The organism is Sphingomonas aurantiaca (assembly GCF_003050705.1).
Classification (GTDB): Bacteria; Pseudomonadota; Alphaproteobacteria; order Sphingomonadales; family Sphingomonadaceae; genus Sphingomonas; species Sphingomonas aurantiaca.
The window spans coordinates 986,179-1,169,946 of record NZ_QAOG01000001.1; the positions used below are offsets into that span (position 1 = coordinate 986,179).

Sequence of the window (183,768 nt, forward strand, 5' to 3'; positions counted from 1 at the left end):
GCCACCACCACCGCCGCCACGGGTCATCGCGTCGGCGATGCTCCACAGCACAATCGGCAGGGCGCCGCTGCCACCGCCGCTACCGCCATCGGTATAGCGCCTGCCGCCGGCGCGCCGCGACAGCATCGGGATGACGATCGCCGCGAGCACGATCCCGAAGAAGATCAGCCCGATCGGCACGCCGCCGCCGCCCGAACCCGACCGGCGATGCGTCTTGTCATATTCGGCCGCCGCCGCCGTCACCTTCGCGCGCGCCTCGGCGTCGGGCAGCGCGAGCTGGTCCGCGACCGCATTGGTTCCCGCGACGATGCCGCCGGGAATATCGCCTGCCTTGAACCGCGGCAGGATCTGCTGGTTGATGACGACGCTCGAGAACGCGTCGGTCAGTACGGGTTCGAGCCCGTAGCCTACCTCGATCCGCACCTTGCGGTCGTTCGGCGCCACCAGCAGGATCGCGCCGTTGTTCGCGTCCTTCAACCCGACGCCCCAGCTCCGGATCAGGCGATTGCCGTAATCCTCGATCGGATAGCCTTCGAGATCGGGCACGGTCGCGACGACGAGCTGGTTGCCCGACGATTTCTGCAGGTCGTCGAGCCGCTTGGTCAGCGCCGCTTCCTGGTCGGGAGGGATGACATTGGCCGCATCGACGACGAAGCCGGTGAACTTGGGCAAGGTCTGCGCGGTGGCGGCCCCGGTGACGGTGCCGCTTCCCAGCAGCAGCGCGCAGGCCAGCGTGGCAAGGTAGCGGATCATCGCGCAGACCCCGTCATCAGCTCGCGTTGCCGAAGTTCACCGTCGGCGCGGTCTCCGCGCCGGGCGTGGTCGCCGCGAACGGGACCATCGGCTTGGCACCGTAGAAGATCTTCGCGCCGACCGCGTCGGGGAAGGTGCGGATCTTGGTGTTATACGCCTGCACCGCACCGTTGTAATCGCGGCGCGCGATCGTGATGCGGTTCTCGGTGCCTTCGAGCTGGCTCATCAGCGTGGTGTAGTTGCCCTGGCTCTTCAGCTCGGGATACGCCTCCTGCAGTCGCTGGAGCGAGACGCCGACGGCGCCCTGGACGCGCTGATACTGCGCCATCTTGGCCGGATCGGAGAGATCGTCCGCCGACACCTGGACCGAGTTCGCCGCGGCACGCGCCTGCGTCACCTGGACGAGGATATCCTTCTCCTGCGCGCCCGCCGCCTTCACCGTGGCGACGAGGTTGGGGATCAGGTCGGCGCGACGCTGATAGTCGTTCTGGACGTCGGCCCAGCGCGCCTTCACATTTTCCTCGGCGGTCGGGATGCTGTTGATCCCGCAGCCTGCGAGCGCGGATGCGAGGAGGATCGCGGCGGCGCCGCGGGCGATTGGGGCACGTGACATCGGGGGTCTCCAGAATAGCTGTGTCGCCCTCATAGGACAGTCCGCAGGGTTGGCGAAACCGAAATCGGCGGTTAACTTTATGCGAGACTTAAGAAGGGGGCGGGGATGCTCAAGGAATTCAAGGCGTTCATCATGCGCGGCAACGTGCTCGATCTCGCCATCGCGGTGATCATCGGCGCGGCGTTCGGCAAGATCGTCACGTCGCTGACCGACGACGTGCTGATGCCGGTGATCGGCAAGATCTTCGGCGGGCTCGATTTCTCGAGCTATTTCTGGCGGATGGGGCCGGTGCCGGCAAATTACGCGGGCTCGCTCAGCGACTATGCGGCGCTCAAGAAGGCGGGCGTGCCGCTGCTCGGCTATGGCGCGTTTGCGACGCAGCTTGTCAATTTCGTGATCGTCGCTGGCATCATCTTCATGATCCTGCGCGTCGTGAACCGTACCGCGGCGCTGATCGAGCGCGAGACCGCGCGGCTGAAGCGCGAGGAAGAGGCTACCCCGGTCGCGCCCGCACCCGAGCCGGTCGAGATCGCGTTGCTGCGCGAGATCCGCGACGAGCTGAAGGCCAGGGGGTGACCGCCTTTTCCCTCTCCCCTGCGGGGAGGGAGGGAGGAGCCGTGAGGCGTCGGCAGGGTGAGGGGCCTGAGGCTTCGGCGCGGGATCTCAACACCCCCTCATCCGGCGCTGCCGCGCCACCTTCTCCCCGATGGGGAGAAGGAAAACTTCACGCTGCGGCGAGATCCTCGGCGTTTGCATCCGCCAGGCTCGTGCCGTCGAGGATCCGCGCGGTTTCGTCGCGGACTCGCATCATCGCATAGCGGATCGCGCAATCCGCCTCGCTCTTGCAGTCGAGGCAGGGTCGGTAGGCCGTCCGGCTGACGCACGGGACGAGCGCGAGCGGCCCCTCGATGATCCGGATGATTTCACCGAGCGAGATCAGGTGGCTGGGGCGCGACAGGCGATACCCGCCCATCTTGCCGCGATGGCTGTGGAGCAGGCCGGACTCGCGCAGATCGGCGAGGATCAGCTCGAGAAACTTGCGCGGGACGTTCGCCTCGGCGGCGATCCGGGTCATCGGGATCGGAGGGCCGCCGACGGGGGCCCCGCCAAGAAAGATCATCGCGCGAAGCGCGTAGCGGGAGCGCTGCGTCAACATATTGCAGATTGCTATGCACGCGGTTTGTGGCGAGCGGAAGGCGGTTTGGCACGTTGCGTGCTACGACATCGCGGATCGCGACAAAAAAGCAGCGCCGGCCGGGCTTTTCATCGCGCCGCGGCTTCCCTATATCGGGCTTGCCGTCGGGGGAATTCTCTCTTGGCGGCTATGGCGATAAACCGTGGCGTGTCATAGACACAGCGGACCCGGGGGCAGTACCCGGCGACTCCACCACCGCCCTCTTCGCAAGAGGGGGACGATGACGGGGTCGAACTAGGATCGACGTGTGTTCAACGACGCTATGTTTCGCTCGGAATGGGACCACCGCAACGGCCCATACACAAGTGCCAACGATAACGAAGCACTCGCAATTGCCGCATAACTGACGGTCTAACGACCTAAGTTATACGGACGAAAGCGCGGTTCGGGCCACACCGGGCAACAGAAGTGGAAACCGGCGGTACGGGGGGCACCGAGCAACAGAAGCTCCCCACTCTTCTCCATCATATCGCTACATGATTGACTGTTCGCCGCTGAAGCGTCGCGCGGTCAGGTTAGCTGCGCTCAAAACGGGTGGCTTGCAACGTCGGCGCTGCGAGCAGTGACGGGAATCTCGTATCGCAGCAGCCATGATCGTTGCACTTCGTGTCGACCAACATCCGTCATTGCAAACGATGACGGTGCCGTTGGTCAACCGGATCAGCGCTGTAGCAGCTTGCTGAGTTGCGCGCCGGTATAGGGCTTCCGGATGAAACGCGCGGCTGCGGGGAGGGCCATCTTGCCGTTATCGGTCCCCGACGTGACCAGGATCGCGATGTCGGGACGCTGCGCATGGACCGCGTTGGCGAGATCGATGCCGTTGAGGTCACCCGGCATGCGAACGTCGGTGAACAGCGCGGCGATATCGGGCCGCTCCTCCAGCTTGACCAGTGCGTCGGCGGCGTTGCTGGCTTCGACGACTTCATACCCCGCATCTTCGAGTGCGAGGTTGGAATGGACCCGGACAAGGGCGTCGTCATCGACGACGAGAATAACGGACTTCGAGATAACGTTCATATCGGTTCGAACATCCGGCATGGCGCTCGCGTTCCGCTATTAATCATCCCCGTGACCTAAAATCCGGCAAAGCGAGTCACCCATGAGAAAGGGGCCCGGTTTCCCGAGCCCCTCCATCAATTCGCGTTAGGCCGTAAGGGCTTAGTCGCGATCGCCCGTCAGGAACGCCGGTGCGAATTCGGGGGCCTTGTCGCCGTCCGAACGCTCGGCGCGGGGAGCGCGCTCGCCGCCCTGACCACCACCGCCGTCACGACGCGGGCCACGGCCACCGCCGTTGCCGCCTGCATCGCGACCGCCATCGCCATCACGACGCGGGCCACGCGAACCGCGATCACCGCCGCCGCCTTCGCCGCGCGGACCACGACCGCCGCCGCCGTTACCGGCATCACGACCGCCATCGCCATCGCGACGCGGACCACGCGAACCACGATCGCCACCCTCACGGGGCTCACGCGCCGGGCGGGTATCTTCCAGCTCTTCGCCGGTCGTCTGATCAACGACGCGCATCGACAGGCGAACCTTGCCGCGCGGATCGATCTCGAGGACCTTGACCTTGACGTCCTGGCCTTCGCTCAGCGCGTCCGAGACCTTCTCGACGCGCTCGTTCTTGATTTCGGACACGTGGACGAGACCGTCCTTGCCACCCATGAAGTTCACGAACGCACCGAAGTCCACCAGGTTGACGACCTTGCCGTCATAGACCTTGCCGACTTCGGCTTCCTCGACGAGGCCCTTGATCCACTTGATCGCAGCGTCGATCTGCGCGGGGTCGGACGACGACACCTTGATCACGCCCTCGTCGTCGATGTCGACCTTGGCGCCGGTCTGCGCGACGATCTCGCGGATTACCTTGCCGCCGGTGCCGATGACTTCACGGATCTTCGACTTCTCGATCGTGAAGGTCTCGATGCGCGGTGCGTGCGCCGACAGCTCCTCACGCGTGTGGTCGAGCGCCTTGGCCATTTCGCCCAGGATGTGCGCACGGCCTTCCTTGGCCTGTGCCAGCGCCTTGCCCATGATCTCTTCGGTGATGCCGGCGATCTTGATGTCCATCTGCATCGTGGTGATGCCCTCGGACGTGCCGGCGACCTTGAAGTCCATGTCGCCGAGGTGATCCTCGTCGCCCAGGATGTCCGACAGGACCGCGAAGTTCTTGCCCTCGAGGATCAGGCCCATCGCGATGCCCGAGACCGGACGCTTCAGCGGAACGCCCGCATCCATCATCGACAGCGAACCGCCGCAAACCGTCGCCATCGACGACGAGCCGTTGCTCTCCGTGATGTCGGACAGAACGCGGATCGTGTACGGGAACTCTTCCTTCGACGGCAGCACCGGGTGCAGCGCGCGCCAGGCGAGCTTGCCGTGGCCGACTTCGCGACGACCCGGCGCACCGAAGCGACCGACTTCACCGACCGAGTAGGGCGGGAAGTTGTAGTGGAGCATGAAGTTTTCGTACGAAAGACCGTTCAGGCCGTCGATCATCTGCTCTGCGTCGCGCGTGCCGAGCGTGGTGGTGCAGATCGACTGCGTCTCGCCGCGCGTGAACAGGGCCGAGCCATGCGTGCGCGGGAGGAAGTGCACCATCGCCTCGATCGGACGGATCTGCGTGGTGGTGCGGCCGTCGATGCGGGTGCCGTCCTTGAGGATGGCGCCGCGGACGATCTCCGCCTCCAGCTTCTTCATCAGCTTGCCGGCCGCCATCTGGTCCTGCGGGGTGGCATCGGCAAAGGCGGTCTTGCCCTTGGCGCGTGCGGCGTTCAGCAGGTCCGAACGCTTGGACTTGTCGGTCACCTTGTAGGCGGCCGCAATGTCCTTGCCGATCAGCTTCTTCAGCTTGTCCTTGGCGGTCGACAGGTCGGCCTGCTCGGCCATTTCCCAAGGATCCTTGGCAGCCTGCTCGGCCAGATCGATGATCAGGTTGGCGGCTTCGCGGCATGCCTTGTGCGCGAACTGCACCGCGCCGAGCATGATCTCTTCCGAAAGCTCCTTGGCTTCCGATTCGACCATCATCACGGCCTGGCCGGTGGCGGCGACGACGAGGTCGAGGTCACCCGCCTTGGCTTCGTCGAGCGTCGGGTTGAGGATGTAGGCGCCATCGACATAGCCGACGCGCGCTGCGCCGATCGGGCCCATGAACGGCACGCCCGAGATCGTCAGCGCCGCCGACGCCGCGACCATCGCGAGGATGTCCGGCTCGTTCTCGCCGTCATACGACAGAACCTGGCAGATCACGTTGATCTCGTTGTAGAAACCCTCTGGGAAGAGGGGACGGATCGGGCGATCGATGAGACGGCTGGTCAGCGTCTCCTTCTCGGTCGCGCCGCGCTCACGCTTGAAGAAGCCACCGGGGATGCGGCCGCTTGCGGAGAACTTCTCCTGATAATGGACGGTGAGCGGGAAGAAATCCTGCCCTTCCTTGACGGTCCGTGCAGCCGTCACGGCGCACAGAACGACGGTCTCGCCGAGGGTGGCGAGCACGGCGCCGTTTGCCTGACGGGCCACGCGGCCGGTCTCGAGCGTCAGCGTCTTGCCGCCCCACTGGGCGCTTACGGTCTTGGTATCGAACATTTCGTTTCCTTCACTCCGGCGGCCAGATGCCGACCGGGGCCTATGTGCGAGCTAAGCCGGCTCGCGGCGGTTCGAAGCGAGTTGTCGCTTCTGGCCAGTTCACCGAATTGTGTTCTGGCACTTCCTGTTCCTCCGCGAAGGCGGAGGCCCAGTCTGGACTCCCGCCTTCGCGGGAGAACAACCCTATATACGAAAACGGCCCCCCGAAGGGAGCCGTTCGTGTTACTTGCGAAGGCCGAGCTTCGCGATCAGATCCAGGTAGCGCTGGCCGTCCTTGTGACGGAGATAATCCAGCAGCGTCCGGCGCTTGTTGACCATCATGAGAAGACCACGACGCGAGTGGTTGTCCTTCTTGTGGCCCTTGAAGTGCTCGGTCAGGTTCTTGATGCGCTCGGTCAGGATCGCGACCTGGACTTCCGGCGAACCGGTATCGCCCTCGGCGCGCGAATGCTCCTTGACGAGCTCGGTCTTGCGTTCAGCGGTAATCGTCATGAATTTCGTCCTACGACATCACATATTGAAACCGCGAACGACCCGGACGTCTCCGTCCTCGACCTCGACCAGCGCGACCGGGACGGCGTCCAGCTCGGCAAAGTATTGGCCATCGTCTGCGGCGATCCCGGCCAAGATACGCCCCTGTCGGAGCGCCCCTGCCTGGTCGGGGGTGAGGGAGAGAGCCGGGATGTCGTCCAGCGCCACCCTCAAGGGCAGAAGTACATCTTCAAGGGCGCGCGCCTGCCCGAGTTCGTCAAGTTTGTCCAGCGATATCGCGTTTTGCAGCCCGAACGGACCCGCCTTGGTCCGGCGCAGCATGGTGACGTGGCCGACCGTGCCGAGCGCGATCGCGATGTCGCGCGCGAGGCTGCGGATATAGGTGCCCTTCGAGACGTGCGCGGTGAGGGTGACCTCCTCTGCCGGCGCCTCCGACGACGTCGTCGACTCCTCCCCACCCTCGTCATCCCAGCGAACGCTGGGATCTCCATGGGGCGCGGGCTGCTGTTCCGCGGTGCGATTCCAGCTTCCGCTGGAATGACGGGTCGGGTGGGCGGCGAGCGCGTAGATCGTCACGTTCCGGCTGGCCAGCAGCACCGCATGCCCGGCGCGCGCGAGGTCGTAGGCGCGCTCGCCGTCGACCTTCAGCGCGGAATAGGACGGCGGCACCTGCGCGATCGGACCGGTGAACTGCGCGAGGACGGCCTCGACCGCGGCCATCGTCGGTCGCACGTCGGCGGTGGCGATGCTCACCCCCTCGGCGTCGAGCGTGTCGGTTTCGACCCCGAACAGGATCGTGAAGTCATAGATCTTGTCGCTGTCGAGCATCCGCCCGGCGAGCTTGGTCGCCTCGCCGACCGCGATCGGCAACACGCCGGTCGCCAGCGGATCGAGCGTACCGCCATGGCCGACCTTGAACTTGCCATAGCCGCCCTGACGCAGCACGCGCTTTACCGCGGACACGCCCTGCGTCGAGCCCAGCCCCAGCGGCTTATCGAGAATGATCCAGCCATGCATGTTCGAGGTCCTAAATTTCCACGTGAGACACGAGCGAGTCCATCCATCCGGTCATCCTGACAAAAATCAGGACCCAGATCCACGTATGCCGGTGTTCGTTGCCCCCGGGGCCCGACGTTCGTCAGGATGACGGGGACATGGCAAGCCGAAGGGCAGGGGGCTAGCCCAGAGCCTCGGTAAAATGCCGTCGGCACAACGCGACATAGCGGTCGTTGCCGCCGATTTCGGTCTGCTGCCCCTCGGCGATCGCCCGCCCGCCCGCATCGACTCGCAGGTTCATCGTCGCCTTGCGCCCGCACATGCACACCGACTTGATCTCGACCAGCGAGTCCGCCAGCGCCAGCAATCGCGCCGACCCGGGGAAAAGCGCGCCCTGGAAATCGGTCCGTAATCCGTAAGCCAGCACAGGGATCCCGACCACGTCGCAGACACGCGCAAGCTGGTCGACCTGGGCGGGCGTCAGGAACTGCGCCTCGTCGACCAGCACGCACGAGATCGCATCCTCGCCGTGCTGCCGCGCGACGCACGCGCCGATATCCGTCGTCGCGTCGAACGCGATCGCCGGCGCCTTCAGCCCGATCCGCGAGGTGATCGTGCCGGCGGCGAAGCGATCGTCGATCGCGGCGGTGAACAGCATCGTCCGCATCCCCCGCTCGCGATAGTTGAAGTCCGCCTGGAGCAGGTTCGTCGACTTGCCCGCGTTCATCGACGCATAATAGAAATACAGCTTGGCCATCGGCTCAACCCAAAGACGCGTCGCGCGGCGGCGTCAATCCTCGGCCAGATCGCGCGCGATATGCGGGTCGCGCAGCAGCGTGTCGATGTGCGTGCCTTCGTCGAAGCTCTCGTCGGCGAGGAACTTCAGCTTGGCGGCGTAGCGCGTCTGCACGCGGGTCGCGACTTCGCGCTGAAGATAGGCGGTGTTGGTCCGCAGCGCCTTCAGCACCTTCTCCTCGTCCTTGCCGAGCAGCGGCTTCACGAAGACGGTGGCGTGGCGCAGATCGGGGGACATGCGCACCTCGGTGATCGTCACGAGATGCTTTTCGAGCACCGGATCATGGACGTCGCCGCGTGCGAGGATGTCGCTGAGCGCATGACGCGCCTGTTCGCCCACGCGGAGTGCGCGGACGGTTTTGATTTCGGGGGTATCGGTCTTCATTCTCTTGCTCCCTCTCCCCCTCGGGGAGAGGGCGGGGGTGAGGGGCGCCGCATACGCAAGCGCCTGGGGCAGCCCCTCACCCGACCCTCTCCCCGCAGCAGGCACCCATGAAAGTAATACTTTCATGGGACCCGGGGGAGAGGGCTTTAGTATTACAGCGTGCGTTCGCGCATCTCGACTTCGAACGTCTCGAGGACGTCGCCGGCCTTGATGTCGACGAAGTTCGACGTGAACGTCACACCACATTCCAGCCCGGCGCGGACTTCGGCGACATCATCCTTGAAGCGACGCAGCGATGCGATTTCGCCCTGGTAGATGATGACGTCGTTGCGCGTGATGCGCGCCTTGAGCGCCTTGCGGATATTGCCCTCGGTAACGAGCAGACCCGCCGCCTTGCCATGCTTGCCCGCCGAGAAGACCTCGCGGATATCGGCACGACCGACGACCGTCTCGAACGCTTCCGGCCCAAGCTCGCCTGCCATCCCCGCCCGGATCTCGTCGATCAGGTCGTAGATGACATCGTAGTACTTGAACGCGACCTTCTGGCGTTCGGCGATCTCACGCGCCTTGGCGTTCGGGCGAACGTTGAAGCCGATGATCGGTGCACCCGATGCCGCCGCCAACGTGACGTCCGACTCGGTGATGCCACCGACGCCAGAGTTGAGCACGCGCGCCTTGATCAGATCGGTGGAGATCTTGTTGATCGCCCCGACGATCGCCTCGACGGTACCCTGCGTATCGGCCTTCACGACCAGCGGATATTCGATCGCCTGCTTTTCCTTCAGCGCCGAGAACATGCTCTCGAGGCTGGCAGGAACCGATGCGGTCCGCTTGTCGGTCTTCACGCTGCGACGATATTCCGCGACTTCGCGGGCGCGTGCCTCGTTCTCGACGACCTGGAACGGATCGCCCGCCGACGGGACACCCGACAGACCGAGAACCTCGACCGGCATCGCCGGACCCGCTTCCTTGATCTGCTTGCCCTTGTCGTCGACCAGCGCGCGGACCTTGCCGCTCTCGCCGCCGACGACGAAGATGTCGCCGACCTTGAGCGTGCCGCGGTTGACGAGGATCGTCGCGACCGGGCCACGACCCTTGTCGAGCTTGGCCTCGATCACCGTACCCTCGGCCGCGCGATCCGGATTGGCGCGCAGTTCGAGCAGTTCGGCCTGGAGCTGGATCTTCTCGATCAGCGCATCGAGACCGATCTTCTTGGTCGCGGAGACTTCGACGTCCTGGACGTCGCCGCCCATGTCCTCGACCACGATCTCCTCGCTCAGCAGGCGCTCGCGCACCTTCTGGGCATTGGCGCCTTCCTTGTCGATCTTGTTGATCGCGACGATCATCGGGACGCCTGCCGCCTTGGTGTGGGCGATCGCCTCCACCGTCTGCGGCATCAGCCCGTCGTCCGCCGCCACCACCAGGATGACGATGTCGGTGACGTCCGCACCACGCGCACGCATCTGCGTGAACGCCTCATGGCCCGGCGTGTCGAGGAAGGTGATCTTCGACTTGTCCTTCAGCGTGACCTGATACGCGCCGATATGCTGGGTGATGCCGCCCGCTTCGCCGCGCACCACGTCGGTGCCGCGCAGGGCATCGAGCAGCGACGTCTTGCCGTGATCGACGTGACCCATGATCGTGACGACAGGGGCACGCGGCTTGAGCGTCTCCTCGGCATCGTCAATCGTGTCGTTGGCCAGATCCTGGTCGACGTCGCTGACGCGAGTCAGGTTGTGACCGAATTCGGTGACGAGAAGTTCGGCCGTATCCTGGTCGATCGTCTGCGTCATCGTGACGGGCATGCCCATCTTGAACAGCGCCTTGACGAGGTCTGCACCCTTCTCGGCCATGCGGATGGCGAGTTCCTGGACGGTGATCGCCTCGGGGACGACCACGTCGCGGATCTGCTTGGCCTGCGCCTCACGCGGACCACCGGTGCCGCGACGCTCCTTCTCGCGCGCACGCTTCAGCGCGGCGAGGCTGCGGGCGCGGGCGCCATCGCCGTCGCCGAGTGCGCGGTTGACGGTGAGCTTGCCCGAAGTGCGACGATCGTCGCCCTTGCGGTCACGCTGCTGCGGACGCGCCGGTGGTGCATCGCGACGGATACCGCCGGCGGGTGCGTTCACACCGCCCGCGCCGGGGCGCGCTGCGGTCGTGCCGGCGTTTGCAGCCGTGGTCGGCGCTGCGGCGGCAGCGGGTGCTGCAACAGGCTTTGGCGGCGGCGGAGGACGCTCCGGACGTGCCACCGGCGAGAACCGGCGCGGCGCCGGGAATGCCGGATCGCGGGTCAGTTCGAGGATGGGTGGCGGTGCCGGCGGTGCGACCGGGGCCGGCGCTGGCTTGGGCGCCGCAGCCGCGACCGGCGCGGGGGCCGGTGCAGGCTTGGGTGCAGCGACCGGCGCCGGGGCAGGGGCTGCCGCAACGGGCGCCTCGACCGGCGCGGGCGCAGGCGTCGGTGCCGCGACAGGTGCCGGAGCAGCTTCGACGACGGGCGCGGGTGCGGGCTTCGGAGCCTCGACCGGCTTCGGCGCGGGGGCTGCCTTGGCTTCCACCTCGGCACGCGCGCGCTCGGCGATGCGATTGCGCTCGTCCTCTGCCGCCTTGAGGCGCTCGGCCTCTTGGCGACGACGCCCTTCTTCGAGCGTGTTCATGCGCTGCTCTTCAGCCTCGCGGAGCAGCTTGGCCTGACGCTCCTGCGGCGACAGGTTGCTCGGCGCCTGCTGGCGCACGGGGGCAGGTGCAGGCTGCGGCGCGCGCGGCTGCGGCGCCGGTGCGGGCGCCGCAACCGGGGTGGGCGCGGCAACCGGCGCGGCATCCGCGACCGGACCGTCGGGCTCGCCCGGACGGCGCAGTACGCGCGCGCGCTTGGTTTCCACGATCACCGTATTCGATCGGCCGTGGCTGAAGCTCTGCTTCACCTGGCCGGTCTCGACCGTGCGCTTCACACCCAAAGGTGCGCGCATGCCAAGTTTCGGCTTCTCGTTGTCCGTGTCGCTCACTCAAATTCCTCAGTCATGTCCACGGCCGGGCGTTGTCCGGTCGATCCGGACGCCCCTATATTTTGTGACGCCGATGCGCCCTGCGAGGCCGTTTCGCAAGACACGGAAGAAGGCTCGGAGCCGATAAAATGCAGCCAACGGTCGAGCGCTTCGCTCACCCGCTTTGCTGCAGCGCGGTCTGTCAGGCCAATGTGTACCACATTTTGCCGTCCCAGCGCCAACGCCAATATGGTGCGCGACGCAGGCAGTGCCAACCCCCGCAAACCCGAGCCCTCGACATCGTTGCCGATGCGCCACGCCTGATCGAGCTTCCGGTTGCCATCCTCGGCCGCGTCGGACGCGTGATACAGCGCCTTCAGCTTGCCCGAGCGCGCGTTCTGCTCGATCCGGTCGGATCCGATCAGCACGGTGCCCGAGCGCGATTCGAGACCGAGCCGGTCGAGCGCGTTACGCTCCAGCGCGGACTCGATCATCGCCGGCAGTTCGGGCGCGATGGTGAACTCGCCGGTCTTGAACGCCCGGGCGAGCGCGCCTTTCAGCTTGCCCTTCTTGATCGCCGCTTCGAGTTCGAGTCGCGTCACCCCGATCCACGCGCCGCGGCCCGGCGCCTTGGCGCGCACGTCGGGATGGATCTGGCCGTCGGGCGCCAGCGCGAGTCGCACCAGATGCGGGCGAACGTCGCGTTCGCCTGACAGGATGCACTTGCGCACGGGCTCATTCCCCTCCCGCATGCGGGAGGGGTCAGGGGAGGGGCTATCCGCAGGGGCGGCAGCCGTGGCTGCCCTCCCCCGACCCCTCCCGCGAGCGGGAGGGGAGTTTAGCGGCTTGGTCTCATCGGGAGGGTTCCGCATGTGCGTCCTCCTGCACCGGAGTGGTCTTGGGCGCGTCGCGGTCGACCAGCAATTGGCCGCCCGCGCCGTAATTCTCGGTCGAGACCTCGTCGATCACGATCTGCACCGCGGCCGGGTTCTTCCCCAGCCGCTCGACGAGCGACTGGGTGACGTCGGCGACGATGCCGGCCTTCTGGTCCTTGGTGGCGGACCCCGAAATGCGGATGCTGACGAACGGCATCAGGCCTTGTCGTCCTCGCTCTTCGCGTCGGTCGACTCCGCAGCGTCATCCGCCGCAGCGTCGTCTGCCGCAGTGTCCTCGGCCGGAGCCGCTTCCACCGGAGCCTCGTCCGCCGCGTCAGCATCAGCCTCGGGGGCCTCGTCCTCGAACCAGTGCGCGCGCGCGGCCATGATGATCTCGTTACCCTGCTCGTCGCTCAGCCCGTATTCGGCGAGAATGCCGCCCTTGGGCTCGGGACGCTTGGGCGCATCGTCGTTGCGGCGACGTGGCTCGACGCGCTTCTTCTCGACCAGCTCGTCGGTCGCCAGATCGGCGAGATCGTCGAGCGTCTTGATGCCTGCCTTGCCGAGCGTGACGAGCATCGCCTCGTTCAGATACGGCATGTCGATCAGCGCGTCCTCCACGCCGAGCGCGGTACGCTCTTCGCGGCTGGCCGCGTCGCGACGCTCGAGCGCCTCGGTCGCGCGGTTCTGCAACTCGCCCGCCAGGTCCTCGTCGAAGCCCTCGATGCCCGCGATCTCCTCGACCTCGACATAGGCGACCTCTTCGAGGTTCGTGAACCCTTCGGCGACCAGCAGCTGTGCGAGCGTCTCGTCGACGTCGAGCTCCTTCTCGAACATCGCCGAGCGCTCGACAAAGTCCTTCTGGCGCTTCTCGGAGGCATCGGCCTCGGTGAGGATGTCGATCGCCTTGCCGGTCAGCTGCGACGCGAGCCGCACGTTCTGGCCACGACGGCCGATCGCCAGCGAAAGCTGATCGTCGGGAACGACTACCTCGATGCGCTCTTCTTCCTCGTCGATCACGACGCGACTGACCGAGGCCGGCTGCAACGCGTTGACGACGAAGGTCGCGATGTCGGGCGACCAGGGGATGATGTCGATCTTCTCGCCCTGCATCTCCTGCACGACGGCCTGCACGCGGCTGCCCTTCATGCCGACGCACGCACCGACCGGATCGATGCTGGAGTCATGCGAAATGACGCCGATCTTCGCGCGCGAACCGGGATCGCGGGCCGCGGCCTTGATCTCGATGATGCCGTCGTAGATTTCGGGTACTTCCTGCGCGAACAGCTTCTTCATGAAGTCGGGGTGCGCGCGGCTGAGGAAGATCTGCGGACCGCGGTTCTCGCGGCGGACGTTCAGGATCAGCGAGCGGATGCGGTCGTTGACGCGTACCACTTCGCGCGGGATCTGCGCGTCGCGGCGGATGACGCCCTCGGCGCGGCCCAGGTCAACGACGACATGGCCGAACTCGACGCGCTTGACGACGCCGGTGATGATCTCGCCCGCGCGGTCCTTATACTCTTCGAACTGACGCTCGCGCTCGGCGTCGCGGACCTTCTGGAAGATGACCTGCTTGGCGGCCTGCGCGGCAATGCGGCCGAACTCGATCGGGGGCAGCGGATCGACGATGAAGTCACCGAGTGCTGCGTCCTTCTGGAGCTTCTGCGCGCCCTTGACGTCGACCTGCTTGAAATAGTCATCGACCGCCTCGACCACTTCGACGACGCGCCACAAGCGCAGATCGCCGGTGTTCGGATCGAGCTTGGCGCGGATGTCGTTCTCGGCGCCGTAGCGCGAGCGGGCGGCGCGCTGGATCGCGTCCTCCATCGCCTCGATCACGATCGCCTTGTCGATCATCTTCTCCGACGCGACCGAATTCGCGATCGCGATCAGTTCCGCGCGGTTTGCGGTGACTGCCGTGGCCATCAATGCTGTCCTTCTTCGGTGTCGGCCTCGTGAGCGTCAGGCTCATCGGTGGGCGTATCTTGATAGAAAACCTCGTCCGCGCCTTCGGTCGAAAGCGGTGCGGTCGCGGCGATGAGTCGGTCGGTCATGACGAGCTTGGCGTCGGCGACTTGGCTGAAGTCGATCGTCATGATCTTGTGCTTGTTCACGTCGACGGTGATCTTGGTGCCCTCGACGCCCATGAGGTTGCCCGAGATCTGCTTGCGGTCCTCGAACGGCTCGACGAGGCGGATACGCGCCTCCTGGCCTTCCCAATCGGCAAAGTCCTGGAGACGGGTCAGCGGGCGGTCGATACCGGGGCTCGATACCTCGAGACGATACGCGTCCTCGCCGACCGGGTCCTTGCCCTCGGCCTCGAGCGCGTCGAACTTGTCCGAGATGCGGCGCGACAGCTCGGCGCAATCCTCGATCACCAGCTGGCGGGTGTCGGGGCGCTCGGCCATCACCTGCAGCGTCGGGTCGGACTTGCCGCCCTGCATGCGCACGCGCACGAGGCTGAGGCCGAGCGCCTTGGCCTCGGGTTCGATCAGGTCGGTCAGCAGGGCGATATTCGCCATTGAAATTCCAAACAGGGCCAAAGCACAGGGGGTTTCCGCCGCGGAGCAAGCCCCGCAGCCTCTTCACCTGGCGATGTAGAGAAGTGATGTCTCTATACGCCGGGTGGCGCTGGTCCGCAAGCGCGGGCAACCTTCGTTCGTCACGCCGCGTTTGACTAGGGATTTCCGGGAGAGAATCATGATCCGCAAAACGCTGTTCGCCACCAGCCTGTTGTCCGCCACGCTGCTCGCTTCGACTGCCTGTTCCGCGCAACCCGCCGCGGCCGGCAAGCCGTTCAAGGAGACGGTCGTCGCAGACTTCGAATCGCCCTGGGCGATGACGTTCCTGCCCGACGCGCGCATGTTGGTGACCGAGAAGAAGGGGCAGATGCTGCTCGTTTCCGCCGATGGCAAATCGCGCCAGACGATCGCGACGGTCAAAGTCGATTCGGCCGGGCAGGGTGGTTTGATGGACGTCGTCCTCGCCCCCGACTTTGCGACCAGTCAGCGCGTCTATTTCAGCTATTCGACCGCGGGGGAGGGCGGCAAGGGCGTCGTCCTGGCACGCGGGCAGCTGTCGGTTCCCGTGTGCGTCCAGGCGCCCTGCGACTTTGCCCGTTTGGAAAACATTACCGAATTGTACCGCGCGCGTCCGTTCGTGGAGGGCAACGGCCATTACTCTGGCCGCATCGCTTTCTCGCCCGATGGCAAATATCTGTTCTTCACCAATGGCGAGCGGCAGAAATTTACCCCGGCGCAGGATCCGAAAGGGACGCTCGGCAAGGTGTTGCGCCTGACGCTCGACGGCAAGCCCGCGCCCGGCAACCCGCTCGCGGCCAAGGGCTTTGCGCCGGAGGTCTGGAGCTACGGCCACCGCAACCTGCTCGGCATCGCGTTCGATTCGCAGGGCAATCTGTGGGAGCAGGAGATGGGCCCCAAGGGCGGCGACGAGGTCAACCTGATCAAGCCCGGCCTCAATTATGGCTGGCCCAACGCGTCGAACGGCAGCCATTATGATGGCCGCGACATTCCCGATCACAAGCCGGGCGATGGCTATGAGCCGCCCAAGGTGTCGTGGAACCCGGTGATCTCGCCCGGCGGGCTGATGATCTACTCTGGCAGTATGTTCCCGCAGTGGAAGGGCGACGCGTTCATCGGCGGGCTGTCGTCGAAGTCGCTCGTCCGTGTCGACCTGAACGGCACGTCTGCCGCGAAGGGCGATCAATGGGACATGCGCGCGCGAATCCGCGAAGTCGAACAGGGGCCCGACGGCGCGATCTGGGTGCTGGAAGACGGCGGCGATTCGCAAGGCCGCCTGATCAAGCTGACCGCGAAGTAGGCCGCATTCCCCTCCCGCTTGCGGGAGGGGGCAGGGGAGGGGGCGACGTACGTACTGGCGTCCGGCTGATGGGGCACGCCCCTCCCCCGACCCCTCCCGCAAGCGGAAGGGGAGTAGAAGATCAGTCTCGCACAATCAGATAGTTCATCCGCGCCGCGGCGATCGGCTTGTCGCGTTCGTCCTGCCAGGCGGTGGCCTCGACGTTCGCAACGCGCGTGCCCAGCCGCGTCACCACGCCGGCCGCGCGCGTCGGCTTGTCACGCCCGCCACGCATGAAATCGACCGTGACGTTGACCGGCTTGATCCGCGGGTCGGACCCATTGGCGCCCTCGGCCTCCAGCGCATGCTGCAACGCCGCGATCGCCGCCATCTCGAGCAACCCCGAGATCGCACCGCCGTGCAGGAACCCCGGCCGCCCCAGCACGTCATCCGCAAACGGCATCACCAGCACGGGCGGCGCCCCCGCCTCGATCTCGACCGAGACGCGCAGGATCTCCGCATAAGGCGGCAGACCGATGCTCATGCCTCGATCCTTCTGTTGAGGCCCATGCCCGCCACGTCGCCCACCACCATGAACGTCCCCGCGACATGCGCGAGCGGATCGTTCGGGTCGCCGTCATGCGCCTGCCCGCGCACGAACGCGATCGAGCGCGTGATCCGGTAGCATTCGCCGCGCCCGATCACCGTCTTGCCGGGCGTCGCGGGGCGCAGGTAATCGACGCGCAGGTCGAGCGTGGCGTGCGGCACGAACGCGTTGCGCTTGATCCAGATCGCCAGACTCGTCGCCATGTCCATCATCGTGATGATCGGCCCCGACGCGATCACGCCGCTCGCCGGATCGCCGATCAGCCGTTCGTCATAGGGCAGCGCAAGCTCCGCCCAGTCATCGCCATGCGCGTGATAGCGCATGCCCAGCGCGGCGCCGTGCCCGCCGAACCCGCGCGTCGCAAACCATTGTGGATCAAAACCAGCCATCCGCCCGCCTCTACACGCCGCACGTCGGCGCGCAACATTGCGGGCGAGCGCAGTGGTGGTTAGCGTTGTCGCAAAGATCGAGAGGATCGCCCCAATGAACGACCGCGTCACTATAACCGTCGCCGAAGGTGTCGCCGACGTCCGCCTCAACCGCGCGGAGAAGATGAACGCGATCGACCCCGCGATGTTCGAGGGCATCGCCGCGGCGATTCACCAGCTTTCCGGCATGAAGGACGTCCGCTGCGTCGTGCTGTCGGGCGAGGGCAAGGCGTTCTGCGCCGGGCTCGACATGGCGTCGATGGCGAGCGGCGGGTCGGGACTGCCGCTCGGCGACCGGACGGCGGGTGGCGCGAACCTCCCGCAGCAGGTCGCGTGGGGCTGGCGCACGTTGCCGATGCCGGTGATCGCCGCGGTCCACGGCGTGGCGTTCGGCGGCGGCTTCCAGATCATGTCGGGCGCCGACATCCGCATCGCGCACCCCAGCGCGCGCTTCGCGATCCGCGAAAGCCATTGGGGCCTCGTCCCCGACATGGCGGGCATCGCACTGTGGCGTACGCTGGCGCGCGACGACGTGCTGCGCGAACTCACCTATACCGCGCGCGAGTTCGATGGCGCGGAGGCGGTGCGGCACGGCTTCGTCACGCGGCTGTCCGAAGACCCGCTCGGTGAGGCGATGATGCTCGCGCGCGAGATCGCGTCCAGGAACCCGCACGCGATCCGGGGTTCGAAGCGTCTCTACAACCTCGCGGCGGATGCAGACGCGGTGGCGGTCCTGCACGCCGAGACCGAGGAACAGCTGAAGGTCATCCGCACGCCGAACCAGATCGAACAGGTGCGGGCGAATATGGAGAAGCGGGCGGCGGTGTTCGAGGACTGAGCCCCCCGCGGGCGCGCGCGCGTCATCCTGACGAAAGTCAGGACCCAGAGTACCGCACGCCGCCCTCCGTAACCCTGGATCCTGACTTTCGTCAGGATGACGGGGGAGGGGCGTTCGCTACCACCCCGGCGGAGGCCGGGGCCCAATTGGGAAAGCCGCAGTAAACGGGCGCTATCCTCAGTCAGCACCATCCCCCAATTGGGCCCCGGCCTCCGCCGGGGTGGTGTGTTAGAGATTGGGGGGGACGCCCCTACTTCACCTTGTCGTACGGCGTGAAATCCCGAAACCGGCAAGAGCCCGACGGGATCGACATGCCGTTCGACACCGTCCGGAACCGATCGTTCCGGCACAGCTGCCCACCGTAAACATCGACGATCAGCGTATCGAACGGCCGCAGCGAAACACATTCGCCGACCGGCCCCGTCTTCCAGATCCGCTTGCCCGATTGCCGGTAAAGGATCGTCTGCGAATCGACGATCTCGGGCCCGTTGAGCTGTTGCAGGTTGATGCACCGCACCGGCGCCCCCGCAACCCGCCCCGCCAGCGGATCGGACTTGCCCGCCACCAGCATCAGCGCGACCGCCGCAAGAACCGGTGCGCGCATCATGGCTTCCGATACGGTATGAAATCGCCGAAGCTGCAACTGCCGGTCGGAAAGCGCGATGTCTGGTCGAAGGTCTGAGCGATATCGCCGCGGCACAATTGCCCGCTCGGCGTCCGCGTCACGAGGATATCGCCGCGCGCGATCCCCTCGCATCCGCCGACGGTGTCGCTCCGGTACACCAGCCCGTTATTGACCCGGTACAGGATGGTCGCGCCGTAGCCCGAGCTCTGCTTTTGCGGGAACTGGCTGATGCACGTCTCCGGCTTGCCCGGTACGAGCCCGGCAAGCTCCTTCGCCAGCTTCTCCTGTACGTCCGCCTTGCGGACCTGCGCGCGCTCGACGTCCGCCTGCGTCTGCGTACACGCGCCCAGTATCACGGCCGGGAGCATCAGGAGTGGCAGGAAAAGCATACGCATCGCAACGCTCCTCAAAAGTCTTACCACCCCCATACGCCTCCTACCCGCGAAACGCATCCTTCGCCGCACGATAGCCCGCCAGCTGCTCGACCGAAGTCGCCCTCAGGAACGGGTTGGTCGCGCGCTCCAGACCGATCGTCGTCGGCACCGTAGGCTCACCTTTCGCGCGCGCCGCGTCCACCTCGGCCATCCGCGCGACGATGTCGGCATTGTCCGGTTCGGCGACCAGCGCATAGCGCCCGTTGCTCTGCGTATATTCGTGTCCGCAAAACACCTCGGTCTCGTCCGACAGCACCGCATAACGCTGCATGTTCGCGAACATGTCCGCGGGCGTTCCCTCGAACAACCGGCCACACCCCATTGCGAACAGCGTATCGCCGGTGAAGATCGCCGCATCGTCGGCGAAGTGGAACGCGATATGCCCCTGCGTATGCCCCGGCACGGTCATGACGGTCGCCGCATGCGCGCCGAGCCGGACGACATCGCCTTCGCCGACCTGCTCGTCGAGCGTCGGGATCCTGTCCGCCTCCGCCGCGGGGCCGACGATCGTTGCGCCATACGCCTTCATCTCGGCGTTGCCGCCGGTGTGGTCGGGATGCCAGTGAGTCGTCCACACCCGGTCGATCCGCCAGTCGCGCATCTTGGCGGCGGCGATCACCGGCCCCGCCTCGCCCGGATCGACCACCACCGTCTCGCCCGAGTCGGTGTCGTGGATCAGCCAGGCATAATTGTCGGCGAGGACGGGGACGCGGACGATATCGAGCATCAGCGGCTCACCACTTGCCGGTGTTCGGCATCGACGCCCAGGGCTCGGCCGGATCGAGCGCGCCGTCGGCCTGCAACAGCTCGATCGAGATGTTGTCGGGGGTCCGCACAAACGCCATGTGGCCGTCGCGCGGCGGCCGGTTGATCGTCACGCCGGCATCGTGAAGCCGCTGGCAGGTGTCGTAGATATTGTCGACGCGGTAGGCGAGGTGCCCGAAATTGCGACCCTCGCCATACTCCTCGGGATCCCAATTGTGCGTCAGCTCGACCTCGGCACCCTCGTCGCCGGGGACCGACAGGAAGATCAACGTGAACCGCCCCTTCTCGTTCTCCATCCGCCGGACCTCCTTCAGCCCGAGCATCTCGAAGAACGCGATCGTCTTCGCCGGATCGGTCACGCGGATCATCGTGTGGAGGTATTTCATGCTTGCTCCGAGGGTTGTTCGGAACGGGAGATAGGAATGGGGAGGGGGTGGTGAAAGGGCACGGACTCACCTCATTGTTTCCCCGCGAAGGCGGGGACCCAGGCTGGGCTCCCGCCTTCGCGGGAGAACAAGGACGCTAGCGTCCGACCGGCGCGCTCGTACTGGGAGCGTTGGCACGCGGAGCGCTGCTCCCCGCGTCGAACTGCCGCAACGCCGTCACCGCACTCCGCCCCACCGCCGTCTCGGGCGCCAGTCGCGCCGCCTGCCCCCAAGCCTCGCGCGCACCAGCCTCGTCGCCTGCCAGCGCGGCGATATTCCCCGCCTCGAGCTGCACCGACGCGTCATCCGCCGAGCGTTTCAACGCCTCGCCGATATCCTTCTTGGCGCGCACGGGATTGCCTTCGCGTCGCGCCAGCGTCGCCGACAACAGCCACGCGAGCGGATCGTCCGCGGCATTGGTCAGCGCCAGGTCGATATCGGTCCGCGCCGATTCCAGATCGCCCGTGGCCACCAGCGCGCGCGCATGATCGAGTTGCGCCTCGCCCAGCGGCAGCCCGGTCAGCGTCCCCGCGGTCAGCGCCGAATCGAGCGCGGCGCGAGCCTTGGCGGGTTGCGCCGCCGCCAGCCACGCATTCCCCGCCTGCGCCCAGTAATTGGCCGCCCCCGCATCCTTGGCGAGTTGAGCCTCGCGCGCCGCGTCCTCGAACTCGCCCGCGGCCGAGGGCCAGCTCTTCTCCGCCGCGAACGCGAGCCCGGCGCAACCCCGCGCGAGAAAGCGCCCGCCTGCAATCCGCCAGCGTCCAGCCTCCGCGCGCGCCGCCTCCGGATCGCTCTCGGCAAGCGCCACGCAGCGTTGCAACCGGTCGGTCCGGATCTCGAGCGGACCGGCGGCGGCCCTGGGCGTCGCCACCTTGGACTTGGGCGTGGCGTCGGCAGGGCTGGCCTGCGCGAGCGACAGAAGCAGCAATGGCAGGATCATAAGGCGGCGATCACATCCTCAACCGCCCGGATGATGAGGGAGATGTCGCTGTCGCGCGACAGGCGGTGGTCGCCGTCCTTGACCAGCCATGTCTGCACATCGGCTGAACGCACCAGCTCGGCGAGCCGCGCGGTCCGCTGCCACGGCACGTCCGGGTCGCGCTGGCCCTGCACCAGCCGCACCGGGCCATCGAACGCGATCTCGCCAAACATCAGCCGGTTGGCCTCGCCCGAGGACCAGAAGGCGCGGGTATAGACGGTCGGTGCCGGACCGTACGGGTTCTTGCGCTCCAGCCGCCCGCTGGTCAGCAGCGCCATCTTCTCGTCGGTGGTAAAGCCCCAGTCGGTGAAGTCGGGCGCCGGCGCGACGCCGACCAGCCCCTTGACCAGATCCGGCCGCGCCTTTGCCGCCAGCAGCATCAGCCACCCGCCGAGCGACGACCCGACGATCACCGCGCCGTCCTCGACCAGCGCATCCAGCATCGCGAGCACGTCGTCGCGCCAGTCGGCCAGCGTCTGTTCCTCGAACGCGCCCTCGCTCTGCCCGCACCCGCCATAATCGAACCGCAGGAACGCACGCCCCTCGGACTTCGCCCAGGCCTCGAGCGTCACCGCCTTGGTCCCGGTCATGTCGGACGCATAGCCCGACAGGAACACGATCGTCGGCCCGGTGCCCGGGGTGTGGTGATAAGCGAGGCGCGGGCGCTCCTTGGCGGGAGGCGAGGCGGCGGGCTGCGTGGTCGTATCGGTCATCCAACAGCTGTAGACTGTCTTCAAGCGGCTGGTGAAGAGGGTACGGAACCAGGGTTGACGCCGGCCGCCCCCTCCCCCTGGCGGGGGAGGATCGACGGGACGGACTTCGCCCTTGTCAGATGATGAATTCGACCGTCTTCATCTGCGCCTGGTCGGCGGCGACCGCGCCGCGTTTCTCGACCATCTGGCGGTGGAGTTCGGCGACCGTCTCGCTGCCGCGCGTCTTGCACAGCGCGGGGACGACCGCGTGGACCAGCGCGCCGAGGCCGCCCTTGATCATCGTCAGGCCGAAGCGGCTGGCGACGCCGAAATGCTCGGCATAGCTTTCGCCGACGGTTGCGGGATGGTCGAGGAACAGGCGGCGAAACATCGGCAGTCTCCTGCGGCGCACCCTATCATCGCGCGGCCAGCGCGTCGACCATGCCGGCGGCCAGCACGCTCAGCGTATCGTCGCGCGCGCCCATTACCACGATCCGGTCGCCGGGCCGGGCTTCGGCGACCAGCGCGGCGGCGGCCTCCGCGCGGTCGGCGATGTGCCGTGCGTCCCGGCCTCCCGCGGCGATCTGCGCGACGATGTCGGCGCTGGTGACCTCGCGCGTGACCGTGCCGCCATAATAAGCCGGGTCGGGGAGGACTAGCAGGTCGTCGGGTGCCATCCGCTCGACGAAGGTGGCGACGAGTTCGGTGCCCATGACCTTGAGCGGGCCATAGCCGTGCGGCTGGAACAGGAGGAGCAGGCGGCCGGGAAAGGCGTGGAGCGTGTCGAGCGTGGCGGCGATCTTGTCGGGGTTGTGGCCGAAATCGTCGATCACCGCGACGCCGGCGGCTTCTCCGACCAGGTCGAAGCGGCGGCGCAGGCCGGTAAAGCCCGCGATCGCTTTGACCGCGTCGGGCAGCGACACGTCCGCCGCCATCGCCGCACCGATCGCGGCAAGCGCATTCGAGACGTTGTGGCGGCCGGGGACGGCGAGCTTCACGCGCGTGCGGGCGCCGCGCGAGACAAGGTCGAACTGGATTGCGAACGGTTCGGGCTTGAGGTTTTCGGCGCGCAGGTCGGCCGAGGCGTCGATCGCAAACGTCGTCACCTGGCCGCGCGGCAGCCGCGAGGCGAGGGCTGCGGCGTCGGGATCGTTGGCGTTGACGACTGCCGTCTCGGCCCGCGCGATGAAGCCGCCGAACAGCACGCGCAGTTCCTCGAGCGACTTGTGATCGAGGCTGACATTGTTGAGCACTGCGATCCTCGGCGCATAATGCGCGATCGAGCCGTCGCTTTCGTCGACCTCGCTGACGAAAGTCTCGCCGGCGCCGATCAATGCGCTCGCAAACGGCGCGTCGGCGGTGGCGAAGTTCTTCATCACCGCGCCGTTCATGACGGTCGGGTCGCGGCCGACCGCGTGGAGGATCCAGCCGATCATGCCGGTGACGGTCGACTTGCCGCTGGTCCCCGCCACGCCGATCGGCAGGCGGCTGTCGTTGAACAGCGAGGCGAGCAGTTCGGCGCGGGTGGCGCGCGGGCAGCCGAGCGCGTCGGCGGCGATCATGTCGGGGACAGTGGCCTCGATCGCGGCGGAGGCGACGACTCGCTGGTCCGCGGACACGATGCCGCTGCCGTCCTGCGGGAACAGCGCGACGCCCTTCGTCGCGAGATCGGCGAACTTGGCGGGGACGCGGCCCTGGTCGAGATTGCGGTCCGATCCCGCGACGGTCGCGCCGCGGCCCGCCAGGATCATCGCGAGCGGCATCATGCCGCTGCCGCCGATGCCGACGAAGAAATAGGCTGGGGAGGCGGCAGGCTGGTCGGAGGGGTTGGTGATATCCATGCGCTCGCGCTATCGGCGGTTGCGTAACGGGGCAAGACAGGACGAACCATGCGCATCGGTGTTCTCGCCGCGTCGAGCCGGACCAATCCCTCGGCGATCCCTGCGATCACGGCGTATGCCGCGACTGCGTTTCCCGAGGTCGAGCTGGTGTTTCATCCGCAATGCACCGCGACCGACGGGCATTTCGCGGGGTCGGATTTCGCGCGGGCGGCGGCGTTTCTGGAGTATGCGAACGATCCGGCGTTCGATGCGATCTGGTTCCTGCGCGGGGGCTATGGCGCGAACCGCATCCTGCAGATGGTGGTGCCCGAGTTGGGCCGCGCGGCGCGGCACAAGACGTATCTGGGCTATTCGGATGTCGGGTTCCTGCTGGGGGCGCTCTATGCGCGGCGGATCGGGCGGGTGGTGCACGGGCCGATGGTGAGCGACATCCACCGGCATGACGGCGAGGCGACGGTCGCGCGGTCGCTCGGCTGGATGGCGCGCGGCGACCGGGCGGGGCTCGAGCCGGGCTTGCGCGGGCAGCCCTCGGCGGCGTTCAACCTGTCGATCCTGACGTCGCTGATCGGGACGCCGTGGCTGCCCGACCTGACCGATCACGTGCTGATCGTCGAGGAGGTGTCGGAGCCGATGTATGCGATCGACCGGATGCTGTTCAAGGTCGCCAACGCAACCCAGCTGAAGGGGATCGCGGGGCTTAGGCTGGGCGCGGTGACCGCGGTGCAGGCGAACGAGCCGGCCTGGGGTGAGACGCTGGACTATATGATGGTGCGCTGGTCGCGCGACATGGGCGTGCCGTATCTGGGGCGCGCCGAGATCGGACACACGCAGGCGAACCATGTGGTGCCGTTCGGGGTGGTTTGAGGCCGCGCCATTAGCGTCACCCCAGCGCACGCTGAGGTCTTCCTGTTGGCGGACGGTAGGGCTGGAACTGGGAGATCCCAGCTTCCGCTGGGATGACGGATGACGGGTGGGGTCCGGCTCTCCATTTTCGTCATCCCGGGCTTGACCCGGGACCCAGGGTTGCGGGGCGCGCTGCTTGGCTCTGGGTCCTGACTTTCGTCAGGATGACGGCGGGGGCGGGGTGTCCGTGCGAGGCGGGTTGCCTATATCGGCCCCGCGACGGCATAAGCGCCGCTCTTCCATCACGAGAAAGTTCCCCATGTCCGCCATGTTCCGCATTACGCTTCCCGACGGCTCCGTCCGCGAGGTTGCGCCCGGGACTACGCCCGCAGATGTCGCCGCCGCGATCGGGCCGGGGCTCGCCAAGGCGGCGCTCGCCGCGCGGATCGATGGGCAGGTGCGGGACCTGAGCCGGCCGTTTGAGGGCGATACGCAGCTCGCGCTCGTCACCGCCCGCGACGAGGCGGATGCGCTCGAGCTGGTGCGGCATGATTTGGCGCATGTGATGGCGGAGGCCGTGCAGCACCTGTTCCCCGGCACGCAGATCACCTTCGGGCCGGCGACCGATGACGGCTTCTATTACGATTTCGCGCCGAAGGATCGCCCGTTCACCGACGAGGACCTGCCCGCGATCGAGGCAGAGATGCGCGCGATCATCGCGCGGAACGAGCCGTTCCTGCGCGAGGTCTGGACCCGCCAGCAGCTGATCGACCGCTGGACCGAGCAGGGGGAGACGTTCAAGGCCGAATGGGCCGCCGAACTGCCCGAGGGCGAGGAGCTGACGATCTATCGCCAGGGCGAGTGGCTCGACATGTGCCGCGGCCCGCACATGGTCTCGACCGGCAAGCTCGATCCCGCCGCGTTCAAGCTGACGCGCGTGAGCGGCGCCTATTGGCGCGGTGACCAGAAGAACGCGATGCTCAGCCGCATCTACGGCACCGGCTGGCTCAACAAGAAGCAGCTCGACCAGCATCTCTTCCGGCTCGAGGAGGCTGCCAAGCGCGATCATCGGAAAATCGGGCAGGAGATGGACCTGTTCCACCTCCAGTCCGAGGCGCAGGGGTCGGTGTTCTGGCATCCCAACGGCTTCGTGCTGTGGCGCCAGCTCGAGGCGTATATGCGCCGGCGGCTCGACGCGGCGGACTATGCCGAGGTGAAGACGCCGCAGCTGATGGACGCCAAGCAGTGGGAGCAGTCGGGCCACTGGGGCAAGTATCGCGAGAACATGTTCGTCGTGCCCGACGAGATCCCCAATGTGGAAGACGAGGGCGCGGTGCTGTCCGGCGAGGGCGACCTGATGGCGCTCAAGCCGATGAACTGCCCGGCGCACGTCCTGATCTTCAAGCAGGGGATCAAGTCGTACCGCGACCTGCCGATCCGGATGGCGGAGTTTGGCTGCTGCCACCGCAACGAGCCGCATGGCGCGCTCCACGGGATCATGCGCGTCCGCCAGTTCACGCAGGACGACGCGCATATCTTCGTCCGCGAGGACCAGCTGGTCGAGGAAGTGCGCAAGTTCTGCGAGCTGCTCGACAGCGTCTACAAGCATCTGGGCTTCGAGGACTATGCGGTGAAGCTCGCGCTGCGGCCCGAGAAGCGGTTCGGCGACGACGCGATGTGGGACAAGGCGGAGGCCGAGCTGCGCGAGGCGGTGATGCAGTCGACGCTGTCCGACACGATCAAGGACAAGTTCGAGGAGCTGCCGGGCGAGGGGGCGTTCTATGCGCCCAAGCTCGAATTCCACCTGACCGATGCAATCGGGCGGACGTGGCAGGTCGGCACGATCCAGTCGGACCGCGTGCTGCCCGAGCGACTCGACGCGTCGTACGTGGGTGCGGATGGCGAGCGGCATCGGCCGGTGATGCTCCACCGCGCGATCCTCGGCACGTTCGAGCGGTTCATCGGTATCCTGATCGAGCATCATGCCGGGCGTTTCCCGCTGTGGCTGGCGCCGGTGCAGGTGGTCGTCGCGACGATCGTGTCGGATGCGGACGACTATGCGCTCAAGGTCGCGGCCGACCTGCGCAAGGCGGGGATGCGGGTCGAGACCGATCTGCGCAACGAGAAGATCAACTACAAGGTGCGCGAGCATTCGCTGGCCAAGGTGCCGCTGCTGTTCGTGGTCGGCAAGCGCGAGGCGGACGAGGGAACGGTCGCGATCCGGCGGCTCGGCAGCCAGGGCCAGGAGATGATGAGCCTCGACGATGCGGCGGCACGGGTTGCGGTCGAGGCGCGCGCACCCGATATGTGATGGACGAGGCCGGCTTTCCGCGCAGAGCTTTCTGCGCTATAAGCCGGCCCAAATACTTCGTCAGAAACAACAGGAGCAACCCCCATACGTCCTCCCACGATGCGCCGGCCGATGCAGGCGCCCGCGATGAACGGCCCGCGATTCAACGAATTCATCCAGAGCCAGAAGGTCCGCGTGATCGATCACGAGGGCGAGAATCTGGGCGTGATGTTCACGCGCGAAGCGATCGAGCAGGCGGCCGAACACGGCCTGGACCTGGTTGAAGTTTCGCCCAACGCCGATCCGCCCGTCGCCAAGTTCCTCGATGTCGGCAAGTTCAAGTACGAGGCGCAGAAGAAGGCGAACCTCGCACGCAAGTCGCAGAAGACGCAGGAGATCAAGGAGATCAAGATGCGTCCGAACATCGACGACCATGATTACGACACGAAGATGAAGAAGGTGAACGACTTCATCGGCGAGGGCGACAAGGTCAAGATCACGCTGCGCTTCCGTGGCCGCGAGCTGAGCCACGGCCAGCTGGGCATGAACCTGTTGAAGCGCGTGCAGGACGACGTCGCGGAGATCGCCAAGATCGAGGCGTATCCGCGCATGGAAGGCCGTCAGATGCTGATGGTGCTCGCGCCGAAGTAACCCCGGCAGCGCTGGTATCAGCGCATGCAGGTCTGGAAGGCCGGTTCGACAGGGGTCGGACCGGCCTTTGTCGTGTCTGCGACGGTCGGGGTCGTGTCCGGGACCGGAGCGAGCGGTTCAAGCGCACGGGATCTAAGATTTTTTCCAACGGTGGCGGAAGCGGGGGGTAGCGCCTAGATTCCCCTGCAATGTCCTCTCCCAACTCCCCCGATCGATTCAACGAAGACAAATCCACGTTCGCGGTGCGCGGCGGTGGTGAAGCGCCCGACCTTGCGGCGGGCGTCGCGGCGATCCGCAACGTGCTCGGCACGCTGCCGGTCCGCCCCGGCGTCTACCGCATGCAGGATGCGCGCGGCGACGTGCTCTATGTCGGCAAGGCGCGCGCGCTCAGGAATCGCGTCGCCAACTATGTCCAGGTCGAGCGGCTGACCAAGCGCCTCCAGCGGATGGTGTCGCAGACCCGGTCGATGACGATCGTCACGACCAACAACGAGGCCGAGGCGCTGCTGCTCGAATCGCAGCTCATCAAGCGCTATCGCCCCGCGTACAACGTGTTGCTGCGCGACGATAAGAGCTTCCCCTTCATCCTGCTGCGCGACGATCACGATTTCCCGCGCGTCCAGAAGCACCGCGGCGCCAGGCGTGCGAAGGGCAATTACTATGGCCCGTTCGCGAGCGCCGGATCGGTCAACAACACGCTCAACGCGCTCCAGAAGCTGTTCCTGCTGCGCAGCTGCACCGACAGCTTCTTCAAGACGCGCGACCGGCCGTGCCTGCTCTACCAGATCAAGCGCTGCTCCGCGCCGTGCGTCGGCCGGATCGACGAGGGCGCGTACAAGGAGCTGGTCGACGACGCGAAGAGCTTCCTCGCGGGCAAGTCGACCGGCGTGCAGGCCAAGCTCGGCGCGCAGATGCAGGCCGCGGCCGAGAATATGGACTTCGAACTCGCCGCGCTGCTGCGCGACCGGTTGAAGGCGCTGACGTTCATCCAGGGCACGCAGGCGATCAATGCCGAGGGCGTGGGCGACGCGGATATCTTCGCGATGGCGTGCAAGGACGGGCTGATCGGCATCCAGGCGTTCTTCATCCGCGGCGGCCAGAACTGGGGGCATCGCAGCTTCTTCCCGCAGCACACCAACGACGTCCCCGAGGACGAGGTGCTCACCAGCTTCCTCGGCCAGTTCTACGAGGACGTGCCGCCCGCACGCCAGATCCTGCTCGACCGCGAACTGCCCGAGGCCGCGCTGCTGGTCGAGGCGCTGGGCGAGCGCGCGGGCTACAAGGTCGCGCTCCAGGTCCCGCAGCGCGGCGATCGCCGCCGCCTGATGGATCAGGCCAAGCGCAACGCGATCGAGGCGATCGAGCGCCGCCAGGCCGAATCGACCACGCAGGCCAAGCTCCTGCGCGAGGTCGCCGACCTGTTCGACCTCGCCGAGCCGCCGCAACGGATCGAGATCTACGACAACAGCCATATCCAAGGCACCGCCGCGACCGGCGCGATGGTGGTCGCGGGGCCGGAGGGCTTCCGCAAGGGCCAGTATCGAAAGTTCAACATCAAGGACAAGGACACCATCCCGGGCGACGATTTCGGGATGATGCGCGAGGTCTTCACGCGGCGCTTCGCGCGCGCGCAGGCCGAGGATCCCGATCGCGATTCGGGCGAATGGCCGGACCTGGTGCTGATCGATGGCGGCAAGGGGCAGCTCAACACGGTCAAGGCCGCGCTCGAGGAGATCGGCGTCGAGGACGTGTGTCTCGTCGGGATCGCCAAGGGGCCGCAGCATGGCCGCGACGGACGCGAGGTGTTCCACATGCTCGACGGCCGCGAATTCCAGCTCCCCGTCAACGCGCCCGTGCTGTTCTACCTCCAGCGGCTGCGCGACGAGGTCCACCGGTTCGCGATCGGCGTCCACCGCGACAAGCGCAGCAAGGCGATCGGCGCGAGCCCGCTCGACGAGGTCCCCGGCATCGGCCCCGCGCGGAAAAAGGCGCTGCTGATGCATTTCGGCACCGGCCGCGCGGTGCGCAACGCGAGCCTTCAGGATCTGCAACAGGCGCCGGGAGTCTCGGCGGGCGTCGCGCAACAGGTCTACGACTTCTACCATTCGCGGTGACGGGGCGGGGGGCGCTGCGGGGCGCCACACCTGCCCCAAACCCAGGCTGCGTTCGTGGAAATAGATCCAGATCAAACTGATTGCATAAAACTAAACCCATTCTTCACTCGCCATTGTTACATTGTGACGTGCCAACGCCCGTTTTCCTGACCGTCGATACCGAATTCGCCTGGCGGCATCATGCGGCCGGGCGCGATTCTGACGAGATCTATGCGCGGTCGCTCGAACCCGCCGGGGTCGGGCTGAGCTACCAGCTTGCGGAACTCGCCCGGCATTCGCTCAAGGCCTGTTTCTTCGTCGATCCGATGCCCGCGCTCGTCTACGGCCTCGCGCCCGTGCGGCGGATGGTCGAGACGATCCTCGCCGCCGGGCAGGAAATCCAGCTGCATCTCCACCCGAACTGGACCGCGGCGCGGCGGGGGGACCGGGGCGAGCATCACGGCCGCTTCCAGCTCTACGACTATAGCCTGGCCGAGCAGATCGACCTGCTGGTGCGCGCGACCGATCTGCTGGTCGAAGCCGGCGCGCCCAAGCCGATCGCGTTTCGCGCAGGCAGCTATGCCGCCAATGACGACACGTTGACCGCGCTGTCGACGCTGGGTTTCACCTATGACAGCAGCCACAACGGCTCCGAAGCACCCCATACGAGCCGGATCTCGCTGCCCGCGCAACAGATCGCACCGGTGCAGCGCAGCCGCGACGGCGGCGTGATCGAGGTGCCGGTCACGGTGATCGAGGAGCGGCGCGACCGGGTGCGCACGTTCCAGCTTTGCGCGCTGTCCGCCGGCGAGAGCTATGACGCGCTCGAACATGCCGCGGTGTCGGGGCATGGCGCGGTGACGATCGTCAGCCACGGGTTCGAACTCGCCAACCGGAGCGGGACGCGGCCCAACGCGGTGCATGTCCGGCGTTTCCGCGCTTTGTGCGCGATGCTCGACGAGATGCGCGCGGCATTGCCGACGCATCATTTCGCGGATCGCCCCCCGCTCGCGCTCGGTCATCCCGACGTGCCGCTCGCGCCGGACCGGTTGCGCATGCGCTGGCGGCAAGCCGAGCAACTCTGGTCGAACTGGGTCGAGGAACGCTCATGACCGCGCCGCCGGCGACGGCGGACCCGCGCGTTCGACGGCTGGCGCTGAAGTTCCAGATCGGCGCGCGGACGCTGGCGACGGTAGCGCGACGACTGGTGCGCGTGCCGTTCTCGCTCGACGCCGTGCTGGCTTCGTCGGCAGAAAAGGCCCCATTCGCACTGCCCACGCTACCCGACGAGGCCGACGGCTATCTGGTGACGTCGCTGCCCGAGACGATGCTCGCCGGCCTTGACGGCAATGGCCTGATCGCGGTCGTCCGCCAGCGCTATGTCCGCTATCATGTCGATCTGGCGGCGGGCGAGGCGGCGTGGCTCGCCGGCCTGTCGGGCAGCGCGCGCTCGGGGATCAAGCGCAAGGCGAAGAAGCTCGCCGCGGCGAACGGCGGCGCGCTCGATATCCGGCGCTATCACGATGCGGCGGCGTTCACGGTCTTCCACCCGCTCGCCCGCACGGTATCGGCGGCGACCTATCAGGAAAAGCTGCTCGGATCGGGACTGCCCGACGATGCGGCGTCGGTGCGCGATCTCCAGTCGCTCGCCGACGCGGACCGGCTGCGCGCGTGGCTGCTGTTCGTCGAGGGCGCGCCGGTCGCGTATCTCTGCTGCACCGCCGAGGGAGAATCGCTGCGATACGATCATGTCGGGCACGATCCGGCGCATAACGACCTGTCGCCCGGCGCGGTGCTCCAGGTCGAGGCGATGCGCGACCTGTTCGCGGAAGCCCGGTTCGCACGGTTCGACTTTACCGAGGGGGAGGGCCAGCACAAACGCCAATTCTCGACCGCGGGGACGGCGTGCGTCGATGTGCTGATGCTGCGGCCGACGCTGGGCAACCGCGCGACACTGGCCGCGCTGCGTGGGTTCGACGGCGCGATGGCGTCTGCCAAGCGGGTGGCGACGCATCCGGCGTTGGCGAGGTTCGCGAGGAAGATCCGCCGCTAGGGTCGCGATTGCCAGTCCCAGGCAAGGTGACGAACCCATGTCGTCGCACCGCGAATCGCAGGCCCCACACCCCCGCCGTCATCCTGACGAAAGTCAGGATCCAGAGCCACGCAGGGCGACACTCGTTACCCTGGATCCTGACTTTCGTCAGGATGACGGTGGTGTGGTGGGATGGCGGGGCGCCGGCCCCTCCCGCTCCCGAGACGACCGGGGTATAGGCCCCTCATGCACCTCCGCGCAGCCGCCATCGTCGTCGCCGTCCGTCAGCACGGCGAGCATGGCGCGATCGTGCGCGCGCTGACCCGCAACGACGGCGTGCAACCCGGCTATGTCCGCGGCGGGCGGTCGCGCGCGATGCGGCCGGTGCTGCTGCAGGCGAACGTCATCCAGGGCGAATGGCGCGCGCGCACCGGCGAACAGCTCGCCTCGCTCACCGCCGAACTCATCCACAGCCGCGCGCAGATGCACGGCGAGCCGCTGGCGGCAGGCGCGCTCGAATGGGCCACCGCGCTGACCGCGGCGGCGTTGCCCGAAGCGCAGCCCTATCCGCAGATCCACGACGCGCTCGACGGCGTGCTCGGCGCGATCGAGGCGGCGCCGTCCGCGCGCGGCTGGGCCGCTGCGCTGGTGCGGTATGAATTGCTGATGCTGGCGGAACTCGGCTTCGGGCTCGACCTCGACCGGTGCGTCGCGAGCGGCACCGCGGACGATCTCGGTTTCGTCAGCCCCAAGAGCGGTGCCGCGGTCTCGCGCGGGGCGGCGTTCGGCTATGAGGCCAAGCTGCTCAGATTGCCTACCTTCCTGATGGTCGGCGGGGAGGCGGACTGGCCCGACATCTTCGACGGGCTGCGGTTGACCGGCCATTTCCTCGCGCGCGACATCCTCGTCGACCGGCGCGCCGACCCGTTGGCGGCGCGCGATCGGCTGGTCGATCGGCTCAAAAGGGCGGTTGCGTGAGCGCGCACCGCCCGGCAAGGGCCGCGCAGGAGGAACGCACATGCCCTTGATCGCGATACTGGCCGGCGACGGCATCGGACCCGAAGTCACCGCGGAAGCGCGCCGGGTGCTCGATACGCTCGGCCTCGACCTGACCTATGAAGAGGGCCTTGTCGGCGGCGCCGCGTTCAAGGCGGCGGGTCATCCGCTGCCGACTGAGACGCTCGACCTTGCTCGCCGTGCCGACGCCATCCTGTTCGGTGCGGTCGGCGATCCCGATTGCGATGCGCTCGAGCGCCAGTTCCGCCCCGAGCAAGCCATTCTCGGCCTGCGCAAGGCCCTCGGCCTGTTCGCGAACCTGCGTCCCGCCAAGCTGTTCGCAGGCCTCGAGGATGCGTCCGCGCTGCGCCCCGAGATCGCCCGGTCGATCGACATGGTCATCGTCCGCGAACTGACCGGCGACGTGTATTTCGGCGTAAAGGGTATCCGCACCACCGCCGACGGCCTGCGCGAAGGCCATGACGAGATGCGCTACGACGAAGCCGAGATCGCGCGCATCGCCCGCGTCGGCTTCGAGACCGCACGCACGCGCAAGGGCAAGCTGTTGTCGGTCGACAAGGCCAATGTGCTCGAAACCTCGCAGCTCTGGCGCGACGTCGTGATCGAGGTGTCGGCCGACTATCCCGATGTCGAGCTCAGTCACATGTATGTCGACAACGCGGCGATGCAGATGGTCCGCAACCCCGGCCAGTTCGACGTGATCGTCACCGGCAACCTGTTCGGCGACATCCTGTCCGACGAGGCGTCGATGTGCGCGGGCTCGATCGGCATGCTCCCGTCCGCTGCGCTCAACGACTCGAACAAGGGCATGTACGAACCGATCCACGGCAGCGCGCCCGACATCGCCGGGCAGGGCAAGGCCAATCCGTGCGCCGCGATCCTGTCCGCGGCGATGATGCTGCGCCACTCGCTCGACCTGCCCGACGCAGCCGACCGGATCGAGGCCGCAGTTGCCGCGGCGATTCTCGGCGGCGCACGCACGCCCGATCTGGGCGGCACGCTGACGACCCGTGAGATGGGCGATGCGGTGTTGGCCAACCTCGCTTGACCGGCGCCCTTCTCGAGCTCGCGATCGTCATCCCGACGTTCAACGAGAAGGGCAATGTCGCGACGTTGATCGCTAAGCTCGATCAGGCGCTCGTCGGGCGCCGGTGGGAGGCGATCTTCGTCGACGACGACAGTCCCGACGGGACCGCCGACGCCGCGCGCGCGATCGCGCGGCTCGATACGCGGGTGCGCGTGATCCAGCGGATCGGCCGGCGCGGGCTGTCGTCGGCGTGCATCGAGGGGATGTGCGCCACCGCGGCGCCGTTCGTGGCGGTCATCGACGGCGACCTCCAGCATGACGAGACCGTGCTGCCCGCGATGCTCGACCTGCTCAAGACCGGCGAGGCGGAGGTGGCGATCGGCTCGCGCTTCGTCACCGGCGGCTGCACCGGCGAATGGGACAGCGACCGCGTCGCCAAGTCGGCACTCGCCACCCGGCTTTCGCGGCGCGTGCTGAAGTGCGATCTCAACGATCCGATGAGCGGGTTCTTCATGATCCGCACCGACATCGTCCGCCAGCTCGCGCCGTCGCTGTCGGCGATCGGGTTCAAGATTCTGCTCGACCTGCTGACCGCCAGCCCGCAGCCGCTCCGCTTCGTCGAGGTCCCCTACACCTTCCGCTGCCGCACCGAGGGCGAAAGCAAGCTCGATCACGTCGTCGCGATGGAATATCTGATCGCGCTGTACGACCGGATGTTCGGACGGTTCGTGCCGGTGCGGTTCGCGATGTTCTCCGCGATCGGCGTGCTCGGCGTCGGCATCCACATGGCGGTGCTGACCGCGCTGTTCGTCGGGGTCGGCGCGAAGTTCGTGCTGGCCGAGATCGTCGCGACCCTCGCCGCGCTCACCTTCAACTTCTTCCTCAACAACGCGCTGACCTATCGCGATCGCCGGCTTAAGGGGTGGCGGCAACTCGTCGACGGCTGGGTCTCGTTCGCGGTGATCTGCTCGGTCGGCGCGGTCGCCAATGTCGGTATCGCGGCGTTCCTGTACGAGATGCGCGACGGCGCCTGGGCGGCGTCGGCTCTGATTGGCGTGCTGGTCGGCGCGGTGTGGAACTACGCACTGTCGTCGAAATTCACTTGGGGGCGGTACTAGGGCGAGCGACCGTTACGGCCGCAAGGCTTGTCATCGCGGCTCCCCAGCGGCAAAGCGGCGCGCATGAAGCGCAAGACCGGCCAGGATCGTTCGATCACCCAAAATTGGCGTCCCGCGACGCGCGCCATCCGCGGCGGCACTGCCCGCAGCGAATATGGCGAGACGTCGGAGGCGTTGTTCCTCACCTCGGGCTATTGCTACGACAAGGCGGGCGACGCCGCGGCGCGCTTTGCCGGCGAGCAGGAGGGGATGACCTATTCCCGCCTCCAGAACCCGACGGTGCAGATGCTCGAGGAGCGGATCGCGCTGCTGGAGGGCGCCGAGGCGTGCCGGACGATGGCGACCGGCATGGCGGCGATGACCGCGGCGTTGCTCTGCCAGCTGCAGACCGGCGACCACCTCGTCGGCGGCCGCGCGGCGTTCGGCTCGTGCCGCTGGCTGACCGACACGCTGCTGCCGAAGTTCGGGATCGCCACGACGATCGTCGATGCGCGTGATCCGCAGGCGTTCCTCGACGCGGTCCGCCCGGAGACCAAGGTGTTCTTTTTCGAGACGCCCGCCAACCCGACGATGGACATCGCCGACCTGAAGGCGATCTGCGACATCGCGCGCGAACGCGGCATCACCACGGTGGTCGACAATGCGTTCGCGACGCCGGCGCTCCAGCGGCCGATGGAGTTCGGCGCGGACGTCACCGCCTATAGCGCAACCAAGATGATGGACGGGCAGGGCCGCGTGCTCGCCGGCGCGGTCTGCGGGACCGAGGATTTTATCACCAACACGCTGCTGCCCTTCACGCGCAACACCGGGCCGACGCTGTCGCCGTTCAACGCGTGGGTCGTGCTCAAGGGCCTCGAAACGCTCGACCTGCGGATCCACCGCCAGTCCGAGAACGCGATGAAGGTCGGGCAATTCCTCGAAGGCCGCGTGCCGCGCGTCCTGCACCCCTTCCTGCCGAGCCATCCGCAGCACGAACTCGCGATGCGTCAGATGGACGCGTGCGGCCCGATCTTCGCGTTCGAGGTCGAGGGGCGCGAACAGGCGCATTCGTTGCTCGACGGGCTCGAACTGGTCGACATCTCGAACAACATCGGCGACTCGCGCTCGCTGATGACACATCCGGCCTCGACCACGCACGCGAGCGTCTCGCCCGACAAGCAGGCCGAGATGGGCGTGACCGAAGGGTTGCTCCGCATCAACGTCGGGCTCGAGGACGCGCAGGACGTGATCGACGATCTCGACCAGGCGCTGAGCAAGGCCGGTCTATGAAGGCGCTGTTCCCCAACGCGGCGACGACCGATGGGGTAACGGTGCGCGTGTCGGTCAGCTATTTGCCCGAACAGTCCGAACCCGAGCGTGGCCGCTGGTTCTGGGCCTACCACATCCGCCTCGAGAACGAGGGCGACGAGACCGTCCAGCTGCTCACCCGCCATTGGGTGATCACCGACGGCCGCGGCGCGCGTCACTCGGTCGAGGGCGAAGGCGTGGTCGGCGAACAGCCGGTGATCGAACCGGGCGCCAGCTTCGACTACGTCTCGGGCTGCCCGCTCGCGACGCCATCGGGCGCGATGCAGGGCACGTACCGCATGGTCCGCGAGGACGGCGCGATCTTCGACGTCGAGATCCCCCGTTTCGCGCTCCTCGCGCCCGCGGTGCTGCATTGAGGAGTTCGCGATGAAGCGCACGCATCTCCCGCTCAACGGCCTGCGCGTACTCGACGCGGCCGCGCGGCATCTGTCGTTCACGCGCGCCGCGGACGAACTCGCGGTCACGCCCGCCGCAGTCGGCCAGCAGATCCGTGCGCTGGAGGATACGCTCGGCGTCGTCCTGTTCCGGCGCACCACGCGCGGGCTCGAACTGACCCCCGAAGCCGAGGCTGGCCTCGGTGCGCTGCGCGGCGGCTTCCTCCAGTTCGAGGAGGCGGTTCGCGCGATGCAGGCCGGCCAGTCCTCCAAATCGCTGACGATCGCCGCGCCGCGCGACCTGACCGAGAAATGGCTGATGCCGCGGCTCGCGCAGATCGCCGACGCCGATCCCGAACTCCGCTTCGTGCTGATCACCGCGGACGAGAATGTCGACTTCACCGAGGCCAATCTCGATCTCGCGATCCGCTGGGGCGATGGCCCCGGCGAGCATGAGGGCGAGGCGATCGAGTCCGAGGGCATGGTGACGATCGCGGCACCCGGCAGGGATGGCGACTCGGCGATCGCCTGGTCGGGTGAGGACGGCGTGGCGCTGGTGCGCGTCACCGACGCCGGGCTCGCGATCGACGCGGCCGCGGCAGGCCTTGGCCGCGCGACCGTGCCCGAACTGCTCGCCCGCCGCGACCTTGCGCAGGCACGCGTGCGAATCGTCGGCGAACCGCAGCCGTCCAAGGGCGGCTACTGGCTCGTCGCCCCGCTGCCGCAGTGGCGCCAGAAGAAGGTCCGGGCGCTCGTGGACGCCCTCACCGCGTGAGGCAGCACGGGCGTAGACCACGGCGGGCCGGCGTCTCGCCGGTCCTCAGGACGCGACGGCTGCGCTTGCGCCCGCTCGTCGAGGGGGATGCGTCGGCGCTGCACCCGATGCTCGCCGATGCGGATCTGATGACCTATTCCGCCGATGGTCCGCTCGGCAGCGTCGACGACGTCCGCACCTATCTCGCCGAGGAGGCCGCGCCGGGCAACCAGCGCACCTGGGCGATCACGCGCACCGGCGACGATCGCGCGATCGGCTGGGTCTCGGGCAGCGAGGCCGACGGGGCCGGGGTGACCGAGATCGGCTTCATCCTCGCGCGCGAAGCCTGGGGGCGGGGGATCGCACGCGAGGCGGTGTCCGCGGTGATCGACCGGCTGTTCGCCGAAGGGCGCAAGCGCGTGTTCGCGGATGCCGATACCGAGAATGCGGCGTCGATCACGTTGCTCGAGCGGCTGGGGTTCCGGCGCGAGCGGCTGTTGCAGGGCGAGTGGGAGACGCATCTCGGCCTGCGTGACAGCCTGATCTACGGGCTCTGCGCGGACAGCTGGCAGGCCGCCGGGCGAGCCTGATTACCGGAACCAATCCCACAGTCCGCACCACCCCGGCGGAGGCCGGGGCCCAGGTGGACAGGTGGTCGTAACCGCGCACTGCCCTCAGTTGGCGACGTCCCCCAACTGGGCCCCGGCCTTCGCCGGGGAGGCGGCCAAAAGGATGGCATGGCCCTTGGGGGCGTGCCCCTACCGCGCCGCCAACACCGCCAGCGCCCGCCCCATCAGCCCCGCGAACCGCAGCTCGTTCACCGCATCGTCCGCGCGGTGCCAGTTCCCGGTCGCGGCATACCAGCGCCCGTCCTTCGCCTGGACGAGATAGTTCAGGCTGAGCACCCCCGGCTCGCCGCCACCCTTGAACCCGACATAGCGAAACCGCGCCGCGATCCCCGGATCGACGCCGGCATTGACCGCCAGGATCGCCCGGGTCGTGTCGTCCGCCGCACGCAACCGATCCAGCAGCCCCGCCATCGCTGCCGGGCTGGCAAACCATTCGACGCTGTCGACCGCCACGGGCTTGCCCGCAAAGACGCTCATGTCGAGCTTCGTCGTCGCAATCTTCACCGCATGGTCGACCAGCAGCGCGCGCCGGCCGACGACCGACCCGGCAGCCCACTGCTTCGCCAGCGCGGGATCGCCCTTCAGCGCGAACATCTCCCGAGTCGTCATCACGGGCACGCTGCCGCCCGCGCCCTCCGCCATCGCATCGACCTTCGCGCGGCCGAGCGTCGTCAGCAGCGTATCGGTCGCGGTGTTGTCGCTGATCGAGATCATCAGCGTCGCCAGCGTCTGCAAGGTCGCAGGCGATCCCGCGGGCCAGGTCTGCAGCACGCCGGAGGGGAGCGACGGCGCACCGACCTTCACGACATCGGCCCAATGCCGCTCGTCCGCCGCCACCTGCCGCGCGAGTTCCGCCAGCACCCAGAGCTTGAACGCAGACCCGAGCGGCGCGACGATATCGGCACGATACTCAAGAATCGGCTCCGGCTTGCCGTCGCCGAGCGCGTACAGCCCGAAACCGCTGGCCCCCGGCAACGCACGAAATTCCGCCTCGATCTTGGCGAGGCTGTCGTCGCGCGCGGCGGTGCCGGTGATCAGCAGACCGGTCGCGGCATGCGGCGCGGCCGGATCGAGCGCGAGGCGAACGCTCGCCGTCCCCCGCGCATAGCCGACGACCAGATCTGCGGACCAGGCCGACGTGGCGGTCAGCGACTCGATCGTCTGCGGCGTGCCGAGAGTCGCCTTCAACTGCGCGACGATCGTCGCGAACTGCGCCTGCGGCACCTTGTCGCGGAAGCTCGCGGCGAAATACGCGTCATACGCGCCGCGTCCGTCGAGGATCGCGACCAGCGCATCCGCCTTTGCCCGCAGCGCCGGATCGGCCACGCCCTGCGCCACCGCACCGACCGGCAGCAAGGCTACCACCAGCGCGACCAGCCAGAGCGTGAGCGCGCGCATCAGTTCTTCAGCTTCCACCCGCTCTTGAGCAACCGGTAGCACAAGGTTGCGAGCACGACGTCGATCACCAGGATCACGATCCCGCCGATCATAACCGGCGAATCGGCGATCCCCAGGAACCCGTAGCGAAAGCCCGAGATGATGTAGAAAAACGGGTTCGCATGGCTGAACGCGCGGAAGGCGGGGGCCAGCTTGTCGACCGAATAGAAGGTGCCCGACAGCAGCGAGAGCGGCGCGATCACGAAGTTGGTGACCGCCGCGGCATGATCGAACTTGTCCGCCCAGATCGACGTCAGCACGCCGAGCAACGCCAGGAACACCGCGCCGAGCAACCCGAACCAGACGATCGCAAGCGGCGCGTGCGGCGTGACGTGCACGCCCGGATACAGCGCCATTGCGGCCCACACCACGACCCCGACGATGACCGCGCGCGTCACCGCGCCACCGACCAGCGCACCCAGCAACTCACCCGTCGACAAGGGCGGCTGGAGATAATCGACGATCGTCCCCTGCATCTTGCCGACCAGCAGCGAGAAGCTCGCATTGGCGAACGCCGGCCCCATCATCCCCTGCGCGATGATCAGGCCGGGGGCGATGAAATCGGCGAACGCGACGATCTGGCCATCGACCGGAACCGGGCTTTTCGCGCCGGTCGCGATGGTGAACACGATCAGAAACAGGAGGGTCGTGATCGCCGGTGCCCACACCGTCTGAAGCTGCACCTTGAAGAAACGGCGCACCTCCTTGATATAGAGGGTTCGCAATCCCTCCCAGTTCACGCTCTTGATGACGGGAACGCCGGGGGCGGAATGCACCGCCGAATGGATTTCACCGATTGGGGGCTGGCTGCTCATGGAGGTTGCGGGTAATCGCTGCCGCTGCTGCCCGCAACCGCTTAACACTGGCCGGCTGACGCTGACTAAGGAACGAATATGTCCTGGACCGACGAGCGCATCGCGACGCTCAAGACGATGTGGGAGGCCGGGCAGACCGCCAGCCAGATCGCCGAAGCGCTTGGTGGCGTCAGCCGCAACGCCGTGATCGGCAAGGCGCACCGCCTCGAACTGCAGGCGCGCCCGTCGCCGGTGAAGCCGAACGATCCCGACGCCAAGGCGGCCGCCGCGACCGAGGCATCCGCACCCGTCGCAGCCGCGGCGCCCGAGCCAGTCGCCGCACCGGAGCCCGTCGAGGTTGCCGCGCCTGCGCCCGCACCGGTCGCGCCGCCCGTCGCCGCTGCCAAGCCCGCCGCGCCCGAACCGGTCGCCGAGGAGCCCGAGGACGACGCGGATGAAGACGAGGACGAGGACGAGGCGGCACCTGCCGTCGCCGCGCCGGTTCGCGCGCCGCAGCCGATCCTGCGCTCGGTCGGCCCCGGCGGCTTCCTCCGCCAGGCCCCCGGCGAGCAGCAGCCGCCGAGCACGCCCGCGCCGCCGCGTCGCCTCGTGCCCGCCAAGCCGTCTGCCGAGATGGCGAACAAGACGAGCCTGCTCGAACTCAACGACCGCATCTGCAAATGGCCACTGGGCCATCCGGGCGAGCCCGATTTCCACTTCTGCGGCAAGGCCGTGAACCCGGGCTTCCCCTATTGCGTCGATCATTGCGGTCATGCGTACCAGGCGCAGCTGCCCCGCCGCGATCGCCGCCCGACGCCACCGCTGCCGTTCGGCGGCCCACGGCCTCGGTGAGGCGCAGGGCGGCCTGCGCCAACCTGGCGCAGGACTCGCCCAAGCCCGGCCGGCGCGGCTCGCCGCGGCCGACGACATGGGCTTTGCCCATGGCGAGCGTGATTTGAAAAGGCCGCTTCCTCGGGTGAGGAAGCGGCCTTTTCAAAACTGCTACCACCTCGACTTCGAGAGGCACCACCCCGGCGAAGGCCGGGGCCCAATCGGGAAGGTCTCGGGAATTGTGCGCTCCGCTCTGTTAGCAACGTTCCCCAGTTGGGCCCCGGCCTTCGCCGGGGTGGTCCGTGTGTTTGCTGGCGAGAATCTTTGCCTTGTTCTCCCGCGAAGGCGGCGGCCCAGTCTGGATCCCCGCCTTCGCGGGAAAAACGCTAGCGGATCGGTAGCAAACCACCGTCGCGCTGGGCAGGACGGTAGCCAAGGCATCCCGAACAAGAAAAAGGCCGCTTCCTCGGCTGGGGAAGCGGCCTTTTCTGTCTCAGCTAGACATGGGCAAAGCCCATGGCGTCGGCCGCGGCGAGCCGCGCCGGCCGGGCTTGGGCGAGTCCTGCACCAGCTTGGTGCAGGCCGCCCTGCGCCTCAGAACCTAAACGCCACCGTGCCGCGCACGCTATGCCACCGGAAATTATCGTCCGACCGCTTGAACGCAGTCCCGGCCGTGTTCGGGGCGAGGACGAAGGGGTTGGTCGCCGGCTGCGTCCCACGCGTGACGAGGACGCGGTAATCGTCGTCCTGATACTGGTGGAACATATATTCCAGCCCGACCGAGACGTTCTTGGCGAGCTTCTGCTCGATGCCGCCGCCGCCGGTGATGCCGAACTGGTTCTTCTTGCCGCTCTGCGCATAGGCGTTGGCGGTGTTGCTTGAATAGAAATCGCGGTTGATCCGCGCATAGCCCGCGCCGAACGTGCCGTAGAACAGCGTCGTGTTGACCGCATAGCCGGCACGGCCGCGGATCGAGGCTTCCCAATCGAGGTCGCGAGTCATCGTGTAGAAGGCGGGCGTGGTCGAGAATGCGGTGACGCTGTCGCGGATGTTCGACTTGCCGAACTCGCCGACGACGCCGACGACGATTTTGCCCATCTGCTGGTCGATCCCGACTCGCGCATAATAGGCCGTGTTGTTCTTGTCGTTGCGACAGCCACGGCCACCGACCGCGGGCGCGGTGCTGCTGGTCGCGGCGCCGTTGCAGAAGCCGGGCGAGAACGCGTTGGCGCCCGTCGCGGTCGTGACCGCATCGCCGAACCGGCCGTCGAGGTTGCGGTCGAACTGGATCGACGACCCCACATCGTTCGGCTGCACGTCATACCCACCGGCCGCGCCGACATAGATGCCGCTGAACGGTGCGGCGTCGTCGGCCATCTCCTGTGCCGCGGCAGGCGTCGCGGCGAATCCCAGTGCGGCGGTCCCGATCAGGGCCACCATCATCGTCTTGTTCATGTTCACTCCCGGAAACATCATGACAGGTTTTTCATAAACGGGGCGGGCGCAGGAATTTCTCCCCGCAACGCAACAATTTGGGCGCGTGTGCCTTTCGAGTAACAGGGAGAACAAACAGAGCCTGTGGCTTTGTCCAGCGCCTGCGGCTACGCTCTGTGCATGGCTGAAGATCTGTTCGCGTCCCCGGGCGCACCCGGCGTCGGCAAACCCGCCGCCAATACCTACGACGCCTCCTCGATCGAGGTCCTCGAGGGGCTCGAGCCCGTACGTCGCCGTCCCGGCATGTATGTCGGCGGCACCGACGAACGCGCGCTGCATCACCTCGCCGCCGAAGTGCTCGACAACGCGATGGACGAGGCGGTCGCCGGCCACGCCACGCGGATCGAGGTGACGCTCGAGGCGAACAACCGCCTGACGATCGTCGACAATGGCCGCGGGATTCCGGTCGATCCGCATCCGAAATTCCCTGACAAGTCCGCGCTCGAGGTGATCCTCTCGACGCTGCACTCGGGCGGCAAGTTCGCGGGCAAGGCCTATGCCACCTCGGGCGGCCTGCACGGCGTCGGCATCAGCGTCGTCAACGCGTTGTCGTCCGACACCGTCGTCGAGGTCGCGCGCGATCGCCAGCTCTACCGCCAGCGCTTCGCCAAGGGGCAGACGCTCGGCCCGATCGAGCATCTCGGGCCCACGCCCAACCGCCGCGGCACCAGCGTCGCGTTCACCCCCGATACCGAGATCTTCGGCACCGAGCTGAACTTCAAGCCGGCGCGTCTCTACAAGCTCGTCCGCTCGAAGGCGTATCTCTTCGCGGGCGTCGAGATCCGCTGGCATTGCGCGCCCGACCTGATCGGTGACGACACCCCCGCGCAGGCGGTCTTCCAGTTCCCCGGCGGCCTGGCCGATCACCTGCGCGACCAGATCGCCGGCCGCGAATGCGCGACCTCCGATTTCTTTTCGGGCTCGCAGGATTTCCCGAGCGCGAACGGCGAGACGCAAGGCCGCGTCGAATGGGCGGTCGCGTGGCCGCTGTGGAGCGACGGCTCGTACAGCTGGTATTGCAACACCATCCCGACCCCCGACGGCGGCACGCACGAGCAGGGCCTCCGCCAGGCGCTGGTCCGCGGGCTACGTGCGTTCGGCGATCTCGTCGGCAACAAGAAGACCAAGGATATCAGCGCGGACGACGTGATGGTCGGCAGCGAGCTGATGCTGTCGGTCTTCATCCGCGAACCGCAATTCCAGAGCCAGACCAAGGATCGCCTCACCAGCCCCGAGGCCGCGGGCCTCGTCGAGAAGGCGGTCCGCGATCATTTCGATCATTTTCTCAGCCACAACATGGATCGCGGCAAGGCGCTGCTGAACTATGTGCTCGAGCGGATGGACGAACGCCTGCGCCGCAAGCAGGAACGCGACGTCAAGCGCAAGACCGCGACCTCCGCGCGTAAACTGCGCCTGCCCGGCAAGCTCACCGACTGTTCCGCCAACTCGCCCGAGGGCACCGAGCTGTTCATCGTCGAGGGCGACTCGGCAGGCGGTTCGGCGAAGCAGGCGCGTGACCGCAAGACTCAGGCGATCCTCCCCATCCGCGGCAAGATCCTCAACGTCGCTTCGGCGACCAGCGCGAAGATCTTCGCCAACCAGGAAATCGCCGACCTGACGCTCGCGCTCGGCTGCGGCACGCGCAAGGACTGTACCCCCGACACGCTGCGCTACGAACGCATCGTCATCATGACCGACGCAGACGTCGACGGCGCGCACATCGCCACGCTGCTGATGACGTTCTTCTTCCAGGAGATGCCCGAACTGGTCCGCCGCGGGCATCTCTACCTCGCGCAGCCGCCGCTCTACCGCCTGACCGTCGGCACCAAGAGCGTCTACGCGCGCGACGACGCGCACCGCGCCGAACTCGAGCGCACCGTGTTCAAGGGCAAAAAGGTCGACGTCGGCCGCTTCAAGGGCCTCGGCGAGATGAACCCGAGCCAGCTCCGCGAAACCACGATGGACCCCGCCACGCGCGGCATGCTCCGCATCACGCTCCCGCAGGAATATGAGGAGCGGGCAGGGGTGAAGGATCTCGTCGACCGCCTGATGGGCAACAACCCCGCCCACCGCTTCGCCTTCATCCAGGAGAATGCGGGCCGCATGGACGAGGAAGCGATCGACGCCTGAGCAAAGGCCAAGGTCAAGCCTAGGTCGCTAGACTCGGTATCTGCCGATCACGCCGTCCAGGACGCCGCAAATTTCTTCGTAACGATCATCTTGCGTAACCAATACATGCGCATACACTGTTCCGATCGCGGCGCGTACGCCGTCGAATGAATAGGGGTATCTGCATGATCCCGTTTGCTTTCGTTTTGCTTCAGGCGGCCGTTTCCAGTCAGGCGGCCGCGCCAGCCCCCGTCGCGCCCGCACATTCTGCCGATGGCGAGGGAAAGACCATCGTGGTGGTCGGTCGGCGGGTCGAGGACAGCGCACGCGCGCTGGCAGCCTGTATCGCGCGGCAGTGTCCGCCGAAGGAGGAGATCGACGCCTCGCTGGCGTATGCGGAGGACCAGTTCCTCGCAGGCGATTATCCCGAGGCGCGGCGCACGCTGGCAAAGGCACGCGGGCGCAACATGCGGTACAAACGCGAATTGCCCGTCGAGGTGGGCGATCTGTTGCGGGCCAGCGGCCGGATGCTGGCGGTGAACGGGCAACGCGATGCCGCGCGCATTACCGCCATCGACTCGCTCGACGCGCTCAAGAGCGGCCTTCCCTCGACCGACCGACGGATCTTCATCCAGCGACTCGCGGTCGGCGACGCGTTCGCCAAGGAGGGCCGCTTCATCGCCGCGCGCGACGTCTACAACAAGGTCGCGAATCAGGCGGCGGCGGCGGGGGACGTCCGGGTCAAAGGCTATGCGCTCTTTCGTATCGCAGGCCTGTACACGTCGATCGCGCCGCTCGTGCCGGCGTATCGGCAAACGGCGTTCGATTCGCTCCGTCGCATCGACGAGACGACCGAACCCGATCTGGCACCGTTTCGCGATGCCGCGAAGTTCCTGCGGTGCCGCCTGCAGGGCACGGGCGTCAACGCCGGGCGCGACTGTATCGCGGCGACGAATACCGATCGTGTCAGCAAGGCCGAACTCATCTACGCGCCGCCGATCGACCTGAACAACTGGCGGCAGGAAAATCCCTCGACCGTGGCGCGGTTGCACGGCGAAGCGACGCCGCAATGGGCCGATGTCGCATTCCGGGTCGCGCCCGATGGAACGGTCCGCGACATCGATACCGTTCGCACGTCGACTAATGTGGATGCGGGCTGGATGAAACTGGTGACCGACGCGCTGGGCGAGCGCCGGTACCGGCCCTTGCAACGCGCCCCGTCCGATGAGGGGCTTCGGCGGATCGAGCGATATTCCATCGTCTACGACGTCGTCAGCATGAAGGGGACGCGGATCCGTGCGCGGTCGTCCGTTCCGCATATCGAGATACTCGATCTGACGGTCGAGCCTGGAATGAGCTGACCAGCCACGGCGGCCCCCGGCCCGTCGTTACCGGTTTGCCGTACCGGGTCGACACAGCGCCCATGGCTGCACCAGCCGGGTCATCGCGCATGGCGTCTAACCGGTGTTGCCCCGGGCGTCTCGGCCTCGTATCAAGCAGCTCGGGCGGCCGATACAGGTCGCCCTCGTTGTTTGAAGGAGCTGCCGTCGTGACCATCACCCCGCTCATGCCCGTCTACCCGCGGTGTGGCGTGCGTCCGGTCCGAGGCGAGGGCGCGTACCTCTTCGGTGAGGACGGCCAGCAATATCTCGATTTCGCCAGCGGCATCGCGGTCAACGCGCTCGGCCATGGCCACCCGCATCTGACCAAGGCGATCGCCGACCAGGCCGCCACGCTGATGCACGTGTCGAACCTGTACGGCAGCCCGCAGGGCGAGCACCTCGCGCAGCGGCTCGTCGACAACACGTTTGCCGACACCGTGTTCTTTACCAACTCGGGTGCCGAAGCGGTCGAGTGCGCGATCAAGACCGCGCGGCGCTATCATTTCGCCAATGGCAATCCCGAGCGTCACACGCTGATCACGTTCGACACCGCGTTCCACGGCCGCACGCTGGGCGCGATCTCGGCGACCAACCAGGCGAAGATGCGCGACGGGTTCGAACCGCTGCTGCCCGGATTCGCCTATGCCACGTTCAACGATCTCGAAGGCGCGCTCGCGCTGATCGACGACAATACCGCAGGCTTCCTGGTCGAGCCGATCCAGGGCGAGGGCGGTATCCGCCAGGCTAGCCACGAATTCCTGACCGGCCTGCGCAAAGCGTGCGACGAGCACGGCCTGTTGCTCGTTCTCGACGAGGTTCAGTGCGGCTATGGCCGAACGGGCAAGTTCTTCGCGCACGAGCTCTACGGCATCACCCCCGACATCATGTCGGTCGCCAAGGGCATCGGCGGCGGCTTCCCGCTCGGCGCGTGCCTTGCGACCGAAGAGGCAGCCAAGGGCATGGTCGCGGGCACGCACGGCTCGACCTATGGCGGCAACCCGCTGGCTATGGCGGCGGGCGAGGCGATCCTCGACGTGATCCTCGAGGACGGGTTCCTCGCGCACGTCACCGCGATGGGCGACCGGTTGCGGCAGGGGCTCGAGCAGATGATCCCCAATCACGATCACCTGTTCGACAGCGTCCGCGGTACCGGGCTGATGCTCGGGTTGAAGCTCAAGAGCGACAGCCGCGCGTTCGTCGCGTTCGCGCGCGATCATCACAATCTGCTGCTGGTATCGGCGGGCGAGAACGTCATCCGCATCCTGCCGCCGCTGGTGATCGACGAGAGCCACATCGCGGAGTGCCTCGATAAGCTGTCGACCGCCGCGCGCGTCTACGTGCCCGCCGCCGACGATTGAACGCCTTTGCGCGGTCACTAAAACCCGTTCGTCCTGAGTAGCCACTGAGCGAAGTCGAAGTGGCGTATCGAAGGACTGGCCCGCTTGGGGCACTGTCCTTCGATATGGGTCTTCGGCTTCGCTCAGCCCCTACTCAGGACGAACGGAACTTTTCACGGGGTCCGTTACCATGAGCAACCGCCATTTCCTGAATCTCACCGACGCGGGCGCCGACGGCATCGCCGCGATGCTCGCCGACGCGCTCGATCGCAAGGCCGCGCGCGCCGGCTTCCCCAAGGGCCGAGCCGACACCGACGCGCCGCTCGCCGGCCACACGCTGGCGATGGTGTTCGAGAAGAACTCCACCCGCACGCGCTTCTCGTTCGACATGGCGATCCGTCAGCTCGGTGGCACCTCGATCGTGTCCGACGCAGGCTCGATGCAACTCGGCCGCGGCGAGTCGGTCGCGGATACTGCGCGCATCCTGTCGGGCTATGTCGACGCGATCATGATCCGCACCGACGATCACGCCAAGATCGAGGAGATGGCGCATTACGCCAGCGTCCCCGTCATCAACGGCCTGACCGACGCGTCGCACCCGTGCCAGATCATGGCCGACCTGCTGACGATCATCGAGAGCGGCAAGACGCTGCCCGGCCTCAAGGTCGCATGGCTCGGCGACGGCAACAACGTGCTCGCCTCGATCGTCGAGGCGGCCGGGTTGATGCAGTTCGACGTCGTCGCCGCCTGTCCGCAAGGCTATCAGCCGACTGACGCCGACGTCGCGCTCGGCAAGGGCCGCGCAAAGGTCGTCGCGTCGCCGCAAGAGGCGGTCGAGGGGGCGGACATCATCGTCACCGACACCTGGATCTCGATGGGGCAGACCGACTCCGACACCAAGCTGAAGGCGCTGACCCCGTATCAGGTCGACGCCGCGCTCATGGCGATGGCCAAGCCCGACGCGAAGTTCCTCCACTGCCTCCCCGCGCACCGCGGCGAGGAGGTCACGCCCGAGGTGATCGACGGCCCGCAGTCGCTGATCTGGCAGGAGGCCGAAAACCGCCTCCACGCGCAGAAATCGGTGCTGCGCTGGTGCTTCGGGCAGATCGGTTGAAGGGCCGGGGCGAGCTCCCCATTTTCATCCTTCGCCTGCCCGTCATCCCAGCGAACGCTGGGATCTCCCGATAACGGAGACTGCCCCTGCGGCACGAGATCCCAGCGTTCGCCGGGATGACGGACGGCGTTGTGATGACGAGGTGAAGCTTTGAACGACCCCAACATGACCGATCTCGACCGCGCGCTGGCCTTCGCGATCCCCGCGCGCAGCGCACGCGGTCGGATCGTCCGGCTCGGTACCGCACTCGACGAGGTGCTCGCCGCGCACGCCTATCCGCCCGCGATCGAGAAGCTGCTCGCCGAGGCGCTCACGCTCGCCGCGCTGATCGGCTCGACGTTGAAGGACGCCAGCGGCCAGCTGACGATGCAGACTCGCACCGACAATGGCGTCGTCCAGCTGCTCGTCTGCGATTACCGCGGCGGCGAAGTCCGCGGCTACATTGAATATGATGCGGACAAGCTCGCCGAGGCCCCCGCCGAGCCATCGCTGTTCGCGCTGTTCGGCGCCGGCTATCTCGCGATCACCTTCGACATGGCGAGCAGCAACGAGCGCTATCAGGGCATCGTCCCGCTCGACGGCGACACGCTGTCGGAGGCGGCGCAGAGCTATTTCACCCAGTCCGAACAGATCCCGACGATGGTCCGCACCGGCATGGCCAAGGGGCCCGACGGTCGCTGCGTCGCGGGCGGGCTGTTCTTACAGCACCTGCCCGAGGGCGAGGATGGCCGCGAACGGCTGCACACGAAGCTCGATCATCCCGAATGGGAGCATGTCGCCACGCTCGGCAATACGATGGGCGCGGACGAGCTGACCGACGCGACGCTGCCGCTCGAGACGCTCGTGTGGCGGCTGTTCAACGAGGAGGAGGACGTCCGCATCCTCGCCGACATCCCGATCACGCGCGGCTGTCGCTGCGATCCCGACTATATCAAGGGCGTGATCTCGAAATTCCCGGTCGAGGAACGGCGATCGATGGCGGACGAGACGGGGTTCATCGTCGTCGACTGCGCGTTTTGCGCCAAAAAATTCCCGGTTCCGGTCGAAGACTGATGCTGCGTCGCACCTGATCTAGGTAAGGCGAGGAATTAATGTCTTATTTACCCATTTCGGGTATATAGTCGGCTGTGCTTTTAGTTCGGCACGTTTTTTCTCCCTAGTGGCGCGGTTCGCGCCAACCTCAGGGGCCGCCTCACCGGGCGGCCCCTTTCTTTTTGCCCGCCGCTGGCCTAGCGAACGGCGCATCATGACATCTCCTGCTCCCTATGCGGTCGCCCTCGTCTCGGGCGGTCTCGACTCGATGGTATCCGCGGCGCTCGCGCGCGAAGCCGGCCAGCGCGTGCTCGCGCTCTCCTTCGACTATAACCAGCGCCACCGCATCGAACTCGATGCCGCGCGCCGGGTCGCGCAGGCGCTGGGGGCCGAACGCCACATCGTCCTGCCGATGGACCTCTCGGCGTTCGGCGGCTCTGCGCTCACCGCCGACATCGACGTGCCGAAGGACGGCGTCGGCACCGAGGACGGCGGCGGCATTCCCGTCACCTATGTCCCCGCGCGCAACACGATCTTCCTGAGCCTCGCGCTCGGCTGGGCGGAGGCGTCGGGTGCGCGCGACATCTATATCGGCGTCAACGCGCTCGATTATTCGGGATATCCCGACTGCCGCCCCGAGTTCATTGCCGCGTTCGAGGGCCTGGCCGAGCTCGCGACCAAGGCCGGCGTCGAGGGCGACCCGTTCCGCATCCAGGCGCCGCTGCAAATGATGACCAAGGCGGACATCGTGCGCGAAGGCACGCGTCTCGGGCTCGATCTCGGGCTCAGCTGGTCGTGCTATGACCCGACGCCCGACGGCAAGCATTGCGGCGCGTGCGACAGTTGTCGCCTGCGCTCGAAGGGGTTCGAGGACGCCGGGATCGCCGATCCGACCGTCTACGCCGCACGCCCCGGTACGGAGCACGGCTGAGCGATGAGCTATGCGGTCAAGGAGATGTTCCTGACGTTGCAGGGCGAGGGCGTGAACGCCGGTCGCCGTGCGGTGTTCGTGCGGTTTGCCGGCTGCAATCTCTGGTCGGGACGCGAACAGGACCGCGCGACCGCGGTGTGCCGGTTCTGCGATACCGAATTCGTCGGCACCGATGGGCTTGGCGGCGGCAAGTTCGCCGATGCGCAGGCGTTGGCTTCAGCGGTCGCGGGCTTCTGGGGCGAAGGCTCGCAGGACCGGTTCGTCGTGCTGACCGGGGGCGAGCCGATGCTGCAGATTGACGACGCGATCGTCGATGCGCTCCACGCGCACGGCTTCCGGATCGCGATGGAGAGCAACGGGACGATTGCCGCACACCCCGGCATCGACTGGATCTGCGTGAGCCCCAAGGCGGGCAGCGTCGTCGTCCAGCGTACGGGGCACGAACTCAAGCTGGTCTGGCCGCAGCCCGGTACGGATATCGACGATGTCGAGACGTGGGACTTCGCGAACCTGCTGCTCCAGCCGCTCGATGATCCGCGTGCAGACGCGAACCGCGAGGCCTGCGTCGATATGGTGATGGAGCGGCCGCAATGGCGGCTGTCGCTCCAGACGCACAAGCTGCTGGGCCTGCGCTAAACCACCGGGCTCCGGCCCCGCACATCATGGCCCCGGGAAGGAAGGGGCGACATGCGCGGGGCCGGCGCGATCCTCAACGCCCGGCGATGCCGACGCCTTCCGGCGGCCAGTTCTGCGCGCCGCACTTCTTGGCGACCCATTCGCCCTTCTTGTCCCAGCAGATCGCATCGAGCCGCGGCATCGGGGCATTGCGGTCGCGACCGATATAGCGGGGGAAGCGCTGCTCGCCCCACGGGATCAGGCTGTTGCGCAGCTCGCGCGAGCGCGCCAGCGCGACATCGGCGAAATGCCCGCGCGGTGCGAACACCGCGTCGCGGCCGATCGATGCGGCGGTCTGGCAGAACCCATATTGCGCGGCGACCGTGGCGAAGCTGGAGTAGGTGCGCGTCCCGAACTGGTCGAGCGCGGCCTGCCCGGCCTTGAGGCCAGCCGCCTTGTTCACGCGAATGAAGTATTTGGTCAGCGTATCGAACGCGCCCTTCAGCTCGTCACCATGATCGGCGAGGATCGAGTTGTAGTTCGGCACGGTCAGCAGCGTCGGCTCGAACTGGCACTGCAACGCAGCGACGTTGAGCGCGGCGCGCATATGCCACACCAGCGCGGCGCGCGTTTCGGCGGACGTGGCGCCGGGCAGGGGCTGGCCGAGATCGGCCTCGTCACCGACCACTGCCGCACCCGAAAAGTCGCGCGACTGCAGGAAAAACTGCGCCGATGCCGACTGCGCTACGGCAAGCCCGCTCGACGCCACGCAGAGCGCGAGCGCAGTACGCAACACTTTCATTCAAACCTCCCCAGGGGCATTCCAAGTCGACGAATCTAAAGCGTTTCCGTCAAACCCCCAAGCGATTTTAACCTTTTGGGCAGCACGATTTCACGCGTCCAGCATACCGATTCGACGGCTGCGAAACGACCCAGCTTTACCGCCATTCATGCCCTGATCGGACCGCCTGATCCACCCCCGGCAAGCCCGCAACGCGAAAGGACCGCCCGGTTGCCCGGACGGCCCTTCACACTAGCAATGTCTTCGAAGGCCGTCCGCCAAGGCGGCTGGCCCTCGCGACGATTACATCGCGTTGTTGGTCATCATGGTGTCGTTCGACATCATCGTGTCGTTCGCCATCATGCTGTCGTTGGCCATCATGCCACCGTTCGACGCACCGTCAACGGCGGTCATGTTGTCGGTCATGGTGTCCATGCCCTCGGTGGCGTTCATGTCGGTGACCATCGTGTTGTCGGTGGTCGTCTCGGTCTTCGGACCGCAGGCCGACACGGCGAGTGCCGCGCTGGCGATCAGCGAACCGGTCAGGACCTTGGAAATGAGTGCACGCATGTGGAAGCTCCCTAGATAGAGGATTTGGCTGGCTGCTCGCCCTTAATACCCAAATCGTAGTGGACATTAATCCGATAACGCTTTGCCCTCAAGCCTCGTTTTCTTGAGGACAAGAAACTGTTTCAAGGAAAGCATCGACCGTCAACGCAAGCGCAGCGTCGAAGGTTGCAAGGTCCGCCGAAATGCCAAGCGATTGCAGGCTGGTAACGCCGTACTCGGGAAGGCCGCACGGGACGATGCCACCAAAATGGGCCAGGTCGGGTGCCACGTTCACCGAAAAGCCGTGGAGCGTCACCCAGCGTTTCACGCGCACGCCGATCGCACCGATCTTCGCTTCACGTCCGTTTTCCAGCGTCCAGATGCCGACGCGGCCATCGACCGCGAACGCCTCGACGCCCAGTTCGCCGAGCGCCGCGATCACCCAGGATTCGAGCGCATGGACGTAGCAGCGCACGTCGCGCCCGCGCTTGGTGAGGTCGAGCACGACATAGCCGATCCGCTGGCCCGGCCCGTGATAGGTGTATTTGCCGCCGCGTCCGGTCGGGATCACCGGAAAGCGTGCATCGATCAGGTCGCCGGGCTCCGCGCTGGTCCCCGCGGTGTAGATCGGCGGGTGCTCGAGCATCCACAGCAGTTCGCGCGCATCGCCGGCGCCGACCGCGGCCGCGCGCGCCTCCATCTCGGCGAGCGCATCGGCATAGGGGGTGAGGCCGGCGCTGGTGCGCCACTCGATCTCGGGGGGAAGGGGGCTGGTCACCCCTCCCAATTGCGCACCCCGGCCCCAAGTTGCAACTCCGACGCGCCCAGCACCTATCCCGCAACCTTGTGGTCAAGCGCGGGGGCTTGGGCTAGTCCGCGCAGGAACGGGAACGGGGAGTTCGGCGCATGGTGAAGATGGGAACGGTCTGGGACCGCACGATCGAGGTGCTCAACGGGCGCACCGGCATGATCGCGCCGATCGCGCTGCTCGGCATGCTGCTGCCCAGCGTCGTCCGCGACGGCTTTGCGGCCTATTCGACGCCGGGCACGATGCAGTTCGCCCTGGTCGGCATCGTCCTCGCGATCGGCACGCTGGCGGCGATGCTGTGGGCGCAACTCGCGATTGTCGGAATCGCGACCGATCCCGCCACCGACGCGGCCTCCGCGCGTCGCCAGGCGAGCGCGCGCCTGCTGCCCGCGCTCGGCATCACCGCGCTGCTCACCGCCCTCGCGATGCTGCTGGCGGTGCCGCCGGTGATCGTCCTGCTCCAGTCGGGGTTCGATTTCGCCGCCGCCGCCAATGGCACCAGCGCGCAGATGACCGCGCCCAGCGCGGGTGCGGCCGGGTTCACCGCACTCTATGGCCTTGCCTATCTGGTGGTGGCGATCTGGATCGGCGCGCGGCTGGTGCTGCTCAACCCGGTCATCCTTAACGAACGCCGCGGGATCGGCGCGATCCGCCGCTCGGTCCAGCTGACCAAGGGTCTGACATGGCGGATCATCGGCGTCCTGATCCTGTTCGCGATCGTCATGCTCGTCTCGACCTGGGCCGCGCAGTCGGTGACGGGGATCATCTTCCGCCTCGCGCTCGGCGCCGACGGAATCGTCACCGCCACCTTCCTGTCGGGCATCGCCGCGACGATCGTCACCACCGCCTTCACCGTGCTCGCCGCGGTCTTCACCGCGCAGCTCTATGTCGCCGTCAGAGAGAAACACGCCGCCCCATGAAGCTCGATTTCGCGACCGTCCTCACCGATGCCTGGACGCTGTTCAAGCGCGACCGCGACCTGTTGCTGCGGATCGCCGCGCCGTTCCTGTTCCTGCCCGCCTTCGCGCTCGCGCTCGTCGTCCCCGATCCGCCGATGCCGGTGGCGGGCGCCGGCGACAACGAGGCGCAGGCGATGGCCTGGGCCGACGCGGTACAGACCTGGGCGGCGGCGCATGGCGGCTGGTACCTGCTCGCCTATGTGATGAGCTTCTTCGGCACGTCGCTGTTCTACGGGCTGTATCTCGACCGCGACAAGCTCGACCTGCGCCAGGCGCTGACCCGCTGCCTGCGGATCTTCCCGCGCTTCCTGCTGGCGATGGTGATCGTGTCGCTGCCGGCGGGGGCAGGGTTGCTGCTCTATGCGATCCCCGGCCTCTACATTCTCGGCCGGACGATGCTGACCGGCCCGGCACTGTTCGCGGAGGCGCCCCTCGGCGCGCTCGGCGCGATCCGCCGGAGCTTCGTGCTGAGCCGCGGCGCGGGGTTGCCGCTGATGGGGCTGGCGGCGTTCAGCTACATCTCGGGCTGGCTCGCTGGTGCGCCGTTCATGATGCTCGACCGCGCACTGCGCGAGGGGGGTGAGCCCAACCCCGTGGCGCTCGTGATCGTCGATGCCGGCGCCGCGGTGGCGGCCATGGCGGCGGGCATCGCGATGGCACTGATCGCGATCTCCGCTTACCGCCGCCTGGCACGGTAGGGCGCGGCCTCAGTGAGCCGCCAATGTCTGCGGGCACGTAGGCGTGTTGCGGCGCACTGCCTGCCGGGAAGGTACGCACCAGCTGCTCCCTCTCCCCTCTGGGGAGAGGGTTGGGGTGAGGGGTTGGGGCAGTTGCCAGCGTTTCCGCCTGGGGCTGCCCCTCACCCCGCCCCTCTTCCCAGAGGGGAGAGGGAGTTTCGGTTGCGACTTCTTCGACGCCGGAGCTTTGGGCTTCGTGTTGCGCCTGCTGGCTCGATGCTCGCGGGAAACCCGTCTCAGGTCTACCCCAGCGTCCCCAGATACGGAATCTGCGGCGCGGTCTCCGGCGGCAGCACCCCCGAGACCCGCGGATCGGGAAACGTCTCGATCGTCCGCTTCACCGCCACGAACCCCTGCGCGCGGTAGAAGCCGAGCGCGCTCGGATGATCGAGCGTGCACGTATGCAGCCACACCCGCGTCACCCCCTTCGCCCAGGCCCGCGCGCAAGCTTCGGCCATCAGCCATCGCCCATGACCTTGCCCCGCCAGTTCAGGGATCAACCCGAAATACGAGATCTCGCACGCGCCCGCCTGCCGGAAATCGAGTTCGAGCATCCCCACCTCGATCCCCGCCGGATCGAGCGCCGCGTACACCGCGATCCCCGGATCATGGACGATCGCCGCCAGCACATCGTCCGCCATCACCAGCCGCGAGAACCACAGCCACGGGCCGCCGACCCGCCGGAACAGTGCGCGATATTTCTCCAGCGCGGGCCGCTCCCATCGCACCAGCCGCAACCGCGAGCCCGGGCTTGGCCGCAGCGGTGGCCGCGTCCGCATCTCCAGCGTCGTGACGATCGTCGCGAGGACGTCGCCTGCGACCGGGATCAGCGCCATGCGGTCAGGACCACACCGCGCGCGGCGGCAGGCTCATCAGGATCGCGTCGATATTGCCGCCGGTCTTCAGCCCGAACAGCGTGCCGCGATCGTAGACGAGGTTGAACTCGGCATAGCGCCCGCGCCATTCGAGCATCCGCGCCTCGTCGGCCGCATCGAACGGCGTGTTCATCCGCCGCCGCACGATCCGCGGATAGGCATCGAGGAACGCCTCGCCGACGTCGCGCGTGAACGCGAAGTTAGTCTCGAAATCGCCGTCGAGATGATCGAAGAAGATCCCGCCCACGCCGCGGCCGACCTTGCGGTGCGGGATGTAGAAATAGGTCTCCGCCCACTCCTTGAACCGCGTGTAGTGCGTCGGATCGTGCGCGTCGCACGCGGCCTTCATCGTCGCGTGGAAGTCGGCCGTATCCTCCTCGATCGGCAGCGGCGGGTTGAGATCGCCGCCACCGCCGAACCAGCGCTTGGTGGTGTTGAGGAAGCGGCAGTTCATGTGCACCGCGGGGACGTGCGGGTTGGCCATGTGCGCGACCAGGCTGATCCCGGTCGCGAAGAAGCGGGGGTCTTCGCCCGCGCCGTGGATCGACTTGGCGAACTCGCCTTCGAACGTGCCGCCGACGGTCGAGACGTTGACGCCGACCTTCTCGAACACGCGGCCCTTCATGACGCCCATCACGCCACCGCCGCCCGGCCCGCCCGACGGGTCGACCCGGTCCCACGGCGTGTACGCGAACGCGGCATCGGAACCCGCCTCGCGCTCGATCGCCTCGAATTCTGCGCAGATGCGGTCGCGAAGCGATTCGAACCAGTGGCGGGCGGCGGCTTGCTGGGGGTCGAGTTCGATCATGGCGCCACCCCTACCAAATCCTCCCCGGCACGGGGAGGGGGACCGTTCGGCTACTTGGCCGAAGGGTGGAGGGGGATTGCCACGAGCGTAACGACCGTGATGACGAGGCGGGGCGTTTGTGGTGAGCCCCCTCCACCATGCTTCGCACGGTCCCCCTCCCCGTGCCGGGGAGGATTAGCTCGGCCAGCCGCCCGTCTGCCGCAACGCCTCCGCCGCGACGATCCCCGTCGCCACCGAGATGTTCATCGATCGCAGTCCCGGCCGCATCGGGATCAGCACACGCAGGTCGGCGCGCGCATGGACCTCCTCGGGCACGCCGGTCCCCTCGCTCCCCATCAGCAATATGTCGTCGTCGCGGAACGCGGCCACGTCCAGCCGTACCGCGCCCTTGGTCGTCAGCAGCACGATCCGCCCGCTCGCCTGCGCGAGGAACGCGTCCCAATCGGCATGGCGCACGACGTCGACCGCGCCGACATAATCCATGCCCGAGCGCGCCACGGCCTTTTCGCTCCAGGTAAATCCCATCGGTTCGATCAGATCGACGCCGATCCCCATGCACGCGGCGGTGCGCAGGATGGCGCCGACATTTCCGGCGATATCGGGCTGATAGAGGGCAATACGCATACCCGATCCTCTAGCGCGCCGAGCGTCCAAGGGTAACCCAAAGCAAAAGGGAGTTGGCAAAGCGCGGTCCCGCCGTCTATCAGACGATAGCCTCCGTGGGGACGGTCGGGCGGATTGGGCATAGGGTTTTGCGAAACCGACAGCTTAGACCGTCACGAAAAAAATAACGTGCAAGGGCGAGATGAATGGCGACAGTCGACGACATGGTTCCTCCCGGCGAATCGCCAGAGCCGTTTCACGAAGAGGCCCATGACCCTCGCCGCCGTGATTTCATCAATATCGCCGCCGTCTCGTTCGCCGGGGTCGGCGCGGTCGCGATCGTCCTGCCGCTCATCAACCAGATGAACCCCTCGGCCGACGTGCTCGCACAGTCGACCACCGAGATCGATCTGTCGAAGATCCTCCCCGGCCAGGCGATCAAGACCAGCTTCCGCAAGCAGCCACTGTTCGTGCGCAACCTGACGCCAAAGGAAATCTCGGAAGCCGACGCGGTCGATATCTCGACGCTGCGCGATCCGCAGACGCTCGAGCAGCGCACCAAGGCGGGCAAGAAGAACTGGCTGATCACGCTGGGCGTCTGCACGCATCTCGGCTGCGTGCCGCTCGGCGCGGGCGAAGGCGAGAACAAGGGCCCGTTCGGCGGCTATTTCTGCCCGTGCCACGGCTCGGCCTACGACACCGCCGCGCGCATCCGCAAAGGCCCCGCGCCGTCGAACCTCCACGTTCCGGACTATGCCTTCAATTCCGACACCGTCGTCACGGTAGGCTGAGGAAAACATCATGAGCTTTCCCTGGGCCAAGCAATACGAACCGAAGCTGCCGCTGACGCGGTGGCTGGATGAGCGGCTTCCCGTTCCCCGGCTCGTCTACAATTCGCTGGGCGGCGGCTATCCCGTCCCGCGCAACCTCAATTATTTCTGGAACTTCGGCGTCCTCGCCGGCGCCGCGCTGGCGATCCAGATCATCACCGGCATCGTGCTGGCGATGCATTACGCCGCCAACGGCGCGGTCGCGTTCGACTCGGTCGAGAGCATCATGCGCGACGTCAACGCGGGCTGGTTCCTGCGCTATGCGCACGCCAACGGCGCGTCGATGTTCTTCATCGTCGTCTACACGCACATCTTCCGCGGGCTCTATTACGGCTCGTACAAGGCGCCGCGCGAGATGGTGTGGCTGCTCGGCGTGGTCATCTTCCTGCTGATGATGGCGACTGCTTTCATGGGCTATGTCCTTCCCTGGGGGCAGATGAGCTTCTGGGGTGCGCAGGTCATCACCGGGTTCTTCTCGGCGATCCCGCTTGTCGGCGACACCATCCGCATCTGGCTGCTCGGCGGATTCGCGCCGGACAACGCCGCGCTCAACCGCTTCTTCTCGCTGCATTATCTGCTGCCGTTCGTGATCGCGGGCGTCATCATCCTGCACATCTGGGCACTGCACATCCCCGGCTCGAACAACCCGACCGGCGTCGACGTGAAGGGCGAGCAGGACACCGTGCCGTTCCACCCCTATTACACCGCGAAGGACGGCTTCGGGCTCGGCATCTTCCTGCTCGTGTTCGCCAGCCTGTTGTTCTTCTTCCCGAACTATCTCGGCCACCCGGACAATTACATCCCGGCGAACCCGCTCTCGACGCCCGCGCACATCGTCCCCGAATGGTATTTCTGGCCGTTCTACGCGATCCTGCGCGCCTTCACCGCGGACTTCATCCTGCCGGCAAAGCTCTGGGGCGTGCTGGCGATGTTCGGCTCGATCCTGCTGCTGTTCTTCCTGCCCTGGCTCGACAGCTCGCCGGTCCGTTCGATGAACTACCGGCCCAAGGCGCGGATCGCGTTCTGGGTGCTGGTCGCGGACATCCTGGTGCTCGGCTATTGCGGTGGCGCGCCGGCCAACGCGTTCTACGTGATCCTCAGCCAGATCTGCGCGGCCTATTATTTTGCGCATTTCCTGATCATCCTGCCGATCATCTCGCGCTCCGAGCGTCCGCGGCCGCTGCCCAACTCGATCACCGAGGCCGTGCTGGCCAATCACGGTGGGACGAGCCCTGCGCAGACCGCCCTTGAGACGTCGCCGACGTCGTCCACGCCGCACGCCGCGCACTGATACGAACTCGAGGACACACACATGGTTCGTCTCATCGCATCCATCGTCGGCGCGGCCTTCGTGCTGGTGCTCGGCATCGCGCTCTTCGGCAGCATCTCGGGGGCGATCACCGACCCCGTCGCGCCGTCGGCCGAGAGCGTCGCGCACAAGCATCCCAAGGAACTCGAGCTCGCCTCCAACGGCGTGTTCGGCAAGTTCGACCGTCGCCAGCTCCAGCGCGGCTTCCAGGTCTACAAGGAAGTCTGCTCGGCCTGCCACTCGCTGCGGCTGGTCTCGTTCCGTGACCTGACCAAGATCGGCTATACCGACCCCGAGGTTAAGGCGATCGCCAACCAGTGGGTGATCGAGCAGCCGTCGATCAACCCCGAGACGGGCGAGCCCGCGACACGCAAGAACATCCCGTCGGATCGCTTCCCGCTGCCGTTCGCCAACGAGGTCGCCGCGCGCGCCGCGAACAACAATGCGCTGCCGCCCGATCTCTCGCTGATCACCAAGGCGCGCGAGGACGGCACCGCCTATGTCCACTCGCTGCTGACCGGCTACACGACGCAGCCCGCTGCGCTGCTGAAGGAATTCCCGGACATCAAGACGCCCGAGGGTCTCCATTACAATCCATATTTCGCGAACCTCAACATCGCGATGCCGCCACCGCTGACCGCCGATGGTCAGGTGACCTATGCGGACGGCACGAAACCGACGATCGAGCAGATGTCGACCGACGTCTCCGCGTTCCTCACCTGGACCGCCGAGCCCAATCTGGAGGCGCGTCACGCCGCCGGGTTCGCGTCGATCATCTTCATCCTGATCTTCTGCGGGCTTGCCTGGGGCGCGTATCAGAACGTCTGGCGCGACGTTAAGCATTGATGATCGCAGGGCTCCCACGGTAAGGGCGCACGGATAGAGGGAGCGGCGGACGGGCGAACAGCCCGATCCGCCGCTTTCGTTTTGGCCGTAGCGCGGCGGCGCGATACGTCTGTCGCCCGTGCGAAGAAGGGAACGCCCATGTCCGATACCCAAGAGCGCAACGCCGACCTCAAGGCGCTGATCCGCACCATCCCGGACTTTCCCAAGCCCGGTATCCAGTTCCGCGACATCACCACCTTGCTGCTCGACCCGACCGGCTGGGCGACCGCGATCGAGCGGATGGTCGCGGCGGTCTCGGGCCCGGTCGATCTCGTCGCCGGCATCGAGGCGCGCGGCTTCCTGTTCGCCGCCGCGCTTGCCGCGCCATTGAAGGCGGGCGTGCTGCTGATCCGCAAGGACGGCAAGCTCCCCGGCGCGACGATCGCCGAAGACTATGCACTCGAATATGGCACCGACCGCATCGCGATCCACGCCGACGCCTTCGCACCCGGCGCCCGCGTCCTGCTGGTCGACGACCTGATCGCCACCGGCGGCACCGCCCGCGCCGCGGTCCGCCTGCTCGCCAAGGCGGGGGCGGTCGTGACGCAAGCGCAGTTCCTGGTCGACCTCCCCGATCTCGGCGGCGCAGGGGCCCTACGCGCCGACGGCATCGACGCCACGGCCCTGATCGACTTCCCCGGCCACTGATCGCCCGTCAGCCACAGAAACCCACCAATCTGTTCCCCCGCGGACGCGGGGGCCCAGCTAAGTACCGCAGCACCCCGCCACCCTGGCCCCCCGCCTCCGCGGGGGAACAGCTAGGGTGTCGCCATGATCTTTAACGTGGCGTTCTCCAGCCGTGCCGACCGCCACCGCTCCCCATCAGCAGCGCCGTCATACTGCGGAGCGACGAGATCGCCCGGGCGGCGCCCATACACGTCGTCATGCAATGCTTGCACCAAGCCCGTGCTTGGAGCGGACTGACCTACACCCCCTAAATACCCCCCCGGCGGAGGCCGGGGTCCAATTGGGGAACGTCGCTAACGGGTGGCTGCGCGTAGTTACCCCTGTCGTCGCTATTGGACCCCGGCCTCCGCCGGGGAGGTGCCTTTCTTCCGGGCGTCCGAATACGCCCTCGCTGCGGCCACAGGAGTCGCTCCGGTCGCTCGATCACCACGCCCGTCAGACCCCGTTCATGGAACTTGCGACATACAGGGTCCGTTGTGCGACGAATGGCGGCGCTTTGTGTCCGCTCTCCACGTACGGGAGAATCTCCATGTTTATGAAGCGCTTCGGCATTATTGGCCTGGCCCTGGGTCTCGGATTGGGTGTCGCGGGCTGCACCGACGGCTATGGCTATGGCGGCGCCGGAGTCGGCTATGCGAGCGACCCCTATTATGGCGGGGGCTATGGCGGCGCGGGCTATGGCGGCGGGTACGGCGGCTATGACGGGTTCGCAGGCTATGGCGGCCTGAACTCCTATTATGGCTGGAGCGGCGACTATTATTATCCCGGCTCGGGCGTGTACGTCTACGATCGCAACCGTCGCCCCTATCGCTGGAACGGCGACCAGCAGCGCTATTGGCAGGGACGCCGCGGCAATTATCGCGGCGGCGGCAACTGGGGCAATTTTGCGCGCGGCAACACGCCTGCCGCCCGCGACTATCGCCAGGACCGCCGCGAGGCCAATCGCGACTTCCGCCAGGACCGCCGCGAGGATCGCGGGCAACTCCGCAACGGCCAGATCACGCCCGACCAGTTCCGCGGCGAGCGCCGCGACGCGCGCCAAGGCTATCGCAACGAAGCCCGGCAGGATCGCCGCGAGTTCCGCCAGAACCGCGGCAATGGCGGTGGCGGTCGAAGCTTCGGTGGCGGCAACCGCGGCGGCAATCGCGGTGGCGGCGGCAACCGCACGCCACGCTAAGGCGCGCCGGGCCTAGGCGGACGGTGCAGGCGCGTCTTGGGGGCGCGTCTGCACCAGCCCGTTCGACACGAACGTCATCACCACCACGTCGTCCTGGTTGAACACGCGCATCCGGCTCTTGAAGATCCCCATTTCGGGCCGGCTCGCCGAGACGCGCTTTTCCAGCACCTCGTTCTCGCATCGCAGCGTGTCGCCCGGATAGACGGGCTTGACCCATTTCAGCTCGTCGATCCCGGGCGATCCGAGTCCCGCCTGCCGGTTCTCCTTCAGATGCGCGACCAGCATCGCCATCGTCATCGCGCAGGTATGCCATCCGCTCGCCGACAGCCGCCCGAAATGCGTCGCCGCGGCAGCCTCGTCCGACAGGTGGAACGGTTGCGGATCATATTTCGTGGCGAAGTCCATCACCTCTTCGCGGGTGACGGCATAGTGGCCGAACGACGCGGTCCTACCGACCTCGATATCCTCGAAATACTGCATGCGCGCGGCTCCTCTTATCGTTGCATCACCTTCTGGAAGGGCGCGTCGGTGCCGTCCAGCCCCGCCTCCGCCGGCAACCCGATCAGGTCGCGCAGCAGCGGTTCGATCGCGACATTGTCGAAGCTCGCAAGCGTCTTGCCGCGCGCGAACGCCGGCCCGTTGGCGAGGAACAGCGCGCGCATCTCGGGCGCCATATTGTCATAGCCGTGCATGCCCCCGACGAACGTCTTGGTCGGCGCGCTCGGATCGACTCGCCAGCCGACATCGGCGAGGCACAGATAGCTCGGCACACGCGGATTGCGCCCATAATGGAACCGCGCGGGGATCTCCCCTTTGCGCCAGCATTGCAGGTGATCGTGGCGCTTGAGCAACCGCGCCTCGAGCGCCGCCTCATGCCCCGGCACCGCGAACAGCGTCGCATAGGGCCCGGTCTCGACCGTCCGGTAATCCGCCTTGTCCGCGATCGTGTCGAGCGCGACGACCCGGTCGCTGCTCGTCGCCGCCATGCCGTGGTCGGCAACGATCACGAGATTCGCGCGCTGCCCGAGCGCCGCGAGCCCGTCGACCAGCATGCCGATCGCGGAATCGACGTCCGCGACCGCGCGTGTCACGCCCGCGCTGTCGGGGCCGTCCGCATGGCCGGCGCTGTCGACCGTATCGAAATACAGCGTCACCAGCTTGGGCCGGATCGCCGCCGGGCGCCGCATCCAGTCGAGCACCGCGTTGACCCGCTGCGTCCCCGACACCTGCTGGTTGAACTGCTGCCAGTCCTCCGGCCGAGTCCCGCCGTCGATCGCGCCATGGCTGTCGGGCTTGACCGTACCGCCGACCGCGACGTTCGCGCCCGGCCAGAACATCGTCGCGGTCCGGATCCCGGCCTTTTCCGCATCGACCCAGATCGGCGAACTCTCGCTCCACCAGAACGGATCGTCGCTCGCCATCGTGAAGGTCTCGCCCGGCCGCGCCGGATCCTCCATCTTGTTGCCGACGATCCCGCTGCGATCGGGGCGCAGACCCGTCACCAGCGTCCAGTGATTGGGAAAGGTGATGCTGGGAAAGGACGGTCGCATGCTCGCAAACACCCCGCCCGCACGCAGCCGGTTGAGGTTGGGTGTCACCCCGCGGTCAAGATAATCGGGCCGGAACCCGTCGATCGACACGAGGATCGTGACGGGCGCGCGCACGTCCGAAGCCGGCACCGCGGCGGCCGTCGTGCGCGGAGCAGGCGCGGTAATCGGCGCGAGGGCAGGGGGCGTGTAAGGATAGGCACACCCGGAGACGGCGGTGGCCAGCATCACGCCAAGGAAGGTCGCCGCAGTCTTCATAGATGGTCGTCCCGAACGAATCCCGAATGCCGCGCTCTCTACCGGCCATGCGCCACGTGCGGAAGCAGTGTGGACGACATGCGCGGTATTTATCGGCAGGCTCAGGGACGCATGGGGACGCGCTTCCTTATCGCGGGAAGCCCCGCGCGCGCGCAGCCACGCACGGCGACGGCGAGGACTCGTTTTCGAGCCTCGCCGCTTTCGCGATCAGCTGTGCAGGAAGTGCATCACGTCGCCGTCATGGACGACATAGGCCTTGCCTTCCGCGCGCAGCTTGCCCGCCTCGCGCGCCTTCGATTCCCCACCGAGCGCGATGAAGTCGTCATACGCGATCGTCTCGGCGCGGATGAAGCCCTTTTCGAAATCGCCGTGGATCTCGCCCGCGGCCTGCGGCGCGGTCGCGCCCGCATGGACGGTCCAGGCGCGCGCTTCCTTCGGGCCGACCGTGAAGAAGGTCAGCAGCTGGAGCAGCTTGTAGCCCGCGGTGATTACCCGCGCGAGGCCGGTCTCTTCCAGACCCAGCTCGCCGAGGAACTCGCCGCGATCCTCGGCGGGCATCGTCGCGATCTCGGCCTCGATCGCCGCCGACACGACGACCGCCTCGGCGCCCTCCGCCGCTGCCTTTTCGAACACCCGCGCCGACAGCGCATTGCCGTTCGCGGCATCGCCCTCGTCGACGTTGCAGACGTACAGCACGGGCTTGGCGGTCAGCAGCTGCGCCTGTGCGAACACGCGCGCCTCGTCCTCGTCCTTGGGCACCGTCAACCGCGCGGGCTTGCCTTCGCGCAGCAGCTCGAGCGCCTGACCGAGCACGGCGGCGCCGATCTTGGCCTCCTTGTCGCCCTGCATGCCCTTCTTGGCGAGGTTGGGGACGCGCTTTTCCAGGCTTTCGAGATCGCTCAGCATGAGTTCCGTCTCGACGGTCTCGGCATCGGCGATCGGATCGACCTTGTTGTCGACATGCGTCACGTCGCCATTCTCGAAACAGCGCAGCACGTGGACGATCGCGTCGACCTCGCGGATGTTCCCGAGGAATTGGTTGCCGAGGCCTTCGCCCTTCGACGCGCCGCGCACGAGGCCGGCGATGTCGACGAAGCCGAGCTGCGTCTCGATGATCTTCTGCGAGCCCGCGATCTTGGCCAGCGAGTCGAGCCGCTTGTCGGGCACGCCGACGTTACCGACGTTCGGCTCGATCGTGCAGAACGGATAGTTCGCCGCCTGCGCCGCGGCCGTCTGCGTCAGCGCGTTGAAGAGGGTGGACTTGCCGACGTTCGGCAGCCCCACGATGCCGCAGCGAAAACCCATGATATGCCCTTGGTATAAGAATGTGTCGGCGCTTTAGGGCAGGGCGAAGAGGAACGCCAGCATCAGGCCTCAGCCTTCGCCCCAACTCTCCCGTCATCCTGACGAAAGTCAGGATCCAGGGTCGCAAAGGGCGCCATCCGTTACTCTGGATCCTGACTTTCGTCAGGATGACGGAAAGGTTGTCCGGACGCCCGACTGATCGACCCACCCGATTGCCGCAATGCAGCAAAATTATCGTACCGGTCGGTAGATATCTCGAGTCCCGTGCGTATATCGCGTTCTGCTAGCCAGATTTAGGAATTCCATGACCACTACCGCCAACGGCTTTGCCGCCCAGTCGCCCGCAACGCCGCTCGCGCCGTTCAGCTTCGAGCGCCGCGCGCCGGGCAAGACCGACGTCGCGATCGACATCGCGTTCTGCGGCGTCTGCCACTCGGATCTCCACACCGCCAAGGGCGAGTGGGAAGGCACGCTGTACCCGTGCGTCCCGGGCCACGAGATCGTCGGGCGCGTCACCGCGGTCGGCGACGACGTCACTAAGTTCAAGGTCGGCGACATCGCCGGCGTCGGCTGCATGGTCGACAGCTGCGGCCAGTGCCCGTCGTGCACCGACGGCGAGGAGCAATATTGCGAGACGACCGGGTTCGTCGGCACGTATAACGGCCCCGATCCTGTGCTCGGCGGCCACACCTTCGGCGGCTATTCGGATCATATCGTCGTCGACGAGGGCTTCGTACTCAAGGTTTCGCATCCCGAGGCCGATCTCGCCGCGGTCGCCCCGCTGCTCTGCGCGGGCATCACGACCTATTCGCCGCTGAAGCATTGGAAGGTCGGCCCCGGCCAGAAGGTCGGCATCGTCGGTCTCGGCGGTCTCGGCCACATGGGCGTCAAGATCGCCAACGCGATGGGCGCCGAGGTCTATGTCTTCTCGACCTCGCCGAACAAGCGCGACGACGCCAAGCGTCTGGGCGCCAAGGACCTGATCGTGTCGAAGGATGCCGATGCGATGGCGGCGCATATGAACAGCTTCGACTTCATCCTGAACACGGTTGCCGCGCCGCACAATCTCGACCCGTTCCTCGAGCTGCTCAAGCGCGACGGCACGATGACTCTGGTCGGCGTGCCCGCCGAACCGCATCCGTCGCCCTCGGTCGGCAACCTGATCTTCCGCCGCCGCCAGCTGGCGGGCTCGCTGATCGGCGGGATCGCGGAGACGCAGGAAATGCTCGATTTCTGCAACGAGCACGGCCTGGTGTCGGACATCGAGATGATCCGCATGGACGAGATCGAGCCCGCGTATGACCGCATGGTCAAGAGCGACGTGAAGTACCGTTTCGTCATCGACATGGCGTCGATGCCGAAGGCGTAACCACTTCTACTCCGTCCCCTTCAGGGGAGGGGCGGGGTGGGGTGGGGCAGTGCCGTAAGGGTCATCATTTGTGGCTAAGCCCCACCCCAACCCTCCCCTGAAGGGGAGGGCGAAGATACGGCAACACCACCACCCCGGCGAAGGCCGGGGCCCAAATGGGAAGGCCAATCTGATGAAGGGCAATCCTTCGTTAGCGACGTTCCCCAGTTGGGCCCCGGCCTTCGCCGGGGTGGTGCTTTGCCTGCCGAACTGTCTCAGCCGCCCCGATCACCACCGATAATTGAAACTGATGCTGATCCGCTCGCCCTTGGCAGCATTCGGCACGACCTCATGCCTGAGCCAGCTCTCCCAAAGAAACACGCTCCCCGGCTTCGGCACTGCATAGACGAACGTCCGCAGGTCCTCCGGCGCATCGTCGAGCCGCGTCGGCGCGGCCATCATCATCGGCAGCCGCGGATCCTCCAGCTTCAGCGCACCCGCGCCTTCGGGAATCGTCACGTACATCGTCCCCGAGACGACGCTGTGCGGGTGGATATGCCCAGAATGCGCGCCGCCGGGCTTCAGGACGTTCACCCACAGGCTGTCGAGCTTCAGCTTCCGCCCGCCCAGATCGAACGCGCAGTCCTTGGCGAACGCCGCGACATGCTTGTTGAGCAACCGCACCAGATCGCCGAACCGCGGATCGCGCAGCGGCAGGTCGTTCAGCGACGCGTACGACGTATACCCGCGATAGCCATGCGCCTTCGACCAGGCGACACCCGCGCGATCCGCCTTGGACAGTTCGAGCGCCGCGTCCTCGAGCTCCTCGACCAGGTCATCATCGCCGAGATCGGCCTCGTAGAACCGGGTGGCGAACAGCGAACGGGTGGTCATGGTTGCATCCTCACAGCGACATCATTCATGAAACGGACGTCGTCGCCCGCCGCCAGCCACGCCGCCTCCGCGGCGATCGCGCCGAGCATGTCGGACAGCGGCTCGATCTCGGCCTTGGCGTAATTGCCGAGCACATAGCCGGTGACGCGGTCCTTGTGCCCCGGATGCCCGATGCCGAGCCGCACGCGGCGAAAATCGGGGCCTAGATGCTGGTCGGTCGAGCGCAGCCCGTTATGCCCCGCGGTCCCGCCGCCGGTCTTCACCTTGACGCGGAAGGGGGCAATGTCGAGTTCGTCGTGGAACACCGTCAGCGCGTCGACGTCGAGCTTGTAGAAGCGCAGCGCTTCGCCGATCGACCGGCCGCTATCGTTCATGAAGGTCGCGGGCTTGAGCAGCAGGATCTTCTCGGAGCCTATCCGCCCCTCCTGAGTCCAGCCCTGGAACTGCTTCTTGACCGCGCCGAAGCCGTGCACTTCGGCGATCGCATCGGCGACCATGAACCCGACATTGTGCCGGTGCATCGCATATTGCGCCCCCGGATTGCCGAGTCCCGCCCAGATCTGCACGTTCTATTCTCCAAGAAAAAGTCGCTGCCTGTGCCCCTACCGTCATTCCCGCGGAGGCGGGAACCCATACTGGCAAACCTCTCGATTCCTCACAAAGGTCCGAGGGTCTGGATCCCCGCCTGCGCGGGGATGACGGGCAGGGGTGGGGAAGGCGCGGACAAAGCCCGCCGATCCCCCAAAACGAAACGGGCGGGAAAGCCCTAGCTTTCCCGCCCGCCCGATCACGTCAAAACCATCATCCGAAGACGAAGGGCCGGAGCCCTTAGTCCTTCTTCTGCGGCGTGATCTTGTCGTCGTCGTTGTTGTCGTCGTTAGGCTCGACCGGGGTCTCTTCCTCGGCAGCAGCCTCGGCGGCCTGCGCCTCGGCGACCTCAGCCTCGAGCTCTTCGTCCTCGACGGTCGGCACGGTCGGCGGCACGATCGTGGCGATCGCGAAGTCGCGGTCGTCGATCGCGGGCGTCGCGCCCTTGGGCAGCGTCACGTCGCTGATGTGGATCGAATCGCCGATTTCCATGCCGGTGAGCGAAATCGAGATCTCGCTCGGGATGTCCGATGCGTCGACGACCAGCTCGATCTCATGACGCGTGATGTTGAGGACGCCCTTGCCCTTCTTGATGCCCGGCGCGTCGTCTTCGTCGGTGAACACGATCGGCACCGCGACGGTGACGGTCGAGTGCTCGCCGATGCGCAGGAAGTCGACATGGATCGGGCGATCCGAAACCGGGTGGAACGAGACGTCCTTCGGCAGCGTGCGGACGCCGTTGACCATCACGACCGAATTCATGAAGTGGCCGGTCATCAGCGCCTTCATCAGCGCCTTTTCCTCGAGATGAACCGAGGTGGGTTCCTTGTTCAGGCCGTAGATCACGGCAGGCACGCGGCCATCACGACGCAGCGCCCGGGAGGCTCCCTTGCCAACCCGGTCACGCGTCTCGGCTGCGAGCGTCAACTGGTCGCTCATCAATATTCTCCGAAACTCGTTTGTTGTTCTTCCCGCCCACGCCTCCAGGGATGACCATGGACCGGAAGCGCGGGCGCATAGCGGAAGTAGGGGAGAAAAGCAATTCTACCCCTCTCCCCTCGGGGGAGAGGGAGGGGCCCGCGTGCACTCGCACGTGGGAGGGTGAGGGCACGGTGTGCCACAACCGCGTGCCCTCACCCTTCCGTCGCCTACGGCTCCTCCCTCCCTCTCCCCCGAGGGGAGAGGGAAAGCCCCTCAATACCTAACCCGCTCCGCCTTCACGCCAAGCTTGGCCAACTGCGCCTGCACGCTGTCTTGCCCCGCCAGATGCCCCGCACCCACCGCAACGAACACCGTCCCCGGCGACTTCATCCGATTCGCGACCCACTCCGCCCAGCGCGCATTGCGATCCACCAGCAGCACCTTGGCCACCTCGGGCGAATCCTTCAGACTGTCGTTCATCTCCCGCGCAAGCGCCTCGGGATCGCCCTTTGCCCATTCGTCGACCATCGTCGCCATCGTCGTCTCGAGCTCGGGCAACTCGTCGATCGTGGTGCCGAGAAACTGCAGCTGCGCCTTTTGCGACAGCCCGCCGAAATAGCCCAGCTGCTGCTCCGCCGTCTCCAGCCCGATCACCGGCTTGCCCGCCGCCTTCGCCGCCGCGGTGATCACATGCTCGGGCCCATTCTCCGAGTCATAGCCGAGCTTCGACAGCGGCGCGATCGACAGGTTTGTCGCCGCCAGCCACGGCCGAAACCGATCAAATGCGTTCGCCGGCAGCCCCAGGTCGGTCACCGCCTTCGCATAGGCCGCGCGCTTGTCGGCGGGCAGCTGCTCGGTCAGCGTCGGGCCATCCTTCGCCACGCCGGTCGCCATCACGAGGCTCTGCATCTTGTTCGCATCGGGCATCACCAGCTCGAGCACCACCTGCTGCGACCGGTCGAACGCGGTCTTCACCGCCTCGTCGAACCACGTCATGCCGGGCTTGAGCACATGGATCGTCCCGAACAGGTAGATCGTCGTGTCCTTGTCCTTCACCACCCACAAGGCCGGATCGGCATCGTTGGCGGCCTGCACGGGCTTCGGCGCGACCTGCGCACAGGCGGGGAGGGCGAACGCCATCGCGATCGCGGACAGCGCGGAGCGGAACGAGACGATCTTCGAAAACAGCTTCAAGGCCAGGGCATCCTTATCATTGGTCGCCCCCATGTAGGACGCCCCACTCAAACGCACCACTTGCCTCTCGCACCCCCATCCGCCAAAGCCCGCGCGTGACCCAGCCCCTGAAAAAGCCTCTCAGCTTCCAGCGCATGATCCTCACGCTCCATGACTATTGGAGCGAGCACGGGTGCCTGATCCTGCAGCCCTACGACATGGAAATGGGTGCGGGCACCTTCCACACCGCCACGACGCTGCGCGCGCTCGGGCCGAAACCGTGGAACGCCGCGTTCGTCCAGCCCTGCCGCCGCCCCACGGATGGCCGCTACGGCGAGAACCCCAACCGGCTCCAGCATTATTACCAGTATCAGGTGATCCTGAAGCCTTCGCCCGCCAACCTCCAGGAACTCTACCTCGGCAGCCTCGCGGCGATCGGCATCGACATGCTGAAGCACGACATCCGCTTCGTCGAGGACGATTGGGAAAGCCCGACGCTCGGCGCCTGGGGTCTCGGCTGGGAGGTCTGGTGCGACGGCATGGAGGTGACCCAGTTCACCTATTTCCAGCAGATGGGCGGCTTCGACATGAAGCCCGTCGCGGGCGAGCTGACCTACGGGCTCGAGCGCCTGGCGATGTATATCCAGGACAAGGACAGCGTCTACGACCTCGCGTTCAACGACGCCGGCGTCACCTATGGCGAGGTGTTCCTGGAGAACGAGCAGGAGATGTCGAAGTGGAACTTCGAGGTCGCCGACACGGACTCGCTGTTCGAACAGTTCCGCAAGCACGTCGCCGAATGCGAGAACAGCCTGAGCCACAAGCTGCCGATCCCCGCCTACGAGCAGGCGATCAAGGCCAGCCACGTCTTCAACCTGCTCCAGGCCCGCGGCGTGATCTCGGTCGCCGAACGCCAGGCCTATATGGGCCGCGTCCGCGACCTCGCCAAAGGCGCCTGCGCCGCCTGGATGGACAAGCACGGATGGGCAGCGTGATGCTCCCAAGCGCCGCAGGCTGTATCTCTTCTTCTCTCCGCGTCCTCTGCGCCTCTGCGCGAACAGACTATCGCGCAGAGGCGCAGAGAACGCAGAGTGTTTTTGCTCCGACCGGTGAGCCCGAATGACCGATTTTCTCCTAGAACTCCGCTCCGAAGAAATCCCCGCCCGCATGCAGGCGAAGGCGCGTGACGATCTCGCCAAGCTGTTCACCGCCGAGCTCGCCAAGGCCGGGATCGCCACCAGCGCGCTCGTCACCTACGCGACGCCGCGCCGCCTGACGCTGATCGCGCGCGACCTGCCGCTCGAGACCGCCGCGGTCTCCGAAGAGGTGAAGGGCCCCAAGACGTCCGCCCCCCCGCAGGCGCTCGAAGGCTTCCTGCGCAAGACCGGTCTCACGCGCGAGCAGCTCGTCGATCGCGGCGGCACGCTGTTCGCGGTCACCGAAAAGCCCGGCCGCGCCACCGCCGCCGTGCTGGCGGAGGCGATCCCCGCGATCATCCGTGCGTTCCCGTGGCCCAAGTCGATGCGCTGGGGCGACGCCTCGGCCAGCACCGAAAGCTTGCGCTGGGTCCGCCCGCTGCAAGGCATCGTCGCGCTGCTCGGCGAAGAGATCGTGCCGTTCGAGATCGCCGGCATCGAGAGCGGCGCCGCCACGCTCGGCCACCGCTTCCACCACCCGTACCAGATCACGATCGGCGGCGCGCACGACTATGTCGAGAAGCTGCGCGCCTGCCACGTCATCGTCGACCAGGACGAGCGCGCGACGCTGATCCGCGATCACGCACGCGAGGCCGCGCTGCAGGCCGGGCTCGAACTGATCGACGACGAGGGTCTCGTCGCCGAGAATGCCGGCCTCACCGAATGGCCGATTCCGTTGCTCGGCCAGTTCGACCCCGCGTTTCTCGACGTGCCGCCCGAGGTGATCCAGCTGACGGCGCGCGTGAACCAGAAATATTTCGTCTGCCGCAGCGCCGACGGGACGCTCGCCAACGCGTTCGTCTGTACCGCTAACATCGCCGCGCACGACGGCGGCGCGAAGATCGTCGAGGGCAACCGCAAGGTGCTCGCCGCGCGTCTGTCGGATGCGAAATTCTTCTACGACACCGACCTGAAGGTGCCGCTCGAAGAGCAGGCGGAGAAGCTCGAAAAGATCGTCTTCCACGAAAAGCTTGGCACGCTGGCCGACAAGGTCGACCGCGTCGCCAAACTCGCCCGCTGGCTGGTCGAAGAGGGCATAATCCTCCCCGGAACGGGGAGGGGGACCAGCGAAGCTGGTGGAGGGGGGGCGCCACGAAGCGCAGCGCCCGCGGAGAACCCCCTCCACCCTCAGCCTATGGCTGACGGTCCCCCTCCCCTTGCAGGGGAGGAATTGGCGGACCTCGCGGAACGCGCAGCACGTCTCGCCAAGGCGGATCTCGTCACCGGCATGGTCGGCGAGTTCCCCGAATTGCAGGGCCTGATGGGCGGCTACTACGCCGCAGCCCAAGGCGAGCACCCCGCCGTCGCCGCCGCGATCCGCGACCATTACAAGCCGGTCGGGCAGGGCGATGACGTCCCCACCGATCCGGTGACGGTGGCGGTAAGCTTGGCGGACAAGCTCGATACGCTTGTTGCGTTCTTCTACGGCGGCATGCCACCCACGGGATCGAAAGATCCTTTTGCACTTCGACGCGCTGCGCTCGGAGTGTTGGAGCTGCTTACCCGTAACAAACTGCGGCTGGGTCTCTGGCAGGCAATATATCGCAGCATGACCGGGTTTACAGATCAGCGGTGCAGTTCCGAAATGCCTGACGCTGCCATTGAAGAGCATCAGGCTAGTATCAAGCGCGCTTTCGATACTTTGCCGGACTTCTTCGCCGACCGCCTCAAAGTCCAGCAACGCGAAGCCGGTGTCCGTCACGACCTGATCGACGCGGTGTTCGCGCTCGGTGGCGAGGACGATCTCGTCCGCCTGCTCGCGCGCGTCCACGCGCTCCAGGCGTTCGTGATCACCGAGGACGGCAAGAACCTGCTCGCCGGCTACAAGCGCGCCGCCAATATCCTCAAGAAGGAAGCCCCTTCTGCTCCCTCTCCCCCCAAAGGAGAGGGGCGCGGAGAGGGTAGGGGTGAGGGGCTGCCAAGCAGTGCAGCGCCCGGAACAGCCCCTCACCCCGACCCGCTCCCCGGAGGGGAGAGGGAGAAGATGCTGTCCTACACGCCCGAACCGGCAGAGGCTGCGCTGATGACCGCGCTCGACTCCGCCGAACCCCGCGCCACCGCCGCAATCGCCGCCGAGGATTTCGCCGCTGCGATGGCCGCGCTCGCGTCGCTGCGCGCGCCGATCGACGCCTTCTTTGATAGCGTTATCGTCAACGACGCCGATCCCGCCAAGCGCTCCGCCCGTCTCGCCCTACTTGAGCGAGTCCGTGCCGCAGTGCACAACGTTGCAGATTTTTCGAAGATCGAGGGCTGACGGGAATGGATGTGCAGACAGCTCCCAGCGTCTGCACTTCCTATACTTCACTTTTGCCCTGCCCGTAAAAACAAGCACTTAGAGGACCCGTGATGACCCAATATGTGTACCGCTTCGGCGGCGGTGTTTCGGATGGCGGCAAGGGCGATCGCAACCTGCTCGGCGGCAAGGGTGCGAACCTCGCTGAGATGGCGTCGATCGGCCTCCCGGTCCCGCCGGGCTTCACGATCTCGACCGAGTTCTGCGCGGTCTATTACGACGAGGGCGCCCAGTTCCCGCAAGCCCTGCGCGACGAGGTCGCGACCGGCCTCGCGCATATCGAAGGCGTCACCGGCAAGAAATTCGGCGACGCCGCCGACCCGCTGCTCGTCTCGGTCCGCTCCGGCGCGCGCGCGTCGATGCCGGGGATGATGGACACCGTCCTCAATCTCGGCCTCAACGACCAGACCGTCGAGGGCCTCGCCGCCAAGTCCGAGGACGCGCGCTTCGCGTGGGACAGCTATCGCCGCTTCATCCAGATGTACGCCGATGTCGTCCTGGAGCTCGATCACGGCGCGTTCGAGGAAGCGCTCGAGATCGCCAAGGAAGACCAGGGCTTCACGCTCGACACCGAACTCAGCGCGGACGATCTGCGCGCGCTCGTCGCCGAATATAAGGGCCTCGTCGAAAAGCAGTGGGGCAAGCCCTTCCCGCAGGACGTCCACGATCAGCTCTGGGGCGCGGTCGGCGCGGTGTTCGGCTCGTGGCAGTCCGAGCGTGCGAAAGTCTATCGCCGCCTCAACGACATCCCCGCCGCCTGGGGCACTGCGGTCAACATCCAGGCGATGGTGTTCGGCAACATGGGCGACACCTCGGCGACCGGCGTCGCGTTCACGCGCGACCCATCCAAGGGCGACCGTGCCTATTATGGCGAGTTCCTGATCAACGCGCAGGGCGAGGACGTCGTCGCCGGCATCCGCACGCCGCAGTATCTGACCAGGACCGCGCGCGAAGACGCCGGCGCCAAGCCCGCCTCGATGGAAGAGGCGATGCCCGAGGTCTATGGCCAGCTCGCCGACGTGTTCGACACGCTCGAAAACCATTACCGCGACATGCAGGACATCGAGTTCACGGTCGAGAAGACCAAGCTCTGGATGCTCCAGACTCGCGCCGGCAAGCGCACCGCCAAGGCCGCGCTCAAGATCGCCGTCGACATGGCAAATGAGGGCCTGATCACGCGCGAGGAGGCGATCCTGCGCGTCGAGCCGATGGCGCTCGACCAGCTGCTCCACCCGACGCTCGATCCCAAGGCGCACCGCGACGTGCTGACCAAGGGCCTCCCCGCCTCGCCGGGCGCCGCCTCGGGTGCGGTCGTGTTCGACGCGGATGCCGCAGAGAAGAAGGCCGCCGATGGCGTCGCCGTCATCCTCGTCCGCACCGAAACCTCGCCGGACGATATTCACGGCATGCACGCGGCCAAGGGCATCCTCACCGCACGCGGCGGCATGACGAGCCACGCGGCGGTGGTGGCACGTGGCATGGGACGCCCCTGCGTCTCGGGCGCGGGCACGCTGTCGATCGACGCCAAGGCGAAGATCATGCGCTGCGGCGGTCGTGAGGTGAAGGAGGGCGATCTGCTCACCATCGACGGCACCACCGGCGAAGTGATGATCGGCGCGGTCGCGACCGTACAGCCCGAACTGTCGGGCGATTTCGCGACGCTGATGGTATGGGCCGACGAGGTCCGCCGCCTGAAGGTCCGCGCGAACGCCGAGACGCCCGAGGATTGCCGCGTCGCGCGCGAGTTCGGCGCCGAGGGCGTTGGTCTCTGCCGTACCGAGCACATGTTCTTCGAGAGCAGCCGCATCACCAACGTCCGCCAGATGATCCTGGCGAGCGACGAGAAGGGCCGTCGCGCCGCGCTCGAGAAGCTCCTGCCCGAACAGCGCAAGGATTTCACCGAAATCCTCGAGGTGATGGCCGGGCTGCCGGTGACGATCCGCCTGCTCGATCCGCCGCTCCACGAATTCCTCCCGCACGAGGAATCCGAATTCGCCGAAGTCGCGACCGCGGCGGGCGTCGATGTCGACACGCTCAAGCGCCGCGCGGCGGAGCTGCACGAGTTCAACCCGATGCTCGGCCATCGCGGCTGCCGTCTCGGCGTGACCTATCCCGAGATCTACGAGATGCAGGCACGCGCGATCTTCGAGGCGGCGGTCGACGTCGCCGAGAAGTCCGGCGCGGCGCCGATCCCCGAGGTCATGATCCCGCTGGTCGCGACGCGTCGCGAGCTGGAGCTGATGAAGGCGGTCGTCGACAAGGCCGCGCAGGCGGTATTCGCCGACAAGGGCCGCACGATCGAGTATCTCGTCGGCACGATGATCGAACTCCCCCGCGCCGCTCTGCGGGCCGGCGAGATCGCGGAAGTCGGCGAGTTCTTCTCGTTCGGCACCAACGACCTGACGCAGACGACGCTCGGCGTCAGCCGCGACGACGCCTCGCGCTTCCTCGGCGCCTATGTCGAGCAGGGCATCTACGCGAAGGATCCGTTCGTCAGCATCGACGTCGAAGGCGTCGGCGAACTGATCGAGATCGCCGCAGAGCGTGGTCGCAAGACCCGCGCGGGCATCAAGCTCGGCATCTGCGGCGAACATGGCGGCGACCCGGCAAGCATCGCGTTCTGCGAAAAGGTCGGCCTCGATTACGTCTCGGCGTCACCGTACCGCGTCCCCATCGCCCGCCTCGCCGCGGCACAGGCAGCCCTGACGAAGAAGTAACGCCAACCCACAAAACAACACCACCCCGGCGAAGGCCGGGGCCCAATTGGAACGTCCTGAGTAACTAAGGATTTTCCCAAGTTACTCAGCATCCCCAATTGGGCCCGGCCTACGCCGGGGTGGTAAAAGAAGAAGACTGTGTCCCCGCGAAGGCGGGGACCCAGACTGGACTCCCGCCTTCGCGGGAGCACAAGGAAGCGGGAGGAAACCTCACCCCCGCTCCCGACCCTTACCGACGCTGGTCGAAATCGAACCAGCCACGCTTGGTCCCATCGGCCCGATACGCCGGCCGCGCATAAGCCGGCCGAGCCTCAGACCGCGCAACCGTATCGACAACCGGCCGACGCTCGACCACCGGCGCCGCAACCGGCGCCGCCGAAGCCGCCTTCACCAGCCGTGCATTCTCATGCTCAGCCTCAGTCGCCCGCTTCTCCGCAGCAACCGCCCTCAGGTCCGAATCCTTCTTAGCAGCCCCGTGTGCGTCACGCTCGGCCAGATACCGCGCTTTCCACTTCTTGCCCCCCGGATGGCTCGCCAGTCCGAACAGCCAGCCGGCAACAAAGACCAGCGCAAGCGCCGCGAACTGCGTAGGTGTGGAAAACAACGGCATCGTAAAACCCTCCTGTTACGGCAGCTCAACGATCCGCCCGCGCTGCGGTTGCTTAGGTCTTGATCAGCGCATCGGAGATCGAACACGCCGCCGGCCCGAGGATGACGACGAACAGCACCGGCAGGATGAACAGGATCAGCGGGATCGTCATGATCGCGGGCAGCCGCGCGGCCTTTTCCTCGGCGCGCATCATCCGCTCGTTGCGGAATTCGCCCGACAGTACGCGCAGCGCCGATGCCAGCGGCGTGCCGTATTTCTCGGTCTGGATCATCGTCGTGACGACGCCCTTCACCGCGTCCAGCTTCACGCGCATCGCCAGATTCTCGAACGCGGTCCGCCGATCGGTCAGGAACCCCAGCTCGATCGCGGTCAGCGTGAACTCCTCGCCGAGCTCGGGATAGGCGCGGCTGAGCTCGCGCGCGACCCGGTGGAACGCGGCGTCGACGGTCAGCCCCGCTTCCGCGCAGATCACGAGCAGATCGAGTGCGTCGGGCAACCCCTTGCGGATCGCGTCCGAGCGCTTCTTGATCTTGTTGTCGAGAAAGAGGTCGGGCGCCTTGTAGCTCAGGATGAACGTCATCGCGACAAGCCCGTATTTCTTCAGCGGGCCCCAGGTCGCAAAGCCGTCGGTGCCGTACACCCAGTACAGCATCGCGCCACCCAGCACGATCGGCAGCACCAGCCGGCCGAAAATCACCGCGGGCGCCCATTCCTTCGATCGGATGCCCGCCTGCATCAGTTTCAGCTGGACCGCCTTGACCTGGCTGTCCTGCAGCATCTTCATCGACGACAGCATGCCGCGCATCTTGTCGGCGGTGTCGTTGCGCTGGACGAGCTTGGCGCGGCGCTTGGTCGAGGCGGTGATGCCCGCCTTCAGCTGTTCGCGGCGATCGTTCAGCGCCTTGACGCGCTTGGTCATCGGATCGCTGACGGTGGTGGCGGCGTAGATCGCGACCATCACCGCGAACGCGGCGACGCCCGACAGGATCGTCGCGACCAGCAGGACGTCGATCCCGAGAATGGTAGGTCCGGCGGTCGTGCCCATCTTCTTGGCCCTTAAATCTCGAAGCTGATCATCTTGGACATGATGAAGGCGCCGATTCCCATCCACACCATCCCGCCCATGCCGAGCACCATCAGCCGCTCGTCGATGAAGAACTTCTGCATGTACGTGCCGTTGATCACCCAGATCATCGCGAACACGATGAACGGCAGCGCGCCGATGATGTAGGCCGAGGCCTTCGATTCCGACGACATCGCCTTGATCTTCAGCTTCATCTGGCCGCGCAGCCGCAGCACGTTGGACAGGTTGGCCAGCGTTTCTGCCAGGTTGCCGCCGGTCTCGCGCTGGATCGCGATCGTGATCACGAAGAACTGGAACTCGGGCGTACCCAGCCGGTCCGCGGTCTCCTGCAGCGCGGCATCCATCGTCCGGCCGATCTTCATCTTGTCGCTGACCGCGCGAAACTCCTCGCCGACCGGGCCGTCAATCTCATGGCCGACGACGCCAATCGTCTCGCTGATCGGCAGACCCGAGCGCAGCCCGCGTACCAGCAGATCGATCGCATCGGGGAACTTGGCGGTGAACCTCCCGACCCGCCGACCAATCGTCTTGCCGACCAAGAAATGCGGCAACCCGACGCCGACGAACACGCCGAACAGCAGCGCGAGCAAAATCGGCAGTCCCTTGAGCAGCATCAGCGCCGCGACGACCAGCGCGATCCCCGCGGTCGCCAGCCCATATTGGCCGACCGTCCAGGTCTTGCCGGTCATCGCGAGCCTCTTGGCGAGCTGGACCGGATTGGGCAGGATCCGCGTGAAGGCGAGATCCATCCGGGTATCGCGGTTCATCGAGATCCGGCGCAGCTGCGCCTCGGCGACCACCAGCGCATCGCCGTGACGGTCGCGCAATGCCGCGATCCGTCGCGACTGCGCGCGGCCGGCGGACGGGCCCGAAAACGCGAGCGCGACCATCGCGAGCACGATCGACGCGCCGACGATGACCAGCACGAACGGCATCATCTCCATCGCGCCTATCGCCTTCCGCTCGAGAGGATCGGACCGCGGCTCATTTCGCTTTTGCCTTGGGCGTGCGCTTGGGAATCAATCCCTTCAGGTCACCGAACTTGCCGATCAGCGACTTGCCCTTCGACTTGGCACCGTCGGTCGCACCGTCGGGCACGGCGGAGGCGATCGCGGTCGCGAGCGCGGTGATCGGCGCGATCGTCTTCGACGTCTTGCCGACCTCGACGATCGGTTTGCCGAGCTTGGCGGCCTGCGCGGCGAGCTTCTGGTCGAACGGCACGAGATAATCGATCTTGCGCTCGATCGAGCCCTCGAAATCCTTGCGGCTGATCTCGAGCTGGCCGCCGGCGTGCATCTTGTTGGCGAGCACGAACAGCTCGGTCTGCGGCGCGTTCGTCTTCATCCACGACAGGATCCGGATCGTGTCGCGGGCGGAGGCGAGCGTCAGTTCGGTCACGATCACCGCCAGCTGGACGTCGCTGACGAGCTGCGGATGCTGGATCAGCATCGCCCGCGGCAGATCGACGACGGTGCATTCGAACGCCGCGCGCATCTCTTCCTGCAACTGGTAGAAGGCCGAGCCATCGGTGACGAGCGGCGCGTTGATCGGCGCCTCGGCCGACAGGACCGACAGCTTCTCCGACGCCTTGACCATCGCGCGTTCGATGAACAGCCCGTCGATCCGGCTAGGATTGTCGATCGCATCGGTCAGACCGCGACCGGGCTCGAGATCGAGGCTGAGCGCGCCCGTCCCGAAATGGACGTCGAGGTCGAGCAACGCGGTGGCGCGCTTTTCCTTGTCCGCCAGCAGCCAGGCGAGCGACGTCGCGACCGTCGAGGCACCGACGCCGCCGCGCGTACCGATCACCGCGACCGAGCAATGCGGCCGGTCGGTCGAGATCTCGACATGCTTGGGCGCGTTCAGCAGCGCCTGCGCATGGCCGAACGCCTCGCGGAGCATGTCCGCGTGCAGCGGCTTGAGGAGATAATCCTGGATCCCGCTCGACACGAGGTCACGGTACAGCCGGACGTCGTTCACCTGACCGGCCGCGATCACGACGGTCCCCGGCTCGCACACTTCGGCGAGTGCGTTGATGTCGTTCAGCGGGTCACCCGATTCGGCGAGATCGACGAACAGGATCTGCGGCGAGGCGGAGACCGACAGCGACTGGATCGCGTTGCGCAGCCCGCCCTTGTGGATCTTCTCGACCGCCCAGCCGAGTTCGCTCGCGACCGGGCGCAGTGCCTCGGCGGTAGTCTCGTCGCAGACATAGGCGGTAAAGGGTTCGCGCTGTGCGATGCCGCCGGGCTTCCAGGGTGCGTTCATCACTTCCCTCCCGTGCTGCTGGCGCTGAGCCCACCGGCACCGGTCGGCGCCTTTTTGCGATAGGTGTCGATCGCCTTGTACGACAGAGCGGCATCGGTTGTTTCGGTGCCGGGGGCGCCGCGGACCAGGTCGGCAGGGTTCGCGATCATCGCCGCCAGGTTGCGGTTGATCGCGCAGCCATAGTTGGACGAGGTGTTCGCCGCGAAATCATCCGACGAATTGCGCGACCAGTCGGGGCAGCGCGGCACGTCCGCGCGCATCCGGCTGACCACCACGCGGATCGTGCCTGGCGTCACCGGCGCTGGCGTCACCGGTGCATCGGCGCTCAGCAGCAGGCCATAGCGCGCGACGACCGCGGCGACATCGGTACGCGCGCGATACCCTTCCGCGGCAGGATCGTCGATCGCCACGCGGTCGCCATAGCCGAGATGCATCGTCGTCATCCAGCCGGCCAACCGCTCCTGTTCGCCCTGGGCAAGCTCGCCGCCGGACAGCCCGAGATCGAGCGCATAATCGGATCGGCTGACGACCGGTTGATGCACCGATTCGAGGCCGCGATTCTCTGTACCCATGCAGCCGGCCAGCGGCACGGCGAGCAGCAAGGCGGGCAGCAGGGACGCTAGGATCGAGGGCTTGCTCATCGGATATCCTTGGTGCGTGGGGCGCAGGCTCATGTCAGTGCGTCCCGGTCAGTTCGAAAAGCCGGGGGCGGGCAGGGCACCGGGCTTGGCCTTGGCGCGCCTGTTCGCCGCCGCCGCGGTATCCGCCGGGATGGTCGAGTCCTCGGTGCGGCGGGTATCGCCGCGCGGTACCGGCATCACCGGCGCCGCGGCCCCGACCGACGGCGCCGCATAGCGCGCGGGGGCGACCGTCGGCACCGGCCGCTTGCCACCGCTGCTCGCGCTGAGCGTTCCCAGCAGCACGCGGTCGAGATCGCTCGGCGCGCGCGCGCCGTCGGTCGGCAGCGCGATGTCGCGCGAACTGTTGACCGGCTTCACCAGATACGGGGTGATGACGATGACCAGCTCGGTCTCGTTGCGCTGGAACGCGTTGGATCGGAACAGCGCGCCGATGATCGGCAGGCTCGAGAGCCCCGGCGTCTTGTCGTAGGAATTATTGTGGCTGTTCGAGAGCAGGCCGCTGATCATCATGCTCTGGCCCGACCCGAGTTCGACCGTCGTCTCGGTACGCCGGGTCGTCAGCCCGGGGACTCGCGTGCCGCTCAGTGTTACCGCGTTCGAATAATCGAGCTGCGACACTTCGGGGCGGACGCGCAGCGAGATGCGGCCATCCGACAGCACCGTCGGCGTATAGGCCAGGCTGATGCCATATTGCTTATACTCGACCGACACGGTGCCGAGCGCCTGCGCGAGCGGGATCGGAACCTCGCCACCCGCCAAGAACGTCCCCGTTTCGCCCGACAGCGCGGTCAGATTCGGGTTTGCCAGCGTCGTCACCTGGCCGGTCGTCTCGCCGAGATCGATCGCCGCGAGGAAATCCAGCCCGAGCAGGTTGCCCGCGAGCCCCAGCGTCGTGCGCTGCGCACCCTTGGTGTAGGTCGACGTCTTCAATCCCGTCGTCGCATCATAGGTGATCGTGCCCGGCGACCCCGACGTGCTGCCGAACAGGATGCCTGAGCCACCGCGATCCTGCGTCAGCAGGTTGACGCCGATGTTCTTGACGAAGCTGCGGCTGACCTCGGCGACGCGCACCTGGAGGTTCACCTGCAGCGGCGTCGCGGTTTTAAGGCGCGACAGCACCTTGGTCGAATCACCGACGAATGCCTGGACGAGCCGTTCGGCCTCGGCCGCGTCCTCGGGGGCGAGCACTGTTCCGGTCAGCAGGATGAGCCCGTTCATCGGCGTGGCGACGACCTGTGCCTCGGGCATCGCGAGTGCGAGCATCTGCTGCACCGAGTCGAGGTTGTTGCCGACGCGGACGGTGGCCGCATAGACGACCGCGCCGCCCTTGGCGGTTGCCGAGATCGTCGTCTCGCCGGTCTTCTTGCCGAACACATAGAGCTGGGTCGGTGACCGCACCTGGACGTCGGCGATCGAGTCGTCGGCGACGAACAGGTCGGTCATCGGCTGGGCCAGCGTTACCAACCGCCCGCGGCCGGTGTTGAGCTGGACGACCGGCGCGCCTGCGGGTGCGGTCGCCGCGCCGCGGCGTTGCGCCAGTGCAGGAACGGACGGGGCGGCACTCGCGGCGGCCAGGGCGACGGCCAGCGGCCATCCCAGCGGGGTCTTCGCAATACGCATGTCAGTTCTTCCCCCCGACTGGAACCACGGTCATCGCGGTGCCACGTGCAACCCGGACCACCGGGCCCTGGATCGCGGGCGTGCCGCCCCCGCCGCCACCACCGGACTGCATGATGGGCACGCCCTGCATCGCCGGGCCATCGCCGCCGACCGGCTTGCCGGGGATCGTGCTGCGCTGGTAGCGCGACACGTCGGCCCCGGTCTGGTAGCTCGATGCACCCGCCGAAGGCTGGCTCGCGAGCCGGACCATCATCGCCTTTTCCGCCTTGGGGTCGTTGCCCTCGGGCACTTTCACCGCACCCGATGCGATCGCTTCTTCGAGCTCGGCGGAATTGTCGGCGATCGAGCGCAGCGACAAGGACAGCGAACCGAGCGTCTGCGCCACGGCGACCTGTTCGGCCATTTTCGGCGTCGCCTCGATCGTCACGTTCGAGAAGGTGCGGACCTGCGTCTTGCCGTCCTCGCCGACGAGATTGTCGGTGCGCTGGTCGGTGGCGAGCACGCGGATATTGCGCATGATGGTTTCGGACACCTTGAGCGGCTGGCCTTCGCCACCGCCTGCGACGGTTTGAGTCAGGACCAGATCGATCCGGTCGCCGGGAAACACGAAACCTGCGACCGCCGCCTGCGCCGAGACGGGCACGGTGACCGCACGCATGCCGGGCCCGAGCGCGGCGGCGAGGAAGCCGCGGTCGCCCGGCTTGACGAGCGAACCCTGCGTCACTGGCTGACCGGCGGTGATGTTGCTGCGCACCACGGTGCCCTGCAGCGACTGGAGGTTGGTCTTGTCGCGCAGGTAATAGGCATTGTCGACCAGTTCCTTTGGCCAGGGCTGGAACTTCAGCGCGGTGGCGTCGAGGATCGTGCCGACCGGCAGCGAGCGCGTCGCGACGAGCACTTCGGGACCGTCGATCACCGGTGCTGCCATCGCAACGGCACCAGCTTGCGGGGCAGAGCTGCCGGCGATCAGCGTTCTGGCAAAGAATGCCGTAAGGCCTGCGACAATCAGCGCGCCTACCAGCAATATGATCTTGCGACTATCCATGACTAGTTCGTGCCTTTCGGGCGCCGGGATTTCACTTCGACGTTAATCATGACTGAAACTGATTAAGGAGTGGTTCGCGCAGCGCCAGCAGCCCGGCGAATGCTATGGCCACGCCGTACGGGACTTCGATGGTCGCCGACGTTTTCTTTATGATGCGCTCGGCCATCATGACGATCGTGACGACACCGCCTGCGATCGACATGACCATCAGCATCGACAGATACGCCGGAAACGGCAGCCACAGCGCGAGCGCGACGATCAGCTTGACGTCACCGCCGCCCATCAGCCCGAAATGGAATACCAGCAGGAACACCGCGAACACCGCCAGCGCGACGCCGAGCTGCAGCGCCATGTCCGGCCAGATGTCGAGCCCGTTGGCATACCACCAGAGCGGCGCCAGCAGCGCGACCGCGGCGTTTTTCCAGTTGGCGATCTCGCGCGTTCGTGCATCCTCGATGCCGGCGGACACCAGCAGGCCGCCAAGCGCGAAAATCAAAATTGGAAGAGCAATGTTCCACCCCATCGGCTAGGCCCTAACGAAGATGGCTTTCGAAAAAGTAACCGTCCCGCGCGATTATTCGCCCGGCAACCCGCACGTTACGCAGCGTGGCGATGCCGCCACCGTTCGGCGTGCGATCCCGGCCGATGCGCGTATCGGCTATTGGACCGCTTCCGATGGCTGGAAACTGCGCCGCTTCGACTGGCCGGCACCGGCGCGGCGGGGCCGCATCCTGTTCCAGACCGGGCGCGGCGACAGCGTCGAGAAGTATCTGGAGACGTTCGCGCATCTCCACGCCCGAGGATGGTCGGTCACCGCATTCGACTGGCGCGGGCAGGGCGGCTCGGGGCGTCTCTCCGCCGATCCGCATATCGGCCATGTCGACGATTATACCGTGTACGACCGCGATCTCGCGGCCTTCTGGGTGGACTGGCGCGCGGAGGGCGACGGCGACGGTCAGCCGCACGTCGTGCTGGGCCACTCGATGGGCGGCATGATGGTCATGCGTGCGCTCGCCGCCCGCGCGATCGACGCCGATGCCGCGATCCTCGTCGCCCCGATGATCGGGTTGAAGTCGCCGGTCGGCGCCGGGATTGCCGGCCGTGCGGCCCGGTGGATGGCGGCGCACGGCAATCCCGCGCGCGGCGCATGGCGTAGCAACGAACGTCCCGGTTCGATCGCGTCGCGCCAGACCCTGCTGACTCACGACAGGTCGCGCTACGACGACGAAGGCTGGTGGCAAGAGCAGAACCCCGCGCTCCGCCTCGGCCCGCCAAGCTGGACATGGCTGGCACACGGCTTCGCTGCCGCCGCCGAACTTGCGGTAGATCCACGTATCGAAACCATCAAAACGCCAATACTGATGCTGATCGCGGACGCCGACAAGCTGGTCGAACCCCGCGCAGCCTTGCGACTCGGCGTGCGATTGCCCGATGCGCAGATCGTCCGGTTCGGCCGCGAATCGGCACATGAGATCCTTCGCGAGGCGAATGGTGTGCGCAATCGGGCGCTGGCTGCGATCGATTCCTTCCTAGCTGCCGTCGTGCCAGTCCGCGCGTGATGTCCGTATTCGACCCGATCTACGACGTGGTGATCGTCGGTGCGGGGATGGCCGGGGCTAGCCTCGCTGCGGCGCTGGGCTCGAACGCGCGCGTCCTGGTTCTCGAGGCGGAGGCGGCGCCCGGCTATCATGCCACCGGGCGGTCCGCGGCGTTCTGGTCGGAGACCTATGGCGGCCCCGATATCCAGCCACTGACCACCGCATCGGGTCCGCTGCTCGAGGCCGGGGGGCATCTGGCGCCGCTCGGATCGCTGCATATCGGTCGTGCGGAGGACGGGGCGGCGATCGATGCGTTCCTGGCGGCGTTCGCCGACAGCGCCGTGGTCCTCGACCGGGTCGACCCGGCCGCGTTCATCCCCGGTCTGCGCAGCGACTGGGTCCTCGGCGTGCAGGAGCCGAGTTGCGCCTATATCGACGTCGCCGCGCTCCACGCGGGGTCCATCGCGACCGCCCGCCGCGCCGGCGCCGTGTTCGTCACCGATGCCGCATTCCAGGATGCGACCCGCGCAGACAGTATCTGGACGATCGCCACGCAGGCGGGAACGGCGCGCGCACGCATCCTCGTCAACGCCGCCGGGGCGTGGGCGGACAGTGTGGCGATCCGCGCAGGTGCGAGACCGCTCGGGCTGCAGGCCTATCGCCGGACGATGGTCCAGCTGCGTACCAATCCGGGTGCACCCGACACCCTACCGCACGTCGCCGACATTGCCGGGCGATTTTACTTCAAGCCCGAGCCCGGCGGCCGTTTGTGGCTAAGCCCACATGACGAGACGCCGACCGACCCCTGCGATGCGGCGCCGGAAGAGATCGACGTCGCGATCGCAATCGACCAATTCGAGCAGGCCGTCGACTGGCAGGTCGCCGCGGTCGAGCGCCGCTGGGCGGGGTTGCGCACGTTCGCGCCTGATCGCCTCCCGGTCTACGGCTTTGGCCGCGACGTACCCGGATTCTTCTGGGCTGCGGGGCAGGGAGGGTTCGGTATCCAGACCGCGCCCGCCGCAGCGTTGCTCGCCGCCGCTCTGCTGCTGGGCAGCAACCCCGACCCGGTCGTCGCGGGGATCGACGCCGACCGCTACGCGCCGGGTCGGTTCACCTGATCGGCAAGTAGCGGCGCGCCCTGCCGCAATTCCCAAAAATCCACCGGCTAGCCGCGCTTACCGCCGGCCGGCCGCCACCGCGGCGTCGCTTGCCAGCTTGTCGGCGCGCTCGTTTTCCGGGTGGCCGGCATGGCCCTTGACCCATTGCCATTCGATTCTGTGCCGCGCGACCGCGGCGAGCAGCGCGTGCCACAGTTCGGCGTTCTTCACCGGCTTCTTGTCAGCGGTCTTCCAGCCGTTGCGCTGCCAGCCTTTCACCCACTTGGTCAGGCCGTCCATCACATATTTGCTGTCGGTGTACAGCGTTACCGCGCACGGCCGGGTCAGCGCGTTGAGCGCCTCGATCGCCGCGGTCATCTCCATCCGGTTGTTCGTCGTCGGCGACTCGCCACCCGACAATTCCTTCTCGTGCGCGCCCATCCGGATCACCGCGCCCCAGCCGCCGGGGCCCGGATTGCCCTTGCAGGCACCGTCGGTGAAGATCTCGACCTTGGTGATGGAAACGGCAGCTTCGTCAGTCATGCAAACAGATCGTCCTTGAGATACGCCTCGAGCCGCCGCCAATAGGCCAGCGGATCCTTCCGCGTCACCAGCGCATCCGCCGGCGTATTGAGCCAGTCCCACGCCCGCGTCAGCAGGAACCGGAGGCACGCGCCCCGCGCGAGGATCGGCAGCGCCCCGCGCTCGGCGTCGGACAGCGCGAACTGGCCGGCATAGCCATCGATCAGCGCCTTGCCGATCGCCGCATTATAATTCTCGCCATTGCCGTCGAATGCCCAGGACGTGTGCATCACCGCCAAGTCGTAGGCGCGGATGTCGGTGCACGCGAAATAAAAGTCGATCACGCCGGTCACCCGGTCGCCGAGCATCAGCACGTTGTCGGGAAAAAGATCCGAATGAATCGCTGCTATCGGCAGGTCGCGCGGCCACTGCGCCAGCACCGATGCCAGCGCGGCCTCGGTCCGGTCGAACAGCCCCGGCTCGATCGAATCGATAGCGCGCCCGCATCGCGCGAGGAACGGCTGCCACGTATCCGCCCCGAGCGGGTTGGCGCGGGTCTGCGCAAAGCCGGCAAGGCTGGTGTGCATATGACCCATTGCCGCACCGGCGGCATAGGCTTGCGCGGCGGTGGGATGCGACACCGACACACCGGTCAGGAACTCTATCAGGCACGCCGATCGCCCTGCCAGCTGCTGGATCGCGACCCCGTCCCGGTCGGGCAGCGCGCGCGGCACCGGATTGCCGTCGCTCGCCAGATGATCGAGCATGTCGAGGAAGAACGGCAGGTCTTCGGTCGACGTGCGCTCCTCGTACAGCGTCAGGATGAACCGGTCGGCGGTCGTCTCGACGAGGTAGTTGCTGTTCTGGACCCCCTCAGCGATGCCCTTGGCGGACAGAAGTTCGCCGTGATCATAGCGCGCGAGAAAGGCGCCCAGCGCCTCGGCCGAAACCTGCGTATAGACCGCCATGCTAGGCGGCCGCCTCCAGCCCGCGCGGCAGCTTGAACGCGATCGTCTCGCGGTTCGTCTCGACTTCGCGCTCGGTGACCGTGAAGCGCTCGGACAACCGGTCGACGAGTTCGCGCACCAGCAGCTCGGGGGCCGATGCGCCGGCCGTGATGCCCAGCGTGCCGACGCCGGCCAGAAAATTCCAGTCAAGTTCGCTCGCGCGCTGGATCAGCATCGCCGGCGTCCCTTCGCGCTCGGCGACCTCGACGAGGCGGACCGAGTTGGACGAGTTGGGCGCGCCGATCACCAGCACCGCGTCGACACTGTGCGCGATCGCCTTCACCGCGGTCTGGCGGTTCGACGTCGCGTAGCAGATGTCCTCGCCGCGCGGCGGCAGCATCTGCGGAAAGCGGCGCTGCAACGTCGCGACGACGGCGGCGGTATCGTCCACCGACAGCGTGGTCTGCGTCAGGAAGGCGAGGTTGGCCGGATCGGCGGGGGCGAACACCTCGGCATTGTCGACCGTCTCGATCAGCGACATCGCGCCTTCTGGAACCTGCCCGAACGTGCCGATCACCTCGGGATGCCCGGCATGGCCGATGAACACGATATGCCGTCCCTGCGCCACCAGCCGCTCGGCCTGGCGGTGGACCTTCGACACCAGCGGACAGGTGGCGTCGAGATATTCGAGACCGCGATTCTGCGCATCCAGCGGCACCGACTTGGGCACGCCGTGCGCGGAGAACACGACCGGCGCGCCATCGGGCACCTCGTCGAGTTCCTCGACGAAGATCGCGCCCTGTGCCTTCAGCGTGTCGACGACGAACTTGTTGTGGACGATCTCGTGGCGGACATAGACCGGCGCGCCATGCTTCTCGATCGCCAGTTCGACGATCCGGATGGCGCGGTCGACCCCCGCGCAAAAGCCTCGGGGTGCTGCGATCAACAGTTCGAGCGGCGGCTTGTCGTTTGGGCTCATGATGCGCCAGCCTCTACGCGATTGCTTGCCTGGACGATAGCCGGTTCCTATGGTGCGCCGCGACAGGGGCCGCTTGCGACACGCGGTGGCCCTTTCGCTCGTTCGAGAAGGTAAGCGTCGCCGTGAAAGCCCCTATCCCAGCCGTATCGGCCATTGCTGTAATTCTCGGCGCCACTCTGCTCGGCGGATGCGCCGGCAAGGGCGAAGTCGATGCAACCGGCGGCATCTCTGCGGTGCGTTCGGTCTGCCCGCCCGTCGCGATTCCCGCGGCGACCGGCGACATCACGCTGTTCGATCCGGCCGGCAGCCGCGAGCAGTCCGCGATCGACGTCGCCGCGCTGATGACCAATGTCCGCTCGACCTGCGCCGACGCGACTGACCAGGTCGTCACCAGCGTCACCTTCGACATTCGCGCGCGGCGCAATCGTACCGAGGGCGCGCGCGACGTTACGCTCCCTTACTTCATTACCGTCGTCCGCGGCGGCAGCGCCGTCGTCGCCAAGCGCATCGGCCGCGTCGCGTTGCACTTCGATGCAGGGCAGGCGCTGGCATCCGCGTCTGCAACGGCGTCGGCCACGGTTGCGCGTTCGGCCGCAACGCTGCCCGATGACGTCCGCGAGAAGCTGACGCGCAAGCGCAAGGCCGGCGATCAGGACGCAGCCGTCGATCCGCTGAGCACCCCCGAAGTCCGCCAGGCGGTGTTGCGCGCCAGCTTCGAAGCGCTGGTCGGCTTCCAGCTCACCGACGACCAGCTCAAGTACAACGCCACGCGCTGATACGCAGCTAGGCGGTGATATGTCCTGTTCACCGTCATCCCCGCGAAGGCGGGGATCCATATCCTCAGCCGTTGGCGATACGCATTGACGGCAGCCAGTCTGGATTCCCGCCTTCGCGGGAATGACGGTTGTAGTGTTAGCTTTGCTTCGATCCGGTTTATCTTCGCAGCACGCGAAACCCCCGATTGACTAAGATTGTGCGGCGCGTCAGAGCTTGGCGCGTCGATGTCGGGCAACCGGCATGGCACCGCGCGGGAGAGCGTTTCCTGGTCCTTCAAGGACTGGCCTTTAGAAGGGCAGGGGGCCGCCGAAGGAGCAACCACCCCGGAATCTCTCAGGCACCAGAGACCGCGCGGGGCTGATCGACACTCTGGAAAGCGTCCTGGCGTTCGCGCCGAGGGCCACCGAAGGGGTAAGCCGCCAATCAGGCGGTGAAAGCTCTCAGGTTCCGTGACAGAGGGGGTTGGATCGCAGCACCACAGGGTGCCGCGCGCCCCTTCGACGGAGACCGACATGAGCGACGCCGACATTCGAGACTATGCCAGCATCATCGACCAGGCCGACGATTACGTCGAGCCCGAGGTGCTGCCGTTGCCGCTCGACGCGTGGCACCGCGCACAGGGCGCGCGGATGGTCGAGTTCGCCGGCTATCAGATGCCGATCCAGTATGACGGCATCATGGCCGAACACGCCTGGACGCGCGACTCGGCCGGCCTGTTCGACGTCAGCCACATGGGGCAACTCGTCTTCTCGGGCGAGGGCGTCGCGCATGCGCTCGAAACCGTGCTGCCGGGCGACATCGCCGGGCTCGGTGAGGGCAAGATGCGCTACTCGATGCTGCTCGCGCAGGACGGCGGCATCCTCGACGACCTGATGGCCACGCGCCTGCCCGACGATCAGCCCTCGCCCTTCTCGGCGCAGGACATCGAGCCCGAGGCGTACGACCCGCTCCACCCGTCGCCGACCGCGAGCGGCAGCTTCTACGTCGTCGTCAACGGCGCGACCAAGTACGACGATGTCAGCTATCTCATCGAGCATCTGCCCGACGACGTCACGATCAACATCCTCGAGGACCAGGCGCTGCTCGCGGTGCAGGGCCCCAAGGCGGTCGCGGCGGTCGCGCGGATCGTTCCCGGCATCGACCGCCTCGTGTTTATGACCGCGCGCGCGTTCCACTGGAACGAGGTGCCGCTTTGGATCAGCCGATCGGGCTATACCGGCGAGGACGGCGTCGAGATATCGCTTCCCGCCGAACACGCCGTCGCCTTTGCCGACGCGCTGCTCGCGCTGCCCGAGATCAAGCCGATCGGCCTTGGCGCGCGCGATTCGCTGCGTCTCGAAGCCGGTTTGCCGCTTTACGGCCACGACCTCGATCCCGAGACCACGCCGGTGATGGCGGACCTCGGGTTCGCGCTGTCCAAGCGCCGCCGTGAGGCCGCCGATTTCCCCGGCGCCGAGCGTATCCTCACCCAGCGCGAGCATGGTCCTGCCACCAAGCGGGTCGGCCTGATCGTCGAGGGCCGCCAGCCCGCGCGCGAAGGGTCCGAGGTGATCGACGACACCGGCGCGCCGATCGGCCGCCTCACCAGCGGCGGCTTCGCGCCGACGCTCGGGAAGCCGATCGCGATGGCCTATGTGCCGCTCGCGCTGGCGACGCCGGGCACCCGCATCGAAATCGCACAGCGCGGCAAGGTCCATACCGCGACCGTCACCGCGATGCCCTTCATTCCCCACCGCTACGTCCGCGCAGGAGCCAAGTGATATGAGCCGTTTCTTCACGCAAGATCATGAATGGGTCGATGTCGACGGTGATGTCGGCACAGTCGGCATTTCCGAATACGCGCAGAGCCAGCTCGGCGACGTCGTGTTCGTTGAGGTTCCTGAGGCCGGCAAGCAGCTGACCAAGGGCGCCGATGCCGCGGTCGTCGAATCGGTCAAGGCCGCCTCGGACGTCTATTCGCCGGTGTCGGGCACCGTCATCGAGGGCAATGCCGCGCTCGCCGACGATTCGAGCCTGGTGAATTCGGACGCCGAAGCCGCGGGCTGGTTCTTCAAGCTGACGCTCAGCGATCCGAGCGAGCTCGACAGCCTGATGGACGAAGCTGCGTACGCGGCCTTCGTCGAAGGGCTTTAAGCTAACTCCCCTCCCGCTTGCGGGAGGGGGCGGGGGAGGGGCTGGTCCAGTCGCTCCCCGTCTCATTCCCTCCCCCCGACCCCTCCCGTGAACGGGAGGGGAGGAGACTAGAATGCGCTACCTTCCCCTGACCCAGCCCGACCGCGAGGCGATGCTCGCCGTCATCGGCGCCGCGACGATCGATGACCTCTTCGTCGACGTGCCCGAGGCCGCGCGCCTCGACGGCCCCGTCCGCGACCTGCCGATGCATGCGTCCGAAATGGCGGTCGAACGCCACATGGCGGCGCTCGCCAAGAAGAACCTGACCGCAGGGGAAGCGCCGTTCTTCCTCGGTTGCGGCGCGTACAAGCATCATGTTCCCGCCAGCGTCGATCACCTGATCCAGCGCGGCGAGTTCCTGACCGCTTACACGCCGTACCAGCCCGAGATCGCGCAGGGCACGCTGCAGATGCTGTTCGAGTTCCAGACGCAGGTTGCGCGGCTGCTCGGCACCGACGTCGCCAACGCGTCGATGTACGACGGCTCGACCGCATGCTGGGAAGCGATCGTGATGGCGCGCCGCATCACCAAGCGCGGCAAGGCGATCCTGTCGGCGGGGCTGCACCCGCATTACGTGTCGGTGTCGAACACGATGGCCAAGTTCACCGGCGACGTGCTCGACACGACCGACCCGCGGCTGGTGCCCGAGATGGACCTCGACCGGCTGATCGCGAAGATCGACGACGATACGTCGTGCGTGGTCGTCCAGTATCCCGACATCCTCGGCCGCATCGCCGATCTGCGTCCGCTCGCGGATGCGTGCCATGCGAAGAAGGCGCTGTTGATCGCGGTCGTCACCGAGCCCGTGGCGCTCGGCGCGATCACCTCGCCCGGCGAGATGGACGCGGACATCGTCGTCGGTGAGGGGCAGTCGCTCGGCGTCGGCCTCCAGTTCGGCGGGCCGTATGTCGGGCTGTTCGGGTGCAAGGACAAATATGTCCGTCAGATGCCCGGTCGGCTTTGCGGTGAGACGGTCGATGCCGATGGCCGCCGCGGGTTCGTGCTGACGCTGTCGACGCGCGAGCAGCATATCCGCCGCGAAAAGGCGACGTCGAACATCTGCACCAACTCGGGGCTTTGCGCGCTGGCCTTCTCGATCCACATGACGTTGCTGGGTGAAGCGGGCCTGCGCCAGCTCGCCGAGGTGAACCATGCGGGTGCCGTGGCCGCGGCCGAGCGCCTGTCGCAGATCCCCGGCGTCGAACTGATCAACGACAGCTTCTTCAACGAATTCACGCTGAAGCTGCCCGTCGAGGCGCGCCCCGTCGTTCGCACGCTCGCCGATCGCGGTATCCTCGCGGGCGTCTCGCTCGGGCGTCTCTATCCCGGCAAGGACGATCTCGCGAACGGCCTCGTCGTCGCCGTGACCGAAACGACCACCGCGGAGGACGTCGAAACGCTTGCGTCCGCACTCCAGGAGATACTGGCATGAGCATCAACCAGAGCGGCTGGCGTCCGACCGCGCCCGAGCAGGGCAAGGGTAACGTCCCCGCCAGCGTCACCGGCAACAAGGCGCTGATGTTGGAGGAAGCGCTGATCTTCGAGATCGGCGACAGCCACACCACCGGCGTCGACTTCGCGACCGCGCCCGCCCGCGCGGCGACCAGCAAGCTCGGCGCGCTGGCACGCAAGGCCCCGATCGGCCTCCCCGGTCTCTCGGAGCCCGAGACTGTCCGCCATTACACGCGCCTGTCGCGCCAGAATTACGGCATCGATCTCGGTTTCTTCCCGCTCGGCTCGTGCACGATGAAGCACAACCCGCGGCTCAACGAGAAGATGGCGCGGCTGCCCGGTTTCTCCGACGTCCACCCGCTCCAGCCGGTCGACACGGTGCAGGGCGCGCTCGAGGTCATCCACCAGCTCGCGCACTGGCTCGTCACGCTCACCGGCATGACCTCGGTCGCGATGAGCCCCAAGGCGGGCGCGCACGGCGAGCTGTGCGGTGTCCTCGCGATCCGCGCCGCGCTCGAGGCCAAGGGTGAGGGGCATCGCAAGATCATTCTCGTCCCCGAGAGCGCACACGGTACCAACCCCGCGACGGCGGCGTTCGCCGGCTACAGCGTCGAGGATATCCCCGCCACCGCCGAAGGCCGCGTCGACACCGCCGCGCTGAAGGCACGCCTCGGCCCCGACGTCGCGGGCGTGATGATCACCAACCCCAACACCTGCGGGCTGTTCGAGCGCGACATGCGCGAGATTTCGGACGCGGTGCACGCGGCGGGTGGCTTCGTCTATTGCGACGGCGCGAACTTCAACGCGATCGTCGGCCGCGTCCGGCCGGGCGATCTCGGCATCGACGCTATGCACATCAATCTGCACAAGACCTTCTCGACCCCGCATGGCGGCGGCGGTCCGGGTTCGGGTCCGGTGGTGTTCTCGGCGGCGCTCACGCCCTACGCACCGCTGCCCTTTGTCGAAAAGCAGGATGGCCAGTTCGTCCTGGTCGAGGAGGAAACCGCGGGCGAACATCACGCCGGCAGCTTCGGCCGTATGGTCGCGTTCCACGGCCAGATGGGCATGTTCACGCGCGCGCTGACCTACATCCTCAGCCACGGCGCCGATGGCCTGCGCCAAGTGTCGGAGGATGCGGTGCTCAACGCGAACTACATCCTGCGCAGCCTCGACGACACGCTCGACGCGCCGTTTGGCCCGTCGGGTCCGTGCATGCATGAGGCGCTGTTCTCGGACTCCGGGCTGGCCGAGGGCTTCTCGACGATCGACGTCGCCAAGGGGCTGATCGACGAGGGCTTCCACCCGATGACGATGTACTTCCCGCTCGTCGTTCACGGTGCGATGCTGGTCGAGCCGACCGAGACCGAGTCGAAGGCGGCGCTGGACCAGTTCATCGCCGCGCTCCGCTCGGTCGCCGAGCGCGCCAAGGCGGGCGATCCGAGCCTCAAGACCGCGCCGCATTTCGCCCCCCGCGCGCGCCTCGACGAGACGCTCGCGGCACGCAAGCCGGTGCTGGTCTGGAAGGACCCCGCGCCGCTCGCGCAGGCGGCCGAGTAACGCTCTCTTCCGGTCATCCTGGCGACCGTCAGGATGACCGGACCAAGCATGCCCCCTTTACTCCCGCTGTATTGCGTTCATACTACACTGTATGGGGTAACGTTGCAGGGGGGAACCGATGCAGGCGAACGAGGCACAGGGCTGGATCAGCTACGCGATCACGGCCGTCATCATCGGGATCGTCTTTGCGGTTCGCTGGCGTCGCATGAGCGTGGTCAAGCCGCTTAAGCTCGAACGCCTCTGGGTCTTCCCGGCGCTTTATGCTGCGGTCGCACTCTACATGGTAGTGATGTACCCGCCGCAGGGACTTGCCTGGCTCTTCTGCGCGTTGGCGCTCGTGATGGGCGCAGCACTTGGCTGGCAGCGCGGGAAGATGATGCGGATCACGATCGATCCCGACAGCCACGCGCTCAACACGACGTCGTCGCCTGCCGCGGTGCTGTTCATCGTCGCGATCGTCGCGCTCCGCACCGGCGCGCGGGCGGTGATCGGTGACGGCCAGGCGCTGCACCTGAATGCGTTCGCTATCACCGACATGCTGGTCGCGCTCGCGCTCGGCCTGTTCACCACGCAACGCATCGAGATGTACCTGCGCGCCAAACGGCTATTGGACACCGCCCGCGCTCGCCAGACCTGAGCGATCCTCCCCCGCCAGGGGGGCGTTCGCCCTCACGCGATCGCGCGATCCGTCTCTTCCTGCCGGCGGACATGCTCGCGCCAGACGATATAGAGCCCGCTTGCGACGATGACCGGCGCGCCGAACCAGGTCGCCTTTGCGGGCAACGTGTCGAACACCAGCCAGCCGAGCAATGTCGCCCACAACAGGCTCGAATAATCCATCGGCACCACCACTGACACCGGCCCGAGCCGCAACGACGTCGTCATCGCGATCTGCGCGAGGCCACCCAAGATCCCGACGCTCGCGAGACACGCCCAGGTCACCAACTCGTGTGGCTGTGCCGCCCGCGCGTAGATCACCGACAGCGGCACCAGCGATAGCGCGGAGAACCAGAAGACCGTCGTCAGCGCGCTTTCGGTCTTGCCGATCTGCCGCAGCAGGATCGACACGCTCGCCGTCCCGAACGCGCCCGCCAGCGCACACCCCGCACCCCACAGGGGAAAGTGATCGCCCCCCGGCTGCGCAACGATCAAGACACCCGCAAACCCGGTCGCCACCGCAGCCCAGCGATGCCACCCGGTCGGCTCGCGCAACACCAGCGCGCCTAGGATCGTCGCGAATACCGGTACAGTGAACCCGATCGTGGTCGCCTCCGCGAGCGGCAGCGCGACGATCCCGTTGAACGTGAACGCCATCGCCGACAGCCCGACGACCGCACGGACGACATGCGCCGGCAATCGCTTGGTCGCGATCGACGGCAGACCGGGGCCGGCCAGGATCACGCCCGATACCAGCAGACACGCGCCGAACTGCCGAAAGAACAGAATCTCCGACACGCTCGCGCCGTGCCGCTCGGCCAACTTGATCGCGCTATTCATCAGCGCGAAGATCACGACCGACAGCAACCGCATGCCGATGGCGGGAAGGATGCGGTCTGAGGGCATGAGCGCGTCCTAGCCATACATCTTGGCTACGTCATTCCGCTTTCCGCGCTGATGATCTCGTCAGCCGCAGCCGGTCCCGTCTGCAGGATCGGCAATGGCAGCGCTGCGGTCGCGGGCTCTGCATGGGGGCGGCGGAGCGGTGGAGCGCGGGTCCCGACGTTCCAGTGCAAATGTGATGGCGGTCCATTGGGCGTCTTTCAGAACGCATGTCGCCGTGATTTTCGTCGTCATGAGGCTAGCCCTCCTAAAAATCGCCGGCAATGCCAGCGGCTCGCGAACGATAGGAGCGGGGATAGCAAGCGTCGGGAAAAGCGGATCCGTTTCGGCGACGCTTTTTCTTGCCCGCAAATTGAAAATAAAGAAAACATAAGACGAACAGAAAAGACACAAGGCGAGAATCTGTGGGTTTCAAAGTGCTGATCCGCGGCGACCGCGCGTGTTTCCGGCGTCCGGAATTCAATGTCGATCTCGTAAGTTACGACGCGATCCCACCGGGCTCCGCGCGGACACTCTTCGAAGCCATTCACGGGCCGCCGTCCATTCGCTGGACGATCGAGCAGATCGCGATATTGCATCCGATCCAGCGGCATTGGACGACCGTCGACCACCGCGGGATGGGGCCTCGTCGCGCGAACATCCTGGTCGACGTCAACTATATGGTGACCGCCAGCTTCTCTCTGACGTCGGTTGCGGATCGTTCTGACACGGCAGCCGCGCATGCAGGATCGTTCCGGCGGCGGGTCGTGCAGGGGCGGTACCATCATCCGCCCTTTCTTGGCCTGACCGAATTCCCCGCCGCGATCACTTTGCTGGAAAAGGACGATATCCCGCCTGCGAGCCACTACGCATCGGAATCGATCGATTTCGGCTGGATGGTCTACGATACGCGCAACGGGAAGGATCATGGATTGCGGTTTTTCAGGGCGTCCGCGGTCGCCGGTACGATCGTCGTGCCGCCAATCGATTCTAATGAATTCGCACGCTGATCCCAATTTGGCCTGCACTGTAGATGGGGTGACGAACCAATCCACACCCGCTATCCGCGACGCTATGATAAAGCGCGCACTCCCCGTCACCCGCGAGGCGGATTTCTCCGCCTGGTACCAGGCCGTCATTTCGGAAGCCGACCTCGCCGAGGAATCCGGCGTCCGTGGCTGCATGGTCATCCGCCCCTGGGGCTATGGCATCTGGGAGCGGATCCAGCGCCTGCTCGACGACCGGATCAAAGCGACCGGGCATGAGAACTGCTATTTCCCGCTCTTCATCCCGCTCTCGTACTTCGAGAAGGAGGCCGAGCATGTCGACGGGTTCGCCAAGGAAATGGCGGTCGTCACGCATCACCGGTTGAAGGCCGACGGCTATGGCCGGCTCGTCCCCGATCCCGACGCCAAGCTCGAGGAGCCGCTGGTCGTGCGCCCCACGTCCGAGATGGTCATCGGCGCCGCGTTCGCACGCTGGGTCCAATCGTGGCGCGACCTGCCGGTGCTGATCAACCAATGGGCCAATGTCGTCCGCTGGGAGATGCGCACGCGCATGTTCCTGCGCACCAGCGAGTTCCTCTGGCAGGAGGGACATACCGCCCACGCCACCCCGCAAGAGGCGCGCGACGAGACGCTCAAGATGCTCGAGGTCTATCGCGACTTCGCCGAGGAGTGCCTCGGCCTCCACGTCATCGCAGGCGAGAAGCCCGAGAATGAGCGTTTCCCCGGCGCCGTCGCGACCTATTCGATCGAGGCGATGATGCAGGACGGCAAGGCCTTGCAAGCCGGCACCTCGCACTTCCTCGGCACCAACTTCGCGCATGCACAGAACATCCGCTTCCAGAATGCGGGCGGCGAGTTCGAGCTGTGCAACACGACGAGCTGGGGCGTGTCGACGCGGATGATCGGCGGCGTCATCATGGTCCACGGCGACGACGACGGCCTGCGCGTGCCGCCGATGATCGCGCCGTGGCAGGTGGTGATCGTGCCGATGCTGCGCGACGTGCCCGAGGACGCGGCGATCATCGACTATTGCAAGGGGCTCCAGGCCGAACTGGCGAAGCAGTTCGCGCTTGGCGAGCCGGTTCGTGCGCTGCTCGACCTCAAACCCGCCAAGGCCGCGACAAAGCGCTGGGGCTGGGTCAAGAAGGGCGCGCCGATCATTATCGAGGTCGGCGGGCGAGACGTCGCTGGCGGCAATGTCTCGGTCATTCGCCGCGATCGTCTGTATCGAGAGAACGGCAAGCTCGACAGCAACGCGGTTGCGCGTGCCGATTTCGTTGGCGAGGTGTCGGACATGCTGCACGACGTGCAGGCGACGCTCCATGTCGAATCGATGAACCGTCTCAAGGCCAATATCGTCCCGGTCGACGATTTCGCCGCGCTCGAATCGCACTTCGCGGACGGCATCAAGAACCCCGGCTGGGTTGACGTTCGCTGGTCGAAGCCCACCGGTCCTGCGCTGGAGACGGTCGTCACCCGCCTGAAGGCGCTCAAGCTCACGATCCGCAACGCGCCAATGGGCCAGACCGGCTGCGATAACGGCGCGTGCATCTTCACCGGCGAGCCTGCGGTTGAGCGCATCCTGATCGGCCGCGCCTACTGATCGATCGCCATTCCGGGCTGGCGTATCGCGATTGACTCCGGGCTATCCTCATCCTCCCCTGGCGGGGGAGGATGGTTGATCGGTACTCGCACCGTCGGGCGGTCGTCAGCCCGTCATGCCCGCGCCCTTAGAACAGTTCCCCCTGCGGCCCCCTCGGTGCGCGGAACAGGTCGCTCCGCAGTGCGATGCGCTCCTGGTTCAGGCCATGTTTAGCGCAGGCGATCCGAAACCGCGTCGCCAGCAGGTCTGCCCAAGGTCCTTGTCCCTTCATCCGCGTGAAGAAGTTCGGGTCGTTGTCCTTGCCGCCGCGCAACGACGCGATCGTCGTCATCACCTTCCCCGCGCGATCGGGAAAATGCTCGTCGAGCCACGCGCGGAACAACGGGGCCACTTCGTGCGGGAGGCGCACGGGGATGAAGAACGCCCGGGTCGCGCCCGCTTCGGCAGCGCGCGCGATGAGAGTTTCGATCTCGTGATCGGTGATCGCCGGGATCACGGGTGAGATCGAGACATAGACCGGCACCCCCGCATCGGCGAGTTTGCGCACCGCCGCCAGTCGCCGCTCGGGATGCGGCGCACGCGGTTCGACTGTCGACGCGATCTTCGGATCGAGCGAGGTGATCGACATCGCCACCGCCGCTAGCCGCTTCGCCGCCATCGGTGCCAGCAGGTCCAGGTCGCGCACGACACGGTCGGATTTGGTCGTGATCGTCAGCGGATGATCGGTCTCCGCCAGCACCTCGATGATACCGCGCGTGATCCGCCAGTCGCTCTCGATCGGCTGATAGGGATCGGTGTTCGTCCCCAGCGCCATCGGCGCGGCGACATAGCCGGGCTTGCCGAGCTCCGCGCGCAACAGGGTGGCGGCGGACGGCTTGGCGAACAGCCTGCTTTCGAAATCGAGCCCCGGCGAGAGGTCATGAAACGCATGGCTCGGGCGCGCGAAACAATAGATGCAGCCGTGTTCGCAGCCGCGATACGGGTTGATCGAGCGATCGAACGGGACGTCGGGCGAGGCGTTGCGGCTAATGATCGTCCTCGGAGTTTCGACTGTCACCGTCGTTCGAAGCTTCGGTGCGATCCCGTCGATCCCCTCGCGCATGTCGAGCCAGTCGCCGTCCAGCTCGGTCTGCGGCAGGTTGAAACGCCGGCTCTCGTCGTTTCGTGTTGCGCCGCGAACTGGTCGACCCGTCGTCATCGCTCGACGATACGCCAGGATTGCGAACAAAGATAGAACAAAGCGGTGAGGCGCACACCCGGGCAGAATAGAAAACTTGATCTAGATTTATTAAACTTGGCAGCCATTATAAAGACTTGCGTGCCGGACGAATGAGCGCTCGCGGCCTGTCGGGATATCGCTTAGGGCGACGGGATGACGGGACAAATTACCACGGTGGAGCGAGCATTCGAACTGGCACGGTCGGGCGAATGCGAGTCGGTCAATGCGCTGCGTCAGCGGTTGCGGCGAGAGGGCTATGACGCAGTGCATCTTCATCTGCACGGCGCGTCGATCAACAAGCAGCTCGTCGACCTGATCCATGCGGCTCGCGGCGGGTCCGCCCTCGCATAGGACAGCCCCGCCGCGCAGCATGGAGGGGGTAGGCTCTAACGCTTGTCCTCGACCAGTGCCGCGCCACCGCTCGAGTCGAGCTCGAGCATTTTCGGCGTGCGCGCACTCGTTGCCGGCCAATGTGGCAGGCCCGCCCCGTTCGGATCGCCGCGCTTCACGAAATTGACCAGATAGGTGCTCGCGGTCCGGCCCGCCGCCCGGTCGGCCGTGCTGGTCTTCGCGCCATATTTGATCGCGGCGGTATCGAAGAAGAACGGAATGTCGGATGCATGCGATGCACCGGCAGTCTTGTCGGTCCGTGCCGATGTCGCGACATAGGAGAACCGGTAATAATAGGTCGGCACGCCTTTCGCGGCGAGCAACGCCGCGGTGTCGCGCGCGCCCTCGACCATGTAGCCTTGCGGACCGCCGATATCGTCGCTGGTCGCGCCGATCATCACCGGAACATTGGCAAACCGTCCCGCTGTGTAGGCGGCGACCGGATCGACCGCGATGCGGCCGTCGACAACAGGCTTGCTGTAGGTTTGCGGTCCCGAGCCGGGGGTGAACATTGCCGCCAGGTTCAGCCCGTCGGTCACTTGATCCGCCGAAAGCCGCCGAAGCTTTGCCAGCGCCTGCGGATCGTTCGGCGCGATCCCCTTAGACTGCGCGAACGCAACGCCGATCGCCTCGGCCGACTCGATCGTGCTGGCAGGCCCGGTCCCGGGGCCGCCTGACATCACCACCGCCTTATTGAACATCCCGCGGGCCATCGGCGACGTCAGCAGCGTGTGGACCGACATGCCGCCCGCGCTCTCGCCGATGATGGTCACATTCGCAGGGTCACCTCCGAACGCGGCGATATTATGCTGCACCCATTTCAGCGCCGCGAGCTGATCCATATAGCCGTAATTGCCGAGCAACCCCCGATCCGGGTTCTGGTGACTCAATTGCGGGTGCGCGAACGTGCCGAACCGGCCTAGGCGGTAGTTGAAGCTGACGACCATGATACCCGACTTGGCGAGCGCGCTGCCCGAATAGGTCGGCGGCGATGACCCGCCATTGACGAAGCCGCCACCGTAGATCCACACCATCACCGGCAATTTGGACGAGGCACCGGCGGGCTTCCACACATTTGCATAGAGGCAATCCTCGGCCGGCGGCGTGCCGAGCGGCGCGGCATCGCTCGGGAAAGGCTTTTGCATGCAATCATTGGTGTAGCGACTCGCGTCGCGTTCGCCTGACCAGCGAGCGACGGGCTGGGGCGCACGCCAGCGAAGCGGCCCGACGGGCGGCGCGGCGAACGGGATACCCTTGAACGCGATGATGCCGTCGGTAGCGCGCCCGCGTAGCTTGCCGCTGTCGAGTGTGACGTGTGTCTCTACCGACGTTGTTTGCGCGAGCGCCGAACTGCCCAGCAGTGTTGCCACAATGGCTAAGGTCAAACGCATGGCAATATCCTTGAGGCTGATCGGGACGACCGGGTCAGCCTAAGGGTGCGTCCGCGACGATACCAGACGATCCGTTCTGGAAAATGGTGGGGCCGGCCGTCCGGCCGGCCCCAGAAATCAGGCCTTCTTGCGTGCGCGCTTCGGGCTTGCAGCGGCTTCGGTGTCTTCCTCTTCGTCCGGCGTATCTTCGCCGGCTTCGGTCAGCGCCTGTCCAAGCGCTTTCAGCTTCTCTTGCGACGAATCGGCCTTCTCGGCGATCTTCGTCGTCGCGGTGCCCAGTCGGTGCAGAAGCGCATGGACGCGGTCCGCGTCGGGCGTGTCCTTCTCGAGCTGCTTGCGCAGCGATCCGAGGTCGCGCAAAATACCCTTGGCGCCCGAAACGTCGCTATCGGCCAGCGCTGCTTCCCAATCCTCGACCATGTCGGCGCCCTTGGTCGGCTTGGTCGCATCCAGTCCGCGATTGATCGCGTTCATCGTTCCGGCGAATTTAACAGCCATGTCATTCTCTCCACGAAGCCTGTGTTGGCGATCGTGAACGCGGATGCATCGCTGTAATGTCCGGCCCGATCGGACTACTTTATTGCTCTCGATCAAGATGAACGCAGAAACCGCGCAAGCCGTATCCTAGATTGCTTTTTAGGACCGCCGCAGCGTCGCTGGCGGGGACTGTCGCACACCGGGAAGCGTACGCAGTCTGCAACACGATGGCTCGCCGGGAGGGATTACCGGCCAGCAAACGGTGCAGCACACAGCACGGAAGCGCCATGTCCTGCACCGACATCGTGTCGAAGGCCTCAGGCGAGCGTCAGGCCCACGTCGACATTGCCGCGCGTGGCGTTCGAATAGGGGCAGATCTGGTGGGCCGCATCGACGAGCTTCTGCGCCTCGTTACGCTCGAGGCCCGGGAGCGATACCGTCAGATCCGTCGTGATACCAAAGCCGCCCTCCGAGCGCGGGCCGATGCCGACCTTTGCCGTGACCGCGACGTCTGCGGGCAGCTTCATCTTCAATTGCTGGCCGGCGACCTTCAGCGCACCGATGAAGCACGCGGAATAGCCCGCTGCGAACAGCTGCTCAGGATTGCTGCCATCGCCGCCTGCGCCGCCCAGTTCCTTTGGCGTCGACAGAGCAACGTCGAACCGACCGTCCTGCGACCGCGCGTGACCGTCACGACCCCCGGTTGCGGTGGCTTCGGTGGTGTATTTTACGTCGATCGACATTCCGGGTCTCCAATTGCTTATCGCGATAATCATCTAGGCGCGGCCAACCGTACTGTCCAGTATCATTTTGCGCGATAATCATTTGCGTGGTAGGCAGCTGGCCTAGAAGGAGCCTGTCTCGTGTCCGTCCCACTCCCACTCGACGACCAGCTTTGCTTTTCGCTCTACGCGGCGACGATCGCGATCAACCGCGCGTACAAGCCAGTTCTCGACGGGCTTGGCATCACCTATCCGCAGTTTCTGGTCCTCCAGACGCTCAACGAGGCGGAAGATGGTCGTTCGATCGGCGCGATTGCCGAACGGCTCGCGCTCGAGCCGAGCACCATCACGCCGCTGGCAAAACGCCTTGAGGCCGCAGGACTTGTCACACGGATCCGCAACCCGGCCGACGAACGCGAGGTCCGGGTTCGCCTGACCGATGCGGGAAGGGCATGCTGGGCCGAGACGGGGTGCCTCGGCCCGCTGATCGTCGAGCGATCGGGAATGACGCCGGACCGGCTCGCATCGCTGAATGCCGAGGTGGCGGCGCTTCGTCAGGCGCTCGCACTCAAGCCCGGAGATCGGCCAAGCATCACGGAGTGACGGCAATATGGGTCTGGCGTGCAGAGCAAACCGGCCTGATTCACACCGCGCCGATAGATCATCTGTGCTGGAGACTCTGAGGCGGTAATAGGCTGGCGACACCAAAGATGCTGCGTCACTAGCGGCTCATCTCAGACCAAACTGTGTCGGTCACCGTCGCGTGGTGGAGCCGAGGGGAATCGAACCCCTGACCTCTGCAGTGCGATTGCAGCGCTCTCCCATCTGAGCTACGGCCCCGCGCGGTCGGCCATAGGCCATGGTCGCGGCTTAACGGGTCGATTTGGGGGATGCAACCGGCTTGTAAAGCCCGGTCCGCCTGATCTGTGGCATGTCGTCGCAACGCAGCTTCGTGTCGCCGTCAAGTTGCCGCAAACACAGGAACTATCAAAGGCATCGGCGCTTGTAGACGGTGGAGTGCACGGCGTCGCGTCCGACGATGCCGGCAACCGCAGGACAGCAATTAGGAGGTTCCTATGGTCTACGAACGCAATACCCGAGATCGCCAGTCGGGCGACTATTATGGTCGGCCCAACTCGCAGGATTACGGCCGCGATTTCCGGTCCGATGGGGGCGATTACGGTCGATCCAGTGCGCGCGACTACGCAGCAGCCGGTGAATATGATCGCGACGGCAACCGCGGGCGTGACGACCAAGGCAATCGTGGCCGCTATGGCAGCGAGCAGCGCGACGAGGGCGGTCGCGACTATTATGGCGGCCATAATGATCGCCAGCAGCCGACCCAAGGTGACCGCTATGGCCAGTCGCAGTCTGGCCAGTCGCGCTACGGACAGCAGGCCTATGGCCAGCGCGGCCAAGGCCCGCGCGATACCGAATATCATGGCAGCTATGCATCGGATGGTCATCGCTTCCAGGACGTCGGCCGCAACCGCCACGCGGACGACGACAATCGTCGCAGCGGGCCGCGCGGCGACGATCGCGGCTATGGCCGCCAGCCGCAGGGTTACGACTATGACGATCGCGGCTTTATCGCGCGTGCGGGTGACGAAGTGCGTTCGTGGTTCGGCGATGACGATGCGGAGCGCCGCCGCGAGGCCGATGCGCGTTACGACGAGCGGTCCTTCGGCAATCCGGGCGATCGATCGTCCGGCAACCGTTCGTCGAGCACGCACGACGATCATTACCACAATTGGCGCAGCACGCAGATCGCCGCGCTCGACCGCGACTATGACGAGTATCGCAACGAGAACCGCACCAAGTTCGAGAATGAATTCTCGTCGTGGCGCACCGAGCGTCAGGGCCAACGGAGTTCGCTGTCGCAGGTCACCGAGCATATGGAAGTCGTCGGTTCCGACGGCAGCCATGTCGGCACCGTCGACAAGGTGAAGGGCGACCGCATCCTGCTGACCAAGAATGACCGCGATGCGGGCGGCGTGCATCACTCGATTCCGTCGCGCTGGATCAAGACCGTCGACAGTAAGGTGAACCTGTCGAAGTCGGCGGACGAAGCCAAGGCGGCGTGGAAAGAGGAAGAGCGCAACTCGGCGATGTTCGAGTATGGCGACCGCACCGGCAGCGACAAGAAGGACGCCAGTGCAACCGGTTACGCGTCGACCACGCAGGCCGGTAGCACGACTTCGACGGGCGCGGCATCGACCGCTAGCACGACTTCGGACACGCTCGGCAAGCCGGGTTCGAGCACGTACTGATCGCATGAACACATCGGCCGGTGTCGTCTGACACCGGCCGGCAAGGAGCCCGGGCGGAGACGTCCGGGCTTTTTTGCGGGTTGCGCGGCGCATGTGTTTCGCCATACCCATAATACGAATATTCAAGACAGGAGCAAAGCTATGGCCCGTGCATGGAGCCTGAAGACTCGTCCGCAAGGCATGCCGAAGCATACCGACTTCGCCATGATCGATCTCGAAACGGCGTCGCTCGGCGCTGGTGAGGTCCGGATCGCCAACCGCTGGCTGTCGGTCGATCCGTACATGCGCGGGCGGATGAACGACGTGAAGAGCTATGTCCCGCCGTTCGCGCTGGGTGAGGCGATGCAGGGCGGCGCGGTCGGCGAGGTCGTCGAGAGCAACGACGACGGGATCAAGGTCGGCGACATGGTGCTGCACATGGCCGGCTGGCGCGACGAGGCTGTTGTGCCCGCCGCGCAGGTCCAGAAGCTGCCCGCCCTCGACGTGCCGCCGCAGGCGTTTCTCGGCCAGCTCGGCATGCCGGGGATGACCGGCTATTTCGGGCTGCTCGCGGTCGCCGAGGCAAAGGCGGGCGACACGGTGTTCGTGTCGGCAGCGGCAGGCGCGGTCGGCTCGACCGTCGTGCAGGTCGCCAAGGCCAAAGGCATGACGGTGATCGGGTCGGCCGGCGGCGCGGAGAAATGCGCGTGGGTGAAGTCGCTCGGGGCGGATGCCGTGATCGATTATAAGGGCGACGTGCCGGTGGTGAAGGCGCTCGGCGAGGCGGCACCGAAGGGCATCGACGTCTATTTCGACAATGTCGGCGGCGAGCATCTCGACGCGGCGCTGGCGCATGCGAACCTGCATGCGCGGTTCGCGATCTGCGGGATGATCGACGTCTACAACAGCGGTGCGGCGACGCAGCTCAAATATCTCGCGCGGCTGATCGGCAACCGCATCCAGATCCGCGGCTTCATCGTCAGCGACTTCATGAGCCGCGCCGATGAGTTCTACAAGGACATGGGCGGCATGCTTAGCGCCGGGACGCTCAAGCGCCAGGAAACCGTCCATGAGGGTCTCGAGACGATGCCCGACGCGTTTCTCGGGCTGTTCTCGGGCGGCAACACGGGCAAGATGCTGGTGAAGGTCTGAGGTAAAGACGCCTGACGTTCGATCCTCCCCCGCCAGGGGGAGGTGGCGCCGAAGGCGACGGAGGGGGAGGGCACGGAACAGCGGTTCTCCCTTTCCGCCCCCTCCGTCTGGCGAGTGCCAGCCACCTCCCCCTGGCGGGGGAGGATCAGCGGTCGGGTACCACGCTTCTCTACAACCACTTCGCCTGCTTGAACTTCAGATACAGCGCGGAGCACACGACCGCGATCACGCCCAGCACGACGAAATAGCCATATTGTGTCTTTAACTCGGGCATGTGCTCGAAATTCATGCCGTAGATCCCCGCGATCGCGGTCGGGACGGCGAGGATCGCGGCCCAGGCGGCGAGCTGGCGGGTGATCGCACCGGTGCGCTGCTGTTCGAGCAGGTTGCTGAATTCGAACACCGACGTCAGCACTTCGCGGAGCCCCTCGACCATCGTCTGGACGCGGCGGACGTGATCGAGCACATCGCTGAAATACGGCTTCGCCTCGGTATCGATGCACGGCAGGTCGAGCCGGACGATCTTTCCTGCGACCTCGCCCATCGGACCCAGGATGCGCTGGAAGCGGATCATCTCTCGCCTTAACCCGAATATCCGGACGATCTCGTCGCGGCCCAGGAACGCGTCGATGGTGCGTTGTTCCATGGCGAGCACCTCGTCCTCGATGCTCTCCATGATCGGCAGATAGCCGTCGACGACATAGTCGAGGATCGCGTGGAGGACATAGTCGACGCCGTTGATCAGCAGCGTCGGTGCGGCCTCGAGCTGTTCGCGCAGCGCCTTGTGCGAGCGCGCGGAGCCGTGGCGGACGCTGATGATATGGCTGTGGCCGACGAAGATCGCGGTCTCGCCATACGCAATCTTGTCACCCTCGAGCTGCGCGGTGCGTGCGACGACGAACAGCTGGTTGCCATACACGTCGACCTTGGGCAGCTGGTCCGCCTTGACCGCGTCCTCCACCGCGAGCGGGTGGAGGTTATACTGCTGCTGCAGCGTCCGCATCTCGTCATCGGTCGGGTCGCAGATGCCGATCCAGACGAACTCGGACCGGTCCGCGGGGCAATCGACCTTCTCGTCGATCGAGACCGCGCGGACGCGTTTCCCGTGACGATAGAGATACGCAGCGACGACCGTCATGGAGCCTCGGAGTTACACGAACGAAGCCCGCGCCGGTATCAGAACGCCGGCAGCACCGCACCCTGATAATGCTGCGCGATGAACGCCTTGGTCGCCGGACTGCGCAGCGCCGCGATCAGCTTCATCACGCGCGGGTCCTTGTCGCCGCCGGGCAGGCCGACGACGAAATTGACATAGGGGCTGTTCTTGTCCTCGATCGCGAGCGCGTCGCGCACCGGGTTGAGCTTCGCGTCGAGCGCGTAATTGGTGTTGATGAGCGCCAGATCGACCTCGCCGAGCGTGCGGGGCAGGGTGGCACCCTCCAGCTCCTTGAACTTCAGGTTCTTCGGGTTGGTCGCGATGTCGTTGAGGCTCGACAGCGGATTGGTCGGGGTCTTCAGCGTGATCAGCCCGGCCTTTTGCAGCAGCAGCAGCGCGCGGCCGCCGTTGCTTGGCTCGTTCGGGATCGCGACGATGGCGCCGTTCGGCACTTCAGCGATCGTCTTCCACTTGCGCGAATAGGCGCCGAGCGGTTCGACATGGATGCCCGCATAGGGCACCAGATGCGTGCCGCGCGAGGCGTTGAACTCGTCGAGATAGGGCTTGGTCTCGAAATAGCTGACGTCGATCTGCTTCTGCTCGACCTGGAGGTTGGGCTGCACATAATCGTTGAAGACGCGGATCTGGAGGTCGACGCCTTCCTTGGCGAGCGCGGGTTTGATCGACTCCAGGATCTCGGCATGCGGCACCGCGGTCGCGGCGACGGTCAGCGTCTTTCCGTCATTGGTCTTTGCGCCACCGCACGCGGCGAGCGCGAGCAGCGAGAGCGTGGCAAGCAGAGTGCGGCGGTTCATGAATATTCCTAGCGGCGGGTAAAGTGGCGGACGAGCGCGTCGCCGGCATATTGGATGATCTGGACGAGGACGACCAGCAGCACGACGGTGACGACCATCACATCGGTCTGGAACCGCTGATAGCCGAACCGGATCGCGAGGTCACCGAGCCCGCCGGCCCCGACCACGCCCGCCATCGCGGTGAACGAGACGAGCGCGACCGCGGTGACGGTGGCGCCCGCGATCAGCCCGGGCAGTGCCTCGGGGATCAGCGCGCCGGTCACGATCTGGCGCGTGGTTGCGCCCATCGCCTGGACCGCCTCGATCGTCGTGCGGTCGACTTCCTTCAGCGATCCCTCGACGAGCCGCGCGTAGAAGGGCGCGGCCCCCACGACGAGCGGCGGGATCGCGCCCGCGACGCCGAGCGAGGTGCCGACGAGCATGACGGTCAGCGGGATCATCACGATCAGCAGGATGATGAACGGCACCGAGCGCAGGATGTTGACGACGATGCCAAGCACCGCGTTGGCGACGCGGTTCTGCGCCAGCCGGCCCTGTCCGGTGAGGAACAGCAGCACGCCGAGCGGCAGCCCGAGCGCGATGGTGAGGATCAGCGACCCGCCCAGCATGATGAGCGTGTCGAGGCACGCCTGGCCGATGTCGGACCAGTCGATGTTCGCGAAGAAAGTCATGCCGCGAGGGCCGCGAGCATGCGCTTGGTCGCCGGATGCGCGGCGTTGGCGAAGATGTCGGTGACGGTGCCGGTCTCGACGACCTGGCCGCGTTCCAGCACCGCGACGCGGTCGCAGACGTAACGGACGACGTCCATTTCGTGCGTGATCAGCACGATCGTCAGCCCGAGGTCGCGGTTGAGATCGCGGAGCAGCGTGAGCACCGAGCGCGTGGTTTCGGGGTCGAGCGCGCTCGTCGCCTCGTCGCACAGCAGGATGTCGGGATCGGTGGCGAGCGCACGGGCGATCCCGACGCGCTGCTTCTGGCCGCCGGACAATTGGGCGGGGTATTTGGCGGCATGATCGGACAGGCCGACCCGGTCGAGCAAGGCCGCGACCTTGCTCTCGCGCGCCGCTTTGGCGACGCCAGCGAGCACCAGCGGGAAGGCGACGTTCGCCGCGACCGTGCGCGAGGAGAGCAGTCCGAAGTTCTGGAAGATCATGCCGATCCGCCGCCGAAGCGCGCGGAGGTCCGCCGCCGACAGGCCTGCGACGTCGATGCCATCGACCTCGACGCGCCCCGATGTCGGCCGTTCGAGCGCGTTGATCAGCCGGATCAGCGTCGACTTGCCCGCGCCGGACTGACCGATCACCCCGAACACGCCGCACGCAGGGATCTCCAGCGACACGCCGTCGAGCGCCGCCGCATCGCTTGCCGGGTAGGTTTTGATGACGTCGGTGAGGCGGATCATGCGGACCCCATGACCTGCACCGCGAACCGCTCCATTTCCTCGGCCTGCGGGCTCATCTGGAGCAGCAGCAGGTCGAGACCCGCGGCCTCATACTCCGCCACGCGTTCCTTCAACTGTTCGGGCGTTCCGACCAGATTGGGGCGCAGGCCGCGGTTGGAGACCGAATATTCCTGGATCTTCAGTTCGCGTTCGAGCTGCGTGCCCGACAGCCACTGGTCGAAATTCGCATAGCCCGCGGGCAGTTCGGTGACGCTGGTGATGCGCTCGAGCTCGCGCTTCGCCTCCGCCTCGCTGTCGCGGACGATCGCATAGGCGGCCATGCCGTATTGCATCGGTGCGCCGCCCCCCCTTTTTTCATTGGCGGCTGCACGTCGCGCCGCCATGTCGGCGATCTTCGGCGCGATCGCGTCGGCCGGGTCGCCGTGCATGACATAGGCGTCGCACTGCGCGGCGATCATGGCCTTGGCCTTCTCGCTCTCGCCGCCGGCATAGACGGTAGGGCGCTTGACGGGCTTGGGCGAACAGATCGCCTGCTCGGTGGTGTAGAACTGCCCGGCGAAGTCGAACCGCTCCTGCGTCCACAGCCCGTCGACCACGGTCAGCCATTCGGCGGTGCGCGCATAGCGATCGTCATGCTGGTCGAACTGGAGGCCGTATTGCTTGGCCTCGTCCGCCCACCAGGACGACACGACGTTGAGCGCGAGCCGGCCGCCTGAGATCCGGTCGATATTGGCCGCCGCCTTGGCGAACAGCGCGGGGTGGTGGAAGTTCGGGCGAACCGCGACCATCAACTCGATGCTGTCGGTCACCGCCGCCAGCGCCGCCGCGGTCGACCATGCATCGAGCGCAGGCTGTTCGACGCCCTTGATGTCGTTCAGGTTCAGCTCGGCGATCAGCGTCAGGTCATAGCCCCAGCGCTCCGCATTCTGCGTCAGCGCCTTGGTATAGGCCCAGCTCGCCTCCATCCCCTCGTCAGGGACGTTGCGCAGCCAGCCGCCAAAAACCGGAGTCCAGTATCCATAGCGCATCAGCGAGCCTTCCCGATTCTGTAGATCAGGTAATCGACGAGCCGGTCGTGGGGATCCCAGCCGAGTGTTTCCAACGGCTTGGCGACGAAGTTCGACAGCGCGTTGATGTCGTAGAAGCGCGCGACGCCATCGCGGTCGTCGATCATCACCTCGACCCCGCCGACATCGAGATCGACCGCGCGGGCGATCGCCTCGGCTGCATCCTTCAGCGTCTGCGACGGCTCGACGGCCGCCATCTTGATCCCCGAGCCGGGGACGACGCACGCATCGGCGGGGCAGAGATCGAACGCGCCGCCACCCGCGACCTCGATTCCGTAGAGGAACTTGCGGTCGAGCGTCTCGATCCGGGTGATCGCGCCACCTCGGACGGGGACATATTCCTGCACTAGCAACACGCCGTCGACGCTGCTTGGCAGGCCGCTGTCGGCGACCGCGGTGCGCAGTTCGTCGAGACTGTCGAAGCGGATGATGCCCGCACCCGATCCGCCGATATTGGCCTTCACGACCAGCGGGAAGCGGAGCGTCTGCGCGGCGGCCACGACGTCGGCGGCGCGGTGGACGACGCGCGTCTCGGGGATCGCGAGGCCGAGCGACGCGATGAGCGACAGTTGCCGCGCCTTCGACGCGTCGATCGCGAGAACGTCGGCACCGTTGATCACGCGCGCGCCGGTGCGGCGCCAGTGATCGAGCATCGCCATCGTATCGAAGATCGGATGCTCGTCGTTGCGCAGGAAGCTCGACATCGCGATCCGGTTGAACACGACGCGGCCGGGGGCGGTCTGGTCCGCGGGGTTCCAGAAGCCGTCGGGCGTGGCGCGCGAAAAGTCGACGCCGCGGCGATCGAGCGCGGCGAACAGCGGTTCGAACCAGAGCGGGTGCTCGTAGAGAATGGCGAGATCGGTCATCGTCCGACGGATACGCATTGCGCGCGGGTGTGCAAACCCAAGCAATAGTTTGGGGTGCGCAATTTCGCATCGTTCTTGGCTGACAGCGCGGGCGCAGCGCGGTAGCCTTGGCGATGACCTCCACACTGATCGGCGCGTCGCTCGCGCTTCTCTTCGCCGTTTCCGCCTCGGCGCAAACCCCGGTTCCCGTGGCGCCGAGCGTGCCGGCTGCTGCCGATGCGGTGCCGGCGGAGACCGTCTCGATCGTGATGACGACGAGCGAGGGGCCGATCACGCTGGCGCTGGAGAAGGCGCGCGCGCCGCTGACGACCGCGAATTTCCTGCGCTATGTCGATCAGAAGCGGCTCGATGGCGTGACCTTCTACCGGGCGATGAACCTGGGGCAGGGGACCGGGCTGATCCAGGGCGGGCCGCAGAACGATCCGAAGCGCATCCTGAAGCCGGTGGCGCACGAGCCGACCAGCAAGACGGGGCTGTCGCATGTCGATGGGACGATCTCGCTCGCGCGGCTGGCACCGGGGACGGCGACGGCGGACTTCTTCATCACCATCGGGCCGGTACTGTCGCTGGACGCGGCGCCTGCGGGGAGCGGCGACACGGCTGGCTATGCGGCGTTCGGGCATGTCGTCGCCGGGATGGACGTGGTGAAACGCATCCTCGGTGCGCCGACGTCGGCGACGGCGGGCGTGGGGGTGATGAAGGGGCAGATGATTGCTGCGCCGGTGAAGATCCTCACCGTGCGGCGCGCCCAATAGGCTCGCGTACGGCGCCGACCACTTTACCACCCCGGCGGAGGCCGGGGCCCAGGAGGAAAGGTCGTAGTAACGGCGGACTGCGCTTCGTTACCGCCGTCCCCCAACTGGGCCCCGGCCTTCGCCGGGGTGGTGTCGGGAACTGTGATCGGCTGACGCGCTAGGCTCTGACGCCCGGGCTCAGGCGGCGACGGCGTCGGCCCTGGTCGCCATCCACGCTTCGGCTTTCGCCAGCGCGGGGGCGTCGTCGACGTCGATCCAGTCGATATCGCTGCACTCCACGATCCGGGCGAGGCCCTGCGCCGCGAGCAGGCGGACGCCTTCGGTCAGCGAGGGGCTGGCGAGCGTGGCCAGCGCGTCGGACAGCGCAGGGCCGATCGCGAAGACGCCGGTGTCGTAGCAGTCGTGCGGCTCCAGGCCCTTGCCGATCGCGACGATGCGGTCGCCGTCGGTCGCGACGCAGGTCACGTCCTCGGGATCGACCCAGTCATGCCCGAGCCGCCGGTCGATGCCGAGCCGCAGGCCACCACCGGCCCCCGCGGCTGCCATGCGGGCATAGAGCGCTGGGCTGACGAGATGGTCGCACATTGCCAGCACCGCTTCGCTGCCGGCCAGCGCCTCACGCGCGGCCAGGACCGACACGCCATTCGGTTCGCGGTGATCGGCGAGGACCGTCTCGACCGCCAGGGGCCAGCGCCGGCTGGCGAGATAGGCTTCGATCGCCTCGCGGCCATAGCTGACCGTCACGATCGCGCGCGCGAAACCGGCCTCGGCCAGCCCCTCTAGCGCGTGCGCGATCAGCGGCCGCCCCGCCACCGCGCAGAGCGGCTTGTACGGGGCGGAGGTGCGAAGGCGGCTGCCTTCCCCGGCGGCGAGGAGGATCGCCGTTTGAATCCGGGGCGTGTCGATCATGTCAGGCGGCCTTGATGAACCGCTCGACTTCGATCTGCGCGAGATCGTCGGTCATCTGCGTGCGCGGGTGCTTGCAGAAATAGGCCGAGGCGGGATCGATGACGCCGGCGATGCCGCGATCCTTGGCGATCTTGGCGCAGCGGATCATGTCGATCGCGACGCCCGCCGAGTTGGGGCTGTCCTCGACCGAGAGACGCAGCTCGATGTTCATCGGCACGCCGCCGAACAGCTGGCCTTCCATGCGCAGGAAGCAGACCTTGTTGTCGTTCTGCCAAGGCACATAGTCCGACGGACCGATATGGACGTTGTCGTCGTCCATCCGCTCGGCCGCGACCGACTGGACGGCCTCGGTCTTCGAGATCTTCTTCGACTCGAGACGGCGATGGTTCGACATGTTGAGGAAGTCGGTGTTGCCGCCGGTGTTGAGCTGGTAGGTGCGATCCAGCTTCACGCCGCGCTTGGCGAACAGGTCGGTCAGCACGCGGTGGACGATCGTCGCGCCGAGCTGTGCCTTGATGTCGTCGCCGATGATCGCGACGCCGGCGTCTTCGAACTTCTTGGCCCAGACGGGGTTCGAGGCGATGAAGACGGGGATGTTGTTGACGAACGCAACGCCCGCCTCGATCGCGCAGTCGGCGTAGAATTCGGTGGCTTCCTGCGACCCGACCGGCAGGTAGTTCATGAGCACGTCGGCGCCCGATGCCTTCAGCTCGGCGATGACGTCTTCACGGCTCGGCTCGGCGGCGTCGGCGACCAGGAACGTGCGGTCGTCCTTGAAGTCGGCCATGTGGTCGGCGACGCCGTCCAGCTTCTTGCCCATCTTCACGATAGTGCCCGTCGGGCCGACATTGGGTGCGAACACCGCGGTGCAGTTCGGCTTGGCGAAGATCGCCTCCGACACGTCCTTGCCGACCTTGCGACGATCGACGTCCCAGGCCGCGACGACCTTGATGTCGCTCGGCTTGTAGCCGCCCATGTCGAAGTGCATCAGGCCGACCTGGTCGTTAGCCCCCTCGCGATAATGCTCGAGACCCTGCACGAGCGAGCTGGCGCAGTTGCCGATGCCGACCACGGCAATCCGAATGCTATTCATTACTGACCCTGTTCCTTACGAAAGATGCATGCGCGACGCGGTCTTTGGTCGCGGCGGCGTAGTAGTACGAACGAAGGCCCGCTCGACACGACGGTGCCAGACGAGCCCGACGATGGCGACGAGCGTCAGAGGGACGATCTCGAACCACCAGAAGATGCGTGGGTTGCCCGCGAAGCAGGCGACGAAGATCGCCCATACCCGGACGTTCGCGGTAAGCAAGGCCATGAAGCGCAATGGCGCGACCGCACGTGCCCCGTAACTGGCACCCAGCGCGACCGGATCGCTTGCCTGGCCGAGCGTGCGCTCGAACGGCATGGCGATGCGGTCGATGCTGCTGGCGACGCCGTCATAGAAGCGGACGAGCGCGTTGCCGGTCGGCACCGGGGGCGCATCGAGCGCGATGCCCTTGAGACGGCGATGGAAGCGCGACCGCTCGCCTTCGTACATGTTCGACTGCACCGCGTGCGCACAACCGGCGGCGATCGCGAGGATCCATGCCTCGGGCGTGTCGATCGTGATCGCGAGCGAAATATAGATCAGCGCGAACACGCCGTGATCGCAAAGCCCGTCGAGCATCCGCCCCAGCGGGCTCGCAGTCTTGGTCGCGCGCGCGACCATGCCGTCGAGCCCGTCGGCGATCAGCCAGCCGACCGACAGGACGAGACCCACCAGCGCGAGCGCCCAGCTATCCCATTGCGCATAGGCAAGCGCGGCGAGGCCACCGAGGCACAGACCCGCGACCGAAACCGCGTTGGCCGAAATTCCACGCGCCAAAGCCAGCGGCAAAAGCGCACGGCCTGCCGGGTGAATCAGCCAAAGGTTAGATGGGATCTCGATCCGGCGATCGCGCGATCCATCCGGTGGAGCCACTGTCATAGGATGTTCACAATGCGCCGCGCCCGCAATTTATGCAAGGTCGCGCGACGAACCCTAGGGAACGCTTGACCGCAATTCTTCGATCCAGGCGGTTGCGATACCATCCGATGGCGCCCGCCAGTCGCCACGCGGCGACAGCGCGCCCCCCGCGGAAACCTTCGGTCCGTTGGGCATTGCCGAGCGCTTGAACTGGCTGGTCGCAAAGAACCGGACGAGGAACTTCTCCAGCCAGTGGCGGATCGTCGGCAAGTCATAGGCGATGCGCGCATCTGTGGGCAGGTCCTGCGGCCACGCGCCGAGGCCCGCATCGCGCCACGCATGCCAGGCCAGGAACGCGATCTTCGACGGGGCGAGTCCGTGGCGGATCACATAATGCGCGAAGAAATCGTTCAGCGCATAGGGACCGATCATCGACTCGGTGCTCTGCAGCGCGCCGTCGGCGCCCGCGGGCACGAGCTCGGGGGAGATTTCCTGCGCCAAGATCGTCGCCAGGATCGCGTCGGTCGCCGCATCATACTGGTCGGTGCGGATGCACCAGCGGATCAAGAATTGGATCAGCGTCTTGGGCACGCCGCTGTTCACCGCGTAATGGCTCATCTGGTCGCCGACGCCGTAGGTGCACCAGCCCAGCGCCATCTCGCTGAGGTCGCCCGTGCCGAGCACGATCCCGCGCCGCTGGTTGGCGAGGCGGAACAGATAGTCGGTGCGCAGGCCCGCCTGCACATTCTCGAACGTGATGTCGTAGACGGGATCGCCGTCGCTGAAGGGGTGGCCGATATCCTCCAGCATCCGCCGCGCGGCGGGACGGATGTCGATCTCCTCCGCGCTGATACCGAGCGCGCGCATCAGCGCCCAGGCATTGGCCTTGGTGCCTGCGCCGGTCGCGAAGCCGGGCATGGTGAAACCGAGGATCGCGCTGCGCGGGCGCCCGAGCCGGTCCATCGCCTTGGCCGCGACGATCAGCGCATGCGTCGAGTCGAGGCCGCCGGAGACGCCGATCACGATCGTCTCGGCATGCGCGGCGACGAGCCGCTTCGACAGCGCCTCTACCTGGATGTTGAACGCTTCGTAGCAATCGTCGTCGCGGCGTGCCGGATCGTTGGGCACGAACGGGAAGCGGCGGATGGCGCGCTCCAGGCCGCCGTCCGCCAGCACCGGCGTGTGATCGAACGCGATCCGTCGGAAGCGGGTCTCCGGCGTGCCGGCGAACGTGGCGGCATCGTTGAACGTGCCGAACCGCAGGCGTTCCTGCGTGATCCGTTCGCAATCGACATCGGCGACGACGAGTTCGGGTTCGGTCGCGAACCGCTTCGATTCGGCGATCTGTTCGCCGAGTTCGTGGATCAGGCCCTGGCCGTCCCACGCGACTTCGGTCGTGCTCTCGCCCGGCCCCGCGGCCGAATAGACATAGGCGCACACCGCGCGCGCCGACTGCGCCGCCGCGAGCATCGCCCGCTCGCGCGCCTTGCCGATCACGATGTTCGAGGCGGACAGGTTGCAGCAGATCAGCGCGCCCGCGAGCGCACCCGCGGTCGAGGGCGGGGTGGGGGCCCAGTAATCCTCGCAGATCTCCGCATGGAACACGAAGCCGGGCAGGTCGCGCGCGGCGAAGATCAGGTCGGTACCGAAGGGCACGTCCTTGCCGCCAAGCGCGATCGTCAGTCCGGTCAGACCCGCGCCGCTCGCGAACCAGCGCTTTTCGTAGAATTCGCGGTAGTTGGGCAGGAATGTCTTGGGGACCACGCCCAGCACCTGCCCGCGCGCGATCGCCAGCGCGCAATTGTACAGCCGTCCGTTCCGCACCAGCGCCGCGCCCACGAGCAGCACCGGGCGCAGCGTCGCGCTCGCCGCGACGACCGTCGCGATCGCGGCCAGCGTCGCGCGCTGCTGCGCCGTCTGCAGATGCAGGTCGTCGATCGCGTAGGAGGTCAGGTTTAGTTCGGGGAACACGACCAGGTCGACACCGCGCGCATCCGCCTCGCGGGCCAGCGCGATCGTCGCGTCGGCATTGGCGCCGGTATCCCCCACCGAAGCGCGCGGCGTGGCGGCGGCGACCCGGATCAGCCCATGACTATGGATCGCGTAGAATGGATGCGTCATCGCGCACCGATACAAGCGCTTGGGCAGGCGCGCTACCGACTTGCGACGACGGCTCCGCCGCCGCTCACGTCACCGCGAGGCGTTCGGCGAAGGCGGGATCGCGCCATGCCTCGCTCTCCAGCGTCTCGCGCAGGATGTCGCCGGCGCGCCAGACGTCCTCATGGCTGAGATATAGCGGCGTGAGGCCGAGGCGGAGGATGTCGGGGTCGCGGAAGTCGCCGATTACCCCGCGGGCGATCAGCGCCTGAGTCAGCGCATAGGCCTGCGGATGGCGGAAGCTGATATGGCTGCCGCGCCTGGCGGGGTCGCGGGGACTGACGCAGTCGAGGCCCAGCGCATCGCCGGCGGCGGCGAGGATGTCGAAGAGCCGGGCGCTCTTGGTGGCGACCGCGTGCTGATCGATATCGGCCCAGAGATCGAGCGCGGTTTCCAGCGCGGCGGTCGAGAGCATCGCCGGGGTGCCGGCAAGCCAGCGCTTCATGCCGGGGGCGGGGCGATAGGCATCCTCGAACGCGAACGGCGCGGCGTGGCCCATCCAGCCGGACAGTGGGCTGGCGAGCGAGTCCTGCCAGCGTTTGGCGACGTAGAGGAACGCCGGCGCGCCGGGCCCGCCGTTGAGATATTTGTAGGTGCAGCCAACCGCCAGGTCGGCGTTGGCGGCGGTCAGATCGATCGGCACCGCGCCGACGCTGTGGCTGAGATCCCAGAGCATGAGCGCGCCGGCGGCGTGCGCGCGCGCGGTCCATGCGGCCATGTCGAAGCGGTCGCTCGTCTTGTAATGGACGTGCGTCAGCAGGAGGACCGCGGTGTCGTCGTCGAGTGCGGTGGCCAGGTCTTCGCGCGCGACCACCTTCAGCCGCGCACCGGGAACGCAGCCGACCGCGCCTTCGGCGATGTGGAGGTCGGTCGGGAAATTGCCGGCTTCGCTGAGGACCGTGTGGCGCGCCGGGTTGCTGCGCAGCGCCGCGACCAGCGCCTTGAAGAGATGCGACGAGGTCGTGTCGCCGATGATGACCGAGTCGGCGGCGGCGCCGATCAGCGGCGCGATCTTGGCGCCGATCCGCTGGGGGGCGTCGATCCACCCCTCGTTCCAGCTGCGGATGAGACGGTCGCCCCATTGGCGCGTCGCGACGTCGGCGAGCGCGGCGGGCGTCGCCTTGGGCAGTGCGCCGAGCGAATTGCCGTCGAGATAGATCACGCCCTCGGGGAGCAGGAAATCGTCGCGGCGGGCGGCGAGCGGGTCGGTCGCGTCGAGCGCGCGGGCGTCTTCCAGAGTCACTGTGTTATCCCGAGTCACTGGGTCTTCCCGATGTCTGCGAGGATCAGGCGTTTTGCGGCCGCCCAGGCGGCGGTCTCGGGGGCGATCAGCTCGACATGGCCGGTGGCGGGGATGACGTGGAGCGTGGCGGTGTCGCCCGCCGCGACGGCCTTGGCGACATAGTCGGTGGCCATGGCGAAGGGGATGATCCGGTCTTCGCGGCCGTTGATCAGGTCCTGGCGCACGCCGAGCGGGAGCAGGCGGGGCACGGACGTGTCGGCATAGACGTCGGGATGCCGCGCGCCGGGCGCGCCGACCAGTTTCGCGACTACTTCGACCCCGCAGCCATTTTCGGGACTGGCCGCCGTCGCTTCCAGATCGGGCAGACCACCCAGGCTGATGGCATGATCGATGCGGAGCGGATGCGCAGAATAAAGTGGGCTGGTCGCGGGCTGTTTCGGGCGGGCGGCGAGCCAGAGCGCGAGGTGGCCGCCCGCCGAATGGCCGATCGCGGTGACCCGGGCCGTGTCGAGCTTGAACCGGCGCGCCTGCTTCGCGAGTGCGTCGGTCGCCTGTGCCGCATCCGCGAACGTGCCGGGATAGCCGCCGCCGGCGCGATCAACGCCGCGATAGTCGATGTTCCAGACCGCGACTCCGCTCCGGCGCAGATCGTCCGCGACCCAGTTCATCAGGCTGCGGTCGGCGATGCTGGTGGTCCAGCAGCCGCCATGCACCATCACGACCACCGGGAACGGACCCTTGCCCTTGGGCAGCCAGACGTCGACCTTCTGCATCTGGTCTGGGCCATAGGCGATCGTCGCGTCGGCGACGGGCTTGGGGCGGGCGGTGAGCACGGACCAGGTGAGCAGGTCGGCGGCGGCAGGGGTCGGCATCACGGCCAACGGTAGCAGCAGGGCGGCGGCGAGGAATAGGCGCATGCGCAGACGCTAGCCGACCGCCGCCGACCTGTCCCGTCCGGAGACGCCGCGCCGGAAAATTTGCCGCAAATGACGGGAGAATGGACGTAAAAGGCGCGCTGGGGGCAACCCGCGGTCCCGGGGGCCGTGGGGAAAAAGCTGCGCGCGCAGCGCGGGCACGGGGGGCGTGATGAAGATATTGGTGGTGTCGAGCCTGTACCCGAATGCCGTCCAGCGACGTCACGGGATATTTATCGAACACCGTGTCGGGCATGTCGCCGGGCCCGGCGACGAGGTGCGCGTGGTGGCGCCGATACCGTGGTTCCCGAGCCGTCACCCACGGTTCGGGCGCTATGCCGACTTTGCCAGCGCGCCGAAGATGGCGGTTCGGCGCGGGGTGCCGATCACGCATCCGCGCTATCCCGTCATTCCGAAGATCGGCATGGCGTCGGCGCCGTGGCTGATGGCGGCGGCTTTGTACCCCCGGATCGCGCGGCTTCGGCGCACGTTCGATTTCGACGTGATCGATTCCTATTATCTCTATCCCGATGGTGTCGCGTCGGGCTTGCTCGCGCGGTGGTTCGACCGGCCGTTCGTGATGAGCGCGCTGGGGTCCGACGTCAGCCAGATCGCGCAGCACCGGCTCGAGCGGGCGATGATCCTGTCGGCGATCGAGCGGGCCAGCGCGACGACCGCGGTGGCGGCCGCGTTGCGCGATGCGCTGGTCGGGCTGGGGGCGCCCGCGGACCGGACCTGCGTGGTCGAGCATGGTGTCGACCTGACCCTGTTCTCGCCGCCGCAGGACCGCGCGGCGCTGCGTGCGCGAATGGGGATCGCCGCGCCGACGATCCTGTCCGTCGGCCATCTGATCGACCGCAAGGGCCACGACTTCGCGATCCGGGCGATCGCGAGCTTGCCGGACGTGCGGCTGATGATCGCGGGCGACGGGCCGTGCGAGCCGGCACTGCGCGCGCTCGCCGCGACGCTGGGGGTATCCGGACGCGTCGATTTCCTCGGCCATGTCGATCAGCATCGCTTGCCCGCGCTGTATGCCGCGGCCGACGCGACGGCGAGCTGTTCGGACCGCGAGGGGATCGCCAACGTCCTGCTCGAATCGCTCGCCTGCGGAACGCCGCTGGTGGCGACGCCGGTATGGGGATCGCCCGAGGTGGTCCGCGTGCCCGAGGCGGGCGTGCTGACCGCGGATCGTTCCGATGCGGCGATCGCCGACGGGATCGCGCGGCTGCTGTCCAACCTGCCCGATCGCGCTGCGACGCGTACCTATGGCGAGCGCTACGACTGGCGCGAGACCGGGCGGCAGCACCGCGCGCTGCTTGCGGCGGCGGTCGCCGGGCACGCCGCGAACCAGTCAGGAGAACAAAAGGTGACGAAAGCGCGCGGGATGCTTTGATCGTTACGCGCGCGGCTGCTATCGCTGCTCCCAATGGCCAGCAGCGACTTCAAAGATCCCTTCGACAGCATCGTCGACGCCCCCTTCGATAGCGCGCTCTCCGAGCGGTATCTGGTCTATGCGTTGTCGACGATCACCGCGCGATCCTTGCCCGACGTGCGCGACGGGATGAAGCCCGTGCATCGCCGCCTGTTGTGGGCGATGCGGCTGCTGAAACTCGATCCGGCGCAGGGGTACAAGAAGTGCGCGCGCGTCGTCGGCGACGTGATCGGCAAATATCATCCGCATGGCGACCAGTCGGTGTACGACGCGATGGTGCGCTTGGCGCAGTCGTTCGCGATGCGATACCCGCTGGTCGACGGGCAGGGCAATTTCGGCAATATCGACGGCGATAATGCCGCCGCTTACCGGTACACCGAGGCACGGCTGACTCAGGTTGCGATCGACCTGATGGATGGGCTCGACGAGGACGCGGTCGCGTATCGCCCGACCTATAATGGCGAGGATCACGAGCCCGAGCTGTTCCCGGGGCTGTTCCCCAACCTGCTCGCGAACGGCGCGAGCGGGATCGCGGTCGGGATGGCGACGAGCATCCCGCCGCACAATGCCGCCGAGCTGCTCGAGGCCGCGATCGTGCTGATCGACACGCCCGACGCCGACGATGCCGCGATCCTGGCCCACGTGAAGGGCCCCGATTTCCCGACCGGTGGGCTGGTCGTCGATCCGCCCGCGGTGATCCGCGAATCCTATGCGACCGGGCGCGGCGGCTTCCGCGTGCGCGCGCGTTGGGAGACCGAGCGCGAGAAGGGCGGCGGCTGGCAGCTGATCGTCACCGAGATCCCGTACGGTGTGCAGAAGGGCAAGCTGATCGAGCAGATCGCCGAGCTGATCAACGCCAAGCGGCTGCCGATTCTCGCCGATGTCCGCGACGAATCGGATACCGAGATCCGCATCGTGCTCGAACCGCGCAGCCGCACGGTCGATCCGCAGATCCTGATGGACGGGCTGTTCCGGCTGACCGACCTCGAAACGCGCGTGAGCCTCAACCTCAACGTGCTCGACAAGGATCGCACGCCGCGCGTGATGAGCCTGCGGCAGGCGCTGGCGGCGTGGGTCGATCACCAGTTCGTCGTGTTGCGCCGGCGGACCGAGCATCGGCTGGCGAAGATCGCCGACCGCGTCGAACTGCTCGACGGCTATCTGATCGCGTATCTCAATCTCGACCGCGTGATCGAGATCATCCGCACCGAGGATGAACCCAAGAAGGTGATGATCGCCGAGTTCGCGCTGACCGATCGCCAGGCCGAGGCGATCCTCAACATGCGGCTGCGCAGCTTGCGGCGGCTCGAAGAGTTCGAGATCAAGACCGAGCGCGACAAGCTCGACAAGGAGCAGGCGACGCTCGCCGCGTTGCTGGCGGATCCGAAGAAGCAGCGCGCGCGGATGAAGCGCGACATGGCCAAGATCCGCGATCGCTATGGGCTGGAAACGGTGCTCGGCAAGCGCCGGACGACGATCGAGGAGGCCGCGCCGACGCGCGACATTCCGCTCGAGGCGATGATCGAGCGCGAGCCGATCACCGTCATCCTGTCGCAGCGCGGCTGGATCCGGGCGATGAAGGGGCACAACGACCTCGCCAGCCCGGAGGCGCTGAAGTTCAAGGAGGGCGATGGCCCGGCCTTCGCGTTCCATGCGCAGACGACCGACAAGCTGCTGCTCGCCGCGGAAAACGGGCGCTTCTACACGCTGGCGGCGGACAAGCTGCCGGGCGGGCGCGGCTTTGGCGAGCCGGTGCGCGCGATGATCGACCTCGACGGGAGCATCGGCATCGTCGCGCTGCTGCCCGCGAGCCGACATCCCAAATTGCTGGTGGTGGCGACCGACGGTCGTGGCTTCTCGGTGAGCAGCGCCGAGGTGATCGCCGAGACGCGTAAGGGCAAGACCGTGGTGACACCGCGGCCGGGCGCGCAGCTGAAGATCGTGCGGCCGATCGGGCCGAACGACGACTATGTCGCGGCGATCGGCGACAACCGGAAGATGCTCGTCTTCCCGCTCGCCGAGCTGGTCGAGATGACTCGCGGGCAGGGGCTGCAGTTGCAGCGCTACCGTGACGGCGGGCTGGCGGATGCGATCACGTTCGTCTTTGCCGACGGGCTGAGCTGGGCGATGGGCGGCGGGACGGGGCGTACAAGGACCGAAGCGGACCTGGGGCCATGGCGTGCGGCACGCGGTGCGGCAGGAAGAATGCCGCCGACCGGTTTTCCGCGCGACAATCGGTTTGGCTAACGAAATCGCGTAGCACGCTGTAAAACCGGGGAATTGGCAAAAAGTGACAGTTTACCGTCCTTTTTGGTTCCTTCAGGCCGTCTTAACTAAGACGGACTAGGCACGGGGTCATGGCAGTGATGGCCCCGGACGCTATAGAGCAAACCCTAGTTGCGACCGATCTGGCCGCACGTGCGCTCGAGCTCATCCCCATTCCCGCGGCGCATCTGGTGCTGACCGGCGGGCAGTTCGAATTGTTCGCCATGAACCGCGCCTATCGGCTGGCGGGGTTCGGTGTCGTCGCGGAGCGGTCGGCGATGATCGCCGATCTCGGCCCGCGGATCATCGCGTTCCTCGAATCGCAGCTGATCCGGTCCGATTTCGAATGGGTGTTCGGTCAGACGATCGACTGTCGCTATTACCGGGTCACGATCGCGCGCGCGTTCGCCACCTTCCATGATCGCTGCACGATCAGCTTCGTCGACCAGACGTCGCAGATCCAGACCGAGCGCAGCCTGCGCCGCGAGATGACCACCGACAGCCTGACCGGTCTGCCCAACCGCGAGGGGTTCGAGGACCTGATCGAGCAGGGCAGGGACCGCAGCAAGACGGCCGTGCTCGCGATCGATATCGACCGGTTCGGACGGTTGAATTCGTGCCTGGGCTCGCTGGCGGGCGATGAACTGCTGATCACGGTCGCGCGGCGGATCAAGGGCGCGCTGCGGACGCGCGATACGCTGGCGCGGATCGGCGGCGACCAGTTCGGGATCCTGATGACGATCGACGGCGATCGCGACGAGGCGCATGCGCTGGCCAAGCGGATCCACCGGACGCTGACGACGCCGTTCCGGCTGACCGATTACGAGATCAGCGTCGAATGCTCGGTCGGGATCGCCTATGGTGCCGACGAGGCCGACGACGTCGCCGAACTGATCCGTCATGCGCAGTTCGCGGTGAAGCGCGCCAAGGCGAGCGGCCATGCCGAGAGTTACCTGCCGCAGGATCTGGCGATCGCGCGCGCGCAGTTCAGCATGGAGACCGCGCTGCGCCGCGCGATCGAGAATCGCGAGTTGCGGCTGGCGTATCAGCCGATCTGCGACCTCGCGACCGGGCGGATCGTGTCGTTCGAGGCGCTGGCACGCTGGACCGATCCGCAGGGCAATGTCCATTGTCCGACCGATTTCATCCCCGTGGCCGAAGAATCGGGGCTGATCGTGCCGCTCGGTCGCTGGGCGATCGAGGAGGCGGCGCAGACTCTGGCGCTCTGGGATTCGCGTCACGGCGGCCCGTGCGGCGTCAAGGTCGCGGTCAATTTGTCGGCGATCCAGTTGCAGCGCGACGCCATCGCGCCGGTGCTGGGTGCGGCACTCGACTCGACCGGGCTGACCGGCGACCGGTTCACGCTGGAACTGACCGAAAGCGCGATCGTGTCCGACCCGGACCGGATCGCGGGGACGATGCACGCGCTCAAGGCGCTGGGCACGACGCTGGCGATGGACGATTTCGGCACCGGCTATTCCAACCTGGCGTATCTCCAGAAGCTGCCAATCGACATACTGAAGATCGATCGCAGCTTCGTGACGGGGATGCTCGCGGACCGCGACAAGGTGTCGATCGTCCGCGCGATCCTGAGCCTGGCGCAGGCGCTGGGCATGAAGACCACCGCCGAGGGGATCGAGACGAACGAACTCGCGCAGACTCTGGCCGCGCTCGGCTGCACCTATGGGCAGGGCTATTTCTACGCCAAGCCGCTCGAGGCGGACGCCGCGTTCGCGATGATCGGGACCGGGGTGAGCGCTTAACCGCGCATCACCCGGCGCCGCATCAGCCCAACGCGCCTGTTACCATCTCGTCCGCGATCGCGCCGACGCGGGCGGCATCGGGAAAGCCTTCGACGATCCACTGCGTTTCGACCCGGCGCAGCATGGCGGCGACGTCGGGGCCCTTGCGAAGACCGCGCTCGACCAACGCTCCCCCGGAGAAGGGGAAGGCAGGCGGCGTCCAGTCCCTGACCGCCGACACGTCTTCGCCGGCAATCAGCAGTCGGTCGATCGCGACGGTGGATCCGGCGCGATAGACGAGGGCCTTGGCGCCTTCGGTCCCGGGGCCGGCGGTGGCGGCGATCAGGCGTTTACGGTCGGTGTTGGAGAGCTTCAGCCGCGCGCCGACGGCTTCGGCGGCGGCCGGGGCGATCGTTATGGCAAGCCGGCGGATCGGGTCCGCGGCGATGCCCGCCGCGGTCTCGCGGTCGGCGAGCAGTGCGAGACGGTCTGCACCCTCCGCGTCGATCTCGGGCAGTACGGCACGGAAGATCCCGCGCTCGACCATCAGCGCGACGACCGGCACCGCATTGGCCGCGACCAGCAGCTTGAGCACTTCGCTCGCGACGCGTTCGCGCGACAACGCCATCAGGTCGTTCGCGCGCGCGGTGCAGGCGTCGAGCCCGGCCTCGTCGATCGTCGACCCGAAGCGCGCGTGGAAGCGGAAGAAGCGGAGGATGCGCAGGTGATCCTCGGCGATCCGTTGCAGCGGATCGCCGATGAAGCGCACGCGGCGCGCTGCGAGATCGTCGAGGCCACCGAAATAATCGAAGATCTCGCCCGTCGTCGGATCGGCATAGAGCGCGTTCATCGTGAAATCGCGGCGCGCGGCGTCTTCGCGCCAGTCGTCGGTATAGGCGATGATCGCATGGCGGCCATCGGTCGAGACGTCGCGGCGCAGCGTCGTCACCTCGACATGGCCGCCCGCGGTGACCGCGGTAATGGTGCCGTGCGCGAGGCCGGTCGGGACTGCCTTGATCCGCGCATCCTGCAGGCGTTCGATCACCTCCTGCGGCGGCAGGCGGGTGGCGATGTCGACATCGGCGACGTCGATCCCGAGCAGCGTGTCGCGCACCGCGCCACCGACGAAGCGCGAGTCGCCGTCCGCCGCGCCGAGTACCTTGGCCAGGGGTTCGAGACCGTCACGCAGGCGCCACGCCGCGACCGGGAGTATCAAGACCACCTCAGGCGGCGCGCGAGGTTGACGATCATCGCCGCGGTCGCGCCCCAGATCCGGCGGTCGTTCCACATGATCTCGTAATAATGCCGGTCATGGCCCTGCCATTCGAGCGTCGCCTCGACATGGTTCGCCTCGTCCAGCAGGAAGGCGAGCGGGACCTCGAAGACGCTGGCGACTTCGGCTTCGCTCGGGGTGAAGATCAGGTCGGGGGGGATGATGCCGATCACCGGCGTCACCTGGAAGCCGGTGACGGTGCGATAGCTGTCCGCCTCGCCGATCACGGTGACGTGGCCGCGCGGCAGCGCGATCTCCTCCTCGGCCTCGCGCAGCGCGGCGGTGACGACGTCCTCGCCGGGATCGATCCGCCCGCCCGGGAACGCGATCTGGCCGGGATGGCGGCTCATCGTGTCGGTGCGCTGCGTCAGGATGACGCCCGGATCGGCACGGTCGGTGACCGCGATCAGCACCGCCGCGGGGAGCAGCGTGTCGCTCGCGGCGAGATCACCGTCATGCTGGTCGCCCGTCAGCAGGATCATGTGCGCGCCGGCGCCCTTGGCGAGCGCCGCCGCCAGCCGGTCCTTCAGCATCATGCGGCGAGATCCGGTGCGGCCGGCTCGAGCGCGAAGAACGCACCGTCGCTCCAGAGCCCCGGCGGCGTCGCACCATCGGCGATCGCGCGTTCGGCGAGCTCGTAATAGACCGAGCGCACGACCAGCGCCTCCATGCCGCCGCGGACGACGAGATAGGGGCGCGGTCCGTCCGCATCCTCGACGAACCGCAGCGCATGGTCGGGGCCTGCGGTGACGAGATCGCCGGTGTTGAGGCGGAAGGCGAGCTTCGCGTCGCGGCCGCTGCCCTCGGCCTTCATCTCGACCGCGGTGAAGGGCGCATCCTCGACCGCGATATCGAGCTTTTCGACCGGGGTGACGAGTACGTGGCTGCCATCGGGTTCGCGGCGCAGGATCGTCGAGAACAGCCGGACCATCGCCGGACGTCCGATGGGCGAGCCCTGATGATACCAGGTGCCGTCGCGCGCGATCCGCATCTCGCTGTCGCCGCAATGCGTCGGATTCCATTTTTCGACGGGCGGCAGTTTCGCCTCCTCGACCAGGCGGGCGATTTCGGCGAGGCTCAACGAAGCGATATCGGGGATGGGATCCATGGGCATCGCGGCGGACTAGGCGGGCAGGGGGCTTAGGTAAAGCGGTGCCTTATACGGATGCGGTGACCGGCATCGTCTGCGCCATCCGCGGACCGAGCATGCCGGCGGTATCGGGCACCGCGTCGCCACGCGCGAGCAGGCGGTGGCGCTCGACCGGGCCGGGGGCATTCCAGGACGCGGTCCGCGCGGCCGAGAAGCCGAAGAAGCGACCATAATAATCGGGGTCGCCGATCAGCATCAGCGCATCGTCGAGACGGTTTGCCGCCGCGGCGTCGAGCACCTGCGCCACCAGGTTGCGGCCGATCCCGTCACCCTGGCGGGTGGGGGCGACGGCGACCGGGCCGACCATCACCAGCGGGGTCTCGCGCGCATCGGCGATCAGCGCGATCGGCCAGCACTGGATCGAGCCGACCAGCGTGCCGTCCTCGATCGCGGCGAAGCTGAGCGCGGCGAGCGGCGTGCCGGTGCCGCGGATCATGTACGCGGTGCGCGTGAAGCGATCCGGACCGAACGCGGCATCGAGCAGCATCTCGACCGCGGTCGGGTTGATCGTATCGAGGGGGACGAGCGTGATCACCGGCATCTCCTGCCCCGGATGCGCCGCGGGTCGACGCCGCGCGGATATTGGGGCAGCGCGCTTTAGCGGCGACGAGGCTGAACGCAAGGATAACCGGACGGGTGCGAACGGCGAAGACCCGACTTTCATCTGGCCGCGCGTCTGCTAGAGGCGCGGCGATGGAAGACAGTCTTCAACTCGAAGTCCACGATCTCGAAGTGCAGGTCCTGACCGGCATCTATTCGGAGGAGACTCATCTGCCGCAGCCGCTGCGGATCTCGCTGACCGTGGACATGGTGTGTCCGACGCGGTTCGACCCCGATACGCCGTTGTCGGCGTCGAAGAATTACCTCGACCTGAAGAACGCCGCGACCACATCGCTGCCGCAGGGCGTGCATTTCACGCTGATCGAGGGCGTGGCCGATCATATCTGCGAGACGCTGTTCCTTCAGGACGCACGCGTGCTGCGCGTGAAGGTAAAGATCGTGAAGCTGGCGATCGCCGAAGCGGACGAGGCGATCGGCGTGACGCTCGTCCGCCATCGCCGCTGACACGGTGCGACTGACGCTCGAACCGGGCGGCGACGTCGCCGCGCTGGTGCGGGGGGCGACCGGCGACTCGCGGGTCGTGGTGATTCCGGCGACGCTCGACGCGCTGGCGATGGCGCAGGCGAGGGCCGCGATCGGGCCGCTCGCGATCGAGTCGGCGCCGGCGACTCGCGTCAACGCGGTGGTTCTGGCGGAGGGGGCTCATGCCGCCGATGTGGACGCGGCCGTCGCGTTCCTCGAACAGGCACGATCGACGACGGGGCAGGTGATCGAGATCCACCAGCGACGACGCTAACCGACTTTCCCCCGGCGCAGGCCTGGCCGGGGCGTTGCTAGATCTTGCGCGCGCGTCCGCAGGGGCCGAGCGCGGCGATCACGAAGGCGTAATCCTCGCGCGCGATCGCCGCGTCGGCGGCCTCGAGCGACCCGGTGCTTCGCTCGGGCAGCATCGGCGGCAAGGCGCAGGCCATCCGGTACCAGAGCAACGTCTCGGGGGCAGGGGGCGCGGCCGACTCGTCGACGATCTCACTCAGCGCGACCGCCCAGCGTGGCTGCTCGCCGGGACGCCGCAGCACCGACAGCGACACCGGGCGCTGGTCGGCGGTCGTCAGGAAGATTTGAGTCTCGCCTTCGCCGGGCAGCGCGCCCGCGACGTGGAACGCGTTGCCGATCCCGGTGATGACGGGCGGCGCGTCGCTCGCCAGCGCGTCCTTGGCGATTTTCCGCGCGCGCGTATCCGCCGACGGCGTCCAGTCGATCTGCGCATCGGGCGCGACGAGCTGGACCTGGTTGCCCGCGCCCGCCACCGGCCGCGCGAAGAGCAGCACGCGCGCCTTCTTGAATTTGGGCACCCGACCCGCCGAATCGGGCGTGACGTCGAGCAGATACCCGATTCGCGGCGGCAGCCCGTCCGCGCCCCGGATCAATGCGGTCACATCGACTTCGACATATAGTCGGACAAGACCGGGTGCGAGATTCGGCGCCTCGGCCGGTTTGATTTTCGCGGTCGATCGTACCGTCGCATCGGCGATCACCGGGGCCGACAAAACCAGATCCGCGATGTCCGCATAGCCCGGGCCGCCGAGCGAGTCCTGCTGCGCCGCGGCACCCGAAGCGGCGCCGTTGGCGTAGGAATTCTGGGGGCGTACGGGCATTTCGCCGGCGCAGGCGGGCAGCGCGAGCAGCGCGATCGAAAGGGCCGAAGCCGTAACGTGTAACGATGAATTCATGGCTTCACGCTACGCGACCCAAGCTGAACGATACAGAAATAAATCTGTCATGCCGAGGTTGTACGTTTGTTGCGTCCGACAAAGCGTTTGCGTGTCGCATGACGTGGCGATAGGACTCGGCGACTGCCCCGTGGTTATTCCGGCCAACGGCAGACGCATGCGTCGCGTACCGAGTACGAACCATGCGTACGGAGCAGGCAGATTAAGGGAGTGTCGTTTCTGAATGGCCTATACTGACCAGAAGATGTCCGGAGGCAAAATCGTCGCGATCGTGATCGTCGCGCTGATTCATGCGGCCTTGGGCTACGCTTTCGTCACGGGCCTCGCGTTTCAGTACGTGAAAAAGGCCCAAGAAAAGATGACGACGTTCGACGTGGAGCCGCCACCGCCGCCGCCTCCGCCCGACGAGCCCCCGCCGCCGCCACCTGACCAGCCAAACCTGCCGCCGCCGCCGACCACGGTCGTCACGCCGCCGCCGGTGGTTGTCACGCCTCAGCCGGCGCCTGCCTTGCAGACGTCGAACATCATCCCGCTCAGCCAGCCGACGGCTCCGCCAGCGCCTCCCGCGCCGCCGGCTCCGCCAGCACCGGCGCCAGCGCCGAGGGTGTCGCAGGCTGCCGGTCTGAAGGGCAACCCAGGGCAGTATTTCGGCGCGGACAACTATCCGCCGTCGGCGCAGCGCGAGGGTGCACAGGGTCGCGTATCCGCGAAGCTGACGATCGGTACGGATGGTCGGGTGACCGGCTGTACGGTGACGACGGGCAGCGGCAACACGACGCTCGATGACGCGACGTGCCGCATCTCCAAGGCCAAGGTGCGTTTCACCCCGGCCAAGGACGAGAGCGGCAACCCGATCGCATCGTCGTACCAGTTGAACGTTCGGTGGGTCCTTCCAGAGGATTGATCCCACCTACCCTAACCGCACCAGATAAAATTCAGTCAGAGGACTAAACCGACCATGATCACCACCATCCTTGCAGCGGCAGGGACCGCCGCTGCCGACGCCAACCCGTACGGCCTGCAGGCAGCACTCCGCGAAGGCGGTCTGATCTCGCAGACCGTGTTCGGCATCCTCGTGCTGATGTCGGTCGTGTCGTTCTACATCCTGTTCTCGAAGCTGTTCGAGCAGCAGAAGATCATCGGCCAGGGCAAGCGCGTTCGTCAGGCCTTCTGGTCGTCGAACAGCCTGCGCGAGGGTTCGGCCAAGCTCGAGAAGAACTCGGCCTACAAGCAGATCGTCGACGACGGCCTGGCCGCTCAGGAGCAGCATTCGAAGCTGACCGACCCGGTCGAGGCGCATGACTGGCTGCACGGTTCGCTGGCGCGTTCGGAAGCCGCGATCAACTCGAAGCTGGGTGGCGGTCTCGCCTTCCTCGCGACGGTCGGTTCGGTTTCGCCGTTCATCGGTCTGTTCGGTACGGTTATCGGCATCTACCGCGCGCTCGTTAAGATCGGCGCATCGGGCCAGGCATCGATCGACAAGGTCGCAGGCCCGGTCGGTGAAGCCCTGATCATGACCGCCCTCGGTCTGGTCGTCGCGGTTCCCGCCGTTCTGTCGTACAACTGGCTGCAGCGCCGCAACAAGTCGATCGCAGAGGACCTGTCGGCCTTCTCGAACGACGTGCTCGGCTTCCTTGCTTCGAACGGCGCCGTGCGTCCGTCGATCGCATCGGGCGCCAAGCCGGTTCCGGCCAAGCCTGTCTCGACGACCACGACTGCCGGCCAGACCGGTGGCGTGCCGCGCGCCAACTAAGACGCGAAAGGCGGGGCTGCTGTTCGCAGCGGCCCCGCTTCATTGCCGCCGGCGGTTCCGGTGGCGATTATATGGATAGGATAGTTCGCACATGGCGATGAGTGTTGGTGGCGATTCCACCGAGAGTTCGATATCGGACATCAATACGACGCCGCTGGTCGACGTCATGCTCGTGCTCCTGATCATCTTTCTGGTGACCACGACCGTCGCGGTCCAGGCCGTGCAGCTGAAGCTCCCGGAGGTTCGCTTCGATCCGACGATGACGAAGCCCGAGAACGTCTCGTTGTCGGTGACGACCAAGCCCGACGGCAGCTGCGCCGTCTATTGGGGCATGTCGCCCGTCACCTCGACCGAGCTGCTCGATCGCGCCGTGGTCAAGCTGAAGGCCGAGATCGATCGTCAGGGTGGTCCAAGCGCCGCTGGTCTGGAATTGCCCGAGGCGCATATTCGCGGCGACGTGAACACGCCGTACAAGTGCATCGGCGGCACGATCTATACGATGCAGCGCGCCGGCTTTGCCCGCGTCGGCTTCATCTCCGAGCCGCCTCCCGGCGGCACCACCGAACGCTGATGCCGGACACTGATGGACGCTCGGACGTATTTAGGAGTAGCATAGAATGGCAATGAGCGGCGGCAAAGAAGATGGCGCGCCGATGATGGAAATGAACATGACGCCGTTGATCGACGTCCTGCTCGTTCTCCTCATCATGTTCATCATCACGATCCCGATCCAGACTCATGCGGTCAAGGTCGACCTTCCGGTCAACAGCCCGAACCCGCCGCAGAACCCGGTCAATCCCGAGAAGAACAAGATCTCGATCGATCCGGCGGGTGTCGTGGCATGGAACGGTTCGCCCGTCGACGAGGTCACGCTGCGCCAGTATCTGGATCAGTCTGCCGGCATGACGCCTGAGCCGGAACTCCACTTCCAGCCTGACCCGCAGGCACGGTACGAAGTGGTCGATCGCACGCTGGCCGTGATCAAGCGGTCCGCGATCACCAAGCTCGGCTTCATCGGCAACGAGCAGTATCGCAACGACTTCTAAGTCGCCTGCCTACAGTTTCGTACGTCCAAAGGGCGGTCCTCCGGGGCCGCCCTTTTTCGTTGTGCGCGGTCGCTAGTCGCCTGCGGATCGTCGGGGCGTTCGAGGGGGCGCTGCGCGCTTCGACGAAAAGTGGGTCTGCGCGATCGGAATTGATCAGTGTTCTTGTGCGTCAGTCATGGAAGTGACACACCGTTGTCACAAAAATGAAACCTTCGGATCATCGGAGGGCAGAGGAGATGAGAGATGCGCAAGACCGTCCTGTTCGTTCTCGCAACCCTGGGCGCTGCAACGCCCGCGCTGGCGGCACCGTCGGCGACCGTGGATCGTACCGGCTACAGGGCGATCGCGGCGGGGGACCTCGCGACCGCGGAACAGCGCATCGTTGCCGAGCGGCGGATCTTCCCGCAGCGCCCCGAGCTGATGCTCAACCTGGCGTCGGTCTATGCGCGGACTGGCCGCGACTCGGAGGCGCGGGCGCTGTACGCCGCAGTGCTGGCACGGCCGTCGGTGGCGCTGGACCTGCCATCGGGCGCCGTCGCATCGTCGCACGACTTGGCGAACCTCGCGCTGCGTCGGCAGGCTCAGCAGATCGCGACTCGCTGAGCGGCTGCTTTGCGTCGGTGATCTCGTGGTGACGCTTTTTGATGTGTTGCGGGCGCCGCGGGGCATCTCGAGCCTTTGAAGCAATCTTGAGGCTAGCGGCTCGCTACACGGACGTTGCTGTCCTTGATCGCCGACCGTCAGGCTTGACCTTGCGCGACGCGTTGAGGGGGTGCTGTTGGCGGCGGGACGATCGTGGTCGTCCCGTTTCCGCCCCCTCCGTCAGGCTTCGCCTGCCACCTCCCCCTGGCGGGGGAGGATGAGATGGTCGCGGTTGGGGGGTATTGGGGACTGATCGTGCGTCCGTATCTCTCCCGGGAGGGGAGTCGCTGCTGAAGGCGAGGGATGATCCGTCCTCAATGGCGACTCGCTGGCGGTTCTCATTGGACCGTACATCAGCGATAGCTCGCGAAGTTTTCCGATCCCAACGTAGCCATTCTGCGCCGTGACGGCCACGCTGACGCCGTTCCCGCTATGGTCGGTCGAACCGACATGCTTTGCCGCCGGCGAGATGTTGGTCGCGGCCTTACAGCCGCGGCAAGGTCACCCCGCGCTGTCCCATGTATTTACCGGCGCGGTCGGCATAGCTGACCTCGCACGGCTCGTTCCCCTTGAGGAACAGGAACTGGCACGCGCCCTCATTGGCATAGATTTTGGCCGGCAGCGGCGTGGTGTTGGAGAATTCCAGTGTCACATGCCCCTCCCATTCGGGCTCCAGCGGCGTCACGTTGACGATGATCCCGCAGCGTGCATAGGTCGACTTGCCGAGGCAGATCACGAGCACGTCGCGCGGCACACGGAAATATTCGACAGTGCGCGCGAGGGCGAAGCTGTTGGGCGGGATGATGCACACGTCGGTCTTGCGATCGACGAAGCTGTTCGCCGCGAAGTCCTTCGGATCGACGATCGCGCTGTCGACGTTGGTGAAGATCTTGAACTCGTCGGCGACGCGCGCGTCATAGCCATAGGACGACAGCCCGTAGGAGATGCAGCCATCGCGGCGCTGCGCCTCGTGAAACGGTTCGATCATCGCATCGCCGAGCGCGCGCTCGCGAATCCAGCGGTCGGACATGACGGACATGGTAGCTCCTCTTCGGCGAGCGCTTTCGCGCGGATGATCCGCCGCGGCAAGGGGATCCAGGGCCCCCGGTGCATCGCGCGCAAAAATGGCGTTGCCGGAAAAGTCCGCTATTGTCATGGGGGCTTCATGGAGATGTCATGAACTCGTCGCAGCACGTCGAAGCGCCTGTCGCTCCGTGGCGCCATATCCCGAAGGCTGCCCTGAGCGTCACAAGCGATTGCGCGAGTCGGACACTCCGCCGGCGTTCGCGCCGCCTGATCGCGATCGCGGGATCGCTGACGCTACCCGTCGCGCCGGCATCGGCGCAGACGGTACAGGACCTGCAACGCCAGATCGACGAACTCAAAGCGACGATCGCCGAGCTCAAGGCCGCGCAGGCGGTCCCGACCGGGCGTGCCAGTCGCGAGGCGGCGCCGGCCGTCCCGGCGACCGCGGCACCAACCGAAATGGCTCGCCGCGTGGAACCATCGACCACCGCACCACCGGCGCAGCCTGCCCCGGCACAGCAGCTGGCCGCGGCGCCGACCAAGCCCAAACCGGCCTGGTATGATCGCATCACGCTGCGCGGCTATACGCAGTTACGCTTCAACGAGATCCTGTCGGGCGATCGCACCGCGCCCGAGGGCCGCTCGCGGCTGCGGTCGGTGCATGACGGGGCGATCGGCGACAACAACAACTTCTCGCTCCGCCGCGTCCGCGTCGTGCTGCAAGGGGACCTGAGCGACCGCGTGTCCTTCTATCTGCAGCCCGATTTCGCGGTGAACGTCAGCAACCAGTCGGTCGGCGAACGCCGCGAGGGCTTTGCACAGCTCCGCGATGCCTATGTCGATACGTTCCTCGATGCGGATCGCTCGCTACGGCTGCGCTTCGGCCAGTCGAAGGTGCCGTTTGGCTGGGAGAACATGCAGTCCTCGTCGAACCGGCTGACGCTCGACCGCAGCGACGGGATCAACAGCGCGGTGCCGGGCGAGCGCGACCTCGGCATCGTCGCCTACTACACGCCGCCGCGGGTGCAGCGGGTCTGGGACCGGCTCGAGGAGGACGGGCAGAAGCTGTTCGGCAATTACGGCGCGTTCGGGGTCGGCGTCTATAACGGGCAGGGCATCAGCCGGACCGAGAATAACGACGGGGTGGCGACCGTCGCGATGGCGACATGGCCGTTCGCGCTGGACGGTTTGGGCTCCGCGTTTGCAGGCCAGGTGCTCGAGGCGGGCGGGGCGGCGATCCGCAACCGCGTGCAGGTCGAGCAGCGTAGCGGTGGTGTGAGCAGCGCAGCGTTCGCCGACGAGCGGTTGGGCATCCATGCGATCCTCTATCCGCAGCCAATCGGCTTCCAGGCGGAGTGGAACTGGGGGCGGGGCCCCGAATATGACCGCGCGTCGCAGTCGATCCGGACGAAGCCGCTGAACGGGGGCTATGTCCAGACGATGGGCCGGGTGAAGGCGTCGCCGCTGGGGCCGTTCATGCCCTATGCGCGCTGGCAATATTATCGCGGCGGGTGGAAGGCGCTGCCCAACGCGCCCCGGCTGGAAACCGACGAGCTCGAGCTCGGGATCGAATTCCAGCCAACCCCGCCGATCGAACTGACGATCGCCTATTCGCGGATGACGCGGCGCGAAGCAGACGAGCGACGCGAGGGCCGGGCCGACGGCAACCTCATCCGCACGCAGCTACAGTGGAATTATTGAGCGGGATGGCTCAGCGGATCCCCAGATCGGCAGGGCCGAACGCATCGGGGAGCAGCTCCGACACGGTATAGGTGCGGATCGCGTCGCCCTCTGCCGCGGCGCAATGGACGGGGAGGTTGCGGCCGCCCATCTGCGCGGCTTCGTTGATGACCTGGCGGCAGCGGCCGCAGGGGCTGACGGGCGAGGTGCCCGTCGCGCGACCCTCGGCGTCCATCGCGCCGCCGATCACGCCGATCGCGACGATATCGCGGAGGCGGCCCGCGGCGCTCGCGGTGGCGATCGCTACCGTCTCGGCGCAGAGCGACAGGCCGTAGCTGGCGTTCTCGAAGTTGGCGCCGGTGATCACCGTGCCGTCGTCGAGCATTACAGCCGCGCCGACCGCGAACCGCGAATAAGGCGCGTGCGCGTTGCGCGAAGCGTCTCGGGCTGCGGCGACGAGCCGTGTTGCGTGTTCAGTCATGATGCCACCACGTCCCAATTTACTGGTCCTTCGATCCCGTCGATGCGGCGGAAATCGCTCGCGCGCCACATCCGCCACGGCCGCGCGGTGTAGTCGGGTTTGAGCACATTCTCCACCGCCCATAGCGGCCGCGGCACCGCACCCGACAGGCTGTATTGCGTGTCGACCGCCTTGCTGATCCGCAGCATCACGGGTTGCCGGGTATGCGTCTCGACCATCGTCACGAACTGCGCGACGTCGGCGATCAGCGTGGCGCGATTCGGGCGCGCGGTGCAGTCGTCATGGAAGGCGATGTCGACGGCGGTCGGCAACGCATCCGCGGTGCGCGGCACGAAGGTGTTGAACGCATTGGCCTGCTCGTCCGCACGCTGGCACAGCGAATAGACATGCACCGCGCCGCGCCGGAGACCTGCGTCGGGGAGGGCCGCCCAGTTCGCCTCGAACCCCGGATCGCGCCGATCGGTGCCCGACGTCGCGACGAGATAGGCGAAGTCGGCACCGCGCGCGCGCACCGTGCCCCATTCGACGGGGCCGGGATTTTCGGCGAGGTCGATGCCCTGCAACGGATACTGTTTCACATCGGGGTGCCAGCCTGTGGCGGCGGTCCAGCCGCAGATGCCGACAAAGCCGGTCGCGGCCAGCGCGGCCGCGAATTTCAAAAGTCCGTAAGCCATGGGTCTTCTAATTGCGGATGTGGAGGACGCAGATCAGCGTGAACAGTCGTCGCGCGGTGTCGAAATCGACCTCGATCTTGCCATCGAGGCGTTCCTTCAACAGCTCTGCGGCTTCGTTGTGGATGCCGCGGCGCGCCATGTCCACCGTCTCGATCTGCGCCGGGGTCGATTGCCGGATCGCCTGGTAATAGCTGTCGCAGATCGCGAAATAATCGCGGATCGGCCGGCGGAACCGCCCGAGCGCGAGCACCAGCGTCTCGAGATGCGTATCGTCCTCGCGGTGGATGTGGATGCCGAGGCGCCCTTCCTCCGACTGGAGCTTGATCTTGAAGGGGCCGGCATAGCCGTCGGGATAGGCACGCTGCGGCGCGAAGTGATTTCCCTCGATCAGGTCGAAGATCGCGATCCGGCGTTCCTGTTCGACGTCGGGCGAACGCCAGCCGAGACTGGTCTCGTCGAGCTCAACATCGATGATCCGCGGGTCGGCCATCCGGGTTCGATAGCGGGGCGCGTTCGGCCTGTCACTTATCCCCAGCATTCCGGCGCGAGCAGCTTGGACGAGGACCCGTCCATCGCGTAGGTGCGGGGGATGGCAACTCTCGCATTCCCCGTTCCCGCTGTGGCCGAGCCGCAGCAGCTTCCCCGCAACGTCGAAGCCGAGGCCGCGATGCTCGGCGCGATGATGATCGACAACCGGCTCGCCGACGATCTGGTCGACAAGCTCGAGCCCGGGCATTTCTTCGAACCCGTCCACGGACGGATCTTCGCGGCGATCAAGACGCTGCGCGGCAACGACATGCTGGTGACCCCGGTCACGCTGCGGCCGATGTTCGACGCGGACGAGGGGATGCGCGAGCTTGGCGGGCCAGCGTATCTGGCCGGGCTGACGGGGAGCGGCGCCGGCCTGATCGGTGCGCGCCAGTTCGCGCAGCAGATTTATGATCTCGCGATGTTGCGCGCGCTCGTTTCGGTCGGGCGTACGCTCGTCGATCGGGCGATGGACACCTCCGAAGAGGTCAATCCGCGCGCGCAGATCGAGCTGGCCGAGGAGGAGCTGTTCAAGGTCGCGGCGGATGGCGGCTCGGAGAATTCGGTGAAGTCGTTCGCGCAGGCGACGACCGCGGCGGTCAAGATGGCCGAGCGTGCACTGAACTCGGGCGGCAACCTTTCGGGCGTTACGACCGGCATCGATTCGATCAACGCGAAGATCGGCGGCATGCATCACAGCGATCTCATGATCCTCGCCGGCCGTCCGGGTATGGGCAAGACGTCGCTCGCGACCAACATCGCGTTCAACGCGGCGCGGCGCTGGATGCGCGACATGGCCGACGGGATCGCGCCCAAGGACTCGGTCGGCGCGAAGGTCGCATTCTTCTCGCTGGAGATGTCCGCGGATCAGCTGGCGACGCGTATTCTCGCCGAGCAGTCGCAGATTTCGTCCGAATCGCTCCGCATGGGCAAGATCAGCCGCACCGAGTTCGCGCAGCTCGCGGCGGCGGCGGCCGAGCTTGAGAACCTGCCGCTGTTCATCGACGATACCGGCGGTCTGTCGATCGGCGCGCTGCACACGCGCGTCCGCCGGTTGCAGCGTCGCCATAACAACGAGATCGGGCTGGTGGTGGTCGACTATCTCCAGCTGCTGTCGGGGTCGGGCAAGAGCAAGGACGGCAACCGAGTCCAGGAAATCTCGGAGATTTCTCGTGGGCTGAAGACGCTCGCGAAGGATCTGAACGTGCCGGTGCTGGCGCTGTCGCAGCTGAGCCGCGCGGTGGAATCGCGCGAGGACAAGACGCCGATGCTGTCGGATCTTCGTGAGTCGGGGTCGATCGAGCAGGACGCCGACATGGTCTGGTTCGTGTACCGCGAGGATTATTACGTCGCGTCGAAGGAGCCCAAGCGTCCGGCGGAAGGCGACAGCGCGAAGATCTTCGAGGATCACGCGTCATGGGCGGCGGAGATGGAGCGGGTGTACGGTCTGGCCGAGCTGATCATCGCGAAACAGCGTCACGGTGCGACGGGCAAGGTGCGGATGAAGTTCGATCCGACGATCACGAAGTTCTCGGATCTGGCCGAGTATTGAGGCTCTTATGTCCCTCTCCCTTCCGGGGAGAGGGAAGGGGCCCGCGGCCTCTTGGCCGTGGGAAGGGAGAGGGGTGTGGGGCTCGGGACGTCGCCTCCCAACGCCCCTCACCCTTCCGTCGCCTACGGCTCCTCCCTCCCTCTCCCCGGAGGGGAGAGGGACCGGAGTCAGATCATCGGGTCGTAATCGGTCGGGGCGTGGATACCGCATTCGACCTTGTCGAAGCTGCGCCACCGGCCCGCGCGCGGATCTTCGCCAGGCGCCACCTTCGTCGTGCAGGGCGCGCAGCCGATCGAGAGATAGCCCTGCGCCTCGAGCGGATGCCGCGGCAATTCATGCTCGGCGAAATAGGCGTCGAGCTTGGCCTTGTCCCAATCCGCCAGCGGGTTGATCTTTAGCCGGCCCTCATCTTCCTCGAACCGCGGCAGCGCGGTGCGCGTGCCCGACTGGAAGCCCTTGCGGCCCGAGATCCACGAATCGAACGGCGCGAGCGCGCGGCGCAGCGGCTCGACCTTGCGCAGGTCGCAGCAGCCGTCGGGATCATAGGACCAGCGCAGCCCGGTCTTGTCCTTGATCGCGAGCAACCGCGGATCGGGCCGGAACACGCGCAGGTCGGTAAAGCCGAGCGTCTCCGCCAGCTCGTCGCGGTACGCCAGCGTCTCGCCGAACATCTTCTGCGTGTTGGTGAAGACCACCGGCACGTCGACATCGACCTGCGCGACCATGTGCAGCAGCACGGCCGATTCGGCGCCGAACGACGACACCGCCGCGATCCGCCCGCGCAACTCGCCCGCGAGCAGTTCGCGCAGCATGTCCTGCGCGGACACGCCCTCGAACCGCGTCTGCATCGCCTGCGCGTCCGCGCGGGTGAAGGCGGGCGTGACGTCGATCATGTCGAGTATGCGGGCGGGTTCACCCATGGCGCAGCTTCCACACCGGCACCGCGCCGTCCGCCGCCTTCTGGTACGGCGTGTCATAGCGTTCGAGGCTGGCGCGCAGGACGTCGATGTCGATCGGCGCCTGGGGTGCGAAGCTGTCGAACCCGCAGCGGCGCATCAGCGGGATCTGATCGACGAGCACGTCGCCCTGCGCGCGGAGTTCACCGGTATAGCCCGCCTCGCGCAGGATTCGCGCGGACGAATAGCCACGCCCGTCGCGATAGCCGGGAAAGCTCACCTCGATCAGCGCGAGCTGGTCGATCTGCGGCAACAGCGCGCGCGCGTCGTCGCCCGCCTCCAGCCGAACGGCGGCGGCGTTGCTCTGGCCGATGAACGAGTCGAGAGTCACCGCAGGCTCGTCATGCGGCTCGTCGTCGCGGAAGCGCAGCAGCGTCTGGTCCGGATACTCAACCATATATCGCCTCCTTGAACGTCTCGAAGCCGACGCGGCGGTAGGTGTCGAGGAACCGCTCGCCGGGGTCGCGCACCTGCAGATAGCGGTCGGTGACGCGTTCGATCGCGTCGACCACGCCGTCCTCGGAGAAGCCGGGGCCGGTGATCTTGGCGAGGCTCACATCCTCCGCGCCCGATCCGCCTAGCGAGAGCTGGTAATTCTCGGTGCCCTTCTTGTCGACGCCGAGGATGCCGATGTGCCCGGCATGGTGATGCCCGCAGGCGTTGATGCAGCCGCTGATCTTGAGCTTCAGCTCGCCCAGATCGCGCTGGCGATCGAGGCTGCCGAAGCGGGTCGCGATCTTCTGCGCGAGCGGGATCGAGCGCGCATTGGCGAGGCTGCAATAATCGAGACCGGGGCAGGCGATGATGTCGCTGATCAGGTCGAGATTGGCCTCGGCCAGCCCCGCCTCGTTCAGCGTCGACCACACCGTGTGCAGATCGGCCATGCGGACATGCGGCAGGACGATGTTCTGCGCATGCGTGACGCGCAGCTCGTCGAAGCTGTAACGCGTGCCGAGATCGGCCATCACGTCGATCTGGTCCGCCGAGGCGTCGCCGGGGATGCCGCCGACGGGCTTGAGGCTGATGTTGACGATCGCATAGCCCGGCTGCTTGTGCGCCTTCACGTTCTGGTCGAGCCAGACCGCGAAGTCGGGATCGCTGCGGTCGATCTCGGTGGATGCGTTCTCCTCGAACGCGGGCGCACCGAAATGGCTCGTGATCCGCTCGAGCTCGGCGCGCGGCGGATCGAGGCCGAGGCCCTTCACCGCGGCGAATTCCTCCTCGACCTGGCGACGATATTCGTCGGGGCCGATCTCGTGCAGCAGGATCTTGATCCGCGCCTTGTAGATGTTGTCGCGACGGCCGTAGCGATTGTAGACGCGCAGGCATGCCTCGAGATAGCTCATCAGGTCGTCGGCGGGGACGAAATCGCGGATCTCGTGGCTGATCATCGGCGTGCGGCCCATGCCGCCGCCGACATAGATCTTCGCGCCGAGTTCACCATCACGGACGTGCAGCCCGATGCCGATATCGTGCAGCCGCATCGCCGCGCGATCCTCGTCCGCCGCAATCACGCAGATCTTGAATTTCCGGGGCAAGTAGGTGAATTCGGGGTGGAAGGTGCTCCACTGACGGATCAGCTCGGCCCAGGGGCGCGGATCGGCGACCTCGTCCGCGGCGGCGCCGGCGAACTGGTCGGAGCTGATGTTGCGGATGCAGTTGCCCGACGTCTGGATGGCATGCATCTCGACGGTCGACAGCTCCTGGAGGATGTCCGGGGTCTGGTCGAGCTGGATCCAGTTGAACTGGATGTTCTGTCGCGTCGTGAAATGCCCGTAGCCGCGATCGTACTTGCGCGCGATGTGGCCGAGCATGCGCATCTGCCGGCCGTCGAGCGTGCCGTAGGGCACCGCGACGCGCAGCATGTACGCATGCAGCTGGAGATACAGGCCGTTCATCAGCCGCAACGGCTTGAACTGGTCCTCGGTCAGCTCGCCCGAGAGGCGGCGGCGGACCTGATCGCGGAATTCGTCGACGCGCTGGTCGACGATCGCCTGGTCATATTCGTCATACTTGTACATGTCAGATCACCCAGCTGCCGGCATCGGGGTCGGCGGGTTTGAGAGTCAAATCGGGTCGCATCGTTGGGCCAAGCGCGCGGATGCGGTCCTTGATATGGGCGGGGCGGGGGCCGTCGTCGGTCTGCGTCGCCTCGATCAGATAGGGGACGTTGACGCGGCGCGCGCCCTCCTCCGCCTGTAGGATCGATTCGCCCGCGACGCCGACGTCGACCGCATCCTCGATATGGCGCGACCAGCCTTCGCCGGTCCACCAGATGACGTCGCCGGTGGGAAGGTCGTTTCCGGTCAACAGCTTCATGCGGCGGCCTCTGCAATGCGTGCCCAGCGGGCGAGTTTGTCTTGTGCGTAGGACAGTTCGACGACTTCGCCGACGACGATGATCGCGGGGCTCTTCACGGCTTCGCGAGTCACCATCGCGCCGAGATCGGCCAGCAGCGTGCGGATCGCGCGCGACCCTTGCAACGTGCCGCGTTCGAGCACCGCGACGGGCATGTCGGGCGCGACGCCGTCGGCCATGAGCTTGTCGGCGATGTCGGTCGCGGTCGCGATGCCCATGTAGATCACGAGCGTCCGGCCCTGGCCGGCAAGCCCGGCCCAGTTCTGCTCGTCAAGACCCTTGCACTGGCCCGCGACGAAGCTGACTGCGCTCGAATGATCGCGGTGGGTGAGCGGAAGCATCGCCTCGGCGGCACAACCCAGCGCAGCCGAGACGCCGGGGATGACCTCGACCGGCAGCCCTGCGGCGCGCACGGCTTCGACTTCCTCGCCGCCGCGGCCGAACACGAACGGATCGCCGCCCTTTAGCCGGATCACGATCGCGCCGGTCTTCACGTGCGCGATGATCAGCGCGTTGATTGCCTCCTGCGGCAGCGTGTGGCGCGCGCGCTGCTTGGCGACCGAGATGCGCTGTGCCCCCGGCGGTGCGATATCGAGCACGCGCGGGTCGATCAGGCCGTCATGCACGACGACGTCCGCAGTCTTGAGCGCCTCGACCGCGCGGACGGTGAGCAGGCCGGGATCACCCGGGCCCGCCCCGACGAGGATGACGCGCCCGCGGGCGGTAGGGTCTAGGAGACTTGCCATGCGGTGGGAGATGGGCGGCAACGCGCTGCGCTGCAACCGAATGATGCTTTGGCGGGGGGTAGGAGAGCTTTTGCCGACCGGATCGATCGGCATGTCCGGAGCAACGGGCCTAACGATCCTCCCCCGCCAGGGGGAGGTGGCGCGAAGCGACGGAGGGGGCGGACACGGAGGAGAGGTCATCGCTTACCTCCCCCTCCGTCTGGCAAGAGCCAGCCACCTCCCCCTGGCGGGGGAGGATCGGCGGCGGTCACCCGTCCGCCAGGCCGATGCCGATGCTGGCGCGCGCGCTTTCGGATTCGCTGCTGACGACCGGATAGGCGCAATAGTCCGCTGCGTAATAGGCGCTCGGCCGGTGGTTGCCCGACCAGCCGATGCCGCCGAACGGCGCGCCCGAGGAGGCGCCGTTGGTCGGCTTGTTCCAGTTGACGATGCCCGCACGGATATTGGCCCAGAACCGGTCGTAGAGCGCGGGCGTCTGGCTGATCAGCGAGGCGGACAGGCCGTAGCGCGTGGCGTTGGCCTCGGCGATCGCGGCGTCGAAATCGTCGATGCGGACGACCTGCAGGATCGGCCCGAACAGTTCGACATCGGGCCGGTCGGCGACGTCGGTGACGTCGATCAGCGCGGGCTTGAGGAACGGCAGGGTCTCGACCGGGCGTTCGAGGTGGCGGATCGCGCGGCCGCCGCGCATCAGCAGCGCGAGAAAGCTCTCGGTCAGCTGGTCGGCAGCGTCATTGTCGATCACCGGGCCCATGAACGGCGCCGGGTTGGCGTGCGGCTCGCCGACGATGATCCGGCCGACCATCTTGTCGAGCGTCGCGATGAGCGGCTCGTACAGCTTGGTATCGACGATCAGCCGGCGGGCGGCGGTGCAGCGCTGGCCCGCGGTGGTGAACGCCGACTGGATGATCAGGATTGCGGCGGTGTGGAGGTCGGGGGTGTCCCACACGACGATCGGGTTGTTGCCGCCCATCTCCAGCGCGAGGATCTTCTCGGGCTTGTCCGCGAACGCGCGGTTGAGTGCGAGGCCGGTATGTGCCGAGCCGGTGAACAGCAGGCCGTCGATATCGGGGTGCGCGGCGAGCGCCTTACCTTCGTTCGGGCCGCCGATGACGAGCCGGATGCACTCTGCCGGCACGCCCGCGGCGCGGAAGCATTCGACGAGGAATGCGCCGACCGCAGGGGTCTTTTCCGATGGCTTGAAGACGACCGCGTTGCCGGCGATCAGTGCGGGCACGATGTGGCCGTTGGGTAGATGCGCGGGAAAGTTGTACGGCCCGAGAACGGCCAGCACGCCGTGCGGCTTGTGGCGAACGGCGATGCGCGAGCCCATCGTCGCCTCTAACCTTCGCTGGGCGGTGCGATCGGCATAGGCGCTGACCGAGATGTCGACCTTGGCGATGACGGTCTCGACTTCGCCGCGGGCTTCCCAGATCGGCTTGCCGGTCTCGCGCGCGATCAGATCGGTGAACGCGTCGTTGCGCTGGCGGACGATGTTGGCGAAGCGCCGCATCGTCTCGATCCGGAAGGCGAGCGGCTTGGACGCCCAGCTCGACCATCCGGCCCGCGCGCAGGCGACTTCGGCGTCGACGTCGCCAATCGGATGGCGCCAGAGAATCGCGCCGGTGGCCGGTTCGTAGGAGATGATCTCGTCGGACATGAGCTGCTCTTGCCTCAAATCGGACCTGATTCCAATTATTCGGCGAGCGCCTCGCCCATGGCGCGGATTGCGGCGACTTTTGCGTTCAGCAGCGTCCAGTCGTCATGCTCGGCGATCGGGGCCCAGATCGCCTCGACCTCGTCGATCAGCATGCTGCACGGTTCGCCCGACCAATAGGCGTGCGATCGATCCTTGCGCGGTTCATAGGACGCCAGCGCCGTGCGGACCTCGGCCCAGGGTTCTGCGTAGGTCTCGGGCAGGTCACCGCCGAACGCATCGAAGAAGAAGCGGTCGATACCGACGCCGGTGGTGCGGAGCGCGCGTTCCGTGGCTTGCACGAGGTCGCGGTCGGTGTCTGGATCGCGCGGGCGGACGCCGAGCCGCCACAGGATCGCCTGCGTGACTTCGGGTTGATAGCGCGGCCCGAACTGGTCGAGCGCGGCCACCAAGGGCTCGCTCTCGGCGATCTGGCGGAGCGCGATCGCGAGCTGCATCACGTCCCAGTGGATCGCCTCGGGCTGGCGGCCGAACGCGTACAGACCCTGATGATCGAAATAGGCCGCGGTGAAGGCGGGATCCCAGGTCGGGGCGAACCGCCACGGGCCGTAATCGAAGCTCTCGCCGGTGACGTTGATGTTGTCCGAATTGAGCACGCCGTGGACGAATCCCGCCGCCATGTAGCGCGCGGCCAACCGCGCGGCGCGGCCGACCACGAGGTCGAGCAGGCGGACGGGGTCGTCGCTGTCCTCGTCGTACAGGTTGCGCAGCGTGTAGCCGACGAGCGTGCGCAGGCCCGCTTCGTCACGCTCATAGGCGAGGCGCTGGAAGCTCCCGATGCGGACATGGCTGTGATTGAGGCGGACGAGCACCGCGGAGCGTGTCGGGCTGGGTTCGTCGCCGCGCTGCAGCTCTTCGCCCGTCTCGATCAGCGACAGCGTGCGCGAGGTCGGGACGTTGAGCGCTTCGAGCATCTCGGTCGCGAGGATCTCGCGCACGCCGCCCTTCAGCGTCAGGCGACCGTCGCCGAACCGGCTCCACGGCGTCTGCCCCGATCCCTTGGTGCCGAGATCCATCAGCCGGTCGCGATCGTCGCGCATCTGCGCAAAGGTAAAGCCGCGCCCGTCGCCGATCTCGGGGTTATATTGGCGGAACTGGTGGCCGTGATAGCGCAGCGCGAGCGGCTGCGGGAGCGTGCGGGGCAGCGGCACGAACCGGCCGAAATGGCTGGCCCACGCCTCGTCGCCCAGCGCTTCGAGCCCGATCTGCCGGGCGGCGCGATCGTTGCGGAAGCGGAGCCGAGTCTCGGGAAAGTCGGCAGGGACGACCGGATCGAAGAACCTTTCTCCCAGCGTCAGAAGGCGAGTCTCCGGGCGATAGCGAGCGGAGCGGAAGGCTTGCGGGTCGATGGGCATGCGGCGATATGGTGGCCGCTACCCGAAGGACGCAACCATGGCCGCTTACGAAAACCTCTATTGGTGGTCCAACGACGGGCTGAGACTCCACGCGCGGGACTATCCGGGCGGGGCGGAAGGCCAGCCGCCGATCCTCTGCATGGCCGGGCTGACTCGCAACGCGCGCGATTTCGATGCGCTAGCGGCACGATTGGCGGGGCGGTGGCGGCTGATCGCGGTGGATTTCCGCGGTCGCGGCGAAAGCGCCTATGCGAAGGACCCGATGTCGTACGTCCCGCTGACCTATGTCCAGGACGTCGAGGCGCTGCTGACCGAGCAGGGGGTGGATCGCTATGTTGCGTTCGGCACGTCGCTCGGCGGGATCGTTGCGATGCTAATGGCCGGGCCATCGCGCGGGCGGATGGTGGCAGCGTTGCTCAACGATGTCGGGCCGGAGGTCGATGCGCAGGGCCTGTCGCGGATCCGCGGCTATGTCGGCAAGGCGAGCGTCTTCCCGACCTGGATGCACGCCGCACGCTGCGTCGCGGAGAATAACGGCGACGTCTATCCCGACTGGGGGATCGAGGAGTGGCTGGCGATGGCCAAGCGGCTGTACCGGTTGAACAGTTCGGGGCGGATCGTGCTCGATTACGACCTGAAGATCGCCGAGCCGTTCCGCGTGCCGGGCAACGAAGCGGGGCCGGACATGTGGCAGGCGCTCGCGTCGTTGCGGGATGTGCCCACGCTGATCGTGCGCGGCGGTCGATCCGACCTGTTGTCGGCGGTGACCGCGGAGCGGATGGTGGCATCGCTCGACCGCGCCGAACTGGTGACGGTGCCGGGCGTCGGCCATGCCCCGACGCTGACCGAGACGATCGTGCAGGCGCCGATCGACCGGCTGCTGGCGCGCGCGCTTGAGGGGGCGGCGATCCGCGCCTAAGCCCGCCGGATGCTGCGCACTGCGCCGATGCACCAGGAAATTTCATGACCGACCATGCCGATCTTCATACCAGCGCACGCCCCCTGAAGGGCCGCCGCGCGATCATCACCGGGGGGACGACCGGGATCGGCCGAGCGATCGCGGTGATGCTCGCGGGGCAGGGGGTCAGCGTCTATATCTGCGGCCACGACGCGGGCCATCTGGAGGACGCGCTGACGCAGATCCGGGCGGTCGGCACGGGTGACGGCATGGTCACCGAACTGGCTGACCCCGACAAGGTGCGCGCGTTCTTCGATGCGGGCGAGGCCTATCTCGGCGGGTTCGACATCACCGTGATCAACGCGGCGGTGGCCGCGGGTGGTCTGACGCAGATGGACGAGGACGCGCTGCGCTATGCGATCGCGGTCAATTTCACCGCCTATCTGCTGAGCGCGCACCACGCCGCGCACCGGATGACGCCGATCGGCGACATGGTCCTGATCGGCTCGCTCAGCGCGCATATCCTCGGGCCGAGCTCGACCGTCTATGCCGGCATCAAGTCGGGCATCGCCGGCTTCTCGGAGGCGCTGCGGCGCGAGCTGGGGCCCAAGGGCATCCGCGTGTCGCTGGTCGAGCCGGGCAAGGTCGGCTCGAACATGCAATATCCGGACGTGCCCGACGACAAGCAGCGCGCGATGATCGCGGCGGAGCAGATGCTGCGCGGCGAGGATATCGCCGCGGGGGTCGAGTTCCTGCTGACGCAGCCGACGCGGTCGGTGATCCAGCAGATCGTTATCGTCCCGCGGGCGCTGGAGGGGGAATAACGCAGCCAGGTTGGCGGTATGCCATCAGGCGCAAACCCTCCCGTCATCCTGACGAAAGTCAGGATCCAGAGTTACGGTAAGGCGTCCTGCATGGCTCTGGATCCTGACTTTCGTCAGGATGACGAACGCCATGAATGGTCGCGTCGCCATTCATTACCAAGGAGAATCGCATGTTCGATCAGCTCGTCTTCACTCCCGCGGACATCGACCTGTCGCGCTCGCCGCTGGCGGGCAAGGTCGGCGCCGAGACCTATGTGCTCGGCGCGTTCAACCCGGGGATGACGCGACTGGCGAACGGCAACCTGCTGCTCATGGTGCGCGTGGCCGAAGCGCTGCGCCAGCCGATCAAGGGCGGCAACGTCCATGCGATCCGCTGGCAGGATGGCGCCTATCTGCTTGATGCATGGCCGTTGCAGATGGTTGATACCAAGGATCCGCGTAAGTTTCTGATTCCCGGCGGGGGGTGGAAGGTGATGGCGTTGACGTCGCTGTCGTGGCTGTTGCCGGTTGAGCTGGACGCGGAAGGGCGATCGGTCGTTGCGGTGCATTACGACAAGGCGATCGCGCCGCGGACGTCGTACCAATGCTATGGCGTCGAGGATGCGCGGATCTCGAAGGTCGGGGACCGGTATCTGATGACCACCTGTTCGGTGAGCCCGGAGCGGCATTCGACGACGCTGTATTCGTCCGCCGATGCGCTCGACTGGCAGCTCGAGGGGATCGTGCTCGATCACCAGAACAAGGACATGCTGATCTTCGAGGGGCTGATCGGCGGGCAATATTGGGCGCAGACGCGGCCGCTCGGCGACCTGTATTTTGCCTATCCGCCGGGTAGCGAGTGGCGCGCGGGACCGTCGATCAACCTGTCGCGCTCGCCCGATGCGCTGCACTGGAAGCCGCACGACAAGCCCGGCATCCGGCCACACGCCGCCACCGTCTCGACCGCGCGGATGGGGGGCGGTGCACCGCCGATCCTCACCGATCGTGGCTGGTTGACCTTGTGGCACGGGGTCGAGCCGTCGGGCGTCGTCGGCATCTATCGCACCTACTGGTCGATCCTCGACAGGGACGATCCGTCGATCACCGTCGCGACCGAGCACAAAGCGCTGCTCGAGCCGAACCCGGCACTCACCGAGCCGCTCAAGGACAGCCTGTATCTCGACAATGTCGTGTTCACGACCGGCATCGCGGATGCGGGCGACTTCTATGTCGTGGCGAGCGGCGAGGCGGACCTCGCCTGCCGGATCACGCATATCGACAAGGCCGTGTTCGCGGGCTGAGCGGAGACGCATAGAGGGACCAAGCGGGGGGACACGGGGCGCGTGTCCTCCCGGCAGGTCGGATCAGCAGCGTCCGAACGACTTCGACACGACGACATGGCCGGCGACCGAGACGGACACCTTGACGCCGGTCGGAATGCCCCAGGTCGTGCAGATGTCGATACACGCCTTCGCGGCGGTGCCGTCGGGGAAGATGGACGGGATCGGGAAGCAGAACGACCCGAAGCCCAGCGGCAGGTTGAGGCAGATACGGTGATTCTTGACCGTGACGCTGATGCAGCCGCCGGCGAACATCATCGCACCGCCGCCCGAAACATCGGTCGTCGGGCTCAACCCCGTCAGATTGGCCTCCTTTGCATGCTCCGATGCGGCATCCAGAACGCTATGGATCTGTTTTTGATCGAAATCATAAGTTGTCATGATGATCATCCTCTCTGTACCGGTGTTCCGGTAAGCAGGTATAAAGAACGCTATAGTATTCTGGGCAAATCTAAGCTTGTCCGTATTGCTATGCGATCGATCGACATATTTGGGAGAAAGGTCTGAATCGGCGGAACTGTTCAGAAGCGTGGTGCGCGGCGGGTGCGCTTCATGCCCTGCCGGAGACGGCAGATCCCTTGAAAATGCGCCCAAAAATCGGCATCGCTCGGACATGGCCGCACCCGTCAACATCCTGCATCTCCACTCCTCGTTCAGCCTGGGCGGCAAGGAGGCGCGCGCGGTCGCCTTGATGAATGCGTTTGGCGACCGGGCGAAACATACGATCGTCTCGGGCGTGCCCGATGCGCTGGATGCGCGCGATTCGATCGCCAAGGGCATCCGCTACGAGATCGCGCAGAACCCGCCGCCGCTGACCGGCAAGCCCTCGGTCAAGCGCTACGAGGCGATCGCGCAGTATATGCGGCGGTTCGACCTGGTGCTGACCTATAATTGGGGCGCGATCGACGGGGCGATGTCGCGCCGCGCGTTCAGCAAGGGCGCGCCGCCGCTCGTCCATCATGAGGACGGGTTCAACGCGGACGAGGCGGGCGGGCTCAAGATCGAGCGCAACATCTATCGGCGGCTCGCGCTGGGCGCCGCGCATGCGCTGGCGGTGCCGTCGGAGGCGCTCGAGGCGATCGCGCTGAACACCTGGAAGCAGCCGCGCGCGCGCGTCCACCGGATCGTCAACGGGATCGGCACCGCCTATTACGCGCAGAAGCCCGAGCCCAAGGCGATCCCCGGCTTCGTGCCGAACGCCAAGGAGGTCGTGATCGGTGCGCTGGCAGGTCTGCGCGAGGTCAAGGACCTCACCGCGCTGGTCCGCGCGGTCGGTGGCGTCTCGGGGCGGGTGCGGCTGGTGATCGTCGGCGAAGGGCCCGAGCGTGCCAACATCGTGCAGGCGGCGGCGGCGATGGGGATGGCGGACAAGCTGGTGCTGCCCGGATTCCTCGATCGGCCCTATCGCTATATCGGCCATTTCGACATGCTGGCGGTGTCGTCGCGCAGCGAGCAGTTTCCGATCTCGGTGGTCGAGGCGATGGCTGCGGGCCTGCCGATCGCGAGCTATCCGGTCGGCGACATCAAGCGGATGGTCTCGCCCGAGAATCTGCCCTTCGTGACCGACATCGCCAACGAGGTGCGGCTGCGTGACGCGTTGCAGGCGCTGGTCGCGGATCCGACGCTCCGCGCCTCGGTCGGGCTTGCAAACCAGGCCAAGGCGCGCGCAGAATTCGATGAGGCAATGATGATCGCGCGCTATCGCAGCCTGTACGAGAGTGCACTCGGACGACCCGGTGCGCTAACCTAGGTCTTAATTTGCTCGCGCGCTGCGTCCTTGCGATATAGGGGGCCGTATTTTCCGGGAGAGGTGACGTCGTGTTCAAGGGCCTGAAGCCTATCGTCTATAACGGTCGGGAAGTCTGGCCTCTGGTTGAGGGCGGCAAGGGCGTTGCCGCGACCAACCACGCGTCGGCCGGCGCCTGGGCTGCGGCCGGCGGTATCGGCACGGTGTCGGCGGTCAACGCCGACAGCTATGATCCCGAGGGTAAGATCATCCCGCAGGTCTATGCGGCGCTCACGCGGCGCGACCGGCACGAGGAGCTCGTCCAGTACGCGATCGAGGGTGCGGTCCAGCAGGTCGAGCGCGCGTACGAGATCGCCGACGGCAAGGGCGCGATCAACATCAACGTGCTGTGGGAAATGGGCGGCGCGCAGCGGATCCTGCACGGCGTGCTCGAGCGGACGCGCGGCAAGGTGGCCGGCGTCACCTGCGGCGCGGGCATGCCCTACAAGCTGAGCGAGATCACCGCGTCCTACGGCGTCAGCTACCTGCCGATCGTCAGCTCGGGCCGGGCATTCCGCGCGCTGTGGAAGCGCGCCTATTCGAAGGCGGCCGAGTGGCTCGCCGCGGTGGTGTACGAGGATCCGTGGCTGGCGGGCGGGCATAACGGCCTGTCGAACGCCGAGGACCCGTTGAAGCCGCAGGATCCCTATCCGCGCGTCAAGGAACTGCGCGACGTGATGCGCGAAGGCGGCATCAGCGACGCGGTGCCGATCGTGATGGCGGGCGGCGTCTGGTACTTACGCGACTGGAACGACTGGATCGACAATCCCGAGCTCGGCACGATCGCGTTCCAGTTCGGCACGCGGCCCTTGCTGACTCGCGAAAGCCCGATCCCCGCGGATTGGAAGAACGCGCTGACGCAGATCGAGGAAGGCGACGTGCTGCTGCACAAATTCTCGCCGACCGGCTTTTATTCGTCTGCGGTGCGCAACCCGTTCCTGCGCAGCCTCGAGGCGCGCTCGGAACGCCAGATCGCGTTCTCGACGCAGGAGGCGGGCGACCACATCTTCCAGCTCGACGTCGGCGTGAAGGGCAAGAATTTCTGGGTCACGCGCAACGACCTGCTGCGCGCACGCCAGTGGTTCGGCGAGGGCTTTACCGACGCGCTCAAGACGCCCGACAACACGCTGGTGTTCGTCAGCCCGAACGAGAAGGGCATGATCCGCAAGGACCAGGCGGACTGCATGGGCTGCCTGTCGCAATGCTCGTTCTCAAGCTGGGCGGATACCGAGACGAACTCGACCGGACGTCTGGCGGATCCGCGCAGTTTCTGCATCCAGAAGACGTTGCAGGACATCGCGCATGGCGGGGACATCGACCAGAACCTGATGTTCGCCGGCCATGCCGCGTACAACTTCAAGAAGGATCCGTTCTATTCGAACGGGTTCGTGCCCAGCGTCGGGCAGCTCGTGGACCGGATCCTCACGGGCGACTGACGCTGCGGACAAGGGCAACCCCGGCGGGCCCGGGGTCGCCATGCCGGTCGGTGACCGCGGATCTTGAGGGCAGGGGGCAAGGATGACGCTACACGCCTGGTGGCTGTTCCTGGGTGCGGTGTTCCTGCTGTGCGGGACGCCGGGGCCCAACATGCTGCACGTCATGACGCGCAGCATTGCGTTCGGTGCGCGACGCAGCATCGCCGCGATGGCCGGGTGCCTGACCGCGCTGGTGCTCGTGCTGGCGGCGTCGGCGGCAGGCGTGTCGGCGTTGCTCGCGGCCTGGCCGCGCGTGTTCGACGCGTTGCGCTATACCGGTGTCGCCTATCTGATCTTCCTCGGGATCAAGGCCTGGCGCGGGGCGGGATCGCCGATCGACGTGGGCGACGATACGTCGCCGGTCACGCGCATGCCGGCCGCATCGGCGGCGCGGCTGTATCGCGGCGGGTTCGTGATCGGGATCAGCAACCCCAAGCTGTTGCTGTTCGCGGCGGCGTTTCTCCCGCAATTCGTCGATCGGGCCGCACCGCAGGGACCGCAGTTCGCGATCCTCGTCGCCACCTTCGCAGTGGTCGAAAGCTTCTGGTACGGCGTGTACGCGGCGGGTGGGCGGACGCTCGCGCGGTATCTGACCCGCCCGGCGATGCGGCGTGCGTTCGATCGGCTGACGGGGGCGATCTTCGTCGGTTTCGGGCTCGCGCTGCTGCGGGTGCGAACCTAACGCGCCGGTCGCCATTGCCGATCGGGGCGATAGCGCGCATACCCGGCGTATCGGAGCGCTTCATACGGGCAGGCTGCGACTGAGAGATGCTTTGCGCTCCCGCTCCGAGCCGGGAATGCCGCATGACGATCTCTTCTTCCATCGTGACTACAGGACGCATTTCGTGACGACCGAGGTGGACACGGTCGTACCGATCTCGCGCGCGGTGAACGTCAGCGTCGAACAGCCGCAGGTCGTGGCGATGTGCAAGAAGCACAATGCGATCATCAGCGCGATCGAAAGCCTGCCGTCAGGGGGCACGCGCGTCGTGCTGATGAACAGCGTGGACGCCGCCAGGATCATCAAGGCGTTCGGGTCGAAGGTGCTGACGGGGAACGTCGCGCGGACGCACTGGATGCGCGCGGTCTGAGACGGCCGCTACGATTCTTCCCCTTGCGGGGGAGGATAGGCCCCGGGCGCGTTCGATACGCTGCCCGGGGTCTGGGTCAGGTCAGTCGGCCACGGTGCCGACGACGGCACCCCCTGCGCCGCCAACGGCTGCGCCCTTCTCGACACTGCCGCCCGTTGCGGCAGCGACACCTGCGCCACCCGCTGCGCCGATGCCTGCGCCCTTGAGCGTCGAGCACGCGCTCATCGAGACGGCGGACGCGAGCAGCAGGGCGGAAACGGCAAACTTCTTCATCTTGAATACTCCTGTCTCTCCGGGGGTATCCAACGAATGCTGCATCGCGGTAACGGTTCCGGCATCGTGCTGCGGATCGCTCAGATCCAGCCGTCGAGCACCTGATCCGGCGGGCGGTGGCCGTCGGCCCACATGCGGATGTTCTGGATGACTCGCTCGCCCGATGCCATCCGGCCTTCGAGCGTGGCGGAACCCATGTGCGGCAGCATCACGACGTTGGGCAGTGCGAGCAGGCGCGGGTCGATCGCGGGTTCGTGCGCCCAGACGTCGAGGCCGGCGCCGGCGAGGCGGCCGGCTTCGAGCGCCTCGACCAGCGCCGCCTCGTCGACGATCCCGCCGCGCGCCGCGTTGATGAGATAGACGTGCGGCCGCATCAGCGCGATCCGGCGCGCGTCGATCAGGTTGCGGCTGTCGGGATTGAGCGGGGTGTGGATCGTCACGATGTCGACCGCGGCGAGCATCGCGTCGAGCGAGTCGTGGAACGTCGCGGCCAGCTGCGCCTCGCGCACCGCGGGAAGCCGCTGGCGATTATGGTAATGGATGGTGAGCCCGAACGCGCGCGCCCGGAGCGCGACCGCCTGACCGATCCGTCCCATCCCGACGATCCCGAGCGCCTTGCCGCCGATCCGGTGGCCGAGCATGCCGCCCGGGCTCCAGCCCTTCCACTGGCCCGATCGGACCAGCTTCTCGCCCTCCGCGAGCCGCCGCGGGACCGAGAGGATCAGCGCCATCGTCATGTCCGCGGTGTCTTCGGTGAGGACGCCCGGCGTGTTGGTGACGATGATCCCGCGCGCGCGCGCGGCCTTCAGGTCGATATGGTTCACGCCCGCACCATAGTTGGCGATCAGCTTGAGCCGGTCGCCCGCGCCCGCGATCAACTCTGCGTCGATATCGTCGGTGACGGTGGGGACGAGCACGTCGCAGTCCGCCATCGCGGCGGCAAGCTCGGCCCGCGTCAGCTTCGCGTCGGCGCGGTTGTTGCGCGTATCGAACAGCGCCTCCATCCGGTCCATCAGCGTATCCGCGAGCTCGCGCGTGACGACGACCTTGGGGTTCGGACAGCGGCGTGTGTCGGTCATGGTGACGGCTTGGCGAAGGCCTGTGCGGTCGTCAACATCGAGACTCCAACTTCGGTTGAGGAAAGCGATTCATCGCGATAGGAGGTCGGCTTGCCAGTTAGGACATGACCATGCGCATTCTCGCCGCAGCGCTTTCCGCCGTTGTTTTTACCGCGCTGGTGTCCGAGCCGGCGGCTGCCGCCGACGCGACGAAGCGGGCGGTGCCCTATTATGCCTCGATCTCGGCGTCGCGCGCGCGGATGCGAACCGGGCCGGCGCGGACCTATCCGGCGAGCTGGCTGTATCAGCGGCAGGACCTGCCGATCAAGGTCGTCGCGATCTTCAAGGAATGGCGCAAGGTTGCCGATCCCGACGGGACCGAGGGCTGGATGCAGGCCAATCTGCTGAGCGGCACGCGCACCGCGATCGTCCGCGGGGCGGGCCCGGTCGAACTGCGCGACAAGCCCGCCGCGTCGGGCCGCGTGCTGTACCGCGCGGCGCCCGGCGTGGTCGGGCGGCTGGCGCAGTGCGGCAATGGCTGGTGCCGGTTCGACGTGAAGGGGCAGGCGGGCTTTGTCGACATTGGCGCGCTATGGGGCGTCGAGGCGGGCGAGACGCTGCCCTGATCGGCTAGGCGGGCAAGCGTACCTTCGCCGCGGCGGGGTTCGAGAAGCGCATCGCGTCGTCGATCGAGCCGAACTTCAACGCCATCAGGTCGAGCGCGTAATTCTGGTTGAGCTTCCACGGCTTGCGTTCGCCCTGTGCAGGCAGCGCGGCGGCGGCGCGCTGGACATAGCCCGACGAGAAATCGAGGAACGCCTCGCTCTTCATCGTCGGGTCGTCGTTGTAGGGGGTCGCCTGGCGAAGCCCGCGCTTGGTCATCGTGTTGAGCAGGCGGCAGACATAGACCGCGGTCAGGTCCGCCTTCAGCGTCCAGGACGCGTTGGTATAGCCGAAGGTCGAGGACAGGTTCGGGATGCCGTCGAACATCATCCCCTTATACTGGAGCCGCCCGGCGAGCTCGATCGGTTGCCCGTCGAGGCTGAACGCGACGCCGCTCATCAACTGCAGTTCGAGCCCGGTGGCGGTGACGATGACGTCGGCGGGCAGGTCGTTGCCTGAATCGAGGTGGATCCCCTCGGGCGTGATCCGCGCGATCGTGTCGGTAACGATCGAGGCCTTGCCCGCGTTGATCGCAGTGAACAGGTCGCCGTCGGGCACCAGGCAGACGCGCTGGTCCCACGGATTGTAGCGCGGCGTGAAATGCGTCGCGACGTCGTAATCGGGACCGAGATGATCGCGGACCATGCCGATCATCCGCTCCTTCACCTCGGCGGGGCGTTTGCGCGCAAGGCGGAAGAAGAACATCCCCATCAGGACGTTCTTCCACCGCGTGATGCCGTACGCCGCCTTGGCCGGCAGCTTGCCGCGCAGCCAGTTCGCGACGCCATCCTCGCCCGGCCGGGCGACGATATAGGTGGGCGAGCGCTGGAGCATCGTTACGTGCTCCGCGGTCTGCGCCATCGTCGGCACTAGAGTCACCGCGGTCGCGCCGCTGCCGATCACGACGACTCGCTTGCCGCTGTAATCGAGATCCTCGGGCCAGAATTGCGGGTGGACGATCTGCCCGGCGAAGCTCTCCGCGCCCTCGAACTCGGGCGAATAGGCCTTGGCGTAATTGTAATAGCCCGCGCACATCGACAGGAAATTGCAGGTGAGCGTGACCGGGGAGCCATCGGGTCCCGTCGCCTCGACCGTCCACCGCGCATCCTCGGTCGACCACGCCGCAGACGTGACGTGGTGGCCATAGCGGATCTTGCGGTCGATCCCGTATTCCCTCGCCGTTTCCTCGACATAGGCGCGGATCGAGGGCCCGTCGGCGATCGACTTGGCCGCGGTCCAGGGGTGGAAGGCGAACCCCAGCGTGTGCATGTCCGAATCGGAGCGGATGCCGGGGTAGCGGAACAGGTCCCACGTCCCGCCCATCGCCGAGCGCCCCTCAAGGATCATGTAGCTGCGGTCGGGGCAGCGCGTCTGCAGATGGTAGCCGGTTCCGATTCCGGAAATCCCGGCACCCACAACGATCACGTCGACATGCTCGGCCATGCTGCATCCCCTCGCCCCGGCGTTACGCCATAGGTTTCATAACCGAACTTATCCTGTTGTGATCTTTACTCAATAGTCCTTCGTATATTTGACGCTGGCGCTTTGCCCGCCGCTCGATCCCGCCGCCGACAACAGGCTGAGCGCCCTGGTCAGCGCGATCTCGAGTTGCGTCGAGGTATAGCCCTTCGCGTCGGTCACGATCTCCACATAGATGTTCTTCGTGATGTACTTGCCCGCAGCCAGACTGGTGCCGCGGCCGCTCGCCTCGTCGGCGCCGAGGACGCGGAGGCGGTCGAACCCGGTCGCCGAGCGCAGCTTGCCGAGCGGGTTGAGACCCCCGCCGCCCGACCCGCGCAGCGAGTTCAGCGCAGACGCCAGCTGGATCGCCTCGGTCGCCGACAAATTGGCCGGGCTCGACCCGAACAACAGGCGGCTGAGCACCTCGTCCTGCGGCAGGGTCGGCGTCGAGGTGAACGCGATCTGCGGACGCTGGCCGGTGCCCGTGACGTTGATCGTCACGGTGATGTCGCTGGTCGTCGTGCTCGCCTGGATGTTGATGTCCGGATCGGTCAGCGCACCGCCGCGGAAGCGAATCTGGCCCTTCGTCACCTCGAACCGCTTGCCCGAGAAGGAATAGGTACCGCGCACGATATCCATTCCGCCGGTGACGATCGGCGCGGCGGACGTGCCGCCGATCCGCATGTCCATCTCCCATTCGGATTCGAGCCCCATGCCCGACACGAACAGCTGGTTGGGCGCACGCACGCGGAGGTCGAGCTTGAACTTGCCGACCGCGGGCACTTGCGACCGGTCGGTCGAGACCGGGGTGCGGATGTCGCTCTTGCGGCGGACACCGGTCAGTTCGGGCACTTCGGCCTGACCCTGGCGGATGATCTGGTAGCGCGCCTCGGGGATCTGGAGATCGCCCTGGATGAGGCCGCCGTCACGCCCGTTGGTCAGGTGGATCGTGCCCGTCGTGGTGGCGCTGATCGCGTCGCTCTTGGCGAGCTGCGCATTGTTCAGCGTCGCGCGCAGGTCGATCGGGAAGCCGCTGTCCGCCGCGAACCCGATCGAGCCCTGCGCCTGCACGGTGCCGTCGCCGGCCTTCGCGCTGAGCTGCGTCAGTTGCAGGTCGGTGTTCGAGAACCGGCCGGCGATCCGCATCTGCGACAGGCGAGTCCCATAGGTCTCGTTGTCGTAGGTCAGGTTGTCGGCACGGACGACGCCGTTGAGCTGCGGTGCCTGGAGGCGCCCGGAGAAATCGGCAGCGACCGCGATCGGCCCCGACAATTGCTGGTTCGCAATCGCGGCGAAGCTGAACAGCACTGCGGACGGGCCGTTATAGCGGATCCCGCCCGACAGCGGCGCGGCCATCAGGCGCTCGCTCCACGAACCGGTGCCCGCGGGGAGCGGGCGCAGGTTCGCGACCATCCGGCCGATCACCGACGTGCCGCGACGGACCAACGCACGGCCCGTGCCGCCCTCGCCGCCGAGCGTCCCAGCGAACACGATGTCGACGGGCTCCGAGACCGCGGCGAGGCCCGAGCGGGTGAAGTTGGTGACGGTCATGCGCGCGTCGGCGGTCGGCAGTGCGGCCGAATTGGCCTGCGTGAAGTCGAGGCTGCCGGTGGCCTTGCCGCCGATCCCCAGATTGGGAACGAGCGCGGACAGGGTCGACAGATCAAGGCGATCGAGCCGGACCTGTGCGGTCGTGCCGTGGCCATAGGTGCCCGCGAGACGTGCCGAGCCGCCGCCTGCGCCACCGAAGTCGATCCGGGTCGGCAACAGGCGGTATTCGCCCTTCACTGCCTGAATGCGCGCCGGATTGACGGTGCGGAAGTCGATGCCGTTGGCTTGGCCCTGCGCCGCGACGAGGTAATTGTTCGGGCTGAGCTTGGCATTGACCGCGAGACGGAAGGGGACGCCGTTCGAGCCTGTGAGCAACGCCTGCGCGGTGCCGTTGCCGCCGACATAGTTCACCTTGGCGCGTGCCGCCGACAGGACGATCGCGCCGTAGCGCATGTCCGCGACCTGTGCGTCGGCGACGATCTGCGGCGTCGGCGTCAGGACCGCGGTCGCGTTGATGATCGCGCGGCCGATCGTGAAATCGACCATCCCGGGGATCCGGGCGCCATTGGCGCGTGCGGCGACGTCGGCGCGCTGATAGCCGCCCTGGTTCGCGAGACGGACATTGCCCGACAGGCCCTGGCCCGCGAACTGGAGCGCGCCCGCGAACGGACCTGCGGCGGTCTGGACGATGCGCCCGCTGCCGACGATCCCGGCGAACACCACGCGGCGCACGTCGACCGCGAGCTGCGTCCCCGGCGTGACGAGCACGTCGGCGGTGAACGGGCCGTAATTGGTGCCGCCGCTCGCGGTGACGGCATAGGCGCCGCCGCGGCCGACGATGCGGGCGTTGAGGTTGACGAGCCCGACGCCGACACCCGGACGCGGTGCGCGCAGCACGACGACAGGGGCGGTCGCGCTGCCGGTTACGCGCGCAGACAGCGGGCCGTACACGGTCGAATAGGCGTCGGCATTGACCAGCACCGCGCCGGTCGCCGGATCGAACCGGCCTTCGCCGCGCGTGACGCGGAATTGTGGCGCGTTCATCCGCAGGTTGCGGAAGGTGACGATGCCCTCGGGGCTGTAGCCGATATCCGATCGGACGATCGCGTTGCCGCCGAGGAAGCTGCGCGCGCCTTCGTTGAAGATCTGCGAGGTCTGCGCGACGACGCGGCCGGTGATCCCGAAGCCGCCATTGGGCCCCGGCACCAGCTTGGCGTCGGTCGTCAGGTTGACGATGCCGATGCCGTCGACGCGGTAGTTGTTGACCCGCCCCTTGAGCGCGCCGGTGTAGCGGCCGGTCGCCATGTTCGCGACGACGACCGCGGTCGCGTCGATCTTGTCCGAGCGGATCTTGAGGTTGTCGGACAGGACGTTGACGCCCGAGATCGCGAAATCGCCGTCGATCGCGACGTTAGTGGCGAGACCGCCGACCGCGGCGTTCAGCCCGGTGACGCGGCGTGCGCGCGCCTTGACGGGGACGAGGATACGGTCCGAGTTCACCCGGGCGAGACCCTCGGCATAGAGGTTCTCGACGCCCATGTCGCCGAACGCGATCGTCGCGGCGCGCACCTTGTAGTCGACCGTCGGCGTCGCGAACGCACCGTCGAGGACGACGCGCGCCGTGACGTCACGACCGCGCAGGTTGGGGAGGATCGCGCCGGGGGTGAGCAGCTTGGCGTTCACCGCGAAATTGCCGAACCGGCTGTTGGCGAGATCGATCAGGCCGCCTGCGTCGACCGCGAGCGCGTCCGACTTCAGCGTCATCCGCGTGTCGGCCTTGCGATCGTTGAGTGTCGTGTCGATCGCGACGTCGAGTTGTGGCGCGGTCAGGCGTTCGACCGGTCCCTCGAGATACAGGCCGGGACGCGTGGAGCCGCGCACTTCGATATGGCCGTTCTTCGCGGTCAGCGCGAGGTTCGCGAGCTGCCCGCCGCCGAGCGTCGCGACCGCGCGGCCCTGCCACGCGGCCCAGCTGCCGCGGCCATCGACGGTCGCGGTCAGCGGCGCCTTGAACGATCCCATCGTCGCGACCACGCCGCCGACCGGTGCGGTCAGCTTCACGTTGACGTCGAACTTGTTCTGGTCGGGCACCGCGTCGAGCTTGAGCACGAGGCGATCGCCGCCGGCGATGCCGGGGCCGGTGAGCGCGGCCGCGTTGGTGGTGAGCTGCGCGCGGCGATCGGCGATATGCACCGCGCCATCGATCTTCACGATGTGCGTCTGGCCCGTCACGGGCTTTGCGATCAGGAAACGGTCGATCACCAGACGGTTCACGTCGATATCGAGATCGGGGAGCAACGGCGCGTTCGGATCGGTCGGCGTCGCGTTGAGCACCGGGCGGCGCTGCAGCGTGACGAGCGGAGTCGTCAGCGAGCGTACGTCGACATGGTTCTTGGCGAACGCGAACGGGCGCCAATCGACGGCGAGCTTCGGGCTGGTCAGGAACACGCCCTTGGGATCCGACACGCGGACGTCGCTGAGGGTCATCGCGCCGTAGATCGAGCCGTCGATCCGGCCGACCTTGATGTTCAGCCCCGAGGCGGTCGTGTAACCGCCGATCTGGTCCGCGACGAGCCGCCGGCCGGGATCGGTGTTGATCCCGAACAGGACGATCAGGACGAGCGCGACGAGGCCGAGGACCAGGATGGCCAGCCATTTCAGGATACGTTGCCACAACGGGCGACGCTCGACGATGACGGTCTGCTCGACCGCAGGGGTGCCGTTTTCGGCCATCAGAATGCCTGCCCGATCGAGATGTAGAGCGCGATCTTGCCGTCGCCCTTGCGTGGGTTCAGCGGCGTCGCGACATCGAAACGCATCGGGCCGAAGCTGGTGTAGAAGCGCCCGCCGATGCCCGCGCCGTAGCGCAGCGACGACAGGTTCGGGGTGCTGCTCTCATAGCTGTTGCCCGCATCGATGAACGGCACGATGCCGAAATCGCCGAACCGGTAGCGCGCTTCGAGTGCGAATTCGTTGAGCGACCGGCCGCCGACCGGGTTGCCGTTGGGATCGAACGGCCCGAGCCGCTGATAGCCATAGCCGCGCACCGACCCGCCGCCGCCGCCATAATAGCGACGCGACGGAGCGAGATCGTCACGGTCGACGCCCTGGATCGAGCCCGCCTTGGCGCGTCCGGCGATGACGATGCTGCTGGAGACGGGGTAGTAGAACGTCCCCTCGATCATCGTCCGGATGTACGGCTTCACCGACCCCTGCACCGATGTTTCGGGGCTGAGGTTCAGCGTCAGGCGATAGCCCTTGGTCGGATTGAGCAAGCTGTCCGAGCGATCGAACTTCACCTGGCCCGGCAGCGCAACGATACCGTAGGTCCGGCGGACGTCCTTGCCCTGCGTGAAGTCGTAGACGCTCTCGTTCGTGCCCACGAGCTCGCCGCCGTAATAATAGGTCAGCGGCTTCTGCCAGATCGGCGTGGAGTCGTAGCTCCAGCGGACACCGACGCTGGTCGTGAACGCGTCATAGGCGTCGTAATTCGAATGGTTGGCGCCCGCGGTCAGGCTGAACGTCCGGTCGCGGCGGCCTGCATTGGCGCGGCGGAACGTGCCCGACAGGCCCTGTTCCTGCGTGCCGGCGATCACCGACCCGATCAGCGCGCCCTCGTACGGGAACAGGTTGCGGTGCTGCCACGTGCCCTCTGCGCGGAAGCCCTGGCCAGTCGAATAGCCGACATTGCCGCCGAGCGAGCGGGGCTTGCCCGCGCTCTGGCGGACCAGCAGGTCGACCTGCTCGGTGCCGTCTGCGTTGACCGTGCCGGTGCGGACCGGCTCGACCGACACGGTCGAGAATTGCGACGTCGCGACCAGCGCATCGCGCAGGTCGTCGGTCATCCGGTTGTCGTAGAGTTCGCCCGCCTTGAACCGCGGGAACAGGCCGAGATGCTCCAGGTTGAACACCGGATCGCCTTCGGTGCGAAGCTGGCCGAACGATGCGCGGGGCCCCGTATCGACCGGCAGCGTGTACGCCCCCGTCGGGGTCTGATCGTCGAGCAGGATGTCGCGCTCGCCCACCTTGACGAACGGATAGCCCTGTTGCGGCAACGTCAGGCTGACATTCGCCTCGGCGCCCTGGATCCGCGCGGCCTCGATCGGGTCACCGACTTTCAGCGGCAATTGCTGGCGGACCAGATCGGGGGGCGTCGTTGCATTCGCCTGCACGGTGATCGACGACAGCGAATAGAGCCGCCCGGGCTGCGCGCTGACAGTCGCCTTGAGCCGCGCGGGCTTGGTCTTGTCGGCGTCGGGAATCGTCTCGATCGTCGAGATCGCGGTGGCGTCGTAATAGCCGAGCGACTTCAGCAGCCGGACCGCCAGCGCCTCGTCCTCACGCCCGCGCGCCGCAACCTGCGTGGCGTTCGCGGCCTTGCCCTTGCCCTCGGCGAGCGCGGATAGCGCCTTGTATTCAGCCTCAAGGCCGGAGCCGGCCTTGTCGAGTCCCTTGGTCGCGGTCTCGTACCGGATCTCGGGCGCGTCCTTGTCCTTGATGTCCGCCGCGGTCTGGAGCGGGGTCGTGTCGAAGCTCGACAGCGGGATCAGCGGTTGCGCGAGTTGCGGGTCGGCGGGGCCGGTCGGCGGCAGGACGTCGCCCGACACCGTCGTTGCAGACGTCGTCGCGGTCGCGGGGGTGGCGGCGACCGCGGGCGCTGCGGACATGGGTTCGAGCGGTGCGTTCAGGTCGCTGCTCAGCGGCGGCAATGCGCTGTCGAACTCGGCATCGGGGACGATCGGCGCGTCGGACCGCGGATCGGCCGATTGGGTCTGATCGCCGGGCTTGGGGGCATCGGGACCCTTGGCAGGGGCGGTGCCGGGCTTTGCCAACTGGGCGGAACAAATGCCCGCAAATCCCGTATTAGACGCTACCAACGCCAGAGCGAGCCAATGATGCCGGCTGTTCGAAGCTGTCACACGATTCCCTTTTACCGGCAGCGATCGTGTACGATTCACCCCCATCTTCGCCCACGTAACGCACGGAGGGCGGCTTGGTTTCACGAAAATTGACTCAGACGCAGCCGATGAGGCCACCGACCGGCATGACGACGGTATCGCGCCCCGGGCGGTCGATCCGTAGCGTCGCGGACGTGACCGTCGCGCCTGCCGATATGTCCGCGCGTACCGCGACGGCCATGTCGAGCGTCGCGGTGACGTCGCCGCCGCGATACTGGGTGACGCCACCGAAGCCGAAGCCGATCGCGGGCGACTGAGTCGCCATCGCATAGTCGGTGGTCTTGCCGTCGATCGCTAGGCGGATCTGCCCAGGGTCGGCGGTGGCCATCGCAACGAGCTGGCGGCCGGCGTCCATGCTCCAGAGATAGGCGGCGCACCCCTTTGCGGGGAGCTTCTGCTTGCCGATCGCGCCCAGCGGGCCGGGGCCTGGGTTGGCCGCAGCTTGCAAGGCGAGGAGAAGAGCGAGCGATATCATGGCGTCAGGCCTATCATGAAGAGCCATGCGGGATAAGCCGCCAATGCCAGCAACGCGCCGAACGGAAGCGCGGTGTCCGCCGCCATGCTGCGCCCCTTGAGGTGCGCGGCGAGGACGACGCCAAGCCCGATCATGCTGGCGATCAGCAGAACCGCGGGCAACATTTGCCATCCGAGCCACAGCCCGATCGCCCCGAACAGCTTGGGGTCGCCGCCGCCCATCCCGTCGCGCCCGCGCAGATGCCGGTAGCCGAACGCGACCAGCCACAACGTGCCGATCCCGGCGATTCCGCCGATCGCCCGTGCAAGTAGCTGCGGGCCGATCCCGACCGCTCCGCTCAGCATACCGGTCCCGGCGAGCAGCAACGTCAGCCGGTCGGGCAGCCAGAACGCGACGAGATCGAGGCTCGCCAAGGCCAGCAGCAACCAGCCGAACACCGCGCCTGCCACGCCGACCGGTCCGGGCGCGACGATACCGGCGGCCACGCCGATCGCCACGCCGGCCAGCTCGATCCGCCAGTGCACCGGGCTGATCGTGGCGCCACAGCCGCGGCACCGTCCGCGAAGGACGAGCGCGCTCAACAACGGCACCAGGTCGACAGCGCGGAGGGTCCGCCCGCAGTGATCGCAGGCCGAGCGGCCCGCCATCACCGATCGCCCCTCCGGCCAGCGCGTCACCAGCGCGGCGACGAAACTGCCGAGGATCGCGCCGAGCACGCCCAGCAGCACCGCCCAGACCGCGGTCTCAGACACCCGTCTTGCGCACCAGATAGCGATACACGCCGAGGAGGTTGATCCCGAACAACACGATGTTCTGCGTGCCCAGCGCCCAGTCCCCGGTCAAGGCCGCACCGCTCAGCCAGGCGATCGACGAGCCGACGAACAGCACGAACCCCCAGCCGGTCACGCGTCGCCCGAAATCGAGCGACACCATGAACGCGGCGATCACCCCGGACGCCGCGGCACACCATTTGAGCGTCGTGATGAGTGTTTCCATGCGGACGGGTCTAGGCGCATCCCGCGCTGCTTTGTATTGCCGCGCATCAACCCCAGATACCGGGGGCATAAGAATACATGGAGAGCATAAGTGGCCGTCGATCGAGATCCCGTCGTCATCCTGTCCTACGCGCGTACGCCGATGGGATCGTTCCAGGGGGCGCTCGCCGGCGCGACCGCGACCCAGCTTGGCGCCGATGCGGTCCGCGGGGCGGTCGGCCGGTCGGGCGTGTCGGCCGCGGACATCGAGCGGATCTACATGGGCTGCGTGCTGCCCGCCGGGCTCGGCCAGGCGCCCGCGCGGCAGGCGGCGATCAACGCCGGGCTTGGCGACCATGTCGAGGCGACGACGGTCAACAAGATGTGCGGTTCGGGGATGCAGGCGGCGATCCTTGCGGCCGACGCGCTGGCGGCCGGGTCGGTCGACCTGCTCGTCGCGGGCGGCATGGAGAGCATGACCAACGCACCGTATCTGTCGAAGAGCCACCGCGGCGGCGCGCGGATCGGGCATGACCGGATGTTCGACCATATGTATCTCGACGGGCTCGAGGATGCGTACGAACCCGGCAAGCTGATGGGCAATTTCGCCGAGGATACCGCGCACGAATACCAGTTCACGCGCGCGCAGATGGACGACTACGCGATCGAATCGCTGCACCGTGCGCAGCGCGCGCAGACCTCGGGCGCGTTCGATCGCGAGATCGTGCCGGTCGAGATTAAGGGCCGCAAAGGCACGACCACGGTCGCGCTCGACGAGCAGCCGGCCAAGGGCGACGTCGCCAAGATCCCGACGCTCAAGCCGGCCTTTTCGAAGGACGGCACGATCACCGCCGCCAATGCCTCGTCGATCTCCGACGGCGCCGCCGCGCTCGTGATGACTCGGGCGAGCGTCGCCGAGCGGCTGGGCATTACGCCGATCGCGCGGGTCGTCGCGCATGCTGCGCACGCTCACGCACCGGCGCTGTTCACGACCGCGCCGGTGTTCGCGATGCGCAAGGCGATGGAGAGGGCGGGCTGGTCGGCAGCCGACGTCGATCTGTTCGAGGTCAATGAGGCGTTTGCAGTGGTTGCGATGATCGCGATGCGCGACCTCGGCCTGCCGCATGACAAGGTGAACATCCACGGCGGCGCCTGCGCGCTGGGGCATCCGATCGGCGCAAGCGGCGCGCGTATCCTGGCGACGTTGCTGTCCGCGTTGGAAACCACCGGCCAGAAGCGCGGACTGGCATCGCTGTGTATCGGCGGTGGCGAGGCGACCGCGATGGCGGTGGAGTTGATGCGCTAAGGCCAAGCGTTCGGGGGAGTGGCGCGCGTTCGCGCCGTTCCCCCATGGCGGCCGGCGACCGGCCCGCATTCCTTTTCAGTATCACGTGCAGCACCCGGCGACCCGTTTCGCCGAGACGATCGTGCGCGTCCGCGGAGTGGCGCTCGGCTGCGGGGAGGGTAAGTTTGCGTCGGGAGCGGGGCCTCGGTGGCGCTCGACCGGCGACTTTATAGTGTCATGTTACAGCAGTGTTACTGACCGATCGGCCCCGGTGACGCCTTAACCAAGCAACGTGCCTCCTGCCGCTTCACGCTAGTCATCATGGGTAAAGTGTCGGCCCGATCACCGTGTTCGCCATATAGGGGCGAACAGCGTTGATCGAGCCGACGTCGGCATTCACCAGGGGCGAATGCCGCTGTAGATCAGCGAGATGATGAGATTCAGCATGTTTTATGCTCCCTTATTGACACCCAATCGGGTGCGATTTCGGCTTAATGGATAACAAAACGTTAAACAATGAGATTTGTATTTTGTTAACCACGTTTTGCGGCCAACGGTGTGTGTTGTGCTTAAGAGTATGTTTAGGCGTGTCCGATATCGCGGAGGCATGAGGGAGTTTCCGCAGTCACGCGTTGCCAGCAGCGTCCAGGCCGACGACCCGGTCGGCGCGTTAGGCCCTGTAAGTCAGGCGGTAATTCCGGCGCGTCCGCACCGTGCCATCGCCTGGCAGTTCCTGATCCTGGCCGAGATCGAGAATTTCGGCGTCCTACGCCGGCATCTGGGGCGTCCGCGCGCCGATATGCTGATCCTCGACGTCGCGGCGCGGATCAGTTCGGTGCTGCCCGACGCGCGAATCGTCGTTGCCGGCCGCGACATGGTCGAGATCGCCTTTGAGAGCGAGGCGCGGCTTGCGCTCGACGTGGCGATCACCGCGCTCGAGGGCGCGCTCGACCTGCCGTTCGACATCGATGGCGAACAGCACAAGGTGCATGTCCAGTTCGGCGCCGCCGCCGGTGCCACGATCGGCGATCGCGACGAGGTCCATCTGGTCGAGGAGGCCGAACGCGCCTTGGCGGACGCGCGCAGCGAGCGGGTCGCGGTCGCCCGCGACGTGAACGCGGGCGCCGCATCGATCGACCGGGCGCAACTGGCGAGCGACCTGACGATCGCGATCGATGCCGAGGAGCTGTTCCTCCAATATCAGCCCAAGGTCCATCTCAGGCGGCAGGAGATCACTAGCGTCGAGGCGCTGGTCCGCTGGAATCATGCGACCCGGGGGCTGGTACTGCCGAGCGATTTCATTCCGATCGCAGAGGAATCGCGCGATATCGTCGCGCTCACGCTGTGGACGATCCGCCGGTCGATCCGCGACCAGAGGACGCTGGCCGCGCATGGCCATGAGCTGCGGATCTTCATCAACATTGCAGGGGTGCTCCTGGCCGATGCCCGGTTCGTCCGGACGGTCTGCGCGCTGGTCGAGACCAGCGGCGCGCGGCTCGGGTTCGAGATCACCGAGACCTCGGTCATCCGCGATCCCGAAAGCGCGATCGCGAACCTCAAGATCTTCGCCGATATCGGCATCGTCATCGCGATCGACGACTATGGCGCGGGGCTGTCGTCGCTCGCCTATCTCAAGCAGTTGCCTGCGCGCGAGCTGAAGATCGACAAGCTGTTCGTCACGCAACTCACGAGTTCGAACCGCGACCCGCTGATCGTGCGTTCGACGATCGACCTTGCCCATGCGCTCGAGATGGAAGTGGTTGCCGAGGGCGTCGAGACTCAGGCGGCGATGGCGTTGTTGTCGGTGATGGGGTGCGACATGATCCAGGGGTTTCTGATCAGTCGTCCGATCAACCTCGACGCGCTGATCCACTTCCTCGCCGAGGAAAAGCACCTCGCGATCGCAGCGGAGGCGCGCGCGCCGTTCAACCGGCTTGCGACCGTGTGGAAGCGCGGATGAGCCGTCTCTCCGCACGCTGGATAGGCCTGGCCGCGTATGGCCTGGTTATCGGCTGCGGACTTTTTTCGCCCGGCCGCGCACAGGGGGCCGAGCTGCCGGCAGCGGGGCGGTTCGATCAGACGATCGCCGATGCGAAGGCGGCTATGCTGATCGATCCCGCCGTCGCGCGGACCAAGGCTGCCGCCGCGGAGCGGATCGCTGCATCGATTGACGATCCGGCGGTTCGCGGGATTTCGACGGCCACGGCGGAGTGGCTACAGGGTGAATCATATCTCCGGACGGGCGATCCCGAGAAGGCGCGGCTGTTGATCAGCGCGGCGTTGGCCAAGGCTGCCAGCATCGCACCAAAGTCCAAGCTATATGCCGATATCCTGCTGTCGCGCGGTGGCGCGGAAAGTGGGCAGGGGCGTGCCGGCGCGGCGTTGACGGATTATCAAACGGCATTCGCGCGCTACAGGCAGCTGGGGGATAATCGCGGGCAGGCGATGGCGCTCGTCTTCATCGCGTGGCTGTACACCGAGGCGATGGATCAGACGACCGCGCTCAAATATTATGATCAGGCGATCGAAGTCTATCGAACAGATCCGAGCCTGTCGATATCGGTCTATAATAATCGCGCGACGGCGTTCGGTGAACTCAAGCAATACAAGCAGGCGTTCGCAGAGTTCAAGATCGCGCTGTCTCTCGCCAAGGAACTGAAGAGTCCGGCGCTCGTGGCGCAGATCTATGCGAACTTCGCGCTGCTTCAGCTGTCGTCGGGCAATCTGGCGGGCGCCGAGCAGTCGATCCGCGAAGGCATGCGGCTGACCGCGGATCGGGAAACCGCGGTTCTGAGACCCGGCATCGTCGCGATTTCGGCAAAGCTGGCGTTGCGGCGCGGGCAGGTCCCGCGTGCCGTGGCGCTGATCAAGCAGGCGCTCGCGAATCCCGGGCCGCAGGGTGCGAGCATTTCGCTCAAGGATCTCCACCAGACTGCCTATGACGTGTTTCTGGCCGCTGATGATCCCAAGTCGGCGCTGGTCCATCTCCAGGCGCTGAAACGGATCGACGATGCTGCGACGAAGGTCGCGACGAGTACCAAGTCGGCGCTGATGGCGGCGCGGTTCGATTTTGCGAACCAGGAACTGAAGATCAGCCAGTTGCGCGCGGACGAGCTGCGTCGCGGCATCGTGTTCGAGCGGGCGCGGGTGCGGACGCAGCGTTACGTGTTCTTCGGGATCGCGGCGGCGGTCGCGATCGTGATCGCGTTGCTGGCGATCGGGCTGTTCACGATCCGGCGCAGTCGCAACATGGTGCGCGCGGTGAACGCCGACCTGGCGATCACCAACGGCGCGCTCGGCAAGGCGCTCGCCGCCAAGACCGAATTCCTGGCGACGACGAGCCATGAGATCCGCACGCCGCTAAACGGTATCCTCGGCATGACCGAGGTGATGCTGGCGGACGGGAAATTGTCGCCGCTGCTCCGCGATCGGCTGGATGTCGTGCGCGGCGCGGGGATCACGATGCGCGCGCTGGTCGACGATATCCTCGACGTCGCCAAGATGGAGGCGGGCAACCTGACGATCGAGGCGGTGCCGTTCGACCTGTGCGCAACCGTCATGGACGCGACGCGGATGTGGCAGGAACAGGCGCGCAGCAAGGGGCTGTCGTTCGAGATCGACCTCAAGGGCTGTCCCGCGATGATCCTGGGCGATGCCGCGCGGATCCGTCAGATCGTGTTCAACCTGCTGTCCAACGCGCTCAAATTCACCAAGCGCGGCCGCGTGATGCTCGCGGTCGATGTCGGCACGGACGGGCGGTTGCGGATCGCGGTGACCGATTCCGGAATTGGCATCCCCGCCGACAAGTTCGAACAGATCTTCGAGTCCTTCGCACAGGCCGATGCGGGCACCACGCGCCAGTTCGGCGGAACCGGGCTCGGGCTGGCGATCTGCCGCAACCTCGCCCGCGCGATGGGCGGCGACGTGCTGGTCGCCAGCGTCGAGGGGCAGGGGACGACGTTCACGCTGGTGCTGCCCTTCGTCCGCGCGGTCGACATCGTGCCGGTCGCGGTGCCAGCGGCCGATGACGTCGCGGTGACGCTGGTCGTCGATCGCAATCCGATCACCCGGAGCATGTTCAGGACGCTGCTTGCCCCGCACGCCGGAGAGATCGCGTTTGCCGGGTCCGCCGATGCGGCCGTCACGCGGCTGGGGGAGGGCGCCATCGCGCACGTGCTGATCGACGACGCGACGGTGCGGCTGGGCGAGGATCCGCTCGCCGACCTTCGCCGCATCGCGGACGCGGCGGATCTGGCGCGGGCGCAGACGAGCGTGTTGTGGCCCGTATCGGCCGGGCAGGAGCAGGATGAGTTGCTGGCGACGGGCATCACCAGGGTCATTGCAAGACCGGTCAGCGGTGCCAAGCTGGTGCAGGCGATCTATGGCGAATCGACACCGCAAAAGGGCGTGCATCCCGTCCTTGTGTCGGACGCTGCATAAAGCGTAGATGCACGATTATGTCGGCCGCATTTCCCTCGCATGTCCCGCTGTCGACGAGACGCTGGTGAACGTTCTTTTTATCGAGGACGACCGGATGAACCGGCGGGTCGTGAAAGACATGCTCGACGTCGCCGGCGTGACGATGGTCGAAGCCGAAAGCGCCGAACGCGGGCTGGAAATCATCGACGAACAGGATTTCGCGATGATCCTGGTCGACCTGCGGATGCCCGGCATGGACGGCGTGACCGCGATCCAGCACATCCGCGCGCGCGACGATCGCAAGGCGCGCGTGCCGATCATCGTCGTCACCGCGGATATCGCCCCGGACCTGCGCGAGCGCTGCATCGTCGCGGGCGCGGACGACGTGATCTTCAAGCCGGTGGCGATGGATTCGCTGTTCGATGCGATGGGCCGGATCCTCGCGCGCGATGCCGAGGGCGATGGGATGATCGGCTAGTCTCTCGCCTTGAGCGCGTCCGTCATCGAGGCGGTTGCGCTGCCGCGTCGCGCGGGCTTGGGCTGCGACGGGTCGGGGGACCATCCGGTCAGGAATACGATCTGGAACGTCTCGTGCGTGCGGCCGCGATCGTCCGCCGCGGCGGCGAACGCCGCGATCGTCCGGCCCAGTATGTCGCGCGACATCGGCTGGCGCTGGTTGAGCAGGTTGCTCGCCCCCATCCCGCGAAGATCGCCCAGCAGCCGACCGAGATCGCGGTAGCCGACGTCGAGCGTCTCGACGTCCGCGACGGGGAGCGCGAAACCCGCGCGCATCAGCAGGTCGCCGGCGGAGCGGACGTCGATCTGCGGATGCAGCCGTGCCGCGGGCCGGTCCGCCTCGGCGATGCGCAGCGCGGCGCGCAGGGCGGGCAGGCTTCCCGCGCCGACGAACGCGCCGAGAAACAGCCCGTCCGGCCGCAACACACGGCGGATCAGCGACAGCGCGCCGGGCAGGTCGTCTATCTGGTCGAGCACGCCCGCGCTCACCACCAGATCGAAGCTCGCATCGGCGAACGGCAGCCGGTCCTCGTCGGCCTGCACGCCGTGCGCGGCGGCGGCAAAGGCATGGCCCGGGTCGCACCGCGCGATCCGCGCGCCGGCGGGGGCGGGCAGCGCTGCGTCGAAACAGCCGAGATCGAGGATGTCGGTGAACGACCGCGTTACCGCCGAGAGCCGTTCGTCGATACCGTCGAGCATCGTCGCGCGGAGAAAATCATGCTCGGCATAGACGGGGGCGGCGCGATCGCGGCGCCGGCGGCGGGCGGCACGGTCGAAGATTTGGGGCGCTTGATCGGACACGGGGGCGCTTGTGCCGCGCACCGGCATCGCCGACAAGGGGTAGGGCGCAAACAGTGGCACCTTGCAAGGCGGGGGCGCGGCGCGGGGTGCGGGAAAAGGGGTCGGTGTTGAAACTGCCGGCCGTGCTACGCCATGTCGTCGACGCCGCGTTGCCGCCGCGCTGCGCGGGGTGCGGTATCCCGGTCGCGCAGGATCATCGGTTTTGCGCAACCTGCTGGAGCAGCCTGCGGTTCATCGCGCCGCCCTGGTGTGCCGGATGCAACCTGCCGTTCGCGTTCGATCGCGGCGACGATGCGCGGTGCGGCGACTGCCTGCGCGATCCGCCGCGCCATGCCGGTGTTCTCGCCGCGGTCGCCTATGGCCAGGTCGCGCGGAGCCTGGCGCTTCGGCTGAAATATGGCGGGCGGACCGCGTTTGCCGAGACGATGGCGTTGCGGATGCGGTGGCTGATCCCCGCCGATGCCGAGCTGCTCGTCCCGGTCCCGCTGCATCGTCGGCGGATCTGGTCGCGCGGGTTCAACCAGGCCGCGTTGATCGCCGAGGCGCTCGCCAAGGCGGCGGGCGTCCCGCACGACCGCGACGTGCTCGTCCGGCCGCGTCGCACGGTCGCGTTGCGCGGGCTGGGGCGGCGACAGCGCGCGGCGGTGGTGGCGGGCGCCTTCGCGGTTGCGGCACCGGGGCGGGTTCGCGGCAAGGCCGTCGTGCTGGTCGACGACGTCTATACCAGCGGCGCGACCGCGGAGGCGTGTACGCGCGTGCTGCTGCGCGCAGGTGCCCGCTCCGTCACGATTTTGTGCTGGGCGCGCGTGCTGCCCGCGGAGCGCGACGATTGACAATGGCGACCCGCAACCACATTTCCGACGGATGGCTAAAGTTGAAATCTACATCAAGCAGTTCTGCCCCTATTGCTCGCGGGCGCTGAAGCTTCTCGCATCGAAGGGCGTCGAGCCCGAGACGTTCGACGTCACGATGGGCGGCCCGAAAAAGGCGGAGATGGTCGAACGGTCGGGCGGCCGCATGACCATGCCGCAGGTCTTTATCGACGGTAAGCATATCGGCGGCTCGGACGATCTCGCCGCACTCGATGCAAAGGGTGGTCTCGACCCCCTGCTCGCCTGATGCCGCGGATCGGCGTCCTTCAGATGACCAGCGGGATCGATCCCGCGGTCAATGCAGCGACGCTGACCGATGCGATCGGTGCCGCTGGGAAAGCCGGTGCCGGGATGCTGTTCACGCCCGAAATGTCCGGGCTGATCGATCGTGACCGGCGTCGTGCCGGAGAGGCGATCGTCCGCGAGGACCAGGATATGGTCCTCGCCAGTGTCCGCGATGCTGCCGCGGCCGCGGGGATCTGGGTGCATCTCGGGTCGCTCGCGATCCGCCGTGACGATGGCAAGTTCGCCAATCGGGGCTTTCTGATCGACTCTTCGGGGACGATCCGGGCGCGCTATGACAAGCTGCATCTGTTCGACGTCGATCTTCCGTCGGGCGAAAGCTGGCGCGAGTCCGCCGCCTATGTCGGCGGCGAGACCGCGGTCGTAGTCGATACGCCCGCGGGGATGGTCGGCGCGTCGATCTGTTACGATCTGCGGTTCGCCGCGCTGTACTGCGCGCTCAGCGATGCGGGCGCGACCTTGCTGTCCGTGCCGGCCGCGTTCACTCGGCCGACCGGTGCCGCGCACTGGCATGTCCTGCTGCGTGCGCGCGCAATCGAGGCGGGGGCCTACGTTGTCGCCGCCGCGCAGACCGGCATTCACGCCGATGGTCGCGCGACCTATGGGCATTCGCTCGTGGTCGATCCGTGGGGCGAGGTGATCCTCGACATGGGGGAGCAGGCTGGCCTCGCCTTCGTCGATCTCGATCCCGCCAGCGTCGACGCGGTCCGGTCGCGGATCCCGGTGCTGCAACACCGGCGGCCGATACCCCCGGTGACGGTCGTGCGATGATCGTCTTCGACCTGAAATGCGGCGGCGGCCATGTCTTCGAGGCCTGGTTCGGTTCGAGCGTGGCCTATGAAGATCAGCGCGTCGCAGGGCAGGTTCGGTGCCCAATGTGCGACAGCGGCGACGTCACCAAGGCGCTGATGGCGCCCGCCATCGCAGCGAAGGGCAACCGCAAACCCGATGCGCCGACGCCGGGTGCGATCAAGGCGGTGATGCAACGCCTCGCGAGCCAGCAGGCCGAGGCGCTCAAAACGTCCGAATGGGTCGGCACGGCATTCGCCGAACGCGCCCGTGCGATGCATCTGGGCGAGGAAAAACAGGCTACGATCCACGGGCAGACAAGCGTCGCCGATGCCAAGGCACTGGTCGACGAGGGTGTTCCCATCGCCCCGCTGCTGCCGACCGCCGCGCCTAAAACGCTAAACTGAAGGGCGCGTCACGTCGTCGTGGTCAGGCGGAAAAGCTGGTGCCCCCGGCGAGATTTGAACACGCGGCCTACGGTTTAGGAAGACGTAGCGTGCCATCCCCGGGAATGGCGCAAAAAGGGCAGAAACGCGCGGTTTCATCAAGAACTCGCGGCCTCGGACCGTGGGGAGTGTGCCCCGCGCTGTGCCATCACCGACTTGGCGCTCTTCGCCTGGTCAGGTGTAAGAAACGCTAGATAGCGCTCGGTCACGGTGATCGTGCTGTGGCCTAACTCGCCCTGTAGATCGTAGATCGAGCCGCGTCCCGATCGGAGGTACTCAACGGCGAACAGGTGACGAAAGTCATGGTGACTGAAGCGGTGGAACTCCACCTCTTCGCGTGCCGCTTTCTGTGCCACCCGCCGTGTCAGATCGCCGAGGCGCGACGATACCTCCGTCAGGCGCTGTCCCTTGTCCTTCCAGAACACCCACGGCTTACCGATGTAGCGCGGCTGCCGATCGATGATTGCCTCTGCAATTTTCGTCAGCGGTACGACGCGCAGCTTATCGCCCTTGCCCTTCTCGACTGTGATCGTCCGCTCATTGCGATCGATCGACGCGTGGCGCAGACCGGTGACCTCGTCGAGGCGCAGACCGGTTTCGCGCGTAAATTCGCATAGGTCACGCACACGTGGGACGAGGCGCGGGAAGACCATCGCGATCGACGCTTCCTGAGGCAGAACGATTCGCTCGATGCGCTCCGGCACGATTCGACGCCGGTTCAATCCGACCGCCGGATTATCGGAAATCCAGCCTTCGTCGGCCGCGTTATCGAGCACGCTCGAAATCGCAGTGAGATCACGGCGTATAGTTGCGTTCTTCACTCCAGCACGTCGACGGGCCTTTATGAGGTCCTTTAGGACGTCGGCCGAGATCTGCTGCACTGACAACGGGTCGAAGTGCCCCCGGACCTGGCGCAAGCTGCAAAGGTAGCGGGTATAGGTTTGACTACCGACAGCCGTGGAAATGCGCTGGCTCCAGCTCAAAACAGCATCGGCCCAGCTCACAGGACCAGCAGCGCCAAAGACCGACTCGTCCTCGATTTGCTCGCGTAGAAGCGCCAGTCTCTTCACCGCGACCCGCTCAGAACGCGTTCGTAGGCTTTCTCGGTATTCGACACCGCGGACCTTGAAGCGCGCCCAGTAGATGCCCGCGCGGACGTATAGATTTTTCGGCATGAAGGCCTCTTCGTTGTACGTGTGACCCAAGCGCGGAGTTCGGCGACGGCAAAGAGCCAGCGTCCCGCCGGCTTGCTCGCGCCGGGAATCGATGGCGCGAGGTCCTGCAGGGTGCGGCGGGACAGGCCGGTGATCAATACGGCACCGGCAATGCCGACCCGTTCGGGGGAGGCGACCGTCATACGTTCCCCCGGGCAATATTTCATCTCGTCAACATGGGAGATTGCGGCCGTCACGACGGTAACGTGCCTACGCACCATCAGCGTTGCTTCTAGGGGCGCTGCCAGGGCATGCGCTGCAGCGATCGTCTGAGATCCACGAGCACGGTCCGGCATGGCCGACGCAGGGGGCTGCTTCGCTGCAGGCGCATACGACGCACAAGCGGGGAGCTTCGACACCCTCTGCTGACAGAGTGACCAGCACGCCGAGGTCGAATTGCACCACCTGGTGAAGCACGACGATCGTGTTGAACGACGCAGGCATCTGGTCGCTCTCAATCTCCGCAAGCCAGCCGCGGCGGAGATGTTGCGCCCAGCGCGGCACAGTCGCGATCCGCTCGGCGACATCGGCGATCGATAGCCCTGCCGCCTCGCGACGTGTTCGCAGGTATTGGCCCGGGGTTAGCGTCATGCCGCGACCTGCTGGTCAAGGTTCCCGCCGGCTGCGACGTCGACATAATCGATCGCGTCGAGCAGCAAACGCATGCCTTGCGGAATGTCATGATCACTCGGCAGGTTCAGCGCCTGCAGGGCGCAAGCCTGCTCCCGTAGGGCCTTCGATATGTTCGTGAGGGCTTCGCGTCGGTTGAGCATCAGGAGAGTCCAGGCAGCAGTTTCCCGCCCCGCAAATCGTGATGATCGCGGGCGGGTCGGGGGGCGGCGGTGTCAGGTGAGCGGTAGATCGGGCTTAGGGCGGCGCTTCCGGCGGGGAGCCGATGTGCTCGAGCTGGTAGCGCAGCTTGGCGGTGGCGCGTTCGAGATCAGCGATGTGATCGAGCGCTGCCTGGGCCTCGCGAGGCGTCACCTTCGCACCGTCCTCGCCGGTGCCGGCAAGCGCGTCCGACACGGCGCGGGAGACGTCGCCCACTTCGATGCTGAGCGCCATCACGCCAGTACGCAGGCAGGGCTCTGCCTCATCGCGCTCCGGTAGCATGATCACGACCGCGCCCAGCAGGCTCGCCATTGCGCTCAGGATGTGAGGATGCCCATCTTCGCGAGCACCGATGCCGTCGATCCGAACGGCGTTGCGGATTGAAATGCTGGCGCGATCGTTCTTCGAACAGAAGCACGAGATCCGCGTGTCCGAGAGCCCGGTCTCGTCCTCGCACACTTTCCCACCGCCTGCGGCCTGCACGGCCCGCTTGGTTGCCTCGGCGAGCCGACGCTCTGCGACTGGCAGCTGCACGTCACCCATGACGGGAAACACCGGTTTCGATTCCCGATGCGCGCGGCGCCTGGGGCGGGCAAATATGCCGCAATGAGATGTACGTCGACGGCAACCGGGGGGAGGAATGCCGTCGACGCTCGCCGCCAGGATGGCGGCAGAGAGAAACTGGGCGGCGGCCTTCACGGCCGCTCATCGTGATGTCTCGATGCTCTCGGGACCGTCATGGGACTTCAGGTCATGCGGATACAAATCGGGACGAAGGTCATGCTTCGAAACCCCGGTATCAAGTTCGATCGCCAGCACCTGTTCTGCGGGAAGCTCCGCCTTTCCGTGAACCCATTTCCAGACAGCCGCCTGGCTCACGCCGCGCGCACGGGCTGTTGCAGACTGCGATCCGTAGATCGCGACCGCACGCTGGATTGATTCGAGGGGGGTCCGGCAAATCATCATGCTCATCTATTACCCTGGTGGTAGATCGTCAAGCACCAAGGTGGACGTGCGCTTTATTACCGCTGTTATAGATTGTGAATGTGATCAAAGCCGAACGCATACGCGACCTTATGAAGGCCAAAGGGCTTAGCCAGTCTGAGCTGGCTCGTCGCGTCGGTGTGTCTCAGTCGGCAATCCACAAAATTGTTAGTGGGTTAGCGTACAGTTCGGCCCACCTGCATAAGGTGTCCCGAGCGTTAGACACATCGACCGAATACCTCATCGGCGAGACTGACGATCCCGAATTGGGTAGGCCTCTCCCACGCTGTGAGCCACGCGTGCAACATCTGCTGCTGGCTGTTGCCATGCCAAACGAAGATGCGTTGGCGGATATGTTCGAGGCTCAGCTTCGGGTGTTTGGTAAACTGACTGGCGCCGAGCTAGCTCGTGCTCTCGCCAAGCGGCTGCCCAAAGCTCTTGCACGGCTTCAATCGACCGAGCTGTATCAGGATCTTGATGAGTCGAAAGCCGCAGTCGAAGGCGCTGGACCTCTCCCCACAGATCGTCCCGCAATCCCGCAAGCTCAGCGCAGATAACATCGCATCTGATGCATGCATGAGAGCAACCTGGCGTCATTCGCAGCGTAGGCTTAGCCACCCGTCCTCCCGGCAATCTGTTCCGTTTATGTTCTATAAATCAGAGTCCGACCGTTTAGTCGAGAGGGCGCAGTCCATGGGGGTGTCGCCAGGGTACATCGTTGCGGACTGGTATCAAAACCCGCACATTTCCGCGGGTCTCAATAGGCCGTGGCGGAGGGATCCTCCGCCGCATCACAAACTGAAACGGGATAACACAGTGCAATTTCGTGTAGTCATAGCCGGCGAAAGCGCCATTTATGTTCATACGAGAACCGAGCCGTTGACGGCTGGCGATAGGTTCAAAATCACCCCCGACAGTCCAGACTCGATCCGTGTTCGGCATTTTGCATTCGATCCGGTCGGCCCGGAAAGCCCTGAGATGCTGATCGTCGCGGATCGCGTTATGTAACGATTTGCCCAATGGCAGGTTATACGAGATGGCGCCGGACGTAGGCATCAAGGACAACGTTTCTGACGTCCCATGGGACGAACTGGCGACGTTGTGGCGCCGTAAAGGAAAGCAAAGCGGTACGGGTGGCGAGGAAGTGCTTGCGGTCGCGACGCTCCGTGAGATTGTGCGTCTCGCGGCGATGATGAGGCCGTCAGCGCGAAACGGTCTCCGTATTGTGCTGCCAGATCGAAAGGCTTGGCCGTACGGGTATTTTGGGAAGCAGCAGCTCGCTAGGTTGATAAAGCGTGATGCACGTTAGCTCGCGTTCTGGTGCCTGCAGGCTGCGGCGGAGGGGTTCTTAGCCGCGGCAATGTCCGGTTTGGGAAGGAAAGCGGACGGGCGGCTTTGGGGGGGCGTTAACGAAAACGACCTAATATTTGGGACAATTTCGTTGACCGTTGAGGGCGACCACATGGCCTTTGTAGCTGATCCTGCCAAACTCCGAACCATCGATATTGACCGAGGGCTGGAGCTTCTCACGAACGGGGGTGGCTCCGACGGCAATCGCCAATTTAAAATCGTTCGTACGGATGGCGCCGAAGTCAGTTTTTCAACGAGTTGGTTCCCCTATGAGGAGCGTCAGTGGCGGCACGATCACCCGTCCGCGATGAATCCTACCGTGCATTTCGTCGATCTGTGGAGAGGGCAATTTCAAGATCAAAATAGACAAGAAACAGACGAAGTAATCCGAGAGGCACTGACCGCCTTCAAAGACATACACGGGCTACCAGCGAACAGCGAAGTCATTGTCAAGTTTGCCTGAATGAACGACCGCTATTAGGATTGCTCCAGAGGCAGCGGGCATCCGCTATTGGACGGAAGCTGAATGGCCAATTTTGAAACACGAGCGGTCATTGACTAGTCCGCGGCGGACCACCATCCTGACGCCGATGGAAGGATGGTTGGAGCTTCGCCTTAAGCTTTTGGTCGTTCCCGTTCTTATCGGGGGTGCAGTCTTTGCGGCGATTCTCGTGGCACTGCGGTGTCTGATCCCTGACGATCGAACGCATCTCAAGCGCAGATTGGCACTGTGCTGGCTTGTCGGCTTATCTGCACCGTTATTCATCGGGTTCGAGTTCGAAGACGCCAAGGCAGTTGCCATCCACAATCGCAACATCGGCATTCCTGTCGTATTCATCTGGGCATGGGTCACGATGGTGCTGCCCGCACCGTTCGTCGGGATGGCCATGCTGTCGCTCGGCGGTGACTGGCTAGGTACGCTCGGCAATCACCGAGACGAGTGACTGCGCGTAGGCGTTGTCAGACGTTCGCGGCGAGTTGTGGTAACGCTCCACCCGCCTCTGCGAATGAGACATCGCCTCGTACGGCGCGGTTTCACTTTCCCTAAGGCTCGGCCGGAACGTCTGGTTCGGGAAGGAAAGCGGACCATCCGCTTTGGGGGCAGCACTCTAGGAAACCGGGTACTGAGCCAGCATCCAACAGACATCAATCTTTGGCATCGGCGGAACCCTCGGCTTTCCGCCGCCCTTTGATCGATTCAAAACTTGTGAGTTTTGCCTTAGGCCAGCTTTGAAAATTAGATTTGAGTCAAAATTGCTGGTAAGCAGTTTAACTCTCGACGTGATCTCCTCCGACGTCGCAGTCGGCCTGTCTCACTGTTCCTGTTGCGTTTGAGACAGGCCGTAACCGATAGCTGTCTATCAAACATTAGGTACTTAGAATGGCCAAAGGGATAGCCCGAACTACTAATGGATGGGCAATAGTCGATTTCGGCCTGGCCGGCAAAGCGCCAATTCCTGAAAATATATATCGCGATAATCAATACATGCCAGATTTCGACGATCTGCCTCTAGAAGTGACAGTAGCAAGCGATAACTCTCAGTTCTGATGTAAAACTTTTGCTTTTTGTATCACCGGTGGCACCGGATTATTGAGGGCGATATTCGATAATGAGCAGCATGATAATCCTGCTTATAGCTCTAGCGTTGTTGGCGATTCCTCCTGTGCTAATAATGAATTTACCCCCACGATGGCTAGCGCTCGCTGCGCCTGCCGGTGTTTTGGCGATGTACTGGTTGGGGCACATTATGACCGAAGGAGACCTCGGCCCCGCAGGCATACTCATAATGGGATTTTTTAGTCTGATATTTTTTATCAATGCTATTGCCCTCGCCTTTCGTCTTCTGCGACTGTAGCAGAGCATTTGCTGCGAGACGTTTTCTACTGTCCGGTCCGCCGTCTTTCGCTGATTCAAAAACCTTGATTTTTGCATCATGTCATCGCCGGGTTTGGCATCATCGACATGAACAGATGACCGCTTTTGAGACTGCAAGCTGCCTACCCGATCGTCCGACTTTGGGCGATTTGAGACGGGGTATCGTCGGGGTACAGCATGCCATCGCACGGCAGGAAATGTTGCAGTCGGGTGGAATTTGGGTGGGCGCGGCGGAGGGGTTCTCCGCCGCATCAACTTATTCGAGAGTTCCGCCTCATCGGGTATAGCCGTAACGAGGCCAGCTCTTGACCACGGGGGTTTTACCATTTGCATACGGGGTTTGTGATCATCGGCTTATTCTCTGTTTTGCCGATTATAGAACTTAGCAAGTCTAATCACTATTTTATCTACATTGGTAGAGGGGTTGTTGGCGCTCTGATCATAAAGCCATTTAGCATTATCAACCGCTTTATCAGTCTCTGGCAATAGTACCGAAAACGGTACGAGCTTGTTCTTAGCCGAATAATCAGGCTGATGCTGTGCAATTAACGCGATGGCTTCGGCTTCTGACATAATTGCCTTCGCCGACTTTGCAAAATGAAGACCAAGCCAAATCTCGAAACATCTGTCTGAAAGGCATAAGTTCAGCCCATTCTGCGCAGCCTCTGATTTTGCCGTTGCGACATCGGCATTAGACGCGTCATCGACGTCGGTCACGCACCACATTTCGCTGATATCCCGATTTCGTCGTTTAAGCTTTATCGCTTCTCGAACGGCGATCTTTGGATTTCCACCACTTTTTACGTACTCAGGGAAGACGTGAACGGTTCCCTGGGCGAGAATCTGCTGCCACCCACGAAAGTACGACTCCTCTGTGACCTCACCGTCATAGGCGATTCCAATCAGATGGCCCCGCCGCGTCCGACCTCCAGTAAGCCTCTTCGGATAGCCAGCCTTACTCATCCTTCGACCGCCAAATTAGATTTGCTGTCAGATTCTTTGCTTCCAGCTCCAATCTGAAGTTTGCGATCTAATCCAAGCAAACTTAGACTAATCCCTGTCGCAGGCACTGCTCCAAACTTACCGCGCAGATATCCGGACTCTAGATTTTCATTCTTCCTTGGCGAAAATTCAGATAAACTGTACAGTTCAGATAGGCCATCTCGCTTTTCTGCAAACCAAACTTGATCTCGGCGAAGATGTTGCGCATTCATTAAATGGGAATCATGAGTTGTAAATATAAGTTGCGACCCATTAGGATTTGTCGATTTATTTTGGAAGATACTAACAAGTTTGGCAACCATATGAGGGTGCATGCTTGAGTCTATCTCATCGACAAGCAGCAAGGATCCGTCGGAAATTGACATGCATACGCTTGCTGCTGTAGCATATATACGTTTAACTCCTCTAGATTGTACATCTATTGGTAGCGAGTGTTGCCTGCCAGCAATATTGCTTATAAACTTGGTCGTGAAAATTGGATTTAAAGCGCGATGGTTTTCATCCACTGGTTCGCTCACTGGTGCCGGAATATTTTCTAATTCGATATCGGATATCGCTGCATCGGAGGTGCTAAGCAGGCCAAGCACCATTTCTCGGTAAACGGGATTAGTAGACGCAAATCTCGAGGTGTAATCGCTATCAAGTGCCTCATCCTTGAATGTTATCAAAGAATTTGCATCTTTGAAATACTCATAAATAACTTGGCAGTCCTGCTGGTTATCTTGTGACATGGCCGATAGAAGTAGGCTGTCTTCACGCGTCCGGCGTAAGGTTGAGTCGAAATCCCTGCGACTTCCTTCAAGATTTCTCTTGAACTCAGCAGTTGTTTTATGATCACCGTTCAAATGAACAGTTGACCGTTGGAAAAGTAGGCGCTCTCTCCCGACGGGATAGCTATATAGCCATTCCTGCAAATATGCTTCGCGATTACCTATAAATCCGTACCGATATCGAACGCCCTTTACTATGAATATTGCCTCTAGAAGAGTGGGCTCATCTGGGGATGCGACGCTAGGGATCAACCCAGTACCTGAGCCACTATTCCACACTGATTGTGAGTAGCTTATGGCACGACGGAAAACGTCGATTGCCAGGAGAAAGTTTGTTTTCCCCGACGCGTTTGCTCCATAGATCGCGGTAGCCGAGAGCAGGCGCGCGTTTGTACCCGAGCCTTCTTCTACCGTGGTAACGGCATCGGGTAGCGTGCTATCGGCTGACGTCGCAGTCAGATTCAGGGTGGCTTCCTCCTGAAACGACTTAAAATTCCGTACACGGAATGAAACCAGCATATTAAACTCCATGCAGCTTGGACCCGCTTTACGCATATAATGCGCAAAAATCCCGTTAAAACTACACTCGATCGTTGTGCGCTTGGGAAGGGTGCGTTCTACCATCATCGATCCATACGCGTCTAAGGCTTACGCCGCGGTCCCCTCCTCTCGCCAGACTCAACCTGGCGGCCGGGTTAAATCTTGCCGGTCCCGCCGTGCTCAACGCGCTTGCTCAAGAATACATCCTGGCCGTGAGGGTTCGTAAGTCGCTTGCCAGCCCCGACCACATCATCGGCACCGGGGTATCGATGGGGTACAACGTACGATACGCTCACGACGAACGGCGGTTTTGCATGGGCGCGCGATCATTGCGGCGGAGGGTATATCCTCCGCCCCAATGTCTGGTTTGGGGAGGAAAGCGGACCGGCCGCTTCCGATCAGTTCGTCGCGTCTTCCATATAGT

181 protein-coding genes, 1 tRNA gene, 1 other RNA gene, 1 pseudogene and 2 riboswitches (1 of these 186 only partly in view) are annotated in these 183,768 nt (G+C 66.2%); of the genes and pseudogenes, 83 read left to right on the plus strand and 101 right to left on the minus strand.

What is annotated here, in order from left to right; all coding sequences use genetic code 11:
• Both C8J26_RS04545 and C8J26_RS04550 read right to left on the minus strand, forming a co-directional pair.
• On the minus strand, positions 1-753 hold the 5' portion of the coding sequence (locus tag C8J26_RS04545) for a TPM domain-containing protein (RefSeq protein WP_107956851.1). It extends 117 nt beyond the left edge of the window; 753 of the gene's 870 nt are visible here — the first part of the coding sequence; the start codon lies at positions 751-753; its stop codon lies off the left edge, out of view.
• A gap of 16 nt (positions 754-769) precedes the next feature.
• Positions 770-1,366 (minus strand): LemA family protein, encoded by a 597-nt coding sequence (locus C8J26_RS04550; protein ID WP_056411687.1) that lies wholly within the window; start codon positions 1,364-1,366, stop codon positions 770-772.
• Positions 1,367-1,471: 105 nt separating this feature from the next.
• Here C8J26_RS04550 and mscL point away from each other — a divergent pair, with 105 nt between their 5' ends.
• Positions 1,472-1,942, plus strand: a complete 471-nt coding sequence (gene mscL / locus C8J26_RS04555; RefSeq protein ID WP_056411685.1) for a large conductance mechanosensitive channel protein MscL — start codon at positions 1,472-1,474, stop codon at positions 1,940-1,942.
• 148 nt (positions 1,943-2,090) lie between these two features.
• On the opposite strand, the gene C8J26_RS04560 is transcribed toward mscL, so the two are convergent.
• Positions 2,091-2,522, minus strand: coding sequence for an RrF2 family transcriptional regulator (locus tag C8J26_RS04560; RefSeq protein ID WP_055881164.1), 432 nt, complete (start codon positions 2,520-2,522; stop codon positions 2,091-2,093).
• 100 nt (positions 2,523-2,622) lie between these two features.
• Here C8J26_RS04560 and ssrA point away from each other — a divergent pair.
• Positions 2,623-2,978, plus strand: a transfer-messenger RNA (tmRNA) gene (ssrA, locus tag C8J26_RS04565).
• Between the two features lie 243 nt (positions 2,979-3,221).
• Here ssrA and C8J26_RS04570 read toward each other — a convergent pair.
• The 11 genes from C8J26_RS04570 to rimP form a co-directional block, all read right to left on the minus strand.
• Positions 3,222-3,578 carry a response regulator gene (locus C8J26_RS04570; RefSeq protein ID WP_167398771.1) on the minus strand — a complete coding sequence of 119 codons (357 nt, stop codon included), beginning with the start codon at positions 3,576-3,578 and terminating at the stop codon, positions 3,222-3,224.
• A gap of 141 nt (positions 3,579-3,719) precedes the next feature.
• Positions 3,720-6,146, minus strand: coding sequence for a polyribonucleotide nucleotidyltransferase (gene pnp, locus C8J26_RS04575; protein ID WP_107956853.1), 2,427 nt, complete (start codon positions 6,144-6,146; stop codon positions 3,720-3,722).
• 222 nt (positions 6,147-6,368) lie between these two features.
• Positions 6,369-6,638, minus strand: coding sequence for a 30S ribosomal protein S15 (rpsO, locus tag C8J26_RS04580; RefSeq protein WP_055881152.1), 270 nt, complete (start codon positions 6,636-6,638; stop codon positions 6,369-6,371).
• An 18-nt stretch (positions 6,639-6,656) separates the two neighbouring features.
• Positions 6,657-7,655: a tRNA pseudouridine(55) synthase TruB gene (gene truB, locus C8J26_RS04585; RefSeq protein ID WP_107956854.1), complete on the minus strand. Its 999-nt coding sequence runs from the start codon at positions 7,653-7,655 to the stop codon at positions 6,657-6,659.
• 160 nt (positions 7,656-7,815) lie between these two features.
• Complete coding sequence (locus C8J26_RS04590) at positions 7,816-8,391, minus strand: thymidine kinase (RefSeq protein ID WP_107956855.1); 576 nt, start codon at positions 8,389-8,391, stop codon at positions 7,816-7,818.
• A 33-nt stretch (positions 8,392-8,424) separates the two neighbouring features.
• Positions 8,425-8,814, minus strand: coding sequence for a 30S ribosome-binding factor RbfA (rbfA, locus tag C8J26_RS04595; RefSeq protein ID WP_056411674.1), 390 nt, complete (start codon positions 8,812-8,814; stop codon positions 8,425-8,427).
• A gap of 152 nt (positions 8,815-8,966) precedes the next feature.
• Positions 8,967-11,816: a translation initiation factor IF-2 gene (infB, locus tag C8J26_RS04600; protein ID WP_107956856.1), complete on the minus strand. Its 2,850-nt coding sequence runs from the start codon at positions 11,814-11,816 to the stop codon at positions 8,967-8,969.
• Complete coding sequence (locus tag C8J26_RS04605) at positions 11,813-12,547, minus strand: DUF448 domain-containing protein (protein WP_244185152.1); 735 nt, start codon at positions 12,545-12,547, stop codon at positions 11,813-11,815. The genes infB and C8J26_RS04605 overlap by 4 nt, the downstream gene beginning before the upstream one ends.
• A 100-nt stretch (positions 12,548-12,647) precedes the next feature.
• Positions 12,648-12,887, minus strand: coding sequence for a tautomerase family protein (locus tag C8J26_RS04610; RefSeq protein WP_107956858.1), 240 nt, complete (start codon positions 12,885-12,887; stop codon positions 12,648-12,650).
• Positions 12,887-14,596, minus strand: coding sequence for a transcription termination factor NusA (gene nusA / locus C8J26_RS04615; protein ID WP_107956859.1), 1,710 nt, complete (start codon positions 14,594-14,596; stop codon positions 12,887-12,889). Before nusA ends, C8J26_RS04610 begins: the two co-directional genes overlap by 1 nt.
• Positions 14,596-15,192 (minus strand): ribosome maturation protein RimP, encoded by a 597-nt coding sequence (gene rimP / locus C8J26_RS04620; RefSeq protein ID WP_107956860.1) that lies wholly within the window; start codon positions 15,190-15,192, stop codon positions 14,596-14,598. The genes nusA and rimP overlap by 1 nt, the downstream gene beginning before the upstream one ends.
• Before the next feature lie 178 nt (positions 15,193-15,370).
• On the opposite strand from rimP, the gene C8J26_RS04625 reads away from it, so the two are divergent.
• Complete coding sequence (locus tag C8J26_RS04625; RefSeq protein WP_107956861.1) at positions 15,371-16,510, plus strand: PQQ-dependent sugar dehydrogenase; 1,140 nt, start codon at positions 15,371-15,373, stop codon at positions 16,508-16,510.
• 121 nt (positions 16,511-16,631) lie between these two features.
• On the opposite strand, the gene C8J26_RS04630 is transcribed toward C8J26_RS04625, so the two are convergent.
• On the minus strand, positions 16,632-17,033 hold the full coding sequence (locus C8J26_RS04630) for a PaaI family thioesterase (protein ID WP_107956862.1): 402 nt from the start codon (positions 17,031-17,033) through the stop codon (positions 16,632-16,634).
• Positions 17,030-17,485, minus strand: a complete 456-nt coding sequence (locus tag C8J26_RS04635) for a PaaI family thioesterase (RefSeq protein ID WP_056411660.1) — start codon at positions 17,483-17,485, stop codon at positions 17,030-17,032. Before C8J26_RS04635 ends, C8J26_RS04630 begins: the two co-directional genes overlap by 4 nt.
• 94 nt (positions 17,486-17,579) lie before the next feature.
• On the opposite strand from C8J26_RS04635, the gene C8J26_RS04640 reads away from it, so the two are divergent.
• On the plus strand, positions 17,580-18,362 hold the full coding sequence (locus tag C8J26_RS04640) for a crotonase/enoyl-CoA hydratase family protein (RefSeq protein WP_107956863.1): 783 nt from the start codon (positions 17,580-17,582) through the stop codon (positions 18,360-18,362).
• Between the two features lie 250 nt (positions 18,363-18,612).
• Here C8J26_RS04640 and C8J26_RS04645 read toward each other — a convergent pair whose 3' ends face one another.
• The 8 genes from C8J26_RS04645 to C8J26_RS04680 form a co-directional block, all read right to left on the minus strand.
• Entirely contained in the window at positions 18,613-18,969 is a 357-nt protein-coding gene (locus C8J26_RS04645; protein ID WP_244185153.1) for a hypothetical protein, read from the minus strand.
• The gene (locus tag C8J26_RS04650) at positions 18,966-19,382 is read right to left on the minus strand and encodes a hypothetical protein (protein WP_244185154.1); all 417 of its coding nucleotides are present in this window, start codon (positions 19,380-19,382) and stop codon (positions 18,966-18,968) included. Before C8J26_RS04650 ends, C8J26_RS04645 begins: the two co-directional genes overlap by 4 nt.
• A 40-nt stretch (positions 19,383-19,422) precedes the next feature.
• Positions 19,423-20,148 (minus strand): hydroxyacylglutathione hydrolase, encoded by a 726-nt coding sequence (gloB, locus tag C8J26_RS04655; protein ID WP_107956864.1) that lies wholly within the window; start codon positions 20,146-20,148, stop codon positions 19,423-19,425.
• A gap of 7 nt (positions 20,149-20,155) precedes the next feature.
• The gene (locus tag C8J26_RS04660) at positions 20,156-20,572 is read right to left on the minus strand and encodes a VOC family protein (RefSeq protein ID WP_107956865.1); all 417 of its coding nucleotides are present in this window, start codon (positions 20,570-20,572) and stop codon (positions 20,156-20,158) included.
• A gap of 136 nt (positions 20,573-20,708) precedes the next feature.
• Positions 20,709-21,551, minus strand: coding sequence for a tetratricopeptide repeat protein (locus tag C8J26_RS04665; protein ID WP_107956866.1), 843 nt, complete (start codon positions 21,549-21,551; stop codon positions 20,709-20,711).
• On the minus strand, positions 21,548-22,303 hold the full coding sequence (locus C8J26_RS04670; RefSeq protein WP_107956867.1) for an alpha/beta fold hydrolase: 756 nt from the start codon (positions 22,301-22,303) through the stop codon (positions 21,548-21,550). The genes C8J26_RS04665 and C8J26_RS04670 overlap by 4 nt, the downstream gene beginning before the upstream one ends.
• A 115-nt stretch (positions 22,304-22,418) precedes the next feature.
• Positions 22,419-22,673, minus strand: a complete 255-nt coding sequence (locus tag C8J26_RS04675; protein WP_107956868.1) for a DUF6356 family protein — start codon at positions 22,671-22,673, stop codon at positions 22,419-22,421.
• 25 nt (positions 22,674-22,698) lie between these two features.
• A complete protein-coding gene (locus C8J26_RS04680; RefSeq protein WP_107956869.1) occupies positions 22,699-24,123 on the minus strand; it encodes a UDP-N-acetylmuramate--L-alanine ligase in 1,425 nt (474 codons plus the stop codon).
• 48 nt (positions 24,124-24,171) lie between these two features.
• Here C8J26_RS04680 and C8J26_RS04685 point away from each other — a divergent pair, with 48 nt between their 5' ends.
• The 13 genes from C8J26_RS04685 to C8J26_RS04750 all read left to right on the plus strand — a co-directional run bounded on the left by C8J26_RS04685 (position 24,172) and on the right by C8J26_RS04750 (position 38,220).
• Positions 24,172-24,987 carry an LD-carboxypeptidase gene (locus tag C8J26_RS04685; RefSeq protein WP_107956870.1) on the plus strand — a complete coding sequence of 272 codons (816 nt, stop codon included), beginning with the start codon at positions 24,172-24,174 and terminating at the stop codon, positions 24,985-24,987.
• A gap of 298 nt (positions 24,988-25,285) precedes the next feature.
• Positions 25,286-27,277, plus strand: a complete 1,992-nt coding sequence (gene thrS / locus C8J26_RS04690) for a threonine--tRNA ligase (protein ID WP_107956871.1) — start codon at positions 25,286-25,288, stop codon at positions 27,275-27,277.
• A gap of 99 nt (positions 27,278-27,376) precedes the next feature.
• Positions 27,377-27,907, plus strand: a complete 531-nt coding sequence (gene infC, locus C8J26_RS04695; protein ID WP_056411632.1) for a translation initiation factor IF-3 — start codon at positions 27,377-27,379, stop codon at positions 27,905-27,907.
• Between the two features lie 188 nt (positions 27,908-28,095).
• Positions 28,096-30,021 (plus strand): excinuclease ABC subunit UvrC, encoded by a 1,926-nt coding sequence (gene uvrC, locus C8J26_RS04700; RefSeq protein ID WP_107956872.1) that lies wholly within the window; start codon positions 28,096-28,098, stop codon positions 30,019-30,021.
• Between the two features lie 128 nt (positions 30,022-30,149).
• Entirely contained in the window at positions 30,150-31,112 is a 963-nt protein-coding gene (locus C8J26_RS04705) for a polysaccharide deacetylase family protein (protein ID WP_056411628.1), read from the plus strand.
• Positions 31,109-32,053 (plus strand): GNAT family N-acetyltransferase, encoded by a 945-nt coding sequence (locus C8J26_RS04710; protein ID WP_107956873.1) that lies wholly within the window; start codon positions 31,109-31,111, stop codon positions 32,051-32,053. The genes C8J26_RS04705 and C8J26_RS04710 overlap by 4 nt, the downstream gene beginning before the upstream one ends.
• Positions 32,054-32,278: 225 nt before the next feature.
• On the plus strand, positions 32,279-33,010 hold the full coding sequence (gene recO, locus C8J26_RS04720) for a DNA repair protein RecO (protein ID WP_107956875.1): 732 nt from the start codon (positions 32,279-32,281) through the stop codon (positions 33,008-33,010).
• 40 nt (positions 33,011-33,050) lie between these two features.
• Positions 33,051-34,097 (plus strand): 3-isopropylmalate dehydrogenase, encoded by a 1,047-nt coding sequence (gene leuB, locus C8J26_RS04725; RefSeq protein ID WP_107957077.1) that lies wholly within the window; start codon positions 33,051-33,053, stop codon positions 34,095-34,097.
• Complete coding sequence (locus C8J26_RS04730) at positions 34,094-35,194, plus strand: glycosyltransferase family 2 protein (RefSeq protein WP_107956876.1); 1,101 nt, start codon at positions 34,094-34,096, stop codon at positions 35,192-35,194. Before leuB ends, C8J26_RS04730 begins: the two co-directional genes overlap by 4 nt.
• Positions 35,195-35,257: 63 nt before the next feature.
• The gene (locus C8J26_RS04735) at positions 35,258-36,463 is read left to right on the plus strand and encodes a trans-sulfuration enzyme family protein (protein ID WP_107956877.1); all 1,206 of its coding nucleotides are present in this window, start codon (positions 35,258-35,260) and stop codon (positions 36,461-36,463) included.
• A complete protein-coding gene (apaG, locus tag C8J26_RS04740; protein WP_056411617.1) occupies positions 36,460-36,858 on the plus strand; it encodes a Co2+/Mg2+ efflux protein ApaG in 399 nt (132 codons plus the stop codon). The genes C8J26_RS04735 and apaG overlap by 4 nt, the downstream gene beginning before the upstream one ends.
• Positions 36,859-36,868: 10 nt before the next feature.
• On the plus strand, positions 36,869-37,651 hold the full coding sequence (locus C8J26_RS04745; protein ID WP_107956878.1) for a LysR family transcriptional regulator: 783 nt from the start codon (positions 36,869-36,871) through the stop codon (positions 37,649-37,651).
• Between the two features lie 65 nt (positions 37,652-37,716).
• A complete protein-coding gene (locus C8J26_RS04750) occupies positions 37,717-38,220 on the plus strand; it encodes a GNAT family N-acetyltransferase (protein ID WP_244185155.1) in 504 nt (167 codons plus the stop codon).
• 168 nt (positions 38,221-38,388) lie between these two features.
• Here C8J26_RS04750 and C8J26_RS04755 read toward each other — a convergent pair whose 3' ends face one another.
• Positions 38,389-39,657, minus strand: coding sequence for a serine hydrolase (locus C8J26_RS04755; protein ID WP_107956880.1), 1,269 nt, complete (start codon positions 39,655-39,657; stop codon positions 38,389-38,391).
• On the minus strand, positions 39,657-40,511 hold the full coding sequence (locus C8J26_RS04760; RefSeq protein WP_107956881.1) for an ABC transporter permease: 855 nt from the start codon (positions 40,509-40,511) through the stop codon (positions 39,657-39,659). Before C8J26_RS04760 ends, C8J26_RS04755 begins: the two co-directional genes overlap by 1 nt.
• Before the next feature lie 78 nt (positions 40,512-40,589).
• Here C8J26_RS04760 and C8J26_RS04765 point away from each other — a divergent pair, with 78 nt between their 5' ends.
• Complete coding sequence (locus C8J26_RS04765) at positions 40,590-41,342, plus strand: GcrA family cell cycle regulator (protein ID WP_056411606.1); 753 nt, start codon at positions 40,590-40,592, stop codon at positions 41,340-41,342.
• A gap of 573 nt (positions 41,343-41,915) precedes the next feature.
• Here C8J26_RS04765 and C8J26_RS04770 read toward each other — a convergent pair.
• Positions 41,916-42,776 (minus strand): outer membrane protein, encoded by an 861-nt coding sequence (locus C8J26_RS04770; RefSeq protein WP_244185156.1) that lies wholly within the window; start codon positions 42,774-42,776, stop codon positions 41,916-41,918.
• A gap of 159 nt (positions 42,777-42,935) precedes the next feature.
• Between C8J26_RS04770 and parE the strand changes: the two genes are divergently transcribed.
• From parE to queE, 7 genes are all read left to right on the plus strand, one after another.
• The gene (parE, locus tag C8J26_RS04775) at positions 42,936-44,945 is read left to right on the plus strand and encodes a DNA topoisomerase IV subunit B (RefSeq protein WP_107956882.1); all 2,010 of its coding nucleotides are present in this window, start codon (positions 42,936-42,938) and stop codon (positions 44,943-44,945) included.
• 164 nt (positions 44,946-45,109) lie between these two features.
• Positions 45,110-46,285, plus strand: a complete 1,176-nt coding sequence (locus tag C8J26_RS04780) for a hypothetical protein (protein ID WP_107956883.1) — start codon at positions 45,110-45,112, stop codon at positions 46,283-46,285.
• A gap of 188 nt (positions 46,286-46,473) precedes the next feature.
• Complete coding sequence (locus C8J26_RS04785; RefSeq protein WP_056411600.1) at positions 46,474-47,664, plus strand: aspartate aminotransferase family protein; 1,191 nt, start codon at positions 46,474-46,476, stop codon at positions 47,662-47,664.
• A 169-nt stretch (positions 47,665-47,833) separates the two neighbouring features.
• Positions 47,834-48,757: an ornithine carbamoyltransferase gene (gene argF, locus C8J26_RS04790; protein ID WP_107956884.1), complete on the plus strand. Its 924-nt coding sequence runs from the start codon at positions 47,834-47,836 to the stop codon at positions 48,755-48,757.
• A 165-nt stretch (positions 48,758-48,922) separates the two neighbouring features.
• On the plus strand, positions 48,923-49,810 hold the full coding sequence (gene hslO / locus C8J26_RS04795; RefSeq protein WP_107957079.1) for an Hsp33 family molecular chaperone HslO: 888 nt from the start codon (positions 48,923-48,925) through the stop codon (positions 49,808-49,810).
• A gap of 193 nt (positions 49,811-50,003) precedes the next feature.
• A complete protein-coding gene (queC, locus tag C8J26_RS04800) occupies positions 50,004-50,720 on the plus strand; it encodes a 7-cyano-7-deazaguanine synthase QueC (protein ID WP_107956885.1) in 717 nt (238 codons plus the stop codon).
• 3 nt (positions 50,721-50,723) lie between these two features.
• Positions 50,724-51,356, plus strand: a complete 633-nt coding sequence (gene queE / locus C8J26_RS04805; RefSeq protein ID WP_107956886.1) for a 7-carboxy-7-deazaguanine synthase — start codon at positions 50,724-50,726, stop codon at positions 51,354-51,356.
• Between the two features lie 73 nt (positions 51,357-51,429).
• Here the strand turns inward: queE and C8J26_RS04810 are convergent, their stop codons facing one another.
• The 3 genes from C8J26_RS04810 to lipB form a co-directional block, all read right to left on the minus strand.
• On the minus strand, positions 51,430-52,137 hold the full coding sequence (locus C8J26_RS04810; protein ID WP_107956887.1) for a hypothetical protein: 708 nt from the start codon (positions 52,135-52,137) through the stop codon (positions 51,430-51,432).
• A gap of 282 nt (positions 52,138-52,419) precedes the next feature.
• Positions 52,420-52,686, minus strand: coding sequence for a hypothetical protein (locus tag C8J26_RS04815; RefSeq protein WP_056411591.1), 267 nt, complete (start codon positions 52,684-52,686; stop codon positions 52,420-52,422).
• An 88-nt stretch (positions 52,687-52,774) separates the two neighbouring features.
• Positions 52,775-53,443, minus strand: a complete 669-nt coding sequence (gene lipB / locus C8J26_RS04820; protein ID WP_167398772.1) for a lipoyl(octanoyl) transferase LipB — start codon at positions 53,441-53,443, stop codon at positions 52,775-52,777.
• Positions 53,444-53,571: 128 nt separating this feature from the next.
• On the opposite strand from lipB, the gene C8J26_RS04825 reads away from it, so the two are divergent.
• Both C8J26_RS04825 and C8J26_RS04830 read left to right on the plus strand, forming a co-directional pair.
• Complete coding sequence (locus tag C8J26_RS04825) at positions 53,572-54,393, plus strand: glycerophosphoryl diester phosphodiesterase membrane domain-containing protein (protein ID WP_107956889.1); 822 nt, start codon at positions 53,572-53,574, stop codon at positions 54,391-54,393.
• A complete protein-coding gene (locus tag C8J26_RS04830; RefSeq protein ID WP_107956890.1) occupies positions 54,390-55,130 on the plus strand; it encodes a hypothetical protein in 741 nt (246 codons plus the stop codon). The genes C8J26_RS04825 and C8J26_RS04830 overlap by 4 nt, the downstream gene beginning before the upstream one ends.
• 281 nt (positions 55,131-55,411) lie before the next feature.
• Here C8J26_RS04830 and C8J26_RS04835 read toward each other — a convergent pair whose 3' ends face one another.
• The 3 genes from C8J26_RS04835 to C8J26_RS04845 all read right to left on the minus strand — a co-directional run bounded on the left by C8J26_RS04835 (position 55,412) and on the right by C8J26_RS04845 (position 57,476).
• Entirely contained in the window at positions 55,412-56,005 is a 594-nt protein-coding gene (locus C8J26_RS04835; protein ID WP_107956891.1) for a GNAT family N-acetyltransferase, read from the minus strand.
• A gap of 4 nt (positions 56,006-56,009) precedes the next feature.
• Positions 56,010-56,852 (minus strand): oxygen-dependent coproporphyrinogen oxidase, encoded by an 843-nt coding sequence (gene hemF, locus C8J26_RS04840; RefSeq protein ID WP_107956892.1) that lies wholly within the window; start codon positions 56,850-56,852, stop codon positions 56,010-56,012.
• Positions 56,853-57,026: 174 nt separating this feature from the next.
• Entirely contained in the window at positions 57,027-57,476 is a 450-nt protein-coding gene (locus C8J26_RS04845; RefSeq protein ID WP_107956893.1) for a tRNA (cytidine(34)-2'-O)-methyltransferase, read from the minus strand.
• Between the two features lie 203 nt (positions 57,477-57,679).
• On the opposite strand from C8J26_RS04845, the gene petA reads away from it, so the two are divergent.
• The 5 genes from petA to C8J26_RS04870 all read left to right on the plus strand — a co-directional run bounded on the left by petA (position 57,680) and on the right by C8J26_RS04870 (position 62,343).
• Positions 57,680-58,246 carry a ubiquinol-cytochrome c reductase iron-sulfur subunit gene (gene petA / locus C8J26_RS04850; RefSeq protein ID WP_056489394.1) on the plus strand — a complete coding sequence of 189 codons (567 nt, stop codon included), beginning with the start codon at positions 57,680-57,682 and terminating at the stop codon, positions 58,244-58,246.
• Between the two features lie 10 nt (positions 58,247-58,256).
• Positions 58,257-59,576, plus strand: coding sequence for a cytochrome b (locus C8J26_RS04855; protein WP_107956894.1), 1,320 nt, complete (start codon positions 58,257-58,259; stop codon positions 59,574-59,576).
• 21 nt (positions 59,577-59,597) lie between these two features.
• The gene (locus C8J26_RS04860; RefSeq protein WP_107956895.1) at positions 59,598-60,440 is read left to right on the plus strand and encodes a cytochrome c1; all 843 of its coding nucleotides are present in this window, start codon (positions 59,598-59,600) and stop codon (positions 60,438-60,440) included.
• A 138-nt stretch (positions 60,441-60,578) separates the two neighbouring features.
• Positions 60,579-61,127, plus strand: coding sequence for an adenine phosphoribosyltransferase (locus C8J26_RS04865; protein WP_107956896.1), 549 nt, complete (start codon positions 60,579-60,581; stop codon positions 61,125-61,127).
• 568 nt (positions 61,128-61,695) lie between these two features.
• Positions 61,696-62,343 carry a hypothetical protein gene (locus tag C8J26_RS04870; RefSeq protein WP_146168766.1) on the plus strand — a complete coding sequence of 216 codons (648 nt, stop codon included), beginning with the start codon at positions 61,696-61,698 and terminating at the stop codon, positions 62,341-62,343.
• A 12-nt stretch (positions 62,344-62,355) separates the two neighbouring features.
• Here C8J26_RS04870 and C8J26_RS04875 read toward each other — a convergent pair whose 3' ends face one another.
• The 3 genes from C8J26_RS04875 to ychF form a co-directional block, all read right to left on the minus strand.
• The gene (locus tag C8J26_RS04875; RefSeq protein ID WP_107956898.1) at positions 62,356-62,823 is read right to left on the minus strand and encodes a MaoC family dehydratase; all 468 of its coding nucleotides are present in this window, start codon (positions 62,821-62,823) and stop codon (positions 62,356-62,358) included.
• 14 nt (positions 62,824-62,837) lie between these two features.
• A complete protein-coding gene (locus C8J26_RS04880) occupies positions 62,838-64,148 on the minus strand; it encodes an alkaline phosphatase family protein (protein WP_244185157.1) in 1,311 nt (436 codons plus the stop codon).
• 207 nt (positions 64,149-64,355) lie between these two features.
• Positions 64,356-65,453: a redox-regulated ATPase YchF gene (gene ychF, locus C8J26_RS04885; RefSeq protein WP_055880966.1), complete on the minus strand. Its 1,098-nt coding sequence runs from the start codon at positions 65,451-65,453 to the stop codon at positions 64,356-64,358.
• A gap of 304 nt (positions 65,454-65,757) precedes the next feature.
• Here ychF and C8J26_RS04890 point away from each other — a divergent pair, with 304 nt between their 5' ends.
• Positions 65,758-66,822 carry an NAD(P)-dependent alcohol dehydrogenase gene (locus C8J26_RS04890; RefSeq protein ID WP_107956899.1) on the plus strand — a complete coding sequence of 355 codons (1,065 nt, stop codon included), beginning with the start codon at positions 65,758-65,760 and terminating at the stop codon, positions 66,820-66,822.
• Positions 66,823-67,089: 267 nt separating this feature from the next.
• Here C8J26_RS04890 and C8J26_RS04895 read toward each other — a convergent pair whose 3' ends face one another.
• The 4 genes from C8J26_RS04895 to C8J26_RS04910 all read right to left on the minus strand — a co-directional run bounded on the left by C8J26_RS04895 (position 67,090) and on the right by C8J26_RS04910 (position 70,344).
• Positions 67,090-67,695: a TIGR02466 family protein gene (locus C8J26_RS04895; protein ID WP_055880960.1), complete on the minus strand. Its 606-nt coding sequence runs from the start codon at positions 67,693-67,695 to the stop codon at positions 67,090-67,092.
• A complete protein-coding gene (pth, locus tag C8J26_RS04900) occupies positions 67,692-68,261 on the minus strand; it encodes an aminoacyl-tRNA hydrolase (RefSeq protein WP_056411558.1) in 570 nt (189 codons plus the stop codon). Before pth ends, C8J26_RS04895 begins: the two co-directional genes overlap by 4 nt.
• A 262-nt stretch (positions 68,262-68,523) precedes the next feature.
• Positions 68,524-69,222 (minus strand): 50S ribosomal protein L25/general stress protein Ctc, encoded by a 699-nt coding sequence (locus C8J26_RS04905; protein ID WP_107956900.1) that lies wholly within the window; start codon positions 69,220-69,222, stop codon positions 68,524-68,526.
• A 255-nt stretch (positions 69,223-69,477) separates the two neighbouring features.
• Positions 69,478-70,344, minus strand: coding sequence for a TraB/GumN family protein (locus C8J26_RS04910; protein WP_107957081.1), 867 nt, complete (start codon positions 70,342-70,344; stop codon positions 69,478-69,480).
• 188 nt (positions 70,345-70,532) lie between these two features.
• Between C8J26_RS04910 and C8J26_RS04915 the strand changes: the two genes are divergently transcribed.
• From C8J26_RS04915 to ppdK, 3 genes are all read left to right on the plus strand, one after another.
• Entirely contained in the window at positions 70,533-71,372 is an 840-nt protein-coding gene (locus C8J26_RS04915) for a glycine--tRNA ligase subunit alpha (RefSeq protein WP_107956901.1), read from the plus strand.
• Between the two features lie 124 nt (positions 71,373-71,496).
• Positions 71,497-73,827, plus strand: coding sequence for a glycine--tRNA ligase subunit beta (gene glyS / locus C8J26_RS04920; protein ID WP_107956902.1), 2,331 nt, complete (start codon positions 71,497-71,499; stop codon positions 73,825-73,827).
• Positions 73,828-73,919: 92 nt separating this feature from the next.
• Complete coding sequence (gene ppdK / locus C8J26_RS04925) at positions 73,920-76,583, plus strand: pyruvate, phosphate dikinase (protein ID WP_107957082.1); 2,664 nt, start codon at positions 73,920-73,922, stop codon at positions 76,581-76,583.
• 229 nt (positions 76,584-76,812) lie between these two features.
• On the opposite strand, the gene C8J26_RS04930 is transcribed toward ppdK, so the two are convergent.
• Genes C8J26_RS04930 through C8J26_RS04965 form a run of 8 tightly spaced genes read right to left on the minus strand, consistent with a single transcriptional unit; the run spans position 76,813 to position 84,347 of the window.
• Positions 76,813-77,193: a hypothetical protein gene (locus C8J26_RS04930; protein ID WP_107956903.1), complete on the minus strand. Its 381-nt coding sequence runs from the start codon at positions 77,191-77,193 to the stop codon at positions 76,813-76,815.
• 52 nt (positions 77,194-77,245) lie between these two features.
• Positions 77,246-78,238 (minus strand): type II secretion system F family protein, encoded by a 993-nt coding sequence (locus C8J26_RS04935; RefSeq protein ID WP_107956904.1) that lies wholly within the window; start codon positions 78,236-78,238, stop codon positions 77,246-77,248.
• Between the two features lie 11 nt (positions 78,239-78,249).
• Entirely contained in the window at positions 78,250-79,221 is a 972-nt protein-coding gene (locus C8J26_RS04940; protein WP_107956905.1) for a type II secretion system F family protein, read from the minus strand.
• A gap of 40 nt (positions 79,222-79,261) precedes the next feature.
• Complete coding sequence (locus C8J26_RS04945; protein WP_107956906.1) at positions 79,262-80,545, minus strand: P-loop NTPase; 1,284 nt, start codon at positions 80,543-80,545, stop codon at positions 79,262-79,264.
• Positions 80,545-81,186 carry a CpaD family pilus assembly protein gene (locus C8J26_RS04950; RefSeq protein ID WP_107957083.1) on the minus strand — a complete coding sequence of 214 codons (642 nt, stop codon included), beginning with the start codon at positions 81,184-81,186 and terminating at the stop codon, positions 80,545-80,547. Before C8J26_RS04950 ends, C8J26_RS04945 begins: the two co-directional genes overlap by 1 nt.
• A 48-nt stretch (positions 81,187-81,234) precedes the next feature.
• The gene (locus C8J26_RS04955) at positions 81,235-82,806 is read right to left on the minus strand and encodes a type II and III secretion system protein family protein (protein WP_107956907.1); all 1,572 of its coding nucleotides are present in this window, start codon (positions 82,804-82,806) and stop codon (positions 81,235-81,237) included.
• 1 nt (position 82,807) lies between these two features.
• Entirely contained in the window at positions 82,808-83,851 is a 1,044-nt protein-coding gene (gene cpaB, locus C8J26_RS04960; protein WP_056411542.1) for a Flp pilus assembly protein CpaB, read from the minus strand.
• A gap of 46 nt (positions 83,852-83,897) precedes the next feature.
• Positions 83,898-84,347: an A24 family peptidase gene (locus C8J26_RS04965; protein ID WP_416354495.1), complete on the minus strand. Its 450-nt coding sequence runs from the start codon at positions 84,345-84,347 to the stop codon at positions 83,898-83,900.
• Between the two features lie 46 nt (positions 84,348-84,393).
• On the opposite strand from C8J26_RS04965, the gene C8J26_RS04970 reads away from it, so the two are divergent.
• Positions 84,394-85,410, plus strand: coding sequence for an alpha/beta fold hydrolase (locus tag C8J26_RS04970; RefSeq protein ID WP_107956908.1), 1,017 nt, complete (start codon positions 84,394-84,396; stop codon positions 85,408-85,410).
• Complete coding sequence (locus C8J26_RS04975; protein WP_107956909.1) at positions 85,410-86,507, plus strand: NAD(P)/FAD-dependent oxidoreductase; 1,098 nt, start codon at positions 85,410-85,412, stop codon at positions 86,505-86,507. Before C8J26_RS04970 ends, C8J26_RS04975 begins: the two co-directional genes overlap by 1 nt.
• Positions 86,508-86,564: 57 nt before the next feature.
• Here the strand turns inward: C8J26_RS04975 and rnhA are convergent, their stop codons facing one another.
• From rnhA to ispH, 3 genes are read right to left on the minus strand one after another with little or no spacing between them, the layout of a single operon-like run.
• Entirely contained in the window at positions 86,565-87,029 is a 465-nt protein-coding gene (gene rnhA / locus C8J26_RS04980) for a ribonuclease HI (RefSeq protein ID WP_056411539.1), read from the minus strand.
• Entirely contained in the window at positions 87,026-87,976 is a 951-nt protein-coding gene (gene thrB, locus C8J26_RS04985) for a homoserine kinase (protein WP_107956910.1), read from the minus strand. Before thrB ends, rnhA begins: the two co-directional genes overlap by 4 nt.
• A gap of 1 nt (position 87,977) precedes the next feature.
• Complete coding sequence (gene ispH / locus C8J26_RS04990; protein WP_107956911.1) at positions 87,978-88,934, minus strand: 4-hydroxy-3-methylbut-2-enyl diphosphate reductase; 957 nt, start codon at positions 88,932-88,934, stop codon at positions 87,978-87,980.
• A 122-nt stretch (positions 88,935-89,056) separates the two neighbouring features.
• Between ispH and C8J26_RS04995 the strand changes: the two genes are divergently transcribed.
• The 6 genes from C8J26_RS04995 to C8J26_RS05020 all read left to right on the plus strand — a co-directional run bounded on the left by C8J26_RS04995 (position 89,057) and on the right by C8J26_RS05020 (position 95,529).
• Entirely contained in the window at positions 89,057-89,710 is a 654-nt protein-coding gene (locus C8J26_RS04995; RefSeq protein ID WP_234422683.1) for a hypothetical protein, read from the plus strand.
• A 242-nt stretch (positions 89,711-89,952) separates the two neighbouring features.
• Positions 89,953-90,071, plus strand: a riboswitch (glycine riboswitch).
• 1 nt (position 90,072) lies between these two features.
• Positions 90,073-90,177: riboswitch (glycine riboswitch) on the plus strand.
• A gap of 46 nt (positions 90,178-90,223) precedes the next feature.
• Positions 90,224-91,471: a glycine cleavage system aminomethyltransferase GcvT gene (gene gcvT / locus C8J26_RS05000; protein WP_107956912.1), complete on the plus strand. Its 1,248-nt coding sequence runs from the start codon at positions 90,224-90,226 to the stop codon at positions 91,469-91,471.
• 1 nt (position 91,472) lies between these two features.
• Positions 91,473-91,844 carry a glycine cleavage system protein GcvH gene (gcvH, locus tag C8J26_RS05005; RefSeq protein WP_055872811.1) on the plus strand — a complete coding sequence of 124 codons (372 nt, stop codon included), beginning with the start codon at positions 91,473-91,475 and terminating at the stop codon, positions 91,842-91,844.
• Between the two features lie 112 nt (positions 91,845-91,956).
• Positions 91,957-93,315 carry an aminomethyl-transferring glycine dehydrogenase subunit GcvPA gene (gene gcvPA, locus C8J26_RS05010; protein WP_107956913.1) on the plus strand — a complete coding sequence of 453 codons (1,359 nt, stop codon included), beginning with the start codon at positions 91,957-91,959 and terminating at the stop codon, positions 93,313-93,315.
• A complete protein-coding gene (gcvPB, locus tag C8J26_RS05015; RefSeq protein WP_107956914.1) occupies positions 93,312-94,892 on the plus strand; it encodes an aminomethyl-transferring glycine dehydrogenase subunit GcvPB in 1,581 nt (526 codons plus the stop codon). The genes gcvPA and gcvPB overlap by 4 nt, the downstream gene beginning before the upstream one ends.
• A 118-nt stretch (positions 94,893-95,010) precedes the next feature.
• Positions 95,011-95,529 carry a CcdC protein domain-containing protein gene (locus C8J26_RS05020; protein ID WP_107956915.1) on the plus strand — a complete coding sequence of 173 codons (519 nt, stop codon included), beginning with the start codon at positions 95,011-95,013 and terminating at the stop codon, positions 95,527-95,529.
• Positions 95,530-95,561: 32 nt separating this feature from the next.
• Here the strand turns inward: C8J26_RS05020 and C8J26_RS05025 are convergent, their stop codons facing one another.
• Positions 95,562-96,455, minus strand: a complete 894-nt coding sequence (locus tag C8J26_RS05025; protein WP_107956916.1) for a DMT family transporter — start codon at positions 96,453-96,455, stop codon at positions 95,562-95,564.
• Positions 96,456-96,856: 401 nt separating this feature from the next.
• On the opposite strand from C8J26_RS05025, the gene cas5 reads away from it, so the two are divergent.
• Both cas5 and C8J26_RS05035 read left to right on the plus strand, forming a co-directional pair.
• Entirely contained in the window at positions 96,857-97,441 is a 585-nt protein-coding gene (gene cas5 / locus C8J26_RS05030) for a CRISPR-associated protein Cas5 (RefSeq protein ID WP_056411524.1), read from the plus strand.
• A gap of 64 nt (positions 97,442-97,505) precedes the next feature.
• On the plus strand, positions 97,506-99,041 hold the full coding sequence (locus C8J26_RS05035) for an aminoacyl--tRNA ligase-related protein (protein ID WP_107956917.1): 1,536 nt from the start codon (positions 97,506-97,508) through the stop codon (positions 99,039-99,041).
• Between the two features lie 127 nt (positions 99,042-99,168).
• Here the strand turns inward: C8J26_RS05035 and C8J26_RS05040 are convergent, their stop codons facing one another.
• Complete coding sequence (locus C8J26_RS05040) at positions 99,169-100,239, minus strand: PA0069 family radical SAM protein (protein WP_107956918.1); 1,071 nt, start codon at positions 100,237-100,239, stop codon at positions 99,169-99,171.
• Between the two features lie 174 nt (positions 100,240-100,413).
• Between C8J26_RS05040 and C8J26_RS05045 the strand changes: the two genes are divergently transcribed.
• Entirely contained in the window at positions 100,414-100,611 is a 198-nt protein-coding gene (locus C8J26_RS05045; RefSeq protein ID WP_082445022.1) for a hypothetical protein, read from the plus strand.
• 35 nt (positions 100,612-100,646) lie between these two features.
• Here the strand turns inward: C8J26_RS05045 and C8J26_RS05050 are convergent, their stop codons facing one another.
• The 3 genes from C8J26_RS05050 to C8J26_RS05060 all read right to left on the minus strand — a co-directional run bounded on the left by C8J26_RS05050 (position 100,647) and on the right by C8J26_RS05060 (position 103,261).
• Positions 100,647-102,041, minus strand: a complete 1,395-nt coding sequence (locus C8J26_RS05050) for a carboxylesterase/lipase family protein (RefSeq protein WP_107956919.1) — start codon at positions 102,039-102,041, stop codon at positions 100,647-100,649.
• Between the two features lie 117 nt (positions 102,042-102,158).
• Positions 102,159-102,539 (minus strand): hypothetical protein, encoded by a 381-nt coding sequence (locus tag C8J26_RS05055; protein WP_244185158.1) that lies wholly within the window; start codon positions 102,537-102,539, stop codon positions 102,159-102,161.
• Between the two features lie 296 nt (positions 102,540-102,835).
• Positions 102,836-103,261 carry an organic hydroperoxide resistance protein gene (locus tag C8J26_RS05060; protein WP_107956920.1) on the minus strand — a complete coding sequence of 142 codons (426 nt, stop codon included), beginning with the start codon at positions 103,259-103,261 and terminating at the stop codon, positions 102,836-102,838.
• Between the two features lie 120 nt (positions 103,262-103,381).
• Between C8J26_RS05060 and C8J26_RS05065 the strand changes: the two genes are divergently transcribed.
• Complete coding sequence (locus C8J26_RS05065; protein WP_107956921.1) at positions 103,382-103,843, plus strand: MarR family winged helix-turn-helix transcriptional regulator; 462 nt, start codon at positions 103,382-103,384, stop codon at positions 103,841-103,843.
• A gap of 161 nt (positions 103,844-104,004) precedes the next feature.
• On the opposite strand, the gene C8J26_RS05070 is transcribed toward C8J26_RS05065, so the two are convergent.
• Positions 104,005-104,080 (minus strand) — tRNA-Ala (locus tag C8J26_RS05070).
• A 236-nt stretch (positions 104,081-104,316) separates the two neighbouring features.
• Between C8J26_RS05070 and C8J26_RS05075 the strand changes: the two genes are divergently transcribed.
• Together C8J26_RS05075 and C8J26_RS05080 are read left to right on the plus strand one after the other, a co-directional pair.
• Complete coding sequence (locus C8J26_RS05075; protein WP_107956922.1) at positions 104,317-105,510, plus strand: DUF2171 domain-containing protein; 1,194 nt, start codon at positions 104,317-104,319, stop codon at positions 105,508-105,510.
• 141 nt (positions 105,511-105,651) lie between these two features.
• Positions 105,652-106,641, plus strand: a complete 990-nt coding sequence (locus C8J26_RS05080; RefSeq protein WP_107956923.1) for an NADP-dependent oxidoreductase — start codon at positions 105,652-105,654, stop codon at positions 106,639-106,641.
• A gap of 169 nt (positions 106,642-106,810) precedes the next feature.
• Here C8J26_RS05080 and C8J26_RS05085 read toward each other — a convergent pair whose 3' ends face one another.
• Genes C8J26_RS05085 through C8J26_RS05110 form a run of 6 tightly spaced genes read right to left on the minus strand, consistent with a single transcriptional unit; the run spans position 106,811 to position 111,947 of the window.
• The gene (locus C8J26_RS05085; protein WP_107956924.1) at positions 106,811-107,779 is read right to left on the minus strand and encodes a magnesium and cobalt transport protein CorA; all 969 of its coding nucleotides are present in this window, start codon (positions 107,777-107,779) and stop codon (positions 106,811-106,813) included.
• Between the two features lie 38 nt (positions 107,780-107,817).
• Complete coding sequence (locus C8J26_RS05090; protein ID WP_107956925.1) at positions 107,818-108,612, minus strand: MetQ/NlpA family ABC transporter substrate-binding protein; 795 nt, start codon at positions 108,610-108,612, stop codon at positions 107,818-107,820.
• A gap of 8 nt (positions 108,613-108,620) precedes the next feature.
• Positions 108,621-109,283 (minus strand): methionine ABC transporter permease, encoded by a 663-nt coding sequence (locus tag C8J26_RS05095; protein WP_107956926.1) that lies wholly within the window; start codon positions 109,281-109,283, stop codon positions 108,621-108,623.
• Complete coding sequence (locus C8J26_RS05100) at positions 109,280-110,014, minus strand: methionine ABC transporter ATP-binding protein (protein WP_107956927.1); 735 nt, start codon at positions 110,012-110,014, stop codon at positions 109,280-109,282. Before C8J26_RS05100 ends, C8J26_RS05095 begins: the two co-directional genes overlap by 4 nt.
• Positions 110,011-111,042, minus strand: coding sequence for an LLM class flavin-dependent oxidoreductase (locus tag C8J26_RS05105; RefSeq protein WP_056411501.1), 1,032 nt, complete (start codon positions 111,040-111,042; stop codon positions 110,011-110,013). The genes C8J26_RS05100 and C8J26_RS05105 overlap by 4 nt, the downstream gene beginning before the upstream one ends.
• Positions 111,042-111,947, minus strand: a complete 906-nt coding sequence (locus C8J26_RS05110; RefSeq protein ID WP_107957086.1) for an ATP-grasp domain-containing protein — start codon at positions 111,945-111,947, stop codon at positions 111,042-111,044. Before C8J26_RS05110 ends, C8J26_RS05105 begins: the two co-directional genes overlap by 1 nt.
• A 113-nt stretch (positions 111,948-112,060) precedes the next feature.
• On the opposite strand from C8J26_RS05110, the gene C8J26_RS05115 reads away from it, so the two are divergent.
• Positions 112,061-112,702, plus strand: a complete 642-nt coding sequence (locus C8J26_RS05115; protein ID WP_107957087.1) for a peptidylprolyl isomerase — start codon at positions 112,061-112,063, stop codon at positions 112,700-112,702.
• A gap of 177 nt (positions 112,703-112,879) precedes the next feature.
• On the opposite strand, the gene C8J26_RS05120 is transcribed toward C8J26_RS05115, so the two are convergent.
• From C8J26_RS05120 to C8J26_RS05145, 6 genes are all read right to left on the minus strand, one after another.
• Positions 112,880-113,611, minus strand: a complete 732-nt coding sequence (locus C8J26_RS05120) for an NTP transferase domain-containing protein (RefSeq protein WP_107956928.1) — start codon at positions 113,609-113,611, stop codon at positions 112,880-112,882.
• Between the two features lies 1 nt (position 113,612).
• The gene (locus C8J26_RS05125; protein WP_056411497.1) at positions 113,613-114,704 is read right to left on the minus strand and encodes an inositol-3-phosphate synthase; all 1,092 of its coding nucleotides are present in this window, start codon (positions 114,702-114,704) and stop codon (positions 113,613-113,615) included.
• Positions 114,705-114,719: 15 nt separating this feature from the next.
• The gene (locus C8J26_RS05130; RefSeq protein WP_244185159.1) at positions 114,720-115,478 is read right to left on the minus strand and encodes a CDP-alcohol phosphatidyltransferase family protein; all 759 of its coding nucleotides are present in this window, start codon (positions 115,476-115,478) and stop codon (positions 114,720-114,722) included.
• A 156-nt stretch (positions 115,479-115,634) separates the two neighbouring features.
• Positions 115,635-117,680 carry an NAD(+) synthase gene (locus C8J26_RS05135; RefSeq protein ID WP_107956930.1) on the minus strand — a complete coding sequence of 682 codons (2,046 nt, stop codon included), beginning with the start codon at positions 117,678-117,680 and terminating at the stop codon, positions 115,635-115,637.
• A gap of 64 nt (positions 117,681-117,744) precedes the next feature.
• Complete coding sequence (gene kynU / locus C8J26_RS05140; RefSeq protein WP_107956931.1) at positions 117,745-118,959, minus strand: kynureninase; 1,215 nt, start codon at positions 118,957-118,959, stop codon at positions 117,745-117,747.
• A 14-nt stretch (positions 118,960-118,973) separates the two neighbouring features.
• Complete coding sequence (locus C8J26_RS05145; protein ID WP_208631318.1) at positions 118,974-119,876, minus strand: alpha/beta hydrolase family protein; 903 nt, start codon at positions 119,874-119,876, stop codon at positions 118,974-118,976.
• Between the two features lie 169 nt (positions 119,877-120,045).
• On the opposite strand from C8J26_RS05145, the gene C8J26_RS05150 reads away from it, so the two are divergent.
• The 3 genes from C8J26_RS05150 to C8J26_RS05160 all read left to right on the plus strand — a co-directional run bounded on the left by C8J26_RS05150 (position 120,046) and on the right by C8J26_RS05160 (position 125,333).
• Entirely contained in the window at positions 120,046-121,266 is a 1,221-nt protein-coding gene (locus C8J26_RS05150) for a glycosyltransferase (RefSeq protein WP_107956933.1), read from the plus strand.
• A gap of 33 nt (positions 121,267-121,299) precedes the next feature.
• Positions 121,300-123,552, plus strand: a complete 2,253-nt coding sequence (gene parC, locus C8J26_RS05155; RefSeq protein ID WP_107956934.1) for a DNA topoisomerase IV subunit A — start codon at positions 121,300-121,302, stop codon at positions 123,550-123,552.
• A gap of 110 nt (positions 123,553-123,662) precedes the next feature.
• On the plus strand, positions 123,663-125,333 hold the full coding sequence (locus tag C8J26_RS05160) for a putative bifunctional diguanylate cyclase/phosphodiesterase (protein WP_107956935.1): 1,671 nt from the start codon (positions 123,663-123,665) through the stop codon (positions 125,331-125,333).
• Positions 125,334-125,355: 22 nt separating this feature from the next.
• On the opposite strand, the gene C8J26_RS05165 is transcribed toward C8J26_RS05160, so the two are convergent.
• Genes C8J26_RS05165 through C8J26_RS05180 form a run of 4 tightly spaced genes read right to left on the minus strand, consistent with a single transcriptional unit; the run spans position 125,356 to position 128,270 of the window.
• Positions 125,356-126,534 carry a CCA tRNA nucleotidyltransferase gene (locus C8J26_RS05165; protein WP_107956936.1) on the minus strand — a complete coding sequence of 393 codons (1,179 nt, stop codon included), beginning with the start codon at positions 126,532-126,534 and terminating at the stop codon, positions 125,356-125,358.
• Entirely contained in the window at positions 126,525-127,121 is a 597-nt protein-coding gene (locus tag C8J26_RS05170; RefSeq protein WP_107956937.1) for a CoA pyrophosphatase, read from the minus strand. Before C8J26_RS05170 ends, C8J26_RS05165 begins: the two co-directional genes overlap by 10 nt.
• Positions 127,118-127,699, minus strand: a complete 582-nt coding sequence (locus C8J26_RS05175; protein WP_107956938.1) for a DUF1285 domain-containing protein — start codon at positions 127,697-127,699, stop codon at positions 127,118-127,120. The genes C8J26_RS05170 and C8J26_RS05175 overlap by 4 nt, the downstream gene beginning before the upstream one ends.
• A 43-nt stretch (positions 127,700-127,742) precedes the next feature.
• The gene (locus C8J26_RS05180; RefSeq protein WP_107957088.1) at positions 127,743-128,270 is read right to left on the minus strand and encodes a GNAT family N-acetyltransferase; all 528 of its coding nucleotides are present in this window, start codon (positions 128,268-128,270) and stop codon (positions 127,743-127,745) included.
• Between the two features lie 158 nt (positions 128,271-128,428).
• Between C8J26_RS05180 and C8J26_RS05185 the strand changes: the two genes are divergently transcribed.
• Positions 128,429-128,800: a dihydroneopterin aldolase gene (locus C8J26_RS05185; RefSeq protein ID WP_056411477.1), complete on the plus strand. Its 372-nt coding sequence runs from the start codon at positions 128,429-128,431 to the stop codon at positions 128,798-128,800.
• A gap of 4 nt (positions 128,801-128,804) precedes the next feature.
• The gene (locus C8J26_RS05190; protein WP_056411476.1) at positions 128,805-129,092 is read left to right on the plus strand and encodes a Rossmann fold domain-containing protein; all 288 of its coding nucleotides are present in this window, start codon (positions 128,805-128,807) and stop codon (positions 129,090-129,092) included.
• A gap of 37 nt (positions 129,093-129,129) precedes the next feature.
• Here C8J26_RS05190 and C8J26_RS05195 read toward each other — a convergent pair whose 3' ends face one another.
• On the minus strand, positions 129,130-130,026 hold the full coding sequence (locus C8J26_RS05195; protein ID WP_208631319.1) for a hypothetical protein: 897 nt from the start codon (positions 130,024-130,026) through the stop codon (positions 129,130-129,132).
• Between the two features lie 223 nt (positions 130,027-130,249).
• On the opposite strand from C8J26_RS05195, the gene C8J26_RS05200 reads away from it, so the two are divergent.
• The 5 genes from C8J26_RS05200 (at position 130,250) to C8J26_RS05220 (ending at position 133,428) form a co-directional block, all read left to right on the plus strand.
• Positions 130,250-130,930: an energy transducer TonB gene (locus C8J26_RS05200; RefSeq protein WP_056411474.1), complete on the plus strand. Its 681-nt coding sequence runs from the start codon at positions 130,250-130,252 to the stop codon at positions 130,928-130,930.
• A 54-nt stretch (positions 130,931-130,984) separates the two neighbouring features.
• Positions 130,985-131,779: a MotA/TolQ/ExbB proton channel family protein gene (locus tag C8J26_RS05205; RefSeq protein ID WP_056411472.1), complete on the plus strand. Its 795-nt coding sequence runs from the start codon at positions 130,985-130,987 to the stop codon at positions 131,777-131,779.
• 91 nt (positions 131,780-131,870) lie between these two features.
• Positions 131,871-132,350: an ExbD/TolR family protein gene (locus C8J26_RS05210; RefSeq protein WP_107956939.1), complete on the plus strand. Its 480-nt coding sequence runs from the start codon at positions 131,871-131,873 to the stop codon at positions 132,348-132,350.
• Between the two features lie 46 nt (positions 132,351-132,396).
• The gene (locus C8J26_RS05215; RefSeq protein ID WP_107956940.1) at positions 132,397-132,825 is read left to right on the plus strand and encodes an ExbD/TolR family protein; all 429 of its coding nucleotides are present in this window, start codon (positions 132,397-132,399) and stop codon (positions 132,823-132,825) included.
• 243 nt (positions 132,826-133,068) lie between these two features.
• Positions 133,069-133,428 (plus strand): tetratricopeptide repeat protein, encoded by a 360-nt coding sequence (locus C8J26_RS05220; RefSeq protein ID WP_107956941.1) that lies wholly within the window; start codon positions 133,069-133,071, stop codon positions 133,426-133,428.
• A 523-nt stretch (positions 133,429-133,951) separates the two neighbouring features.
• Here the strand turns inward: C8J26_RS05220 and dcd are convergent.
• Positions 133,952-134,506 carry a dCTP deaminase gene (gene dcd, locus C8J26_RS05225; protein ID WP_055878967.1) on the minus strand — a complete coding sequence of 185 codons (555 nt, stop codon included), beginning with the start codon at positions 134,504-134,506 and terminating at the stop codon, positions 133,952-133,954.
• A gap of 137 nt (positions 134,507-134,643) precedes the next feature.
• On the opposite strand from dcd, the gene C8J26_RS05230 reads away from it, so the two are divergent.
• Positions 134,644-136,194 carry a porin gene (locus tag C8J26_RS05230; protein WP_107956942.1) on the plus strand — a complete coding sequence of 517 codons (1,551 nt, stop codon included), beginning with the start codon at positions 134,644-134,646 and terminating at the stop codon, positions 136,192-136,194.
• A gap of 10 nt (positions 136,195-136,204) precedes the next feature.
• Here C8J26_RS05230 and C8J26_RS05235 read toward each other — a convergent pair whose 3' ends face one another.
• The 3 genes from C8J26_RS05235 to C8J26_RS05245 are packed head-to-tail and all read right to left on the minus strand — an operon-like array spanning position 136,205 to position 137,818.
• On the minus strand, positions 136,205-136,654 hold the full coding sequence (locus C8J26_RS05235; RefSeq protein ID WP_107956943.1) for a cytidine deaminase: 450 nt from the start codon (positions 136,652-136,654) through the stop codon (positions 136,205-136,207).
• Positions 136,651-137,328, minus strand: coding sequence for a glycoside hydrolase family 25 protein (locus tag C8J26_RS05240; protein WP_107956944.1), 678 nt, complete (start codon positions 137,326-137,328; stop codon positions 136,651-136,653). The genes C8J26_RS05235 and C8J26_RS05240 overlap by 4 nt, the downstream gene beginning before the upstream one ends.
• A gap of 7 nt (positions 137,329-137,335) precedes the next feature.
• Positions 137,336-137,818: a UPF0262 family protein gene (locus C8J26_RS05245; protein ID WP_056411460.1), complete on the minus strand. Its 483-nt coding sequence runs from the start codon at positions 137,816-137,818 to the stop codon at positions 137,336-137,338.
• Positions 137,819-137,917: 99 nt separating this feature from the next.
• Between C8J26_RS05245 and C8J26_RS05250 the strand changes: the two genes are divergently transcribed.
• Positions 137,918-139,408, plus strand: coding sequence for a replicative DNA helicase (locus tag C8J26_RS05250; RefSeq protein ID WP_056411458.1), 1,491 nt, complete (start codon positions 137,918-137,920; stop codon positions 139,406-139,408).
• 167 nt (positions 139,409-139,575) lie between these two features.
• Here C8J26_RS05250 and C8J26_RS05255 read toward each other — a convergent pair whose 3' ends face one another.
• From C8J26_RS05255 to C8J26_RS05285, 7 genes are all read right to left on the minus strand, one after another.
• Positions 139,576-140,328 carry a phosphoadenylyl-sulfate reductase gene (locus C8J26_RS05255; protein WP_107956945.1) on the minus strand — a complete coding sequence of 251 codons (753 nt, stop codon included), beginning with the start codon at positions 140,326-140,328 and terminating at the stop codon, positions 139,576-139,578.
• Complete coding sequence (locus C8J26_RS05260; protein ID WP_056050673.1) at positions 140,321-140,761, minus strand: DUF934 domain-containing protein; 441 nt, start codon at positions 140,759-140,761, stop codon at positions 140,321-140,323. The genes C8J26_RS05255 and C8J26_RS05260 overlap by 8 nt, the downstream gene beginning before the upstream one ends.
• The gene (locus C8J26_RS05265; protein ID WP_107956946.1) at positions 140,754-142,385 is read right to left on the minus strand and encodes a nitrite/sulfite reductase; all 1,632 of its coding nucleotides are present in this window, start codon (positions 142,383-142,385) and stop codon (positions 140,754-140,756) included. Before C8J26_RS05265 ends, C8J26_RS05260 begins: the two co-directional genes overlap by 8 nt.
• A 1-nt stretch (position 142,386) precedes the next feature.
• A complete protein-coding gene (locus C8J26_RS05270; RefSeq protein WP_056411450.1) occupies positions 142,387-142,683 on the minus strand; it encodes a DUF2849 domain-containing protein in 297 nt (98 codons plus the stop codon).
• A complete protein-coding gene (gene cobA / locus C8J26_RS05275; protein ID WP_107956947.1) occupies positions 142,680-143,468 on the minus strand; it encodes a uroporphyrinogen-III C-methyltransferase in 789 nt (262 codons plus the stop codon). Before cobA ends, C8J26_RS05270 begins: the two co-directional genes overlap by 4 nt.
• 247 nt (positions 143,469-143,715) lie before the next feature.
• A complete protein-coding gene (astD, locus tag C8J26_RS05280) occupies positions 143,716-145,128 on the minus strand; it encodes a succinylglutamate-semialdehyde dehydrogenase (protein WP_107956948.1) in 1,413 nt (470 codons plus the stop codon).
• A gap of 35 nt (positions 145,129-145,163) precedes the next feature.
• Positions 145,164-146,540 (minus strand): protein adenylyltransferase SelO family protein, encoded by a 1,377-nt coding sequence (locus C8J26_RS05285; RefSeq protein WP_107956949.1) that lies wholly within the window; start codon positions 146,538-146,540, stop codon positions 145,164-145,166.
• Positions 146,541-146,577: 37 nt separating this feature from the next.
• Here C8J26_RS05285 and C8J26_RS05290 point away from each other — a divergent pair, with 37 nt between their 5' ends.
• From C8J26_RS05290 to C8J26_RS05300, 3 genes are all read left to right on the plus strand, one after another.
• Positions 146,578-147,459: an alpha/beta fold hydrolase gene (locus C8J26_RS05290; RefSeq protein WP_107957090.1), complete on the plus strand. Its 882-nt coding sequence runs from the start codon at positions 146,578-146,580 to the stop codon at positions 147,457-147,459.
• 44 nt (positions 147,460-147,503) lie between these two features.
• Positions 147,504-148,262: an SDR family oxidoreductase gene (locus C8J26_RS05295; RefSeq protein WP_056411442.1), complete on the plus strand. Its 759-nt coding sequence runs from the start codon at positions 147,504-147,506 to the stop codon at positions 148,260-148,262.
• A gap of 170 nt (positions 148,263-148,432) precedes the next feature.
• Positions 148,433-149,542, plus strand: a complete 1,110-nt coding sequence (locus C8J26_RS05300; protein ID WP_107957091.1) for a glycoside hydrolase family 130 protein — start codon at positions 148,433-148,435, stop codon at positions 149,540-149,542.
• Between the two features lie 63 nt (positions 149,543-149,605).
• Here the strand turns inward: C8J26_RS05300 and C8J26_RS05305 are convergent, their stop codons facing one another.
• Entirely contained in the window at positions 149,606-149,962 is a 357-nt protein-coding gene (locus tag C8J26_RS05305) for a hypothetical protein (RefSeq protein WP_146168767.1), read from the minus strand.
• A gap of 232 nt (positions 149,963-150,194) precedes the next feature.
• Here C8J26_RS05305 and C8J26_RS05310 point away from each other — a divergent pair, with 232 nt between their 5' ends.
• The 4 genes from C8J26_RS05310 (at position 150,195) to C8J26_RS05325 (ending at position 153,933) form a co-directional block, all read left to right on the plus strand.
• Positions 150,195-151,331, plus strand: a complete 1,137-nt coding sequence (locus C8J26_RS05310; RefSeq protein ID WP_107956951.1) for a glycosyltransferase — start codon at positions 150,195-150,197, stop codon at positions 151,329-151,331.
• A 68-nt stretch (positions 151,332-151,399) separates the two neighbouring features.
• Positions 151,400-152,803, plus strand: coding sequence for an NAD(P)H-dependent flavin oxidoreductase (locus C8J26_RS05315; protein ID WP_056411437.1), 1,404 nt, complete (start codon positions 151,400-151,402; stop codon positions 152,801-152,803).
• A gap of 82 nt (positions 152,804-152,885) precedes the next feature.
• Positions 152,886-153,524, plus strand: coding sequence for a LysE family translocator (locus tag C8J26_RS05320; protein ID WP_107956952.1), 639 nt, complete (start codon positions 152,886-152,888; stop codon positions 153,522-153,524).
• Positions 153,525-153,687: 163 nt separating this feature from the next.
• On the plus strand, positions 153,688-153,933 hold the full coding sequence (locus C8J26_RS05325) for a hypothetical protein (RefSeq protein ID WP_146168768.1): 246 nt from the start codon (positions 153,688-153,690) through the stop codon (positions 153,931-153,933).
• Positions 153,934-154,014: 81 nt separating this feature from the next.
• Here C8J26_RS05325 and C8J26_RS05330 read toward each other — a convergent pair whose 3' ends face one another.
• Together C8J26_RS05330 and C8J26_RS05335 are read right to left on the minus strand one after the other, a co-directional pair.
• Positions 154,015-154,206, minus strand: coding sequence for a hypothetical protein (locus tag C8J26_RS05330; RefSeq protein ID WP_055879018.1), 192 nt, complete (start codon positions 154,204-154,206; stop codon positions 154,015-154,017).
• Between the two features lie 80 nt (positions 154,207-154,286).
• Positions 154,287-155,285, minus strand: coding sequence for a 2-hydroxyacid dehydrogenase (locus tag C8J26_RS05335; protein ID WP_107956954.1), 999 nt, complete (start codon positions 155,283-155,285; stop codon positions 154,287-154,289).
• A gap of 104 nt (positions 155,286-155,389) precedes the next feature.
• Here C8J26_RS05335 and C8J26_RS05340 point away from each other — a divergent pair, with 104 nt between their 5' ends.
• Positions 155,390-155,890 carry an SH3 domain-containing protein gene (locus tag C8J26_RS05340; protein ID WP_107956955.1) on the plus strand — a complete coding sequence of 167 codons (501 nt, stop codon included), beginning with the start codon at positions 155,390-155,392 and terminating at the stop codon, positions 155,888-155,890.
• A 4-nt stretch (positions 155,891-155,894) separates the two neighbouring features.
• On the opposite strand, the gene C8J26_RS05345 is transcribed toward C8J26_RS05340, so the two are convergent.
• The 6 genes from C8J26_RS05345 to C8J26_RS05370 all read right to left on the minus strand — a co-directional run bounded on the left by C8J26_RS05345 (position 155,895) and on the right by C8J26_RS05370 (position 165,368).
• A complete protein-coding gene (locus C8J26_RS05345) occupies positions 155,895-157,370 on the minus strand; it encodes a flavin-containing monooxygenase (RefSeq protein ID WP_107956956.1) in 1,476 nt (491 codons plus the stop codon).
• Between the two features lie 69 nt (positions 157,371-157,439).
• The gene (locus C8J26_RS05350) at positions 157,440-161,672 is read right to left on the minus strand and encodes a translocation/assembly module TamB domain-containing protein (protein ID WP_107956957.1); all 4,233 of its coding nucleotides are present in this window, start codon (positions 161,670-161,672) and stop codon (positions 157,440-157,442) included.
• Positions 161,672-163,771, minus strand: a complete 2,100-nt coding sequence (locus C8J26_RS05355) for an autotransporter assembly complex protein TamA (protein ID WP_244185161.1) — start codon at positions 163,769-163,771, stop codon at positions 161,672-161,674. Before C8J26_RS05355 ends, C8J26_RS05350 begins: the two co-directional genes overlap by 1 nt.
• Positions 163,772-163,952: 181 nt before the next feature.
• Positions 163,953-164,372, minus strand: a complete 420-nt coding sequence (locus tag C8J26_RS05360) for a hypothetical protein (RefSeq protein WP_107956959.1) — start codon at positions 164,370-164,372, stop codon at positions 163,953-163,955.
• On the minus strand, positions 164,369-165,124 hold the full coding sequence (locus C8J26_RS05365; protein ID WP_107956960.1) for a prepilin peptidase: 756 nt from the start codon (positions 165,122-165,124) through the stop codon (positions 164,369-164,371). The genes C8J26_RS05360 and C8J26_RS05365 overlap by 4 nt, the downstream gene beginning before the upstream one ends.
• A complete protein-coding gene (locus C8J26_RS05370) occupies positions 165,117-165,368 on the minus strand; it encodes a hypothetical protein (protein WP_055879041.1) in 252 nt (83 codons plus the stop codon). The genes C8J26_RS05365 and C8J26_RS05370 overlap by 8 nt, the downstream gene beginning before the upstream one ends.
• Positions 165,369-165,458: 90 nt before the next feature.
• Here C8J26_RS05370 and C8J26_RS05375 point away from each other — a divergent pair, with 90 nt between their 5' ends.
• The 4 genes from C8J26_RS05375 to C8J26_RS05390 all read left to right on the plus strand — a co-directional run bounded on the left by C8J26_RS05375 (position 165,459) and on the right by C8J26_RS05390 (position 171,528).
• Positions 165,459-166,652, plus strand: coding sequence for an acetyl-CoA C-acyltransferase (locus C8J26_RS05375; protein ID WP_279628928.1), 1,194 nt, complete (start codon positions 165,459-165,461; stop codon positions 166,650-166,652).
• A gap of 586 nt (positions 166,653-167,238) precedes the next feature.
• On the plus strand, positions 167,239-168,591 hold the full coding sequence (locus tag C8J26_RS05380; RefSeq protein WP_208631320.1) for a GGDEF domain-containing phosphodiesterase: 1,353 nt from the start codon (positions 167,239-167,241) through the stop codon (positions 168,589-168,591).
• Positions 168,588-171,071 (plus strand): sensor histidine kinase, encoded by a 2,484-nt coding sequence (locus tag C8J26_RS05385; protein WP_107956962.1) that lies wholly within the window; start codon positions 168,588-168,590, stop codon positions 171,069-171,071. The genes C8J26_RS05380 and C8J26_RS05385 overlap by 4 nt, the downstream gene beginning before the upstream one ends.
• 64 nt (positions 171,072-171,135) lie before the next feature.
• A complete protein-coding gene (locus C8J26_RS05390) occupies positions 171,136-171,528 on the plus strand; it encodes a response regulator (RefSeq protein ID WP_056413229.1) in 393 nt (130 codons plus the stop codon).
• Here the strand turns inward: C8J26_RS05390 and C8J26_RS05395 are convergent.
• Positions 171,525-172,394, minus strand: a complete 870-nt coding sequence (locus tag C8J26_RS05395) for a class I SAM-dependent methyltransferase (RefSeq protein ID WP_107957093.1) — start codon at positions 172,392-172,394, stop codon at positions 171,525-171,527. The genes C8J26_RS05390 and C8J26_RS05395 overlap by 4 nt on opposite strands.
• A 77-nt stretch (positions 172,395-172,471) precedes the next feature.
• Here C8J26_RS05395 and C8J26_RS05400 point away from each other — a divergent pair, with 77 nt between their 5' ends.
• The 4 genes from C8J26_RS05400 to C8J26_RS05415 are packed head-to-tail and all read left to right on the plus strand — an operon-like array spanning position 172,472 to position 174,738.
• A complete protein-coding gene (locus tag C8J26_RS05400; protein ID WP_107957094.1) occupies positions 172,472-173,200 on the plus strand; it encodes a ComF family protein in 729 nt (242 codons plus the stop codon).
• Between the two features lie 31 nt (positions 173,201-173,231).
• The gene (grxC, locus tag C8J26_RS05405; RefSeq protein ID WP_056411423.1) at positions 173,232-173,486 is read left to right on the plus strand and encodes a glutaredoxin 3; all 255 of its coding nucleotides are present in this window, start codon (positions 173,232-173,234) and stop codon (positions 173,484-173,486) included.
• Positions 173,486-174,313, plus strand: coding sequence for a carbon-nitrogen hydrolase family protein (locus tag C8J26_RS05410; protein WP_107956963.1), 828 nt, complete (start codon positions 173,486-173,488; stop codon positions 174,311-174,313). The genes grxC and C8J26_RS05410 overlap by 1 nt, the downstream gene beginning before the upstream one ends.
• Complete coding sequence (locus C8J26_RS05415; RefSeq protein ID WP_107956964.1) at positions 174,310-174,738, plus strand: DUF1178 family protein; 429 nt, start codon at positions 174,310-174,312, stop codon at positions 174,736-174,738. The genes C8J26_RS05410 and C8J26_RS05415 overlap by 4 nt, the downstream gene beginning before the upstream one ends.
• Before the next feature lie 137 nt (positions 174,739-174,875).
• On the opposite strand, the gene C8J26_RS05420 is transcribed toward C8J26_RS05415, so the two are convergent.
• The 4 genes from C8J26_RS05420 to C8J26_RS05440 form a co-directional block, all read right to left on the minus strand.
• The gene (locus C8J26_RS05420) at positions 174,876-175,952 is read right to left on the minus strand and encodes a tyrosine-type recombinase/integrase (protein ID WP_146168769.1); all 1,077 of its coding nucleotides are present in this window, start codon (positions 175,950-175,952) and stop codon (positions 174,876-174,878) included.
• A 626-nt stretch (positions 175,953-176,578) separates the two neighbouring features.
• Positions 176,579-176,764: a hypothetical protein gene (locus C8J26_RS05430; RefSeq protein ID WP_056411416.1), complete on the minus strand. Its 186-nt coding sequence runs from the start codon at positions 176,762-176,764 to the stop codon at positions 176,579-176,581.
• 94 nt (positions 176,765-176,858) lie between these two features.
• Positions 176,859-177,521, minus strand: a complete 663-nt coding sequence (locus tag C8J26_RS05435; protein WP_146168770.1) for a phage regulatory CII family protein — start codon at positions 177,519-177,521, stop codon at positions 176,859-176,861.
• Between the two features lie 6 nt (positions 177,522-177,527).
• The gene (locus C8J26_RS05440; RefSeq protein ID WP_244185162.1) at positions 177,528-177,794 is read right to left on the minus strand and encodes a transcriptional regulator; all 267 of its coding nucleotides are present in this window, start codon (positions 177,792-177,794) and stop codon (positions 177,528-177,530) included.
• Between the two features lie 74 nt (positions 177,795-177,868).
• On the opposite strand from C8J26_RS05440, the pseudogene C8J26_RS21165 reads away from it, so the two are divergent.
• From C8J26_RS21165 to C8J26_RS05460, 4 genes and pseudogenes are all read left to right on the plus strand, one after another.
• A pseudogene (locus C8J26_RS21165) lies at positions 177,869-178,036 on the plus strand (helix-turn-helix domain-containing protein); the annotation flags it as partial.
• Positions 178,037-178,105: 69 nt separating this feature from the next.
• Positions 178,106-178,363: a hypothetical protein gene (locus C8J26_RS20805; protein ID WP_235516721.1), complete on the plus strand. Its 258-nt coding sequence runs from the start codon at positions 178,106-178,108 to the stop codon at positions 178,361-178,363.
• 905 nt (positions 178,364-179,268) lie between these two features.
• Positions 179,269-179,619 (plus strand): hypothetical protein, encoded by a 351-nt coding sequence (locus C8J26_RS05455; protein ID WP_167398773.1) that lies wholly within the window; start codon positions 179,269-179,271, stop codon positions 179,617-179,619.
• Between the two features lie 139 nt (positions 179,620-179,758).
• Positions 179,759-180,100: a hypothetical protein gene (locus C8J26_RS05460; protein ID WP_208631321.1), complete on the plus strand. Its 342-nt coding sequence runs from the start codon at positions 179,759-179,761 to the stop codon at positions 180,098-180,100.
• 1,286 nt (positions 180,101-181,386) lie between these two features.
• On the opposite strand, the gene C8J26_RS05465 is transcribed toward C8J26_RS05460, so the two are convergent.
• Together C8J26_RS05465 and C8J26_RS05470 are read right to left on the minus strand one after the other, a co-directional pair.
• A complete protein-coding gene (locus C8J26_RS05465; RefSeq protein ID WP_107956972.1) occupies positions 181,387-181,995 on the minus strand; it encodes an RloB family protein in 609 nt (202 codons plus the stop codon).
• Complete coding sequence (locus tag C8J26_RS05470; RefSeq protein ID WP_208631322.1) at positions 181,992-183,428, minus strand: AAA family ATPase; 1,437 nt, start codon at positions 183,426-183,428, stop codon at positions 181,992-181,994. The genes C8J26_RS05465 and C8J26_RS05470 overlap by 4 nt, the downstream gene beginning before the upstream one ends.
• Positions 183,429-183,768: the final 340 nt, after the last annotated feature.

What these genes read in the sequence shown, in the direction of transcription:
- C8J26_RS04890 (WP_107956899.1), top strand. Translation starts at nt 65,758, where the DNA reads ATGACCACTACCGCCAACGGCTTTGCCGCCCAGTCGCCCGCAACGCCG.
- C8J26_RS05440 (WP_244185162.1), bottom strand. Translation starts at nt 177,794, where the DNA reads ATGAGCATGATGATTTGCCGGACCCCCCTCGAATCAATCCAGCGTGCG.
- gcvT (WP_107956912.1), top strand. Translation starts at nt 90,224, where the DNA reads ATGAGCGACGCCGACATTCGAGACTATGCCAGCATCATCGACCAGGCC.
- C8J26_RS04910 (WP_107957081.1), bottom strand. Translation starts at nt 70,344, where the DNA reads ATGGCGTTCGCCCTCCCCGCCTGTGCGCAGGTCGCGCCGAAGCCCGTG.
- C8J26_RS05265 (WP_107956946.1), bottom strand. Translation starts at nt 142,385, where the DNA reads ATGTACAAGTATGACGAATATGACCAGGCGATCGTCGACCAGCGCGTC.
- C8J26_RS05465 (WP_107956972.1), bottom strand. Translation starts at nt 181,995, where the DNA reads ATGAGTAAGGCTGGCTATCCGAAGAGGCTTACTGGAGGTCGGACGCGG.
- C8J26_RS05470 (WP_208631322.1), bottom strand. Translation starts at nt 183,428, where the DNA reads ATGGTAGAACGCACCCTTCCCAAGCGCACAACGATCGAGTGTAGTTTT.
- uvrC (WP_107956872.1), top strand. Translation starts at nt 28,096, where the DNA reads ATGTCCTCTCCCAACTCCCCCGATCGATTCAACGAAGACAAATCCACG.
- rbfA (WP_056411674.1), bottom strand. Translation starts at nt 8,814, where the DNA reads ATGAAGACCGATACCCCCGAAATCAAAACCGTCCGCGCACTCCGCGTG.
- C8J26_RS05260 (WP_056050673.1), bottom strand. Translation starts at nt 140,761, where the DNA reads ATGGTTGAGTATCCGGACCAGACGCTGCTGCGCTTCCGCGACGACGAG.
- C8J26_RS04875 (WP_107956898.1), bottom strand. Translation starts at nt 62,823, where the DNA reads ATGCAGTATTTCGAGGATATCGAGGTCGGTAGGACCGCGTCGTTCGGC.
- mscL (WP_056411685.1), top strand. Translation starts at nt 1,472, where the DNA reads ATGCTCAAGGAATTCAAGGCGTTCATCATGCGCGGCAACGTGCTCGAT.
- C8J26_RS05345 (WP_107956956.1), bottom strand. Translation starts at nt 157,370, where the DNA reads ATGGCCGAGCATGTCGACGTGATCGTTGTGGGTGCCGGGATTTCCGGA.
- C8J26_RS05230 (WP_107956942.1), top strand. Translation starts at nt 134,644, where the DNA reads ATGAACTCGTCGCAGCACGTCGAAGCGCCTGTCGCTCCGTGGCGCCAT.
- pnp (WP_107956853.1), bottom strand. Translation starts at nt 6,146, where the DNA reads ATGTTCGATACCAAGACCGTAAGCGCCCAGTGGGGCGGCAAGACGCTG.
- C8J26_RS05160 (WP_107956935.1), top strand. Translation starts at nt 123,663, where the DNA reads ATGGCAGTGATGGCCCCGGACGCTATAGAGCAAACCCTAGTTGCGACC.
- C8J26_RS04755 (WP_107956880.1), bottom strand. Translation starts at nt 39,657, where the DNA reads ATGCGCGCGCTCACGCTCTGGCTGGTCGCGCTGGTGGTAGCCTTGCTG.
- parE (WP_107956882.1), top strand. Translation starts at nt 42,936, where the DNA reads ATGGCTGAAGATCTGTTCGCGTCCCCGGGCGCACCCGGCGTCGGCAAA.
- ppdK (WP_107957082.1), top strand. Translation starts at nt 73,920, where the DNA reads ATGACCCAATATGTGTACCGCTTCGGCGGCGGTGTTTCGGATGGCGGC.
- C8J26_RS04675 (WP_107956868.1), bottom strand. Translation starts at nt 22,673, where the DNA reads ATGTTTCGCCGCCTGTTCCTCGACCATCCCGCAACCGTCGGCGAAAGC.
- C8J26_RS05415 (WP_107956964.1), top strand. Translation starts at nt 174,310, where the DNA reads ATGATCGTCTTCGACCTGAAATGCGGCGGCGGCCATGTCTTCGAGGCC.
- C8J26_RS05385 (WP_107956962.1), top strand. Translation starts at nt 168,588, where the DNA reads ATGAGCCGTCTCTCCGCACGCTGGATAGGCCTGGCCGCGTATGGCCTG.
- C8J26_RS05250 (WP_056411458.1), top strand. Translation starts at nt 137,918, where the DNA reads ATGGCAACTCTCGCATTCCCCGTTCCCGCTGTGGCCGAGCCGCAGCAG.
- C8J26_RS04865 (WP_107956896.1), top strand. Translation starts at nt 60,579, where the DNA reads ATGTCCGATACCCAAGAGCGCAACGCCGACCTCAAGGCGCTGATCCGC.
- C8J26_RS05200 (WP_056411474.1), top strand. Translation starts at nt 130,250, where the DNA reads ATGGCCTATACTGACCAGAAGATGTCCGGAGGCAAAATCGTCGCGATC.
- C8J26_RS04560 (WP_055881164.1), bottom strand. Translation starts at nt 2,522, where the DNA reads ATGTTGACGCAGCGCTCCCGCTACGCGCTTCGCGCGATGATCTTTCTT.
- C8J26_RS04940 (WP_107956905.1), bottom strand. Translation starts at nt 79,221, where the DNA reads ATGGAGATGATGCCGTTCGTGCTGGTCATCGTCGGCGCGTCGATCGTG.
- C8J26_RS05210 (WP_107956939.1), top strand. Translation starts at nt 131,871, where the DNA reads ATGGCGATGAGTGTTGGTGGCGATTCCACCGAGAGTTCGATATCGGAC.
- C8J26_RS04810 (WP_107956887.1), bottom strand. Translation starts at nt 52,137, where the DNA reads ATGAAAGTGTTGCGTACTGCGCTCGCGCTCTGCGTGGCGTCGAGCGGG.
- C8J26_RS05340 (WP_107956955.1), top strand. Translation starts at nt 155,390, where the DNA reads ATGACCATGCGCATTCTCGCCGCAGCGCTTTCCGCCGTTGTTTTTACC.
- C8J26_RS05290 (WP_107957090.1), top strand. Translation starts at nt 146,578, where the DNA reads ATGGCCGCTTACGAAAACCTCTATTGGTGGTCCAACGACGGGCTGAGA.
- C8J26_RS05085 (WP_107956924.1), bottom strand. Translation starts at nt 107,779, where the DNA reads ATGACGGTCGTCGCTGCGTATCTCTATCGTCACGGGAAACGCGTCCGC.
- rnhA (WP_056411539.1), bottom strand. Translation starts at nt 87,029, where the DNA reads ATGACTGACGAAGCTGCCGTTTCCATCACCAAGGTCGAGATCTTCACC.
- C8J26_RS05060 (WP_107956920.1), bottom strand. Translation starts at nt 103,261, where the DNA reads ATGTCGATCGACGTAAAATACACCACCGAAGCCACCGCAACCGGGGGT.
- C8J26_RS05330 (WP_055879018.1), bottom strand. Translation starts at nt 154,206, where the DNA reads ATGAAGAAGTTTGCCGTTTCCGCCCTGCTGCTCGCGTCCGCCGTCTCG.
- C8J26_RS04880 (WP_244185157.1), bottom strand. Translation starts at nt 64,148, where the DNA reads ATGAAGACTGCGGCGACCTTCCTTGGCGTGATGCTGGCCACCGCCGTC.
- C8J26_RS05040 (WP_107956918.1), bottom strand. Translation starts at nt 100,239, where the DNA reads ATGACGACGGGTCGACCAGTTCGCGGCGCAACACGAAACGACGAGAGC.
- C8J26_RS05305 (WP_146168767.1), bottom strand. Translation starts at nt 149,962, where the DNA reads ATGACAACTTATGATTTCGATCAAAAACAGATCCATAGCGTTCTGGAT.
- petA (WP_056489394.1), top strand. Translation starts at nt 57,680, where the DNA reads ATGGTTCCTCCCGGCGAATCGCCAGAGCCGTTTCACGAAGAGGCCCAT.
- C8J26_RS04935 (WP_107956904.1), bottom strand. Translation starts at nt 78,238, where the DNA reads ATGGGCACGACCGCCGGACCTACCATTCTCGGGATCGACGTCCTGCTG.
- C8J26_RS04640 (WP_107956863.1), top strand. Translation starts at nt 17,580, where the DNA reads ATGAACGACCGCGTCACTATAACCGTCGCCGAAGGTGTCGCCGACGTC.
- C8J26_RS05025 (WP_107956916.1), bottom strand. Translation starts at nt 96,455, where the DNA reads ATGCCCTCAGACCGCATCCTTCCCGCCATCGGCATGCGGTTGCTGTCG.
- ychF (WP_055880966.1), bottom strand. Translation starts at nt 65,453, where the DNA reads ATGGGTTTTCGCTGCGGCATCGTGGGGCTGCCGAACGTCGGCAAGTCC.
- C8J26_RS04855 (WP_107956894.1), top strand. Translation starts at nt 58,257, where the DNA reads ATGAGCTTTCCCTGGGCCAAGCAATACGAACCGAAGCTGCCGCTGACG.
- C8J26_RS04570 (WP_167398771.1), bottom strand. Translation starts at nt 3,578, where the DNA reads ATGAACGTTATCTCGAAGTCCGTTATTCTCGTCGTCGATGACGACGCC.
- C8J26_RS05455 (WP_167398773.1), top strand. Translation starts at nt 179,269, where the DNA reads ATGGCCTTTGTAGCTGATCCTGCCAAACTCCGAACCATCGATATTGAC.
- C8J26_RS05105 (WP_056411501.1), bottom strand. Translation starts at nt 111,042, where the DNA reads ATGCGCTATGGATACTGGACTCCGGTTTTTGGCGGCTGGCTGCGCAAC.
- C8J26_RS05100 (WP_107956927.1), bottom strand. Translation starts at nt 110,014, where the DNA reads ATGATCCGCCTCACCGACGTCATCAAAACCTACCCGGCAAGCGATGCG.
- C8J26_RS04645 (WP_244185153.1), bottom strand. Translation starts at nt 18,969, where the DNA reads ATGATGCGCGCACCGGTTCTTGCGGCGGTCGCGCTGATGCTGGTGGCG.
- C8J26_RS05035 (WP_107956917.1), top strand. Translation starts at nt 97,506, where the DNA reads ATGATAAAGCGCGCACTCCCCGTCACCCGCGAGGCGGATTTCTCCGCC.
- C8J26_RS05245 (WP_056411460.1), bottom strand. Translation starts at nt 137,818, where the DNA reads ATGGCCGACCCGCGGATCATCGATGTTGAGCTCGACGAGACCAGTCTC.
- hslO (WP_107957079.1), top strand. Translation starts at nt 48,923, where the DNA reads ATGACCGATCTCGACCGCGCGCTGGCCTTCGCGATCCCCGCGCGCAGC.
- C8J26_RS05380 (WP_208631320.1), top strand. Translation starts at nt 167,239, where the DNA reads ATGAGGGAGTTTCCGCAGTCACGCGTTGCCAGCAGCGTCCAGGCCGAC.
- C8J26_RS05295 (WP_056411442.1), top strand. Translation starts at nt 147,504, where the DNA reads ATGACCGACCATGCCGATCTTCATACCAGCGCACGCCCCCTGAAGGGC.
- C8J26_RS04780 (WP_107956883.1), top strand. Translation starts at nt 45,110, where the DNA reads ATGATCCCGTTTGCTTTCGTTTTGCTTCAGGCGGCCGTTTCCAGTCAG.
- C8J26_RS04550 (WP_056411687.1), bottom strand. Translation starts at nt 1,366, where the DNA reads ATGTCACGTGCCCCAATCGCCCGCGGCGCCGCCGCGATCCTCCTCGCA.
- C8J26_RS04905 (WP_107956900.1), bottom strand. Translation starts at nt 69,222, where the DNA reads ATGAGCGACCAGTTGACGCTCGCAGCCGAGACGCGTGACCGGGTTGGC.
- C8J26_RS05205 (WP_056411472.1), top strand. Translation starts at nt 130,985, where the DNA reads ATGATCACCACCATCCTTGCAGCGGCAGGGACCGCCGCTGCCGACGCC.
- C8J26_RS04625 (WP_107956861.1), top strand. Translation starts at nt 15,371, where the DNA reads ATGATCCGCAAAACGCTGTTCGCCACCAGCCTGTTGTCCGCCACGCTG.
- C8J26_RS05215 (WP_107956940.1), top strand. Translation starts at nt 132,397, where the DNA reads ATGGCAATGAGCGGCGGCAAAGAAGATGGCGCGCCGATGATGGAAATG.
- C8J26_RS04950 (WP_107957083.1), bottom strand. Translation starts at nt 81,186, where the DNA reads ATGAGCAAGCCCTCGATCCTAGCGTCCCTGCTGCCCGCCTTGCTGCTC.
- C8J26_RS05115 (WP_107957087.1), top strand. Translation starts at nt 112,061, where the DNA reads ATGACCTCCACACTGATCGGCGCGTCGCTCGCGCTTCTCTTCGCCGTT.
- C8J26_RS05120 (WP_107956928.1), bottom strand. Translation starts at nt 113,611, where the DNA reads ATGATCGACACGCCCCGGATTCAAACGGCGATCCTCCTCGCCGCCGGG.
- C8J26_RS04765 (WP_056411606.1), top strand. Translation starts at nt 40,590, where the DNA reads ATGTCCTGGACCGACGAGCGCATCGCGACGCTCAAGACGATGTGGGAG.
- C8J26_RS05235 (WP_107956943.1), bottom strand. Translation starts at nt 136,654, where the DNA reads ATGACTGAACACGCAACACGGCTCGTCGCCGCAGCCCGAGACGCTTCG.
- C8J26_RS05430 (WP_056411416.1), bottom strand. Translation starts at nt 176,764, where the DNA reads ATGCTCAACCGACGCGAAGCCCTCACGAACATATCGAAGGCCCTACGG.
- C8J26_RS04685 (WP_107956870.1), top strand. Translation starts at nt 24,172, where the DNA reads ATGCGCATCGGTGTTCTCGCCGCGTCGAGCCGGACCAATCCCTCGGCG.
- C8J26_RS04955 (WP_107956907.1), bottom strand. Translation starts at nt 82,806, where the DNA reads ATGCGTATTGCGAAGACCCCGCTGGGATGGCCGCTGGCCGTCGCCCTG.
- C8J26_RS04815 (WP_056411591.1), bottom strand. Translation starts at nt 52,686, where the DNA reads ATGCGTGCACTCATTTCCAAGGTCCTGACCGGTTCGCTGATCGCCAGC.
- C8J26_RS05255 (WP_107956945.1), bottom strand. Translation starts at nt 140,328, where the DNA reads ATGGGTGAACCCGCCCGCATACTCGACATGATCGACGTCACGCCCGCC.
- C8J26_RS05360 (WP_107956959.1), bottom strand. Translation starts at nt 164,372, where the DNA reads ATGATATCGCTCGCTCTTCTCCTCGCCTTGCAAGCTGCGGCCAACCCA.
- C8J26_RS04945 (WP_107956906.1), bottom strand. Translation starts at nt 80,545, where the DNA reads ATGAACGCACCCTGGAAGCCCGGCGGCATCGCACAGCGCGAACCCTTT.
- ispH (WP_107956911.1), bottom strand. Translation starts at nt 88,934, where the DNA reads ATGAGCCCAAACGACAAGCCGCCGCTCGAACTGTTGATCGCAGCACCC.
- infC (WP_056411632.1), top strand. Translation starts at nt 27,377, where the DNA reads ATGCGCCGGCCGATGCAGGCGCCCGCGATGAACGGCCCGCGATTCAAC.
- C8J26_RS04590 (WP_107956855.1), bottom strand. Translation starts at nt 8,391, where the DNA reads ATGGCCAAGCTGTATTTCTATTATGCGTCGATGAACGCGGGCAAGTCG.
- C8J26_RS04835 (WP_107956891.1), bottom strand. Translation starts at nt 56,005, where the DNA reads ATGGCGCTGATCCCGGTCGCAGGCGACGTCCTCGCGACGATCGTCACG.
- C8J26_RS05320 (WP_107956952.1), top strand. Translation starts at nt 152,886, where the DNA reads ATGACGCTACACGCCTGGTGGCTGTTCCTGGGTGCGGTGTTCCTGCTG.
- C8J26_RS04760 (WP_107956881.1), bottom strand. Translation starts at nt 40,511, where the DNA reads ATGAGCAGCCAGCCCCCAATCGGTGAAATCCATTCGGCGGTGCATTCC.
- C8J26_RS04680 (WP_107956869.1), bottom strand. Translation starts at nt 24,123, where the DNA reads ATGGATATCACCAACCCCTCCGACCAGCCTGCCGCCTCCCCAGCCTAT.
- gcvPA (WP_107956913.1), top strand. Translation starts at nt 91,957, where the DNA reads ATGCGCTACCTTCCCCTGACCCAGCCCGACCGCGAGGCGATGCTCGCC.
- C8J26_RS05220 (WP_107956941.1), top strand. Translation starts at nt 133,069, where the DNA reads ATGCGCAAGACCGTCCTGTTCGTTCTCGCAACCCTGGGCGCTGCAACG.
- C8J26_RS05270 (WP_056411450.1), bottom strand. Translation starts at nt 142,683, where the DNA reads ATGAAGCTGTTGACCGGAAACGACCTTCCCACCGGCGACGTCATCTGG.
- argF (WP_107956884.1), top strand. Translation starts at nt 47,834, where the DNA reads ATGAGCAACCGCCATTTCCTGAATCTCACCGACGCGGGCGCCGACGGC.
- leuB (WP_107957077.1), top strand. Translation starts at nt 33,051, where the DNA reads ATGCCCTTGATCGCGATACTGGCCGGCGACGGCATCGGACCCGAAGTC.
- queC (WP_107956885.1), top strand. Translation starts at nt 50,004, where the DNA reads ATGACATCTCCTGCTCCCTATGCGGTCGCCCTCGTCTCGGGCGGTCTC.
- hemF (WP_107956892.1), bottom strand. Translation starts at nt 56,852, where the DNA reads ATGATCGAACTCGACCCCCAGCAAGCCGCCGCCCGCCACTGGTTCGAA.
- C8J26_RS05335 (WP_107956954.1), bottom strand. Translation starts at nt 155,285, where the DNA reads ATGACCGACACACGCCGCTGTCCGAACCCCAAGGTCGTCGTCACGCGC.
- C8J26_RS04970 (WP_107956908.1), top strand. Translation starts at nt 84,394, where the DNA reads ATGGCTTTCGAAAAAGTAACCGTCCCGCGCGATTATTCGCCCGGCAAC.
- C8J26_RS05055 (WP_244185158.1), bottom strand. Translation starts at nt 102,539, where the DNA reads ATGGCTGTTAAATTCGCCGGAACGATGAACGCGATCAATCGCGGACTG.
- C8J26_RS04635 (WP_056411660.1), bottom strand. Translation starts at nt 17,485, where the DNA reads ATGGCTGGTTTTGATCCACAATGGTTTGCGACGCGCGGGTTCGGCGGG.
- apaG (WP_056411617.1), top strand. Translation starts at nt 36,460, where the DNA reads ATGAAGGCGCTGTTCCCCAACGCGGCGACGACCGATGGGGTAACGGTG.
- C8J26_RS05145 (WP_208631318.1), bottom strand. Translation starts at nt 119,876, where the DNA reads ATGCGCCTATTCCTCGCCGCCGCCCTGCTGCTACCGTTGGCCGTGATG.
- C8J26_RS04710 (WP_107956873.1), top strand. Translation starts at nt 31,109, where the DNA reads ATGACCGCGCCGCCGGCGACGGCGGACCCGCGCGTTCGACGGCTGGCG.
- C8J26_RS04930 (WP_107956903.1), bottom strand. Translation starts at nt 77,193, where the DNA reads ATGCCGTTGTTTTCCACACCTACGCAGTTCGCGGCGCTTGCGCTGGTC.
- C8J26_RS05020 (WP_107956915.1), top strand. Translation starts at nt 95,011, where the DNA reads ATGCAGGCGAACGAGGCACAGGGCTGGATCAGCTACGCGATCACGGCC.
- gloB (WP_107956864.1), bottom strand. Translation starts at nt 20,148, where the DNA reads ATGCTCGATATCGTCCGCGTCCCCGTCCTCGCCGACAATTATGCCTGG.
- glyS (WP_107956902.1), top strand. Translation starts at nt 71,497, where the DNA reads ATGACCGATTTTCTCCTAGAACTCCGCTCCGAAGAAATCCCCGCCCGC.
- C8J26_RS05410 (WP_107956963.1), top strand. Translation starts at nt 173,486, where the DNA reads ATGCCGCGGATCGGCGTCCTTCAGATGACCAGCGGGATCGATCCCGCG.
- C8J26_RS04975 (WP_107956909.1), top strand. Translation starts at nt 85,410, where the DNA reads ATGTCCGTATTCGACCCGATCTACGACGTGGTGATCGTCGGTGCGGGG.
- C8J26_RS04745 (WP_107956878.1), top strand. Translation starts at nt 36,869, where the DNA reads ATGAAGCGCACGCATCTCCCGCTCAACGGCCTGCGCGTACTCGACGCG.
- C8J26_RS05195 (WP_208631319.1), bottom strand. Translation starts at nt 130,026, where the DNA reads ATGAATTCATCGTTACACGTTACGGCTTCGGCCCTTTCGATCGCGCTG.
- truB (WP_107956854.1), bottom strand. Translation starts at nt 7,655, where the DNA reads ATGCATGGCTGGATCATTCTCGATAAGCCGCTGGGGCTGGGCTCGACG.
- C8J26_RS05175 (WP_107956938.1), bottom strand. Translation starts at nt 127,699, where the DNA reads ATGCCCATGGATCCCATCCCCGATATCGCTTCGTTGAGCCTCGCCGAA.
- C8J26_RS05300 (WP_107957091.1), top strand. Translation starts at nt 148,433, where the DNA reads ATGTTCGATCAGCTCGTCTTCACTCCCGCGGACATCGACCTGTCGCGC.
- C8J26_RS04670 (WP_107956867.1), bottom strand. Translation starts at nt 22,303, where the DNA reads ATGACCGATACGACCACGCAGCCCGCCGCCTCGCCTCCCGCCAAGGAG.
- cobA (WP_107956947.1), bottom strand. Translation starts at nt 143,468, where the DNA reads ATGGCAAGTCTCCTAGACCCTACCGCCCGCGGGCGCGTCATCCTCGTC.
- C8J26_RS05050 (WP_107956919.1), bottom strand. Translation starts at nt 102,041, where the DNA reads ATGCGTTTGACCTTAGCCATTGTGGCAACACTGCTGGGCAGTTCGGCG.
- C8J26_RS04830 (WP_107956890.1), top strand. Translation starts at nt 54,390, where the DNA reads ATGAAGCTCGATTTCGCGACCGTCCTCACCGATGCCTGGACGCTGTTC.
- C8J26_RS05150 (WP_107956933.1), top strand. Translation starts at nt 120,046, where the DNA reads ATGAAGATATTGGTGGTGTCGAGCCTGTACCCGAATGCCGTCCAGCGA.
- parC (WP_107956934.1), top strand. Translation starts at nt 121,300, where the DNA reads ATGGCCAGCAGCGACTTCAAAGATCCCTTCGACAGCATCGTCGACGCC.
- C8J26_RS04825 (WP_107956889.1), top strand. Translation starts at nt 53,572, where the DNA reads ATGGTGAAGATGGGAACGGTCTGGGACCGCACGATCGAGGTGCTCAAC.
- C8J26_RS04770 (WP_244185156.1), bottom strand. Translation starts at nt 42,776, where the DNA reads ATGAACAAGACGATGATGGTGGCCCTGATCGGGACCGCCGCACTGGGA.
- C8J26_RS05045 (WP_082445022.1), top strand. Translation starts at nt 100,414, where the DNA reads ATGACGGGACAAATTACCACGGTGGAGCGAGCATTCGAACTGGCACGG.
- C8J26_RS05110 (WP_107957086.1), bottom strand. Translation starts at nt 111,947, where the DNA reads ATGACCGATCTCGCCATTCTCTACGAGCACCCGCTCTGGTTCGAACCG.
- C8J26_RS04665 (WP_107956866.1), bottom strand. Translation starts at nt 21,551, where the DNA reads ATGATCCTGCCATTGCTGCTTCTGTCGCTCGCGCAGGCCAGCCCTGCC.
- C8J26_RS05170 (WP_107956937.1), bottom strand. Translation starts at nt 127,121, where the DNA reads ATGATGCTGAAGGACCGGCTGGCGGCGGCGCTCGCCAAGGGCGCCGGC.
- rpsO (WP_055881152.1), bottom strand. Translation starts at nt 6,638, where the DNA reads ATGACGATTACCGCTGAACGCAAGACCGAGCTCGTCAAGGAGCATTCG.
- C8J26_RS05075 (WP_107956922.1), top strand. Translation starts at nt 104,317, where the DNA reads ATGGTCTACGAACGCAATACCCGAGATCGCCAGTCGGGCGACTATTAT.
- C8J26_RS04845 (WP_107956893.1), bottom strand. Translation starts at nt 57,476, where the DNA reads ATGCGTATTGCCCTCTATCAGCCCGATATCGCCGGAAATGTCGGCGCC.
- C8J26_RS05240 (WP_107956944.1), bottom strand. Translation starts at nt 137,328, where the DNA reads ATGGCTTACGGACTTTTGAAATTCGCGGCCGCGCTGGCCGCGACCGGC.
- C8J26_RS05395 (WP_107957093.1), bottom strand. Translation starts at nt 172,394, where the DNA reads ATGCCGGTGCGCGGCACAAGCGCCCCCGTGTCCGATCAAGCGCCCCAA.
- thrB (WP_107956910.1), bottom strand. Translation starts at nt 87,976, where the DNA reads ATGGCGGTCTATACGCAGGTTTCGGCCGAGGCGCTGGGCGCCTTTCTC.
- C8J26_RS05135 (WP_107956930.1), bottom strand. Translation starts at nt 117,680, where the DNA reads ATGACGCATCCATTCTACGCGATCCATAGTCATGGGCTGATCCGGGTC.
- C8J26_RS04660 (WP_107956865.1), bottom strand. Translation starts at nt 20,572, where the DNA reads ATGAAATACCTCCACACGATGATCCGCGTGACCGATCCGGCGAAGACG.
- C8J26_RS04650 (WP_244185154.1), bottom strand. Translation starts at nt 19,382, where the DNA reads ATGCGTATGCTTTTCCTGCCACTCCTGATGCTCCCGGCCGTGATACTG.
- C8J26_RS05420 (WP_146168769.1), bottom strand. Translation starts at nt 175,952, where the DNA reads ATGCCGAAAAATCTATACGTCCGCGCGGGCATCTACTGGGCGCGCTTC.
- C8J26_RS04610 (WP_107956858.1), bottom strand. Translation starts at nt 12,887, where the DNA reads ATGCCGTTCGTCAGCATCCGCATTTCGGGGTCCGCCACCAAGGACCAG.
- grxC (WP_056411423.1), top strand. Translation starts at nt 173,232, where the DNA reads ATGGCTAAAGTTGAAATCTACATCAAGCAGTTCTGCCCCTATTGCTCG.
- C8J26_RS04860 (WP_107956895.1), top strand. Translation starts at nt 59,598, where the DNA reads ATGGTTCGTCTCATCGCATCCATCGTCGGCGCGGCCTTCGTGCTGGTG.
- gcvPB (WP_107956914.1), top strand. Translation starts at nt 93,312, where the DNA reads ATGAGCATCAACCAGAGCGGCTGGCGTCCGACCGCGCCCGAGCAGGGC.
- C8J26_RS05125 (WP_056411497.1), bottom strand. Translation starts at nt 114,704, where the DNA reads ATGAATAGCATTCGGATTGCCGTGGTCGGCATCGGCAACTGCGCCAGC.
- queE (WP_107956886.1), top strand. Translation starts at nt 50,724, where the DNA reads ATGAGCTATGCGGTCAAGGAGATGTTCCTGACGTTGCAGGGCGAGGGC.
- C8J26_RS05370 (WP_055879041.1), bottom strand. Translation starts at nt 165,368, where the DNA reads ATGGAAACACTCATCACGACGCTCAAATGGTGTGCCGCGGCGTCCGGG.
- dcd (WP_055878967.1), bottom strand. Translation starts at nt 134,506, where the DNA reads ATGTCCGTCATGTCCGACCGCTGGATTCGCGAGCGCGCGCTCGGCGAT.
- nusA (WP_107956859.1), bottom strand. Translation starts at nt 14,596, where the DNA reads ATGGCCACGGCAGTCACCGCAAACCGCGCGGAACTGATCGCGATCGCG.
- C8J26_RS05310 (WP_107956951.1), top strand. Translation starts at nt 150,195, where the DNA reads ATGGCCGCACCCGTCAACATCCTGCATCTCCACTCCTCGTTCAGCCTG.
- C8J26_RS04895 (WP_055880960.1), bottom strand. Translation starts at nt 67,695, where the DNA reads ATGACCACCCGTTCGCTGTTCGCCACCCGGTTCTACGAGGCCGATCTC.
- C8J26_RS05285 (WP_107956949.1), bottom strand. Translation starts at nt 146,540, where the DNA reads ATGCCCATCGACCCGCAAGCCTTCCGCTCCGCTCGCTATCGCCCGGAG.
- recO (WP_107956875.1), top strand. Translation starts at nt 32,279, where the DNA reads ATGCACCTCCGCGCAGCCGCCATCGTCGTCGCCGTCCGTCAGCACGGC.
- C8J26_RS05185 (WP_056411477.1), top strand. Translation starts at nt 128,429, where the DNA reads ATGGAAGACAGTCTTCAACTCGAAGTCCACGATCTCGAAGTGCAGGTC.
- thrS (WP_107956871.1), top strand. Translation starts at nt 25,286, where the DNA reads ATGTCCGCCATGTTCCGCATTACGCTTCCCGACGGCTCCGTCCGCGAG.
- rimP (WP_107956860.1), bottom strand. Translation starts at nt 15,192, where the DNA reads ATGGCGAATATCGCCCTGCTGACCGACCTGATCGAACCCGAGGCCAAG.
- C8J26_RS05095 (WP_107956926.1), bottom strand. Translation starts at nt 109,283, where the DNA reads ATGACTTTCTTCGCGAACATCGACTGGTCCGACATCGGCCAGGCGTGC.
- C8J26_RS05090 (WP_107956925.1), bottom strand. Translation starts at nt 108,612, where the DNA reads ATGAACCGCCGCACTCTGCTTGCCACGCTCTCGCTGCTCGCGCTCGCC.
- C8J26_RS04915 (WP_107956901.1), top strand. Translation starts at nt 70,533, where the DNA reads ATGATCCTCACGCTCCATGACTATTGGAGCGAGCACGGGTGCCTGATC.
- gcvH (WP_055872811.1), top strand. Translation starts at nt 91,473, where the DNA reads ATGAGCCGTTTCTTCACGCAAGATCATGAATGGGTCGATGTCGACGGT.
- C8J26_RS04735 (WP_107956877.1), top strand. Translation starts at nt 35,258, where the DNA reads ATGAAGCGCAAGACCGGCCAGGATCGTTCGATCACCCAAAATTGGCGT.
- cpaB (WP_056411542.1), bottom strand. Translation starts at nt 83,851, where the DNA reads ATGGATAGTCGCAAGATCATATTGCTGGTAGGCGCGCTGATTGTCGCA.
- C8J26_RS05350 (WP_107956957.1), bottom strand. Translation starts at nt 161,672, where the DNA reads ATGGCCGAAAACGGCACCCCTGCGGTCGAGCAGACCGTCATCGTCGAG.
- C8J26_RS04605 (WP_244185152.1), bottom strand. Translation starts at nt 12,547, where the DNA reads ATGCGGGAGGGGAATGAGCCCGTGCGCAAGTGCATCCTGTCAGGCGAA.
- astD (WP_107956948.1), bottom strand. Translation starts at nt 145,128, where the DNA reads ATGTCCGACGAGATCATCTCCTACGAACCGGCCACCGGCGCGATTCTC.
- C8J26_RS04870 (WP_146168766.1), top strand. Translation starts at nt 61,696, where the DNA reads ATGTTTATGAAGCGCTTCGGCATTATTGGCCTGGCCCTGGGTCTCGGA.
- C8J26_RS05080 (WP_107956923.1), top strand. Translation starts at nt 105,652, where the DNA reads ATGGCCCGTGCATGGAGCCTGAAGACTCGTCCGCAAGGCATGCCGAAG.
- C8J26_RS04630 (WP_107956862.1), bottom strand. Translation starts at nt 17,033, where the DNA reads ATGAGCATCGGTCTGCCGCCTTATGCGGAGATCCTGCGCGTCTCGGTC.